At 61.2% G+C, this 230,686-nt stretch carries 177 protein-coding genes, 1 tRNA gene and 1 pseudogene (2 of these 179 cut by a window edge); 110 read left to right on the top strand and 69 right to left on the bottom strand.

Annotated elements, in window-relative coordinates; all coding sequences use genetic code 11:
• From P8L30_12820 to P8L30_12785, 8 genes are all read left to right on the top strand, one after another.
• Window positions 1-299, top strand: partial view of a hypothetical protein gene (locus tag P8L30_12820; GenBank protein ID MDG2241077.1) — the 3' portion only. The gene continues 163 nt to the left of window position 1, outside the view; 299 of the gene's 462 nt are visible here — the last part of the coding sequence; the start codon falls outside the window, past its left edge; the stop codon is at window positions 297-299.
• Window positions 300-463: 164 nt separating this feature from the next.
• Window positions 464-1,048 (top strand): sigma-70 family RNA polymerase sigma factor, encoded by a 585-nt coding sequence (locus P8L30_12815; GenBank protein ID MDG2241076.1) that lies wholly within the window; start codon window positions 464-466, stop codon window positions 1,046-1,048.
• Window positions 1,045-1,458 carry a hypothetical protein gene (locus P8L30_12810; protein ID MDG2241075.1) on the top strand — a complete coding sequence of 138 codons (414 nt, stop codon included), beginning with the start codon at window positions 1,045-1,047 and terminating at the stop codon, window positions 1,456-1,458. Before P8L30_12815 ends, P8L30_12810 begins: the two co-directional genes overlap by 4 nt.
• A gap of 26 nt (window positions 1,459-1,484) precedes the next feature.
• A complete protein-coding gene (locus tag P8L30_12805) occupies window positions 1,485-1,883 on the top strand; it encodes a hypothetical protein (GenBank protein ID MDG2241074.1) in 399 nt (132 codons plus the stop codon).
• 6 nt (window positions 1,884-1,889) lie between these two features.
• Entirely contained in the window at window positions 1,890-3,200 is a 1,311-nt protein-coding gene (locus tag P8L30_12800) for a TolC family protein (GenBank protein MDG2241073.1), read from the top strand.
• Window positions 3,197-3,904 (top strand): ABC transporter ATP-binding protein, encoded by a 708-nt coding sequence (locus tag P8L30_12795; protein MDG2241072.1) that lies wholly within the window; start codon window positions 3,197-3,199, stop codon window positions 3,902-3,904. The genes P8L30_12800 and P8L30_12795 overlap by 4 nt, the downstream gene beginning before the upstream one ends.
• Window positions 3,901-5,430, top strand: a complete 1,530-nt coding sequence (locus tag P8L30_12790; protein MDG2241071.1) for an efflux RND transporter periplasmic adaptor subunit — start codon at window positions 3,901-3,903, stop codon at window positions 5,428-5,430. Before P8L30_12795 ends, P8L30_12790 begins: the two co-directional genes overlap by 4 nt.
• Complete coding sequence (locus P8L30_12785) at window positions 5,393-6,652, top strand: ABC transporter permease (GenBank protein ID MDG2241070.1); 1,260 nt, start codon at window positions 5,393-5,395, stop codon at window positions 6,650-6,652. Before P8L30_12790 ends, P8L30_12785 begins: the two co-directional genes overlap by 38 nt.
• On the opposite strand, the gene P8L30_12780 is transcribed toward P8L30_12785, so the two are convergent.
• Genes P8L30_12780 through P8L30_12770 form a run of 3 tightly spaced genes read right to left on the bottom strand, consistent with a single transcriptional unit; the run spans window position 6,653 to window position 9,179 of the window.
• Window positions 6,653-7,933, bottom strand: a complete 1,281-nt coding sequence (locus tag P8L30_12780) for a PDZ domain-containing protein (GenBank protein ID MDG2241069.1) — start codon at window positions 7,931-7,933, stop codon at window positions 6,653-6,655.
• 2 nt (window positions 7,934-7,935) lie between these two features.
• Complete coding sequence (locus P8L30_12775; protein MDG2241068.1) at window positions 7,936-8,610, bottom strand: hypothetical protein; 675 nt, start codon at window positions 8,608-8,610, stop codon at window positions 7,936-7,938.
• The gene (locus P8L30_12770) at window positions 8,598-9,179 is read right to left on the bottom strand and encodes a sigma-70 family RNA polymerase sigma factor (protein MDG2241067.1); all 582 of its coding nucleotides are present in this window, start codon (window positions 9,177-9,179) and stop codon (window positions 8,598-8,600) included. Before P8L30_12770 ends, P8L30_12775 begins: the two co-directional genes overlap by 13 nt.
• Window positions 9,180-9,260: 81 nt before the next feature.
• Between P8L30_12770 and P8L30_12765 the strand changes: the two are divergent.
• The 4 genes and pseudogenes from P8L30_12765 to P8L30_12750 all read left to right on the top strand — a co-directional run bounded on the left by P8L30_12765 (window position 9,261) and on the right by P8L30_12750 (window position 13,467).
• A pseudogene (locus tag P8L30_12765) lies at window positions 9,261-9,761 on the top strand (ATP-binding cassette domain-containing protein).
• A gap of 221 nt (window positions 9,762-9,982) precedes the next feature.
• Window positions 9,983-11,995, top strand: coding sequence for an ABC transporter permease subunit (locus P8L30_12760; GenBank protein MDG2241066.1), 2,013 nt, complete (start codon window positions 9,983-9,985; stop codon window positions 11,993-11,995).
• The gene (locus P8L30_12755; protein MDG2241065.1) at window positions 11,995-13,182 is read left to right on the top strand and encodes a threonine synthase; all 1,188 of its coding nucleotides are present in this window, start codon (window positions 11,995-11,997) and stop codon (window positions 13,180-13,182) included. Before P8L30_12760 ends, P8L30_12755 begins: the two co-directional genes overlap by 1 nt.
• A 30-nt stretch (window positions 13,183-13,212) precedes the next feature.
• On the top strand, window positions 13,213-13,467 hold the full coding sequence (locus P8L30_12750; protein ID MDG2241064.1) for a hypothetical protein: 255 nt from the start codon (window positions 13,213-13,215) through the stop codon (window positions 13,465-13,467).
• 29 nt (window positions 13,468-13,496) lie between these two features.
• Here P8L30_12750 and P8L30_12745 read toward each other — a convergent pair whose 3' ends face one another.
• Entirely contained in the window at window positions 13,497-14,021 is a 525-nt protein-coding gene (locus P8L30_12745; GenBank protein ID MDG2241063.1) for a hypothetical protein, read from the bottom strand.
• A 12-nt stretch (window positions 14,022-14,033) separates the two neighbouring features.
• Here P8L30_12745 and P8L30_12740 point away from each other — a divergent pair, with 12 nt between their 5' ends.
• Window positions 14,034-14,984, top strand: a complete 951-nt coding sequence (locus P8L30_12740; GenBank protein MDG2241062.1) for a phosphodiester glycosidase family protein — start codon at window positions 14,034-14,036, stop codon at window positions 14,982-14,984.
• Here P8L30_12740 and P8L30_12735 read toward each other — a convergent pair.
• Both P8L30_12735 and P8L30_12730 read right to left on the bottom strand, forming a co-directional pair.
• Window positions 14,950-17,028, bottom strand: a complete 2,079-nt coding sequence (locus P8L30_12735) for a TonB-dependent receptor (GenBank protein ID MDG2241061.1) — start codon at window positions 17,026-17,028, stop codon at window positions 14,950-14,952. The genes P8L30_12740 and P8L30_12735 overlap by 35 nt on opposite strands.
• A 2-nt stretch (window positions 17,029-17,030) precedes the next feature.
• Complete coding sequence (locus tag P8L30_12730; GenBank protein ID MDG2241060.1) at window positions 17,031-18,740, bottom strand: carboxypeptidase-like regulatory domain-containing protein; 1,710 nt, start codon at window positions 18,738-18,740, stop codon at window positions 17,031-17,033.
• A gap of 81 nt (window positions 18,741-18,821) precedes the next feature.
• On the opposite strand from P8L30_12730, the gene P8L30_12725 reads away from it, so the two are divergent.
• Together P8L30_12725 and P8L30_12720 are read left to right on the top strand one after the other, a co-directional pair.
• Window positions 18,822-20,159 carry an aminopeptidase P N-terminal domain-containing protein gene (locus tag P8L30_12725; protein MDG2241059.1) on the top strand — a complete coding sequence of 446 codons (1,338 nt, stop codon included), beginning with the start codon at window positions 18,822-18,824 and terminating at the stop codon, window positions 20,157-20,159.
• The gene (locus P8L30_12720) at window positions 20,156-21,022 is read left to right on the top strand and encodes a hypothetical protein (GenBank protein MDG2241058.1); all 867 of its coding nucleotides are present in this window, start codon (window positions 20,156-20,158) and stop codon (window positions 21,020-21,022) included. Before P8L30_12725 ends, P8L30_12720 begins: the two co-directional genes overlap by 4 nt.
• Window positions 21,023-21,025: 3 nt before the next feature.
• Here P8L30_12720 and P8L30_12715 read toward each other — a convergent pair whose 3' ends face one another.
• The gene (locus P8L30_12715) at window positions 21,026-22,873 is read right to left on the bottom strand and encodes a bifunctional homocysteine S-methyltransferase/methylenetetrahydrofolate reductase (GenBank protein ID MDG2241057.1); all 1,848 of its coding nucleotides are present in this window, start codon (window positions 22,871-22,873) and stop codon (window positions 21,026-21,028) included.
• Window positions 22,870-26,601: a methionine synthase gene (gene metH / locus P8L30_12710; GenBank protein MDG2241056.1), complete on the bottom strand. Its 3,732-nt coding sequence runs from the start codon at window positions 26,599-26,601 to the stop codon at window positions 22,870-22,872. The genes P8L30_12715 and metH overlap by 4 nt, the downstream gene beginning before the upstream one ends.
• Before the next feature lie 229 nt (window positions 26,602-26,830).
• Between metH and dapF the strand changes: the two genes are divergently transcribed.
• Window positions 26,831-27,703 carry a diaminopimelate epimerase gene (dapF, locus tag P8L30_12705; GenBank protein MDG2241055.1) on the top strand — a complete coding sequence of 291 codons (873 nt, stop codon included), beginning with the start codon at window positions 26,831-26,833 and terminating at the stop codon, window positions 27,701-27,703.
• Window positions 27,704-27,731: 28 nt separating this feature from the next.
• Here the strand turns inward: dapF and P8L30_12700 are convergent, their stop codons facing one another.
• Window positions 27,732-28,802 carry an LptF/LptG family permease gene (locus P8L30_12700; protein ID MDG2241054.1) on the bottom strand — a complete coding sequence of 357 codons (1,071 nt, stop codon included), beginning with the start codon at window positions 28,800-28,802 and terminating at the stop codon, window positions 27,732-27,734.
• Window positions 28,799-30,250, bottom strand: coding sequence for an LptF/LptG family permease (locus tag P8L30_12695; GenBank protein MDG2241053.1), 1,452 nt, complete (start codon window positions 30,248-30,250; stop codon window positions 28,799-28,801). The genes P8L30_12700 and P8L30_12695 overlap by 4 nt, the downstream gene beginning before the upstream one ends.
• Window positions 30,251-30,400: 150 nt before the next feature.
• Between P8L30_12695 and P8L30_12690 the strand changes: the two genes are divergently transcribed.
• The 6 genes from P8L30_12690 to P8L30_12665 all read left to right on the top strand — a co-directional run bounded on the left by P8L30_12690 (window position 30,401) and on the right by P8L30_12665 (window position 42,982).
• Entirely contained in the window at window positions 30,401-36,505 is a 6,105-nt protein-coding gene (locus P8L30_12690) for a hypothetical protein (protein MDG2241052.1), read from the top strand.
• Between the two features lie 53 nt (window positions 36,506-36,558).
• Complete coding sequence (locus P8L30_12685; GenBank protein MDG2241051.1) at window positions 36,559-37,206, top strand: ComEA family DNA-binding protein; 648 nt, start codon at window positions 36,559-36,561, stop codon at window positions 37,204-37,206.
• Window positions 37,207-37,363: 157 nt separating this feature from the next.
• On the top strand, window positions 37,364-39,088 hold the full coding sequence (gene pilB, locus P8L30_12680) for a type IV-A pilus assembly ATPase PilB (protein MDG2241050.1): 1,725 nt from the start codon (window positions 37,364-37,366) through the stop codon (window positions 39,086-39,088).
• Between the two features lie 35 nt (window positions 39,089-39,123).
• A complete protein-coding gene (locus tag P8L30_12675; GenBank protein MDG2241049.1) occupies window positions 39,124-40,245 on the top strand; it encodes a type IV pilus twitching motility protein PilT in 1,122 nt (373 codons plus the stop codon).
• Window positions 40,246-40,270: 25 nt separating this feature from the next.
• Complete coding sequence (locus tag P8L30_12670; GenBank protein MDG2241048.1) at window positions 40,271-41,473, top strand: type II secretion system F family protein; 1,203 nt, start codon at window positions 40,271-40,273, stop codon at window positions 41,471-41,473.
• 750 nt (window positions 41,474-42,223) lie between these two features.
• On the top strand, window positions 42,224-42,982 hold the full coding sequence (locus tag P8L30_12665) for a sulfite exporter TauE/SafE family protein (protein ID MDG2241047.1): 759 nt from the start codon (window positions 42,224-42,226) through the stop codon (window positions 42,980-42,982).
• A 68-nt stretch (window positions 42,983-43,050) separates the two neighbouring features.
• Here P8L30_12665 and ahcY read toward each other — a convergent pair whose 3' ends face one another.
• Together ahcY and P8L30_12655 are read right to left on the bottom strand one after the other, a co-directional pair.
• On the bottom strand, window positions 43,051-44,532 hold the full coding sequence (gene ahcY, locus P8L30_12660) for an adenosylhomocysteinase (GenBank protein MDG2241046.1): 1,482 nt from the start codon (window positions 44,530-44,532) through the stop codon (window positions 43,051-43,053).
• 50 nt (window positions 44,533-44,582) lie between these two features.
• Complete coding sequence (locus P8L30_12655) at window positions 44,583-45,530, bottom strand: metalloregulator ArsR/SmtB family transcription factor (protein ID MDG2241045.1); 948 nt, start codon at window positions 45,528-45,530, stop codon at window positions 44,583-44,585.
• 153 nt (window positions 45,531-45,683) lie between these two features.
• On the opposite strand from P8L30_12655, the gene P8L30_12650 reads away from it, so the two are divergent.
• Entirely contained in the window at window positions 45,684-46,847 is a 1,164-nt protein-coding gene (locus P8L30_12650) for an acyl-CoA desaturase (protein ID MDG2241044.1), read from the top strand.
• Between the two features lie 137 nt (window positions 46,848-46,984).
• Window positions 46,985-48,733 (top strand): sodium:alanine symporter family protein, encoded by a 1,749-nt coding sequence (locus P8L30_12645; GenBank protein MDG2241043.1) that lies wholly within the window; start codon window positions 46,985-46,987, stop codon window positions 48,731-48,733.
• A gap of 21 nt (window positions 48,734-48,754) precedes the next feature.
• Here P8L30_12645 and P8L30_12640 read toward each other — a convergent pair whose 3' ends face one another.
• Together P8L30_12640 and P8L30_12635 are read right to left on the bottom strand one after the other, a co-directional pair.
• The gene (locus tag P8L30_12640; GenBank protein ID MDG2241042.1) at window positions 48,755-49,570 is read right to left on the bottom strand and encodes a BtpA/SgcQ family protein; all 816 of its coding nucleotides are present in this window, start codon (window positions 49,568-49,570) and stop codon (window positions 48,755-48,757) included.
• Complete coding sequence (locus P8L30_12635; protein MDG2241041.1) at window positions 49,567-50,823, bottom strand: DNA polymerase IV; 1,257 nt, start codon at window positions 50,821-50,823, stop codon at window positions 49,567-49,569. Before P8L30_12635 ends, P8L30_12640 begins: the two co-directional genes overlap by 4 nt.
• 91 nt (window positions 50,824-50,914) lie before the next feature.
• On the opposite strand from P8L30_12635, the gene P8L30_12630 reads away from it, so the two are divergent.
• Window positions 50,915-51,535: a superoxide dismutase gene (locus P8L30_12630; protein ID MDG2241040.1), complete on the top strand. Its 621-nt coding sequence runs from the start codon at window positions 50,915-50,917 to the stop codon at window positions 51,533-51,535.
• Between the two features lie 216 nt (window positions 51,536-51,751).
• The gene (locus tag P8L30_12625; GenBank protein MDG2241039.1) at window positions 51,752-52,522 is read left to right on the top strand and encodes a DUF5715 family protein; all 771 of its coding nucleotides are present in this window, start codon (window positions 51,752-51,754) and stop codon (window positions 52,520-52,522) included.
• Between the two features lie 60 nt (window positions 52,523-52,582).
• Here the strand turns inward: P8L30_12625 and P8L30_12620 are convergent, their stop codons facing one another.
• Window positions 52,583-54,637, bottom strand: coding sequence for a hypothetical protein (locus tag P8L30_12620; protein ID MDG2241038.1), 2,055 nt, complete (start codon window positions 54,635-54,637; stop codon window positions 52,583-52,585).
• A 43-nt stretch (window positions 54,638-54,680) separates the two neighbouring features.
• Between P8L30_12620 and P8L30_12615 the strand changes: the two genes are divergently transcribed.
• The 30 genes from P8L30_12615 to P8L30_12470 all read left to right on the top strand — a co-directional run bounded on the left by P8L30_12615 (window position 54,681) and on the right by P8L30_12470 (window position 87,483).
• Window positions 54,681-55,223: a histidine kinase dimerization/phospho-acceptor domain-containing protein gene (locus tag P8L30_12615; protein MDG2241037.1), complete on the top strand. Its 543-nt coding sequence runs from the start codon at window positions 54,681-54,683 to the stop codon at window positions 55,221-55,223.
• A gap of 132 nt (window positions 55,224-55,355) precedes the next feature.
• Entirely contained in the window at window positions 55,356-57,038 is a 1,683-nt protein-coding gene (locus P8L30_12610; protein ID MDG2241036.1) for an ATP-binding protein, read from the top strand.
• On the top strand, window positions 57,035-58,405 hold the full coding sequence (locus tag P8L30_12605; protein MDG2241035.1) for a sigma-54 dependent transcriptional regulator: 1,371 nt from the start codon (window positions 57,035-57,037) through the stop codon (window positions 58,403-58,405). Before P8L30_12610 ends, P8L30_12605 begins: the two co-directional genes overlap by 4 nt.
• A gap of 103 nt (window positions 58,406-58,508) precedes the next feature.
• Window positions 58,509-59,366: a glycosyltransferase family 2 protein gene (locus P8L30_12600; GenBank protein MDG2241034.1), complete on the top strand. Its 858-nt coding sequence runs from the start codon at window positions 58,509-58,511 to the stop codon at window positions 59,364-59,366.
• Between the two features lie 10 nt (window positions 59,367-59,376).
• On the top strand, window positions 59,377-61,137 hold the full coding sequence (locus P8L30_12595; GenBank protein MDG2241033.1) for a tetratricopeptide repeat protein: 1,761 nt from the start codon (window positions 59,377-59,379) through the stop codon (window positions 61,135-61,137).
• Window positions 61,134-63,017 carry a hypothetical protein gene (locus P8L30_12590; GenBank protein MDG2241032.1) on the top strand — a complete coding sequence of 628 codons (1,884 nt, stop codon included), beginning with the start codon at window positions 61,134-61,136 and terminating at the stop codon, window positions 63,015-63,017. The genes P8L30_12595 and P8L30_12590 overlap by 4 nt, the downstream gene beginning before the upstream one ends.
• 220 nt (window positions 63,018-63,237) lie before the next feature.
• Window positions 63,238-63,633, top strand: coding sequence for a prepilin-type N-terminal cleavage/methylation domain-containing protein (locus P8L30_12585; GenBank protein ID MDG2241031.1), 396 nt, complete (start codon window positions 63,238-63,240; stop codon window positions 63,631-63,633).
• 143 nt (window positions 63,634-63,776) lie between these two features.
• Entirely contained in the window at window positions 63,777-64,019 is a 243-nt protein-coding gene (locus P8L30_12580; protein ID MDG2241030.1) for a prepilin-type N-terminal cleavage/methylation domain-containing protein, read from the top strand.
• Window positions 64,020-64,072: 53 nt separating this feature from the next.
• Window positions 64,073-64,498 carry a type II secretion system protein gene (locus tag P8L30_12575; GenBank protein MDG2241029.1) on the top strand — a complete coding sequence of 142 codons (426 nt, stop codon included), beginning with the start codon at window positions 64,073-64,075 and terminating at the stop codon, window positions 64,496-64,498.
• Complete coding sequence (locus P8L30_12570) at window positions 64,495-64,824, top strand: hypothetical protein (GenBank protein MDG2241028.1); 330 nt, start codon at window positions 64,495-64,497, stop codon at window positions 64,822-64,824. Before P8L30_12575 ends, P8L30_12570 begins: the two co-directional genes overlap by 4 nt.
• On the top strand, window positions 64,821-65,546 hold the full coding sequence (locus P8L30_12565) for a hypothetical protein (protein ID MDG2241027.1): 726 nt from the start codon (window positions 64,821-64,823) through the stop codon (window positions 65,544-65,546). Before P8L30_12570 ends, P8L30_12565 begins: the two co-directional genes overlap by 4 nt.
• A 125-nt stretch (window positions 65,547-65,671) precedes the next feature.
• Entirely contained in the window at window positions 65,672-66,601 is a 930-nt protein-coding gene (locus P8L30_12560) for a hypothetical protein (GenBank protein MDG2241026.1), read from the top strand.
• A 187-nt stretch (window positions 66,602-66,788) separates the two neighbouring features.
• A complete protein-coding gene (locus tag P8L30_12555) occupies window positions 66,789-66,950 on the top strand; it encodes a prepilin-type N-terminal cleavage/methylation domain-containing protein (protein ID MDG2241025.1) in 162 nt (53 codons plus the stop codon).
• Window positions 66,951-67,093: 143 nt separating this feature from the next.
• A complete protein-coding gene (gene pilM / locus P8L30_12550; GenBank protein ID MDG2241024.1) occupies window positions 67,094-68,128 on the top strand; it encodes a type IV pilus assembly protein PilM in 1,035 nt (344 codons plus the stop codon).
• A gap of 117 nt (window positions 68,129-68,245) precedes the next feature.
• Entirely contained in the window at window positions 68,246-68,842 is a 597-nt protein-coding gene (locus P8L30_12545; GenBank protein MDG2241023.1) for a PilN domain-containing protein, read from the top strand.
• A gap of 2 nt (window positions 68,843-68,844) precedes the next feature.
• Window positions 68,845-69,456: a type 4a pilus biogenesis protein PilO gene (pilO, locus tag P8L30_12540; protein ID MDG2241022.1), complete on the top strand. Its 612-nt coding sequence runs from the start codon at window positions 68,845-68,847 to the stop codon at window positions 69,454-69,456.
• A 2-nt stretch (window positions 69,457-69,458) separates the two neighbouring features.
• Window positions 69,459-69,935 (top strand): hypothetical protein, encoded by a 477-nt coding sequence (locus P8L30_12535; GenBank protein ID MDG2241021.1) that lies wholly within the window; start codon window positions 69,459-69,461, stop codon window positions 69,933-69,935.
• Window positions 69,932-71,659, top strand: a complete 1,728-nt coding sequence (locus P8L30_12530) for an AMIN domain-containing protein (GenBank protein ID MDG2241020.1) — start codon at window positions 69,932-69,934, stop codon at window positions 71,657-71,659. The genes P8L30_12535 and P8L30_12530 overlap by 4 nt, the downstream gene beginning before the upstream one ends.
• 25 nt (window positions 71,660-71,684) lie before the next feature.
• Window positions 71,685-74,471: a hypothetical protein gene (locus P8L30_12525; GenBank protein MDG2241019.1), complete on the top strand. Its 2,787-nt coding sequence runs from the start codon at window positions 71,685-71,687 to the stop codon at window positions 74,469-74,471.
• A gap of 179 nt (window positions 74,472-74,650) precedes the next feature.
• The gene (gene aroC / locus P8L30_12520) at window positions 74,651-75,856 is read left to right on the top strand and encodes a chorismate synthase (protein ID MDG2241018.1); all 1,206 of its coding nucleotides are present in this window, start codon (window positions 74,651-74,653) and stop codon (window positions 75,854-75,856) included.
• 38 nt (window positions 75,857-75,894) lie between these two features.
• Entirely contained in the window at window positions 75,895-76,398 is a 504-nt protein-coding gene (locus P8L30_12515) for a shikimate kinase (GenBank protein MDG2241017.1), read from the top strand.
• The gene (topA, locus tag P8L30_12510) at window positions 76,395-78,878 is read left to right on the top strand and encodes a type I DNA topoisomerase (GenBank protein MDG2241016.1); all 2,484 of its coding nucleotides are present in this window, start codon (window positions 76,395-76,397) and stop codon (window positions 78,876-78,878) included. Before P8L30_12515 ends, topA begins: the two co-directional genes overlap by 4 nt.
• The gene (gene trmFO / locus P8L30_12505) at window positions 78,875-80,218 is read left to right on the top strand and encodes a methylenetetrahydrofolate--tRNA-(uracil(54)-C(5))-methyltransferase (FADH(2)-oxidizing) TrmFO (protein MDG2241015.1); all 1,344 of its coding nucleotides are present in this window, start codon (window positions 78,875-78,877) and stop codon (window positions 80,216-80,218) included. The genes topA and trmFO overlap by 4 nt, the downstream gene beginning before the upstream one ends.
• Window positions 80,219-80,225: 7 nt before the next feature.
• Window positions 80,226-81,152, top strand: a complete 927-nt coding sequence (locus P8L30_12500; protein ID MDG2241014.1) for a tyrosine recombinase — start codon at window positions 80,226-80,228, stop codon at window positions 81,150-81,152.
• 156 nt (window positions 81,153-81,308) lie between these two features.
• The gene (gene hslV, locus P8L30_12495; GenBank protein MDG2241013.1) at window positions 81,309-81,872 is read left to right on the top strand and encodes an ATP-dependent protease subunit HslV; all 564 of its coding nucleotides are present in this window, start codon (window positions 81,309-81,311) and stop codon (window positions 81,870-81,872) included.
• Window positions 81,869-83,347 (top strand): ATP-dependent protease ATPase subunit HslU, encoded by a 1,479-nt coding sequence (gene hslU / locus P8L30_12490; protein ID MDG2241012.1) that lies wholly within the window; start codon window positions 81,869-81,871, stop codon window positions 83,345-83,347. The genes hslV and hslU overlap by 4 nt, the downstream gene beginning before the upstream one ends.
• 18 nt (window positions 83,348-83,365) lie before the next feature.
• On the top strand, window positions 83,366-84,268 hold the full coding sequence (gene argF / locus P8L30_12485) for an ornithine carbamoyltransferase (GenBank protein ID MDG2241011.1): 903 nt from the start codon (window positions 83,366-83,368) through the stop codon (window positions 84,266-84,268).
• Window positions 84,265-85,377: a glycine cleavage system aminomethyltransferase GcvT gene (gene gcvT, locus P8L30_12480; GenBank protein MDG2241010.1), complete on the top strand. Its 1,113-nt coding sequence runs from the start codon at window positions 84,265-84,267 to the stop codon at window positions 85,375-85,377. The genes argF and gcvT overlap by 4 nt, the downstream gene beginning before the upstream one ends.
• Window positions 85,378-85,390: 13 nt before the next feature.
• Window positions 85,391-85,882: a MogA/MoaB family molybdenum cofactor biosynthesis protein gene (locus tag P8L30_12475; GenBank protein ID MDG2241009.1), complete on the top strand. Its 492-nt coding sequence runs from the start codon at window positions 85,391-85,393 to the stop codon at window positions 85,880-85,882.
• The gene (locus tag P8L30_12470; protein ID MDG2241008.1) at window positions 85,879-87,483 is read left to right on the top strand and encodes a sigma-54 dependent transcriptional regulator; all 1,605 of its coding nucleotides are present in this window, start codon (window positions 85,879-85,881) and stop codon (window positions 87,481-87,483) included. The genes P8L30_12475 and P8L30_12470 overlap by 4 nt, the downstream gene beginning before the upstream one ends.
• 14 nt (window positions 87,484-87,497) lie before the next feature.
• On the opposite strand, the gene P8L30_12465 is transcribed toward P8L30_12470, so the two are convergent.
• The 9 genes from P8L30_12465 to dnaK all read right to left on the bottom strand — a co-directional run bounded on the left by P8L30_12465 (window position 87,498) and on the right by dnaK (window position 98,403).
• Window positions 87,498-88,118: a hypothetical protein gene (locus P8L30_12465; protein MDG2241007.1), complete on the bottom strand. Its 621-nt coding sequence runs from the start codon at window positions 88,116-88,118 to the stop codon at window positions 87,498-87,500.
• Window positions 88,115-88,738, bottom strand: a complete 624-nt coding sequence (gene yihA / locus P8L30_12460; GenBank protein MDG2241006.1) for a ribosome biogenesis GTP-binding protein YihA/YsxC — start codon at window positions 88,736-88,738, stop codon at window positions 88,115-88,117. The genes P8L30_12465 and yihA overlap by 4 nt, the downstream gene beginning before the upstream one ends.
• On the bottom strand, window positions 88,735-91,146 hold the full coding sequence (gene lon, locus P8L30_12455; protein MDG2241005.1) for an endopeptidase La: 2,412 nt from the start codon (window positions 91,144-91,146) through the stop codon (window positions 88,735-88,737). The genes yihA and lon overlap by 4 nt, the downstream gene beginning before the upstream one ends.
• A gap of 190 nt (window positions 91,147-91,336) precedes the next feature.
• Window positions 91,337-92,569: an ATP-dependent Clp protease ATP-binding subunit ClpX gene (gene clpX / locus P8L30_12450; GenBank protein ID MDG2241004.1), complete on the bottom strand. Its 1,233-nt coding sequence runs from the start codon at window positions 92,567-92,569 to the stop codon at window positions 91,337-91,339.
• A 12-nt stretch (window positions 92,570-92,581) separates the two neighbouring features.
• On the bottom strand, window positions 92,582-93,211 hold the full coding sequence (locus tag P8L30_12445) for an ATP-dependent Clp protease proteolytic subunit (protein MDG2241003.1): 630 nt from the start codon (window positions 93,209-93,211) through the stop codon (window positions 92,582-92,584).
• A gap of 20 nt (window positions 93,212-93,231) precedes the next feature.
• Complete coding sequence (gene tig / locus P8L30_12440) at window positions 93,232-94,503, bottom strand: trigger factor (GenBank protein ID MDG2241002.1); 1,272 nt, start codon at window positions 94,501-94,503, stop codon at window positions 93,232-93,234.
• A 72-nt stretch (window positions 94,504-94,575) separates the two neighbouring features.
• A tRNA-Leu gene (locus P8L30_12435) sits at window positions 94,576-94,657 on the bottom strand.
• A gap of 60 nt (window positions 94,658-94,717) precedes the next feature.
• Entirely contained in the window at window positions 94,718-96,277 is a 1,560-nt protein-coding gene (locus P8L30_12430; GenBank protein MDG2241001.1) for a trypsin-like peptidase domain-containing protein, read from the bottom strand.
• A gap of 170 nt (window positions 96,278-96,447) precedes the next feature.
• The gene (gene dnaK, locus P8L30_12425) at window positions 96,448-98,403 is read right to left on the bottom strand and encodes a molecular chaperone DnaK (GenBank protein ID MDG2241000.1); all 1,956 of its coding nucleotides are present in this window, start codon (window positions 98,401-98,403) and stop codon (window positions 96,448-96,450) included.
• Between the two features lie 368 nt (window positions 98,404-98,771).
• Here dnaK and P8L30_12420 point away from each other — a divergent pair, with 368 nt between their 5' ends.
• Together P8L30_12420 and P8L30_12415 are read left to right on the top strand one after the other, a co-directional pair.
• Window positions 98,772-100,241, top strand: coding sequence for a nucleoside transporter C-terminal domain-containing protein (locus tag P8L30_12420; protein ID MDG2240999.1), 1,470 nt, complete (start codon window positions 98,772-98,774; stop codon window positions 100,239-100,241).
• A gap of 23 nt (window positions 100,242-100,264) precedes the next feature.
• Complete coding sequence (locus tag P8L30_12415; GenBank protein MDG2240998.1) at window positions 100,265-101,092, top strand: purine-nucleoside phosphorylase; 828 nt, start codon at window positions 100,265-100,267, stop codon at window positions 101,090-101,092.
• Here the strand turns inward: P8L30_12415 and thiD are convergent.
• The gene (gene thiD, locus P8L30_12410; protein MDG2240997.1) at window positions 101,071-101,868 is read right to left on the bottom strand and encodes a bifunctional hydroxymethylpyrimidine kinase/phosphomethylpyrimidine kinase; all 798 of its coding nucleotides are present in this window, start codon (window positions 101,866-101,868) and stop codon (window positions 101,071-101,073) included. The two genes, P8L30_12415 and thiD, sit on opposite strands and share 22 nt — an antisense overlap.
• Before the next feature lie 23 nt (window positions 101,869-101,891).
• Between thiD and P8L30_12405 the strand changes: the two genes are divergently transcribed.
• The 4 genes from P8L30_12405 to P8L30_12390 are packed head-to-tail and all read left to right on the top strand — an operon-like array spanning window position 101,892 to window position 109,405.
• Window positions 101,892-102,689 carry an RNA methyltransferase gene (locus P8L30_12405; GenBank protein ID MDG2240996.1) on the top strand — a complete coding sequence of 266 codons (798 nt, stop codon included), beginning with the start codon at window positions 101,892-101,894 and terminating at the stop codon, window positions 102,687-102,689.
• Complete coding sequence (locus P8L30_12400; GenBank protein ID MDG2240995.1) at window positions 102,686-103,498, top strand: prepilin peptidase; 813 nt, start codon at window positions 102,686-102,688, stop codon at window positions 103,496-103,498. The genes P8L30_12405 and P8L30_12400 overlap by 4 nt, the downstream gene beginning before the upstream one ends.
• Before the next feature lie 4 nt (window positions 103,499-103,502).
• Window positions 103,503-105,731 carry a CRTAC1 family protein gene (locus P8L30_12395; protein ID MDG2240994.1) on the top strand — a complete coding sequence of 743 codons (2,229 nt, stop codon included), beginning with the start codon at window positions 103,503-103,505 and terminating at the stop codon, window positions 105,729-105,731.
• A 2-nt stretch (window positions 105,732-105,733) separates the two neighbouring features.
• Entirely contained in the window at window positions 105,734-109,405 is a 3,672-nt protein-coding gene (locus tag P8L30_12390; GenBank protein MDG2240993.1) for an FG-GAP-like repeat-containing protein, read from the top strand.
• A gap of 155 nt (window positions 109,406-109,560) precedes the next feature.
• Here P8L30_12390 and P8L30_12385 read toward each other — a convergent pair whose 3' ends face one another.
• The 3 genes from P8L30_12385 to P8L30_12375 form a co-directional block, all read right to left on the bottom strand.
• Window positions 109,561-110,064, bottom strand: a complete 504-nt coding sequence (locus P8L30_12385; protein MDG2240992.1) for a gamma carbonic anhydrase family protein — start codon at window positions 110,062-110,064, stop codon at window positions 109,561-109,563.
• Between the two features lie 38 nt (window positions 110,065-110,102).
• Entirely contained in the window at window positions 110,103-111,356 is a 1,254-nt protein-coding gene (locus P8L30_12380; protein MDG2240991.1) for a hemolysin family protein, read from the bottom strand.
• A gap of 70 nt (window positions 111,357-111,426) precedes the next feature.
• The gene (locus P8L30_12375; protein ID MDG2240990.1) at window positions 111,427-112,434 is read right to left on the bottom strand and encodes a MoxR family ATPase; all 1,008 of its coding nucleotides are present in this window, start codon (window positions 112,432-112,434) and stop codon (window positions 111,427-111,429) included.
• Window positions 112,435-112,716: 282 nt separating this feature from the next.
• Between P8L30_12375 and P8L30_12370 the strand changes: the two genes are divergently transcribed.
• From P8L30_12370 to P8L30_12310, 13 genes are all read left to right on the top strand, one after another.
• The gene (locus P8L30_12370) at window positions 112,717-113,016 is read left to right on the top strand and encodes an AtpZ/AtpI family protein (GenBank protein ID MDG2240989.1); all 300 of its coding nucleotides are present in this window, start codon (window positions 112,717-112,719) and stop codon (window positions 113,014-113,016) included.
• Window positions 113,009-113,377: a hypothetical protein gene (locus P8L30_12365; protein MDG2240988.1), complete on the top strand. Its 369-nt coding sequence runs from the start codon at window positions 113,009-113,011 to the stop codon at window positions 113,375-113,377. The genes P8L30_12370 and P8L30_12365 overlap by 8 nt, the downstream gene beginning before the upstream one ends.
• Entirely contained in the window at window positions 113,378-114,304 is a 927-nt protein-coding gene (gene atpB / locus P8L30_12360) for a F0F1 ATP synthase subunit A (GenBank protein MDG2240987.1), read from the top strand. It abuts the gene before it with no gap.
• Between the two features lie 58 nt (window positions 114,305-114,362).
• Entirely contained in the window at window positions 114,363-114,641 is a 279-nt protein-coding gene (locus P8L30_12355) for a F0F1 ATP synthase subunit C (GenBank protein MDG2240986.1), read from the top strand.
• Between the two features lie 102 nt (window positions 114,642-114,743).
• Entirely contained in the window at window positions 114,744-115,334 is a 591-nt protein-coding gene (gene atpF / locus P8L30_12350) for a F0F1 ATP synthase subunit B (GenBank protein ID MDG2240985.1), read from the top strand.
• Window positions 115,331-115,906: an ATP synthase F1 subunit delta gene (atpH, locus tag P8L30_12345; GenBank protein MDG2240984.1), complete on the top strand. Its 576-nt coding sequence runs from the start codon at window positions 115,331-115,333 to the stop codon at window positions 115,904-115,906. Before atpF ends, atpH begins: the two co-directional genes overlap by 4 nt.
• 32 nt (window positions 115,907-115,938) lie before the next feature.
• On the top strand, window positions 115,939-117,504 hold the full coding sequence (gene atpA, locus P8L30_12340; protein MDG2240983.1) for a F0F1 ATP synthase subunit alpha: 1,566 nt from the start codon (window positions 115,939-115,941) through the stop codon (window positions 117,502-117,504).
• A gap of 28 nt (window positions 117,505-117,532) precedes the next feature.
• Entirely contained in the window at window positions 117,533-118,393 is an 861-nt protein-coding gene (gene atpG / locus P8L30_12335; protein MDG2240982.1) for an ATP synthase F1 subunit gamma, read from the top strand.
• A gap of 13 nt (window positions 118,394-118,406) precedes the next feature.
• Window positions 118,407-119,837: a F0F1 ATP synthase subunit beta gene (atpD, locus tag P8L30_12330; protein MDG2240981.1), complete on the top strand. Its 1,431-nt coding sequence runs from the start codon at window positions 118,407-118,409 to the stop codon at window positions 119,835-119,837.
• A gap of 4 nt (window positions 119,838-119,841) precedes the next feature.
• On the top strand, window positions 119,842-120,162 hold the full coding sequence (locus P8L30_12325; GenBank protein ID MDG2240980.1) for a F0F1 ATP synthase subunit epsilon: 321 nt from the start codon (window positions 119,842-119,844) through the stop codon (window positions 120,160-120,162).
• 99 nt (window positions 120,163-120,261) lie between these two features.
• Complete coding sequence (locus P8L30_12320) at window positions 120,262-121,080, top strand: PHP domain-containing protein (GenBank protein MDG2240979.1); 819 nt, start codon at window positions 120,262-120,264, stop codon at window positions 121,078-121,080.
• Window positions 121,081-121,093: 13 nt separating this feature from the next.
• The gene (locus P8L30_12315; protein ID MDG2240978.1) at window positions 121,094-123,019 is read left to right on the top strand and encodes a peptidylprolyl isomerase; all 1,926 of its coding nucleotides are present in this window, start codon (window positions 121,094-121,096) and stop codon (window positions 123,017-123,019) included.
• A 95-nt stretch (window positions 123,020-123,114) separates the two neighbouring features.
• Entirely contained in the window at window positions 123,115-123,633 is a 519-nt protein-coding gene (locus tag P8L30_12310) for a hypothetical protein (protein MDG2240977.1), read from the top strand.
• Between the two features lie 15 nt (window positions 123,634-123,648).
• On the opposite strand, the gene P8L30_12305 is transcribed toward P8L30_12310, so the two are convergent.
• The gene (locus tag P8L30_12305; GenBank protein MDG2240976.1) at window positions 123,649-124,494 is read right to left on the bottom strand and encodes a carboxypeptidase-like regulatory domain-containing protein; all 846 of its coding nucleotides are present in this window, start codon (window positions 124,492-124,494) and stop codon (window positions 123,649-123,651) included.
• Window positions 124,495-124,513: 19 nt separating this feature from the next.
• Window positions 124,514-127,792, bottom strand: a complete 3,279-nt coding sequence (locus P8L30_12300) for a carboxypeptidase regulatory-like domain-containing protein (protein MDG2240975.1) — start codon at window positions 127,790-127,792, stop codon at window positions 124,514-124,516.
• Between the two features lie 88 nt (window positions 127,793-127,880).
• On the opposite strand from P8L30_12300, the gene P8L30_12295 reads away from it, so the two are divergent.
• The 6 genes from P8L30_12295 (at window position 127,881) to P8L30_12270 (ending at window position 144,157) form a co-directional block, all read left to right on the top strand.
• Complete coding sequence (locus P8L30_12295) at window positions 127,881-131,540, top strand: FG-GAP-like repeat-containing protein (protein ID MDG2240974.1); 3,660 nt, start codon at window positions 127,881-127,883, stop codon at window positions 131,538-131,540.
• Between the two features lie 89 nt (window positions 131,541-131,629).
• The gene (locus P8L30_12290; protein ID MDG2240973.1) at window positions 131,630-133,840 is read left to right on the top strand and encodes a CRTAC1 family protein; all 2,211 of its coding nucleotides are present in this window, start codon (window positions 131,630-131,632) and stop codon (window positions 133,838-133,840) included.
• On the top strand, window positions 133,837-136,737 hold the full coding sequence (locus P8L30_12285; protein ID MDG2240972.1) for a tetratricopeptide repeat protein: 2,901 nt from the start codon (window positions 133,837-133,839) through the stop codon (window positions 136,735-136,737). The genes P8L30_12290 and P8L30_12285 overlap by 4 nt, the downstream gene beginning before the upstream one ends.
• Window positions 136,734-138,479, top strand: a complete 1,746-nt coding sequence (locus P8L30_12280; GenBank protein ID MDG2240971.1) for a CRTAC1 family protein — start codon at window positions 136,734-136,736, stop codon at window positions 138,477-138,479. Before P8L30_12285 ends, P8L30_12280 begins: the two co-directional genes overlap by 4 nt.
• Window positions 138,476-141,958 (top strand): FG-GAP-like repeat-containing protein, encoded by a 3,483-nt coding sequence (locus P8L30_12275; protein MDG2240970.1) that lies wholly within the window; start codon window positions 138,476-138,478, stop codon window positions 141,956-141,958. Before P8L30_12280 ends, P8L30_12275 begins: the two co-directional genes overlap by 4 nt.
• 9 nt (window positions 141,959-141,967) lie before the next feature.
• Window positions 141,968-144,157: a tetratricopeptide repeat protein gene (locus tag P8L30_12270; GenBank protein ID MDG2240969.1), complete on the top strand. Its 2,190-nt coding sequence runs from the start codon at window positions 141,968-141,970 to the stop codon at window positions 144,155-144,157.
• Between the two features lie 21 nt (window positions 144,158-144,178).
• Here the strand turns inward: P8L30_12270 and P8L30_12265 are convergent, their stop codons facing one another.
• Window positions 144,179-147,880: an FG-GAP-like repeat-containing protein gene (locus P8L30_12265; GenBank protein MDG2240968.1), complete on the bottom strand. Its 3,702-nt coding sequence runs from the start codon at window positions 147,878-147,880 to the stop codon at window positions 144,179-144,181.
• 236 nt (window positions 147,881-148,116) lie between these two features.
• On the opposite strand from P8L30_12265, the gene P8L30_12260 reads away from it, so the two are divergent.
• Window positions 148,117-149,061 (top strand): hypothetical protein, encoded by a 945-nt coding sequence (locus P8L30_12260; protein MDG2240967.1) that lies wholly within the window; start codon window positions 148,117-148,119, stop codon window positions 149,059-149,061.
• A gap of 2 nt (window positions 149,062-149,063) precedes the next feature.
• On the opposite strand, the gene thiE is transcribed toward P8L30_12260, so the two are convergent.
• Genes thiE through P8L30_12240 form a run of 4 tightly spaced genes read right to left on the bottom strand, consistent with a single transcriptional unit; the run spans window position 149,064 to window position 151,693 of the window.
• Window positions 149,064-149,702 carry a thiamine phosphate synthase gene (gene thiE / locus P8L30_12255; GenBank protein MDG2240966.1) on the bottom strand — a complete coding sequence of 213 codons (639 nt, stop codon included), beginning with the start codon at window positions 149,700-149,702 and terminating at the stop codon, window positions 149,064-149,066.
• A gap of 3 nt (window positions 149,703-149,705) precedes the next feature.
• A complete protein-coding gene (gene mltG / locus P8L30_12250) occupies window positions 149,706-150,716 on the bottom strand; it encodes an endolytic transglycosylase MltG (GenBank protein MDG2240965.1) in 1,011 nt (336 codons plus the stop codon).
• Window positions 150,713-151,141 carry a Holliday junction resolvase RuvX gene (gene ruvX, locus P8L30_12245; GenBank protein ID MDG2240964.1) on the bottom strand — a complete coding sequence of 143 codons (429 nt, stop codon included), beginning with the start codon at window positions 151,139-151,141 and terminating at the stop codon, window positions 150,713-150,715. Before ruvX ends, mltG begins: the two co-directional genes overlap by 4 nt.
• Before the next feature lie 15 nt (window positions 151,142-151,156).
• Complete coding sequence (locus P8L30_12240) at window positions 151,157-151,693, bottom strand: 4-vinyl reductase (protein MDG2240963.1); 537 nt, start codon at window positions 151,691-151,693, stop codon at window positions 151,157-151,159.
• Between the two features lie 259 nt (window positions 151,694-151,952).
• Between P8L30_12240 and P8L30_12235 the strand changes: the two genes are divergently transcribed.
• Window positions 151,953-153,281: a thymidine phosphorylase gene (locus P8L30_12235; protein ID MDG2240962.1), complete on the top strand. Its 1,329-nt coding sequence runs from the start codon at window positions 151,953-151,955 to the stop codon at window positions 153,279-153,281.
• Window positions 153,282-153,285: 4 nt separating this feature from the next.
• Here the strand turns inward: P8L30_12235 and P8L30_12230 are convergent, their stop codons facing one another.
• Entirely contained in the window at window positions 153,286-155,430 is a 2,145-nt protein-coding gene (locus P8L30_12230; GenBank protein MDG2240961.1) for a PBP1A family penicillin-binding protein, read from the bottom strand.
• A gap of 542 nt (window positions 155,431-155,972) precedes the next feature.
• Between P8L30_12230 and P8L30_12225 the strand changes: the two genes are divergently transcribed.
• From P8L30_12225 to P8L30_12215, 3 genes are all read left to right on the top strand, one after another.
• Window positions 155,973-159,131, top strand: a complete 3,159-nt coding sequence (locus P8L30_12225) for a SusC/RagA family TonB-linked outer membrane protein (protein MDG2240960.1) — start codon at window positions 155,973-155,975, stop codon at window positions 159,129-159,131.
• 13 nt (window positions 159,132-159,144) lie between these two features.
• A complete protein-coding gene (locus tag P8L30_12220) occupies window positions 159,145-160,788 on the top strand; it encodes a hypothetical protein (GenBank protein ID MDG2240959.1) in 1,644 nt (547 codons plus the stop codon).
• Window positions 160,789-160,946: 158 nt separating this feature from the next.
• Complete coding sequence (locus P8L30_12215; GenBank protein MDG2240958.1) at window positions 160,947-161,441, top strand: hypothetical protein; 495 nt, start codon at window positions 160,947-160,949, stop codon at window positions 161,439-161,441.
• A gap of 4 nt (window positions 161,442-161,445) precedes the next feature.
• Here P8L30_12215 and P8L30_12210 read toward each other — a convergent pair whose 3' ends face one another.
• Complete coding sequence (locus P8L30_12210; protein MDG2240957.1) at window positions 161,446-163,389, bottom strand: GWxTD domain-containing protein; 1,944 nt, start codon at window positions 163,387-163,389, stop codon at window positions 161,446-161,448.
• 10 nt (window positions 163,390-163,399) lie between these two features.
• Window positions 163,400-164,134 carry a hypothetical protein gene (locus P8L30_12205; GenBank protein ID MDG2240956.1) on the bottom strand — a complete coding sequence of 245 codons (735 nt, stop codon included), beginning with the start codon at window positions 164,132-164,134 and terminating at the stop codon, window positions 163,400-163,402.
• 226 nt (window positions 164,135-164,360) lie between these two features.
• Here P8L30_12205 and P8L30_12200 point away from each other — a divergent pair, with 226 nt between their 5' ends.
• The 7 genes from P8L30_12200 (at window position 164,361) to P8L30_12170 (ending at window position 174,148) form a co-directional block, all read left to right on the top strand.
• Complete coding sequence (locus P8L30_12200; protein MDG2240955.1) at window positions 164,361-165,599, top strand: hypothetical protein; 1,239 nt, start codon at window positions 164,361-164,363, stop codon at window positions 165,597-165,599.
• Entirely contained in the window at window positions 165,596-166,714 is a 1,119-nt protein-coding gene (aroB, locus tag P8L30_12195) for a 3-dehydroquinate synthase (protein ID MDG2240954.1), read from the top strand. The genes P8L30_12200 and aroB overlap by 4 nt, the downstream gene beginning before the upstream one ends.
• A gap of 41 nt (window positions 166,715-166,755) precedes the next feature.
• Window positions 166,756-168,351 (top strand): AMP-binding protein, encoded by a 1,596-nt coding sequence (locus P8L30_12190; GenBank protein ID MDG2240953.1) that lies wholly within the window; start codon window positions 166,756-166,758, stop codon window positions 168,349-168,351.
• Window positions 168,352-168,465: 114 nt separating this feature from the next.
• Window positions 168,466-170,304 carry an NYN domain-containing protein gene (locus tag P8L30_12185; protein MDG2240952.1) on the top strand — a complete coding sequence of 613 codons (1,839 nt, stop codon included), beginning with the start codon at window positions 168,466-168,468 and terminating at the stop codon, window positions 170,302-170,304.
• A gap of 540 nt (window positions 170,305-170,844) precedes the next feature.
• Window positions 170,845-172,257, top strand: a complete 1,413-nt coding sequence (locus P8L30_12180; GenBank protein ID MDG2240951.1) for a Na+/H+ antiporter NhaC family protein — start codon at window positions 170,845-170,847, stop codon at window positions 172,255-172,257.
• Window positions 172,258-172,362: 105 nt separating this feature from the next.
• Window positions 172,363-173,112: an electron transfer flavoprotein subunit beta/FixA family protein gene (locus P8L30_12175; protein ID MDG2240950.1), complete on the top strand. Its 750-nt coding sequence runs from the start codon at window positions 172,363-172,365 to the stop codon at window positions 173,110-173,112.
• Between the two features lie 46 nt (window positions 173,113-173,158).
• Window positions 173,159-174,148 (top strand): electron transfer flavoprotein subunit alpha/FixB family protein, encoded by a 990-nt coding sequence (locus tag P8L30_12170; protein MDG2240949.1) that lies wholly within the window; start codon window positions 173,159-173,161, stop codon window positions 174,146-174,148.
• Here the strand turns inward: P8L30_12170 and P8L30_12165 are convergent.
• The 3 genes from P8L30_12165 to P8L30_12155 all read right to left on the bottom strand — a co-directional run bounded on the left by P8L30_12165 (window position 174,145) and on the right by P8L30_12155 (window position 176,621).
• Window positions 174,145-174,528, bottom strand: coding sequence for a M23 family metallopeptidase (locus tag P8L30_12165; GenBank protein ID MDG2240948.1), 384 nt, complete (start codon window positions 174,526-174,528; stop codon window positions 174,145-174,147). The two genes, P8L30_12170 and P8L30_12165, sit on opposite strands and share 4 nt — an antisense overlap.
• A gap of 112 nt (window positions 174,529-174,640) precedes the next feature.
• Window positions 174,641-175,951: a molybdopterin molybdotransferase MoeA gene (locus P8L30_12160; GenBank protein MDG2240947.1), complete on the bottom strand. Its 1,311-nt coding sequence runs from the start codon at window positions 175,949-175,951 to the stop codon at window positions 174,641-174,643.
• A gap of 10 nt (window positions 175,952-175,961) precedes the next feature.
• A complete protein-coding gene (locus P8L30_12155; GenBank protein ID MDG2240946.1) occupies window positions 175,962-176,621 on the bottom strand; it encodes a hypothetical protein in 660 nt (219 codons plus the stop codon).
• A gap of 216 nt (window positions 176,622-176,837) precedes the next feature.
• Here P8L30_12155 and P8L30_12150 point away from each other — a divergent pair, with 216 nt between their 5' ends.
• The 3 genes from P8L30_12150 (at window position 176,838) to P8L30_12140 (ending at window position 180,859) form a co-directional block, all read left to right on the top strand.
• The gene (locus tag P8L30_12150; protein MDG2240945.1) at window positions 176,838-177,818 is read left to right on the top strand and encodes a hypothetical protein; all 981 of its coding nucleotides are present in this window, start codon (window positions 176,838-176,840) and stop codon (window positions 177,816-177,818) included.
• 29 nt (window positions 177,819-177,847) lie between these two features.
• The gene (locus tag P8L30_12145; GenBank protein MDG2240944.1) at window positions 177,848-179,992 is read left to right on the top strand and encodes an IPT/TIG domain-containing protein; all 2,145 of its coding nucleotides are present in this window, start codon (window positions 177,848-177,850) and stop codon (window positions 179,990-179,992) included.
• A gap of 270 nt (window positions 179,993-180,262) precedes the next feature.
• Entirely contained in the window at window positions 180,263-180,859 is a 597-nt protein-coding gene (locus tag P8L30_12140) for a hypothetical protein (protein MDG2240943.1), read from the top strand.
• Here P8L30_12140 and P8L30_12135 read toward each other — a convergent pair.
• Complete coding sequence (locus tag P8L30_12135; protein ID MDG2240942.1) at window positions 180,838-181,743, bottom strand: DMT family transporter; 906 nt, start codon at window positions 181,741-181,743, stop codon at window positions 180,838-180,840. The two genes, P8L30_12140 and P8L30_12135, sit on opposite strands and share 22 nt — an antisense overlap.
• A 623-nt stretch (window positions 181,744-182,366) precedes the next feature.
• Between P8L30_12135 and P8L30_12130 the strand changes: the two genes are divergently transcribed.
• The gene (locus P8L30_12130) at window positions 182,367-182,615 is read left to right on the top strand and encodes a hypothetical protein (GenBank protein ID MDG2240941.1); all 249 of its coding nucleotides are present in this window, start codon (window positions 182,367-182,369) and stop codon (window positions 182,613-182,615) included.
• A gap of 14 nt (window positions 182,616-182,629) precedes the next feature.
• Here the strand turns inward: P8L30_12130 and dacB are convergent, their stop codons facing one another.
• The 3 genes from dacB to P8L30_12115 all read right to left on the bottom strand — a co-directional run bounded on the left by dacB (window position 182,630) and on the right by P8L30_12115 (window position 186,861).
• Entirely contained in the window at window positions 182,630-184,384 is a 1,755-nt protein-coding gene (gene dacB, locus P8L30_12125) for a D-alanyl-D-alanine carboxypeptidase/D-alanyl-D-alanine-endopeptidase (protein MDG2240940.1), read from the bottom strand.
• An 11-nt stretch (window positions 184,385-184,395) separates the two neighbouring features.
• Window positions 184,396-184,854 (bottom strand): transcriptional repressor, encoded by a 459-nt coding sequence (locus P8L30_12120; GenBank protein MDG2240939.1) that lies wholly within the window; start codon window positions 184,852-184,854, stop codon window positions 184,396-184,398.
• Window positions 184,855-184,920: 66 nt separating this feature from the next.
• The gene (locus tag P8L30_12115) at window positions 184,921-186,861 is read right to left on the bottom strand and encodes a heavy metal translocating P-type ATPase (protein MDG2240938.1); all 1,941 of its coding nucleotides are present in this window, start codon (window positions 186,859-186,861) and stop codon (window positions 184,921-184,923) included.
• Window positions 186,862-186,999: 138 nt separating this feature from the next.
• Here P8L30_12115 and acs point away from each other — a divergent pair, with 138 nt between their 5' ends.
• Window positions 187,000-188,958: an acetate--CoA ligase gene (acs, locus tag P8L30_12110; GenBank protein ID MDG2240937.1), complete on the top strand. Its 1,959-nt coding sequence runs from the start codon at window positions 187,000-187,002 to the stop codon at window positions 188,956-188,958.
• Window positions 188,959-189,001: 43 nt separating this feature from the next.
• Here the strand turns inward: acs and P8L30_12105 are convergent, their stop codons facing one another.
• Window positions 189,002-189,829, bottom strand: a complete 828-nt coding sequence (locus P8L30_12105) for an acyltransferase (GenBank protein ID MDG2240936.1) — start codon at window positions 189,827-189,829, stop codon at window positions 189,002-189,004.
• A gap of 111 nt (window positions 189,830-189,940) precedes the next feature.
• Here P8L30_12105 and P8L30_12100 point away from each other — a divergent pair, with 111 nt between their 5' ends.
• The 4 genes from P8L30_12100 (at window position 189,941) to P8L30_12085 (ending at window position 194,590) form a co-directional block, all read left to right on the top strand.
• Entirely contained in the window at window positions 189,941-190,357 is a 417-nt protein-coding gene (locus tag P8L30_12100; protein ID MDG2240935.1) for a DUF2281 domain-containing protein, read from the top strand.
• Between the two features lie 174 nt (window positions 190,358-190,531).
• Window positions 190,532-192,010 carry an IMP dehydrogenase gene (gene guaB, locus P8L30_12095; GenBank protein MDG2240934.1) on the top strand — a complete coding sequence of 493 codons (1,479 nt, stop codon included), beginning with the start codon at window positions 190,532-190,534 and terminating at the stop codon, window positions 192,008-192,010.
• 51 nt (window positions 192,011-192,061) lie between these two features.
• Entirely contained in the window at window positions 192,062-193,189 is a 1,128-nt protein-coding gene (locus P8L30_12090) for an aminotransferase class V-fold PLP-dependent enzyme (GenBank protein ID MDG2240933.1), read from the top strand.
• Window positions 193,190-193,321: 132 nt separating this feature from the next.
• On the top strand, window positions 193,322-194,590 hold the full coding sequence (locus P8L30_12085) for a transglycosylase SLT domain-containing protein (GenBank protein MDG2240932.1): 1,269 nt from the start codon (window positions 193,322-193,324) through the stop codon (window positions 194,588-194,590).
• Between the two features lie 20 nt (window positions 194,591-194,610).
• Here P8L30_12085 and moaC read toward each other — a convergent pair whose 3' ends face one another.
• From moaC to P8L30_12010, 15 genes are all read right to left on the bottom strand, one after another.
• Window positions 194,611-195,105 carry a cyclic pyranopterin monophosphate synthase MoaC gene (gene moaC, locus P8L30_12080; protein ID MDG2240931.1) on the bottom strand — a complete coding sequence of 165 codons (495 nt, stop codon included), beginning with the start codon at window positions 195,103-195,105 and terminating at the stop codon, window positions 194,611-194,613.
• Window positions 195,102-196,265 carry a hypothetical protein gene (locus tag P8L30_12075; GenBank protein ID MDG2240930.1) on the bottom strand — a complete coding sequence of 388 codons (1,164 nt, stop codon included), beginning with the start codon at window positions 196,263-196,265 and terminating at the stop codon, window positions 195,102-195,104. The genes moaC and P8L30_12075 overlap by 4 nt, the downstream gene beginning before the upstream one ends.
• Entirely contained in the window at window positions 196,262-197,485 is a 1,224-nt protein-coding gene (locus tag P8L30_12070; GenBank protein ID MDG2240929.1) for a peptidoglycan DD-metalloendopeptidase family protein, read from the bottom strand. Before P8L30_12070 ends, P8L30_12075 begins: the two co-directional genes overlap by 4 nt.
• A gap of 1 nt (window position 197,486) precedes the next feature.
• The gene (locus tag P8L30_12065) at window positions 197,487-198,296 is read right to left on the bottom strand and encodes a permease-like cell division protein FtsX (protein ID MDG2240928.1); all 810 of its coding nucleotides are present in this window, start codon (window positions 198,294-198,296) and stop codon (window positions 197,487-197,489) included.
• 28 nt (window positions 198,297-198,324) lie between these two features.
• Window positions 198,325-199,020 (bottom strand): cell division ATP-binding protein FtsE, encoded by a 696-nt coding sequence (ftsE, locus tag P8L30_12060; protein ID MDG2240927.1) that lies wholly within the window; start codon window positions 199,018-199,020, stop codon window positions 198,325-198,327.
• A 45-nt stretch (window positions 199,021-199,065) separates the two neighbouring features.
• Entirely contained in the window at window positions 199,066-199,998 is a 933-nt protein-coding gene (pdxA, locus tag P8L30_12055) for a 4-hydroxythreonine-4-phosphate dehydrogenase PdxA (GenBank protein MDG2240926.1), read from the bottom strand.
• A 12-nt stretch (window positions 199,999-200,010) separates the two neighbouring features.
• On the bottom strand, window positions 200,011-201,330 hold the full coding sequence (locus tag P8L30_12050; protein MDG2240925.1) for a peptidylprolyl isomerase: 1,320 nt from the start codon (window positions 201,328-201,330) through the stop codon (window positions 200,011-200,013).
• A 25-nt stretch (window positions 201,331-201,355) separates the two neighbouring features.
• Window positions 201,356-202,774, bottom strand: coding sequence for a peptidylprolyl isomerase (locus P8L30_12045; GenBank protein MDG2240924.1), 1,419 nt, complete (start codon window positions 202,772-202,774; stop codon window positions 201,356-201,358).
• Between the two features lie 37 nt (window positions 202,775-202,811).
• Entirely contained in the window at window positions 202,812-206,132 is a 3,321-nt protein-coding gene (gene mfd, locus P8L30_12040) for a transcription-repair coupling factor (GenBank protein ID MDG2240923.1), read from the bottom strand.
• Window positions 206,119-208,068, bottom strand: coding sequence for a BatA domain-containing protein (locus P8L30_12035; protein MDG2240922.1), 1,950 nt, complete (start codon window positions 208,066-208,068; stop codon window positions 206,119-206,121). The genes mfd and P8L30_12035 overlap by 14 nt, the downstream gene beginning before the upstream one ends.
• 28 nt (window positions 208,069-208,096) lie before the next feature.
• On the bottom strand, window positions 208,097-209,023 hold the full coding sequence (locus P8L30_12030; GenBank protein MDG2240921.1) for a DUF58 domain-containing protein: 927 nt from the start codon (window positions 209,021-209,023) through the stop codon (window positions 208,097-208,099).
• A gap of 229 nt (window positions 209,024-209,252) precedes the next feature.
• Window positions 209,253-209,627: a hypothetical protein gene (locus P8L30_12025; protein ID MDG2240920.1), complete on the bottom strand. Its 375-nt coding sequence runs from the start codon at window positions 209,625-209,627 to the stop codon at window positions 209,253-209,255.
• Between the two features lie 15 nt (window positions 209,628-209,642).
• Window positions 209,643-209,810 (bottom strand): hypothetical protein, encoded by a 168-nt coding sequence (locus P8L30_12020; protein MDG2240919.1) that lies wholly within the window; start codon window positions 209,808-209,810, stop codon window positions 209,643-209,645.
• 1,026 nt (window positions 209,811-210,836) lie between these two features.
• Window positions 210,837-212,126: a DUF5723 family protein gene (locus P8L30_12015; protein ID MDG2240918.1), complete on the bottom strand. Its 1,290-nt coding sequence runs from the start codon at window positions 212,124-212,126 to the stop codon at window positions 210,837-210,839.
• A gap of 10 nt (window positions 212,127-212,136) precedes the next feature.
• Complete coding sequence (locus tag P8L30_12010) at window positions 212,137-213,144, bottom strand: hypothetical protein (protein MDG2240917.1); 1,008 nt, start codon at window positions 213,142-213,144, stop codon at window positions 212,137-212,139.
• Window positions 213,145-213,382: 238 nt separating this feature from the next.
• Between P8L30_12010 and lepA the strand changes: the two genes are divergently transcribed.
• The 6 genes from lepA to P8L30_11980 all read left to right on the top strand — a co-directional run bounded on the left by lepA (window position 213,383) and on the right by P8L30_11980 (window position 219,947).
• Window positions 213,383-215,185, top strand: a complete 1,803-nt coding sequence (gene lepA / locus P8L30_12005; GenBank protein MDG2240916.1) for a translation elongation factor 4 — start codon at window positions 213,383-213,385, stop codon at window positions 215,183-215,185.
• A 139-nt stretch (window positions 215,186-215,324) separates the two neighbouring features.
• The gene (locus tag P8L30_12000) at window positions 215,325-216,311 is read left to right on the top strand and encodes an ROK family protein (protein MDG2240915.1); all 987 of its coding nucleotides are present in this window, start codon (window positions 215,325-215,327) and stop codon (window positions 216,309-216,311) included.
• Entirely contained in the window at window positions 216,308-217,294 is a 987-nt protein-coding gene (locus P8L30_11995; protein MDG2240914.1) for a carbohydrate kinase family protein, read from the top strand. The genes P8L30_12000 and P8L30_11995 overlap by 4 nt, the downstream gene beginning before the upstream one ends.
• A complete protein-coding gene (locus tag P8L30_11990) occupies window positions 217,291-218,172 on the top strand; it encodes a hypothetical protein (GenBank protein MDG2240913.1) in 882 nt (293 codons plus the stop codon). Before P8L30_11995 ends, P8L30_11990 begins: the two co-directional genes overlap by 4 nt.
• Window positions 218,169-218,750 carry a hypothetical protein gene (locus P8L30_11985; GenBank protein ID MDG2240912.1) on the top strand — a complete coding sequence of 194 codons (582 nt, stop codon included), beginning with the start codon at window positions 218,169-218,171 and terminating at the stop codon, window positions 218,748-218,750. The genes P8L30_11990 and P8L30_11985 overlap by 4 nt, the downstream gene beginning before the upstream one ends.
• Before the next feature lie 21 nt (window positions 218,751-218,771).
• Window positions 218,772-219,947, top strand: coding sequence for an aminotransferase class I/II-fold pyridoxal phosphate-dependent enzyme (locus P8L30_11980; protein ID MDG2240911.1), 1,176 nt, complete (start codon window positions 218,772-218,774; stop codon window positions 219,945-219,947).
• Between the two features lie 63 nt (window positions 219,948-220,010).
• Here the strand turns inward: P8L30_11980 and pruA are convergent, their stop codons facing one another.
• From pruA to P8L30_11965, 3 genes are all read right to left on the bottom strand, one after another.
• Window positions 220,011-221,639, bottom strand: coding sequence for an L-glutamate gamma-semialdehyde dehydrogenase (gene pruA / locus P8L30_11975; protein ID MDG2240910.1), 1,629 nt, complete (start codon window positions 221,637-221,639; stop codon window positions 220,011-220,013).
• A gap of 102 nt (window positions 221,640-221,741) precedes the next feature.
• Window positions 221,742-223,703, bottom strand: coding sequence for a polysaccharide biosynthesis tyrosine autokinase (locus P8L30_11970; GenBank protein MDG2240909.1), 1,962 nt, complete (start codon window positions 223,701-223,703; stop codon window positions 221,742-221,744).
• Window positions 223,704-223,809: 106 nt separating this feature from the next.
• A complete protein-coding gene (locus P8L30_11965; GenBank protein MDG2240908.1) occupies window positions 223,810-224,067 on the bottom strand; it encodes a hypothetical protein in 258 nt (85 codons plus the stop codon).
• A 498-nt stretch (window positions 224,068-224,565) separates the two neighbouring features.
• Here P8L30_11965 and P8L30_11960 point away from each other — a divergent pair, with 498 nt between their 5' ends.
• Window positions 224,566-225,666, top strand: coding sequence for an Mrp/NBP35 family ATP-binding protein (locus tag P8L30_11960; GenBank protein MDG2240907.1), 1,101 nt, complete (start codon window positions 224,566-224,568; stop codon window positions 225,664-225,666).
• Between the two features lie 46 nt (window positions 225,667-225,712).
• Here P8L30_11960 and P8L30_11955 read toward each other — a convergent pair whose 3' ends face one another.
• The 5 genes from P8L30_11955 to P8L30_11935 form a co-directional block, all read right to left on the bottom strand.
• Window positions 225,713-225,949 (bottom strand): hypothetical protein, encoded by a 237-nt coding sequence (locus P8L30_11955; GenBank protein ID MDG2240906.1) that lies wholly within the window; start codon window positions 225,947-225,949, stop codon window positions 225,713-225,715.
• Between the two features lie 19 nt (window positions 225,950-225,968).
• A complete protein-coding gene (locus P8L30_11950) occupies window positions 225,969-226,805 on the bottom strand; it encodes a toast rack family protein (protein MDG2240905.1) in 837 nt (278 codons plus the stop codon).
• Window positions 226,798-228,402, bottom strand: a complete 1,605-nt coding sequence (locus P8L30_11945) for a polymer-forming cytoskeletal protein (protein ID MDG2240904.1) — start codon at window positions 228,400-228,402, stop codon at window positions 226,798-226,800. Before P8L30_11945 ends, P8L30_11950 begins: the two co-directional genes overlap by 8 nt.
• Entirely contained in the window at window positions 228,386-229,321 is a 936-nt protein-coding gene (locus P8L30_11940; protein MDG2240903.1) for a zf-HC2 domain-containing protein, read from the bottom strand. Before P8L30_11940 ends, P8L30_11945 begins: the two co-directional genes overlap by 17 nt.
• A gap of 145 nt (window positions 229,322-229,466) precedes the next feature.
• Window positions 229,467-230,141, bottom strand: coding sequence for a sigma-70 family RNA polymerase sigma factor (locus tag P8L30_11935; protein MDG2240902.1), 675 nt, complete (start codon window positions 230,139-230,141; stop codon window positions 229,467-229,469).
• 147 nt (window positions 230,142-230,288) lie between these two features.
• Here P8L30_11935 and P8L30_11930 point away from each other — a divergent pair, with 147 nt between their 5' ends.
• On the top strand, window positions 230,289-230,686 hold the 5' portion of the coding sequence (locus P8L30_11930; GenBank protein ID MDG2240901.1) for a class I SAM-dependent methyltransferase. 334 nt of this gene lie beyond the right edge of the window; 398 of the gene's 732 nt are visible here — the first part of the coding sequence; it begins with the start codon at window positions 230,289-230,291; the stop codon falls past the right edge of the window.

Raw genomic sequence — 230,686 nt, 5'->3', positions numbered from 1 at the left:
TGTCTCTCATTGTTGAGGGTATCGAATGGACGGTACGTGCTACGGGTCGTTCCGGTGGGGCGGCGGTCGGCGCGGCACCGTTGATACTGCTTTTGTTTTCGTCCGCGAAGGTGGAGGGCGTCGAGGCGGTTCAGGAGCGCGAGGCTATGGTCGTGGGGCAGCACTTGTCAGACTTCTCGGAGGACCGTCTTCTGTCGGCGTTTTCGGAGAGTCGTCCGCCGCTGTCGGATAAGCGGCCTCGGAAATTTTTCTCCGATGGGCGTGCTCGAGCGGGGAAGAACCCGCGGCGGGGCTCCTAGTTCTAGGAACGAATCTCCATACTCACGGCTTTCTGATCTAACGAATCAATATCGGGCGGAATCCGTATGGGTCTAGGTGGAGCCATTCAAGGTGCCGCAGGGGGTTCGCTCTCTTAGATTTCAGGCTTGCCAGTTGGACCCCCTCAACACGTTGTGAACCTTCAGTGTCATTAACAGCAACCGAAGCGCCGGGTGACGGCGAACTCGTCCACAGGGCGCGGAAAGGCGAAGAACTCGCCTTCTCGCTTCTCGTGGAACGATATCAGAGAGCGGCCTACGCGGTCGCGCTGAGTGTCACCGGGCGACATGAGGATGCTGAAGACGCGGCCCAAGAAGCGTTCATGGTTGCGTTGAAAAGACTAGACGAGTGCAGGAAGCCTGAGCGCTTCGCAGGGTGGTTGATGACCATCGTTCGAAACCGCGCACGCAACCTGGTGCGTCGGGAGTCGTTGAGGGAGACCGATCAACTACCACCGGGGATCCGATCCAAGGTGCCAACACCGGATCGGATTGCCGAGACGATTGAGTTGAGGGATATGCTGAAAGCAGCCCTCGCGGCTCTCCCTGAGGTACAGCAGCAGATTGTGATGTTGCACGATGTGGAAGGTTGGAAACACCGCGAGATCGCGGAGAGGTTGGAGTTGCCGTCGGGCACTGTCAGATCGCACCTCCATTTCGCGAGAAAAGCGTTGAGGAATGCATTGGGAACGATGCCCGGTGCGGCCGAGTCAGAGAGGAAAGTTCAATGAGCGAGAGAATAGACGAGATGTCGGACAAGACGGAAGCCATTGGTCGTGATATCGAGCTGGCGACTGCCCTCGCGGTCTTGGACCCAGCCCAGCCGGATCCGAACTACTGGATGCGTTTCCGCGAATGGGTTGTCACGAGTTCAGCGGGTGAGTTGGCCCGGCGACGCTTGATGGCGGAACTCACCATGGGAGACGTCATGTCATCTTGGGCGCGGACTCTGGTTCCCACAGCGGTCGCCGCGGCAGCCATCGCAGGGTTCATGCTGGTGAGGGCCCCTGCCAACGACCGCCAACAGGTTGTGAGCGTTGAGGAGCTGCTGACCAGCGACGTAGAGGGTGAGACCATCCCGGTTACGCTGGGTGAGGACGATACTGAGTCCGCGGTGGCATTTGCTTCGGAGATCTTCTAATGGAACATGGATCTCGCACTCGGTTGATGACAGCGGCGGTACTCGTGGTCGTATTTGGCGCTGGCATCATGCTCGGCGTAGCGGTGGACGGCACACTGTCTGCGTCGCCAACGGACAGCTCGGTCGTGGCGGCGGAGCGACCAGAAGAGGAGACGCCACGCCGGCGTACTCCGATGTATGAACAGGTCGGACCCGATGCCGAGCAGAGTGCTCTGATTGATTCGATCGTTCTGGAGTATCGTGCACAGATGGATGAGCTGCACGATGAATTCCGCGGCGCCTACAATCCCCGGTACCAGGCGCTCGTAAGTGACACACGTGAGACCATCATGGGTGTCTTTTCGCCCGAGCAGGCCGCTCAATATCAAGAACTTTTCGAGGAGCGGGATCGCAAGCGCTCCGAGCGGAAAAACGACCGAGATTAACACCCAATGAAAGACATTTCGCAGGTCATTAGGGCCTGCTTCTGTATCTGTGTGCTCGAAGGTGTCGTAGCCCTCGCGCCCCTGCCGGCGTCCGCCCAACAGGGGGTCACCCTCGACGAGGCTGTGGACAAGGCGCTCGCTCGCAGCCCACAGATGCTCCAGCAGGACCAGTCGGTAGACAATGCGGCTTTAGCCCGCAGGTCGGCATGGGCTGCATTTATCCCGACCCTGTCTGGGAACACGTCGGGCTCTCTTCGTAGCGCAAACGTGCTGGACCCGAACACCGGTCAGATCATCCCCGGGAGCTCTGATTCGTACAGTGCGGGTTTGTCGGCTCGGGTGGACCTGTTCCGAGGAGGCTCACGTTTCCTTGAGCTGGACCAGACCGACGCCAACATGGAAGCCGCGGTCGCCAGGCGTGAGGCGCAGCTTTATGCCGTGACACTCCAGACGAAGAATCTCTTCTTCACCGCGCTGCGGCAGGCAGACCTCCTCGATGTGTCGAATCAACGCGTCGAGCAGGCTCAGCAGAACTTGGACATCGTCAGAGCACGCGCACAGGTGGGACGAGCGACGATATCTGATTCGCTGCGTGCTCGGCTGGACCTCGTGAATGCGCGACAAGCGGTTTTGCAAGGTGAGACGGCGCTCAGAGCGTCGCGTTTTGCTCTGGGTCGCCAAGTCGGTGAGGCGGCGCCGGTTCAGCCTGTCCGACCGGACGGTCTCGATCCCACGCCGTTGGGGATGACCGAGGAAGAGATCATGCAGCTCGCCGAGGCGGCGTCGCCCGCCGTTGTCGCAGCGGACTATTTTCGCCGGGCGGCGGCAAGCGAGGTGACGGTCTCAAAAAGCGCGTACCTGCCGACCATCTCGATGTCCACTGGGTACAACTGGAATAATCAGATTCGATCGCTCACGGGAGGGTCCACGAGCTGGAGTCTCGGGCTGAACATGTCGTACCCGATCTGGAACGGCTTCCAGAGGGAGTCGACGGTCGATCGAGCTCAGTTCTCGTTGCGCGTGGCCTCGCTGCAAGAGGAGGACGCGCGTCTTGCTGCGCGCCAAGAGGCTGATGCTGCGCTGCAGGACCTACGCACGGCTGAGGCCGCCATTCAGATCGCTTTGGAAGCGGCTGCGGTCGCGGCGGAAGATCTGCGGGTCGTACGGGCCCGTTTCGAAGTGGGGGCGGCGACGAGTTTCGACATGATCATCAGTCAGACAGCTGCGGATCAGGCGAACATCGACGTCGTGACGTCACGATATGACTACTTGCTGGCCAGGGCAGCACTGTCGGCCATACTGGGGAGGGAGATGTGAGCGAATTGATCATCAAGACCGAGGGCCTGACGAAGCACTACGTCCTCGGTGCCGAAACCGTGAAGGCCTGTCGGAGCGTTGACCTCACGATCGAAAAGGGTGAATTCGTAGCTATTATGGGCCCTTCGGGCAGTGGCAAGTCGACGTTCATGAACATGATCGGATGTCTCGACACACCTACCACAGGCGACTATTGGCTGAACGGGCAGAAAGTCAGCGACCTGACTGATGATCAGCTAGCGAGGGTACGGAACCGTGAAATCGGTTTTGTCTTCCAGACGTTCAACCTGCTCCCTCGTGCGACGGCGCTTCACAACGTCGAGCTGCCTCTGATCTACGCGGGTGTGGGGGCCAAAGAGCGCCGCCGCCGTGCCGTAGAAAAGCTGGAGCTGGTCGGGTTGGGTGATCGGATGGATCACCGTCCGCCTGAGATGTCTGGTGGTCAGCGTCAGCGAGTGGCGGTTGCGCGTGCGCTGGTGAACAACCCGGCGCTACTACTCGCGGACGAACCGACTGGAAACCTCGACTCGGTCACGAGTGCGGACATCATGCGGCAGCTCGGGGAGCTTAATAAAGCCGGTCAGACGATCGTCATCGTAACACACGAGCACGACATCGCAGAGCACGCGAAGCGGCAGGTACACCTAAAAGATGGGTTCGTGGAGCAGGACTTCATGAATGAGCCCGCGGAGACCCTGGTATGAAGCAGAAATTGAGCCGACTGGCTCTCGCAGCCCTCGTGGCCGTCGGGGTGTCTTCCTGCACGGAAGGGGAAGCGGCCGAGGACACGCGCAGCGCGCTCCAGTTGGAGGAGGTGACGGTCGGTGACCTCATCATCAGCGCTGAGGCAACGGGTACGGTGGAACCCGTTCGTGAAGTCGAGGTGAAGTCGAAGGCTTCTGGCGAGATTCAACGACTCATGGTCGATATCGGTGATGTGGTCGAACCGGGGGCGCTGTTGGCGGACGTAGATCCTCGCGACGTGCAGAATCGATTCGACCAAATGGAGGCGGACCTGGCGGTAGCAGAAGCCAGAATGGAGATCGGTCAGGCACAGCTCGAACGGTCGGATCAACTCCTCGCGGCTCAGGTGATCACGCCTCAAGAGCATGAGAGCGCCAGGCTCGAGTTCGCGAACTCTCAGGCCAGCCTGGTCAGAGCGCAGACGAACTTCGTCTTGGCGGAGTTGCAGCTGAACGACGTCCGAATCCGTGCGCCCATGGCGGGCACGATCCTCCAGAAGAACGTCGAAGAAGGCGCCGTGATTCAGTCCGCTTCTGGGAATGTGTCCGGCGGCACGACGCTCTTCATTATGGCGAACCTCGCTGAAATGCAGGTCCGGACGCTCGTCGATGAGACCGACATGGGCGCCCTCAAGCCAGGAATGGAGGCCAACGTGAACGTCGAGGCTTTTCCGGACCGCACCTTCCGTGGGCTCGTGGATAAGATTGAGCCCCAGGCCGAGGTCGTGCAGAACGTCACCATGTTCCCCGTGATCGTGAGCCTCGACAACCGCGCGGGCTTGCTGAAGCCCGGGATGAACGCGGAGGTCGAAGTCTTTGTGGATGAAGCGCGCAACGTTGTCCTCGTGCCCAACAACGCCATCGTACAAACGACGGATGTGGGCCCGGCCGCGATGGCGCTCGGACTCGATCTCGAAGAGTTGGATTTGACCCAGTTCATGAGCGCGGGCCGTGGTCGCTTCGGTGGCGCGCGTGGTGGTGGTCAGCGCGGCGGAGACGCGGCGCCGGCGAGCGCGCCTCGTGAGGTGGCGGCTCCGGCGGCGAATGCGGCTGCTACTGCCGGCGCGGAAGGTGGAGCCCAGGAGGGGGTCATGGCGCAGCTACAGAACCTACGCGCCAAGGTCGACGCGGGTGAGATCACCCAGGACTCTATGCGTGCCGTCATGGCATCACTCGCAGGCAGCGGAGGCTTCGGCGGCCGGGGTGGCCGAGGTGGAGCTTCGACGGCTGATGGCGGGGCACCACCACGCCAGTCTCTTCCGGCGGTGGTGTTCATCTTAAGTGCAGACAGCATCCCCGAGCCTCGCCTCGTCCAGATTGGTCTAAACGACTGGGACAGGACCCAGATCGTGAGTGGTGTTGAAGAGGGCGAGACGCTCGTGGTGGTCGGTGCGGCTCAGCTCATGGCTCAGCAGACCGAGTTCCTCAACCGAATGCGTGAGCGTATGGGTGGCGGCTCGCCGTTTGGCGGCGGTCGGGGTCGATAAAGGCATCATGCTAATCTTCGAGATCATCCTGGTAGCAATGGGCGCCGTACGGGCGAACATCCTGCGGTCCATTCTCACCACGCTGGGCATCGTGATCGGTGTTGCTGCGGTAATCACGATGGTCGCGCTCGGTGAGGGCGCCCAGCAACGCGTCGAAGAGCAGATCAACCGCATGGGCACCACGGTGCTCACGATTCGGCCGGGTCAGCAGTTCTCCTTCGGGGTGTCACGTGGTGACGCGAACATGCGCATCGAGGACGCGGAGGCGCTCCGCGATGCGACTCGGGGCCTATTAACGGTCTCCCCGGAGCTAGGTTCGCGCATGCAGATCACCTATCTGCGCTGGAACGCGAACAACACGGTGACGGGCGCCTGGCCTGAGTACTTCGATATCTACGATATGGAGCTCTCTGCGGGACGTTTCTTCAACCAAGGCGAGGTCAACGGGCGTCGCAGAGTCGCCGTGCTCGGATTCAACGTCCCGAACCAGTTGGGTGAGACACCGGCTGAAGTCATGATCGGGCAGACCATTCAAGTCAGGGGGATTCCCTTCGAGGTCGTCGGGGTGCTAACGGAAAAGGGTGATGCGGCCTTCTTCCGTCCGGATGATCAAATCTTTATTCCGCAGTCCACGGCTCAATACCGGGTCATGGGGGGGCGGGACCGCTTAAATGCGATTTACGCCTCCACAGAGACGACGGAACAGCTCGATCAGGCCTTTGGCGAGATCGATCGCGTGATGCGCCGGGAGCACCGTATCCGGCCAGGAGCCGACGCCGACTTCAACATCCGTAACTCGGCAGACTTACTGGCGACGTTCAACGAAACGAACGAGACGTTCGGGTTGCTGCTCGCCGGCATTGCGGGTGTCAGCCTCCTGGTGGGCGGCATCGGCATTATGAACATCATGCTCGTATCCGTGACCGAGAGGACGCGCGAGATCGGCGTCCGAAAGGCTCTGGGGGCGACACGCCGCGCCATTATGACGCAGTTCCTCGTTGAAGCGCTCTTCCTGTGTGTAATGGGCGGGCTCATCGGAGTTGCCGTTGGCTACGGGGCCGCTGAGGTCATGACTCGTGTGGCTGAGTGGGAAACCGTTGTCGCGCCTGAGGCCGTCGCTGTGGCCATCGGGTTCAGCGCGGCGATTGGCCTGTTTTTCGGCATGTGGCCGGCGCGGCGAGCTGCGATTCTGGATCCGATCGACGCTTTGCGCTACGAGTAGTCAGCGGCGCAGAAGAACTTGCCGGCTTGTACCGCGGCGAATCAGCGTCACCGGTGTTTCAGCGCTCGCCCTGGAAAGCCCAACGCGGAGGTCGTCCACAGAGCGCACCAAGACCTGGTCGATCCGGATGATCACGTCTCCGGCCTTGATGCCTGCGAGACCGGCCGGCGTCCCGTCAGGTACTTCGAGGACCAGGACGCCACTTTCCACCTGGAGCGCTTCTGCCAAGTCGGAGTTGATATCCATCATCTCCGCGCCTGCCGCCCGGTTCTCACCCAGTAGGTAAGGAGCCAGCGGACTGAATGCTCCCTGCGGGGGCTCTGTGCCGTCGGGTATGAACCCCGTCACCCTCGGAGCTGAACGGACGTAGACCGCGTTCCCGTTCTGGCGAGCGGCGTTGTCCATCGCCTTCCGCAGCCGACGGCCTTCGTTAGCCAGCTCACCCAGCGTCACCCGCACGTCCCTGAGAACGGGATCGTTTTGGTCCACAACTCGGAGCATGCCTCCTTGAGCGCCCATGATCTGCCGGAGCCGCTCACCTTCTCGGGCCCGCAACTCTCGGTAGAGGCGATTGAGATCATGCATCTCCCCTTCCAGCGAGTCGTTCGCCTCACTTCTGAATAGGCCGAATCCAAACGGAGCTTGTACTTCTCTGCCGATCCACTCGTTCGCGAACTCATCGATCGAACGAAGTCGCTCCGTGCGTGGCGCGGCGTCCGCCAATTGAGCTTCGACTCGGACCTGTGTGGCAGGCCCGACCGAGCGGATGTTGCTCGTGCCGCCCCGCTTGATGACGCGCACATCGCCATTCGCCTCTACCAAGCGGATACGCAGCGAGTCCATGGCGCGAGACATCGTCTCGACCATCGAATCCGGGGGGAAACTCAAGGTGAAGGTACGCGCCGCGCCCGCCCGCCCGCCGCGATCCGCGGCATACAGCATCAGCTCCCGTTGGCGGCCGTCGCGGACAACGACCAACGACACTGGGTCGCCAGGATCCAAGTGAAGGTATTCGACCAAGTTCATCAGAGAATCGGGTCCCGCGATGTGGTTGACCTTCACCAGATGATCACCAGCGCGGAGTCCTGCGGCTTGAGCTGGGCTTCCATTGTTTACGGAGTCGATACGCACGATGGTTCGTATCCCACTGGGAGTGCCTTCGGCCTCGACCACGAAGGAAATGCCGATCCACCCCCGCGAAGACGACACGCCTTGTGCCAGGACGGGGAAGGGAGCCGCCAGCAGCGCGAGCGCGCCGAGTCTCAAAAGGGTGCGGATCATGGTTAGAACCAGTTGTCCTTACGGGAGACCATTCTCGCGGTCGCCTCCCGCTCTCCGAGGACCGACGCAAGGAGGCCATTGAAGTAAGGGTCTCCTGGCGCCTGTCGCAGTGCTGCTTGGCTCGCGGCTGCGAGATGCTCCAAGGCTGCGTATTTACTCATCTGGTCGACACCAGGCTGTCCGCCTGATTCCGTCAACATGAGTTCGCGGTACCGCGCCAATGCGCTGACGTAGTACTGCTCCGCGATTCGAACCGCTGACGCTGCGTCGTCCACAGTCGCCGAGTTGGCGAACATCGTGGGGTCTGACATCATCGCCATTTCACCCAAGGCCTGGGGCTTGTCGTTATGCGCCAGGACTACGCCGGTGCCTGTGCCTCCCAAGTAGAGCATCACCGCAGCGGCGACCTTCATCCACGCGGGCGTCTGAGCGAGGCCGAGTTTCTCGAATGCCCCAGGTGTCTTAACGAGACCCTCTGAGCGCAATCGTGCCTCGAGGACGCCCCAATCGCCGTGCGGAGGCACGATCTCGGGAAGGTTGCCGAGCGCTTCAGTTTGTTCCCGATAGTCATCGAGTTTGGCGCGGCACACTTGGCACTCGGCTAGGTGGGCTGCTTCCTCCGGCTGGGCGACTTCATTTACCAGTCCGGCCAATGTCTCGGCAGTTAGATGCTCCATGCTTCTGCTCCGTGTTCCTGCGATGCACCGCTCAAGCTCGAAAGTAGATCACGCATTTTCGCCCGTGCCTTGAACAGTTGTGACTTCGATGTCCCGGAGGTCACCCCGAGGGTGTCTCCGATCTCTTCATGTGTATATCCCTCCACATCGTGGAGAATGAGGACGCGCCGCATTCCTTCTGGCAGCACATCCAGTGCTCTCTCCAGATGCTTCTGCAAAAGTGCGTCGCCGCCCCGGGGAGCCACGGGCACTTGGTCGGGGATCGGTGCTTCCCGTTTCCGTCGTGTCTCAGATTTCCTGAGCGCCTGCAGCGCCGAGTTCACGGCGATTCTGTGCAGCCACGTTGAAAAGCGAGCGTCTCCCCTAAACGTCGGCAGAGCGCGGATCGCTCGGATCCAGGCCTCCTGCGCATAATCTTGAGCGAGATCGTCGTCGCCGGCGATTCGGCGCACCACGGCATAGACCCGCGGCGCGTACCGGTCGTATAAGGTCCGGATCGCGCGGGCTTCACCATCGGCGGCCAGCATGATCAGCCGGCGCTCTGACATTCCCGCAGAGATGTTTTCCATGTGCTCCTTCGATGTGGCGACGTCGCTTCGGGGTTGCTTCTACGGTTGTCGATCTTGTATGTGCCGTCCAGTATCTCTGCCATGATTCGAGTGGACGCGCTCACGAAGTGCTACGGCCCCCTCACGGCGGTCGACGGACTGACTTGCCAGGTCGCCCCCGGGGAGGTGTATGCCCTCCTCGGACCAAATGGGGCGGGGAAGACCACGGCGCTGCGCTGCCTCGCCACGCTGTTGGGTCCAAACAGTGGTTCGGCCTCCGTGTTTGGCTTTGATGTGGTCCAAGATCCGATCGAGGCTCGCAGGCAGATGGCTTTCCTTGCAGCGTCCATGGGACTCTATGAGCGTCTGACCGCGCGCGAGATGGTTGAGTATTTCGGGCGTCTCCACGGGATGGGCCGGGACGCGCTCGGTCGACGCGTCGATGAACTGGTCGACTTGTTCGGGATCGGGGACTTCGAGGATCGGCTCTGTGGACGCCTCTCCACCGGTCAAAGGCAGCGTGTGTCTTTGGCACGTGCGCTCGTACACGATCCCATGGCTTTGATTCTAGATGAGCCAACGCTGGGGCTCGACGTCTTGAGCGGTGAGATGATCTACGACTTCATCACTCGAGAACGCGAGCGTGGAAAGGCGGTTCTCTTCTCGACGCATCAAATGGACGAAGTCGAGTTGCTCGCGGACCGCGTCGGCGTGTTGCGGCAGGGCCGACTCGTGGCCGAGGGCCGGCCAGCGGATCTCGTGGCACAGACCGGAGCCGCCAGTCTCTCGCTCGCCTTCCTAGAACTGGTCAGGGAGGCTCCGTCATGAGCCCGTGGTGGATTGTCTGCAAGAAGGAACTGCGCGAGACGTTCCGAGATCGCCGCACCATGACCATGATGATTGTGGTCCCGGTGTTGCTCTATCCAGTGCTACTCATCGTCAGCGAACAGGTGCTCTTGTTCGGCATGCGTAACCTCGAATCTGATGGTGCGGCGGTGGCGGTGGTCGGAAATGCCCCTCCGCAATTGTTGCGAATGCTCGATGCGGCCGAAGGACTCAGCGTTGTGGACGTCGACGGCCCGCCAGAGGAGGCCATCCACAGTGATTCTGTCACTGCTGTCGCGCTCATCGGACCCGTGCCGAGGGCCGATGGCACTCGAGATGTGACCTTGGTATTTGATGCCGCGTCCGATCGATCACGGAGGGGTCGGAGTCAACTTGCTGGCGTGGTTGCAGAGTGGGGAGACTCTCTTTTGGCCGAGCGCCTGCAGGATGCTGAGTTACCGCTGTCCTTGGCTCATCCGGTGTCTGTATCCGATTCCTCCATTGCGCGTCCTGCGGAAGTCGGAGGCTCCACGCTAGGCCGAATCCTCCCCCTGCTACTGGTCGTGTTCACGCTACTCGGAGCCTTCTATCCGGCCATCGATCTGGCCGCCGGAGAGAAGGAGCGCGGCACACTGGAAACACTGCTGACCGCGCCCGTACCTTCTTCAGCCGTGGTCATTGGGAAGTTCGTCACGGTAGCCCTCATCGGGGTGGTGGCGGCAGGGCTCAACCTCGGGAGCATGATTCTCACGTTTCAGACCGGCATTCTGCAGTTTACGGGAGTGAGCGGGTTGGAGGTGTCGATCCCATTCGGGTCGATTGTCGTGATCTTTCTGACATTGGTGCCCCTCGCGGTCTTCTTTGGTGCGCTGTTCCTCGGTATCGCAGTGCGGTCGTCCTCGTTCAAGGAAGCCCAGAACGTGCTGACCCCGGTATACATGCTCGTCCTGATCCCGGCCATGCTCCCTGTTTTTTCAGGTATGGAGTTGGGACCGTTCATGGCTCTGGTACCTGTCGCGGGCGTGTCGTTCTTCTTTCGAGACTTGATGACGGGCGACGCAACCTTCGTCACGGGTGCGCTTGTGCTGGGCTCTACTGGACTCTACGCGGCAGGCGGGCTGCTGTTCGCTGCACGGGCCTTTGGGAACGAGCGCGTGTTGTTCGGCAGCGTAGACGATGCCGACGTGGACTCGAAGAGAGGTTGGGTTGAGAAGCTCCGCGAACGATCCAATGGGAGCGGCGTCCCAAGTCCTGAACAGGGCCTTGGCTTCGTCGCGTTTGTGGCACTTCTCTATTTCTACGGCGGCTTTCAGCTGCAATACCGGTTTGGAGAACCGGGACTCCTGGCCGCCGAGTGGCTTCTGCTGCTTGTGCCAGCATTGCTCTTTGTACGGGTCGCGGGGTTCAGTGTGCGAGAGACGTTGTCACTTCATGGCCCTTCTCGGCGAGCCCTGCTGGGGGCGCTCCTTCTCATTGCCGGCGCCACCCCGATGGCCTGGGTGATCGGGTGGCTGCAGAGTTTTGTCTTGCCCATTCCGTGGGAAATTTTGGAGGGTCTTGAAGAACTCGTCACCGCGGAGACCACAGGTCGTCTCCTGTGGTTGCTCCTGGTTCTGGCTGTGACGCCGGCGATCTGCGAAGAGGTGGTATTTCGTGGGGTGCTGCTCGGGGCGACCAAGAAACTGGAGCCCTGGCGCTTTATTCTCCTCAACGGTGGCGTATTCGGGGCGTTTCATCTTTCGTTCGAGACTGCGATCCGGTTCCTACCGACTGCTTCCTTAGGTATCGTGATCGCGTGGGCCGTGTGGCGCTCCGGGTCGATCTGGATCGGGATGCTGATGCACGCGCTCAACAACGGCTCGATCGTCGTTTTGGCGTCGTCACCCAGCTTGCGTGAGGTGTTTTCGGACCCCGAGGCTCCCCCACCGCTCTGGCTGATCCCGCTAGCGGCGATCGCACTCTATTCCGGTGTTCGTGTGCTGAACACCTCTACCAACCAAAGTGAGAGATGATGGCGGATTCGAATCAGTTGCCCGGCGCGACCCACCTCGAGTGCATGGGTACTGGAGAGCAGGTCGAAAGTGAGCAGCTCATTGGACTTTCGACGGTGGGGAAGCCGCTCTTTGCGCGCTATGATTTGGACGCTATCAAGGACCGTTTTACCCCGGACGCCGTGGCGTGCCGGGACGCTGATCTCTGGCGTTACGAGGAAGTCCTCCCTGTACGAGACCGATCGGCACAGGTGAAGCTGGGTGAGGGCTGGACGCCGCTCACCGATGCGCCGCGAACCGCTGATCGCTTGGGGGTGCAGAAGCTCTGGGTGAAGAACGAAGGCCTGAACCCGACCGGTTCGTTCAAAGACCGCGGTTTGTGCCTGGCGGTATCCCGCGCCCTCGAACTCGGCGCCGAAGAGCTTGCGCTGCCCTCCGCAGGAAATGCTGGAAGCGCCGCCGCGGCATATGGCGCCGCAGCTGGATTGCCGGTGCACGTTGTCGTGCCGAACGATACCCCGACACCGATCCTGGAAGAGATGAGGGCCTTCGGAGCCGATCTCCAGATGATCGATGGCCTGATCAGTGATTGCGGGAAGATCGTGAAGCAGGGTGCCGAAGAGCACGGCTGGTTCGACCTGTCCACCCTCAAAGAGCCATATCGCGTCGAGGGAAAGAAGACGATGGGGTACGAGTTGTTTGAACAACTCGGCCGCCGTCTCCCTGATTCGATCATCTATCCCACTGGCGGTGGGACTGGCCTCATTGGGATGTGGAAGGCGTTCGACGAGATGGAACAGATGGGGTGGATCGGTTCCGAGCGTCCCAAGATGTTCACGGTCCAGGCCGCGGGCTGCGCGCCTATGGTCCGGGCTTGGGAATCAGGTGCGGAGCACGCGGAGACCTGGGAAGGTGCCGCGACGTACGCCTCCGGCCTGCGCGTTCCGGGAGCTGTGGGAGATTTCTTGATTCTGCGCGCGCTGAGGGAGAGCGGCGGTGGTGCCGTCGCTGTTCCTGATCACCTCATGGCTGAGTGGGTCACTTTCCTGGGCAAGGACACCGGTATCTTTGCGGCGCCTGAGGGTGGCGCGACTGCAGCGGCCGTCCCCATGCTGATGGAGAAGGGCCTGATCTCTGCAGATGATGAGGTCGTTCTCTTCAACACAGGCAGCGGCCTCAAGTACGTCGGGAACCAGCCCATCGACTGATTCGATACTTCTTCTGATACGTGTCCTCTAATGGTCTCACTCTTTTGGTTCGGCTTTTGGGCTGGACTTACAGTATTGGCCTTCGCGGCCGGGGTGAGCTTGAGGACGAAATTGCGTGATCGTATCAGTGGGACTCTACCCGTGATCGACGATGCCGCGGTGGAAGAAATTCTGCGGTCGGGGACTGTTACCACGAGCGAGGACGAACCGCTCGATCTCGGTGATATCGACGAAGAGGAGCAGAAATTTTGGTCAGAGTCCTGGGACGAACCCGACGAATGGTAGGTCGCGTGCTGCGAGAACCGCCCGACTCGCTACTGCCGTTCGAAGCGGTAGTAGACCCCTGGGAGGGGGATGAGCCTCTTGTTGATCGGGTAGTCGTTCTCGGGATCGGTGCGCCGCACCGAGAGTGCGCGATTGAGATTGATCGTCGCACCGAGGTGATGGTCGTCCCCGATTCTGGCGTCGACTCCGACCGGTGCCTGCAGCACGATCGCGGTCCCGAGTCGCTCACCAGCGGGTTTCGCGGCGACCACCCAGAGGCCGGCGGCCACGAAGGGTCGTACTGCGCCGCCTCCCATGTATCGCTTGGCGACCACTGCGATGCTCGCGTCGCGGAACGACCACGTCCCCACGGTGACATCGATGCTCCGGTTTCCGTCGAAGAACTCGAGGGATACGCCGACGGTGCTCACACCGCCCAAGACCACTCCGAAGCGCATGCCGTCGGTGTCCGGCGATTGCGCTTGGGCGGAGGAGGGGAGTGCGATGATCGCCGCCACAGCGATGCTGGCGGCGAGCGATGCGGCGAAGAAAAAGAAGAAGCGGAGTCGGTTCATGAGAGCCGGAATATGGGCCGGGTCACGAGGCGGGTCTACGCCCTGAGAGCCTTGGTTGCGTTGTTGGTAGGGGCCGCGGTGGCGTGTACTCCTCCCGACGAGCCTCCCACCCTCTCTCGTGCTCTTGCTGTGGCAGTGGTGGACTTGGTGAGGCCGGACACTGTGCGGACGATTCGCTTGGGTCCAGGGGTGGTCTATCGCTATCTCTGGTCCGCAGAAGGCCCGTGGGCGATCCACATCGTGGAGGCGGCGCTGTCGACGCGCTGTGACTTGGTGTTGGATGTTCTGCGCCCGGAGGTCCGGGAGGCAGGACGAGCCGGATTTGAGACAGTGACCTCGATGGTTGGACGTTCGGTTCCACCGATCTTGGCAGCCGTGAACGCGGATTTCTTTACGCCCGAAGGCCGGACTGTGGGCTCTGAGGTCGTCGAGGGTGTCGTTGTCTCCGCGCGGTCCCGCCCTGCTATTGGATGGCGGTGGAATGAGGCTCCATGGATCGGGTCAGCCAACGTGTCCAGAGATATCCTGGAGGTGGGCTGGCCGGTACCACGAGAAGGGGGAGACGGCCGCACGGAGGCTGTCGGAGGATTCCCCATTCTGCTCAGCGAGGGTGTCCCTCGCGAGGAATTGGGAATCAGTGCGGCAACGCGTCATCCGAGGACGGCGGTCGGATACTCGACGGAGACAGGTCGACTGTGGTTGGTCGTCGTGGACGGGCGACAGCCATCCCGCTCGAGCGGGATGACCCTTGTGGAACTCACCGCCCTGTTGGGTGCGCTTGGAGCCGATGAGGCCCTGAACCTGGACGGTGGTGGGTCTTCCGTCATGGTCCTTCGCGACCATGCCGTGAGTACCCCCTCAGACGAAACCGGGGAGCGATCAGTCGTGAACGCTTTGGTGCTTCGACGCGAGCCTGCCGCGTGCGTCGTCAGCGCCCGAAGGTCACTCCCATCCCGAGACTGAACGTGCGACCGGGTCCCGGTTCGAAGTAGCGGGCCCCGAAGGCGTTCACGACGACAGAACTGTTGTAGGTCACGTCGAATACGTTCGACACGGCCACAAAAGGTGTCACGAGCAGCCCACCAGCATCGAACTGATCCAGTCCCACACGCCCTTCCATGAGGAAGTGTGATGGAGAGGCGAACGCACCGCCGTTGTCCACCGGCACTTCGTCCTGCCAAAGACCTCGTGCCTCGAAGAATCCAGCGCCGATGTCGGCCTGGAGAAGCGCGTCGAGACGTCGCGGTGCAAGACCCGGCACCCGATTCCCAGAGTAGTCTTTGTCGTCCGTACGGAATTCTTCGAACGAGGCGTTCACGCGGGTGTAGGCGACGCGCAGGGCGACTGACGTGCTCAGTCGAGTATCGGCTGCGACCTCCCATCCACGATGGAGGGACTGCCCTGCATTTTGGAAGTAGGTCCGGCCGGGATCGGACGGAACTTCAAAAGGAACCAACTCTCCCTCGAGTTTGGTCTGAAACAGCGTGACCTCTAGGGTCGCGTCCGCGCTCAGCCGACCGCGAAGCCCACCTTCAACGGTGAATCCCTTCTGCGGTTCGAGCGCGGGATTGAACCCCCCGGCCCCGGAGACTTGGTTGACCAGCTCGGTCGTGGTGGGCGTTTCGAACGAGGACGCTACCGAGGCGAACACTTCAAAATCGTCCCCGGCGTCGATGACAAATCCTGCGGATGGACTGAGGGCGTCCATGACCCGTGCTCCCGACTCATCGGGGTCGTCGATGGTGACGAACTTGTCTTCGTTCTTGAAGCGCGTCCGGTCATAGCGCACCCCGGCCAGGAATGTGACGCCAGCCCGCATGTCGACGCGACCCTGTACGAAAGCGGCGCCGTTCGAGACCCGCTCGATCTGCCAGAGTGACAAATCACCCTTCGAGCCACCGTCATTGTCGAAGTTGAAACGCCGGTCGCGCTGCAGTTCGCCTTCGACGCCACCACCGATCGCTAAAGTGCCTTCAGCGAAATCCACGCCCCGGTTGAAGATCGCGCGGGCACCTCCTGCATTTCGATTGACATCCACGACACGCCCCGGAATCGGATTCACCAACTCACGGCGGATCCCCCACGTCGCGATTTCTGCATCCCACTCCCCAACGTCTCCGATCCAAGAAATACCCGTCTGACCTTGGCGGACCTCCTTTCCGGTCCCACTGATCACGTTGAATCTGTGAGCCTCACGGGCTCCTTGGTCCAAGCGCGTCTGCGACAGCGACCCCGGATTGTCGGCGTCCAGGTCGACACCGTTGGCGACGATGCGGAGTGTGCCACCACCCAAAGGCAAGGACACCGACCCATTGGCGACGGTGCGCGTGCCACCGCCGTACACACTGCCGTCATTGGCCACCGTGTTCAGGCGATAGCCGTCGTAGGTGAGCCGCGACACACCGACCCGGTATCCCATTGCTCCGGTAGTACCGCTGACGTTGCTCTGGAGGCTCAGCAGTCCATTCGAGCCACCTACGGCGCGTGCAGAGGCTTCAGCAGGCATTCCCGAGGGGTCCAACGTCCGAAAGTGCAGGACGCCGCCTGCCGCGTTTCCGTAGAGGGCGGCCGAGGGGCCGCGAAGCACTTCGACTCTTCCCAGACCAGCCAGGTCCAGATGGTCGATGGTCGATTGCCCGTCAGGGAGCGTGGCGGGAATGCCGTCCACCAGAACTCTGATGCCGCGGATACCGAATTGCGCCCTCGGCCCATGTCCACGAATCGAAATGCGCTCGCCTACAGCCATGTTGAAGCGGTTCTGAATCTGGATGCCGGGGATCGCCCGCACTGCTTCTTCGAGGAAGGCGCCGGAGGAGGCTCTCGTGAGTTCCCGACCGGCCGCGACGGAAACGGAGTACGGTAGGTCGGACGCCATCGAGGTCTTCAATACCCTCACGAGCACTGGCTCGATGACCACTACCGAGTCGGGCTCTTGCCCCGCGACTCCGGAGGGGGCGAGAAGGCTCACCATTCCGAAGGCGACAAAGATCTTCTGGGCTTGCGTCACGTCTATCTCCCTTCCTCAAATTCTACGATGACAATAGTCACGACCGCGCCGGACCGTACCACGGGTCTGCGCGAAGCGGTACGACCGTCTGCGGTCTGAACATCGAGTCGCAGGCGGGACTGATAGGGTACGTCGCACAAGACGAAGATACCGCGTCCGTCCGTTTCGGTCTTCACGACGGTGTAGCCATCCTCAGAGCGGGGTCTCCACTCTGCTCTTGATCGCCTCAGGCGGTCCTCGGGTACCGAGATTGACGGAGGCGTGAAAGTTGAGGTTTCCACCCACAGCATCTCTACTGACGCTTCGGCCATCGGGCGGCCAGCTTCGGTGACTACCCGCCCCAAGATGGGAGCGCTGGCCTGTGGCCTAGGAGCCCCGCCGCACTGCGCGGTGAGCGCGTCGGCGAGCGTGGGCACCCTAAGAGTCATGTGCACCATCTCGCCCAACTCACTCTGGACCGAGTGGGCTGGTGCGGCGATGCCGAGGGAGTCCAAGAGTGGGTGCCGGACCTGCAGGCTATAGAGTCCTTCAGGGAGGTCAGGTAGAAGGAAGGCGCCGTCTGCCTCGGTCGGTACCTCGTCCCCGGCACCGTCTATGAGCACAGTTACTGCAGTCGGTGGCGGAGCGAAGTGGATCGAGTCCAAGACCGTCCCGAAAATCGTTGCCGTGGCGGCCTCGAGGACGATCTCACCAGATCGGTCGGTGACACGCCAGGCCACGCCGCCTTCGTCTCGGTAGCCGGTCCGCCGAAGTCCCCTTCGCCGGGTGACTTCTAGGAGTGGCATTCGGATCCACCAATCCCGGACGATCCAGGTGCCGTTCGGAAGCCGCGTGAAGAGCACTTCTCCGCCCGGTTCTCCGACGTCTCCCGTCGTAGTGAGGTTTACGTAAGAAAAGCGGAGCCTCTCGAGTTGGCCGGTATCTTCCTTGAGCCACAGCACACCTTCGACGTCTGGGAGTTCTCTGCTCTCGATTGGAGCGAACGTGAGTCCAAGGAGCCCTCCGCTGCCGCGGCGGAGGCCGAGGCAGTGTGTGTCGAGGAATTCATCCGAGAGAAAGACGTTGGCGTCCGGGGCATGGTAGATCGTGCCGGAATCAGGTACTTCCTGGACGAATCCCTTTTCGATGAGTTCTGCAACCGGGACCGACTCGAAGGGGGCCTTGCTGGACCCTTTCAGAAATTGTCGAGATTCGTCCAGGATTCGCTCGGCGTCCCGGTCCATCTCTCGTGTGTAATGGAGCAGGGTGTAGCGATATACACCCGTGGCCTGTGTCCACGCTGCGGCAGCGAGCGCCTTGCGCGCTTCCTCCCAGACTCTGGCCGTCACCTGGCCCTCCTCGGGCCTGACCTCGCATCGGCGTGCGCCTGATACATCCAATCCGCGGAGCTGAATCGCACGGATGGGGACCGACACCTTCTGGAATGTGCCGTTCACTGGAACGTCGAACGGCTCGGTCGTGAGGCTCGCGTACCCGATCCTATCCACCCGCAGATAGTATTGGCCCGGGTGATCCGTATCGATGACGAATTCGCCAGCATGGTCGGTCAGGAACCGATCAACCGGCTCGCCGTCCGCTTCGAATAGGATGACCATGGCGCCCACAAGCGGGGCCTCGGTCTCGTCTTCTGTGACGAGGCCGCGTACCACCTGGGCTTCGGCAGACGCGAAGCCGACGCCTAAGAAGACGAGTATCCAAAGGAAAATGCGCACGGTGCATCATAAAGCGGGGCGCCGAGCCTTACTACTCCTGTCGGGGTGCCGACGGTGGTCCTGGGTCGCTAACTTGGCGCTATGGACGGAGTAACTGAGAGCCAGGTGGGACCCCCGAGCCCCTTCGAACGCCGCCGTGAGAAGCTGTTTGCACAGCTTGGTGGAGGCGTGATGGTACTCCCGGCTGCGCCGACTCGGTTCCGGTCCAGGGACACGGAGTACCGATACCGTCCGGACAGTGAGCTTTTCTACCTCACCGGTGTGACCGAGCCCGAGGCCGTGGCCGTGCTTGTGGGTGGTGAAGAGCCGCGTTTCACACTCTTCGTCCGGCCGAGGGATCCCGATGCGGAGTTTTGGGCCGGTCCGAGGATGGGCGTGGACCGCGCCTTAAGTGCCTTCTCACCAGATGACTGCCACTCGGTGAAGGAATTGGCCCAGCGGCTCGCGAGCCTTCTCGACGGTGGTGACCGGATTTTCTACAGAACCAGACATGGGGACGGCGTGGGGACGTTTGTGTCGGCAGCGCTGGAACGCGCGCGAGCGCGCGGGCCGCGGACCGGTGGCGGCCCGAGGGCGTTGGTCGATCCGGGTGAAGTTCTGGACGATATGCGTCTCATCAAGGACGAGCAGGAAATCGAGGCGTTGCGAAAGGCCGTCGCGATTAGCATCGCCGGACAAAGAGCTGGCGCACGTTCGTTGGGGGGAGGTGTCCCCGAGCGGACCGTTGAAGCGGCCGTCGAGGGTGCCTTCCGTCGTGAAGGGGCGGCGGCACCTGGCTTTGCCACGATCGTCGGTTCTGGGACGAACGCCTGCGTGCTCCACTACGTCGACAACGAGGACACCGTGCAGGAGGGTGCGCTGGTCCTTTTGGACGCCGGCGCGGAGGTCGGGCTGTACAACGGAGACATCACTCGGACCTATCCGGCGTCAGGACATTTTTCCGAAGAGCAGCGGGCCGTATATGACGTCGTCGAGGGTGCTCGGACTGCCGCCATCAGCGTCGCGCAGCCCGGTGCGACCATCGCGGACGTCCATGCCGCGGCCACGGTGGTGATTGTGGACGGCCTGGTGACTCTGGGCGTCCTGTCTGGCGACCGGGATGACCTGATCGAACAAGGTGTCCACAAGGCCTTCTTTCCCCATCAGACGTCGCACTGGTTGGGTCTCGATTTGCATGATCCGGGCGACTATACGAGAGGGGGTGCTTCAAGGGTGTTGGAGCCCGGCATGGTCTTCACGGTAGAGCCGGGCCTCTATTTCCGCCCGGAACTGTCGAAAGGCGGGGCCGCCCGCTACTCCGGGATTGGTGTCCGTATAGAGGACGACGTGTTGATCACCGCGGACGGGAACGAGGTCCTGACTGCCGGGCTGCCGACCGCCGCTGAGGACATGGAAGCCATGCTGGCTGGTGAAGAATGAGCGCCGCTGCGGTGGGCCGTAGCGCCCTCCTGTTGGATCGGCTGGCTCAGCCTGGACCGCTGGTCACGGTTGAACTCAGACCGCCCCGTTCGGATCTGGGGGCCCAGGACGGAATGGGCGCCTGGATCGACCTCCATCACTCGCTCGGATCGTTGACCCGCGATGAACTCTTCGTCTTCCTCACGGACAATGCCGTGGGATCCGCCGAAGAGGAGAATCTCGCTCACGTGGGAGCAAACGTGGACGAGGATGTGGACCTGCGGCGCATCGTCCCGATCCTGACCGCGAAGCATTCGCTCGAATACTGCGAGATGTTCGCATCTCGAGCGGCGTCGGAAGGCTTCGATGCCCTGACGGTCTTAGGGGGAGATCCTTCGGTTGGGCCCCCGAGGTGTGTACCGCATGGTCGAGACCTGAGGGAGAGGCTGCAGCAGCGTCTCCCGGGACTCGTACTCGGTGGGTGGGCGAATCCACATCGTAGTGCCTCGGAGCAAGTGGGATTCCTCAGTGCCCCAGACGCCCACGTGGACTTCGCGCTGACTCAGGTCGTGTCCCACCACTCGACGGATCGGATCGCGCGTTTTGTCGAAGAGGCCAACCGTGAAGTCCCTGATGTGGCCATGGTGTACGGCGTCTTTTTCTATCGGAGTGCAAACCCGGGCACCTTGGCGGCCTTAGGTGACTTCTTTCCCGTGCCCGCTGAGGGGCTGAGGAGTGATTTCGCGTCGGGGCTTACTGCCGAGGAGATCTGTGCACGCTCGATTCGTGAGCTTCGCGCGGTGGGGGCAGAGAAGGTCTACGTCAGCAATCTCGGAAATCGCGGAGCAGGGCGTCGGCTCCGGCGGATCCTAGGACACGTTTAGTTCCTAGGCCGTAGAGCTTACGCCGGCCTGCCTAAGCACGCGGAGGGCGATATCCACGCGTCGGCTCGGTGCGTTGAGGTGGAATCCTCGCACCAGCGGCTTCACTGCCTCGATCATCTCGACCGCGATGGATACACCCTCCTCCAACGCCGCCTCGTCTCCCTTCTCTTGAGCGGCGCGCATGCGCTCCACCACCGACTCGGGAACGACCACGCCAGGCACCTCGTAGGCCAAGAACTCGGCGTTCCGCAGGTTCAAGAAAGGCCAGATGCCCGCAACGAGTGGGATCGCGTGGTCTGCCGCGCGTTCCATGAAGCGTTCCAACGCATCGGGATCAAAGACCGGCTGGGTAACGGCAAAGTCCGCACCCGCCTCCACCTTGTACCCAAATCGCTCGATTTCGCGGTCGAGATCTACAGCTCCGGGATTCGCGGCCACACCCTGCACGAACTCCGTGGGCGCCCCAATCGAGTTGCCGCCGGGGTCGATCCCCCGGTTGAGTCCGTTCACCACGTTGGTCAGTCCGATCGAGTCGATATCGAAGACTGCGGTCGAGTCGGGGTAGGGGCCCTGAAGCGGCGGGTCTCCACTCACCACGAGTACGTTACGCACTCCGGCAGCGGCGGCTCCGAGCAAATCTGAGATCATTCCCAGCATGTTTCGATCACGGCACGTGTAGTGGACCAGCGCCTCGATGCCCACCTCGCGCTCCACGATCTGTGCGGCCGAGATAGCGCCCATGCGGCTGAGCGATCTGGGATTGTCCACCAGTGCGAGGGTGTCCACCCCCGCCACCTTGAGCGCTCGGGCTGGCTCGACTACCGCGCTCTTTCCCCATCCGCGCGGAGGCAGGATCTCGACGGAGACCACCGTCTCACCACGAGCGAGCTTTCGACCCCAAGCAGATCGGGCTTCGAGCGGCACCGGTTCGCGGGCCACCTCGCCACGGTGGACATTTACTGACGGGGTGATCGTCGCGTGTCGGGGCTGGGCTGCTGTGACCGCATTTCGTACCTGCTTCACATGTTCCGGAGTGGTGCCGCAGCACCCGCCAACGAAACGCGCGCCCGCGTCGATCATTCGGCGGGCGTATTGGGCCATGTACTCTGGACTGGCCAGGTAGATTTTTCGGTCGCGCACGGTGCGGGGCAGCCCTGCGTTCGGCTGAGCGATCAGGGGCAGGTTCGTAGCCTCAGCCATCTCCTCGATCGCGTCCAGCATCACTGCGGGCCCTACCGAGCAATTGAGTCCGATCACGTCCGCGCCGTGCTGGGCGAGTTCCTGAGCGATTTGTACAGGGTCGTTCCCATATGCGGTTTTCCCGCCTCTCCCGACCGTCATTTGTGCCACGATCGGCAGATCCGACAGCTCTCGCACGGCAGCGACCGCGCACCCGATCTCCGTGAGGTCGGAGAACGTCTCGAGGACGAAGCCATCCACTCCACCCGAGACAAGACCAGCGACCTGCCGCTTGAAGAAATCGACGGCTTCTTCGCGAGCAGTAGGTCCCCATGGCTCGATTCGGATTCCCAAGGGTCCGATCGCTCCGGCGACCTTCGCGAAGCTACCCGCGGCCTGTTTCGCTAGGTGCCCCGCCGCTTCGTTGATTTCTTCAGTGCGCTCTGCCAGTCCGTAGGAAGAGAGCTTCACCGGATTGGCCCCGAACGTATTCGTCTCGAGTACCTCGGCGCCGGCGGCCACGTACTCCTCGTGAATCTCCCTCACGATGTCCGGGCGCCCGACGTTGAGCTCGTCGTAGCAGATGTTCACGAACACGCCGCGATTGTAGAGCAACGTTCCCATGGCTCCGTCAAAAACGTGGACGCGCCCGTCTAGGATGAGCTCCTTCATGAGTCACGCTCCGGATCGTACCCGAGGTTGGGGGAGAGCCATTTCTCAACTTTTTCGATGGTCCAGCCCTTCCGGGTCGCGTAATCCTCAACCTGATCACGCCCCATGCGTCCGATCCCGAAGTAATGGGCTTCCGGATGGGCGAGATACCAGCCCGAAACCGACGCAGCCGGTGCCATGGCAAAACTCTCGGTGAGTGTCACGCCGAGGGCTTCCTCTGCATCCAATAGCTCGAACAGCGTTCGCTTTTCAGTGTGGTCTGGGCACGCCGGGTAGCCGGGGGCGGGTCGTATCCCCTGGTAGGCTTCCGCGATCAGATTGTCGTTCGAGTGGGACTCGCTTGGTGCATAGGCCCAAATTTCGCATCGCACCCTCTCGTGCATCACTTCCGCGGCGGCCTCCGCGAGTCGGTCGGCCACCGATTTTACGAGGATGGCGGTGTAGTCGTCGTGTTCGCTCTCCGCTTCGGCCACGAGTTCATGGACGCCGAGTCCGGCAGTGACGACGAAGCCACCGATCCAGTCCGGTGTGCCGACCGGAGCCACGAAATCAGCTAGACAAGACGCGGCACGGTCCTGCTTGGCGAACTGCTGCCGGACGTGATGGCACGTCGTGCGCGTTTCGTCTCGCGTCTCGTCGGTGAAGATGTCGATGTCGTCCCCAGTGCTATTCGCTGGGAAGAGACCGACGACGGCCTTCGGGGTGATTCGATCGTCTGAAGCCATCCGATCCAGCATCTCCTCGGCATCTGACAAGAGGCTTTTAGCCTGCGCGCCGACGACCGCGTCGTTCAGGATCGCCGGGTGCTTGCCCGCGAGTTCCCACGCCTGGAAGAAGGGCGTCCAGTCGATGTAGGGTCGGAGTTCCTCTACGCTGAGGTCCAGCTGATGAACGCCAAGCTGTTTCGGGCGCTGCGGGGGAGACGAAGCCCAATCGAAGGAGCGTGCGCGTCTTCGTGCGGCGGCGATCGGTGTAAGGGGTGTTCTTGCGGACCGTTCGGCTCGGCGTTTGCGCACAGCTTCGTATTCCACGGCGAGATTAGCGATGAACGGCGCTCGGCGTTTGTCATCAAGGAGCGTCGACACGACCCCAACGGCCCTGGAAGCGTCGAGCACGTGTACCGTGGGTCCAGCATAACACTCTTCGATTTTCACCGCGGTGTGGACCTTCGACGTTGTGGCGCCACCGATCAGCAACGGCACTTCAAAGCCGGTCCGTTGCATCTCTTTCGCCACGCTTACCATCTGGTCGAGTGAGGGGGTGATGAGCCCCGATAGACCGATGATATCCACTCTCTCTTCCCGGGCGCGGTCGAGGATCTTCTCTCCCGGCACCATCACGCCCAAATCGATGACTACATAACCGTTACACTGCAGGACGACCCCGACGATGTTCTTGCCGATGTCATGGACGTCACCTTTCACAGTGGCCATGAGAATCCGGCCTTTGTCCTCAGTGCTCGTCTTCTCTGCTTCGAGGTACGGGACCAGGTGGGCGACGGCCTTCTTCATGACGCGTGCGCTCTTCACGACCTGTGGCAAGAACATGCGTCCACTGCCGAATCGGTCGCCGACTTCGTTCATGCCGTCCATGAGCGGTCCCTCGATGACATCGAGCGCTCGAGGGAGAGACACACGCGCCTCTTCTGCGTCGATCTCGACGTATTCGTCGATACCCTGTACGAGGGCGTGCTGAAGCCGAGCCGTTATGTCGAGATCCCTCCACGACAAGTCCTCATGTACGCGACGCTCCGTGGTGCCAGTGCGTTCTCCCGCGATCTGCGTGAGAGCATCCGTGGCTTCGGGGTTCCGAGCGAAGAGAACGTCTTCAACAGGAACGATTAGATCCTTGGGGATGTCGTCGTATACAGGCAGTGCGCCGGCATTCACGATGCCCATGTCGAGCCCGGCCGCGATCGCGTGATAAAGGAACGCTGTATGCATGGCTTCCCGCACTTCGGGTGAGCCACGAAACGAGAACGAAACGTTGCTGATGCCGCCCGAGGTGAGCGAGTGCGGGCAAGCCGCTTTGACGCCTCGCACGGCCTCGATGAAGGCGATCGCGTATCGCTCATGCTCTTCGATTCCCGTTGCGACAGCGAAGACGTTCGGATCGAAGATGATGTCCTCCGGTGCGAAGCCTTCCTCGAGCAGGACCGAATAGGCCCGTGAGCAGATATCGATCTTACGCTGCACCGTGTCCGCCTGACCGTCTTCGTCGAATGCCATCACCACCGCCGCGGCACCGTACCGTCGAACCAGTCGAGCCCTCTCTCGAAACTCCTGCTCGCCGTCCTTCAGCGAGATAGAATTGACGATGCCTTTGCCCTGAAGCGTCTTGAGGCCGGCCTCGATCACATCCCAGTTGGACGAGTCGACCATCACCGGGATGCGAGCTATTTCCGGTTCCGATGCGAGCAAGTTGAGGAATCGCGGCATCGCAGCGACAGAGTCGAGCAAGCCCTCGTCCATGTTCACGTCGATGACCTGGGCGCCACCTCGAACCTGCTGCCGGGCCACCTCCACGGCAGTGTCGTAGTCGTCATCCTGGATGAGGCGAGCGAAGCGGCGGGACCCGGTCACGTTCGTGCGCTCGCCGACGTTCACGAACAGAGAGTCTGGCCCGATTGTCAGCGGCTCCAGACCGGCGAGGCGTGTACGGACCGGTACATCAGGCAAGGCGCGTGGCGTGACGTCCGCCACGGCCTTCGCGATTGCTCGGATATGATCGGGTGTCGTACCGCAGCAGCCACCGACGATGTTCAGGAAGCCCGCTTCGGCGAACTGCCGGGTCATGTCCGCCATATGCTCCGGCGTGTCGTCGTACTCCCCGAATTCGTTGGGGAGGCCAGCATTCGGGTAACAACTCACTGGAACCGTGGCGACCTCGGACAGCTCCTTGAGGTACGGGCGTAACTGATCGATTCCGAGGGCGCAGTTGAGACCCACGCTGAGAAGGCCAGTCGGACGCCCTGCGCCCGGATGTACTCCGTGGGAGACCGAATTGTAGAATGCTTCAGGCGTCTGCCCCGACAAGGTGCGACCGCTCTGGTCTGTGATTGTCCCAGACATCATGACCGGGATGTCGAGGCCTGTTTCCTCTAGAGCCTTCGAGACCGCGAAGAGGGCGGCCTTGGCGTTCAGTGTGTCGAATGCGGTCTCGACCAGAAGGAGGTCGGCGCCCCCGTCGATGAGCCCGAGCGCTTGTTCTACATAAGCGGTGACGAGTTCGTCGAAGGTGACGTTCCGAGCACCTGGGTCGCCCACATCGGGCGAAATGGACGCCGTCCGGTTCGTCGGCCCGAGTGCGCCCGCGACCCAGCGGGGTCGCCCAGGTTCCGCAGCCTCTGCCGTATCAGCAGCCTCTCTCGCCAGCCGAGCCGCATCCCGATTCAGCTCGAACGCGATCTCTGGGAGCCCATAGTCCTCAAGAGAGATCCGGTTGGCGCTGAACGTGTTGGTTTCGACGAGATCAGCTCCGGCCGCGAGGTATTCCGCGTGGATATCGCGAATTACATCCGGGCGAGAGAGACAGAGGAGGTCGTTCGCTCCCATGAGCAGTCTTTCGCTGTCAGCGAAGCGCTCACCACGGAAATCCTCTTCCTCGAACTTGTGCCGCTGGATCATGGTGCCCATGGCACCGTCGATCACAAGAATGCGTTTGGTCAGGTGTTCCCTGATCAGGACGCCCCGGTCGGCCCGAGTGAGTCCGCTCTTCGTTGCTGCCACCGTATCCCCTAAAAAAAAGGCCCCTCGCGATTTGATGCGCGATAGGGCGTGGGTCTTTTAGCTCGTTAGCCGGTTGCCCGGCGGGCCGCAATACACCTCAAATCGCCCGATTCTGTTGTACCCAAGTGTACATGCGTGCGGGGTGTGTGCCAACTTGCTCCGTACGATCTCCCCGATCACCCGGTGCCGGGGTGGCCAGGAACCACAGAATCCCGAATCCGGAAATGTCATGACGCGTTGGCTGACTCGTCCGCGCTTGTCTCGCGGTTTCTACAAAGCACATGGGCTTAGCAACGACTATTTGGTCTTCGAGGAAGGCGACGACTGGACGGCCACGCCGGCAGCCATCAGGGCGGTGTGCGACCGGTTCAGCGGAGTGGGCTCCGACGGCATTGTGGTGCTTCTGTCGGGCGCCGGGCGCCCCTCGCTCCGGATGTTTAATCCGGATGGTGGAGAGTTCGAGCGCAGCGGCAACGGCCTGCGTATTCTGGCCTCCTACCTCCTGCGGATGGGACGGGTCGGCTCCGAGCCGTTCGATGTAGAGGTCGCCGGGGATACGGTGTCCATGACGGTACACGGTGAGCAGGATGGTACGTACGACGTTTCGGTCGCGATGGGATTGGCCCGGGTGGGCCCCGCGGCTGTCGGCCTCGATGCGTCGGCTATCGACTCAGATGGGTCGATGCTGGGGCCGAATGGGACCTCTTTTCGCGTCGTTCCCGTTTCTGTCGGGAATCCGCACCTGGTTGTCTTCTCTCCAGAATTGTCAGAAGAGATGCTCGCCGAGTTGGGCCCCTTCTTTGCGGCACATCCTGCTCTGACTCACGGCGCAAACATGCAGCTCGCGCATCCGGACGGGCTGGCTCGGGTCAAAGCTTTGATCTGGGAACGGGGAGTCGGGCGGACCAGTGCTTCGGGTACCAGTTCATGCGCGGTGGCGGTCGCGAGTGTCGTCGAGGGAAGAGTACAGCCGGGTACGATTGACGTGGAAATGCCTGGGGGCATCCTGCAGGTCACGGTCTCGGAAGGCCTCGATGTCGTGCTGCGCGGTCCCGTCGAAGCGGTGATGGACGGAGTCTTGGTGCGCGAAGAGAGCGAATAAGCTGCGCTAAAGAGCGGCGCGAGAACTCTTAGGTCCGCACCCGGAGGAGCAGTACCGTGGCGCCACCGAGGAAGAGCACGTTGGGTAGCCACGCGGCGGTCGTCGCCGAGACTGCCCCGGCTTCGCCGAGTGCTCCGGAGATCTTGAACATCATGAGGTACAGGATGACGGTCCCGAGTGAGACCCCAATGCCGTAGGCTGCACCGCCACGGTTGCTGCTCGTCGCCAGAGGGCCACCGAACAAAATCACGACAAGAGTCGCCACAGCCAAAGAGATCTTCTGCTCCTTTTTCACCAGAAGTTCCTTGGCGTTGCCCCCGGTGCGTTGGATGATGTCTGCAAAGTGGTCGATTTCTGCGTACGTCATTTCGTCCGGTTCGCGCGGTGCCTCCAGGAGTTCTTCTGGCCTTTCCACGATACCGGCCATGCGGAGCTTCTCGAACTCAACCGACGCCTCAGTCGAGTCGGGGGCTAGGGTCCGGAGGTAACCTCGTTCGAGTGTCCAGCCATCGATGGAGTCCCACCGAGCTGCTTCGGCCAGGACATGAAGACCTGCCCGGCCCTCCGAGGGAGGCCGTTCGATCACCACGGTATTCATGCGACCATCGTTCGCGGTGAGTCGCCCGACCTGCCAGGTGAGTCCGCTCTCGGACTTATAAACGAAGTCAGACCGGAACGTACGACCCGGGGACTCACGGCGGAGGATCTGAGCTGCTATGCGGTTTCCGCGAGGCTCGATCTCCGTAATGAACAAGGCGACACCCGTCAGGAGAACACCGATGATCACGAGTGGGGCGACGACACGGTGGAACGAGATTCCGCCCGCTTTGGCAGCCACGAGCTCTCGGTGCATGGTCATCCCGTGGATGGTAAAGACCGTGGCGAGCAGCGTCGCGATCGGAAATGACCAGCGGATGAAGAGCGGCATCTGATACATGTAGGCCAGGCTCACTTCCATGCCGGTGAGCCCACGATCGATGTAGTCGTCGAGATTCTCTGTGATATCGCCAATCACGAACAGAACGGGAGATGCCGATAGGCACAGGAAGAACGTCTTGAAGAACGTTCCGACCACCAGGCGGTCGAGGATTCGGATCATCCTGGCACGTCCGCGGTGGAGACATCACGTCGGCCGGGGAGCCTCGCACGCATTCGTTCGGTCATCGCCTCGAATGCTCCACTACGTAGTGAACCGCCAGCCCGACTCATTCGCGCGACTAAATAGAGGCCTACGATCAGGAAGACGAAGTTCGTGAGCCACATCGTTACCGCGGGACCTGCCACACCCCGGTCGGCGAGCGTCTCTCCGCCGATTAGACCCGCCCAATAGATCGCCGTGATTCCACTCGATGCGGCCACTACCATGCCGATCCCGCCCGTCGGGAAGCGGATCGCCAGCGGAGGCGCCAAGAGGGTGAAGATCAAACATGCCACCGCGATGGCTGCCTTTTTATGAATTTCGACCCTGTACCGGCCTGCCGTTTGACGGAGGGCTTCACCGCGTGAGGCTCGGGTGCGGGCCGTGATTACGACGTCTTGAGTCACAGGATCTTGGGCAAGTAGGGAAGCCCCATTCCCTATGACAGCGATCTGGCCTCGCGCTTGTTGGGTTCGAACCGTGTTGATAACTGCCGAGTCCTCGGCGGACTCGAGCCCGAGGGCCAGCCGAAGCGCCTGCATCGACTTGTCGCGCATCTCTGCATGAACCGAATCGAGTTCGGCTTCGCGTTCAGCGGCGTTCTCCAACAACATCGCGAAGCCCATCTCCCGATCTCCACGGTCAGTGCCACCTAGGCGTCGGGCGAGTTCGTTGCCGACGCCTCGCAACGGCACGATCTGCTTTTCAAAGTAGAGCTGCTGAAAGCCTCCAATCCGATCGCTCTGTACCTCGTGCACGACGCCATCGTAGAGCGTGAGATAGAGGTCCGTCTTGGCTTCGTTGAAGGCCATCTCCCCGCGGGCCGCATAGGTCGTCCGGCGGCGAATAGGGTTGTTGGCGTCGAAAATCGTGACTTCTTCGAGCGTGTTGGTGACCGCATCGATACGGTCAGCGGTGAGGAAGTACGTGTTGAGACCGGCGTCGGCCCTGATTTCATTCACGACTTGCTCGCGCCATTCTAAGGTCGGGCTCTTGCGACCGATGTCTACCATGAGGTTTTTTAACCGATGGTTCGACTCAGGGAGGACTTGGTCATTGAAGAAGAGCATGACACCGGTCATGACCAGTCCCATGCACAACATCGGCACCATGACACGAGACGGGCGGACTCCGCTCGCAGATATGGCGGTGATCTCATTCGCCGAAGTGAGTTCGCTGAATCCGTACAACACCGCGGCCAACACGGAGATAGGGAGGGACAAAGCGATCGTATGAGGTAAGGAGAGGACCAGGAACTCGACCACCACCGTCCACGGGAGCCCTTTGCCAACGAGCCCTTCCACACGCTGGGCAACCGCGTTCAAGAAGATCAACGCGGTCAGCGCAGACAGCGCGAACAGGAAGGGGCCGATGTGGACCCTTACCAGGTACCTCGTGATTACACTCATGCGCATCTTTGCGTCACAGACTTTCCTTTTTCGGGTCTTCAGGGAACCGGAAGCTAGCCGGCTGCGACCGCACTGCTCAAGGCACTGCGTTTGATTGTCGTCACTCCCTACACCCTTTTTCGTCACTCTGTTCGTCGGTTGATCTGACGCGTGTCGAAACTCCTACTGATTCTGATCGCTGCCACGCTCTCGCCCTTGTGGGTTGAGGGTGCGAGAGGGGCATCTGTGGAGACGCTCCAGGTTCGACAAGCGTCCCGCGATTCCATTCTCAGGAGGGACCTTTCCGAGCTTCCAGTCTCGGTGCGCATCGGACTCACCGCGACGGCTGAAGAACCTCATGTGCGGTTGGGTATGACCCGTCTCCCCGTCAGCGACGGCGGCGTCGGTTCACGGCAGCGCCCGTGGGTGTTCGGTGCTCGATGGCCGGGCGGGACTCTGGCTTCTGCGTCGCTTTCGTCCGAAGTGGTCCGTTGGGTAGCAGCAGGCCGCCGGACTGGGGAGCTCGGAGTCGATGCGTTCTTACCGCCGCGGCCCATCAGCCCGCGCGAAGCTGCGTTCGCGAATCCGCAGGCACAGGGTGGCTCACCGCGCTTCCGGACGGAGTATGCCGACTTGGCGTTGAACGTCACGAGTCGGATGGAACTCGGGGGGGATTGGACCCGGTTCCAGCCATGCGACAATCAGTTCAAGGTCAGTTGTAATCCCAACCTCATACCTCAACTTACGCCGGACGCGCGGTTCGGCGTGCAGATGGATGGCACGATCGCCGACCGGGTTCGAGTCGATGTCGATTTCGACCAGAGCCGCGAATTCGACGCTGCCAACCGTATCAACATCTTCTACGAAGGCGGGGAAGATGACATACTCCGCCGGTTAGAAGTGGGTGACGTGACGTTCAACCTGCCCCGGTCGCGCTTTCTCACCGAAGGTATCCCGGCCGGGAATTTCGGTTTCCAGGCGGACGGGCAGCTCGGCCCCATGGAGTTCCAGGCAGTCTGGGCACAGCAACGCGGAGACCTGAATTCGCGTGTCTTCCAGCTGACGGGTCTGGGTGATCAGCGTGCGTTCGTGCAGGAAGACACACTCGTCTTGGACGACGCGGACTACGTTCGTGGACAGTTCTTCTTCCTCATCGACCCCGAAGACATCGAGGACTATCCGCACGTCGACGTTCTCTCGCTCGACCCGTCCCACGCGCCGGTTGGTGTATCCCCAGGAACTGAGCCGATTCAGCTGTACCGCTTCGAGGACGATCCGGCCTTCCAACAGCAGGTGGAAGGCTTCATCCAGGCGGATGTGACGGCGGAGCGAGATGGCGTCACTACCACGGAATCCGGTTGGTTCAGGTACCTGCAGCCCGGCCTCGACTATTTCGTACACCCGAGCGGGCTGTGGCTGGCGCTTCGTGCGCCCCTCTCACGCGACGAAATGCTGGGTGTCACCTATATCACGGCGGTCGGCGACACCGTGGGGGACTACAATCCTGAGCGGATTCACAACGCCGGTGGACGGCCACAGTTACGGTTGCTCAAGGCATCGGGCGCCAATCACCAGCCGGGGCAACCGACGTGGGACCAGGAAATGCACCAGGTCTATCGGGTGTCCGGCTCGCCAGACGTCGAGCCAGGATCGGTCGACCTCACGATCTCGCTCGGCGAGCCGTCGGCGGGGCGGACGTTTAAGCGTGGGCCCACCGGGGAGGACTTGACGTTCCTACGGCTGCTCGGACTGGATGAAGAGGCTCCAGCCGATGACCTCGACGAGTCCTTCGTGTATTCCCCTGGCGACGAGTTCTTCGACGCTCAGCCGACGGTGCAGGGGACCTTTGTCATTTTTCCCACACTCCGCCCATTCGCCGAGCCGCCTCCGCTGCCCTCCTTGGGACTCACCGAGCTTGAGACTGCACAGGTGCTCGCGGATGACGCGAACGACCGGATCTACGTGGAGGACGATCCCTTCGAGCGCGACAACGGTGGGCGATTCAGGTTGACACTAGCCTATCGATTGCGCAGCCAAGGCGTCATTTCGTCGTTCTCCTTGGGTGCCTTTGGCATTCGAGACGGAAGCGAGCGGATCTTCTTGGGGGAGCGCCTCCTGAGTTCGGGAGTCGACTATCAAATCGACTACGACGTGGGTCAGGTCACGCTCTTGGAGGCGGAACAGCTCTTCGCGTCCAACCCCAACGCCTCGGTGCGGGCGACTTGGGAGCAGCGTTCCTTGTTTCAGGTCTCACCTACGCAAGTCTTTGGCATGCGCAGTCATGTCGACTTGTTTGGCCGCGGCGGGATCGATGTTCTCGGCTTGTATCGGTCGGAGCGTTCGGTGGTGACTCGACCCGTTCTGGGCACCGAGCCTGGCGCCACGCTCTTGGGAGGTGTCAGCGGGTCGTATCAGGCCCCGGTCGAGTGGTTCGATCGTGTCTTGGACGGGCTTCCAGGGCTTCGCTTCGATGGGGAGACATCCCTTTCCATTGCCGGGGAGTTCGCGGTTTCTCTGCCCAACCCGAATACGTCCGACCGCGCCTTCTTGGATGACTTTGATGCCGCGTCTCAACTTCCGGTTTCACTGCTTTCCTCCAGTTGGGTCACAGGAAGTGCCCCGACGTCGCGTGTCGGGGCGCAGTCTGTACTTCCCCCCGCCCTGAACGGTTCGACATCCGTTCCTCTGGCTTGGCAACATTCTTGGGTGGTCGAGTCCGTGCTCGGGGACAGCGTAGGTGTCCATGAGGGCTTCTTCCCCCGCATGGATATCGACCGGCAGATCCGCGTCGCCGGTTCGGAGATTCGAGAACCAGGGATGATCCTCTCCTTCGGGCAGGGTCTCGTCGAGGGTCCGTCGTGGAGGTCGATGACGACGTCGCTGTCTCGAAACGGCCTCGACATGACGAAGACCGAGTTCATCGAATTCTATGCTTCCGGTGCGGATGAACTCACGCTCGTGCTCGACCTTGGGACCGTTAGCGAAGATGCCTTCTTTGTGGACTCGCTTGGGCAAACCAGCGGTACACGCATGGACGATGGGGAAGCATGGGGGTTGGGCATCCTCGACCAGGAAGCGGATCCGCGAAAAGGTGAGATCTGGAGTGATGAGGCCGACCGGCGGGGTGTTTGGGGCGAGAGCTGCGAGGGCCAGCGTGCTCAGATCTATCGAATCGGGGATCCACGCTCGAACTGCACACGGGGTAACGGGCGACAGGACAGCGAAGACCTGGATCAGGACGGCAACCCCGACTTTCAGGAACGCCACCTCCGCTACGTCGTGCGTTTGGATGGCTCCTCACCGTTTCTCGCTCGAACCAGGCAAGAGACGGGTACCGACTTCCAGCTCTACCGCATCCCATTGCGGGGTGCCGGTTCGGTCGAGGTCGGCGGCGCGTTCAGCGAATCCGACATGCGTGCCGTCCGTCACATGCGTTTCACACTGGCCGGCGCTCGGAATCAGCGTCTCCAGATCGCCCGAATGCGACTCGTGGGGTCGCGCTGGATCAAGCGATCCGGAGAAGGTGTTTTGGACGGAATCGTCGGAGACACGCTGTCTGGATTCGGCCGCATGGAGGTCTCGACGGTTTCGCGTGTGACAGAGGGCGAGTCCTACGCGTCGCCTCCTGGAGTTCTAGAGGAACTGGTAGACCCCACGATCGCGATCTCAGGGCAGGGCATCGAGTTCAACGAGAAGTCGCTCGGCATCACGTTCGAAGATGTCGCGCCGGGCGCTCGTGCGGAGGTCTACCATCGCTTCCCTCAGCGACCCCGCAATTTTCTGGCGTACCGAGAGGCGCGCATGTGGGTCGTGCCGCGAGACGGTGATTTCGGACCTGATCGTCCGCACTATTTCTATCTCAAGGTTGGGAGCGACGAAGAGAATTTCTATTTGTTCCGAACTCCGCTCCAGCCGCCTTCGAACCCGGCCGGGGTGACTCCGGGTGATTGGTTGCCTGAAGTCCATATTGACTTCGGTGAGTGGTTCGATCTTCGGCAGCGAGCGGAAGAGTCGCTCCTACTCAGCCCGCCTGGCCCAGGCGATCCGCCGATCACCGTTTGGGCATCGGACTCCACCTACGCGGTGGTGCTGCGCGACCGCGGACGCGCACCCAATCTCGCAGCGGTCCGAGAAATTTCCCTCGGGATTTGGAATGAAGGCTTTGCCTCCATATCTGGAGAGGTGTGGGTCGACGAACTCAGGCTGGGACGATCGGTTCGTGATGCGGGACTGGCGACCTCGTTCGACGTGGAACTGGATGGGGGAGGGGTGCTGTCGTCGCGTCTGAGCGTGACGAGTCGTGGGGCCTTCTTCCGGCAGCTCCGGGATGAGCCGACGTACCAGAATGACCGAAATGTCAATCTGAGTTCAGAACTCGCCTTGGACCGGTGGATGCCGTCGGGGTGGGGCGTCGACATGCCGGTGACATTGGACCATGACCGGTCGTCACAGGCGCCGCGTTTCTTGGCGAATTCCGATGTCCGCGCCGACCAACTCCGAGACCTTCGTGCCACCGAGTCTCGCCAGACTCGTGTCGGGGTGTCCTTCAGAAAACGGACGGAATCCCCCAACCCATGGGTGGGGCTTCTCATGGATGGACTCGGAGCTCGACTGTCGTATGCGTCGACGGCAGGCTCCTCGGTGACCACCGAATACGACACCGACGGCGTAGAGGCTGGCTTGTCCTGGGCGCATGAACCAGAGAGGAGGGAGGTCTCCATCATCCCAGATTTCGCAGAGGGCACCGTTCGCACCCTTCTCCCCGGTTTCCTGGAGGACAAGATTCTTGGGTCGCGTCTCAGGCTCACACCGGAGAGGGTATCTGTTGGAACCAGCTATTCGCGACTCGACAATCGGATTCTCCGGTTCGACCGAATCATCTCCCATCCGGATGACTCGCTCGCGTTGGTGACCCGGGCTCCCAGAGAGGCCTTCCAGACCGCGGCTGACGCGCGCTTTCGTCCGCTGAGTCCGCTTACGGCGGACCTCACATTCTTGTCCATTCGCGACATTCTCCCTGCCCAGGAGGCTGTTTCCGATGTGGGAGTTCAGGCGTTGATCGATGCCCAGAGATTCCACGCAGCTGGCCTTGATTGGGGGTGGGAGACGAACCGCTCCCTCATCTCCCGGGTCGGATTCCGACCATCGATCATCTCATGGGTCACCAACGACTTCAGTTGGACCACACAGTACCGGTCCGCGCGGAACACGAACTTCGTGGAGAGACGAGTCGAGGAAACGGATACGACGCTAAGCCTCACACGGAATGCCAGCGGACAAAGGGACTGGAGAGCCTCAATCGCGGTCAGTCCCGCTCGATTGGCGGAGGCGTGGTTGGGTCCAGCTCTTGATACAGAGACTGCGGGGGTGGCGCAGCTGAGGTCCGCACTCGGAGCGGTGCGTCCAATCAATGTCACCTACGCTGACGGGATCGTGTCTCGTTTTAGTCGCGATCCTGTGAACCCCGGCGCGGGGTATCAGTTCGGCCTGGGCTCGATAGACGACTTCCGCGTCATCGCGGGCGACACAGCAGCGACGCTGACGGATCGCTCCACGTGGACGGCGTCTTCGGGAGCGACGCTGCCTGGTGGCTTGAATGTCACTGCCGCGTACAACCGGACGGATGCGGTAACTCTAGATACCCGCAGCGACCGACAGATACAGCAACGACGGTGGCCTGATGTCCGGGCTCAATTACCCCCGCTGAACATGCCGGAGATGACAGGGATGCGCAGCGTGACCCTGTCCTCGGGCTACGTTCGTACAGAACGGTCCACGGATTTCGGTGGCCTTGGTCTTCAACGGCGTTTCGAGGAGGCTGTCGACATACCCATCAGCATCTCGATCTCCTGGCTTGGGACGCTGGTCACCGGATATCAGGCGCAGCTCAGGGAAGGGCGGGGCACTGATCCCACGGGTGACACCGAGCGAGACGAGACGAGTCATCGCATCACGGTGAGTTCCCAATTTGTGCCTCCGTGGGGATTGGCGGGTCACCTCGATCGTCCGATTCGGCTCTCGCTGTTGGGGCTTTACCGCTCCGAGCGCGACTGTCGCTCCACGACCGGTCGTTTGGAATGTGTCCCGTTCGTGGACCAGATCAGTAAGACTGTAAATCTGTCTATGGACACGAGTATCGGCGGGTTCGCAGTTGGTGTCCAAATGAGTTTTGACGACCGTCAATCGTTCGTGGGCCAGCGGACCGGTTCGACCCAATTCCAATTGATGCTCTTCGGTGAGCTGCAGTTCTCCGCCGGGGTGCTTCCCATCCGATAGCCGTCGGCCCATCCAGGCATGGAATTCAGCGGCTTGAGTAACGACTCTGTCGGATGGATTCTGAAACGCGTGCCCTTCGTAGGACTGCCCTTTTCCTCCTGACGGTTAGTGTCTTTCGTTGGGTTGCGGCTCGACCCACAAGCGAGCCTCTGGTCTCTGAGCCCGCTCGGATCGACCAACTCATCGACTCGAGCCGGGCCTCGTTGGGAGAGGAGCGGGCTCGGAGCCGGGGGTTCGAGGAAGGTGAGTGGCTCGACCCCAATCTGGCGTCTGAGATCGAACTCGATCGATTGCCCGGGGTCGGGGCGGGCACTGCTGCTGAAATCGTCGCCGAGCGGGAGCGTGACGGCCCCTTCTTAAGTGTGGAAGATCTCGTCCGAGTTTCTGGAGTGGGCCAAGGGACCCTCGCGAAGGTTCGCCCTTTTGTGAGACTCGCTGACCGAGGGGGCGGCCGCCTGCGGAATTCACGCAGTATGCGTCTCCCGGTGTCCTCTGTGGTGCAGAAGATCGATCTGAATCGCGCGGATTCGGCGGCGCTCACCAGCCTTCCAGGAATTGGGCCCGCGTTGGCGTCGCGAATCTTGGCTGAACGGCGGAAACACCGGTTCCGGTCGGTCGAAGCTCTGGTCCGCGTCCGGGGCGTCGGTCCTTCCACCGTTTCGCGTCTCAAGGGGCTGGTACGAGTCGGACGGTCGCCGTGACATCACAAAGGGTCCCGGGTGGTTCGTCTCGCTTGTCTTTTCTTGATTTCGGAGGACTTTCATCCCTTGTAGGGAGGCGGTATCGAGCCGTATTGTGTACGCTGGTAGGTGCGACTTCAGTCGATCCTCGGTCCCCCGCAGCAGGAACTGATTGCCAATGGCAGCAAAGGGCGCTCAAGAGATCCGTCTTGGCGACTTGTTCGTCCGTGAAGGACTGATCACTGAAGAACAGCTGAGAGAGAGCCTGGCAGTAGCGAAGACCGAGGGCCACCGCATCGGGTACGCATTAGTGCATCTCGGGTTTGTTCAGGAAGAAGAACTGACTCGGATGCTCTCCAAGCAGTACCGCGTCCCGGCCGTGGACCTCGACAAGGTCACGGTTGACGAGAAGATCCTGAAGCTCATCCCGGGCGATGTGGCTCTGAAGCACATGGTGCTTCCGCTCCGGCGCGTGGGCCGGATGCTTACGGTGGCGATGGCGAACCCCACCGACTTCTCGGCCATCGATGACTTGAAGTTCATCACGAAGCTCGAAATCGAGCCGGTCATCGTAGGAGAGTACACGCTCAAGAAGCACCTTGAGGAGTACTTCGGGAAATCAGATGACGAGGAGATGGCCAACCTGCTCGACACCTGGGGTGATGAGGACGTCGAGATCATCGAGGAAGAGGAGGGCGACGAGGCGTACAATGCCCTCGCGGCGGAAATCGACTCTGCCCCGGTCGTAAAGTTCATCAACGGCCTTTTGACCGACGCGGTTCTGAAGGGCGTATCCGATATTCACATTGAGCCGTTCGAGTCAGAGATCCGAATCCGGTACCGGGTTGATGGTTCCTTGATGGAGGTCATGAAGCCTCCCTACAAGATGAAGGCGGCTCTGACATCACGTGTGAAGATTCTCGCGGATCTCAACATCGCTGAGCGGCGGGTGCCTCAGGACGGGCGCATCAAGCTGAAGATGAAGAACAAGGTGGTCGACTTCCGCGTCTCGGTCTTGCCCGTGATTTTCGGTGAGAAGATCGTTCTCCGTATTCTCGATAAGGGGAACCTGACCTTCGATCTGACCACCTTCGGCTTCGAAAAAAAGGCTGAGGAAGACTTCCTGTGGGCGATTGGCCGGCCGTACGGCATGGTCCTCGTGACCGGCCCTACGGGTTCCGGCAAGACGACCACGCTGTACTCGGCGATGTCACAGATCAACACGATCGACACGAACATCATGACCGCTGAGGATCCGGTCGAGTTCAACCTCTACGGGATCAATCAGGTGTTGGTGCGTGACCAGGTCGGCATGACGTTTGCCGCGGCGCTCAAGGCGTTCCTGCGGCAAGATCCGAACATCATCATGCTGGGTGAGATTCGTGACCTGGAGACGGGCGGCATCGCAATTAAGGCCGCCCTGACGGGTCACTTGGTGTTGTCGACGCTTCACACGAACGACACGCCGTCCACCATAACGCGGCTCATTGATATGGGTCTTGAACCCTTCAACGTTGCGTCCGCGCTGAACCTCCTGACGGCTCAGCGACTCGCTCGGAGAATCTGCAAGAGCTGTAGGGTCGAGGTCACGTACGACGACGACTACTTCGAGTCGGCCAAGGTCCCGTTGGATTGGGCGAAGAAGCAGACCTTCATGAGAGGTGAGGGCTGCAAGGAGTGCGGCGGCATTGGATACAAGGGCCGCTGTGGCTTCTACGAGGTCATGATCATGTCCTCGCCTCTTCGGAAGGCCATCATGAAGGAGATGGGGACGGACGACATCCGGCTGCTCGCGCAGTCAGAGGGCATGCTGACGCTTCGTGAAGACGGCATGAAGAAGGTCGAAAGGGGCGTCACCACAATGGAAGAGTTGATCAAAGAAACCACCGCTTCGGATGACTAGACTCCGGTGCTTCACAGACTAGAAAGGACCGCTGAATGAACCAGCCGGCCGCTCCGGAGGGACAGCAGCCACAACAGCAAGAACTCAGTCTTCGAGTCTTGCTTCAAGAGATGATTCAGCGCGGTGCGTCCGATCTGCACATCACGGTCGGGGACCCGGTCATGATTCGGGTCGATGGAGATCTGACCAAGTCCAAGAGCCGTCAGGTTCTGACCCCTAAGGACACGCTGTCGCTCTCGTACTCGATTCTGACCGAAAATCAGAAGAAGAAGTTCGAAGTCGAGGGTGATCTCGACTTCTCATTCGGCGTCCAGAACCTCTCGCGGTTCCGGGGGAACGTGTACAAGCAGCGCGGCTGCGTGGCGATGGCCATCCGGCAAATCCCTTACGAGATCGTGACGCTGGACAAGCTCGGGATGCCGCCGGTGGTGAGTCAACTCGCCGAACGTCCGCGTGGGCTGGTATTGGTCACGGGAGCGACGGGGAGTGGTAAGTCGACGACGCTCGCTGCGATGCTCGACAAGGTGAACAAGGAGCGAAGGGGTCACATCATCACCATCGAGGACCCGATCGAGTTCGTCCATCATCACAAGAACTGCATGGTTAACCAGCGGGAAATTGGGGCTGACACAGAGAGCTTCACCTCTGCGCTCAAGTACGCGCTTCGGCAGGACCCGGATGTCGTGCTCATCGGTGAGATGCGGGACCTAGAGACGATCTCGGCGGCGCTGACGATTGCGGAGACTGGCCACCTGGTCCTTGCCACGCTTCACACGAATTCCGCGGCCGAGTCCATCAACCGCATCGTGGACGCTTTTCCGGCGCACCAACAGTCTCAGGTCCGAACGCAGCTATCTTTTGTACTGGAGGGAGTCGTCACGCAGACGCTGCTGCACAAGGCGAAGGGGAAGGGTCGGGTGTGCGCAAGCGAGGTTATGATCTGCACGCCTGCCATCCGAGCGCTGATCCGGGACGACAAGGTCCACCAGGTCTACTCGCTCATGCAGGCGGGAAAGAAACATGGCATGCAAACGATGAACGATTCGCTGCAGGTGCTCTATATGCAGGGCGAGGTCACTCTGGACGAAGCGCTTAAACGCTCCGGTGAGCCTAACGAATTCATGCGAGCCGTTGGTGAGTCGCCTTCGGGCGGATAACGAGCCCAAGGGGAGGTACAGCTAGGTGCCGACATTTGCTTACAGCGCACGCCCAGCATCGGGTGGGGATATGCAGTCCGGGGAAATTAGTCTCCCGACCAAGGACGCCGTCTTAGCGCATCTGCATAAGCAGAAGATGATCCCGGTTTCCGTTCGCGAGAAATCAAAAGAGTTCAACATCACGTTCGGGACGGGGATCACGACCCGGGACATCGTCATCTTCACGCGCCAGTTCGCGACGATGATCAACGCCGGTCTTCCGCTCGTCCAGAGTTTGGACATTCTTGCCGAACAGACCGAAAACCCAGCCATGCGAAAGACGATTGGTGAGGTTCTTTACAACGTTGAGTCGGGTCAGACCCTCGCGGACGCGATGGGTCAACACCCGAAGGTGTTCACCGAACTGTTTGTGAACATGGTGATGGCTGGTGAGGCCGGTGGTATTCTGGACACCATTCTGCTGCGCCTCGCGACGTTCCTCGAGAAGAACGATGCGCTAGTTCGGAAGATCAAAGGAGCCATGATCTACCCTGCCGTGATCTTCTCGGTCGCCGGTGGCGCGATCGTGATTCTGCTCATCTTCGTGATCCCCACCTTCCAGGCGATGTTCGAGTCGGCTGGAATCCCGCTCCCGCTCCCGACGCGTGTCGTGATCGGAATGTCGGCGTTCCTGCAGGCCTATTGGTGGGCGTGTTTGGCGGGAGTCATTGGGGGAACCATCGGCATCCGTCAGTTCTATCAGACGGACGCCGGAAACTTGTTCATCGATCGACTCCTGCTCGCCGCGCCGGTATTGGGGGATCTCCAGCGCAAGGCGGCAGTGTCACGCTTCACGCGTACGCTGGGGACGCTGGTTTCGTCCGGTGTGTCGATTCTGGAGGGGCTTGAAATTACCGCGAAGACCGCGGGTAACCGAGTCATTCACGACGCTGTTATGGGTTCGCGAGCGTCTATCGCTGGTGGTGAGACCATAGCCGGGCCACTGAAGGAATCAGGCGTGTTCCCGCCAATGGTGGTGCAGATGATCAACGTCGGCGAGCAGACCGGTGGTCTGGACGAGATGCTCAGCCGAGTCGCTGATTTCTATGATGATGAAGTAGACACGGCGGTCGAGGCGCTGTTGGCTGCGTTGGAGCCGATCATGATCGTTGTGTTGGGTGTCGTCGTTGGTGGCATGATTGTCGCCATGTACCTGCCTATCTTCGACATGATCAACGCTGTGCAGTAGACGCTTTCGCATCACACCGAAATCGGAGACCCTCCATGCGGCCGCTCGGCCTCGTGGAGGGTCTTTTCGTTCGAGGCCTGGAGGTGCCGCATCTTCATACATCTTCCTCTCCCTCGCGTCGATACCACGTGGAGGGTCTCCGATGTCGGAGTGCCCTGACGTGTGGGCACGGTCCGGGAAGGAATCCACTCAGCGCCAGGGCACCAGTCGCCCTTGAGGTCACGTTGACTTTCGTGACTGAGGCAAGATCTGAGCTCCGGCATTGGGGCGCACACCCGCCGCCCCGCAGGAAAGGCACGAAAGCTCTGGGCCGCGAAGCCCAACCCTGCGACGACGAGTGCGGCCCAGATCGCCGGGTGTGCTCATATCGGCCGCAGTTCCTTTTTGACTTCTGGCAGCCGAGCGGTGTTGATGGCCACGACCATGTTTCCTTCGTCGTCTTTATGCCCTTCCCGAAGGCGGGCGAGAGGAGCTCGTTCACGGCCTTCTGATCCTTGTCGGGTTCTTGGGTGAAATCCCAAATCGTACCCGGTCGGGTGAAGTGATCGCCGCCGTTCGTCTGGAAGCTCTGCTGGAGCTCTTTGAGAATCTTTTTTTCGGAGACATCGGTGCACTCTTGAATCGATAGGGTTTGTTTCTCGATCGATGGACAGCACTGCGATGAAAAGGGTTGTGAAGTTCCCCGGCCCCTAGACGCCGATGAAGACCCGTGCGACCCTACGGCGCTGCTGGATTCCTCCGGAGTAACCCGTGTCCGAAAGCCTTGTCACAGCCCTGATCTTGCTCCTCGTTGGCTTCGTTGGCGGGACGATCAATACCATCGCGGGGGGCGGCTCTCTCCTGATGTTGCCGGTCCTGATTTTCTTGGGGCTGCCGCCAACTGTAGCGAATGGGACCAACCGGGTCGCGATCCTGATTCAGAACATGGGTGCGGCCAGCAGCTTTCACCGGAGGGACTTGATTCCGGTCCATTGGCTGAAGTTCGCGATTCTTCCGGCCCTTCTCGGGGCTGGCCTCGGCACCTTTGGAGCTGTCCGGGCTGGGGACTTGGCGTTTCAACGGGTGTTGGTTGTTGTGATGGTGCTCGCCGCGGCGGCGACGTTCTGGCGGCCAGAGTTGCCGGGACCGGATCATGACGCACCCGTCCCGACAGGCCGACGCGCCTGGGTGTTCCGCATCATCTTCTTCGGCGTTGGCGCGTATGGCGGCTTCATCCAGGCCGGTCTTGGCTTCGTGACTCTGGCTGTGACATCCGCCGTGGGTCTAGACCTGATCAAGGGCAACGCGTTCAAGGTGGCGTTGGTACTCAGCTTCACCCCACTGGCGCTCGCGGTTTTTGCGATGAGTGGTCAAGTGAACTGGGTAATGGGCTTCAGTCTGGCCGGCGGCACGTTTCTAGGCGGCCTGCTGGGTGTGCACTTGCAGGTACTCACGGGCCAGAAATGGGTGCGGGCCATCGTGACCGTGATGATCGTCCTCTTTGCGGTCCGCTTGCTCTTTTTCGAGTGACCGGGAAGCACAAAGGGGGGAGCGCCGCAAGCGACCCTCCCCCCCCCGAGTTTCCTCCGCTGCGTGACCTAGTAGCGGTAGTACTCAGGCTTGTACGGCCCATCCTTCGGCACGTTGATGTACGCCGCCTGCTCGTCCGAGAGCACGGTCAGGTCGATGGCGAGCTTCTCGAGGTGGAGCCGGGCCACCTTCTCGTCTAGGTGCTTCGGCAGCACATAGACCTTGTTGGCGTATTCGCCGGTGTTGCGGGCCAACTCAATCTGAGCAATGACCTGGTTGGTGAAGCTGGCGGACATCACGAAGCTCGGATGTCCGGTAGCGCAGCCCAGGTTCATGAGGCGCCCTTCTGCCAGGATCAGCACGGAGTGCCCGTCCTTGAACGTCCACTCGTGGTACTGTGGCTTGATCTCTGTCTTCTCGATGCCATCGACCTTGGCGAGGCCCGCCATGTCGATCTCGTTGTCGAAGTGGCCGATGTTCGCGACGATCGCCTTGTCCTTCATTCGGCCCATGTGAGCCGCCGTGATGATGTCTTTGTTTCCGGTGGCAGTGATGAAGACGTCCATCCTCCCGACGCAGTCTTCCAGTCTTTCTACGGAATATCCCTCCATGCTGGCCTGGAGCGCACAGATCGGGTCGATCTCAGCGATAGAGACTCGGGCACCCTGACCCTTCAGCGCCTGAGCGCAGCCTTTACCCACATCGCCGTAGCCTAAGACGAGCGCCGTCTTTCCGGCGAGCATCACGTCCGTGGCTCGGTTGAGGCCGTCCACGACCGAGTGCCGGCAACCGTAGAGGTTGTCGAACTTCGACTTGGTGACCGAGTCGTTGACGTTGATTGCCGGGAAGAGGAGTGATCCGGCGGCTTCCATCTCGTACAAGCGGTGCACGCCGGTCGTGGTCTCCTCAGACACGCCCTTCAGGTCAGCGACGATCCGCGCCCACTTTCCGGGGTCTTCTGTGAGCGTTTTGCGAAGTAGGTCGAGAATTACGCCCCACTCCTCTGGCTCTGTCTTTGGGTCGAAGGTCGGGACGTTTTCTGCCGTCGCGTACTCGACACCTTTGTGCATGACGAGCGTCGCATCACCGCCGTCGTCGACGAGCAGATCCGGACCCGATCCGTCGGGCCACATGAGCATTTGGTCCGTGCACCACCAGTACTCCTCGAGCGTCTCATCTTTCCAGGCGAAGACAGCAGCGCCCTTGGGCTCCTCTGGTGTGCCGTCACGGCCCACCGCGACCGCGGCTGCTGCGTGGTCCTGAGTAGAGAAGATGTTGCACGAGACCCAGCGTACGTCGGCGCCCAAGTCCATGAGCGTTTCGATGAGTACCGCAGTCTGCACAGTCATGTGCAACGAGCCCGCTACCTTAAGACCCGCGAGCGGCTGCTCGGGGCCGTACTCGGCCCGCGCGGACATCAGGCCGGGCATCTCCTGTTCGGCCAGGCGGATTTCATTCCGGCCCCACTCTGCGAGAGACAGGTCCGCCACCTTGAACGGGGGCCGGTCCGTGTCGATTCCTTTTTCTGGTGCTACTGCGGTATCGCTCATGACATCCTTTATGGGCAGGTTCGTTGAGTGGGTCAGTTTGAGTGTCGGCGTCAGCTGTTGCGCGCCGAGGCTAGGAAAAGCGGAGGGCCGGAAGCGCTGAGCTCCGGCCGTAATGACGTGACGTTGATTCCGGAGAAGCCGGATCGCTCGAGCCAGCTTCGGAGGTCATCTGTAGCGAAACCGGGCCAGACATGACCCATGTCTTCCAGATAGCCGACTCCCCTTTGGTGTTCGCGCATATCGAGGATGATCACGGAACCCCCTGGCTTCAAAGCTCGGGCCACCTCGTGCAGGACGGCGACCGGATCCACGACGTAGTGAAGAACCAGAGCGAGGATGGCGACATCGAGTTCGGCATCTTCAATAGGAAGGCCTTCGAGTTCGCCGAGCCTGAGATCCACTGAGCCAAGCGATTCTGTGCGGACCTTCGCGGCCTCGAGCATCTCCCCCGACCGGTCTACCCCGATCACCTTCTGGACGAAGGGGGCGATCGTTTCGGCCAAGGCTCCTGTACCGGTACCGAGGTCGCCTACGGTCCACTCGGCACGAAGTAGACCGAGCAGCGGAGCTGCGGCGGCTGACGACCCGAAAAGGTCAGCACGCACTTCATCCCAGCGCTCGGCCACCTCCGCGAAGAAGGCGGCGGATTGGCGGCCCCGTTCATCCAAGACCGCCCCCGCCCGATCGGCATCCGTGTTGAACGGAGTCGTACCCGTGACCTCGTCGCGGACGATCTGCCACAGGCCGAGCGCAGCGGGTTCGAGCTCGGCGGCCAATCGGTAATGTCTGCTACGCCCCGCTGCACGGGCCTCGATCCACCCCTCCGACGTCAAAGTCTTCAGGTGCCGACTGATGTTGGGCTGAGCGATCTGTAAGACTGAGCACAGCTCGGACACCGTCATCTCGCTTCGTTCAAGCAGTGCGAGAATCCGTGTCCGGGTTTCATCTCCGAGCGCGCTCAGGCGCTCTAGGATCGGTGTGGTGGCAGTCGTATTCATATATGCAGATTGAAACATACATCAGACTGCCCGGCGATCAACCCCGCTGAGCCGCCCCGGGAGAAAGAGGCAAAAGTCCTTGGCGAGGTCCTCAAGGACCGTTAAGGTACGCCCTTCGCGACCCCCCGCGCCCATCTAGACCGGAGGAAGGGAGTGGCTCACCACCATGACCACGCGCCGCACGACGACATCGTTTACCCGGCAACAATCCCGTTCCTATTGGTCCATCTGGCGACCTTGGGAGCGATTTGGACGGGTGTGCCCGCCAAGGCGGTTTGGGTCGCGGTAGCGCTGTATGTCGTTCGTATGTGGGCGATCACGGCGGGGTACCATCGGTACTTCAGCCATCGCTCCTACAAGACGAGCAGGGTCTTTCAGTTCCTGATGGCCTGGATCGGACAATCATCCGCTCAGCGGGGCGTGATTTGGTGGGCTGCCGTGCATCGGCACCACCATCTCCACTCGGACACGCTGGATGACGTGCATTCTCCGCGGCATCACGGATTCCTGTACGCGCACATGGGTTGGATTTTTAACCCGAAGAACGAGAAGCCAGACTATGGGACTGTGCGTGACCTGACCCAGTACCCCGAGCTCGTGCTGCTGGATCGCTTCACGTACACGCCTGCGATCGTCCTAGGAACTGCCCTGTTCTTGTGGGGTGGCTGGCCGATGCTTGTGGTGGGGTTCTTCTGGAGCACGGTCGCACTGTACCATTGCACGTTCTTCATCAACTCGCTGGCCCACGAAATGGGCTCGCAACGGTACCTGACCGGTGATGATTCCCGCAACAATTTCTTCCTGGCGATCATCACGCTGGGTGAGGGTTGGCACAACAACCACCACCACTACCAGAGTTCCACGAGGCAGGGCTTCCAGTGGTGGGAAGTCGATATCTCCTTCTATGTGCTCAAGGTCATGTCCTGGTTCCGCGTCGTTTGGGATCTAAGAGCACCGCCCGAGGCAATTGTCCGGGGTGAGAAGCCGGTGGGTCGTAAGGTCGTCGAGAAGGTCGCTGCCGAACTGGCCGGGGCGTTCAATGTCGAGATCTACGCGGCGCGGGTTAAGGAGTCGTGGGCCGAGTCCCATACTCTGGACGACCTTGCCGAACGTGCGAAGCGCACTCGTGAACAGTTGGAAGAGCGGCTGACCGAAATGTCGATGCCGCTTCTCCCTACGGTGCCGGAACTGCGTGAGAAAGCTGAGGAGATGTTCCAGGAGTCTCCCTCTCTCGACGAGATCGTGAATCGCGCTCATGAGCTGTTGGCTGCGGCAGTGGCTGCGCACGTTTGTTCGACGGCCGCCGCGGGCACGTAAGAGCCTCGTCCAAGAGACGTTTATTTCGCCGATGGCGGCGTAGCTTGCCTCGACTCTAGGGTCGGGGCATTCTTCGTCTCTTCACCCCCCGAAATATTGAGACTTCTGGTCTCCACCTGCTCAACAGGGACGCCCCTATGGACTGGCTTCAGCCGGTAGTCGACATCCTCAATCGCTTCTTACAGCCGGTTGTGGACTTCGCCAACGAGTACATCATCGAAGTCGGTCCATCGTTCGGTGGGGAGCGGGTGCCGTTGATGGTCATCCTTCTGCTCGGGACCGGACTGTACCTCACGTTCCGAACCGGCTTCGTCCAGTTTAGTCGTCTGGGGCATGGCTTCGGTGTGACCACCGGGAAGTACGACGACCCGGACGACCCGGGTGACGTCTCGCACTTCGAGGCCCTCACTACCGCACTGTCTGCGACAGTCGGTATTGGGAACATTGCCGGCGTGGCGATGGCGATTCACTGGGGCGGACCAGGCGCCTTGTTTTGGATGTGGGTCACCGCAATTCTGGGGATGGCGACCAAGTACTCTGAGGTCACGCTTGCTCAGAAGTACCGCACGACCGATGAGCTTGGTGGGGTCGCCGGTGGACCGATGTACTACATCGAAAAGGGTCTCGGGCCGCGGTGGAGGCCTATGGCCATCTTCTTTGCCGTGATGCTGGGTTTCACTGCCTTCTTCACCGGCAACGCCGTACAGGCCAATACGGTGGCGGATCAGATGAACTCCGCGTTCGGGATGCCCTTCTGGCTCACGGGTGGCATCACGGCGATGATCGTCGGGGCGGTCATTCTGGGCGGCATCGGCAGAATCGGAAAAGTGACGTCTATTCTCGCGCCCTTCATGGCGGCGATTTACGTCGCGGGCGCAGTGTTGATCATCGTTCTGAACCTCGGGGCGCTGCCCGGCGCGTTCACGACGATCTTCGCCGAGGCGTTCAACCCGAGCGCGGGTGTTGCGGGCATCGGCGCGGGTGTCTTCGTGATCACCCTTATGTGGGGTGTTCGTCGAGGCTTGTTCTCAAACGAAGCGGGGCAGGGCTCCGCTCCGATCGCCCATGCAGCCGCGAAGACGGACGAGCCTGTCTCAGAGGGTGTCGTCGCGCTCCTCGAACCGTTCATCGACACGATCGTCATCTGCTCGCTCACGGGCCTCGTGATCATCATGACCGGTACGTATGAGCAGCGTTTCCCAACAGAACTGACGTTGGGCGGTGGTGATATCACGTATACCGCTGAGGTCGAGTCAGGGCGGTACGCGGGAGTGGATGCTCCGTCTGAGATTCAGATTGCGAATGGTCAGCACACGCAGACGGGCCTGGATGCGCCCCTCGTGTCGTGGCACGAAGCGGGCGTCGATCCGCTCTACACTGACGCCGACCAGACGCAGCTGTTTACGGGGACTGTGTACCCGGACCGCGGAGAGGCCGTTGGCTCGAATGGGACGACCTACACATCCCTATACGGTGGTGCTGTGGAAAACGCCGCGCCGCTGACTGCGGCCGCCTTCCGACAGGGCTTGGCTCCGATCGGTGACTGGGGCCACATGATTGTTGTGTTGGGCGTGCTTCTCTTCGGAATCTCTACCGCGATCTCGTGGAGTTACTACGGAGACCGTTGCGCGCATTACCTGCTCGGTCAGAGAGCTGTGCTCCCGTACAAGTTCGTCTTTGTGGGAGCTCACTTCGTGGGTGCTGTGCTCCCACTTGCTGTCGTGTGGGCGCTCGGTGATGTGGCTCTTGCCATCGTAATCTGGCCGAACCTGATCGCCCTGCTGCTGCTCGCGCCGATCGTAGTCGCGGAGACCAAGAGCTACTTCGAGCGGAAGCCCTACGAGGCCATGCTTGCGAAAAACCAATCGCGGAATCTTGGCGACTAACTTGTAGTCAGCTGCGAGGGCTTAGCCTCGCACAGCGGATATGAAGGCTGCGGCCCGGACCGGATCGATTCCGGATCCGGGCCGTCCTTCATTCATGACCGCCGATCCCACGATGGCTCCGTCGGCTAACGCGAGTAGGCCGGGGCCGTTCTCGACGTTCATTCCGCTCCCGATCAACAACGGCACATCAGGTGCGGTGGCCCGAACGGTCTGGACGTCTTTGAGCTCCGTTTCCAATCCGGTGCCGCGGCCCGAGACAATCAGAGCATCGGCGAGGCCGCGATGGAACGTATCGTTGGCCGCGTCGTCGAGCGTTGCGTCAGTGGGTGGCGTGGCGTGTTTCACGAAGACGTCCGCAAGTACGGCTACGTCCATGCCGAGTTCTCGTCGTGCGCGCATCGTCTCGTGAGCGCGCCCTTCGATCAGACCCTGGTCGGTCCACATCGACCCCGTGTGCACGTTGACACGAATGAAACGCGCCTCGGTGGCAACGGCGATGCCTAGAGCCGCGCGTGCATCATTCCGCAGCACGTTCACGCCGACTGGGGCACTGGAGCAGGAGGCGACGCGTGACACGGCTGAGGTGAGCGCAGCGATCGTCTCCGGGGGCACCACATCCGGGAAGAAGGGCACGTCGCCGAAGTTCTCCACGATCACACCGTCGAAACCAGCTTTGGCGAGAGCGTTCGCATCTGCTTCAGCTCGATCGAGGACTCGGTGCATTGATCCGCCCCAGCGCGGGGACCCTGGGAGTGGCAGCAGGTGGACCATCCCAATCAAGGGATGCCCCGACGGCCAAACTGAAGACAATCCTGGCATGTGAGTTTCGGCAGTCACTTCGATTTCTCTCCGTCCGGTGGATTCTTGCTCTTCTTCCTATCCCAGCCTTCCACAAGGAGGCCAGGCATCACGGCTTCGCTGCCGAATCGGTTGCGCAGTTCGTCCACAGTACGGGAGACGGTGCGTTCTCGTTCGGTCTCCCCCGCCACCGGTTCCGCGAAGAGACCGAGTTGCGGGGCATCATCGGATCCGGTCAAGCCACTGAGCCCGACTCCAACTAGGCGTACGGGGACTCGGCGGTCGGTACGAAGGTCCCAGAGGAGGGCCTTGGCGACATCGTAGATCGCGGCATCGGACTCGATGGGCTCGGGCACCGTCCGGCTGTGTTGGCGCGTCTTGAAGTCGAAGTCGCGTAGCTTGATCGTGATGGTGCGTGCTCTCGACGACTTGCCGCGTAAGGTCCGGCCGACGGACCCGGTGAGCTTCAGCAGGCGGCGCTCGAGCTCATCGTCGTCGTCGATGTCATCGAAAAAGGTGCGCTCCGACGAGATCGACTTCCTTCGCTCATGAGGGTCCACCTCGCTCGAATCGATGCCCCGAATACGCTGATACAGCCACATGCCGCGCCGTTCACCAAGCCAGCGCTGTAACCACTCCGTTTGGACGTTCCACGCGTCGTCCACCCGCGTGAGTCCCTTCTTCGCGAGGGTCTCGACCAAAGCTGGCCCGATCCCCGGAATGTCTGCGAGGTCGAGTTGGCGGAGAAAGGACTCCTCTGCTCCCGGAAGTACGACGTGGACGCCAGCCGGTTTTGCGTAGCTAGTCGCGAGCTTCGCGATGACCCGACGCGTGCCAGCCCCAATGGAGACCGAGATCTCTGAGCGCTCCAACACTTCCTGCCGGATTCTCCAAGCCGTCGCTTCCAGCGTTTCTCCAGCGAAGAGTCGTTCTGTCCCCGAAAGGTCGAGATAGAATTCATCTACCGAGGCAGGTTGCACCACGGGCGAGAGGTCTTCGAGGGCCTCGCGCACTACCAGACTTCGGGCACTGATCGCTCCGCGGGGAACGCTTGCCACCTTGGCTTGAGGGCACAGGCGCAGCGCATGTGCGGTCGGCATCGCGGAGCGCACTCCGAACGCTCGGGCGGCGTAGGACGCTGAAGTGACAACGCCTCGGCCGGTTGCGGAGCCCCCGACGATGAGGCAATCCGCGCGGCCTGCCCCTTCCGGGTCTTCTAGGCGCGCGACCTGAACGAAGAACGCGTCACAGTCGACGAGGAGGATGCGCCTTGAGGTTGAGGATTCCTGCACCAATGGACCCGATTTCCAACGGTTTGCTGAGGGGAACCGACCGGGGTACAATCTCCTGCGAAACAACGACAATGCCAAGGAGCCTACTTACATGGCCTATCCGTTCGATCTTCCCGAGTTGGGTTATGCGCACAATGCGCTCGAGCCCAACATCGATGCCCGTACCATGGAGATCCACCATGGCAAACATCACGCCGGTTATACCGCAAAGCTAAATGCCGCGATCGAGGGGCACGCGGACTTACATGGCAAGTCTGCCGATGATCTGCTTTCCGATCTCGACGCGCTTCCAGAGGGGATTCGGGGCGCGGTTCGTAACAACGGCGGTGGATATGTGAACCATGCGCTCTTCTGGGATGTCATGACGCCCGGTGGGGCCTCAGCGCCGTCGGATGACCTCGCGGCCGCGATTGATTCGGCTTTTGGTTCACTCGACGACTTCAAGTCCAAGTTCCAGGCGGCAGCAGGTGCGCAGTTCGGATCCGGCTGGGGGTGGCTGTGCGTGGATGGCCAAGGCGGCTTGCAGTGCTTTGCGACCGCGAATCAGGACAGCCCCGTTATGCAGGGGATGACGCCGATCCTCGGTGTAGACGTCTGGGAGCACGCGTACTATTTGAATTACCAGAACCGGCGCCCTGATTACCTGACGTCCTTCTGGAATGTGGTTAACTGGGACGTGGTTGGCGCCCGATACTCAGCAGCAAAGGGCTGATCAACGCCGATACTGCCACGATTGGAAGCGGGTGGGCGATCCTATGGATCGCCCACCTCTCCCGTCGTTCGCCACCGAGGGAGGAAGTTCCAGCTTCGTCGCGTGGGTCATAAGTAGGAGAAGCAAACTTGTGCGCTGTGAAACATATGTTTACATATGATCCTTACGGCCGTTGTAGGTCGGATGGTGGGTAGAGGTTTCTCTCGTAGGACGGTGATGAAGAGAGTCGATCTATCGGATTCGATGGGACTGCGTGGAATCGGCTGCCTTTTGGCGGCGGTGATTCTTGCGGGCAGTGTCGCGTCTCCAGCTTTCGCGCAGAGTCTCCGGGGATCGGCCGCATCGCTCGACCGCCAGAACTCGGTCGCGAGGCAACACGACTACACCTTTATCGACACGGGTGACCGCATTGAGTACTTCGCGTCGAAGGGCTGGCTCGTGCGGATCCGCCCGAACCGCAACTTCCAACTCCATGCCGTATCGTTCCCGTTTGCTCGGCCCGAGGTCTCGCTCTTTGTAGAGCGGCTGTCACAGCAATACCGAGCGGCCTGTGGAGAACAGCTCGTGGTGACGAGCCTGACTCGGCCCACGACACGCCAGCCGCGCAACGCTTCGGAGCGATCGGTCCACCCGACTGGTATGGCCATTGATCTCCGCTACAGCCGGAACCGGAACTGTCGTAATTGGCTGGAAGGTGTTCTTGGGTCTCTTGAGGGAAGCGGAGTGCTCGAGGCGACTCGAGAGCGCTATCCCGCGCATTATCACGTTGCCATCTTCCCCCAGCAGTATGCTTCTTACGTCGGCGGCATCATGACTCGTTCTGCCGATCGCATCGCTCAGGTCGACTACACAGTGCGGTCCGGCGACTCACTTTGGACGATTGCGCGTCGACATGGAACGACTGTGGACGATCTGAGGCGGACGAATGGTCTCCGAGGTAGCCGTATTTACGCCGGGCAGGTCCTCGAACTTCCCGAGTCTCGCTGACCTGCTCTTAGCTGCGACCGTGGATCGCGGGTCAGCAAGCGCTCGCTGGAGAAGTGCGCGCTATTTCGCGCCCCCGGTAGGAAGTGTCGGCCCCCCCCAAGCCAATTCCATACCCACATCGTAGGCTAGGAGCCGCAGTCCATTCGGCCCGTCGATGTACACGTAGGGTGTGTATTCGTAGAGCTCGAGTACCGGGACGTTTCCGGCCGGGCCCATGTCTCGGGCCAGGATAATGTCAGCGCCCGGCAGTGGCGGTAGTCGCCACAGCAGAGACTCGAGTTCGATAGATCCGAAACGATCCGATCGGGCCTCCCTCGCGCACGCGGAGGTGAGCGGACGGGAAGGCTCTATCCGTACGACGTTGCCAGGAGAGAGGGCTCGGACGGCCAAATTCGGCGGATAGCCTGGCTGTGCGTCTAGGTCCATCTCGGTCGTCGTGCGTGTCGTGATTTCGGTCCGGCTGAACGTGTCGACCTTACATATGTCATTCCGGCGGAGCGCTGTTTCGATCGAATCTCTACGCATTCCCGAAGCGGCCAGTCGAGCCGACACGCGAGATGCCCAACTCCCATGCACGAACACCACGGCCCGAGGTGGAGGCAGAGCGTGGGCCCCAAGCTTGGGGCTGTCTTCTTGGGATCGTTTTTGTGCCAAGATGAGGCCTGGGGCGAGCACCACCGATCCAACCAGAGTGAGAAGGAGGGCCCATGTTGCGACGTTTCGCACCCAGCGAGTCCGGAAGGGCGACGATGTCGCGAGTGCGTGGCCGCCGCAAACCGCTGCTGCAATCCACGCTGGGGTCGTTTCAAACAACATGCGTGGACCCATGTGTACGCCGTGGTGCCAATAGAGCGCGTTCCCGAGGACGCCTGCGCCCCCCCACGCAATCAGCGTCCACATGCCCCGGTATCGCGCCCCAGCCGCGAGCGCTGCCCCGACGACCAACAGGGCAGGGAGAGGCGACTCCATGAGGTGGGCGCTGAGCTGGATGAGGTCAGCGCCCGAGTAGGCGACCGCCTCAAGCATGCCGTATACGTTACCCCACGGATCCGTATGAAAGCCAAGGCCGTGAGACGGCCCGAACGCGGCGGAGTACCCCAAGCGCGTGGGAGCACCGAAGAGGCTCGTATTCCACCAGAATAGGAATCCGGCGAACGGCACGCCGCCCAGAACGAAGGACGTGGCCGCGGTGACGCGATCCCGTGTTGTAGTCCGAGGCCAAAGGGGTTGGACGGTGACTGTGGAAACGATGGCTGCAGAGAGCACGAGTCCCGTCCATGGCCTGACACAAATTGTGAAGCCGACCGCCGCTCCGAGTAGCAGAAATGACCGCAAGCTTGGGGTGCGCGCCCGCGCGGCAGCCCAGAAGACCAGGCACACCCCGGCGGCGGCGGTCGAGTGGCTCAAGTATGTGCTGCCCAAAAGGAGCCAGAACGGACAAACGGCGAGGAGCGTCGCCGACGCACGCGAGAGGCGGGTGTCGTCCAAGACCCGGTCTAACCCCAACGAGAAGGCTGCGGTGGCTAAGCCGATAGCCAAGGGGCCGAGCAGCCACGGAACGCCCACCAGCAGGGCGCCTGCCAAGAGGACGGTATGGAGAGGAGGATAGATGGAGGCCCATCCGGACTCGGTAAATACCCCGTTTTGAACGGCCCAGCTCGCGGTGGCGTTCTCCAGTGGCAGGGTCAGTCCAGCACCCGATATCGCGCGTGCGTGGAGAAGTTGCACGAGTTCGTCGACGGAGGTTGGCTCAGCCCCATGGACGAAGACGGCAGTGAGTGCGGCCAGCCCGGCGGTGCCCATCCCGATGAGCACGGCGAAGTTACGCCCCGGGACGGCGGCGAGCGCGGAGACGGCCGCGTTCGTGGCAGTCTTCAGGCGGTCGGTCGGTGTGGCTCTGGAGATGATCGCCGCCAACACGATCACGATTAGCGATCCCAACCAGCCGGAATTCCACGCTGCTTCAGCACTCGCCCGGGTCGAAATACCCGCGGACCCGGTGCGCTCAGGGGCCAGGAGGCGGTGTAGCGGCAGGGCCGAAAGCGCGAGCAGAGCCCAGCCGACGATCCGCGCGGGAGTTATCCTATGAGCGGGCATGGCCGACAATGTGGTCATGGGCCACCTTTCCGGCCAGGACACTCTGAGGGAGCCACAACAGATGCAACGGCCTGTATATTTAATTTCGGATCAGGCGGACGTTTTCGCGGCGCTGAGCCGGCCGGAGAACCCGCCTACGGTGTTGGCGGATGCCCACGAATTGGGGCAGCTCGAGTCCCGTGACCCGGGGCTCGTTCTCCTTGATCGCGCTTCGCGGCCGGACAGCGAGGTCATGGTACTTGCAGCGCTCATCGCGCCGGCCGACCCCTCGTGGGTGCTCGGGATCGTGGATGCTGAGGACCGACGGATCCGTACGGTTGGCTTCGGCCGTCGCCACGCAGCGACCGACGTCGCCGATTTTGCGTCTGCTTCGAACGATCGGCCGGGGCTGATGCTGGAGCTCCGTGGTGTTCTCACAGAGATCTCCCGTGTGCGACACGACCTTAACAATCCGCTGACGTCCGCTCTGGCCGAAGTTCAACTGCTCCTGTTAGACATCGAAGACCCAGAGGTCCGGGAGGCTCTCGAGGTTACTCAGGCGCAGCTTCGCCGCATGCGCGACATGATCGTCGACTCAAAACACCTCCGGCTCGTAGAGGATTGACTGATACGGGCGCCGGCCACGCGGGCTCGCATTATGCCACCCCACGGGTGTTGCAGAATGCGAAGCCCCGCTACTATGGCTGTAGCGGGGACACTAAGACTCCGTTGGATCCTGTGACCTGAGACTGGCATCGTGGCTGATTCGGCTGTGACCCCGGCTCCGTCGGGCCCCCAACTACAATTGGGTCGCCGAGCCCTACTTCGTTGGCTCTACCTCGGGCGACTCACACTGCTCGCGGGCATTCTGGTTGCTGCCTTCGTCCGTTGGCTTTCGGTCGATCCTGAAGCGACCCTCGTTGCAACGGTCATGTTTCTTGTCGCCCTGGCGGTTACGGCGTCTTCGTTCTGGTTCACCCATTTTCTGGGTCGCAAACCGAGCGACAATTTCATGTACGCGCAGGTGATCCTGGACGTCGCGCTGGTGACCGGGATCGTCCATATCACCCAGGGGCCGGACAGTAATTTCGCGCCAGTCTACATCCTGGTGATAAGTGCGGGCGCACTGCTTCTTCCGCTTCCGGGCGGGGTGCTCATCGGCGGACTGGCCAGCATCGCCTATTTTGCCGATCTCGTATGGGGATTCCAGAGCACTTTCAACCCGGAGGTCGCCGCGCAGATCGGCTTATTCACGATCGTCGCACTCCTCACCGGGGTTCTGGGAGATCGTCTCCGGCAGGCCGGAGCCACCCTCGGGGAGGTCTCGTCCGAGCTGCATCAGCTCCGACTCGATACTGGCGACATCCTCGGCACCCTCGCGACCGGTGTCGTCACCGTGGATGGTGAGGGCCGGCTCGTCTACGCCAACGTAGCTGCCGAGGCACTGCTGGGGCTCCCGCTGCGGGATGTTCTTGGGGAACCCATTCTCGAAAATGTCGAGACGGTCGCACCCGGCTTGGGTGGCGTGTTGGAGGGCTCGGTGCGCGACGGGAGACCTGTAGCCCGATTCAGGACCACCGCGACACTCCCCGATGGAAAGCGGATCCGCCTTGGGGTCAGCACCACGGTACTCCCGAGGGCCGACGCGGAGTCCGACTCGGCCACCGCGATCTTCCAGGACATCACTGACCTGGAGCGCATCGACGAGCTGAATTTCAGAGCTGAACGACTTGAGGTGGTTGCGGCTCTGTCGGCGTCGTTGGCCCACGAGATTAAGAACCCGCTCGCGTCGATCCGAAGTTCTGTTGAGCAGCTGAGCGGCCGGACCATTTCACCCGAGGATCGAGGGACGCTGGAACGTCTGGTCCTGACCGAATCAGATCGACTGAGTCGACTGCTTTCCGAGTTCTTGGATTACTCGGTCATGAAGTTTGGAGCACGCGAGGACGTCGATCTGGGGGATTTGATTCGCCACTGTGTGGCGCTTGCTAGGCAGCACCCAGATCTCGAGAACGTATCGCTGTCCATGGATGTGCCCGATACGCCAGTGCGGGTCGAGGCGGACCGAGACCTGCTTCACCAGGCCCTATTCAATCTGTTGCTGAATGCGGCACAGTCGGCGGGGCAGGGTGGAACTGTAGTGGTCGCGGCAGCCGAAGTGACTGTGCCTGTCCGCCCAAGGGGGGTTGATATCGCGCACCCCCGAAGCCTCAGCGTTCGGGATAGTGGCCCAGGCGTCGATCCCGAGGTCGCTGCGCGAATTTTCGATCCCTTCTTTACGACCCGGGACTCGGGCAGCGGGCTTGGGCTCGCCGTGGTGCACCGTGCGGTTGAAGCCCACCAAGGAGTGACGCTAGTGGAGCGAGCACCCGAGGGCGGTGCGCATTTCTTGATCTATCTCCCTGGGCTTCCCGGTGATACCGCGGAGGGCGGAGCATGAAAAATCCAGTGAAGATTCTACTCGTGGACGACGAGACCGCGATCCTCGAGACGCTGTCCATCTTGTTCAGGGGGCAGGGATACCAGGTCGCCGTAGCCGATTCTGGGTCCAAGGCTCTGGATGCCCTCGACCAGGAGCTTCCGGACATCGTCCTCACAGACATCAGGATGCCCGGTGCGACGGGCCTCGAGGTGCTGGCTCGGGCGCACGAGGTCGATCCGGAGATGTCCGTCATCCTTATGACTGCACAGGCGTCTCTTCAGTCGGCGGTGCGCGCGGTGAACGAGGGAGCCTATTACTACTTGCAGAAGCCGTTCGCCAACGAGGAGTTGCTTGCTATTTGCAGGCGTGCGGCGGAGACCCGACAGCTTCGTGTCGAAAACAAGCGTCTCAAGAAGGAGATTCGGACGGGGAAAGGCCGGCCGGCAGGCAGGCCCATCGGTGTCGCGCCGAATTTTGTGGCGGCACTGAAGCTGGCCGAGACCGTCGCATCCACGGACTCAACCGTTCTTTTGTCGGGCGCGAGCGGCACGGGGAAGGAAGTGGTCGCCCGCTACATCCACGAGCTATCGGAGCGCACCGAAGGCCCGTTCCTGTCGATCAACTGCGGAGCGCTTCCCGAGGGTCTCCTCGAGAGCGAACTCTTCGGCCACGTGAAGGGTTCGTTTACGGGAGCGGTGAAAGACAAGGATGGTCTTTTGGTTGCAGCGGCCGGAGGTACGTTTTTGCTGGACGAAATCGGAGAAACGAGCCCAGCGACTCAGGTCAAACTCCTCCGGGCCCTTCAGGAACGAGAGGTGATTCCGGTAGGTGCGACGAAGCCGGTCCCGGTTCACGCCCGTATCATCGCGGCCACGAACCGCGATCTGGAAGAGGGAATCAAGCGAGGGGACTTCCGCAGTGACCTCTACTATCGACTCAACGTCATCCAGCTGCGGCTTCCTCAGCTGAGGGAGAGGAAGGAGGACATTCCTCTGCTTGCGCGCTACTTCCTCGACTCCCGAGCCGAGTCGGATGGGGCCGATCAGAGCATGGACATTTCGGACGCAGCCATGGACGCACTCGTAGAATACGGCTGGCCGGGGAACGTGCGTGAACTCGAGAATGCACTCGAGCGAGCGGCGGTGGTCGCGACGGGCAGTTCGGTCACTCGCGATTCATTGCCTGAGCGGGTCCGAGAGGCGCCGCCGACACGTCTGGCTGCAGAGCCGATTGCAGATAACCCAACGATGGAAGTGATTGAGCGCGCCTACATTCTGTGGGTCTTGCAGGCGGAGGGCGGCAACAAGTCTCGTGCGGCAGAGGTGCTCGGGATTGATCCGTCCACTCTGTATCGGAAGCTCAATCGGTATGGAATCGCGGAGTGACACTTGGTGTGCGCTTTCGCCCGTGGTTCCTTCCCTTAGGAGCTGGTGGAGTAGGTTGGCGTCTCATTGAATACAGATATCCATCCAACGATCGTGAATCGTCATGAGCGGAATCGACATCCCTAGAGTGCCTCAGGAGAAGCTGCCCTGGGACCGCGTGACCCTGTCGGTGGTGATTCCGTGTTACAACGAAGTCTCGACGGTGGAGAGCTTGCTGCGGCGTGTGCGTGAGGTCCCGCTGGCGTTGGAAGTGATCGTCGTCGATGACGGGTCGACCGACGGCACTCGGGACCTACTTCGGAAACTCGACGACAAGCTGATCGATCAGCTCGTGTTCCATGAGAAAAACGGAGGAAAGGGAAGTGCCCTCCGTACGGGGTTCGGGAGGGCTCGCGGTGACGTGGTCGTCGTCCAGGATGCTGACCTGGAGTACGATCCCCACGAGTTACCCATCCTCCTTGAGCCGATTCTCAGGGGCAAGGCGGACGCGGTGTACGGATCGCGCTTCCTCGGCGGGCCACATCGGGTGCTCTTCTTTTGGCACTCGATCGGGAATCGTTTTTTGACGCTCCTGTCCAACATGTTCACGGACCTGAACCTGACCGACATGGAGACATGCTACAAAATGGTCAGGACGGAGCTGCTCCAGTCACTTCCTCTGTCCGCGCAACGGTTCGGAATCGAACCCGAATTGACAGCTAGGCTGGCCCAAGCGGGAGCCCGTATCTACGAACTCCCGATCAGTTACAACGGACGGTCGTACGCCGAGGGCAAGAAGATCGGCTGGAAAGACGGTGTGTCGGCACTCTGGAGCATTCTCAAGTACAACCTCGCACCCCCACGTGTCCCGACATGGCGTGCGCCTGCTGTGGACCCATGGGATGCCCCCGAGCGTGTGACGAGCGGAACCCCGCCGGCGATCGGAGATGGCGGCGGAGTGCCGGTTAACCGAAGCGACTAGCGCGCCCACCGTGTCGACATCTCTGCCTCGAGCGCGGACGCTTCTCTTCCTTGTCGCGGTCGCGGCCTATCTGACCTCGTTGGGCAACGGGTTCGCGTACGATGACAACTGGTTCATTGTTGGGAACCCTGTGGTTACCGAGGCTCTTATTGCCGATGCCTTTCTTGAACCTGCCTGGCCTGATGCTCCCCAGGGTGTGGGTAACTATCGGCCTGTTGTACTCACGAGCTTCGCCGTGGAGTGGGCTGTCTTTGGAGGGGATGAACTCGGCTTCCACGTGGTCAGCGTCTTAGCTCAGGGGCTCATTAGTCTTTTGGTATTGGCGTTGCTGCTGCGCTTCGTCCCGTTGCTCCCTGCCTTCCTGGCCTCCCTGGTCTTCGCGGTTCACCCCGTGCATGTGGAGGCGGTCGCGAATGTTATGGGGCGGGCTGAACTGTATGCCGCTCTGGGCTATTTGGGTGCCTGCCTCGTATACCTGAACTGGAGGCCCGCAGGTGGGCTCAGGCGGGGCCTTCGATTGCTCGCTCTGGCGGCGCTTTCCCTATTCGCGATGGGGTCCAAAAAAATCACAATCACCCTACCAACTGCCCTAATCGCCCTCAAGCTGTTTCGACATAGCGATGCCGGATTGAGACAACGGTTTCGTGAAGAAGCACTGACGATCGTGGGTTTGGTCGCGGTCATGGCCCTATACGTGATCGTTCGGGGGGAGGTCCTAGGCACGTTCACGGGGGAGAGTGCATCTCCCGCACTGCTAGGCCTGTCTGTGCCGGAGCGTCTGCTCACCGCATTGACGGTCTGGCCGCACTATCTCAGGCTGATGTTCTTCCCCCTGGACCTGAGCGCCGACTACGGACCGGGCGTGATTCTGCCCACCCATAGTCTGACCCTCGAGGCGATTTCAGGCGCGGTACTGATCGTCGCTCTCCTGGGTGGCGCCTGGCTCCTTCGGCGACGGGCCCCGACCGTTTCGCTCGGAGCTCTGTGGTTCTTCGTGACCATCCTTCCGGTCTCGAACCTCGTGGTCCGGGCGGACATCGTCTTGGCAGAACGGACGCTCTACCTCCCGTCTGTCGGGCTCGCCTTGGGAATAGCAGGAATGGTGCATCACCTCGCGGGTGAGATCCCAATGGCGCGCCGGAGAGTCCTGCTCGGACTGTTCGCGGTTTTCGTTGTAGGGATGTTTGTGCGCACTGTCACGCGGAACCCCGCCTGGATGGACACGTACTCCGTCGTGAGCACCCTCGCAGCCGATCATCCCGAGTCTTGGCTCGCTCTGCGCGCTCGCGGGGGTGGTCTCGAGCGAGTCGGAGCCCTTGCCGAAGCTGGAGACGTCTACGATATCGCTCTTGAGGTTGCCCCGAACAACTATCAACTCCTGGTTGAAGTGGCGGGCTTCAAACATCGAATCGGAGATCACGAAGGAGCGGAGGAACTCCTGGCGCGCGCGATCCAACTTCTGCCGGATTATTCAGTGGCCTATGAACGCCTGTCCGAGCAAAAACTTCTTGATGGAGACGGGCGGTCCGCTCACGCTGTCGCGCTGGCGGGCCTCGCGAGGGTTGGTAGCCACCGAGGGTTGTGGGCCCTGGTCTCCGAGTCCTATGTGGCCAAGGGTGATCTGGACGCTGCCGTCCGAGCGCGACGGGCAGCCCTCGGGCAGGATTCCACTTCGGTCTCGGACTGGACGCGGCTCGGGGATCTCCTCGAGCTAGCGGGGGACACCGTCTCCGCGGAAGCGGCGCGTGCTCATGCGACGAGTCGTCCGTGAGGCTGGACGCGTTCCTCCGTAATCGGAAGAGGGTCGTGTTGGCCGTGGCCATCGTGGCCGGACTCGTCTACGCGAACGCCGTTCCCAACCGGTTCGCGTACGATGACCACCATATCATCGCCAACAACAGCGCGATCCAGTCGATAGAAACGTTGCCGTCTGCGATCTTTGCGCCCTACTGGCCCGGCGTTTATGGACGGGAGAACGGCCTCTGGAGGCCCACCACCCAGGCCCTCTTCGGGGTCCAGTGGATCGTCTCTAGAGGGGCCCCGTGGCTCTTCCATCTAGTGAACGTGCTCGCGCACGTTGCCGTGACATCGTTGGTCCTTCTGTTGCTTTGGGAGTTGATGTCGATGCGCGCCGCGTTCTTCGGGGCGCTCGTCTTCGCCATTCACCCCGTCCACGTAGAGGCGGTCGCCAACCTGGTGGGACTGTCGGAACTCGTCTCTACGGGCCTGTTTCTCATGGCGTGCCTTGTCCATGTGAGAGGGCCGCCTGAGAGCAGATGGCGTGACGCGGTACTGATCGGGCTGTTGTACGCAGTTGCCTTTGGAGCCAAGGAAGGAGCCGCGACCCTCCCAGCCATCATCTTCCTGCTCGATGCGTCCCGCGGGCGCCTGACGTTTGCGGACCTTCTCCGCTACCTGCGTGAGCGATGGCGCGTTTACGCGGCGCTCATCATTGGGGCGGCCCTAATGCTGATCCCGAGACTGGGGATTTTGGGGACGATCGCCAACCCGCTGGGGCCGCTCGGCGCGGACCTGCTGCTCGAGGTCCCGCGAATCTGGACGATTTCCGAGGTGTGGGGGAACTACGTCCGCCTCTGGGTGCTGCCGCTCGATCTCTCGTCAGACTACGCACCTGGTGTGATTCCGATCTCGATCGGTTGGAAGCTGGCCAATTCAGTTGGGGCGGCTCTAGCGTTGGCGCTTCTAGCGGCTGCGTTGATCGCATGGCGCCGAGCCCCCATGAGATCCGGATTGAATTCGCCTCGGGCCGCTGGATTTGGGGTCGTATGGTTCATGCTTACGCTTTCCCCAGTAGCGAACGTGTTTTTTGTGGCCGGCGTGTTGCTCGCCGAGCGGACGCTGTACTTGCCGTCTGTGGGATTGGCGGCGGCTACGGGGTGGTTGTTCGCCCGGTTCTACGTCGCTAGGCCGAAGGTGGCTCTCGTCACGGTGGGGTTGGTTGTTCTTTTGGGCTCGGCTCGAACCTGGGAGCGGAACCCGACCTGGAAAGACAACCCGGCCATGTTGAACGCGCTCGTCGCGGACTTCCCCCATTCCGGCCGGTCCCAATGGGTGCTCGGGGATGCGTTTATGGACAGGGGGCTCACCAAGCAGGCTCTCCAGTCGTACCGGATCGCCGTCGATCTCCTGGATGCCCACTACCAAATCACGACTGATGTGGCGCAGACGTTGATTCGGCATGAGATGTTGGAGGGTGCCGAGGGCCTCCTGCGGCACGCCTGGCGCCGGGAGCCCGGCTTCGCCGTGGCACCAGCTCTTCTCGCAGAGATCTACTCGGAGTGGAATGAGCCGGAGTTGGCGGAGCGATTCAGTCGGCTGTCCTTGATGATCGACGATCGAGACCCGCTTCGGCCGCATATCATCTCATGGTCCTTGGCCGCGCGCGGCAGGTTTGCCGAGGCTGCCTCCGCACGAGAGAGCGCCCTCCAGGCCCAGGGAATGGGCAATTACTGGCAACAGTGGCTCACGATGGCGTATCTCGGGCTGGCCGAGGGTGACAGCGTTTCGGCTCGTACCGCCCTGGACGCGGCGTTGGCGGCTGAACTGTCAGGCCGCGCTCGCGTCCACGTCGATTCAGTCAAAGTGGCCGTATTCGGTAGGGCCGCGGTGGACTCGCTCGTAGCCAACTAATACGACATCGCGCATTGCCGCAGAAGAGGGGTATTTCGCCCGCATCGTGCAGAATCCCCCACCAATATCGGCCTTAACAGGGTTGCGAGACGCACAGGGTGGCTGCGTAACTCGTTATGGTGGTGTGATATACGGTGCTCGCTCCGTTGTTGGACCCTCCCTTGCTTCCTTGTTGCACAACGCAGTTCCCTGTTCTACCCACCACCTGGAGTCCCCGCTCATGCGAGACAACAAGGGTTTTACCCTCATCGAGCTCCTGATCGTAGTTGTGATCATCGGGATCCTGGCGGCCATCGCCATTCCGAAGTTCTCCGCGACTCGCGAGAAGGCGTACTTCGCCGCCATGAAGTCCGATATCAAGAACCTGGCTTCGCAGCAGGAGATCTACTACGCGGACGAGTACTCTTACACGACCACGACGACGCTTCTGTCGTTCACCAACTCCGACGGTGTGACGGTCGCGTCCGCCGCTACGAGCTCGGGCTGGTCGGCTAGTGCGGTTCACGCCGCCCTTGGCACCGCTGAAGGCTGCGTGATCTACTACGGAACGGCTGCTACGCCGACCGTCGGCAGCACCACGGCTACTGCGCCGGGTGAGGTTGCCTGCACCAGCTAAGTTCGCTGATGCAGATTGCATCCTTCCAGGAGGGTGTGACAGAGTAGCTGCTAGTGAACGACCCGGGCCGCATGGCCCGGGTCGCTTCACTGGTGGGATGTTCGCGCCGATCGCTCCCCGAGCAGCCTCCAGGGTGGCTTTCTATGGATCGCACAGCGCGGGACGGTTTTACACTGATCGAGTCGCTGATGGTAGTGGTGATCATCGGGCTCTTGGCGGCGATCGCCATTCCCAAGTTCTCTGGGACTCGCGAGAAGGCGTACTTCGCCGCCATGAAGTCTGATATCAAGAACCTGGCTTCGCGGCAGGAGATCTACTGCGCGGACGAGTACGCCTACACGACCACGACATCGCTTCTGTCGTTCACGGACTCCGGGATCGACTAAGACGTCCCGCAGAGCCATGCCGTCGCCCCGCTGGGGCGAACAATTTTCGTGGCATGACCAAGGGACATACGCTAATCGAGTTGGCCATCGTCTTGGCGCTGCTCGCAATGAGCGGCTCTGCATTGGCCCCCGCAGCCCGTCGATATCGGGACAATGCCTCCGCAGCCGCGGCAAGAGAGTCGGTGATCGCCTCAATCGCCACAGCCCGGTCGATGGGCGTTGGTCAGGGTGGGGCTTCGGTCCACCTTGAGTCTCCCCAATGGGTGCGGATCGTCCACGGGGACTCCATCGTCAACGAGGTCGACCTGGCGCGATCGTTTGGCGCGACCATGCGACTGGGGGGCGGCCGACCTGCAGCGCGAATCGTCTTTGACGCCCTCGGCCTGGGACGGCTCGCGAGTCGAACGGTCATCCTCGAAAGTGGGAGCGCACAGCTCCGAGTGGTGATCTCAAGTTTTGGAAGGGTCCGCCGCGAATGACGCTGGTGAAGCGTGGCTTTACGCTCGTCGAGGTCGTCGTCGGTGTTCTGATCTTTGAGGTCGGCTTTCTTGGGGTCGCAACGATGTTCGTCGTTGCGACGAAGGAGCTTCGGCGAGCGATCGAAGTCGAGGATGCGACATCTGCGACCCTTGATGTTCTCGACTCAATCGGAGGCTTTCCTAGCGCTGGGGCCGAGACACGCGTGCTCGACCTCGGGCAGTTGCAGTTGGATGTCACCGAGGATGGGCGGGTCAGCGTGGCAGTGATTTCTCATTTGGGCGACACAATTAGCTACATCGTGACCCGGAGATTGGTGACAGGATGATCGGGCACACCAAGGAGATGAGAGGTGGGACGCTTATTGAGGCGATCGTGACGTTGGTGTTGGGGCTCCTCCTCGTTCAGATGTCTTTGGGTGCCCTGGCCCGAGGGCACACGCTGCACCAAGGCCTACTTGAGCGCGCCGATGCATTGAAGACCGTCAGGATTGTTCGATGGGTTCTTAGGGCGGAGCTGTCGAAAGGCCATCCGGGAGAGGATTGGATGGTCCATGATGCGGATTCGATCGTGCTCCGAGCATACCGGGGTGTCGCGTTTCCATGTCTGATCACAACGGGTCGGCTCGATGTGACATACAGGGGAGGGCGGGACCCTGATCCCGAAAAAGACTCGGTGCTGCTTGTCTACGAGAGTGGAGAGACGGACGTCAGGGCACTCGAACGTTGGGGGCCCGGTGCGAGTTGTTCGTGGCGTTTAGGAGTTAGCCCGTCGGGGTGGTCCGCTCAGCAGTGGGCGGTTGAGGGCGTCTTGGATTCGGGGCTCGTTGCGGTCCGTCTGTTCGAGTCGGGGAGTTATCACATCGCAGATGGAGCCCTGCGCTATCGTCGCGGACGAGGTGGACGACAACCGCTCACGAGCAACGCGCTGTCTACGCCGGAAAGTGGGATCCGGACTGGTGGAGCCGGGTTGGGGGTGAGCATCGTCATGAAGTCGCAGGGCGGGGGCGACTGGACCCGTTGGGTGAGCCTCGCGCGGCAGATCCGATGATTGGGGTCACTCCACATCTCAAGCGTGTGAGCGATGGATTTGTCTTGCCGCTCTTACTCCTACTGCTGTTGGCTCTCACTGCACTAGCTCATAGTGCGCTTCTTGTGGCTACCGCCGAGTTCAGGATGTCCCGAATCGCGAACGATCTGGCCGCGGCTCAGCAGGCTGCAGAGGGAGCACTAGTTCAGCTCCCAGGGGCTCTTCTTGGCCTCCCGGGCCGCGTGCGAGTCGGCGAGTCGGTAGTGGTCGACATTGAGCCTGTGCCGACAGCCACTCTGCGTGTCGGGGTATCGCGCCTCTCACGAGAATCATGGTTTGTCCAAGCCGAGGCTCAGGCGTCGGAGGGGCGGCAGGCAAGTGAGGCAGCTGTGTTTTGGCGGTTTGACCCTATCGCGAGGCTTACTCGTCTCACGGGCGCGGTGACCGTCCCAACTGGCGTGTCCCGCTCAGGGGCTGCCCGCGTCGAGACCGAGGCTCTTTGGACCGATGCCGAATGTCCGTCTATGGAATCGGCACTCGACTCGGCGTTCGTGGCGGGGTCACCGAAGGGGGTGGAGCCGAGTAATGTGGCGGGCTCGATTGGATTGGGGGCGATCACGATGGACGATATCCATCGGCTGGTCCCGCCTACCCTCGGCCGCAGCGGGACGCCCGCGCCGCTCGATTCCTTGGGTTCCTGCGGGGAGGCGACCTGGAACTGGGGAGGGGCGGACCCCGTCGATACGCCGTGCGGATTGGTCCACGTCGTGCGGTCGTCCACAGGTGATGTGGACATTGTAGGAGGTGAAGGCCGCGGTCTGATCATCATCCACGGCGACCTGACTTTGCGTGACGGCTCCAGCATTGTCGGTATGCTCCTCGTCACGGGGAGGCTTCGACTGACGAATGGTGCTTACTTCCGCGGAATGGCGTTTGCGGGAGAGGGGGTCAGGGTAGATCCGTCGGCGCACATCGTCGGGTCGATCTGCGTGGCGGCGGCATCCCTTAATGCGGCCTCCGGTGCCCTCGGAGTGTTTCTTCCCCTCGTTGGAGCCACTCGGTTAGGCCAGTACTGACCGATACACTGCCCCCAAACTTGCACGTTCATCTGCGTTCGATCGACATTCGTCACCTCCGGTGGGTACATAGTGCGCAGAACATTCCTTTGCACGTGGGGGAATTCGCGTGAATCTTGAGGTCGTCTCTGGCACGGATCTTGGTTGAAGACCGTTGTAGAGAAGCACTCGGTCCGAGAATTGGACCATGAGTCACAAAAGAGCGGGCTTCACCTTGATTGAGTTGGTAGTGGCCATCCTCATCAGGAGTATCCTGACGACTATGGCCTTTTCCAGCTTCGCGTCCGCGATGGGCGGTTATTCCGTGCGTGGCGCTCGTGACGAGTCTCATCCCGTCGGCTTTTTATAAACTACTGTTTTTTCGCCAAATGTTTACTCAAATTTTGATTTGACTGTATGCACATTGTTATTGACAAGACTCAACTTTTTGTGGTAACCTGATTGAGCATAATTGGGAAAATTTGTTTCCCATTCCCCCGGTGACGGCACCATATGGCCCTCTTCGGACGAAATAAATTTTCCATCGGCCTGGACATCGGTTCAGGCTTTGTGAAGGTCGTCGAGGTTGATCACTCCGGTGATCAGCCGGAGGTGACCCGGGTCGCGATGCGTCCACTGCTTCCGGACGCGATCGTCGAAGGCGAGATCATGGACTATGGCCTGGTCTCTGATGCCGTGATGGGGCTCTTCCATGAGATCGGCCTAAAAGGGGCTCAGGTCGTGACTGCCGTCGGCGGTCACGATGTGATCATCAAAAAGATCGAGATGGATCGGATGAAAGAGTCCGATGCTCGTGTGGTGATCAGGTGGGAGGCGGAACAGCACGTGCCGTTTGACATCAAGAGTGTGGAGTTGGACTTCCAGATCTTGAACCCGCATGACGACGGCCTCCAAATGGAGGTCCTCCTCGTTGCAGCGAAACGGGAACTGGTAGACAACAAGGTTGGCCTCCTCCAGGACGCGGGGGTCAATCCAATCATTATTGATGTCGACGCATTCGCGCTCCATAACGCGTTTGAGCACAACTACCCGGATTCGCAGGACGGCATCATCGCCCTCGTGAACGTGGGTCATGAAACGACCAACGTGAACATCCTTGAGAACGGTGTGCCGATTCTCACCCGAGATATTCCCTTCGGTTCGCGCCGGATCCGCGAGGACCTTCAGAGGGAGCGGGGCCTTACCGCTGAGCAGGCCGAAGACGTGGTCCAGGCCCGCGAGACGGTGGAGAACCTTGAGCAGTTTGTTGAGGCCTCCGCGGACGAAGTGGCCGTCGGGATCGAACGTGCCAGTGCTTTCCTGATGGCCCGCGAGGATGGCGAGTCGATCGGCCGAATCTTCTTGAGCGGTGGTGGTGCGCGGATCCCTGGAATGGTGGAAGCGCTGGCCACCCGGATGAACGTCGAGACCGAATTAGTGAACCCGTTCGAGCGCGTGCCAGTACGGCCCGGCGCGGCGGGTGGGATTTCAATCGAAGAAGCTGCCCCGATGCTGCTGTTGTCGCTCGGGTTGGCTCTGCGCGTCTAGACTTTGAGGACGGACTGACCCGTGATCCAAGTCAACCTGCTGCCAGGCAGAAAGAAAGGGCGTTCCCGGTCTTTCTCATTTTCGCTGCCAAAATTCGGCGGTGGGGGTGGGGCAGGTATGCCCGACCCTTACCAGGCCTTCACTGTGGCTGCCGGAATTGTAGCCATCGGGTACATGGCCTGGGCCTTTTTGGGCGTCAGGTCCGATGCAGAGGAACTGCAAGTTCAGCTCGACTCCGCAGTACAGGACTCTGTGCGTTTCGCTGACCTCATCCTACGAACGAACGAACTCATGGCTCGGCGCGACTCCATCGCGCAGCGCGTTGCAATCATCCAAGAGATCGACGCGGGCCGATACGTGTGGCCCCATGTCATGGATGAAATCGCGAGAGCTGTGCCGGATTACACATGGCTCCGCAGTGTCATGTACATGGGGGATAACCCACTCCAGGTGCGCATCGAAGGACGTGCAGGAAGCCTAGAGGCGATCACGACATACATGGACAACCTCGAGGCTTCTCGCTTCCTACGGCGGGTCGACCCCGAGCGGATGGAGCAAACCGTGTCTGACGACAGCCCGGACGACCTAGTCTACCTATTCGAGCTGACCGCGACATATGAGCCTCCTCCGCTCGAGGAACTCGAGACCATTCCATTGTTCGCGGAAGGTGTTGTGACTCAGGTGGCGGTTCCCGATTCCTCAGCGGGGAATTGACCATGGCTTGGTACAATCCCTCAGATCCGAAGCAGCGGAACCTCATGCTTGGCGGAATCGCCTTTCTTATCGCGATCGTGCCGTTTCGCATGTACATGCTTAGTCCACGTGTGCTTGAAAACACGGCCGTGCAAGAACACGTCGAGTCTCTCGAAGGGCAGAATCGCAGAGCCTCGGTTCAGGCTGCGAGAGGCGGCGGCGAACTCGAAGAACGGAATGCGATTTATGAGCGCCACGTTCAGAAGTTGGAGGAGTTGATTCCGGCGGCTGAAGAGGTGGCATCGCTCGTGAACGACATCTCGGGAGCGGCACGTGCGGCAGATGTTGAGCCCATTCGGATGGTTCCGGAGCCGGCTGAAACTGGGGCATTCTACAGCAAGACGTCGTACGACATGGCAGTGATCGGCGATTATCACAACGTCGCCCGATTCCTGACCAACGTCGGGAGCCTCTCGAGGATCGTGACGCCAGTTGAGGTGGATATACAGGTGTACGACCAGGCAGATCGGTATCCGGAAATGGTTACGCCTGTCGTCGTCACGTTCCGAATCGAAACGTATGTGCTCCCAGATCAGCCCGCGGCACCGCCGCCGGCCGTGGTCCCCGGAGGTTGAGAATGAAGAAAATGATCCCTGTAGCTGCGTTTCTTGGCGTGATGTTCGGGGCGCCGACCAATGCCCTGGCTCAGGACGAGGCAGCACCTCCGCCCGCGCCGCCCGTCGAAACGGAACTCGTCTTTGAACGCGAGATCTTTGGTTATCCGACCTTCACACGGATCAACCCATTCCGTCCGTTGCTTGCATCGGATACGGGCGGGCCTCGGTACGAACAGCTGCGGCTCTCTGGGATCATTGTCTCGGAGACGCCGGGCAATAGCGTCGCAATTTTCAATATGGGCGCCATCGTAGCGAACGTGGATGGAACCTTTACCGCGACGGTGGATGACTCCTACGCGGTGAAGGTGGGGCAGACCATAGGCAACGTCACTGTCATCAGCATCGCCTTGGATGAAGTCGTAGTTGACGTCGAAGAATTCGGAATATTGGATCGCAAGACTATACGGCCCCTCAACCTCCTTGGAGGCAACCAATGACCTCGATGTTCGCCCTTTGGGCGGGCGCGCTCCTTGCTTCCGGAAGCCCCGTCACGGAAGTGGCGATCACCTCCGTAGCGGAGCAGACGAGCGTCCTGATCGCGGTAAACGGCTCGGTTCAACACCGGGCATTCACCATGGAAGGTCCCCACCGTTTGGTGGTGGATTTGATGGGCGCTGAAAACGCTCTCCCTCGAGACGAGTTCACTGGCGTGAATCGGGGCGGCATCCGCAATGTGCGTGCAAGCCAATACTCCGCTGAGGTCGTGCGCGTCGTCTTCGAGCTGTCTGAGCAGATGGCGTACGACATCACCTCGGATGATGACGGCCTTCGCATAACGCTCCAAAACCCGCAGGTCCGTGGCTTCGAGCCGTGGTCGTCTGGCGCGTCCGCCATGAGCGCATTCGATCCGACGTCACTGTCCCTGGCGACGGGGTCACAGGCGCAGCAGCTGAGCCAGGCCGAGAGAATCTCCATGCGATGGACGGAGGAGCCGCTACAGAACGTCCTCCTGCATTTCGCGACGTTCTCTGGCAAGTCCATCGTCCCCGGTGCGAACGTGTTTGGCTTCGTTACTGCTGAGATCATCAACCAGCCGTGGGACGTGGCCCTCCAGGTGATCCTGTCCGCGAACGGACTCGTCGGGGAAGAAGACGTTTACGGAATGATTCGCGTCGAAAACCTGACGGACGTGGAGGCGCGTGAACAGATCGGTCAGATCGAGACCCGGGCGCACCGCATCCGGTACGCGACCGCGGCCGAGCTGGTGCAAATGATCACTCCGCTGCTCACAGAACGTGGCAGCATCACAGAAAATGCGGCTACGAACACCCTGGTCGTCTCGGATATCGATCGTGTTCAGCGGGCCATCCAGGCACTGCTGCAGCAGATCGACATCGAAACACCTCAGGTGTCCATTACGGCGAAGATCATCTTTGTGAACCGGACGGACCTCCGTGAAATGGGTGTCACGTACGAGCTCAAGGATTCTCGGGGCAACCAGCTCAATACCCTCTCAGATGGTGCCTCCGATCTGAACGGTGACGGAGTACTGTCCCTCCCGGAAGAGACGGTCGAGCAAGGGACGTCAGTGGTCTCCCTGGGCGGAAACTCGATCGCGGCGTTAGGAAACGCGGCCGCTCGAGTCGGTAACCCTACATTGAGCATGTTGACCTCCATGGTCGTGGGCCGTCACCAACTTGTCAGCTTCCTCGACGCGCTCCAGTCCGTAAATTTGAGTGATATCGAAGCGTCTCCGCAGGTTACCGTCCTCGACAACGTTGAAGCTGAGCTCTCGGTCGGTGAGCTGACTCCGATTCGAACCATCGACGCTGGCGCAGGTGGTGCCGGGACGACGTTCCCCACTGCACAGGTGCAGCAGCAGGAGACCGGTATCATCCTGAGGGCGACCCCTCATGTGGTCGGTGGTGGAAAGATCCGTCTTGACATCTATGTGGAGCGGTCCGCGGCCGAGCTCGCTGAGTCGGACGCCGGTTTCATTTTCCGCCAACAGAAGGGAACCACACGCATGCTCGTGGCGGATGGAGAGACCGCGGTCATCGCCGGGCTCGTGCAGAGTGAACGGACGGAGTCCATACAGGGCATTCCGATCCTCATGAACCTGCCAATTCTGGGCAAGTTATTCCGTGTGACACGCGAGCAAGTACTGCAGCGTGATCTGATCATCCTCGTTACCCCGCACATCGTGCGTGGCACAAACTGATCGGCTGATCGGGAGCGAGATCATCATGCGACGGAATCGAACGTTCGGACTGCGACTTTTGGCGACCTCAGCGGCAATGCTCGGCGTCATGTTTGTTGCGGCCTGTGATGGGGAGAATCTGTTTAGTGTGCCTGGCACTGGTGCCACGGGATCGCAGGACGACGACACTCAACCACCCACGGTTGAGATCAACTCACCACGCGGCGATTCGCTGTCGGCTAAGCCGATCGGCGACTCGGTGTTCGTCTCCGTGCATGTCACTGACGACATCGGGATCCGGACCGTTCGCTTCTCGGGTGTGTCCCACCGTGGCGACAAGAGCCTCGGGACGGATGAAGTCGTACCAAGGTTCACAGACAAGACGGTCACGCTTCCCGACGTCGTCGACACCACTCTAACCCGTTACATCCTGGCCACTGCAGACAGTGTGAAGGAGACGGTCAAGATCCTGGTGGAGGCCACCGACACGTTCGGCAACATCACGACCGATTCGGTGGATCTTATCCTGGGAGGGCCAGAGGTTGCCCTGCTCGACGTGGAAGACGGACAGTCTATTCAGGCTGGGTTGAACCTCAGCGCCCGGGTGATCGCTTCCGATCCGTTGGGCATCACGCAGCTCCGCTTGGAAGTCACCGGTGCTTTCGAAGCGACGATTGTGAAGGACATCAATCCGCCGGCGGACACTGTCGCGCTCGACACCGTAGTCGCGGTTCCTGCGGGATTGGCCGGTGAGATTCAAATTCGTGCCTCGGCGCGCAACAATCTTGACGTCTCTGCTGGCGATGGACCGTTGACGCTCACAGTGATTCCCGCAGGCGTGGGGGACACGATCGCCCCGCGGGTAAAACACGTGGCGACCGCGCGAGTCTTGCTCGAGGCCGAGGACTTCGTATCCGTCACCGTGAGCGGTGGCGACGACAGTCAAGGCAACGGCGTAAGCGTGGTCGGATACACGGTGTTGGCGATCTCTCAGACACGGGCGGACACCGTAATCCGGTCCGACTCGGCCGTCTTCACACCGGCAAGAACTGGAACCGTTGCGACCAGCTTCGCTTTCGGGGTGTTCAACTTCGATTCACTCGCGCTGCCGGACACGTTGGTATACGAGATCACCAGTTGGGCGCGGGACGCCGACGGCAATTGCGCCACCGGCGTCGGCGCCGACTCGTTGGCCGCTTACGCGTGTGACACCAATGGAGCTGCGACTGTCGCAGGCAGCCGCACAGGTGATCGCCTCGTACGCTCCATCGTGGCGGGCGAAACCGTCCTGCTGCCGTCAGGTGGTCGGATCATGGACGCAGTCGTCGACACCTTCAGACACACGATGCTCCTGTCGAACATCGACCGTGACCGCATCGAGGTATTCGACTTGGATTCTGAGGAATTTCGGCCAAGTGTCGCGGTCGGCGCGGCTCCGTGGGGTCTGGGTCTAAACAACTGTTATACGGCGAACATCACCGCCAATTGTGGAGACACGTTGGTCGTGTCCAACTCCGGCGGTACGAACCTCAGCATGGTCTACTTGGGTCCACGGACCCCGGGTGTTGGAGGTGAATTCGAGGATACGAACAGGCGCCTGTTGACCCCGGACATGCTCATCTTCAACGCGAAGTTGGTCGAGACAGACCAGGGCGATGAGTGGTCCGTTACGGCTCTCAACGAGTTCAGCGATCGGCCGCAGTTCGTTGCAATGGACGAGGCGCGCCAGATCCACTATTCGACCTGGCCAACGGCTACGGGAAGCGAACGAGGTACGCTCCGTCGAGCATATATCCCGGGACCGGGCCTGCTACCCGAAGTTGTGGTCCACGCGTTCCAGTTCCCCGGACCGGCTGAGGAGAATTCCTTCGGCCTCGTAAACCTGGACTGGGCGCAGTGGGGTCAGAGCGCGACGTTTGACATGCAGGACCATGTGATCGGGACACAAACCACGATCACAGAAAACGTGCCGGATGCCGACATCGCGGCTGCTGTCACCGCCCTGCAGGGCCAAGGCTCCGACGTGGTGCTCTGGTCGAATCCGTTCAAGACAGACGACATCGGCTTTGGTGATACGACCTTTGTCTCAGCAGCAGGGAACGGTCGAATCGTATTGTTTGGTGAGGGCGGTGTCGCAGACGGCAACCGGATCCTCATTTATGACGCGCGGACGTTCACGACGCGCTTCGGCCTTTTCACAGCCGATCTTCAGATCAACAAAGACGATCGGATCTCTGGCCTAGGTGTGAATCAGGACGGCACGCTCGCGATGGGCCGTGGTTCAGGTGCCTACTTCTTCACTGAGGACCTGCGACTACAGGGCGAGGCGGATCTGCCGGGCGGCGGAGCCGGCGCTGCGTTGCATCCGCTCCATGCGGATGCGTTGTCATTGTCGAATTCGGGCGGTGAGTACCGACCGGACACGCACTTGGCCTTCCTCGGGAGCACGTCCGATGCGACGGGCGCTCCGACGATCGAGATCTACGATACGTTCCACTTCTTCAGGTCGGGACGCATCTATCTCCGCGATGCCATCAATGGCCCGATGCGGGCCTCGCTTCCGTTCGCGGGGGACAACATCGACTCTGATGGCAATCCGTTCCAGTGTAAGACTCAGGACGTTCTCGACCAGGATGACGTGAAGGTCGGGGAGGCCATCGAGATCTTCCAGAATGGAAACTTCGCCGATCCGTGGCCTATAGATGGGGGTGCCGGTGGAACCGAAGATCGCTGCGTGGTCCTGAAGCTCTATGGTACGACGGAGGCCACTGGTGTTGTGGTCATCAACGTGCGGAAGAGCGACATCTTGAGAGAGCACCCAACTCGCAACTAATCATGGGCCTCGCAAGAAGTGGACGCCTCGGCGGGGTTTCGACCGGCCGAGGCGTCTTTGCGTCCCACCCAGTGGCCCTTGGTGGCCGCAGGGACACTATCTATATAGTAGGGCTCCTCTAGGCCCGTCAGCTGGCCCTGAGGCCGTATGCTCCTTCTTGAACGGCGTAGGATCCGATCATGCACCGAATATCCTTCCATACGGCAGGTGAATCCCACGGCCGCGGCCTTACCGCTCTCCTCGAGGGTATGCCGGCGGGTCTCCCGTTGTCGATGGAGCGCGATGTCGATCCTGAACTCTCCCGGCGCCAGGGTGGCTATGGGCGAGGGAGGCGGATGAAGATCGAGTCGGATACCGCGGACCTCCTCAGCGGCGTCCGGCTGGGCGAGACACTAGGATCCCCCATCTCGATGATCATCTGGAACCGGGATTGGGAAAATTGGACCACTGCTATGGCCCACGAGGCACCCGCGGAGGATGAGAACCCGAAGGCGCTACGCCCTCATTATCTTCCCCGGCCTGGACATGCGGATCTCGTCGGAGCGTTCAAATACGACCGTCGTGACGTTCGCGACATCCTGGAACGTGCGAGCGCGCGGGAGACAGCGGCCCGTGTCGCGTGCGGTGCAGTGGCCAAGCGGCTGTTGGGTGAGTTTGGCATCCGCATTGGGAGCCATATCCTCTCCATCGGGTCAACGGAAGCGATACTGCAGGAGTTGCCGGAGGACCTCAATGCGACCGCAGATCTGAGCCCGGTTCGCTGTTTGGACGAAGCCGCGGCATCGCGGATGATGCTGGAGATCGACGACGCTAAGGAGCGTGGGGACACTCTGGGCGGCGTCTTCGAAGTCGTTGCCACGGGTGTTCCGGTCGGGTTGGGGAGCTACGTGTCATGGGACACGAAGCTCGACGGACGACTGGCGGGCGCGGTGATGTCTGTGCAGGCCGTCAAAGGCATAGAGATCGGTCTGGGCTTCACCGGGGCTCGACGGCCTGGTTCGGAGGTCCACGATGCCATCGTCCGGAACGACGACAAGCCCAGAGCGGGACGTATCGGCAGAGCGTCGAACCGCGCTGGTGGGTTGGAAGGCGGCGTGAGCACCGGCGAGCCTATCTTAGTCCGGGGCGCGATGAAGCCCATCTCGACGCTCCGGAAGCCACTGCCAAGTGTCGATCTTCGGGACGGCTCCGTGGGCGATGCAGCGGTCGAACGTAGTGACGTATGCGCGGTGCCGGCTGCGGGCGTGGTTGCGGAGTCGATGGTTGCATTGGTTTTGGCGGATGCGTTTCTGGACAAGTTCGGTGGTGACTCGGTCGGAGAGATTCGCAGGAACCTGGACGGCTACCTCACGCATTTGACCGAGCGTGGCTTCAAGGGGCGGTGATATCCGCAACGGTGTGTCGGATTCTCCTAGTCGGCTTCATGGGATCCGGAAAATCGAGTGTCGGTCGGGTTCTGGCAGCCGCCCTCGGTTGGCGCTTCATCGATGCGGATCAAACGCTTGAGGACGATTTGGACACGCCGATCGCCGCGCTCTTCCAGGAGCATGGAGAGGCTTTTTTTAGAGAGAAAGAACGGACGACCATGGCCGCACTCCTCGACGAAGAGGGAGTAGTCATCGCGACCGGTGGCGGATGGGCCGCTCAGCCGCAGTGGGTCGACGGTCTCCCTCCAGGAACCGGGACGGTGTGGCTCCAAGTTACGGCTGTTGAGGCGGTGGGGCGGGTCCAGGCCGAGCCCGGGAAGCGCCCCTTATTGGACTCCGATGAACCGGTCGACACAGCACGTAAACTGGTAGAATCGCGCAGTCCGTCGTACGCTCTCGCCGAGTGGAAGGTGGACACAGAGGGCCGGTCCGTAGAAGATGTGTCGGCCCGGATCTTGGAAATGTTTTCTGGGAATGACCTCATATTGGACGCTGAATGAGCGACAAAGACCGAATACATCTTGTCATCGTCGAGTCCCCGGCGAAGGCGCGAACGATCGGGAAGTACCTCGGGAAGGGGTATGCGGTCGCGGCGTCGGTGGGGCATGTCCGTGACCTCCCAAGGAAGGAATTGGGAGTGGATGTCGAGAACGGATTTGAGCCCAAATTCGAGACGATCCGAGGCAAGGGTAAGGTCATCGCCGAGTTGAAGAAACTCGCCAAGACCGCAGACCGTGTGATCCTCGCGACTGACCCTGATCGTGAAGGGGAAGCCATCGCCTACCACGTTGCCGAACAGCTCGGGTACGAGAAGAACAAAGAGCGATTCGATCGGGTCACGTTCCGAGAGATCACGAAAAAGAAGGTTCAGGAGGCGCTCGCCTCACCGGGCCTGTTGGACATGAAGCGGATCGAGGCCCAACAGGCCAGGCGGATTCTAGACCGACTTGTCGGATACAAGGTCAGCCCGATGCTCTGGCGACCTATCCGACCCGGTTTGTCTGCAGGACGCGTCCAGACCGTAGCGCTCCGTATCATCTGTGAACGTGAAAATGAGATCCGTGCGTTCGTCGAAGATGAGTATTGGTCGATCACGGCCCATCTACGCCGCGACGGGCAGGCATTCGATGCGAAGCTTCACCAGATCGACGGTAAGGCCTTCACGTTGCGGAACGAGGAAGAGACGACCGCTGCGGTCGACGCGATTAAGAGCGTGCCCTTCGCGGTAACCGAAGTGAAGCGCCGGGAACGGCGAAAGAATCCAGCAGCTCCGTTCACCACGTCGACCCTTCAGCAGGAAGCGGCCAAGCGGCTCCGCTTCTCTGCGAAGCGTACGATGTCGAACGCTCAGAGGCTCTACGAGGGACAAGAAATCGGGGGACGCGGTCAGATTGGTCTCATTACTTATATGCGAACCGACTCCACCCGTGTCTCGCCCGATGCCGTAGATCAGGCTAGGACCTGGGTGGCTGAGGAGATGGGCGAGGACTACATCCCCAAGGCCCCCCGTCTGTATGGGGGGAAGCAGTCCCGAGCAGCGCAGGACGCCCACGAAGCCGTACGCCCCACGGATGTCACGATCCACCCGTCCGAAGCTGGTAAATACCTCGAGGCGGACCAGGCGAACCTGTACGAAATGATCTGGCAGCGTTTCGTCGCGAGCCAGATGTCGCCTGCCGTCTATGACACGACCACCGTGGACTTCGGTCTGACTGGGAGCAACGGTACATCATATCTGTACCGCTCCACCGGGTCGATCGTGAAATTCCAGGGATTCACGCGACTATACCTAGAAGCCACAGAAGCCGGTGAGCCCCGCCGGTTGGACGACCTCGAGCCACTCCCCGACCTGAACAGCGGGGACGTCAGCGAACTGGAAGGTGTCGAGCCCAAGCAGCACTTCACGCAGCCCCCGCCCCGATACTCTGAGGCCAGCTTGGTCAAGGAGATGGAGAAGCAGGGGATCGGCCGACCGTCCACATACGCCGCGACGATCTCCGTGATCGTCGATCGAGGGTACGTGGAACTGGAGAAGAGACGCTTCTTCCCGACCGACCTCGGCGAGGTAGTCTCGGCACTCCTAGTGAGGCTCTTCCCGGACATTTTCGATGCCGAGTTTACGAGTCGGATGGAGTCGGAGCTGGACAAGGTCGAGGACGGCGAAGCCGATTGGCGTGAGCTACTGGGTGGTTTCTATCCCCGGCTCATGGAACGGATCAAGGAAGGGGAGAAGAACTCCGACGAGATTATCAAGGAGATTCTCGCCGCAGAGGGCGAAGATTGTGACAAGTGTGGCAGCACGATGCTGGTTCGCTGGAACCGGTTCGGGCGTTTTCTCGGCTGCTCGGGATACCCCGAGTGCAAGAGCACGCGGTCGCTTGATGGCTTCAATCCGGAAGGTGAGGAGCTGGGCCCGCATCCGGAGCTCGGCAGGCTGGTCCGGCTCAAGTACGGTCCGTATGGCCCGTACGTGGAACTCGAGGCCGAAGAGGAGGACAAGAAGCCGAAGCGGTCGTCGTTGCCTAAGGACAAGCAGCCTCAAGACGTTGACCTCGAGTTCGCGGTGCAGCTGTTGATGCTGCCCCGGCCTCTCGGGACCGATCCGGAAACGGAAGAAGAGGTCGTAGCTGGCCTTGGTCGTTTCGGACCCTTCGTACGGCGTGGTAAGACGTTCGCAAGCCTGAAGACGCCCGACGAAATGTGGACGGTGACGCTTGAAGAGGCTGTCGAACTCGTGAAGACGAAGGCGTCGGGTGGAATTCCTCTCAAGGAATTTGGAAAACATCCTGACTCGGGGTTGGAACTTCTGATTCGTGCCGGACGCTACGGCCCGTACGTCACCGACGGCACAACCAACGCGACGCTCCCCAAGGGAACTGAGCCTGAAGAGGTCGATTTGGAGATGGCCCTCGACTTGCTCGCCAAGAAGGCGGCGCGAGGCGGAAAGAAAGGGAAGCCCCGGAAGAAGAAGAAAAAATGACGCCCACCGTTGTCGGCGGCGGGTTAGCCGGGTGTGAGGCCGCGCTACAATTGGCGGCCCGGGGTCACAAGGTCAGGTTATTGGAAATGCGTCCGGTACGCGGGACGAACGCCCACCAAACGGACGACCTCGGCGAGTTGGTCTGTACGAACTCGTTCAAGAGTGAGGACCCGTCCAACGCGCACGGTCAACTCAAGCGCGAGATGCGGACGCTCGGGTCGGTACTCCTCACATCGGCCGACGTCTCGAAGGTGCCGGCGGGTTCAGCGCTTGCCGTAGATCGAGGGCTCTTTTCGGCTGCTATGACTGCTGCGATCGACGCTCAGCCGCTCATTGAAGTGGTGCGCGAGGAGTGCACCGAGATCCCGGACGGTCCGACGATCTTGGCCACCGGTCCGCTGACCTCCGACGGACTTATTGAGTCGATCCAAGAAATGCTTGGTGATGGCGGCCTTTCATTCTTCGATGCGATTGCTCCGATACTCCACCGCGACTCATTGGACGACGACATCGTCTTCGCTGCGGGTCGTTTTGGGGAAGACTCGGACTACCTAAACTGCCCGATGGACAAGGCAGAGTACGAAGCGTTCATCGAGGCGCTCAACGCGGGTGAGGCGCATGCCGGTCATGACTGGGACAACGTGCCTTACTTCGAAGGCTGCTTGCCTGTGGAGGTGATGGCTGGACGAGGCGTGGAGACGCTTCGTTTCGGTCCCATGAAGCCAATCGGGCTTGTCGATCCCCGAACGGGGAATCGTCCCTGGGCTGTGGTACAGCTTCGACGGGAGGACAGGGCGGGGCAGATGTGGAACATGGTGGGGTTCCAGACACGTCTGCGGATGGGCGACCAGAAGAAGGTATTCACCATGATCCCGGGCCTCGCAGACGCGGACTTTCTCCGCTGGGGTTCGATTCACCGGAACAGCTATCTGAACTTCCCTGAGCGACTGTCCCGATATGGTGCGCCCGCGGGCAGGCCCGACGTCGTGTTTGCGGGTCAATTGACGGGGGTAGAGGGATACACCGAGTCTGCAGCGAGCGGCATCCTTGCTGGAATCAACCTCTCGCGGGTCATGGCGGGTGAAGATCCGGTGGTGCCTCCGCCGACATCCATGATCGGCGGTCTTTTCAGATATTTGAGAGACGCAAAGCCAGGTCATTTCCAGCCGATGAATTCGAACTGGGGACTTGTTGATCCACTCGACCGTCGAGTGAAGGACAAAAAGGAAAAGCGCCGCATTCTTGGAGAGCGCGCGCAGCTCGACTTCCTCGAGTGGATGCGGGAGTCAGGACTGGACGTCGCGGACCCGGCCATGGCCCACACTTCTTCGGCGGACTGACTCCGCCATGGGCATAGACGGGCCACCGAACGAGATTCAAGCGTTTCTGGAGCACCTCGAACACGAACGCCAACTCTCCCTGAACACCGTGAAGGCCTACAAACGGGACTTCGCTCAGCTCGCCGATTTCTTGGACGAATATTTCGGGCACTCCGACTGGGCGTGGTCTGATCCAGACATCGATCGCCTCGCACTTCGCGGTTTCATGGGCTGGCTGGGTCGGAAGGGCCTCGCCAAACGAACGGTGGCTCGGAAGCTGTCTGCGACGCGGGCTTTCTTTCGATACCTGACGGCAGAGGAGAGGATCGAGGTGAACCCAGCTTCTGCGGTGAGAGCGCCGAAGACGGAGAAGCGCCTGCCTGGCCACCTTAGCGCTGGAGACATAAAGAACGTCTTCGAGGAAGCCGAGCGGCGTGCATCTGAAAACACGCTCGCCAAGACACGTGATCTCGTCATCTTGGAGATGCTTTACGGGAGCGGTCTTCGCCTGTCAGAGTTGTTTGGTGTGGACCTGGGCGCGATCGATCGAAAAAGGCGACTCGTTCGAGTCGTGGGAAAAGGAAAAAAAGAACGCATTGTACCGATCACGGAGTCTGCGTTGGTCGCGATCGACCGGTACGAGCCCCGCAGGAGCGAAGTCGCCCCCCGGCGCGAAAAGGCACTCCTGTTGAACGCCAAGGGTGGGAGATTGTCCAGACGATCCATCCAGGCATCAGTGGGAGCCTCATTCGAGGCGGCCGCGGGCGCCAGTGGCCTTTCCGCGCACGCGCTTCGGCATTCCTTCGCGACCCACCTCCTGGAAGCCGGGGCGGACCTTCTCGCGGTCAAGGAGCTGTTGGGCCATGCCTCCCTCTCTACGACCCAGGTCTACACGCACACGACGAAAGAGCGGCTCCTGCGCGTGTACAACGACGCGCATCCCCGCAGCGAGTAGCCCCAGAGCTCGCTTTGCCAGTATGGGGGCCTCACACGATACGCGTGTGTCCGGTGTCTGCCAGTTCGGCAGCATCAGGGTTAGATTCGTGGCCCTTCGCTTGCACCTGCGGCTGATTCGTGCACTGCAGGGACCGATCCCAAAGAGTCAGAACTGATGAGCTTACCGGATGTACGTGCCACCACCGTCCTCGCGGTCCGTAAGGACGGAAAAGTGGCGATGGGTGGAGATGGACAGGTCACTATGGGTGATACTGTGGTGAAGGGCAGCGCGCGGAAGGTTCGCGAGTTAAAAGACGGAGCCATCCTGGCTGGATTTGCCGGTGCGGTGGCCGACGCTTTCACTCTCTTCGAAAAGCTGGAGGAGAAGTTGGAGCGCTATCCGGCCAACATGCCCAAGGCCGTCGTCGAGTTGGCCAAGGACTGGCGAATGGACCGGTACCTTCGACGCCTGGATGCATTGCTCGCCGTCGCGGACCGTGATCATCTCTTCCTCGTCAGCGGGACGGGCGATGTGATTGAGCCGGATGACGACGTACTCGCCATCGGATCGGGTGGGACCTACGCCCTAGCGGCGGCCCGGGCGCTCCGAGAAAACTCCGAGATGGACGCTGTCGCGATCACGCGTACGGCGCTCGAGATCGCAGGAGATATCTGCGTCTACACGAACAAAGACATCGTCGTCTTCGAGCTGGGTGCCAGCTCCAAGGATCCGTCATGAGCAGAGATGTCCTAGAGCAACCGGACGCCCCCGTTTCTGTCGCGCATGGCGAGGAGTCACAGGATGCGGTTTGGCTTGATGAACTCACTCCCCGTCAAATCGTAGCCGAGCTCGACAAATACATCGTGGGGCAGAACGATGCGAAGAAGGCGGTCGCCATCGTTCTGCGAAACCGATGGAGGCGTCAGCGCGTCGAAGAGGAGATGCGGCAGGAAATCGCACCCAACAACTTGATCCTGATCGGCCCGACCGGTGTCGGAAAGACCGAGATCGCTCGTCGCCTCGCCCGATTGGCCGGGGCACCCTTCCTAAAAGTGGAAGCCTCAAAGTTCACCGAGGTTGGCTACGTGGGTCGGGACGTGGAGTCGATGGTTCGGGATTTGGTGGACATCTCGATCAACCTCGTACGAGCCGACCGTGAATACGAAGTTCAGGAGGTCGCGGAGAAGAGGGTCGAGGAGCGCATCCTCGATCTGCTGCTGCCTGTGTCGAATCCAGAGCCTGAGGAACCGGAAGAGGGGGTTCGGCCGCACATTTTCGTGGCGGGTCCAACCGGGGTGGCTGAGGAGACCGATGAAGGCCTCACCGAGCGCCGGCAGCGCACGCGGGAAAAGCTCCGCGCGCTTCTAGTGGACGGAAAGCTCGAAGACCGAGAGATCGAGATCGAAGTCAAACAGGCCGCGAACATCGACGGTATGATGATCCCGATGGGTGGCGGTGAAGGGATGGATCATAACTTCACCGAAATGCTCCAGGATATGCTTCCCAAGCGGACAAAGCGCCGTTCCGTGACCGTGGCTGAAGCGCGCCGGATCCTGCTGCAGGACGAACTCGACAAGCTCGTCGACATGGACGAGGTCGTGAACGAGGCCCTCTACCGTGCGGAGGAGATGGGCATCGTCTTCCTCGATGAGATCGACAAGGTCGCCGGGGCCCGCGGGGGTCAAGGACCTGATGTCAGCAGGGAAGGGGTCCAACGTGACCTGCTTCCCATTGTCGAGGGATCCACTGTTGCGACGAAGTACGGGTTGGTAAGGACAGACCACATTCTGTTTATCGCAGCGGGCGCCTTTCATGTGGCTAAACCCTCGGATTTGATTCCGGAGCTTCAGGGGCGATTCCCGATTCGCGTGGAGTTGCAGAGCCTGGGGGAAGAGGAATTCGTGAGAATTCTCAAAGAGCCCAAGAACGCGCTTCTGGAGCAGTACCGGTCCCTGATCGAGACCGAGGGGGCCAAGATCGACTTCACGGACGGAGGAGTCGCCGAGATCGCTCGCATCGCCATGGAGTTGAACGAGCGCATGGAGAACATCGGAGCGCGTCGCCTTCAGACCGTCATGACGACGTTGCTCGAGGAGGTGTTGTTCGGACTCCCCGAGTCGGGAACCAAGTCCATTCTGGTCGATCGGGAGTTCGTGAAAGAGCGCCTCTCGAAGGTCTCCGAGGACGAAGATCTCAGCCGTTACATCCTTTAGCACACACCTGCACTGAATATGGATACCAAACGAGATTTTCTCGCCATCACCGACTTCAGTCGAGATGAGCTCGTACAGCTTCTCGAGCGAGCCCGGTTGCTGAAGGACGGCGTGGACACCTCCCAGCTCGCCGGTCAGAGCTTGGCGATGATCTTCAAAAAGAGTTCGACACGCACCCGTGTTTCGTTCGAGGTCGGAATGACTCAATTGGGGGGGCATTCTCTCTTCTTGTCGGATCGGGACAGTCAGATCGGACGTGGGGAGAGCATCCATGACACCGCGAAGGTGCTTTCCCGATATGTGAACGGAATCATGGTGCGGACCTTCGAGCATGCGGAGGTTGAGGAGTTGGCGCGCCACGCGTCCGTCCCCGTCGTCAACGCGCTGACCGATCTCCTGCACCCGTGCCAGATCGTCGCGGATCTGCAGACCGCAGCCGAAGAATTCGGCGCCGACCACCAGGAGCGCACGGTGGCCTGGATCGGAGATGGAAATAACATGGCCAATTCGTGGCTTAACGCGGCCGCGCGCCTCGGCTTCTCGTTGCGGCTGGCGTGCCCGGAAGGGTACGACCCGAACGCGGATATTCTGGCATTTGCACAGTCGGAGACCGACGTGGTATTAACGCGAGATCCGGCAGAGGCCGTCCAGGGTGCTGATGTGGTCACCACCGACGTTTGGGCCTCTATGGGCCAAGAAGAGGAAGCTCAGGAGCGCATGCGTGCGTTCCAGGGGTTCATTGTAGACGACGCGCTGATGGCCAAGGCTGCGTCCAATGCAATTTTCCTCCATTGTTTGCCGGCGCACCGAGGCGAAGAGGTCTCTGAGAGCGTCATTGATGGACCGCAGTCTCGCATCTTCGATGAGGCGGAAAATCGCCTCCACGCACAGAAAGCCATCCTCCTGGAGTTGATGGGATGACCGACACTTTGAAGCGCACACCCCTGCATGACCGCCACGTTGCTGCCGGTGGTAAGATCGTCCCGTTCGCGGGCTTTGAAATGCCCGTTCAGTACCGCACCGGCATCACGGCTGAGCACAGGGCCGTTCGAGAGACCGCTGGACTTTTCGATGTCTCGCACATGGGAGAGTTCATGGTCCGGGGGCCTGGAGCGCTCGATCTGATTCAGCGTATTTCGGTGAATGACGCCTCGAAGATCGAAGTCGGGCAGGCTCAGTACTCGGCGATGTGTTTAGAGACGGGCTGCGTTATTGACGACCTGATCATCTATCGATTTACGGATCGGTATATGCTCGTGGTTAATGCTTCGAACATGGAGAAGGATCTCGCCTGGGTCCTGAAGCATGCTGCCGATTTCGAGGTCGACGTGGAAGATGTTTCGGATGCCACAGGGCTATTGGCTCTTCAGGGACCCGCCGCGCGCGAGATCCTGAGGCCTCTAGCGAACATCGATGTCGACGAAGTGAAGTACTATCGCTTCGTCGAAGGAGAGGTCGCCGGCGTGCCTGCCGTGATTTCGGGCACCGGCTACACGGGCGAAGACGGTTTCGAACTCTATGTGAGTGCGGAGCATGCTGCAGCTCTGTGGGACGTGCTTCTCGCCAAGGGTGAAGGTGCGGGTCTCATTCCAGCTGGACTGGGTGCTCGTGATTCCCTTCGCCTCGAGGTGGGTTATGCGCTCTATGGCAACGACCTCGACGAGGAGCACACCACGTTGGAGTCCGGCCTGGGTTGGGTGACCAAGCTCGACAAGGGTGACTTCATCGGTAGGGAAGCCCTGGCTGCTCAAAAAGAAGCGGGTGTAGGTCGCCGGCTGGTGGGGCTGCGGCTCGAGGGCCGTGGCTTTCCCCGACCCGGCTACGAGGTCCTGTCGGACGGTGAGGTGGTGGGGCAACTCACCAGTGGGACGGTCAGTCCGTCGCTCGGATTCGGAGTGGCGATGGGATACGTCCGGGCCGACCTGTCAAAGGCCGACACGCGACTCCAGATCGACGTTCGCGGCAAGCCGATGGATGTGGTCGTGCAGCGCCCGCCGTTTTACACCAAGGGGTCTATCCGACGCTCGTAGCGTCGAGAACTCCATGCGAATCGGGATCCTCACTGTGAGTGATAGCTGCACGCGCGGTGAGCGCGAGGACACCAGCGGCGCTCTGATTCGGAGTTGGTCTGATGCAAGGGGGGCCGAATGTGTCACGCATTCGGTGGTGCCTGACGATCGGGTCGAAATCGCACGGGTGTTGTCCGCGTGGTCCGACGGCGGAACGATGGATGTCGTTCTGACGACGGGAGGTACAGGCCTGACCGTGCGGGACGTGACCCCGGAAGCCACGCGGGCGGTGCTCGAACGAGAGGCACCCGGAGTCGCAGAAGAGATCCGGCGGGTCGGATCCAGGAACACACCGTTCGCGTCATTGTCGAGGGGGTTGGTCGGGACACGTGGCTCCACGTTGATCGTGAACCTCCCGGGCAGTGAGGCCGGAGTGAGAGACGGGTTGGGAGTGCTCGATGGGATCATCGACCATGCGGTTGAGCTCATCACGGGCGAGGCCACGGGGCACGGAGGTGACGCATGAAGGACGACCGCGTACTCATCTCCACCCACGAGCTACCCATGGCTGGGCGGTTGCGCGCGGGATTCAAAGAAGCTGGATACAGTACGGACCTGGTCACCCCCAAGGAAGAACTGACCCCAGATGAAGGAGCTGTCCTTCTCGTGCTCACAGGAGGCGCGGAAGCCAGCGATCCATTGGTCCGGCAGGCTAGGGAGCAGCTGCATGTACCCGTGTTCGCCATCGCTTCTGAACAGTCGCTCTCGCCGGCTCTCCGACCGGGTTTTGATGAGGTCTTCGGGAAAGGGACTCCTGTTGATGACATCGTCTTGGTTGGAAGCCGGGTCATCGAGATGGGGCGACTCCAACGTCTGACCGGCATCATCGGTGAGACCGACGAAATGCGGCTGGTGCTCGAGAGGGTCGTGCAAATCGCCCCGGTGATGTCGACGGTCTTGGTCACCGGTGAATCGGGTACCGGAAAGGAATTGGTCGCCCGTGGCATCCACGCTCTCTCCTCGCGCCGGCACAAGCCGTTCATCGCTGTGAACGTTGCGGCACTGTCCGACACCCTACTCGAGTCCGAGCTGTTTGGGCATGAAAAGGGAGCGTTTACCGGTGCCATCGACGCACGTAAGGGACTGTTCGAACTGTCGCACGGGGGGACCATCTTTCTCGACGAGATCGGAGAGATGCCCCTGTCGACGCAGACCAAGTTGCTGCGCGTACTCGAGCAGCGTGAGTTCCACCGCGTGGGTGGGGAGAAGAGCATCAAGGTGGACGTCCGAATCGTGGCGGCCACGAACCAGGACTTACGGCAGCTCGTCGCGATCGGTGAGTTCAGGCGCGACCTATACTTCCGCCTCAACGTCCTGAGTATCCATCTCCCTGCTTTGCGGGACCGGAGAGATGACGTCGCTCTTTTGGTGGGGGCGTTTGTCCAGGAGGTATCGACGACGCATGACCGCGACTTCCCGGGCATCTCAGCGGAAGCGATGGAGCTCTTGGTCAACTATGCGTGGCCGGGCAACGTGCGAGAGTTGAGGAACTTGGTTGAGTCGATGGTTGTGTTGTCTCCCGGCCGCATGATTCGGCCCGAGGACATCCCCGAAGACGTGCGCGCAGGACGTGGCGCCTCGCTGTTCCCGGTTCCGATCCCCAGCAGAGGCGGTGGGAATGCTGGCTCGGGGAGCGACTTGCGGCCGGAGCTCGAGTTCGTGTTCCGCACGCTCGTCGACCTCCGCGTAGACATGGAAGACCTAAAAAACGAGTTCGATGTCTATCGGCGAGGTCAGGGGGTATCCCTCCCGGGTCAGTCTGTTCTGGGTCGGATGGAGGTGGAGGCACCGAGGTCGGGAGAGATCGAAATCGGGGCGTTCTCTCTCCGCTCCGAAGAGGAGGTCGAAGAAGCGGTGTTCGCGGAGGCCCATCCGATTGAGCACCGCGATGACGTTGTCATTTTCCGACCGGGCATGACGATGGACGAGATGGAGAAGCAGGCCATTATAGCGGCGCTTGCTTCCGTGAACGGAAACCGTCGCAAGGCGGCTGAGTTGTTGGGGATCGGTGAGCGGACGCTCTACCGCAAGATCTCCAAGTATGAACTCGAGGAGGAAGAGGAGTAGGTCTCTTCCGGTGACTACGAGTTGCCTCGACTCCGTACGTGGGCACGCGTGCGCTCAGCTTGGATGCGGGTGCGGATCACACTCCACACAGCAGTTTGGTCCAATCCGTACACGAGCGTGATCTCGGATTCGAGATCCACCGTGCCCTCGAACGAATAGATCGCCATTTCGGTTTCGCGTTGGCCGACCCGGCGTTCGCCCCACGTCGGTGTGATTGCAGTGATGTTTGCGGGTCGGACCCGCACGCCCCTCGACAACAATTGGACCTCCTCCGGCACGAAACGAGCGTCGGGGTACTCCGAGAAGAAGGAGACGAGGAAGAGGTGGGGGGTGCCCGCCGATGCGCCGTACGAAGCTGCGAGGCTAGACAGCCGTTGATACGTATCCGGTGCCGTGACCAGCGTCACGGACTCCGCGAGAGGGGTGACCATGAGGCGCAGGTCTCCGCTGGTCAGCGAGATCGACACCTCTTCCTGGCGGAGGGTCCCGAAACCCGGAGGAGGCAGTTCTTGGACGGCTGCCGGGCTCGCAAGCTGCTCTCCCATCATCTCGGGGGGGATGCTGCAGGCCGCCACAAGGACAGCCGCTGCCAACCCTGTGCCCCAGAGCCGTACCATCGTGCCTTTGGTCGTCACTCTTCTTCTCCTTCTTCTTCTTCTTCTTCTTCGGGCAGAAGAAGTGCCTCCAAGGCGTCCAAGAGCGTCTCTCGACCCTCGCCCGTCTTGGACGAAAACGGCACAAGTTGATCGTCCTCCAGAGAGAACGCGTCACAGGTGCGTTTTATCGCCTTGCCCTGCTCCAGCGACTTCAGCTTGTCCATCTTCGTGAGCACGACAATGGTCGGGAGCCCGACCTCTGCCAGGTATGACATCATCTGATGGTCGTGCGGGGTCGGGTCACGGCGTGCGTCCATGAGGTGCACGAGGCCGTTCACGGTGTCCTTTTGCCCGAGGTACCACTCGATGAGCGTTGACCACTCATCGCGCATTTTGGCGGGTACCTTCGCGTAACCGTACCCCGGAAGATCGACGAGAAAGAACCGATCGTTCACCGTGAAAAAGTTGATTGTGCGGGTCTTTCCAGGGGTCGCGGAGACGCGCGCGATCTTCTTGCGCGTTCTCCGGAGCAACGTGTTGATCAGCGACGACTTCCCCACGTTCGACCGGCCAGAGAAGGCGATCTGTGGAAGGGTGCCCGGAGCTGGGCCGTTGGGTTGGGCAATCGTGCCCGCGTATTCAACCGTTTTGATTTTCATCCGTGCGGGAGCGGCATCTCCAAGCCAGTGCCAGGCGTCTCCTGAGGGCGGCGTCCGGACGGGTGAAGGAGTACCGCATCCATGACTTCATCCATGGTCCGTACAAGGTCGAAAGTGACACTCTCCAACACTTCGGCGGGAAGGAGTTCGAGGTCGGACGCGTTCGCTTCTGGGAGCACAACTCTTCGCATGCCGCTCCGCAGTGCTGCCACCGCCTTTTCCTTGACCCCCCCTACGGCGAGGACGCGGCCCCGAAGCGTAATTTCGCCCGTCATGGCCACATCCGCCCGCGTGGGGATATCCATCAGAGCCGAGATCAGCGCCATCGCGATCGTAATGCCAGCTGACGGCCCGTCCTTAGGGGTAGCTCCCTCCGGGATGTGGATGTGCACATCGATCTTCTCATGGAACTGTGGATCGAGGCCTAGCAACTCGGATCTCGATCTTGCGTACGTGACTGCGGCCTGTGCTGACTCCTTCATTACGTCGCCTAGGGTCCCTGTAAGTCTCAGAGCGCCAGCGCCCGCTACCACGGCGACCTCGACATCGAGTACAGCCCCGCCCGCCGCAGTCCAAGCCAGGCCGTTGGCGATCCCGATGCGGTCGCTGTCCTGGTCTCGGTCCGGAGGCGAGTAGGGTGGGGGCCCGAGGAGCCCCTTTAGGTCCGCCGCCCCGATGAGCGGCGGGATGAGTTCAGCGTCAGCCACTCCACGGGCAAGCTTCCGCGCGACTCGTGAAAGCCGTCGGTCGAGCTCACGGACTCCCGCTTCCCGGGTATACCGCGCGATGACATGGTGGATGGCCGGTTTGTCGAGGGCGACCCGCCCGGCAGCAATCCCGTGACGCTCTGACTGGCGCGGCCAGAGGAAGCGAGAGGCGATCTCACACTTTTCGGTATCCAAGTACCCGGGGAGTCGAATGATCTCCATGCGATCTCGAAGCGGCTCGGGAATACCCTGGAGGGTGTTCGCCGTCGCGATGAACAACACGTCAGACAGGTCGTATTCCAGCTCTAAGTAGTGATCCGCGAAGGCTTTGTTCTGCTCGGGATCGAGAACCTCGAGGAGCGCCGCGCCAGGGTCCCCGTGGAAGTCGCTGGCCAGCTTGTCTACTTCGTCCAAAAGGAAGACTGGGTTCTTCGTCCCCGAGCGACGCATCCCTTGAATGATGCGTCCAGGGAGGGCCCCTACGTAGGTGCGTCGGTGACCGCGAATCTCGGCTTCATCCCGAACTCCGCCCAGCGACACCCGCACGAACTCGCGCCCGAGTGCGTTGCCGATGCTCCGGCCCAGAGAGGTTTTTCCGACGCCGGGAGGCCCCGCAAGGCACAAGATCGGCCCTCGCATCTCCTTCACGAGCGAAAGCACGGCGACGTGATCTAGGATGCGTTCCTTCACTTCGCCCAGTCCGAAATGCTCCGAGTCGAGTATGTCCGATGCGTGTTCGACGGACAGATTGTCTTCGGAACGCGCCATCCAGGGCAGGGCCACGATCCAATCGAGATGTGTTCGGATCACCGCAGCTTCCGGCGCAACCGGGTTCAGCTTCTTGAGCCTGCCAAGCTCCTTTTCTGCCCGCTCACGGGCATCGGGGGGCAGATCTGCCTCGCGGACGGCCTCTTCGGCTTCCCGCCACTCATCGTTGTCCTGTTCTGCGGGTTCACGCTGAAACGCCTTGAAGCCCTGCCCCAATGCGGGTGTCCGGTCACGTCCCAGCTGGATCTGGATCTGGCGATCCAGCTTCGCTTCGATGCTTAGGATCTCCAGTTCCCGAACCAGCAGTTCTCGGAGAAGATTCAGCTGGTCATTCAGATCGGTCGCCTCAAGGAGTTCCTGTTTCTCGATCGAAGGAAGGATCAGGTGACCACCGACAAGGTGGGCAAAACGGACTCGGTCGCCCTCTGCAGACAGGATGCCAGGTAGCTCTTCCGGGATTCGTGCGTGGAGCCGGGCGTATTCCGCGTACAGGCTCACAACCGTTCTCGTAAGCGAGAGAACCTGATCTGTCGCGGCGCCCTCGTCCTCCACCTCTCGGCCGGTCAGTAGTTCAACGGACGCCCGTAGGGCCGCGGTGGTGGTGACCAGTCTCTTGATCTTGGCGCGCCCCAGGCCCTCGAGGACCACCCGCGAGGTTCCGTCTGGGAGACGTGAGACTTGGACGACGCGAGCTACGGTACCGACCCGGTGGAGATCGGTGCTGCCAGGGTCGTCGACCGAGGCGTCCTTCTGGGCTACCAAGAGCACCAGTCCCTCTTCGTCACGGGCCTCTTGAAGAGCAGTGACAGACCTCTCGCGACCAATCAGGAGTGGCAAGACGATGTATGGGAAGAACACTAGGTCCCGCAGCGCGATCACGGGGAGGCGACCAGGAACCTCGACTCGGTCTTCCGCTCGAACTAGCGTCGCCATTCGGAGAGCCGCGCTTGTGCCATGATTGCTGTGCTGTTCTTTGGCTGGGAGGGGCGTCTTCGGCGCATATCGTACGGGTTTGGTGGTCAGTGCAACAGACGAAGCCCCCTGCGATTGGTATCAGGAGGCTTTTTGTCGTCTAGGCGACAACCTGTGAGGCCAGGAGCGGCCTCAGGTCTTGATTCGGTGGTCAGGCTTCCATCTTATGTTCTGCAGGATGGAGTACCAAGAGAGGAGGTACCCCGTCGTTGATGCTCTCGGCTGTTACGACCACCTCGCGCACATCGGACCGTGAGGGGATGTCGAACATCACCTCACGCATGACGCCTTCGATGATGGACCGAAGCCCGCGGGCACCAGTCTTTCGGTCGAGCGTCCTCTCGGCGATGGCGACAATCGCCTCACGATCGAACGTGAGACCAACGCCTTCCAGCTCGAACATCTTGGTGTACTGCTTCACCAGGGCGTTCTTGGGCTCCTCTAGGATTCGCGTCAGCGCTTCCTCGTCCAACTCATCCAGGTTTACGCTGACCGGGAGCCGCCCCACGAGCTCTGGAATGATCCCGAAGCGCTGGAGGTCTTCGGGCTCGACCCACTGCATAAGGGGGCCTTCCTTCCGCTCCATGTCCTCACCAGCAAAGCCAATACGCCGACTGCCAATGCGCTGCTCGACGATCTTTTCGAGCCCGTCAAACGCACCGCCGCAAATAAACAGAATGTTGCGGGTGTTTATCTGGATGTACTCCTGCTGCGGATGCTTCCGTCCGCCCTGGGGCGGTACGCTCGCGATCGTGCCTTCCAAAATCTTTAGCAGGGCCTGTTGGACACCCTCACCAGAAACGTCACGGGTGATGGATGGGTTCTCAGATTTACGCGCGATCTTGTCCATCTCATCGATGTACACGATTCCCCGCTCACACTCGGCGACGTTGAAGTCAGCAGCATGAAGGAGTCGTACGAGGATGTTCTCGACGTCCTCGCCCACGTAGCCGGCTTCGGTCAACGTCGTCGCGTCGGCGATGGTGAAGGGCACGTGCAGCATGCGGGCAAGCGTCTGTGCCAGCAGGGTTTTTCCGACACCCGTCGGCCCAATGAGCAGGATGTTGGCTTTGTCGATTTCGACTTCGTCCAACACGCCATGATTGTTCACTCGCTTGTAGTGATTGTACACCGACACGGCGAGTGCCTTCTTAGCGTTCTCCTGACCAATAACATACTGATCCAGAACCGACTTGATCTCTTCGGGCGTGGGGCTTGGAGTCGTTTGTCCTTGAGCCTCGCGCTCTTCTTCCTCCGCTAGGATCTCGTTGCAGAGCGAGATGCATTCATTGCAGATGTATACGTTCGGTCCGGAGATGAACTTCTTGACGCTCTCCTTGGACTTTCCGCAGAAGCTGCAACGCAGGTGTTTATCGCTCGTCATCACAAGACCTCGCTATTCGGCGCTATCCGAGTCGGCCGGCTTCCCTTCTGTGGGCTGTACCGGGCCTTCCAGGACCTGATCGATGAGCCCGTACTCGACGGCTTCGACTGGGCTCATGAAACGGTCGCGGTCCACGTCGGCCGCGACTTGTTCAACGGACTTTCCCGTATGCTTCGAGAGGATTCCGTTGAGACTGTGTCTGATGTGCACGATCTCTTTGGCTGCGATCTCGATATCCGAAGCCGTACCGTGCGATCCGCCCGAAGGCTGATGGATCATAATGCGCGAGTTCGGTAACGCGCTGCGTTTGCCTTCGACTCCGGCGGTGAGCAGGATCGCGCCCATGGACGCTGCCATGCCAACGCAGAACGTCGACACCGGCGCACGCAGGTGCTGCATCGTGTCGTAGATGGCCATCCCCGCGTACACGCTCCCACCCGGCGAGTTGATGTACATGAAGATGTCGCGCTCCGGGTCCTCAGCATCGAGGAAGAGGAGCTGAGCCACGATGATGTTCGCCACGTTGTCATCAATACCGCTTCCTAGGAAGACGATCCGGTCCATGAGCAGCCGGCTGAAGATGTCGTAGCTACGCTCGCCGCGGCTGGTCCGCTCGATGACATAAGGTGGATAAATCGACATATCGCTCCGGGTCTCGTGGCTTATTCGGCCACCGCGTCAGTGATCTCGGACTGTTCTTTCAGATAATCGAAGACTCTTGTCTCGGTGAGCTCGCGTTCGAGCATCTCGAGACGGCCCGACTTCTGAAGGCCTGCATATACCTGCGCCGGGGTGCTGTTGTTCGCCTCGGCGATTTCTTCCACGCGGGCGTCGATGTCGTCATCCGTCGCCGTGAGGCTTTGGGATGTCGCCACCTCTTCCACGATGAGGATCCGCTTCACAGCGCGTTCCGCTTCAGGGCGAATGGACTCGCGCACTTCCGCCTTACGCTCCTCGTCCATCTCCTGTTGCTCGCCAATGACTCCGTCCGCGTACCGGTCGACCATCGACTTCGGAACCTCAAACGGGTTGGCATCGAGCACCATGTCCAGAAGTCGCCCTCGGACGACCGATTCGGCCTGCTGTTCAGCGTCCTTCGCCAAGTCTTCCTGGACCCTCGCCTTCAATTCCTCCACCGTCTCGAATTCGCCTACTTGCTTGGCGAGCTCGTCATCGAGGGCCGGGAGTTCGCGTTCCTTCCGCGCCAGCACCGTGACTTGGATTCTCTCCGTGTCGCCGCGCCGGCTTTCGTCGGGAAAGTCGTCTGGGAAGGACACGTCGAATTCACCGACTTCGTTGATGTCGAGCGTCTTGATTCCGTTCTCGATGTCCGGAAGCGCGTCGCCCTGGCCTAGAGTGAATTCATACTCCTTGCCTTCGTCGACCTCCTCACCTTCGATCTTCGCGATGCGAACCGAGACGAGATCGGTATCGACGGGCTTTCCTTCTTCTACCGGCTTCCATGCGCCGTGCTGCTCCCGGACGCGCTCTAGTACCTGGTCGACATGTTCGTCGTTCACCTCGGCGGCAGGCCGTTCCAGGACAAAACCACTGAGCGTAGAGAGCTCCACGACAGGCTGAACATCAAAAGCGATGGAGAACACGAGATCCTGATCGGGCTCGTAATTCACCTCCTCGATGTCACCCTCGCTGATCGGGCGCAATTCCTGAGCGGCCAACGCGCTCCGGTACGCATCACTGATCAACTTGTCGAGCGTCTCCTTCTTGAGAGACCCACCAAACCGTTGTTCGATCAGCTTGGTTGGGACGCGTCCCTTGCGGAAACCCTTGAGGCGTGCGCGGCCGGCAAGTTGCCGGGCGGCATTCTGTTCTTCTTCCTGAATAACAGATGCGGGTACGGTAACGCTCATGCTACGGCGCCACCGTTCATGCTCCGTCACGGAGATCTGAAGATTCGAAACGTCTACAGCCATACCCTCACGCCCTCACAGGGGCCAAAATCTGAAAGAAATCAACAAACGGAGACCATGAAGCGGGCCCCCGAGTGCGAAAGGGGGGACTCGAACCCCCACGGCATAAGCCACGGGATCCTAAATCCCGCGCGTCTACCAATTCCGCCACTTTCGCAGACCCGGGAAAAGATAAACCCGGCGCGAAGAAGGGTACACTCTCTCCGCGTCTGTCGTCCTAGCGCGGCATCCTCACGTTGACCACCTGTTGGTCTCCGTTTGGGTACTCGAAGTGCAGAGAGACGATCTCGCCCGGGTCGACTCCGCCCAGTGCGCGCCGGACGTCGGCGGGTGTGGAGATCGCAACGTCTTGCACGCGGACGATCTTGGTGCCGAGGTATCCACCCACCCCGCGACGATCCGCCGGGCTCCCACGTGCCACCTGCGTGAGGAATACGCCATCGGCATTTTCCCACCCCAAGCTCGCGATCTCCTCGAGATCAACCACTTCGACGTTGATTCCAAGCCGCTCGTCCGGCTCTCCCGTCCGTACGGTTACCACGGTGGGGATTTCGTTGATCGGCGCTTCGTCCAAGCGGATTTCTGCATCCATCAGACGACCGTCGCGATAGAGTGACACCTTGATACGGTCTCCCGGGCGGAACTCGGCCACGCGTGCCTGTAGTTCTGCCACATACCCGACGGGCTCGTCTTCGATGGCGACGATGACGTCTTCAGCTTCGAGTTGACCGTCCGAGGGACCCCCTTCGTTGACGCCCTGCACGAGGATCCCGGAGACGGAGGGGAGGCCGTACGCCTCGGCGTCTTCGGCCGAGACCGCGGCGATCCTCACACCGATCCGTGGACGCCTCACGTGTCCGAACTCGACGAGGTCTTCCATGACGCGCCGCGCGAGGTTGATGGGGATCGCGAAGCCGTACCCTTGATAACCACCGGTTGTCGATGCGATGGCCGAGTTGATGCCGATCACCTGACCCTTAAGGTTGATCATCGGGCCGCCGGAGTTGCCCGGGTTGATCACTGCATCCGTCTGGATGAAATCCTCGATTGCGAATCCGGCCGCGTCGGGCCCGTAGCGAGGGTCGTTCATCAGATCGCGCTGCAGCAACTGCAGCGGGCGGCCTAGTGCACTGATGATGCCGGCCGTCACGGTGAAGTCGAGCTGCGTGGAGCGGCCGATCCCCGGGTTTCCGATCGCCAGAATCCATTCGCCGACTTTACTGTCGTCCGAATCACCGAACGACATGTGCGGTAGTGGCTCATCGGCGACGATTTTGATGACAGCCACGTCCGTGAACGGGTCGTTTCCGACAATCACCGCTTCGTGCACGCTTCGGTCAGGGAAGTACACCGTGACCTGATTTGCGCCCTCGACGACGTGGTTGTTCGTCAGTATGTAGCCGTCCGCCGACACGATGAAGCCGCTCCCTCCAGCGATCGCTCCTTGGACCGGCGGAGCCTGCTCGTTGCCGTCATTGGGTAGGTCGAAGTAACGACGGAACGCGTCAGGGACCTGCTGGGTCGCTTGGCTGACCGGCCGTCGGCTCTCGATGCGCACTACCGCTGGTGTGACGGCGTCCGCGAGGTTGGTGAAAGCGGCACTCAGGTCGAGCGCCGGTTGCACAGCTTCCGGCGAGATCTGAGGAGATTCTTCGATAACCGGCATCGCGTACGATGTGCTCGTCCATCCGAGCCCGCCCGCCATGCCGATCCCGAAGAGAAATGCGACCGCCGTATAGAGGACGAGCTTGGCCTTGGCGCGAAGAGGGTCGTACATCGGTCACTCCTAATGTCTATGTCATCGGACGTTCATACGATCCGGACGGTCCAATCATACAATGAAGATCATGCCAAGGCTTGATCTTCTACACCTGTCTGAGACGCAAAACGTGGGGCGCCGGGTTGCCCCGATGCCCCACGCTTGAGCGCCCTGAGGGGGGTGCGACGTCAGCTTTCCTCGTCGACGATCTCGTAGTCTGCTTCGACCACGTCCTCGTCAGAGGAGGCCTCAGCCTCTCCCTTATCCCCGCCTTCCGCTTCCTCACCACCCGTCTCGGACTCTTCGCCCTCTTCATCGGAAGCCGCCTCGGCCTCCGCTGCCTGTGACTGGTACATCTCCTGCCCAGCAGCACTGAACGCCTGCATCAGCTCGTCACGGGCCGACGTCAGCGTCTCGAGTTCGTCACCCTTCAGTGCTTCCTTGGCAGCTTCGACTGCCTGGTTGAGACGCTCGCGCGTCGCTTCCTGGACCATGTCGCCCCACTCCGCCGTGTCCTTCTCGACCTGGTAGACGAGTGAGTCGAGCTGATTACGAGCCTCGACCTTCTCGCGGCGCGACTCGTCCTCGCCGGCGTGAGCCTCTGCGTCCTTGACCATACGCTCGATTTCGGCGTCGGAGAGGCCGCTCGAAGCTTCGATGCGGATCTTCTGTTCCTTAGCCGTGGCGCGGTCCTTGGCAGACACGTGCAGGATACCGTTTGCGTCGATATCGAAGGTGACCTCGACCTGCGGCATGCCGCGCGGTGCCGGCGGAATTCCCGTCAGCTGGAACTTGCCGATGGTCTTGTTGTCCATCGCCATCTTTCGCTCACCCTGGAGCACATGGATCTCGACCGTGGTCTGGTTGTCCTCAGCCGTTGAGAACACCTCGGCCTTCTTAGTCGGGATCGTCGTGTTCCGCTCGATGAGCGAAGTCATGACGCCACCCAGCGTTTCGATTCCGAGTGACAGCGGCGACACGTCGAGAAGGAGGACGTCAGTTACGTCACCGGACAGAACACCACCCTGAATAGCGGCACCGACAGCGACGACCTCGTCCGGGTTCACGCCCCGGTGAGGGTCCTTGCCGAAGAATTCCTTCACGATCTCCTGGATCTTGGGGATCCGCGTCGATCCACCAACGAGAATGACCTCGTCGATGTCGTCGGTCGTCAAGCCGGCGTCCTTGAGCGCAGCCGCCATGGGCGGGATCGTGCGTTGGTTCAGGTCATCCACCAGCTGCTCAAACTTGGCTCGGGAGAGGCTGTAGTTCAGGTGCTTCGGCCCTTCCTGGGTCGCAGTGATGAACGGCAGGTTGATGTCCGACGTCATGGTCGTGGACAACTCCATCTTCGCCTTCTCTGCTGCTTCCTTCAGGCGCTGGAGTGCCATGGAATCCTGAGACAGGTCGATTCCCTGGTCTTTCTTGAATTCCTCGACCAGCCAGTTGATGAGACGCTGGTCGTAGTCGTCTCCACCGAGGTGCGTGTCGCCGTTGGTCGATTTCACCTCGAAGACGCCGTCACCCAGCTCGAGAATCGAGATGTCGTACGTACCTCCACCGAGGTCGAAGACCGCGATCTTCTCTTCTGCCTTCTTGTCGAGGCCGTAGGCGAGTGCTGCTGCTGTCGGCTCATTGATGATCCGGAGCACTTCGAGACCGGCGATCTTACCGGCGTCTTTCGTGGCCTGGCGCTGGGCGTCGTTGAAGTAAGCCGGGACCGTAATTACGGCCTGGCTCACCTTGGTGCCCAGATAGTCCTCCGCAGTTTGGCGCATCTTCTGGAGGATCATTGCGCTTATTTCGGGCGGCGTGAACGTCTTGTCGACGTTCGGAATCTTGACCGTCACCCTGCCGCTGGCGTCGTGACCGACGTCGTACGGGACGAGCTTCTCTTCCCCAGCCACTTCGTCGTGCTTGCGACCCATGAACCGTTTGATCGAGAACACGGTGTTCTCGGGGTTCGTGATGGCCTGGCGACGTGCGACCTGACCGACCAGGCGCTCACCGTCCTTCGTGTGTGCGACGACGGAAGGGGTCGTGCGACCACCCTCGGAGTTGGGGATCACGACGGGCTCACCGCCCTCCATGACCGCGACCACCGAGTTCGTGGTACCGAGGTCGATCCCGATGACTTTACCCATTGTTCTCCTCTGCTCGTTCAATTGAATCCAGGAGGCGCCGGGGCGGTCCTGGACGATGATCTGTGTGAAAGCGCCGGTGGTGCCGGCGAAATCTGCGAGATTGCTGCCTCCGCATTACGGCGCAAGAAGTGCAATGATTATGCCGAATAAAGCGCCGCAATATGCGCCGGTATGGCGGATTTATCGCGGCACAACTGCCAAAATGGCAGCGCCTTGCCCCCATCTGATGATGGAGGGGCGCCGATTAAGGCAGGATGAAGCGCGGGCCCGCTCGGAGCGACTCGGCGGCTGTGGCTGGTGGTGAGGCACTGTCGCGCAGATATTGCGCGGCGATCGCAATCCATCCTCGAGGCTCGGGACCGCAGCACATGAAGCGACCCAGACTCTCCATTGCCGCTCTTTGGTGCGCTGCAGCCGTCCTCATGGTCACGGGTGTGTGGCATTCTCTGGGGGCCGGTACCGCGGATCCTCTCGCCACGGCAGCCGTCGTTCAGGCGGCGCCTCAGATCAGTGTGCCCCAGGGATCGTTGGGGACGCCGTTGCTCGAGCGGCTAAGGTCGATCCTCGGCCTTCTGGCACTGGTAGGGGTGGCCTGGCTCTTCAGTATGAATCGGAAGAACATCTCCTGGCGCGTGGTGATTTGGGGGATCTCTCTTCAACTCGTTTTTGCTGTGTTCATTTTGAAGACGCCCGTGGGTGAGGGAGTCTTTGATTTCATGAATACCATCGTCGTTGCCCTGCTCGGCTTCACTGTGGATGGCGCGCAGTTCATCTTCGGTAACCTGGTGTACAACAACGTGCCGGTTGGCGTCGCGGGCTCAGGCGCTTTTGTCGCGACGCCGGGCCGAGTCGCGAATACCGGCGCGATGTTCGCCTTCAACGTTCTGCCGACGATCATCTTCTTCTCGTCGCTGATGACGGTGTTGTATCACATCGGCGTCATGCAGGTCGCCGTGAAGGGCGTGGCGTTTGTCATGCAAAGAACCATGAAGACGTCAGGCGCCGAGACCCTTTCGGCCGCGGGCAACATCTTCGTCGGTCAAACGGAGGCGCCGCTGCTTATCAAACCTTTCGTCGATCGCATGACCAATTCCGAATTGATGGCGGTGATGACGGGAGGGTTTGCCACAGTCGCGGGTGGAGTGCTTGCTGCGTACGTCGGCATCCTAATCGCGTATTTTCCGGACATCGCCGGACACCTGATGGCCGCCTCGGTCATGTCCGCTCCGGCCGCGCTCGTGATCGCCAAGATCATGTATCCGGAGGACGGCGAGCCGGAAACCGCCGGAACGCTCGAGATCGACATCGAGAGGCCGGACGTCAACGTCATCGACGCGGCGGCTCGGGGAGCGTCCGAGGGGCTCTATCTCGCGCTCAACGTCGGCGCGATGCTGCTGGCGTTCATCGCTCTCGTGTACATGATGAACGGGATGCTTGGCTGGCTCGGTGGCTTGGTCGGTTTCGAGGCGTTGAGCTTCGAGTTGATTCTGGGTTGGGTGCTCGCACCGCTTGCTTGGCTGATGGGTGTGCCCTGGGTAGACGCGCCTGCTGTGGCTTCGCTCATGGGCGTGAAGACCGTTCTCAACGAGTTCTTCGCCTACTTCCAACTCGCGGCCACCTTGGGAGGCGAGCATACCTTGCAGCCTCGGTCGATTATCATCGCCACGTACGCGCTCTCCGGCTTCGCCAATTTCTCGTCGATTGCGATCCAGCTCGGCGGGATCGGGGGGATCGCACCGTCCCGCAGGCACGATCTGTCTCGGTTGGGACTCCGCGCGATGGTAGCCGGCTCGATTGCAGCCTTCATGACGGCAACAGTCGCCGGGATGATTCTCTGAACACCGAACGCGCTGGCATCCAGGTGCGGGCAGCAGCCGAAGAGCTTCGTCGGCGCCTGGTGACGGTGCCACGTATCGCAGTGGTGCTTGGCTCGGGCCTCAATCATCTCGCTGATGAAGTGCAAGACCCGGTCACGATTCCATTCGAAGACCTTTCTGGTTTCGTGCCTTCGGGAGTCGAGGGGCACTCGGGTCGATTCGTGGCGGGATCGTTAGACGGTACGCGGGTGCTTCTCCAGGCGGGTCGCTATCACGCCTACGAAGGACACGACTTGGACTTTGTCGTCGCGCCTGTCCGCGTGCTCTCGGCTCTCGGGGTTGAGGTGATGGTGTTCACTAACGCCGCGGGAGGCATCGACGGAGAACTCGGGCCGGGCGATCTCGTCCTTTTGGATGACCACATCAACATGATGTTCACGAATCCTCTCATCGGACCTGTGAAGCAGGGCGAGACACGATTCCCCGACATGAGCAGGCCGTACGATCGTGAGTTGCAGGACTTGGCTCGAGAGGTGGCGGAGCGTCTGGGCGTGGCCTTGTCGAGCGGGATCTACGCAGCCGTGCTCGGGCCTTCGTACGAAACCGCCGCTGAAGTCAAAATGCTGACACTGATGGGGGCGAACGTCGTGGGGATGTCCACCGTGCCCGAAGTCATCGCCGCGCGTGCGCTTGGCGTCCGTTGCATGGCATTCTCAATGGTCACCAATAAGGGGACAGGTCTCAGTCAGGAACCCATCGGGCACGACCAGGTCATCGAGGTTGGACAACAGATGGGCGCTCGCCTGGGGGGCGTGATTTCCGGCGTTGCCGAAGCCCTGGCTGCTTGTTCTCAGTCGGTGGGCGCGAAGTGATTCACAGGCCCGTGGCCTTTACCGAGGCCGGGAGCGGTTTGGATCGCCCGGGAGACGAACCGGATTGCGCGATCGACTGCGCCTTCCAGGGTGTTTCCGGTAGCCAGCCCCGCAGTGATTGCAGCGGAAAGGGTGCACCCGGTCCCGTGTGTGTGGACCGTGTCGATGCGGCTTCGCCGCCAGATGCGTTCGGTCTCACCGTCCCAGAACAAGTCGACGGCGTCACCGTCCAGATGTCCACCCTTGATCAGGGCGGCTCCAGCCCCGCGATCGACGAGCAGGCGAGCCGCCGCCGCCATCTCCGCCAGCGAGGTGACGGGGCCCCCGGACAAGACGGCAGCTTCTTGCAGGTTCGGCGTGACCAGGGCGACTCGCGAGAGCAGGACTTCGGCGATCGCAGACTCCGTCTCTTCGGGGAGGAGGCGATCGCCGCTCGTCGCGACCATGACGGGATCCATGACGTAGGCGCGGAGGTCGTGATCGTCGATGGCGGCGGCGACCGAATGCACCAACTCGAGGGACCCCAGCATGCCGGTCTTGAACGCTCGAGGTGGCAGGTCCGTCACCACCGCGTCGATTTGGGCTCGGACCTCGGAAACAGGCACGCTGTGGATCGACTGGACCCCGACCGTATTCTGAGCAGTGATCGCAGTGACGGCGCATGTCCCGAAGACACCAAATTGGTGGAACGTCTTGAGATCCGCCTGAATGCCGGCTCCGCCCCCGCTATCGCTTCCAGCGATGGTGAGCGCGACAGGCAGTTGTGGTTCGATCATACGTGGTCGGACGAGGGTGGACGATGCGGAAGGTTGGTGCAGTGATGGCGTTGAGCCAAGAGCGTAGCCGTTTGGTCCGTCGGTTAGGGACGCGGAAGAGCAGAGTCCGAGAGGGACTCGTTGTGGTCGAGGGCGTGCGAGCGGCCCGCGAGGCTTTGATGGCGCGTATGGAAGTGCGCTTCGCTGTGACGACCCCACGCCTCGGTGAGCTGACCGGGGGGCAGGATTTGGCCGATATCTTAGGTGACTCCGGCGCGGAGCTCGTCGAGGTCGGCGATCGTGATTTGAGTGAGTTGTCGGACACGGAGCATCATCAGGGGGTGCTGCTGGTCGTGAAACAACCGGTCACGGATCTCTCTGAAGTTGTGCAAGCTTCGCGTTGCTTGATACTCGACGCGATCCAGGACCCGGGGAACGTCGGCACCCTCGTTCGAGCGGCACGTGGTTTTGCCGTGGACGGGGTGATCGCGCTCGACGGCACTGTGGACGTCTGGAGTGCCAAGGCAGTAAGAGCTTCGGCGGGCGCTGTTTTCACCATGCCTGTGGTTCACGCGAGATGGGAAGAAGTGCTGCCGGCGCTGAGTGAGGAGGGCGTACCTGTCTTGGTCGCGGACAGTGCAGGACGAAGCGTGCGGGAATGGAGGGAGCGGCAACGATTCGCACTTGCGGTGGGAAATGAGGGAGCCGGTGTCAGGCCTGAGATCCTAGAAGCTGCTGCGGGGGTAGTATCGGTTCCCATGCCCGGCGCCACGGAGTCCCTTAACGTGGGGATGGCAGGAGCAGTCCTTCTTTTTGAGCTGACACAGGAGTACAAAGGGTGATCGAAGGTTGGCTCGTAGCCGTCGTGGCGGGGCTGTTCGGCCTGTTGTTAGGGTCGTTTCTGAACGTCTGCTCGCTGCGCTGGCCGATCGACGAATCGATTGTGTCGCCAGGATCGAGGTGTCCGAAGTGCCTCGAACCCGTCCAGTGGTTCGACAATGTTCCCGTGCTGAGTTGGGTGATTCTGCGGGGTAGATGTCGGTTTTGTTCAGAGCCGATCTCCGTGCAGTACCCGTTGGTGGAGTTTGCGACGGGCCTCATGTGGGCGGGTGTGTTCGCCGCGCATGGCCCCACGCCGGAAGCGCTTCGGGGGGCGGTTTTCCTCACGATACTCTTCGGCATCGCAGTTTCGGACGCGCGCTTCTTCATCATTCCAGATCAGTTCTCATTAGGCGGGGCGGTGATCGGCTTTGGGATGGCGTCCTTCCCGGGAGGAATCGAATGGCTCGAGTCCCTCATCGGGGCAGTTGTCGGTTACGGCGTTCTGTGGTTCGTAGGGTTAGCCGGGACGTGGGTCATCAAGAAGGTGTGGCCGGGTCGCTTGGAAGAGGCGGGTGTGGATCAAGCGATGGGCGGTGGCGATATCAAGATGATGATGATGGTCGGCGCCTTTGTGGGCGTGTGGGGCGTGGGCCTCACGATCTTCTTGGGGTCGATTCTAGCGCTCATGGTGTTTGGCCCAATCGCGTCATTCTCCAAGCGTTTGATTCCCCTCGGCGTCTTCCTCGCTGCAGCGGCCGCGATCGTTTACGGCTGGGGCGACCTGATGGTGGGGTGGTACCTCACCCAGGTCGTCGGGTTGCCCGGTTGACCGCATGAGCCGAGTTCCTCTCGACGCACGCGGGAAGCCCGCTGTTCGCGCGGCTTTCCTGGGGTCGCTGCTCTTGATCGGCGCATGCTCTGCGGGAGAGCCCCCGCCGCAGGCGCGGGATGGAAGCGCCGAGATGGTTCAGCGGTTGTCCGATCTCGCGAACGGGCTCGACCGCAGACAAAGTCCCTTCGCCAATGAGGCCCGAGTTGCAGCGTTGGCCGCGCGCGGTCCCGACGGGGGGCTTCAAGGGGAAATGACCTACCGAGGCCAGCTCTCAGAGCAACTCGTGTATTCCGGGCGTTTCGCTGAGGCTGCGGACAGTCTCGCTTCTTTGCTCCACGACATCGATGGACAAGGAGGTCGAGTGCCACCGGAGTTCCGAAGCGTCATCGCGGACCTCGAGGCGATGGCACTGCTGAAATGGGAAGAGCAGGAAGCTTGTGTGGTTCAATCACAGGTGTCGCGTTGCTTGGTGCCTGTCACAGGGATGGCCAGTCGTCCGGATGATGCTCCTGGACACGCCGCTGCCGAACGCCTCGAGGTGCTCCTGTCGTCGGACCCGGACAATCTTCAGAATCGCTGGCTTTTGAATGTTGCGTACATGCTGCTGGGCGAATATCCACAGGGAGTCCCGCCGCGTTGGTTGGTTCCGCTGGAGTCGTTTCGAGACGACTACGAGATGGACCGCTTTCCGGATGTATCAGGCGTGCTCGGCATCGACGACGTGGGGCATGCAGGCGGAGCGATTCTGGACGACTTCGATCGCGACGGAGACTTGGATGTCGTTACGTCGGGCTGGTTGCTCGAGGACCAGATGCGCTATCACGAGAACGACGGTTCGGGTGGTTTCACCGACCGTACAGAGGCTGCCGGGCTTACCGGGTTTGTCGGCGGACTCAACATGAAACATGCCGACTTCGACAACGACGGCTTTCTGGACATCCTCGTTCTGCGCGGTGCCTGGCTCTCCTATGGCCAGCCTAATTCACTTCTTCGTAACCGTGGTGACGGCACCTTTGTCGATGTCACGGAGGCTGCAGGGCTTCTGGATGCATTCTCGACGCAAACGGCCGATTGGGGTGATTTCGACAACGACGGATGGGTCGATCTCTTCATTGGGAACGAGGCATCTCCTGGGCGGAGGGACGGGAGCCAACTCTTTCGAAACCGCGGTGATGGCACATTCTCGGACGTGACCCGTGAGATGCGTTTGGACGTCGTTGGCTTTGTGAAGGGGGTCACGTGGGGAGACATCGACAACGATGGCGATCTCGATCTCTTCGTGTCTCTGTTGGGGGCCACTAATCGACTGTTTCGCAACGATGTGACGGAAGCTGGCAAACGTCTGTTCGTGGATGTTTCGGAGTCGGCAGGTGTCACTGAGCCGGAGACCAGTTTCCCTGCCTGGTTTTGGGATTATGACAATGATGGATGGCTGGACCTCTACGTCTCTGGATATCGGGCCCAGGTCTCTGACATAGCTGCGGAGATCCTAGGACAGGAGTCCGACGGTGCACCACCTCGGCTCTATCACAACGAGGGGAACGGAACGTTCTCTAACGCCACTGCGGCGGCGGCACTAGAACGCGTCCAGTACGTCATGGGCTCGAACTACGGGGATCTCGATTTAGATGGTTATCCCGATTTTTATGTGGCCACTGGTGATCCGGCATACGAGTCGATGATGGCGAATCGGATGTTCAGGAACGCTGAAGGAGCCCTCTTCCAAGAGGTCACCACCACGGGGGGCTTTGGCCATCTGCAAAAAGGGCACGCCGTTTCGTTTGGTGACGCGGACAACGACGGCGACCAAGACATACTGGTCAACATGGGAGGGGCGACACAGGCGGATCGCGCGCGCAACGCGCTCTTCGAAAATCCAGGAAATGAGAGTCGGTGGCTTACGCTACGCCTCGAGGGTGTTCGCTCGAACCGGGCAGCGATTGGGGCGCGGGTGAGAGTCACGGTAGAAGGAGGGGGGCGTGAGCGAACCGTACATTCTCGTGTGACCGGTGGAGGGAGCTTCGGCGCGAACAGCTTGCAGCTCGAGATCGGTATTGGTGCTGCCAGCCGGATCGTATCGCTCGAAATCGACTGGCCGGTAAGTGGTGAGACTCAGCGGTTCGAGGCCGTGGAGATGGACTCGGTGTACCGGGTGGTAGAGGGTGCCCCCACGTTAGAACGCGTCGAGGCCCAGCCGTTTGCCCTAGGTAGATCCCTAGCGGGCAATTGATTGTGCGCCGCGTAGCAGGACTCCTTCTAGTGCTCGGAACCGTGGCGTGCGGGGATGCGCCGCTTCCGGAATGGCACGTCGAAGACGGATACCGGTGGCGAGAGGTCGTGGTCCCTCGAAGGGGCAGTGCCGGCTTCCAGGTGGTGGACCTCAGCCGTGCAGGCATTGACTTCATCAATGCGGTTCGGCAGGAGGACGCGCTTCAAAATCGGCACCTTACTCACGGATCTGGCGTGGCACTCGGAGATGTGGATGGGGACGGGTTGGTCGATGTCTTTCTTGCACGTCTGGATGGCCCGAACGCTCTGTACAAGAACGTCGGTGGATGGCGCTTCGAGGACGTGTCGGCCGCCGCGGGTGTAGAGGCAGCCGATCGGTCTTCAACGGGCGCAGTGTTGGCGGACGTCGACGGTGATGGGGACCTCGACCTGCTGCTCACAGCTCTCGGGCAAGGGAACGCCCTCTTTGTGAACGACGGGGCCGGAGTCTTCAGTGAACGCCCGATTGGAGATCCCAGTGAATCGTTCGGGTCGACCACGCTCACTCTGGCAGATGTGGAGGGAGACGGTGACCTAGATCTCTATGTCGCCAACTACAAGCTGCGTTCGGCGATGGACGTGTACTCGCCGGAAGAGCGCACCTTCGACGCGATCGTCCAGGAAGGTGAGCAAGGTTTCCATGTGGCGCCTGGTCTGGAGCAGGACTTCCGTGTGGTCGAGCGGCCGGACCTGAACGCAGTGGTATACACGCAACGCGCTGAACCCGACGCGTTCTACCTGAACGACGGCCTGGGCACCTTCGAGCGAGTGTCGTTCACCTCAGGAGCTTTCTTGGATCCGGATGGACGCCGCTTGGAAGAAGAACCCGACCTGTTTGCGCTGACGGCTCGCTTCTACGACGTGAACGGAGATCGTGCTCCAGATCTGTTCGTCGCGAACGACTTCGAGGATCCCGACCACTTCTGGATCAATCAGGGTGATGGGTCGTTCCGAGCGGCCCCGAGGTTGTCTCTCCGAGCCACGAGCAACGCGGGAATGGCTGTAGACTTCGCAGACATCGACCGAGATGGAGATGTCGATTTTTTCGAGGTCGATATGCTTAGCCGGCAGCGGTCGCTGCGCATGCGACAGGTGCCCACGCACACCGCACTCCCGAAGCAGCTCGGGATGATCGACGACCGCCCTCAGATGATGCGGAACACGCTTTTCCTCAACCGCGGTGATGCCACGTTTGCGCAGATCTCCGAGATGGCCGGTGTGGAGGCGACCGGATGGTCTTGGGCGACGATGTTCCTTGACGTGGACTTGGACGGCTTCGAGGACATCCTCGTCTCAACGGGTCACACCTGGGACATCATGGATGCGGACACCCAGCGGCGGCTGGGGACACTCGAATACGACTGGCGGGAGGAGTTCCTCCTGTTTCCGGCACTCAAGCAACCGAATCGAGCGCTGCGGAATCGCGGCGATCTCACGTTTGGGGAGATGACCGACGAGTGGGGCTTCGCACCCTCAAGCGACATTTCCCACGGCCTGGCCTCCGCCGACTTCGACTTGGACGGTGACCTGGATGTGGTGGTCACCCGTCTGAATGCCCCGCCTCTGTTGCTGCGAAACAGCGGCACATCTCCGCGGGTCGCCGTTCAGCTCAGCGGACGAGCGCCGAACACTGGTGGGGTTGGCGCGGTCGTGCGCTTGAGCGGAGATGGCGTGCCGGCCCAGTCCCGTGAGGTGACGTCCGGGGGCATGTACCTGTCCGGCTCGGGGCCTACGCTGACGTTCGCGGCGGAACCCGGTTCCGGGCACACGATCGAAGTCATCTGGCGCGATGGATCTGTGACCCAGATCGATGACGTCAGGGCTGATCGGGCCTATGAGATCGACCAGTCGACTGCGACAGAGCGGATCGTCGGCGTCGGTCCGCCTGTCGAAGAAATGGCCAGTGGCCAGCACTTTGAAGACGTCTCGAACCTCCTGGCGCACGCGCATTTCGAATCCGAGTACGATGACGCAGCGCGCCAAGCCTTACTCCCAAACGAAATGTCTCGACTCGGGCCGGGCGTGACGTGGTACGACGTGGATGGTGACGGTGCGGAAGACCTCCTTGCTCCTGCGGGGCGGGGCGGACGCATGGCGGTGTTTCGCAATGTTGGAGGCGCCTTCACCCCGCTGGAGGGATGGAGTATCCCGGCTGCCGGGGATCAGACGGTAGCGCTTCCGGTTCCGGACGAGAGGGGCGGTTCCAGGATTCTGGTGGGGCAGTCCAGCTACGAGTCTGACTCTCCGAGCATGGCGTTGAGCCTGCCCTCCGTTGTCGCCCTCGGGCCGGATGGCGGTGCCCAGGAGGTGATTGGACCCGACACCACCAGCATCGGCGCCATGGCCGCCGCTGACGTGGACTCGGACGGAGATCTCGACCTGTTCGTCGGCGGGCGGGTGATGCCTGCGGGGTATCCCCTAGCGGGGAGCTCGCGGCTCTTCCTCAACGAGTCGGGGACCTTCGCAAAGGACAGCGAAAACGCATCGGTCCTTGGTCGCTTGGGCATGGTGTCGGCGGCGACGTTCTCTGACGTGGACGGAGATGGCGACCCGGATTTGTTGGCCGCGGTGGAGTGGGGCGCGGTCGTCTTGCTCATGAACCAAGGAGGTCGCTTCCAGAGGGCGGGCCCGGAGTGGGGCTTGAATCAGACGGGTCGATGGAATGGGATATCGGCCGGTGATTTGGATGGAGATGGGCGCATGGACTTCGTGGCCACCAACTGGGGAAGGAACACACGATTCGCTCCCCGGCCGGATCACCCTCTGGTGCTCTACTTTGGGGACATGGACCGAAATGGGTCACTCGATGTGGTTCGTGCACAGAGCGAAACGAACGGTGGGCCTCTCATGCCATTGGACCGTTTCTCTCGCCTGGCGGCCGGAGTCCCTCGGCTGAGTCAGATCGTAGAGAGTGTGGCTGCATACTCGGAAGCGACTATGGATGAACTCTTCGGCGAGTCGCTGGAGAGAGCGGGGCGATACCAAGCGACGACATACGACCACACGCTCTTCCTCAACAAAGGTGATCATTTCGAGTCGGTGCCTCTCCCCGTGGAGGCGCAGTTCGCGCCCGCTTTCGCAGTAGCAATCGCGGACTTGGACGGGGACGGCGCGGAAGATGTCTTTCTCGGTCAGAACTTCTTTCCCACGGAGACCGACGCGCCGCGGCTGGACAGTGGGCGCGGGTTGTGGCTCCGGGGCGATGGTGCGGGTGGGCTCACAGCGGTTCCTGGGCAGGTCTCGGGTGTTGACGTTTGGGGTGATGCCAGAGGGGCGGCATTCTCCGACTTCGACGGTGACGGCCGAGTCGACCTGGCTGTCGCTCAGAACGGCGCGGCTCTGCGGTTGTTCCGGAACCGGGGTGCCGAGGTCGGACTCCGCGTGAGGCTATTGGGGGCAGCGGCGAACCCAAGGGCTATCGGGGCCACCATTAGACTGGTCTACGGGGATCGTATGGGCCCGGCTCGTGAGGTTCGGCTTGGCTCTGGGTATTGGTCCGTCGATGGTGCCACCCAGGTGCTTGGCGGTCGAGCCGGCGCGACCGCACTCCAAGTGCGTTGGCCGGGAGGTGCGGTGTCGGAGGCAGTGCTTTCCGACGGGGATTTTGAGATCGAGGTACGAGAGCCCGCGGGTTAGTCCGCTAGGGGTCGGAGCAATCGCGCTGATACCCGCAGTCCTTGCACACCAGCTTGCAATGCCGGTCGATCATTGGACCGCCGCACAGGTCGCACGTTGGGGGAGGGCCAGAGGGAACTCCCATTTGGGCTCCGCTGCTCTTCACTGGCCCTGCTTCATTCACATGCATCCCCTTGGATGCCCTGGGCGAGATACTCGCGCGACAGCTCGACGTAGTGTCCCCCTCCGCCGGCGATCCACTCGGCGGCGGACCCCTCCAGCGTCTTCTTAATCACGCCGGGCACTCCTGCCACGACGCTTCTGGCCGGGATCGCCGCGCCCTCGAGAACAACTGTGCCAGCGGCGAGCAGGCATTCTTCACCGATCGTCGCGCGTTGGAGGATGACCGCGTTCATCCCCACCACGGTCCGGTCCCCGATCGTACAACTCTCGAATTTCGCGCCGTGCCCCACCGTCACGTCAGCCCCGATGACGGTCGGCTGCCAGGCACCCACGTGCACCACACAGTTGTCTTGGACGCTCGTGCGTGCGCCGACGATGATCCCGTTATCCGGGTCGTCTCCTCTCAGCACCGCCCCGAACCAAACGCTCGAGTTCTCTCCGATCGTGACGTCTCCGATTAGAACTGCGGTTGGGGCCAGAAACGCAGAAGAGTGCACCTGCGGAGACTTACCATTGAAAGGCAGGAGAAGCGCCATCAGTCCGAGTCTGGGCCTGTAACGGTGGGCAGGCGCGTCACACGCGCGCGCAGAACCTGAGTCTCTGAAGCCTCGATGATGTCGATGCGGACACCGTGGCGCTCGAAGGTCTCACCTTCAGGAGGGACGTGGCCCAGTTCCTCCAGGATGAGACCATTAAGTGACCGATGTTCGACCTTCGGAAGTGCCACGCTGAGTGCTTCGTTGATGTCACGCACGTCGGCCCCTGCATCGCACTCAACGGCGAAGTCGGAAACGCGAACCACCCCTTGTTCTGCGACGTCGGTCTCGTCGTGGATCTCACCAACGAGTTCTTCCACCACGTCTTCCAACGTGACGAGACCATCCGTGCCACCGAATTCGTCGGCAACGATACCCATGTGGATCCGTCGGGATTGGAAGTCCCGGAGCAACTGGGCACACGACAGCGAGCCCGGCACGAAGAACGGGTCTCGCGACAGTTCGCTGAGTTTCACGTCTCGTTGCCCGTTCGCCAATCGCTCGTAGACCTCACGTACGTAGACGATGCCAGTGACGTTGTCCACTGAGTTGCGGTACACGGGGACCCGACTATAAGGGACATCGGCGAGCGAATCGTGGATGTCACTGAGGACGAGCTCTTCCTCCCATGCGAAGATGTCGACGCGCGGGACCATTACGTCCCAAGCCGCGAGTTCGTCGAGTCGAAAGGCTCGCTCGACCAAGATATTCTCCGATTCCTCGAGGATTCCAGCTTCTTGGCCGATCTCCTGGATTTCGCGGAGTTCTCGCTCTTCGGTGCTCACGTCCTCATCACCGCGTCCGACCCAAGCCTCCTCAAGGCGAGACACGGGCACCGCGACGAATCGAGTCACGCGGGTCAGGGCCAGGAGGCCCGACGCCGAGGACAGCGCCAACCGTACCGGATTGCGAGCCGCGATCAGGCGCGGGGCGATATCGCCGCCAACGAGCACGAACAGAACCCCAACCACGAGATTTACCCAGGGGCTGCCGTTCCCGAGGGTCCATGCCCCGGTCACAATGCCCGCTCCCATTGCAGTGAGGTTCAGCACTCCCGTCGCTAGCCGCACGCTGGACCCTACGAGCGCTGCGTGTCGGCGAACCTCCGTGAGGGCCTCGGCGCCGGCGAAACCTTCTTCTTGGAGCGTACGAAGCCGGGACGAGCCGATCTGGAACGCGGCCGTCTCAGCCGCGGTGAGAAGTGCGGACAGCAAGAGGAAAAGCCCGATGAGGCCTAGCACCATACCCGTCATGAGCCTCCGCCTGTCGCATCGGCCCTGCGGTTTCTACTCGGAGGGTGGTCAGGCCCTCCGGAATCGCGACCTATGTCCAACCTTGGCTCTCCTCGAGGAGCTCCCGAATTACATCACGTGTTTTACGACCGTCCGCCTCGGCTTCGAAGTTCAAGACCACGCGGTGGGCGAGAACGGCGGGTGCTATCGCGCGCACGTCATCATACGATGGGATGGCCGAACCTCGCGAGGCCGCACGAGCCTTGGCGCCAAGGACGAGGTATTGAGAAGCACGCGGTCCGGCTCCCCATGCTGCGTATTTTGCACAGACTTTGGCAGCGTCGGCCCCCGGGCGCGTCGAGCGCGCGAGGCGCACCGCGAACGACACCAACGACGGCGGAGCGGGGATTCGCCTCACGAGTCCCTGCAATTCGATCAGTTCTTCCGCCGTGATCACCGGTCGGATCTCGTCTTGCTCCGCCCCCGTGGTCTTCATGGCGATCTCTTCCTCTTCGTCCTTCGTCGGATAATAGATCGGCAGCTCGAGCATGAATCTGTCGAGTTGAGCTTCCGGAAGAGGGTACGTGCCTTCCTGCTCGATGGGGTTCTGCGTGGCGAGCACGAAGAACGGGGGGCTCAGTTGGTATGTGTCGCCGGCGGCGGTCACTGAACGCTCCTGCATCGCCTCTAGCAGGGCAGCCTGCGTCTTGGGCGGCGTCCGGTTGATCTCGTCCGCCAAGACGATGTTCGCGAAGATAGGTCCTTTCACAAACCGGAAGACTCTTTTTCCGGTGGTTCGGTCTTCTTCGATGACTTCCGTACCCGTGATGTCCGTAGGCATGAGATCAGGCGTGAACTGGATGCGACTGAAATTCAGATCCAAAGCCTCTGCCACAGTCTGGATGAGGAGCGTCTTCGCCAAGCCCGGGACACCAACTAACAGCGCGTGCCCGTTGGCCATCAGGGCGTTCAAAAGTTCGTCTACGACTTCGTGTTGTCCGACGATCTTCCGACTGACCTCGCGGCGCATCAATTCCGAAACCTCGGCTACCCGTTCGAGTAGTTCGATGTCGCGGTCGACGAGTGCTGTGTCTGACATTGTGGTCATGCCTGTCCTGTGGGCCGACGCATCCGGTGACTCGCTGGCGTGCGACACCGAAAAACTGGTTGATATAGTAGGGAGCAAAGATACTCAATTCACCTGACACTGATCCGTAGAAAAGTGCTAGGATCCTCGGGCTGCGGCGGGGTGTGGGCCGACGCGAAGATAGGCCTGGGATTTTCCAGTAGTCAAGCGCCCCATTCGTCCCTTGGTCTCGGCCTAGATCGCGCTTGCGCTTTTTTTCACAAGCGGTAATTTATCCTGGCTATGACGGGTAGCGTGCTCTATCTGTGTGCGTATCTGTCAGCAGTGAAGGAGTTGGACTTGGCAGGAGACCAGCGGGGGGGTGACCCTCGAGAGATCATGAGAGCCTCTGGGCAATTCATGGGACACGGACTCCAGTTGGCACTCTCGGTCCTTCTTTTTTTGGGCGTGGGGGCGTGGTTGGACTCTAGGCTCGACACGGGGCCGTTCCTGATGCTTCTGGGAGCGTTTGTCGGAGCATGTGCTGGATTCTATAGTCTCTATTACCACATTGTGATCGAACCCAAGTTGCGGAAGAAAGACTCGCATGAATAAGGCTGCAAAGTACGCAGTCTCTGGGCTGTGCTTCGTTGCGCTCGTCACACTCGTGTCGTGGCCATTTTTGGATCCGGCAGGGCGCCGCGGAGTTGTTATCGCGGGTGCGGTTGCTCTCCCGATCCAAGTGACCGCGTTATGGGCGTTGTTGCGCTTCCGCGGTCAGTTGAACGGCTTTTTGGCCGCGTGGGTGGGTGGGACACTGCTTCGGATGCTGGTGGTCGCGGCGGTGGCAGTTTATGCCATACGGTCGAGTGTTGAGGGAGCGGTACCGATGCTCTTAGCCCTCGCAGGCTTCTTTTTTGGACTTCTCATGCTCGAGCCGATGTATTTCAAGCCCGAGCCGAGCGAAACGGCTTAGATGAAGCTCTTAGGAATGCTCAGCATGTTTCAGGGTGGCGCGCAGGAATACGCGCCGGCGGCGGAGGGGACTCCGCCGGACCTGCAGGGCATGCTCATGCACCATTTGCTCGACGGTAAGGAGATCGAGTTCGAGGTCCTGGGTAGGGGCTTTGTTTGGCATCTCCCCACCTGGGAGCCCATTCACATCGGCTCGCTCACGCTCGATCTGTCGCCTACGAAGCACATTGTCTTCCTCTTCTTGTCCGCCGTCCTGTTGTTGTTCGTGTTTCTGCCGATCGGCCGGGCTATGAAGGGCAAGTACAAGGATCGCGCTCCGAGTGGGCTGGCGAATGCCATGGAGGCTCTCGTCCTCTACTTTCGGGACGAGGTGGTCCGGCGAAACATCGGCCATGGAGCCGATGCTTACACTGGATATATCCTTACGCTGTTCTTCTTCATTCTGGCCATGAACTTCTTGGGGCTCGTTCCCTTTGGTTCAGCGGCCAGTGGAAACTTCATGGTCACCGGCGCCTTGGCCCTGGTCACCTTCATCGTCGTAGAGATCTCCGGCATGCGCGCCCTAGGGTTCCAGGGTTACATGAAGACGATCTTTTACGCCCCGCCGGGGCTCAATCCGGTGGGGACGGCGATCATGCTCGTGATTCTTACCCCGGTGGAATTTCTCGGGAAGCTCACGAAGCCGTTCGCTTTGATGATTCGTTTGTTCGCGAACATGTTGGCCGGGCACACGCTCGTCCTGTCCCTGTTAGGGATGATCTTCATGTTTGCGAGTGGTGGAGCTGTGATCGCCGGTGGTGTAGCGGCGGCCTCGGTCACGATGGTTATCGGGATTATGCTCCTGGAGGTCTTCGTGGCCTTCTTGCAGGCCTACATCTTTGCGATGCTGACTGCGGTCTTCATTGGCCTCATTAGGCATGCGCACTAAGTGCAGTTTGTGATTTCAACCAGTCGTTAAGACGACAATTTTTCAAGGAAGCATCGACATGCTCGACGCAATGCTGGCTGTGTTCCAGGACGCGGCCCTCGACGCCGACACCGCCAAGAACAACCTGAGCTTGCTCGGCGCCGGGATCGGCATCGGTCTCTCGGTCATCGGCGCCGGTATCGGCATCGGTCAGATCGGCGCAGGCGCAACGCAGGGTATCGCACGTCAGCCTGAGGCAGCCGCCACGATTCAGACGGCCGCCATCATTCTGGCTGCGCTGATCGAGGGCGCTGCGCTCTTCGGTCTCGTCATCACGATCCTCTACAAGTTCTTCTAGGTCTTTTCGGCCGCGCAGGCGGTCGTTCAGCCGGTTCTGCCGCTTCCGTCGACTGACGGCAACAGCGGTGGCCGCGACCACAGAAGAACGGATGGAGCGATTATGAGAGCGAGTCGGATAGTGCCGGCCACGCTCGCCTTGTTGGTCGCCCTCCCAGGCACAGTCTGGGCACAGGGCGGCGGAGAAGGTGGCGGAGGTCTCTTCGACATCAATACGGGTCTGAGCACATGGACGCTGCTGGTTTTCGGCGCCTTGGTGTTCGTCCTAGGCAAGTATGCTTGGGGCCCGATCCTCGAAGCCGTGGATGCCCGTGAAAAGGGGATTCAGGCTGCGATCGATGGTGCTGCGGATCAGAATGCAGAGGCCGCGCGGTTGCTGGAGGAGCACAAGTCTCAGTTGGCCGACGCACGTCGTCAGTCCAACGATCTGATCGCCGAAGGGAAGGCGGCCGGTGAGTCTGTGCGCAAGGACATCGAAGAGAAGGCCCGTGCAGAAGCGCAGGCCATCGTGGAGCGCGCGCGCTCCGAGATCGAGCGGGAAAGAGATGCAGCGCTCGAGATGCTTCGGAAGGAGTCTGTCGAACTAGCACTGGCTGCGGCTTCGCGGCTCATGTCGGAGAACCTCGACCAGGCCAAAGACCGCGAGCTCGTTGAGAAGTATTTGAGCGAGCTCGGCAAGGGAGCCGAGGCGTGAGAGACGAAACCGTCGCCAAGAATTATGCTGAGACGCTGTTCGAGCTCGCACACCGTAATGACGGCCTGGAGCAGTATGGCCAGGCCCTTCACACGGTCGCGGATTTGATCAACCAGGACTCGAAGTTTAGGGCATTCCTGGAGACTCCGCGTATTGACGATGGAGACAAGAAGGACGTCGTCCGAAGCGCGTTCGGTGACGCATTGCCCAAGCATGTCGTGAACTTTGTGATGGTTGCGATCGACAAACGGCGTCAGCGTCTGCTTCGGGCTATTTCCAGCGCCTATAACCTCCTGCTCGATGCCCATATGGGACGAGAGCATGTGGAGGTGACTGTGGCGCGGGAGGTGGATGAATCCACCAAACAGATGATCGCCGAGGGGCTGTCTAAGGCCTTCGGTAAGGAAGCGATCCCTCACATCCGGGTTAAGCCGGAAATCTTGGGGGGACTGCTCGTTCGCACCGGTGATACGATCTATGACGGATCGGTTCGCAGGCGGCTGGAAGGCATGCGGCGGAAGATGCTACAGGCACACATGCCGGAAGCGACCGCTAGTGCCGCCGAAGCCTGATCCCGATCCCTACACTTAGGACCGAATAGAAGATGGCCAACGACTCCCAGCTTCGCGCCAGCGAAATCAAGGACGTCCTCCTCAACGAGATCGAGAAGTACGAGGAGGATCTCCAGGCCGAAGAAATCGGTGAAGTCCTCGAGGTAAAGGACGGAATCGCACGCATCTACGGCCTCACGAAGGCAATGGCGTCAGAGATGCTCGAGATCACCCCGTCCGACGGCGGCGACCCAGTAACGGCTTTGGCGTTGAACCTCGAAGAGGACAACATCGGCGCTGTGATCATGGGTGAATGGGCAGGCCTGCACGAAGGTGATCAGGTCCGCCGCACGGGGCGCGTTCTCGACATTCCCGTGGGCCCAGGCTACCTCGGCCGGGTGGTCGACTCGCTCGGAAACCCGGTGGACGGGAAGGGTCCCATTGATGGGATCGCCGGCAACCGCCAGATCGATATCGTCGCTCCGGGCATCGTGGCACGGCAGCCGGTAGGCGAACCGATGCAGACGGGACTCAAGGCCATCGACTCGATGATCCCGATCGGTCGTGGTCAGCGCGAGCTGATCATTGGTGATCGCGGTACAGGCAAGAGCGCTGTGGCGATCGATACCATCATCAACCAGAAGGGCAACGGCGTCATCTGCGTCTACTGCGCCATCGGCCAGCGTGCCGGTAAGGTCCGCAGTGTCGTGGAGACGCTCCGTGAGCACGGCGCGCTCGACTACACGATTATCGTGACGTCGAGTGCTTCCGAGCCGGCGCCCATGCAGTATATCGCGCCGTATTCCGCGACTGCGCTTGCTGAGCACTTCATGTGGGAAGGCAAGCACGCCCTCGTCATTTACGACGATCTCTCCAAGCAGGCTCAGGCGTACCGCCAGCTGTCCTTGGTACTCCGTCGGCCTCCCGGACGTGAAGCATACCCGGGTGATGTCTTCTACCTCCACTCCCGATTGCTTGAGCGTGCATGCAAGCTTTCCGACGCTCAGGGCGGTGGTTCTTTGACGGCTTTGCCGATCAGTGAGACTCAAGGTGGTGACGTTTCCGCTTACATCCCGACCAACGTGATTTCGATCACGGACGGTCAGATTTTCCTGGAGCCGGACCTGTTCAACTCCGGTGTCCGCCCCGCTGTGAACGTCGGGATTTCAGTATCACGGGTGGGTGGTGCTGCTCAGACCAAGGCCATGAAAAAGGTCGCTGGACGCCTCCGACTGGACCTGGCTCAGTATCGTGAGTTGGAGGCATTCGCTCAGTTCGGGTCCGACCTCGATGCTGCGACCCAGCGTCAGTTGGCCCGAGGAGCGCGCACGGTCGAAATGCTCAAGCAGCCGCAGTACCAGCCGATGCCTGTTGAGAACCAGGTCGCCGTGATTTACGCGGTGACCAATGGCTACCTCGACGAGATCAACATCGAGCTCGTCCGCAAGTGGGAGCTCGGCTTCCAGCAGGCGATGGGTGCCAAGCATCAGGAAGTGCTCGATGACCTCCGTGAGGGCGGTGCCCTGACAGATGACGTAGTCGAGAAGCTTGTCGCGGCCATCGAGGGTTACAACGAGTCGTTCGCCGCCGAGCACGAAACTGCCGGCGCGTCGGCCTAGTTCACGCTAACGAGAACGAGGACGACACGTGGCCGGCGATAGAGACGTCAAACGCAGGATCAAGACGGTGGAGAACACCCGTCAGATCACACGCACGATGGAGCTCGTAGCGACTTCGAAGCTGAAGCGTGCTACGGACCGAGTGCATGCGGCACGCCCTTATTCGGAAGCGTTGCACGAGATTGTGGGTGGGCTCTATTCACCAGGCTTGTCAGAGAAGTATCCGATTCTTCGTCGTCCTGAAGAGACGAAGCGGGCGGCGGTTCTACTTCTGACCGCGAACCGCGGTCTCTGTGGTGGCTTCAACGCCAACTTGATCAAGCAGGCGCGACTCCTCATGGAGGATTTGCGCGGCAAGGGAATCGAAACAGAGCTACACATCGCAGGAAAGAAGGGTGTCGCCTATTTCCGCTTCCGCGGCGAGGAGATGCTCACGACACGGGTGGACATCGGTGACCATCCCACAGTCGAAGACGCCGAGTCGGTGGTGGCCCCTGTGCGGGACCGCTTCGAGAATGGCGACGTCGACGCGGTTTTCTTGGTCAGTTCGAAGTTCAAGTCGGCGATGTCGACGCCGCCGCACACGCGGGACCTTTTGCCCATCGAGGCTGATGGCAAATCCGCGTCGGCTGACGTCTATATCTTGTCGCCGAGCGGGGACATGATCCTCGAGAGGATTCTTCCGGCTTACATCCGGAATGCCGTGTACACGGCTATGGTGGAGAACGCGGCTGCAGAGCAGGGTGCACGACGGGCCGCAATGAAGAGTGCTACGGACAACGCTGGGGATGTTCTCGAACACCTCACGCGCACATACAACAGGGCCAGGCAGGCCCAGATCACGCAGGAGATCGCCGAGATAGTCGGTGGCTCCGCTGCCCTAGAGTAAAGCTCAGGACATCATGGCTGATAATACTGGAAAGGTCGTTCAGGTCATTGGACCGGTTCTCGACGTGGAATTTCCCGCCGAGCATCTCCCTGACATCTACAACGCGCTGAGCCTCACGACGACAAATGAGGCGGGGCAGGAGGTCAAGGTCGTTGCCGAGGTGCAGCAGCACATCGGTCGCAGCCAGGTCCGTGCCGTTTCGATGTCGTCAACGGACGGTGTCACCCGCGGCATGGACGTGGTTGACTCGGGTTCCGCCATCTCGGTGCCAGTCGGTGATCCGGCTCTGGGTCGAATCTTGAACGTGCTCGGTGAGCCCGTTGATGAGATGGGTCCGGTCGGAGGTGAGGGCGCTGAAGTCGAGCGTTGGCCGATCCACCGTCTCGCTCCGAAATTCGACCAGCTCGAGCCGAAGACTGAGATCTTCGAGACCGGCATCAAGGTCGTGGACCTCCTCGCCCCCTATGTGAAGGGTGGTAAGACGGGTCTGTTTGGCGGTGCGGGTGTCGGTAAGACCGTCATCATCATGGAACTCATCAACAACATTGCGATGGAGCACGGTGGTAAGTCCGTGTTCTGTGGCGTAGGCGAGCGCACGCGTGAGGGGAATGACCTCTGGCTCGAGATGAAGGAGTCGGGCGTTCTGGAGTCGACTTCGCTCGTCTACGGTCAGATGAACGAGCCTCCGGGAGCACGTCTCCGGGTCGGTTTGTCGGGGCTCACGATGGCGGAGTACTTCCGCGACGTTGAGGGCCAGGACGTACTGCTTTTTGTCGATAACATCTTCCGCTTCACACAGGCGGGTTCTGAGGTGTCGGCGCTGCTCGGCCGCATGCCTTCCGCAGTCGGATACCAGCCCACGCTCGGTACCGAGATGGGTGAACTGCAGGAGCGTATCACCTCGACGTCTTCCGGTTCGATCACCTCGGTACAGGCGATTTACGTCCCTGCTGATGACTTGACCGATCCGGCGCCTGCGACGGCGTTCACACACCTGGACGCGACGACGGTTCTATCGCGCGCGATCTCCGAGCAGGGCATCTACCCCGCTGTTGATCCGCTCGACTCTTCGTCGCGCATCATGGATCCGCAGTTCGTCGGTGAGCGTCATTACAACGTGGCGACGCAGGTTCAGTCGATCCTTCAGCGGTACAAGGATCTTCAGGACATCATCGCGATTCTCGGTATGGACGAGCTCACCGAGGAAGACAAGATCATCGTCGGGCGAGCGCGTCGGATCGCTCGCTTCCTGTCACAGCCGTTCTTCGTCGCTCAGCAGTTCACGGGTATCGACGGCAAGTACGTGAAGCTCGACGAGACGATCGAGTCGTTCGAGCGTGTCGCGAACGGTGAGTTCGATCACCTCCCTGAGCAGGCGTTCTACATGCAGGGTGGTATCGACGGCGTGATCGCAGAGGCCGAGCGCCTGGAGAAGGAGGGCTAGCCTGATGGCTGACGTTACTCTGAAGGTGCGAGTGGTCTCTCCCGACCAAACGGTCTTCGAGGGTGAGGCTTCTGCCGTGGTGGCTCCGGCGTGGGACGGCCAGATTGGCGTCCTTCCGGGTCACGCACCGTTGCTCTCCTTGATTGGTTCAGGAGTTCTCAGCGTCGACCGGCCCGGTGGAGGTGCCGATTCCTTCCACGTTGCAGGCGGCGTGATGAAAGTTGAAGGCAACACCGTGACATTGCTGACCGAGTATGCCGGTGATGAACCGCCTGCTGAGGTCCCGGCAGAGGCCATCGTGTTTCCGGAAGATGTGGAAGACTGACACGACGAAGCCCGTCGTGCGTACATTGGAGGGCGGGGAGAGCTTGGCTCTCCCCGCTTTTCTTTTTAGAACTGTGAAAAGCCACAAAGGCGAGACGTGATGAGAGTCGATCTCCACATGCATACCACGGCGTCCGATGGTGCTTGGACGCCTCAGGCGGTCGTTCAAGGGGCCGTGGACGGGCGTCTCGATGTGATCGCGATCACCGATCATGACACCATGGCCGGATATGAGCCTGCCGCTGCGGCCGCAGAGAAGCTCCCGATCCAGGTCATTCGTGGCATTGAGGTCAGTTCGACCCACGAGGGGCAGGACGTCCACATTCTCGGGTATTTTGTCGACCCGGAGTCCCCGGTTCTGATCGCCCATTGCGCGCGCGCAGGCAACCGACGGGTGGAGCGCATGCAGGAAATGGTGGCAAAGCTGGTTGAGGGCGGCCTGGAAGTGACGTACGAAGATGTCCTCCAGGCGGCCGGCCCGGATCACGTTACGATTGGTCGCCCGCACCTCGCGCGCGCGCTCGTCGCGTTGGGACATGTCTCGACGGTTAGTGGTGCCTTCAACTCGCTGATCGGCGACAACCACGTGGCGTTCGTCCCGACGCACCTGGCCTCACCGGTCGAGGCAGTCGGTATGATCGTAGAAGCCGGCGGCATCCCCATTTGGGCCCATCCTCCGGGATGGTTAGTGGACGAACTTCTGCCAGGTCTCGTGGGGGCGGGGTTGGGAGGCCTGGAGGTCTATCGGCCGTCCCATCGCAAGCACGATGTCGTACGCTATGAGACAATCTGCCGCACGGGCGGTTTGCTCATGAGCGGGGGATCTGACTGGCACACCCCTTTCGCCGGGGCGTCTTTGGGTGACTTCCACGTCGCAGCATCGGAAATCGAGCCGCTTCTCTCGGAGGGCGGCTTCTAAAGCACGGACAGAGATGAACCTCATACCTCAACCAATCCTGAGCCGTGTGGGCCTTCTTTTCCCGCTTGCCGCGCTTTTGCTCGCGGGCTGTAGCGACGTCGGGAGTGACCTGTTCGTTGGAATCCCGACGAGTCGCCCCTCCGACGGTTTGCTCACGGACGCTAGCCTTCAATCTGTAGTTGACCTTCAGGTCGTCGGTGACATGTACGGCCTTGTCGAGCTTCTCGGTGACGAACGTTCCGACATAAAGGCGCGTGCCGCCTTCGCGTTGGGGTCCATAGGGGCGGTGGAGTCAGTCGATGCTCTGATGCCGCTGCTCCAAGATGCGGCTCCAGACGTCCGGCGAGATGCGGCCTTCGCCCTCGGGCGTATCGGTGATGCCGACGCTGTCCGAGCGGTACGCCGGGCGCTCGACAGCGAGCATGCTTCTGAGGTCCGTGCGGCGCTGATCGGAGCCCTCGGAATGTTGCCGAGCGAGCAAGCGGCCGACGCGCTTCTCACGGACGATCTTTCCGGCGAAGAGAATGTGCTCCGAGTGTATGCGCTGTCGCGCCTGGGGGGTTCAGGCGCCGTCGCGAGTGACGCGCTCCGCCAACGCGTGGTCGATGACCTCACCCACGTCGATCCGCGGGTGAGAGATGCTGCAGCCCATTACTTCCGGTCGCCGAACAACGTGAGCCGCTGGGCGAGTCGATCGCTGTTCCTGCGGTCGGCGCTGGACACCTATGACAAGGGTGACCCGGCGGCGATGCACCTGGTGCGAGGGTTGTCGCGCATGAACGACGTACTCAACGGCTCACGGCTCCGCGAATGGGCTACGGAGGCGACCGACTGGCGGACGCGGGCAGACGCGATGCACGGTATGGACCCGATATCGGCCAGTGTCCCCGTTCTGCTGGAAGCACTGAACGCCCCCGACGTGAATGTTGCGGTCGCCGCAGCGGAGCGGTTGGGGCAGGATGCGATCCATGAAGGCTTGATTGCGCCCATTGAAGCGTGGCTCCACGGTAGTGATGGCGCCCGACTGGGCGTTGCGGCGCCCCTCCTCGTCCAACTCGCACGGCTTGAACGCGTGGCGACAGTTAGGGCGTGGATCGACCAGATTCCGCCTGGAGACGAATTCCGATGGAACGTCGGCTTCGAGACGCTGGCATACCTCCCCGGGGAAGAGGCGATCCAGGCACTGGTATCCGCTCTCGACGACCCCTCTGATGTGGTCGCGAACAGGGCAATGGCCGCCCTCGCCGCGCGTTGGAATAACGACCGACCGACTCCGGAGACTCACGATCTGTACTATGAGGTGTTCCGTGGGGCGTCGGACCATCGCGTGGCCTCCCTGCGAGCAATAGCTCAGAGAGGACTCGGTTCTCCCGAATTTGTGGGTCGCCCGGCGTACGTTAGTGCTTCCGTCGACCCGGAGGTGACGGGTGGAGTCGATCTAGATACGACGGCCCCACCGCAGGTAATCGACTGGGCTCGCCTCGCCGAACTGGGTGAACGCCCGATGCTCGAGTTGCAGACGACCCGAGGGCGAATCCTCATTCGGATGGCAGTAGGGGAAGCTCCTCTCACGATTCAGACCGTGAGCTGGCTTGCGGACGCCGGTCTGTATGATGGGGTGCCGTTTCACCGTGTCGTTCCGAATTTCGTCGTGCAGGCCGGAGATTTCAGCGAGCGGGACGGGTCAGGTGAGCCCGGGTTCTCGACCCGTGTCGAACTCACCAGCCTTTCGTTCTTGCGCGGTGTTGTTGGGATGGCGAACAGCGGCTCCCGGGACAGCCAGGGAAGCCAGTTCATGATTGCGCATTCGCGACATCTTGAACTGGACGGTGCCTTCACTGCGTTTGGTTGGGTGGAGGAGGGCTTGGACATTCTGGATCGACTCGAGCTGTTCGATGTCATCGAGCGAGCGCGTGTCATTCCGGAGGGTGGGAACTAGACCCCTCCGATTCTGCCCATGTGGTCTGGGCAACCTTTGACTCGTCTTCGTAGTATGAGAGCTAGGACGTGCCGCTAGGAGGAGGAAGAGGACAGATGAAGCGCTTGTTGTTCGCCGCGCTCGCCGTGTCGTCGGGGTGCGCCACCACGCAGGAGGTTTACGGCGGTCGTACGGCGAGCCGCGAGACCCAGGCTGTCTATGTGGCGACGGTCGAATTCCTGGCTGAGAACTACGATCCTTCCGAGTTCCTAGGAGAGCCAAGAGCCATTTGTCTCGTTGTGGCAGATGTTGTCGGAAGGCGAGATGTCGAGGCCACTGCGCAGAGCGCTCGACCGAAAGACATGGATCCGCCATCCACCCTGCTTTCGCGGCTCCGCGGCGTGCGTCCTGCGGTGAGGCCGATCTCCGACTGTGTTTATGGAGATGATTTAGCCGAGGTTGTTAGGTCGACGGGGGAGCGAGCGATCGTGCTTGGGATCAGTCACCCGACTTGGGTCACACCCAATTTGGCCCGAGTCTCGGCAACACTCAGAGAGAATCAGCGCACCTGGTATCGCTTCAATTGCTCCCTTGTTCGTGGGCCCGAAGGATGGGCGATTCGGCGCTGCACCTAGCCGGGTCCCTGCGTCCTACTCGCTAGTCTCCCCCCGACGCTGTGGGCCTCTACGGGTCCATACCAAGATTGCACCACACGCCGCGTCTCCTCCTCCGAAAACTGCCGGCACCGAGGAGCCCGAATAGACCTCGACCGCGTCCATGTCCGACGACAAGAACTCGGTTAGATCGGTCTCCTGGTCACCAAGGGACGCGCGCCGACTAAAACGGCGGCCGTCCACGAACACGGCTGGGTAACACGCTACGATGGTGTGCTGTCCGGCCGCCGTGGATGTGAGATGCTGCGCGCGCCGTAGTTGGACGGAGCGCCCTGACGATATCCCGCCGCTTCCTTGAATTCGGACGCCTCGCCGACCTTGCAGCAGACTGATAAGGTTGCCCCCTCGTTGGTCGATTTCGGTGCGGAGAATGAACTGTCCAGGACCACGATCAAGTCGAATATCGAGATCTCGGAGTTCGTTGAACGTCCTCCTTGGAATCACCTCGACGCTCAGGCCCTCGAGTTCGACGGCCTCCGAACTCAAATACACCTCGGTTTCGTACGACTGGTCGTCGGAGAGACGCACCTGAACTCGGCGCTCCGCGTATCCCAGGGCTTCGATCCTAAGGAAGTGCACTCCGATCGGGACGTCGGTGAACGTGAAGAAACCTAGCTCGCTCGTCGTTTTTGACGTCGACATCGACTCGAACAGAACCGAAGCGCCCTGGATGGCGCGACCCGTGACCTCATCGTGAATGTAGCCGAGCAGGTTGGCAGAAACGTCAGTCTCGGCGGCGTGAGTTGGCCCGCCCGTGAAACCGAGTGCAAGAACGGCGCTGGCCAAATATGTGACCCTGGCCGGGAAGGAATGTGTCTGCATAGTTCGTCCCCCGGTGCTGCTAATTGCGTCCTCCAAATGTAACTCGCACACCGAGTTGCGCTTGCCATTGGGAGTCAGGGGTGAGAACGGACCATGGTTTGGGGGGGACGAGTCGTCCCTCTGAATCTCGTGCTGGCAACTGACCGCCCGCCCATCGCGAAGAGAGTTCGCCGGGCGTGGTGCTCAAGCTCTCGGTTCGACCCGTCGGCTCTAGGAGCGGAACGTTGCTGCGAATGGACTGAATCGTCCCCCATTCGGAGTTGATCAGGTTCAGCACGTTGATCATGTCTGCCTCCAATCGAATCTCAGATCCACCCACGTCGATCGCATGAGTCACCCTCAGATCCAGATGGTGCTGCCAAGGCGCCCGACAGGCGTTCCGTCTCAGGATCTCGCCTTTATTAGCGGCCAGGCATTCATCGCTCTCCAACGCCGCTCCGAGCAGAGCGAGCGTGGCGAATCCAGACGGCACTTCAGACGCCACGTTGGGCACGTAAAGAAGGTCATTGAACCGGTCGAATGCCGGGCCAAGAGCGGGATAGCCGTCCCCATTCATATCCCCCCGATACACATACGAGAACGGAAGACCGGACTGAGCCGTGTAGAGCAGAGAGAACTCTGTATTGGACACGCTGGGAAATGGCCGGCCATACACGGAGAAAACGAACTTGTGTGGACGGTCGAAGTTCGACGCTGTCATAGACGGCTGATTAGGGCTGCCCTCTGTGGCGTTGAACCCGAAGTTGGAGATCATGTCCGCAGACGTCAGGCTCATCCGATCGAAGGAGCGCGCATATGAGTAGCCGGCCTGGAATGCGAGGTCTTCGCTGAAGTAGCCCCTGGCTTCCGCGGTGAAGGAATACGTCCAGTCGGTTCCTCCGTTCGCCACCAAAAGGACCTGATCATACTCGGGATGATCGCGGTTAGGCGCGAATCCGCTCGAAGTGGCGTCACCAAAATGGCTTCGTGCGGTCCCGCCGTATCCCTCAAGAGAGCCCAATGGGCGCTTCGGTCCGTCAAGATTCTGCTCCTGTACCGTCACCTGCTTGCGCGCGTGTGAGAATAAGAAGCCCAGTGAACCGTTCAGGCGGTCGGAGATTTCGTGATCGACGATTGCCGAGAACTTGATGTACGTCGGGTATTCGAAGTCGTCCGCGAACACCGTAGCCGGCTTGACCGTGATGGCGTTGCCATTCATGCACCCGACGGGCGGCGTTCCAGGAGTAAAGCCCGGTGCCGTATTCCCAGTTCGTGGATCGTCCGTCCAGCGGCCGGTGCACACCTCGGTCTGGGACCGGAGGCCATTGTGGTGGAACGCGTTTGCCAGCCAGACGTAGGGAAGTTGGCCAGTGAAGAAGCCGGCACCTCCACGGACCTGAGTGGTACGGAAGCCGTCACTTTGCCAGTTGAAGCCCCAACGAGGCGAGAAGAGCACTTGGCCGCTCGGAGGCGCTGAGGTGTCGAAACCGAATAGCTCGTCGAGTTCCGGGTTGTACTCGGGTCTGTCGAGGAGGGTGGGGACGTCGACTCTGAAGCCGAACCGCATGGTCAGCCCTTTGCCCGCGTCGATCTCGTTCTGTATGTAGCCGCCCCATTCGAGCACAGAGAAGTCGACGGCCGGGGCCTGTCCCGGTAGCAAGACGGTTCGCTGGTATCGACTAGGGGCGTTGTTCGCGACGTCATCCATGCTCGCGAAATAGAAGTCACCCTTGGACCCCGGGAGATACTGATGTTCGACGGAGTTCAGTGAAGCCAGCAGACCGAGTGTGTATGTGCTGCCGCCCTGAGTGGGAAGCGTGACTGTGTTTTGAAAGCGGTAGCTGGTCTGAACCAGGTCGTTCTCCTGAGCAAAGAACTGAGAGCCGGCCCGAACCGCTCGGCTGTATGACGTTCCGTTTCCGACTGGGCTCCGGAGTTCGACTTCGACTTGCGGCCAAGGCGACGATGGCGTGGTCTCATCCGTCGTTCTCTGAATCGAGAATTCGAGTTCGTTCCCACCTCGAGCGCCCAACTCCGAGAATAGTTGGATCGAGGTGTTGGTCGTCTGGGAGTTGCGTAGCACGGCGTTCGACGACAGCTCATAGGGCTCGAAAGCGGCGCGGTTCGGCGCCTCTTCGTTGTTGGCGCTCGCGAGCACGGTACGGGCGGTCAGTCTATGTCCCTGAGCGACTGTGGCATCGACGCGGGCGAAGATGTTCGCGAGGTCTTGTTCGAGGGCGTAGGGTCCGCTCAGGCCCGTGTCCACACCGAATTGATTTTGGAACAGTTGCTGGAACGCTCCCATTGATTCGTCGGTTACCTGTACTAACGAGGGGGCGTCGCGGAGCAGGTTGAACCCCGTTGGCGGCTGCCGGCGCTCTTCGAATTCTGTAGAAATGAAGAAGTGTGCTCGGTCGCGAATGATCGGTCCCCCTGCACTGAAGCCGAATAGGGATCGGTCGACTCCTGTGGCGTTCACCAGTCCTGTTGGCAGGCTGAGGTCTCCCATGAGAGCCTCGTGTCTGCCGACTCCGAAGGCGCGCAGGTTCCAGTCATTCGTACCCGTCTTCGTCACCGCATTCATCACTCCGCCCGTGAAGCCTGACAGCCTGACATCAAAAGGTGCGACGAGAATCTCGTACTGAGCCACGGCGTCGATAGGCAGCATTTTGGCGCCCGCCTGGCCCCCAGGGACACCGCCGGCAGTGAGGCCAAAGGCGTCTTTGTTCGTCACGCCGTCAATGAGTATCTGGTTGTAGCGGTCGTTCTGCCCGGCGATGGAGAAGCCGCCGTTCTCGGTGGTCTTCACCAGCGGAGAAAGATTGGCGAGCTCCATGACATCGCGAGAAAGGATCGGTACAGATTCGACCATCCGCTCGTTGAGAAGTGTGGCAGGACCCACTTGGCCCGGATTGAAGATCTCGTCGCGCTCTACGTTGACTGCGATGCCTTCGACCTCGATCGCAGATTCGGTGAGATAGATCGTGAGTGTCTGTGTTTCGCCGACTTGGAGTTGGATGCCCTCGACCGTGAGGTCGGAGTACCCCAGATAGCTGATGGTCAGCTCGTATGGCCCACCCGGCTGGAGCAAGAGAAGCAGAAAGCGACCGTCCGCATTGCTCAGCGATCCCTTCTCGACGCCGGTCTGAGCGTGCCGAACGATGACGGTTGCCCCGACGATGGGCGTGTCGTCCGCTATGAGCACTACGCCCCGGATCGCCGAACTCGTTTGAGACTGTCCGGAGGCGGTCTGAACGGACAGGAGCAACGAAATTACGACCGTGACGAAGAACACCACGGAAAGATGGGCGCATTTCATATGAAGGCTATCTTTTCGACAGTTGGGAAAGGACCGGTCGTGTAGATTGTGTCGTAACAGCTCACGCTAACAGACAGTTGACGATGCCATGATGTTGCGGGCCAGTTTAGCCGTCCTATTGTTCGTGGCTTCTGGTGCCTGTGCACCCGAGCAGCCGACGACGTGGCAGGACGAGGGTTCGTATCGTTGGCGTGACGTGGCGGTGCCGTCACGCGGGGCGGCAGGGTTTGAGTCTATGTCGTCGCGCCGGACGGGAATCGACTTCGAGAATCGGCTGTCCACCGAGACCGCCCGTGACCACGATCATCTCCTTATTGGCTCCGGCGTGACGATCGGGGACTACGATGGGGACGGCTTGCCCGACGTGTATTTCTCGCGCCTGGAGGGCGGGAACGCGCTCTATCGCAATCTCGGTGGGTGGCGCTTCGAAGACGTGACAGCCACTGCGGGTGTCGTCGCCGATGGACGCTACTCCACAGGCGCGGCGTTCGCAGATGTGGACGGAGACGGACGACTCGACTTGTTCGTGACTGCGCTCGGGGGCCCGAACGCCCTCTTTCACAACCGTGGAGACGGCACCTTCGAGGACGTGACGGACCGGGTGGGACTCGGTTCCACATTGGGCAGCACGAGCGCGGCTCTGGCCGACATTGATGGTGATGGTGACCTCGATCTCTATGTGGCTGCTTATAAGGTGGAGAGCGCAGCGGACGTCCTCAGGCCATACGAGAACGCGTCGGTCGAACTGGTGGTCGAGGGGCCAGATGGGCCGGAAATTGTCGAGGCGTTCCGGGGCCACTTCCGTATCGAGACACGAGACGGGGTAGAGGTGGCCGTCGAACAAGCCGACACTGACCGGCTCTATTTGAACGATGGAACGGGAGCCTTCGCGGCAGTGTCTTGGACTGAAGGCCGCTTCTTGGATCAGGACGGGCGACCCCTCACGCGTGACCTCGACGACTTCGGACTCGCTGTCGGCTTCTTCGACGTAGACGCAGACGGGGATCCCGATCTGTACGTGTGCAACGATTTTGACGATCCGGATCAGCTTTGGATCAACGACGGTGCGGGCACGTTCACGGCAGCCGCACCCTTCGCGCTGCGAACGACCAGTCACGCCTCCATGGCTGTGGACTTCGCCGACGTGGATCGCGATGGCCACATGGATTTCTTCGTTGCGGACATGTTGAGCTCGGATCCAGCACGGCGGTTGACTCAGGTACCGCTCCATGCCGCGATCGAAAAGCCCATCGGTGCGGTGGCCGACCGGCCCCAGGTAGGGCGTAACACCCTCTTCTTGGGACGAGGAGACGGCACTTGGGCCCAGATCGCCGAGATGGCCGGGGTGGACGGATCCGAATGGACCTGGGGGAGCGTGTTTCTGGACGTGGATCTGGACGGCTTCGAAGACCTTCTTGCTGTGAACGGGCACGGTCGCGACATGCGGGACGGCGACGCCTTCGAGCGGATTTCTGGATTGAGGGGAGCAATGACGTGGAGGGAAGCGAAGTCTCTTTACCCGGACCTCCCCACGCGGAACCGCGCCTTCCGTAACAACGGGGACCTGACCTTCAGCGAGGTCGCGGAGGAGTGGGGTTTCGCATCGGAGCCCGACGTGTCCCACGGGATCGCCCTCGGCGACCTGGACGGCGATGGCGATTTGGACGCCGTTATCAATCGACTGAATATGCCGGCTGCTCTTTTGCGAAATGAAGCGACTGCGGGGAGAGTAGCTGTGCGTCTCCGCGGCGATGCACCCAACATGAACGGCATCGGCGCCAGGATCCGACTTCTCGGAGGAGCCGTAGCTACGCAGGAGAAGGAGGTCCGCGGAGCTGGCTTGTACCTGTCGAGCTCCGAGCACTTGGTCTCCTTCGCCGCGAATTCGTTGAGTGACGACCTGGTGCTCGAGGTGAAATGGCCGAGTGGGCGCATCACCCGAGTGCCCGCAGGGGCGAATCGGGTCTACGAGATCCGCGAAGAGGGGGCTGTAGCAACGACTCCGGGCGACCCCACCCTGGACCAACCGATCTTCCAAGACGTTTCGGATCTCATAGCGCACCGGCATTCCGATGTCGCGTTTCCCGATCTCGGCCGACAGCCTCTCCTACCATATGAGTTGTCGCGGCTAGGGCCTGGGGTGACCTGGGCGGATGTAGACCGTGACGGGGATCCAGATCTTGTGGTCGCAGCTGGTCAGGCGCAGTCGAGGACGCTGCTGCGGAACGACAACGGGCGCTTCACTTCAGTGGTTGGTGCGGTGACCGCCCATGACCTCACGACGGTGCTCCCCACGTGGGGCCCCGACGGTGTGGCGTTTATTGCGGGCCAAACGAGTTTCGACTCCAGAAGTCCCGAGGAGGCTCGGGCGCTGTCCGGAGTCGTGCGCTACGAGCCGAACGGTCACGGCGCTCCCGCGCCGCTCGCAGAGCCGAGCCTTTCCTCCGTCGGGCCACTGGCTCAGGTGGACGTCGACGGTGACGGTGATCTCGATGTATTCGTCGGGGGGCGCAGCGTGCCGGCCTTCTACCCTCTGCCCGCTACATCTCGACTGCTCATCAATGACGGCGGTGAGTATTTCGAGGACTCGGTCAGCCTCTTCACTGACCTGGGCTTGGTATCCGGAGCGGTGTTCACCGACGTCGATGCCGATGGTGACCCGGACCTCGCTTTGGCGATCGAGTGGGGGGCGGTACGCCTCTTCCTCAACGATGCCGGCCGATTCAGTGACGTCACGGACGCATGGGGCTTGGCGGGCAGCCGGGGGTTATGGCGTGGGATCACCGCGGGAGATCTGAACGGTGATGGACGCATGGACCTGGTCGCTACCAACGAAGGCCTGAATACCCGACTGAAAACGTCCAACGACCGCCCTCTGACGTTGGCGTATGCTGATGTGGACCAGAGCGGTACCTGGGAGATCGGCTTGTCGAGAGCCCGCGAGGTGGGTGGCCCACTCTTTCCGTTGGCTCGGTACGAACAGGTGCGCTCCGCGCTGCCGGCCGTAAGGGGGCGACTAGACAGTTTCCAGGCATACAGCCAAGCCACGTTGGCTGAGGTCTTTGGCGTTGAGACAGCTCAACTCTTTCAGACCCATGTGACCATTTTGGCCCACACGGCCTTCCTCAACACGGGCTCCGGTTTCGACGCCATTCCCTTACCGACCCAGGCGCAGCTTGCGCCCGCGCATCATGCTGGCGTCGGGGACCTGGACGGAGACGGAGTGGAGGACATCGTGATCACCCAGAATTTCTTCCCGACGGAGAGATTCTCGCCTCGGTACGACGCGGGGCGGGGACTTTTGTTGCTCGGACGAGGCGACGGGAGTGTCGCCGCAGTGCCTGGTCGTGTTTCCGGACTCGTCGCGTATGGGGACCAACGCGGGGCAGCGATGGCGGATTTCGATGGCGATGGGCGCGTCGACCTTGCTGTGGCACAGCACGGGGCAGAGACCAAACTGTTCAAGAATGAAGGTTCCGAGCCGGGGCTTAGAGTACGATTGGTGGGCCCACCTGGGAATCCGATGGGCATCGGTGCGACCATGCGTGTTCTGTATGCCGGGACGGCTGGCCCGGCCCGAGAAGTCCACTCCGGAGCCGGATACTGGTCCAGTGATGACCCCGTACAGATCCTCGGGCTTTCCGGTGTTCCCCGGGCGGTGGAAGTGAGGTGGCCGTGGGGGAGGACAGTGGAACAGGCCATAGATAGCGGAGCGACTGAAGTAACCGTCCGGTGGAATCCGTCTTGATCGCCTAGTTGGCGCCGAGCATGTTCCTCTCCATCCAGTCTTCTCGTGGCCCCTCGGGCCCGCCTACTTTGTCCAGGAGCGATCACGGCGTGCGTTTTTCACTGGCCGCCTCAACGGCGTTGGCATTGACGGTTATCGCGTCAGGCTGTGACGGGACTCCGTCGCCGGAGGTGCCCGTCGACATGGCGGCACGCCTAGAGGGCTTGGCTGCGAATGTCGATCCGGTCAGGAATCGGTTCGCGAATAGCGCGATGGTCCACGCCATGTTGGCGCTTCCGGCCCGTGAGACCGAGCGGGAGGCGCTCCTCTTCGGGCTCGCAGTCGCTGAACAGGTGCTCTATTCCGGGCGCTTGGACCAAGCAGCAGAGATGCTCTCGACGCTCTTGATCGAGTTGGAGCGTTATCAGCGAGATGCTCCTCCAGAAGCCCGGGCTCCCCACAGCTTTTTAGCTTCGATTCTGGACTTCCTGGCCATCGCTCACCTTCGCTCCGGTGAACTCGCGAACTGCATTGCGGGAGCAGGGCCCGTGGCCTGTACGGTGCCAGTGCCCACGGCAGGCGTCCACGTCGACCCAAGTGGCGCCATCGCCGCCGCCGAGGTTTACGGGAGATATCTGGAAGTGGATCCGGACAACCTTGGATCTCGATGGATGCTCAACGTCGCTCACATGATGGCCGGCACGTATCCGGACGGAGTGCCGAGTGCGTTGCTGATCCCTCCGGAGGTCTTTGAGTCAGAACACGACATCAGCCGCTTCGAGAACGTGGCCGGCGCCTTGGGTGTGGATGAGGTAGGTCACGTGGGGGGGGGAGTCATGGACGACTTCGACGGTGACGGGCTCCTCGATCTCATGTCCACGTCCTGGCAGTTACGCGACCCGATCCGGTACCACAGGAATCGGGGAGACGGGACGTTCGAGCACCGCACGGGCGCCGCCGGCCTAGAGGGTTTGTGGGGCGGCGGAAACCTTGTTCAGGCCGACTACGACAACGATGACGATTTGGACGTGTTCGTTCTTCGAGGTGGTTGGCTCGCGGACGGTCAGCCCAATTCGCTGCTTATGAATCGGGGCGACGGGACGTTCCAGGATGTGACGGAACAGGCCGGACTGCTCGATCCCCAATACCCGAGCCAGACCGCCGCTTGGCTGGACTATGATGGGGATGGGCTGCTGGATCTGTTCATTGGGAACGAGACCTTCGGCGCCGATGTACACCCGACCCAACTTTTCAGGAACGAAGGTGACGGGACCTTTTCGGACGTAGCCGCGGAAGTCGGGGTCGCTGTCGTGGGAATTGTGAAAGGGGTCGCTTCCGGAGACTATGACAACGACGGTCGGCCGGACCTTTACGTCTCGAGGACGAACGCGCCGAACGTCTTGTTACGGAACGACGGACCGGGGGCAGGCGGGCGGTGGAGCTTTAGCGACCGCACGATCGAGGCGCGGGTCTCAGAGCCGGTGGATGCGTTTCCGACGTGGTTCTGGGACTTCGACAACGATGGGTGGCTCGATATCTACGTTGCGGGTTATCGCACGAATTTCGGCGACATAGCGGCCGAGTACCTTGGCCTTCCGCATCAATCTGAGGTGCCTCGACTGTACAGGAATCGGGGAGACGGGAGCTTCGAGGACGTCACGGTCGAACAGAGCTTGGATCGAATCCAGTTCGCGATGGGTTCCAACTTCGGGGACTTGGACAACGACGGTTGGCTCGACCTGTATCTCGGCACGGGCGATGCGTATTTCCAGGCACTGATGCCCAATCGGATGTTCAGGAACGGAGGAGGGCAGGGATTCCAAGACGTGACAACATCAGGTGGCTTCGGCCTGATCCAAAAAGGGCATGGTGTCGCTTTTGGTGACATCGACCAGGACGGCGATCAGGACGTGTTCGCCGCGATGGGCGGAGCGTACGAGGGTGACCTTGCTCGTAACGTGCTCTTCCAGAACCCCGGTCACGGAAATCACTCACTCACGTTGCGTCTGGTGGGGCAGGCTACAAACCGCTCCGCGATCGGCGCACGGGTTACGGTCGGTTTTTCGGACGCCGGAGTGTCGCGCGAGGTACACCGAATGGTGACGAGTGGAAGCTCCTTCGGAGGGAACCCACTCCGTCTGGACATCGGCCTGGGCCAGTCGGTCGGGCCGGTCAGTGTAAGCGTCCTGTGGCCGACGACCGGTCTGGTCGAAGAGATCGGGCCGGTGTCAGTGGACACCGAATACACGATCGTGGAAGGGATCGGCGTCACCGAGACCGTGGCACGTGTCCCGTTCTCGCTCGGGGCGGCCGGCCGGTGACCCCGTCCTCGTCGCGTGAGCGCAAACCGCAGCTGCCGTCGCTTCTCCCTGTCTGGTTGAAGCGCCTGCTGACGGCGGCACTCGCGCTCGCGGGCTTCATGCTCGCCGATACGGTCTTTCTCGTGCTGGTTCGTCTCGCCGACAACGTTGCGCTCGCTCCCTTCGCTCTTGGAGCGACGAGCCTGCCGGGTTTCTATCAGGTCATGCTCCTCGCGCACACTGCGGTGGGTCTACTTCTAGCTGCTGTCATGCTGGTCTTCCTGGTCGCCCACCTGCCTTCCGTGTGGCGCAGATTCCACTCCGAGGCCGCCTGGACAGGCATCCCGTACGCGGCCCTTGGTGTGGCCCTGGTTGTAAGCGGATTGTTCATTCTCTCGGCTGCAGCGAGTCGAGAGAATTCGTGGGCGTGGTGGGCCCACGTAGCCTCAGGTGCGCTGGTAGTCGGGTTATACATCGGACATCGAATCGTGAGCTACACGAGACCTGAAGGGCGAAGGTTCGCGCGCTTTTTGGGGAGTGTGGCGGCCGGCGGGCTCGCGATGTTCATGCTTCACGGCGGCCTGGCGATGTCATCGGGTCGTGGCACGGTCGCGTCAGACGGTCCGGGTGGTCCTGAACGAGATGTGGCTAGCATGCTGGCGGGTCGCTTCGGTTCGTCTGGTTGGGTACCGGTCGGCGCAGTCCCGCCCGAGAGTCCGTTCTTTCCTTCCGCCGCCACAACCACGACGGGTGCCTACCTGGCCGCGCGGATCTTGACGGAACCGGGATTTGGAACGCCTCCCGAGGTAGTACGGGCCGAAGTCGAGGCTCGTGGTTTTGCGAGCGATGCGCTGATCGGGGCCGAAGCGTGTGTGGCCTGCCACCCCGATGTCGTGGACCAGTGGGCCTCGTCGGCCCATCGCTTCGCGTCGTTTAATAATCCTTTCTACGAAGCCACAATCATGGGCCTTCGTGAGAACTCGCTCGAGTCCAATGCGTGGGTGGATGAGCACGCCGCGGCGCTGGGGGAAGAGATCGACGGGGTTGGGAAGGCGAAGAGCAAGTGGTGCAGTGGCTGCCACGACCCCGCTCTCATGCTCGCAGGTGACATGGGAAGGGATTTTGATCGAAACACGCTAGAGGCTCAGGCCGGACTCACGTGTCTGGCGTGTCACGCCATGGACCAGATCCATGATCGGACCGGGAACGGCAACTACAACATCGCGGACGAGCAGGAAGACCCGTACCTCTTTGCCGACGCAGCGCCCGGATCTGTTGCGCGTTACCTGCACGATGTGGCTCTCAAGGCGCGTCCGACTGTCCATCAAGCTCAGCTCATTAAGCCGTTCTTCCAGGAGAGCGCATACTGTGCCACGTGCCACAAGGTCAGTCTCTCTGAGCCGGTGAATAATTACCGATGGCTTCGCGGACAGAACGAGTTCGACAACTGGGACGACAGCGGTGTTTCTCTCAACGCGGCGCGCACGTTCTACCTGCCACCTGCTCGACGGCTCTGCCAAGACTGCCACATGCCGCCCGAGCCCGCTCCGTTGGGAGACGTCGCCGCCGAGAACGGACTCGTGCGCTCTCATCGGTTCGCTGCGGCGAACACGGCGCTTCCGTTCATTCGGGGTGACACAGCGATGCTGCGGCGCATCGAGGACTTCCTACAGGCCGAGAAGCTCAGCGTAGATCTCTTCGCTGTGCGTGTCCCCGGTGTGGAGGGAGCGCTTCCGTTGGCTGAGACGGGCACCGTGGTCCCGGTAGGTGTTCCACTGACCTTCGATGTCGTAATTCGGAACCGGGGTGTGGGTCACACCTTCCCAGGTGGGACCAACGACTCCAACGAGGGCTGGCTGGAGTTCACGATCGAAGATGCTGAAGGGTCCCGCTTGGTGGCGAGTGGTTTGTTGGGCGCTGACGGCCACCTAGATCCGATGGCGCACACGTTCAAAGCGGTGATCGTCGATCGAAACGGCGACCCGGTTGACGAACGAAACGCCCAAGACATTCATGTGACCGTCTATCAGAACGTGATCGGCCCGGGATCCGCGGATCTCGCGCACTACGAAGTCGCGCTACCGCCCGCCTTCGCGGGCTCGACGCTAACCGTTTCGGCACGTCTGCTCTGGCGAAAGTTCAACCGCGGCTATTCGGAGTTCGCCTTCGCGGCGAACCCAGCCGGGTTCAAGCAGTTCTTTGAAGCTCCCGAACTCCCGGTCACCGAAATCGCCTCCGATTCGGTTGTCATAGAAGCTCGGGCGGATGAGTCCCGGGGTGCCGGTGCGGCTGAACTCACTGCAGACGAATGGGCACGCTACAACGACTATGGAATCGCTCTGCTCCAGGAGGGGGATACCCGGGCCGCCGCGAGTGCGTTTTCAAGAGTTGAGGTCCTTCAGCCTGATCGCCTCGATGGCCCACTAAACAGGGCGCGTGTCGCGCTGACGGAAGGGAATTTGGTCGAGGCGTACGACGCCCTCGAGCGGGCCGAGGTCATTGAGTCGGGGAATGCACAGGTTGCTTGGCTGTGGGGCCAGGTGCTCTTAGAGGACGGGCGTTACAAGGAGGCTGTGCTCGCGTACCGACGTGTTCTGGAGGACTTCCCAGAAGACCGCGGCAGCTGGCGCGCTCTTGGGCGAACGCTCTACCTGGACCAGCAATTCGATGAGGCACTTGTGGCGCTTGGTGAAGTCCTTGCCATCGATCCCGAGGACAGGATCGCGCACTATCATCGTATGCTGTCTCTGAGGGCCCTCGGTCGGGAAGAAGAGGCTGGGCGCGCGGAAGCGGCGTATCTGTACTACGGGATCGACGAGTCCGCCCAAGAACTCACGAGGGCGTATCGGACCAAGGATGCCGGTGCGAATATCATGGCCCAACCCGTCCCCATTCACCGCCTGCAGATCAATCGATGAAGGTGAAGAAATCGAGTGTGCCGGCCCCAAGTCTGATGCTCGCGCTGATCATCGTGGGATGCTCCGGTGAAGAGCCCGCTGTGGATACCGCGCCTGAGTATTCAGAACCCACGTATGCCAGCGCTGGTGGGGGCTCCGCTTCGACGGATGTGGTGTTCGTCGACGTGACTCAATCTTCTGGAATCATGTTCGAGCACGTCACTGGAGCGTTTGGAGAGAAGTGGATGCCGGAGACGATCGGTAGTGGCGCCGCGTTCTTCGACTATGACAGCGACGGTGATGTAGACCTCTTGCTGGTCAACTCGGATTGGTGGGAGGGACGTTCAGGTGAGGGACCCCGGCCAACTCAGCGACTGTACAGCAATCGTGGGGATGGGACGTTCGAGGACGTAACCGCTGCTGCGGGCCTAGACATCTCCTTGTACGGCATGGGCGTGACGACGGCCGACTACGACGCAGACGGTGATCAGGACGTCTATCTGACGGCAACTGGGACGAATGTCCTCCTACGCAACGACGGTGGACGTTTCGTAGATGTGACCGTTTCCGCCGGAGTGCCTGGCGGCCCCGACGCCGCGAGTCCCACCTGGTCGACTGGGGCCGCCTGGGTCGATGTCGATTTGGACGGATGGCTCGATCTGTTCGTGTGCAACTATGTGCAGTGGAGCCCTGAGACGGACCTGTACGCCACGATCGACGGGTCTTCCAAGTCCTATGCGACGCCGCAGCAATATCAGGGTGAGTCGTGCCGCCTGTACGCGAATGGCGGTGCGGGGCGGTTCACGGACGTTACCCAAGCAGCCGGCTTGCTCGACGAGACGGGAAAGTCTCTGGGTGTGGTCGTCGCAGACTTCAACGATGACGGGTGGCCAGACATCGTGGTCGCGAATGACACTCAACGAAACTTCCTCTACCGCAACGATGGGGACGGCACATTTACGGACATTGCGGTGCGGGCCGGAGTCGCATTCGATGAGGCCGGGCGAGCCAGGGCCGGCATGGGCGTCGACGTCGCGGACTTGACGGGGTCGGGGCAGTGGTCGATTGCCATCGGCAACTTCGCGCACGAGCCAGTCGGACTGTTCACCGAAATTGGCGAGGACCTGTTCCAAGACCGAGCGGGTGCCGCCCGGCTGACCAGGTCGACGCTGATTCCGCTCACCTTCGGGGTTCTCTTCGCGGACTTCGACCTAGACGGAATCCCGGACCTTGTTGGTGCGAATGGACACATCGAACCGGGGATCAGCGCGGTGCAACAGGATCAGACCTTTGCACAGCGTCCCCTGCTGTTCATCGGTGACGGGACGGGCAAGTTCGTCGACGCGAGCCAAGCGGTGGGTGCCGACTTTACCGTACCTGTGGTTGGTCGTGGGCTCGCCACAGCTGATATCGATGCGGACGGTGACTTGGATCTACTCGTCACTGTGAACGGAGGGTCCCCGCGGCTCTTCCGTAACGACCTGCCCCCGACTTCGTGGGTCGGGGTACATCTGAAAGGAGCCGCGCCCAACCTCAACGGACTCGGCGCCACGGTCTCGGTGTTTGTCGGGACCCGCGTCCAACGACGGTTTGTGCGCACAGCGTCGTCGTACCTTTCGCAGTCGGCTGTGGTGCCACTTCAGTTTGGACTCGGCGGGGCTTCTGTGGTCGACAGTATCGTAGTTCAATGGCCTGGCACGGAGCGGACTCGAAGGGGGCCGGTCTCGGCAGGCGAAACCGTATCGATAGAAGAGGGGCGATGATGCTCTCAAGCTCCGGGCGGGCTTTCAACGTGATGTTCGCGGTGGGCTTAATGGCCGGGTGTGCTGACGCTGGGCCGCCGCTGGACCCGGCCGAGGTCCTGACCATTCGCACCGTGGGCCTGGCCTACCTCGAAGAGAACCGGCTCGACGAGGCGGCAGTGGAGTTCGAGCGACTCGTCGAAATGGCCCCGCAGGAGCCCCTGGGTTACGCGAATCTGGGACTGACGTATCTGCGCATGGCCCGCCTTTCTGAAGCGCAGGTGGAGGTGGCACGGGCGCTCGAACTAGAGCCCGCCGCTCCCGATGTACGTCTCATTCTAGCCGAGATATTCCTGGCTCAGGATCGTACGGATGACGCTCGGGCCACGCTTGAAGCGGCGCTCGAAGCGGACCCCCAACACGTGAAGATCCTGTACGCCTTGGCGTCCATGGACGCGGACATCGGCGACTCTGCCGCTGCGGCCCGCCAGGCGTCCGCGTTAGGGCAGGTGGTCGAACTTCAGCCAGCGAATGTGGCGGCACGGGTGGAGCAGGTGAGCGCCTTGCTCACTTCCGGAGATGCGTCGGCGGCTGCGGTCGGTCTCGAAGACCTGCGCCAACTTGTGCCTGAATTCCCCGTGGAGGGGCAGGACTTGTTCGATGCTGCTTTAGTCGCAGCCCGGGCAGGAGACGCCCCGGGCGCTCGTGGGCCTGCTCTGGCGTTCCACAACGTCATGCGCACGACGCCCGCGTACCAACAGGGCCTGATAGACCTTCGGGGCCCGGGGGGCGTGCTCGTAGGATTCCCCTTGGTGACGTTCAGCGAGACGTTTGGGACGGAGGTACGGGATCCAGAGACGGTACTCGCTGCGCTGCGTTTTACCGACGCGACCGACATAGTCGGGATCCCGGCGGGATCGGGTGCCGCGAACACGGGTGTGCTCGCTTTCGCGGACTATGACGGTGACGGTGACCGTGACCTCTTTGTGGGCGGCCGCCTGCTCCAAAACGAGATCACTGGCTTCGTCGATGTCACGCAGGTCGCCGGGCTTGCCTCGGGGCAGCCCAGCGCCGCGCTGTTCGGCGACTATGACAACGATGGGTTTCTCGATCTCTATGTGGCAGCCGATGGGGAAGGAAGGCTGTATCGGAACGCAAGAGACGGCTCATTCTCAGATGTGACGAGTTCCTTGGGTCTGTCCGTTCCGGCCGGCGCGCCGCTGTTCTTGGATTTCGATCAGGACGGTGACCTTGATCTGAGCGTCTCCGGCGCGTCGGGTGGCTTTCTGCTCCGGAACAACCTGGACGGGTCGTTTACGGACGTGACATCGCGCGCCGGTATTGGCAATGCAGGTGCGGGCGGGTCGATGGCGTTTGGTGACTTCGACGACGACGACGATATCGACTTCGTGGTGTCGGCCGATGGTCGGCAAGCTCGGGTGTACGACAACGAACGACTCGGCCGGTTTGCGGCGAGGCCGGAAGGCTTGGGGTCTTATGCGGCCGGTACTGGGATCTCCTCGGTTGGCGACTACAACAATGACGGCTTCTTGGACGTACTGGTCGCTCCGCGGGGTGGCCGTGCAGTCGAGCTGTATCTGAACGAGTCCGGGACGACGTTCGGGGCGGATGATCGTCCTACAGCGCTGCTCGCGTCGGCGCGTGACTTCGATGTGCACGATGCCGCATTCATCGATTTCGACAACGATGGGTGGCTCGACGTGCTCCTTGTTGGGGAGTCAGGCGACGAGGGTGTGATCCGGTTGTTCCGGAATGCCGCCGCTGGGCAATTCGACGACGTCTCGGATCTTCTTCCCGATGTGCCACCGCTTCGGCGCATTGCGACGGGGGATTTCGGCGACGATGGTGATCTCGACATCTTCGTATCGACGGCAGATGGTGCGGCACGGCTCCTTCGCAACGATGGCGGTAATGCCAACCGTTACCTCAAGATGCAGTTGGTCGGCCTGTCCACGGGGAGCGGCAAGAACAACCACTTCGGCCTTGGCGCGAAGTTGGAGGTACGGGCCGGCGGGCTGTACCAGACTCGAGTGGTGACCGGCCCCGACATCCACATTGGGCTCGGACAACACGCCCGCGCCGATGTCGTCCGTGTGCGGTGGCCGAACGGAGTGCCGCAGAACCTCTTCTATCCCGGGGCCAACCAGTCGGTCGTCGAGGAGCAGATTCTGAAAGGATCGTGCCCATTCTTGTACACCTGGGACGGGGAGGCCTTCACCTTCGTTACCGACCTGATGTGGAAGAGTGCACTTGGCATGCCTATGGGCTTGATGGCTGCGGGGGGTACCGAGTACGCCCCGGCGAGGCCTTCACAAGAGTACCTGCGGATCCCGGGCGAGGCACTACGGGAACGAGACGGTCGGTACGAAATGCGCGTGACTGGAGAACTTTGGGAGGTCTTCTACATCGATGAGGTCGATCTCGTCGTGGTAGATCACCCGGACTCGGTGGACGTCTTCGTTGACGAACGGTTCGTGTGGCCGGATCCGGATGCACCCCTCTCGCTCCACCAGGTATCCGAAAAGCGTCGGCCGCTTTCGGCAGTGGACCAACTCGGGCGCGATGTCCTACCGGAGCTTCTCGCGTCCGATGACAACTACGTGACGAGCTTTGAGCCCGACCGGTATCAAGGGGTTAGCGAGGTCCACGACCTCGTCTTGGATCTCGGAGCGTTTGATACGGACGAGTCCGTCGAACTCTACCTGCGGGGTTGGATCTTCCCGACGGATGCCAGCATCAATGTGGCTATCTCGCAATCGGAGGAACTTGAGACCGTGATGCCGCATCTCGAAGTCGTGGGAGTCGGGGGCGATTGGGTGACCGTTGTGCCGGTCATGAGTTTCCCGTCAGGAAAGAACAAGACCGTCATCCAAGACCTTACGGGACTCTTCCCGACGGACGATCATCGCGTGCGGCTGCGCACGAACATGAACATCTACTGGGATGAGGCCTTCGTCTCGGTTGGGAGCCCGCGCGCACAAGTCGTGATGAACCGGCTGGAGCCTACTGAGGCCGACTTCAGGTACCGTGGATTTTCCCGACAGTACAGGAAAGGCGGGCGGTTTGGCCCGCATTGGTTCGACTATGAGGTGGTGAGTGAGGAGTCCCCGTGGCGGCCCATTCAAGGCAGCTACACACGGTACGGTGACGTCCTTCCTCTCATCGGCGAGGCCGACGATCGATATCCCATCATGGGCCCCGGCGACGAACTCGCGATTCTCTTTGACGCCGGACCGGTGCCTCCGCTCCCGGAGGGCTGGAGCAGGGACTTCTTGATCTACACAGAAGGCTGGATAAAGGACGCGGATGTGAACACGGCAGATGGCTGGCGTGTTGAGCCGCTCCCTTTTCATGGCATGAGCCGATATCCCTATGGCGAGGACGAGGCTTACCCGTTCCCAGAGTTGTTCGACGTCTATCACACGAGGGAAGCGGTACCGGTCCCACCGCTGGGTGGCGCGATGCCTCCGTCGCGTTAGGACGCCGTTATGAGCTACCGCGAACCACGATCCAGACACTTGGGCAAGCTCTTACGGTCCGGTGCTTGGGCGGCCTCCGCCCTTGGCGTCACGATCTTGGCAGCCTGTGGAGCGGGAGAGCCACCCACCTGGTCGAATGGTGTTGGTGAGTTGGTCTATCGAGAGTGCGCGCAGTGCCATCGGCCGCAGGGCTCCGCACCGTTCTCGATGTTGCGGTATGCAGGGGCGTCCCGACGCGCTGAGGACATGGCTGAGATGGTGTCCGCGCGGAAGATGCCTCCGTGGCTCCCATCGGCGGACGGACCGCACATGGATGGCGAGCGGCTTCTCGAAGAGGGCGAGATTGAACTGCTCGTCGCATGGGCGGCATCGGGAGCGCCCGAAGGAGATCTCGAGCGGGCGCCCGACCCGCCAACGTTCACGGAGGGTTGGACTCTTGGCGGGCCGGACCTTGTCGTGGAGACCCAAGAGGGCTTCCCCGTTCCGGGAGGCGGCCCCGAGCTGTTTCGAAATTTCGTGATTCCGGCGTCCGTCGATCGACCTCGGTGGGTCAGAGCTGTGGAGCTCCGGCCGAAGAATACCAAGGTGGTCCACCATGCGACCGTGAGGGTGGATGAGACGGCGTCGTCGCGCCTAGCGGACGCTCGAGATTCCCTACCGGGTTTCGATGACATGTTCTCGCGGACGGAGGCGGGGACCCCAGGCGGCTTCTTCCTCGGCTGGACACCGGGACGCATCCCGACACCGTATCCACCGGGCATGGCATGGCTCTTGGAGCCCGGGACCGACTTCGTCGTCCAGCTGCACCTACGTCCGACCGGTACGCCTGCAGATGCAGGAGTCTCAGTGGGGCTCTACTTCACGGATGAACCTCCAGAGAATATCCCGTTGATCGTGAGGCTCGGCGGTCAGACGATGGATATCCCTGCGGGAGATACAGACTACGAAGTCATCGATGAGATACAGTTGCCTGTTTCCGTGACCGCACTGGGTGTGTATCCACACGCTCACTATCGGGGCAAGCAGATGGACGGGTGGGCGATCACCCCTGCAGGCGACTCGATTCCGTTACTGAACATTCCGAAGTGGGATTTCAACTGGCAGGATGCCTACCAATATTCGGAGGCGATCCCGATCCCTGCACAAAGCACCGTGCACATCCGGTACCTGTACGACAACTCCGCTGGGAACCCCTTAAATCCGTTCGATCCGCCCCAGTGGTGTGGGTACGGCCCCAACTCAACGGATGAGATGGCCGAGTTCTGGCTCCAGGTAATGCCAGACGCTCCGGAGGATGTGATACCACTAGCCCAGGCGCTTGCGGCGAAGGACGTCGACGATCGTGTAGAGGGTTGGATGTATCGGCTCGACGCCGAGCCCGACGACCCAGAGGCTCACTTCGCACTAGGGAGTCACGCTCAGTCGATCGGCGATTTGGACGAAGCTGTGGACGACTATTCACGAGCACTTTCGATAAACCCGAACTACGCTCAGGCGCTCCACAACATGGGGCTTATCCGGGAGGAGCAGGGTGAGGCTGACGCCGCGGTCAGGCTCTACGAACGGGCAGTGGCGGCGCTCCCCGATTATCCGTCCGCGTGGAACGACCTTGGCCGGCTTAGGGCCACTTCAGGCGATCTGTCGGGGGCCCTGCAGGCGCTGGAGCGAGCGGTCTCCATTGACTCGGTGCACACGGAGTCTCGGAACAACCTCGGGAGCGTCTTGCGGGACCTCGGACGTCATGCAGAAGCTGAGGTCCACTACCGGGCCGCGATCCGGATCGCCCCACAGTTCGCTCCGGCACGGTTCAATCGGGCCGTAACCCTCGTCTCGTTGGCCCGCGGCGAGGATGCCTTATTGGAACTCAATGCGGGGCTCGCGATTGACGGAAGCAACGTTGGGGCAGCCCTGGCGGTTGGATGGGCGCTGGCCACAGACGGGAGTCCGGAGAATCGCCGTCCCGATCTAGCTGCCGACCTCGCGGGCCAGATTCGGCAGATTGCCGGACCACATCCTGCGGTCCTGGATGTGCAGGCTGCGGCTTTCGCAGCAGGCGGACGGTTCATTGATGCGGTGTCTCTCATCGAGCAAGCAATCGCCGAAGCACGTCTTAGAGATCAGGGCCAGCGAATCCCCGAACTGACCGCCCGACGAGACTTGTATCGAGCACAGCGGACCTACGTACAGCCAGGTCGTTAGCCTGCTCGGGTCGTCAACGCGTCAGTTCTGCTGACGCACCGTAACCTCGAGGGTTCCGTCCTCGATCTCGACGCGTTGTATAGATCCGTTTGGCCACCGGACCTCGATCGCCTCCGCTCCGGATTGGAGTCCCATCACCTGAACCGGGTCGTCGACGGACCAGAAGCCGGAGCCCATTCTGACTTCCCGAGCGGGCCCCATCCTGTTGCTGTAAACGATTCGGATCGCGGCACCCACTCCATGACGATTCGAGGGCGGCCCAACTAGGCGTACTCTAAGCCCTGGAGTGGCTCCGACGTTGTGAAGCAATTGAGTCGATCCCGAATTTTGGCCAATGGCGACGTCCAAGCGTGCGTCGCCGTCGAAGTCGGCGACGGCGAGTCCGCGCTGATCCCCAGTGAGTGCGATTCCCGACTCCAAGGGTGAAGTCGCGCGGAGCGTCCCGCCGCCGTCTCCGAGCAGAAGCATGCCGTATCCGGCATCTCGACGCTCGGCACCGGTCGCGTTGGGAAAGAAGTTCTGCGCGAGGATGATGTCTTCAGAACCATCGCCATCGAAGTCTGACACTGAGACTCCGTGGGCGGGAGCTTCCTGAGACTTTGCCGGAAGCCTGAGCGCTTCGAACCGATCTCCTCGGTTGAGGAAGGCCATGTGGTCCAGGGTGCTCACGGTGTGCATGCGGGCGGTCTCGCTGGCGGGCCCTAGGATCTGGTCTAGCGTCGCGTCGGCATAAGCTCCGAAGGTCGGAGTCGTCTGCCTGCGGACGAATGGAAGGCCTGTGGAAAGCCTGAGGAGGTTTGATAGGGGAGCGACGCCGCCTATGCGGTCGTCCTGCATAGCCAGAAGAACGTCGAGCGTACCACTGCGATCGAAGTCTCCCCAGTAGGCCATGAGTGGCCGGCCCGGCTCGGGCCTCAGGCCGATATTCCGTCCCCAAGAGGTGAGGACCAGGTCCATGCGTCCGTCACTGTCGAGGTCGCCTGCGGTCACCCCATTCCACCAACTCGAGTATTCGGACAGACCCCATTCCCGAGTACGATCAAAGAAACGTCCGTCTTGGTTCACAAAGAGCCGTGGCGGGCCCCAGTCCATAGCGAGAACCAGATCAGGGTCGGCGTCGCCGTCGATATCTGTAAACGTTGCTGCTGAAACGAGTCCGGTTTGTGAGAGCGGGGCAGACGCCACCGAATCATAGACCAGGGCACCTGCCGCGTTGCGGATGAAGAGTCGGGACATCGGTGCGAGTGGGTAGGCGCCCTGATAGACTCGTCCCCCCATAAAGACATCCAGATCCCCGTCGCCATCCACGTCGGCAGAGGCGAGCGGTCCCGTGGAGGCCCCGTTCGAGGTAAGCGTGGGCCGGAGCCCTCCTGGACGCATCCCATTGAGACTCATCGTGAGAGCGGGTGCCGCCGCACGAGCCGCCTCGGGGTCGGGAGCCTCGTAGTTCGCGACACCGACGATCGCTGCGGCCGGTTCAGGCTCGGGGAGGATCGTGGTGACATCCAGCGTCAGAGGGGTCGACGGTCGACCAGCGCCGAATCGTCCCCCTGCGTTCTCCCAGGAAGTAATCGTCCCGCCAGCCCCACCCCCAACCAGGAGGTCGGCGTCGCCGTCCGAATCAGCGTCGGTCCAGGTTACGCCAGGTCCGAGTCGACTCAGTGTGCGGGGGAGCAAGATCTGATCGCGTCGCGGATCGAAGGGGGCGTCTTTGTGTTGAGGGCTCAGGCCACCGGCTATCCGCTCAAAGAGTGCAGGCGACGCGTCCGTGTCCGTTGCCACCCTTGGGCGGGGAGCAGCGCCGGTTTGGGAGATCTCGTAGATGCGGTTCGGGAGCGCGTCGGCCTCCACGGAGTATGTGCCGTCCGGCCATCGGACCTCGATTGTCAGTGACTCGGTATCCCCTACGGCGAAGCTCTGAGCTCCGTCGGCATGCGACAGGTAAAGCCCGCCGGCTCCGACCTCACGCTTCTGCACAACGGGGCCACCGGTAACTGTGATGCTGGCCCCGACGGCGGCTGTGTTCGGCCGGCTTCCAATCAGTCGAACCGCGAGACGAGCGGCGCCCGCATCGTTCCTCAACACGAGCGCGGGGTCACCGAGCCGATTGACTACCACATCTAGATCGCCGTCTCCATCGAGATCGCCTGTGGCGAGCCCGTGCGAGATGTCTGGCCCGACGTCGAGTCCCCACCCGTTGGGCATGAGCTCGAAGTTGCCGTCTCCTAGGTTACGGAACGCTACGTTCGAGGTCCGAAGCTGTGGGAAGAGGTTGATGACCTCGTGCCAATCCGCTCCCGCGGTAGCCGGAGTCTGACGGAGTCGCTCGCCAGTGTCCGCATCCAGAGGGTCCCAACGATGCCCGTTGGCGGCGAGCAGATCTTGGTAGCCGTCTAGGTCCACGTCGACGAATTCGGTTCCCCACGTCCAGCCCGATGCTGCGACACCCGCTTGTTGGCCCACCTCGGTGTATCCAGCGCCGGGCGTAGACAAGAGCAGGGTGTTGCGATTGACCTGCATGGTTGCGGAGACCACCCCCGGCATTGCTCGTCGCTCGGTCAGGGTCGAGACCTGGGTTTTTCTGTGCCTCGTGGAAAGCGGGAGCATATCTGCGACGAAGATGTCGGTGCCCCCGTCGGCGTCGACGTCCGCGAAGGCCACGGACATGGAAGCGTGGCTCGTCTTTCGCAGAGCAGGGCCCCCCATTCGTTGGAAGGTCCCCGATCCGTCGTTCATCCATATGTGATCGGGGCTTTCGAAGTCATTCGCTACGTAGAGGTCGGGCGCGCCGTCCTGGTTCAGGTCCCTGAACCGTGCGCTCAGGCCCCAGTCTTGGGGTTCGAGATCCAGTGGCGTCCCGTCTGCTTCACGGAAGCGGTCGCCTTGTACGGGAATTCTCGTGAAACGCCCCGATCCATCGTTCAGGTATAGATCGTCTTCCTCACCGAACTCCCAACTCATGACACCCTCAGGCCCAAGAACCACCTGGTAGTACTCACGGTACATCTCGTTGACGACCCATTCTCCGTCCCGCTCTTCGAGCACAGGAGTGTCCCTTCGGTCCTCCGGAGAAAACGCATCAGCCGCACGATCCAATCGATAGTTGGCAGCGTAGAGGTCTAGGTCCCCATCCCCGTCGATGTCCGCCAAAGACATCGTGCTGCCTGCACGGCTGAGGGAGAAGCCCGCCTCGTTGGACTGGTTCGTGAAATGGCCGAGCCCGTCGTTCTCGAGATAGGTGAGAGGGGCTCCCATGGACGAGATGAACAGGTCTAGGTCTCCGTCACCATCACCATCGGCCAGGGCCACCCCGGTCGGATACCGATCGGTCAGGTGCACCCCGGCGGTTGCGCCGACCTCTTCGAAACGCAGGCCGCCCCGATTGAGGTACAACGCGTTCTCCCCGCGCGTGTTGGCGAGAAAGATGTCCACGTCGCCGTCGCCGTTTAGGTCACCAAGCGCCACTCCCGCTCCGTTCGCGAGATGTTGGTTCAGCGTCGTCATCTCTTCAGATGGGTCGTTTACAAAGGTCACGCGGGTCTGGCGTTCCGTAAGGCTTGTGAACCCCGGACCCCCATCGCCTGAAGGCACGATGTTTTGCCAGCGGATGGGGCCGTCTCCCTGCCACTCCGGAGCTGTCTCGCCGCAGGACGCTGCGAGCATTGCCAAGACAATGAGCCTGGACAGGGTGCCGGCTCGAGATGTCATTCGTGTGTAGGTCATGTGCTGTATTGAGGGGAAGGCGGCCCCGAAAGGACATTGTGTGGGCTCTGTAGTGCAACCCCGTGGCCCTGCTTCGTATTCGATAGATCCGCGGCCGGGTTTATGGGTGTTGTCTTGCGACGCCACGTCCGTCACATCACAGTTGGTCACGGAATCGACGTGCCTGCGTGCAGAGATTCCAGAACGGCGTTTTGCGCCCACCTCTCCAGTTCCGAAAGACCCAGGTACGCCACTTGATGTTCGACCTGCAGCGTTATGGATCCCGGACGGCGTTCGTCTTCGGGACGATCGTCATGGTGCTATCCGGGTGCGAGTTCGGGTTGGATCCGACCCCGGACGACGGATCGCCTCCAGGTTACGACGTAGAGGAACCGTTCCCTATCGATCGGGGAGACGACGGTTTGACCACGCCAGGGAAGTACAAAGGGCTCTGGCTTAGGATGGTGAACAACGGCACCCCGCTGGTGGAACCCGTCGAGGGTCGCATCGGGGTCGTGTGCATCGGCATGAGCGACCCCGCGACCGAGTGCGGGGACTATATCGCGCGCATCAACAGCCACTGGATCGGTGACGTCGCTTCTGAGGTCGTGGTGCTCAACTGTGGTCGCCCAGGGGCGGGTATAGAGGACTGGCTGAATGCCGAACATGATTGGAATCTGTGGGGCGCGTGCCTAAATGTGCTCTTGCCCTACATCCCCATCCGTCGAGATCAGATTCGTGTCGTGTATCATACAGCGGCGAATCGACAGACGACTCGGGCGGACGGAACGCCACTCCCCACGTATCCTCACCCCGAGTCGGACTATCAGAATCTCTACGACAATTTGGATACGTTCGCCGAGCGCGTGACGACGTTCTTTCCCAATGTTCAAGCCGTATACACGTCCTCGCGTAACTACGCTGGCTTCGCGGGCGGTGGGGAGCCTCTCAGCTACGAGGAGGGCCACGCGGTCAATTCGTGGCTCGGGCAGAACTCCATGGTGAACGGGGTGTGGTATGGTTGGGGCGCGTACGCATGGGCCCCGGATTGCGCTTCTGAAGTCATGAATGGTGGTGGGATTTGTTACAACCAGACGGACTTCGACCAAGGCGGCCTGCATTCGTCACCGGTCGGACGTGGTAAGGTCAGCTGGTTGATCCACCACCGGCTGTTGCTCGAGGGGTGGTACCGCCGCAGGTAGGCCTAGCTGTCCCTGGCGGTGAAAATTCGCCGGACTGCTTCGCCAGGGTCCTTGGCGGCCATGACCGCTCCTACAACCGCGACTCCAGCCGCACCGGCGCCTAGCACTTCCCTCACCCGTTCCACCGTGATCCCCCCGATCCCGACGACCGGAGCGCACACAGACTCCGCAACGCGTTGAAGGCCATCCAGTCCGATCACATCACCGGCATCGGTCTTGGTGGAGGTCGCGTAGACGGTTCCGCATCCGATGTACGACGCGCCGTCACGAACGGCCTGACGGGCAACTGCAGGCTCATCTGCCGAGCGACCAATGAGGAAGTTTCGCGGAGCCATCGCTCGAGCAGCTGCCACCGGGATATCGTTTGGGCCGAGGTGCACTCCGTCGGCCTCTGCCGCTAGAGCCACATCGAGTCGGTCGTTGACAAACAGCAACGCCCCGCTTTTGCGGGTCATCGCACGTAAGGTGCGGGCGGCCTCGATCTGTTGAGCAGCGGAGTCGCCCTTGTTCCGCAGCTGAACGGCCGGCGCGCCGGCATCGAGGGCGGACTGAACGACGGAATATACGTTCCGGGGTGCCGCCAAAGTCCGCTCGACGATGACGATCAGTGAGAGGCGCGCCGAGAGGTCGGGAGTGGTCACAGCCTAAGGAACTTCGTCGCCCGATCCGATGGCATCCCAGGCGCGACGGGCCGCGGCCTTGGCTCGGTTGTGATCCGCCAGCGTCTTCGTGAAGACATGAGAGCCATCAGGGCGGGCCACGAAATACATGTACTCCTCGGTCACCGGATAGAGGGCTGCTTCGATCGCGGCTTCGCCAGGGGCTCCGATGGGTCCGGGCGGCAGCCCGCGTTGCGTGTAGGTGTTGTACGGGTTGTCCTGAACCGAATCGATCGCCGCGTAGAGTAGTCGTGCACGCGGACCGCCTAAGGCGTAGAGGACCGTGGGGTCGGCCTGCAGGAGCCATCCCTGCTCGAGTCGATTGTGGAAGACGGATGAAATGTGTGGCATCTCATCCGTCTTCCGAGCTTCGGCCTGAATGATCGATGCCAGCGTCACGAGCTCCCGTTCTGACATCCCGAGGCTGTCGAGGCGTGCTCTTCGCTCCGGCGTCCATATCGAGTTGTAGCGTCCCGCCATGGCAGAGAGGACGGCGTCGACCGGCACTCCCTGAGCAAAACGATAGGTATCCGGAAAGAGGTACCCTTCCGGGCCTGGGCCAGGCACCTGCAATTGTGTCTCGATGTCCTGGGCAGCGAGGGAAGTGGAGACGTCCGCTTCCGATCGACCGGTAAGCTCAGCGATCCTCGGGACCATCTGCTGAACCCGGAACCCCTCTGGGATCGTCATCGGGATGGTCACAACGGTGCCGCGGGTCAGGTGGTCGAGTGCGTCGCCCCAAGACGAGCCTGTAGCCAACACATAGCGACCCGATTTGATATCGCGGTCCGCGCCCTTGAAGCGAGCATAGAGTTCGAACGGCCGTTTGGACCCGATGACGCCGCGTGCGGATAGCGTGTCGGCGACCTCGGACAGCGTAGAGCCCGCAGGCACAGTGATGTCCACCGGGTCCCGCGGGTTACCCTGGTCATCGGAGCATGCCACGGCGGACAAAAGAAGAAGGCTTGTCGTCGTGGCCATGATCCGAGGTCTCATCGGATCGTCCCCTGTTGGTCCAGCCAAGACTGTAGAATCAGCTGTGCTGCAGCCGCATCAATGCGCCGCTTGTCTTTCAGCGCACTCTTGCTCAGCCCGATGGACCGGATCGCCCGCTCCGCCCTGACCGACGTCATACGTTCGTCGACAAAAGCGACGTCCACGCCGAGCCGTGCCGCGAGTCTCTCCCCCACATCTCGAATGGTAGCGCACCATTCGTTTTCATTTCCGTCCAAGCCGAGCGGAAGCCCGACGACGAGGTGCTTCGCTTTGTTCTCACGTCCAATGGATTCCATTTTTCCGAAGGGCACGCGCTTGCCGGCGCGACGTACCAGCGTCTCGAGCGGGGTCGCGATCGTACCTGTCGGGTCGCTCAGCGCGAGGCCGATTCGTTTTTCGCCGAAGTCGACGCCGAGAACGCGCACGATGCGAGGGCTCCGCTAGAGCGCCGACAGGGCGGCGTCAAGGTCCGTCCCGTCGACGAGCTGGCCGTACAGCGAGTGGATGGAGGCCTCGGAGCCAAACGCGAAACCACACCGCGCATCTCCACGGCTCCTGCATTCGACCTCGAGTACGGCGACCGGGCCGCCTGCGACAGAGGACATCAAGCCAGATAGGAATCCGGTACTGAACGAGCAACTGGCTTCGGGATCACCTATTGTGGGATCGGCCTCGACCCAGTCCGGGCTTGCGAGAAGCCCGACGCTTTGGGCTTCGCCATCCGGAGCTAGCGTGCCCCAGCCGCGGCGGGAAAAGAAATCGCCCAGCTCCTTCCAGAACGCGGCCTGACTCATGCCGCCGACTTGGTCCGTACCACCAAACGTCGTCCCTGCAGTCACTCCAGCCTCGTAGCCGGCGTGGTGCAGCGCATGGATGGCCGCCAAAGGCCCCGCTTCCTTCGATAGTTCATCCCTCAATGTCGTGAAGATCGATACCGGGACTGCGATCTCGCGAATCGCAGCTGTGGTCGCTTCCATCCATCCTCCGAGTTCTATGCCCTGTCCGTCTCCCCATTCGGGGATCGGAGATATTGGCTGCGCGAATCCGTGTGGACCCACCCTGCGCGTGGCTAATATATACTATGAAATGTGCGTAGAGACCCGGAGGAGGTCATGGAATACCATCACGAGACTCAAGTCGTCAACTTCATCTCTGGCCTGCTTCTCGGTGCGGTCATCGGGGCCGACGCGATAGATGTCGCGAGGAAACGGGCCGCTAGCTGAGCGTCATCCGTTGATGGCCCCCGCGCAGGTCATCGAACGAAAGCGGGACGGTGAGCGGATTGAATCTGCCACCCTCGAAGCGTTTCTCGCCGCATATATGGACGGCAGTGTGCCCGACTATCAGATGTCGGCTCTACTTATGGCCATCTACTTCAATGGGCTGGACGCCGAAGAGATGGACGTGTTCGTGCGGTGTATGCTGGCATCGGGAACCTCTCTGGATCTTACGTACCTGGATGCGCCGCGCGTCGACAAACATTCGACCGGTGGCGTCGGGGACAAGGTCTCGATCGCGCTAGCGCCATTGGTGGCGTCCTTGGGCGTCTTCGTCCCGATGATGTCGGGGCGAGGTTTGGGGCACACGACGGGGACACTCGACAAACTCGAGGCAATTCCCGGGTTCGTTACGGAACTCTCGCTCGCAGAATCGAAGCGGGTACTCGAGGAGGTGGGCTGCGCCATGTTCGGGCAGAGCGCAGAGATCGCCCCCCTCGACAAGCGTCTCTACGCGCTTAGAGACGTTACAGCGACGGTGCCCGTGCGACCGTTGATCGCTGCCAGCATCATGAGCAAGAAGCTCGCAGAGGGGCTGACAGGCTTGCTCTTGGATGTGAAGGTCGGATCGGGGGCGTTTCTCCCTGAAGTGGATCGAGCTTTCGAACTGGCTGAGGCCATGGTTGGGATCGGCACGACGCGGGATCTCCCCACAGTGGCCCTCATGACCGCAATGGATCGTCCGCTGGGAGCGGCCGTGGGGAATGGCCTCGAGACCATGGAGGCGATCCACTGTCTGCAGGGGGACGGCCCTCCCGATCTCAGGGCTCTAGTCCTTCGACAGGCGGCAGAGATGCTGATGCTCGCTGACAGTGCTCTCGAGCCGGGCCTCGCGATGGATCGGGCCGAGTCGGCCTTGGACTCGGGCTCAGCTCTCGAGCGGTTTGTTCGTTTGGTCGAGGCGCAGGGAGGCGATGCCGGTGTGGTTGACGAGCCGACGACTCTGGCTACAGCCACCGTACGGCGTGAAGTGCGCGCGGCGCAGGGTGGGACCGTAGGCTGTGTGGAACCGAGAGTGTTAGGGCAGGCAGTGGTAGCCCTCGGCGGCGGTAGGCGACGAATGGACCAGGAGATCGACTTGGGTGTGGGCTTCGAGGTCCTTGCCCGCGTCGGCGACGACGTAGGCGTTGGCGACCTCCTCGCAGTGGTGCACGCTGCTGATGAATCTGGGGCCGATATCGGCGAACAGGCGATTAGGGTGTCCGTCCAGGTTGGCGACGGTGACCCCGAGCCGCAGCGACCCCTCGTTTCTCACATCGTTGACGCCGCCGGAATTCGTCCGGCCTGAGGCGTCAGCGGATGCGCGGCACCCTGAAGCGGCGATTGGATCGATCGCAGAACTCGGTCGGTTCGGTTCCCGGGATGTAGTACTCGAGGTACTGCTCGTCCTCGGGACACCACCGCGACGCGAGCTTGCCGGTCTGGCGGTCCACCAGGACGGCATTCAAACCAGGCAAGAGCGGCCAACGTTCCGGGATCGGTAGGAGCGGGAGGCGCTCTTCCACGCCGTTATCTTCGTCGCCCTCGGTGCCGAGATAGACCCGCCGCATGAATTCGCCCCAAACGGGGGCAGGCAGGACTGCGCCTGTGGCCACCCCCAATCCTGGTCCCAACTCGAAAATCGGAACCGGGTTGTCCATCCCGAACCAGACCGACGCCAGTAGGTTCGGCGTGAACCCGGTGAACCAAATGTCGGTGCCGTCGTTCGTTGTACCCGTCTTGCCGCCTGCCGGGACCTCACGAGGGAGTCCCGCGTTCAGGCGGATCGCCGCGTACCCAGTCCCGCGCGTCACCACATCCTCGAGCATCGATACCATGATGCGAGTCACAAGGCTGTCGAGCACTTGTGTACGCTCGGGCTGTGGCTCCCACAACAGATTCCCATCGGCATCTTCGACGCGCAGGACGGGGAAGGGCCGGACCTTGGTGCCGATGTTCGGGAATGCCGAGTAGGCCTCAGCAACCTGGATCGGGATCACCTCCGCGGCACCGATGGTGGTCGAGGGGAATCGCTCGATTTCTGTTTGGATTCCCATGCGCCGGGCGGTTTGCGCAACCGTCTCGATGCCGACTTCCTCCCAACCCAGCTTGATCGCGACCATGTTGACCGAGCGATACATGCCCTCGCGGATGGTGATTGGGCCCTGGAATTCGTTGCCAAAGTTGGCCGGCCTCCAGTCTTCTCCGCTGACCTGAGAGTAAACGACCGGTGCATCGACAACGATATGCGACGCTGGGAGCCCGCTCGCGATCGCTGATGTATAGACGAAGGGCTTAAAGGACGAGCCAGCCTGGCGCTGAGCGAGCCGGGCCCGATCGAACTTCGATTGCTGGTAATTCCTGCCCCCAATCAGCGCACGAACGTGCCCGTTCTCGGGGTCAAGGGCGACGAAGGCGCCTTGCAAGTACGGCGAGGAGCCTGGGAACGACGAAACTGTGTCGTATTCCGCGTAGCGTGGATGTTTGAATCGAACAGAATCCGCTTCGATCTTGGCCCAACCCCATTCCATCGCCTCGCGAGCCGCCTTCTGCATCCCGACATCGAGGGTGGTATAGACTCTTAGCCCGCTTCGGTAGATCTCGTCGCCGAAGCGGTCCTGGAGAATTTGCCGCACCCATTCCTCGAAGTAGGGTGCGATGGACGTCCCAGGCCCGGACGACTCCGTGTCGGGAAGCGGGAACCGCTGCCATCGAGCCGCTTCCTCTTCGGAGAGGAATCCTTCGGCAGCCATCAGTGCTAAAACCCTATCGCGGCGGGCCTTTGCCAGGTCCGGGTGCCGAAATGGGTCGTACGCAGCCGGGCGGTTGAGGATGGCGGCGAGTAGGGCCCCTTCCGCAGGGTTCAGATCCGTAACGTTTTTGCCAACGTAGTATTGAGCGGCGTTCTGAAAGCCATACAGGTTCCCACGCCCCATGTAGATCTCATTGAGATACGCCTCGAGGATTTGATCCTTGGTATAGGAGCGCTCGATGTCGAGCGCGACCTGAATCTCTCGGGCCTTCCTTATGTACCTCCTTCGGAAGCCGATCTCGTCAAAGAGGTTTCGAGCGAGCTGCTGGGTGATGGTGCTTCCCCCACCCAGGTTTCGGAAGGTGAGTTCGCCGACGATCGCCCGTGCGAAGCCGATGGGGTCGAAGCCGCCGTGGTCGTAGAAGCGTTTGTCTTCAATCGCAACTACAGCCTGAGGGACATACTCGGGAATGGCGTGGATCGACACTGGCGTGCGCTTTTCGATCCCCAGCTCCCCGATCTGCCGTCCGTCATGGCTCAGCAGCTTACTGGTTTGCTGGTGCTCGAATGTCCTAATCTGCGCGATCGAAGGGCATGCATCCCCTACGCACATGTTCTGCCAAGAGCCCCATGCGCCCCCTAGTCCCAACATCCCCGCGAAGGTCACGCCGGAAAGGTAAGCCCGTGGGTGCCAGAACTTGGCCATAACGGCTGTCAAACGGGTCGCGGAGGGCGAGGGATTCTTTGGCTTGGCTGTCGACATGTTTGAACGGGTCCTAGGTCGGGAGCATATCTGGTCGATTCTGTTGCAAGCGGAATGCCATCCCGATCCGCCCGAGCAAGCTAGCGCGATTTTGGAGGGTGGCCCAAGCGGCGCATAATCATGCATGTGAAATCCACCAGAGACCCCTGTAGCTAATGGACCAACTGTGCTTGACATTAGCGATATGTGCCGCGCACATTCAGAGCAATCAGGAAAGATCCTGATGATTCAAACGAAGGCTCCTAGTGTGGTGGGGTGTGGTGAGGGGGGTGGAGTCTGAGCAACTTGTCAGACCTGGAGAGAGCTTTTGGAGCCCGCCCGGTTCGAAACTCCTCGAGAGCTTAGCGCTCACATCCGCCCCTGCGACTTCAGTCAGCAGGGGACGGATCTTGTATTGGCATTTGGTCCACGAGGACCAGGTGCTATATCGTACGCCCGTGATCTGACCATCCGTGCGTTCTTCCCCACCCCCGAGGAGGCATGAAATGAAGCTTTGGGGTAAGTGCATTCCTATAGCGGCGGCAGGAGCGATGGTCTTCGCTTTATCCGCCCCGCCGGCTCAGGCGCAGTCGACCGGTACCGTTACAGGTACTGTTGTTGACGCGGCGAGCGGGCGCACATTGGAATCAGCTCAGGTCTACATTCCGTCGCTCAATATGGGCGGACTGTCGAACCAACAGGGCAGGTTTCTCATTCTCAACGTACCAACGGGCTCACACGACCTTCGTGTTGAGTTGATCGGGTACAGCGGAGCCACCGAGAGTATGACGGTGACCGCTGGACAGACCACGACCATTGAAATGCGGCTGACCGGCAGTGCCCTGCGTTTGCAGGAGCTGGTGGTGACGGGTGTTGCAGGTGCGACACCCCGCATCAAGCTGCCGTTCACAGTGGAAAAGGTCGACTTCACTGAGATGCCTGTTCCGGCTGCTTCGGCTGACGGGCTTCTCGCGGGTAAAGTCGCTGGTGTGAAAGTTGTGAGCACCAGCGGTAAGCCCGGTGACGAAGCGCAGATGATGTTCCGTGGCCCCACGTCGATTACTGGCTCGCAGTCTCCGCTGGTCATCATTGATGGTGTCATCACGGATAACACCATGGCCGACATCGACGCACTTGACGTCGAGTCCATAGAAATCGTGAAAGGTGCGGCGGCAGCCTCGCTCTACGGCTCGCGTGCTTCGAACGGCGTCATTCAGATCCGGACCCGTCGTGGTTCAGGTCTGAACATCGACCAAGCGCGGATCACCGTCCGTAACGAATACGGCCAGGGCGCGCTCGGCAATCAGATTGACCTTTCCACCCACCACCCTTACAAGCTGAACGCTTCCGGTGACTTCGTCGATGGCAGTGGTAACATCATCGATCTGCAGGATCCGGACTCTGGGGATCCTACGCTCGACGATGGTGGTACGCCTGACACGGCGTTCCAGGACAACGCGTATCCCGGCGTGTTGTACGACCAGATCAACCGGCTCTTCAAGCCGGGCGACAACTACACGAACTACGTTGCCGTTGAAGGGCGTACCGGTACGACGAACTACCGCGCGTCGTTCTCGAACGCGGCTGAGAGAGGTGTTATCGATGGGAATGACGGTTTCGACCGTCGTACCTTCCGCCTCAACCTCGATCACCAGGTTCGTGACAACTTCGACATCGCGCTCAACACGTACTACGCGAAGTCGCACCAGGACGAAATGCCTGGTAGCGCGTTCTTCAACATCACGTTCATGGGTCCGCAGATCGATTTGACCAAGCGGAACCCGAACGACCAGTTGTGCCCGAAAGCTGCAGAGTTGGGCGGTTGCCTCTTCATCAACCCGGATCCTCGGGCGAATCAAGAAAACCCGCTCTACGCGGTTGAGAACCGGGACCTGAATGATGACCGTCAGCGCTTCATGGCTGCGGTTGACGCACGCTGGTCCCCGGCTTCCTGGTTCGATCTCGAGGCCAACTACAGCGTGGACCGGTACGATTTCCACCGGATGAACATCACGCCGTTGAACTATGCGAACTCGCAGGGTGGGCCGCAGCAGCCGATCGTGCGAGATAAGGGTGACATGACCCGTTCAAACAATCTGAACAACGACATCAACGCGTCGTTGACGGCGTCGTTCAACCGCGCGTTTGGGGACCTCACCGTGCGCACGAAGGCGCGGTACCTGCTTGAGGACCAGCACTCTGAGAGCTTCTCGGTCACAGGCCAGGACTTCTCGGTCGGAAGCGTTCCTTCGTTTGACAACATCGCTGGTGGTACGAACGCTACGTCCAGCATCACGGACGTGGTCTCGCAGGGCTACTTCTTCATCACGGCCCTTGATTACCAGGGTAAGTACATTGGTGACTTCCTCGTCCGTCGCGACGGTTCGTCGCTGTTCGGTCCCAAGGAGCGTTGGCAGACGTACTTCCGTGCAGCCGCTGCATGGCGGGTTGCGCAGGAAGACTGGTGGCCCGTTGACGCGATCAACGAGTTCAAACTTCGCTACTCGATCGGTACGGCCGGTGGTCGTCCTCGTTTCGCGAGCCAGTACGAGACCTACAGCGTGTCAGCAGGTGTGATCACGCCGCGGACGCTCGGTAACGCGCAGCTGAAGCCTGAGCTGTCGACCGAGCAGGAATTCGGTCTCGAGATGGTCCTCTGGAACAAGGTTGCGGCCACGTTCACTTACGTGGACAACAAGGTTGAGGATCAGCTCCTCAACGTGCCGCTCCCCGGTTATGCTGGCTTCCAGAGCCAGTGGCAGAACGCCGGTACGCTCGAGAGCAACACCTTCGAAGCGTCTCTAGAGACCTCGATCATCAACCGCCCGGATCTGAGTTGGTCGACACGCATCAACTTCGACCGCACAACCCAGGAAATCACGTACCTCAATCGTCCGGCATACCGCTCCGGTCCGCGTTACATCCGTGAGGGTGAAGCGCTCGGTACGTACTATGGTGATCGCTGGACGAAAGATTGCAGCACAATGGCTGCTGGAACGGACTGCTCGCAGTACCAGGTCAACGACGACGGTTATCTCGTATACGTCGGCGCCGGCAACAGCTACCAGGACGGCATCGCCAAGGGTCTGTGGGGAACCACGGGTCCGAACGGCGAAAAATGGGGCCGCCCAATCAAGGACCGTGATGAGGACGGAAACCCGTTCCTCTTCCTTGGTGTTGGTGTCCCTGACTACAACTTGAACTGGGCCAACACGTTCCGCGCCGGCAACCTGCAGGCGACGATTCTGCTTGATGGCGAGTTCGGTACGGACAAGTACAACGGTACGCGCCAGTGGGCGTTGCGTGAGTGGCGCGGCGGGGAGGTCGACCAGAACGGTAAGGCCGACGGTCTGAAGAAGCCGGTAGCGTACTACTCCGATCTCTACAACGTGAACCAGGACAACAGCCACTACGTTGAAGACGGCACCTACATCAAGATTCGTGAGGTGTCCCTCCGGTACACGCTGGACCAGTCAATGCTTTCGCGGATTGGTGGGGGCATGGGCCTCGAATCCGCCGCACTTTCGATCACAGGCCGCAACCTGCTGACGTTCACCGATTATTTGGGTTACGACCCAGAAGTCGGTGGGATCGTTGGTGGTGACGACGCCTATCAGTACCCGAACTTCCGTACGATTACGGCAGTTCTGGAACTGATCTTCTAGGAGACGTCGACCAATGAAAATTTTCAGACTAGTAGCAGTGGCGACGATCGCTATAGCAGCTAGCGCGTGCGGAGATCTTGATGTTGTAAACCTCAATGATCCGGACCGCGAGCGTGCGATCTCGACCCCCACTGATGTAGAAGCTTTGATCTCCGGCTCGTTCTCGAGCTGGTGGAGTTCCGGGCACTACAGCACCATCGGCATTGCCATGTCGACGATGGCTGATTCCCACACATCCTCGTGGGGCAATTTCGCAATGCGCGAGATGTCTTCTGAGCCGCGCGTAGCATGGAACAACGATCCTTCGGCGAGTAATTCGAGTCAGACGCGCAACACCTGGCGTGATTCGTATGCAGCGCTTTCCGGCGTCCGCGATGGCCTTCTGGCCATCGAGGGTGGTGTCGAAGTGGGTGCGGGTGGTGCGGACACGCACCGTGCCCAGACGTTCGCATCTCTGGTTCAGGGCCTAGCTCTGATCCGTTTGTCGAACACCTTCGACCAGGCGTTCATCGTCGACGAGACCACGTCTCTCGATGATCCGAATGCTCTGCCGACCATGTCGCCGTACATGGAAGTGCACGCGGCAGGTCTGGCGAAGCTCGACGCAGCCATTTCGATGGCTGGCCAGGGTAGCTTCACGATTCCGGCATCGTGGGTTGGTGACGATGGCACGTGGACGAACACGCGTTTAGCTCAGATAGCGCACGGTTTTAAGGCACGCGCGATGGTCAGCGTGGCGCGAACCGAAGCGGATCGCACAGGCACGAACTGGGGTGCGGTGCTGTCAGAGGTCAATGCAGCGCACACCGAGGACTTCAACACGGTTCACGATGATGTCAACTGGGCATGGGACCGTCTGAAGGTACACGCCGGGTCCAACGACATCTGGGCCCGTTTGGATCTGCGTTATTTGGGTCCTGCGGATCAAAGTGGGGCGTACCAGGCCTGGGAAGGGATCAGCAACCCCGAGTTGCGCACTGCGTTCCAGATCGACACGGATGACGATCGCATCACGACTGACGCGGTTCCGAGTTCGGATGGTCTGTACGTACGCTATGTGTCGGCGCATTATTTCCGGCCGGAGCGTGGTACGTACCACTTCTCGAATTACTCCGACAACCGGTGGTATCCGATTCGTCTGGCGAACTACGTTGGCACCAACGGCGTGTTCCCGGTCAAAGAACTCGACCTCATTAAGGCTGAGGCTCTTTACCGGACAGGCGATCTCGCGGGGGCTGCTGCCATCGTGAACGTATACCGCGAAGGGACCGGCGGGCTTCCCGCTGTGACCACGAGCGGTACGTCGGGTGCTCGCTGCACACCGCGCACGATATCTGGCGCGTGTGGTGACCTCTGGGAAGCGCTCAAGTACGAGAAGCGCATGGAGGTTTGGCATTACGGTTACGGTGTTGCGTTCTTCGACGACCGAGGCTGGGGTGATCTCCTGACCAACACGCCAGTGCACTTCCCGGTGCCGGGCGCTGAACTCGACCTGCTTCTCATGGACATCTACACGTTTGGTGGTGGTGGTGAGGGTTCGGCCCCGCGCCTCTGGACGGACGTGATGGACGCGGGGACGATTCGCTGGAGGGCTGAGGCTCTCGAAGCGTACGGCGACGCGATGAGGACTGAGATGAACCCGGGCGTGATGAACTAATCACCGCGGAAAAGCTCAACTGAAGTACAGTTGCGGGTCGTCGCGCTTCGGCGCGGCGGCCCGCTTCTTTTTTTGGGCATGGAGGTGCGCCTTGACGATGGGTGGCGACGAAGGGATACTCGAAGAAGGTGCCGACAGGTTGCTCTGAGGAGGTTCGCATGAAGCGGTTGCAGAGATTCTTTATTTGGTTGCCATGTGTGTTGTTGCTGGCAGGGTGTGCGTCGGCCGGTGGTAGCGGTGGTGCGAGCTCGATCGACGGATTTCAGCGTGATTTGGGGCGCCTTCTGGTACCCACCTTAGCCGAGGCCCGGATGAAGGTGTGGGCCAAACACAACTGGCACCTTCGCCGCGAGCAGTCGGAGACCCAGAACTTGTACTGGGAGTCCGAATGGCGCGCCTTCAACGCTCCTGAGGGATCTGCGGTAACAGGCCCCTCGGAGGCTCGGGGGCGCATTATCATCCGAGGCCGTCGGATAGCGGGCGAGCTCGACGGAGGCGCCCAATTCCGAGTAACGATGTACGGCGAGTACGAGGTGCGCGGCGGGGCCAGTGACCAATGGAGGCCGGCGTCACCCAGCGAAGACGTCGAAAGGGTGTTCAACACAGTGGCAGGCGACCTGTCTCTCGAGGTGCGCACCGGCATTCGTCGCTAGCTGCTCATCCGATAATCTCGATTTGGCTCACGCGGGTGATCGTCGTGCCGATCAACAGATCGGTAGCGTCGACCTCGAGTCGGTAGAAACCCGGCTCGAGGCCCGCGAGACCCATGTCGAAGTGACGCTGAGCCCGCGGTCCGTCGGATTCCAGTTGGATACCCAACGTCACTGGTTCCGGCGACGAGCGGACTTCTCCCACGTCGTCGAGCGGCAAGAGTCGGAAGTCCAGTCCGTACCGGCCCACTTCGTCCACATCAGTTCGGAGATGGTACAGCTCGATGTAGACCCTCAGGGCGTCACCGGTCCAGACCGTAGAGCCGGGTAGGAGTGGGAAGGGTAGGGGGCTCATGCTTCCCGGGGCAGCGTCCCAGGGGGTGCCGACGGAGATGTCACTCACCTCGAAGACCGCCGGATCCCCGGTTAGCGGCTCCTCCACATAAGCATGTCCTTGGCCCACCAATGAGAGGGTGTCCCCACTGGTGACCGGATCTCCAATGGGCCGCGCGATCAAGGTCAGGTGCATGGGTTGCGGCGGGTGCCTCAGGTGGAATACCGAAATGCCTCCGCCGGCCGCCGGGGCCAACTGGACAACTTGGCCTGCTTGGACCAGCTCTCGGTCGCGCACGACAAGTGTGTGTTCGGTGTCGCGTAGCGCAGAGCGATATCCTGAGCGGCGGTCTCGGTCCGAGAGGCGCATGCGAGGTGCCGATAACCCTTGGATCACCAGCATCGGTTGGTCACTGGTGTCTAGGATCCGCACGGCCTGGACTACCATTTCCACGCCGCGCGCCGACCCTTCGTAGTTGGACCGAATTGATATTGTCGGTACACCTGGAGGATCGAAGTTATCCTGTTCAGCGAAGCGATAGCTGAAGGATTCCAGGGTTGGAGCCGAGGGTGCCCGTCCACCGCCACCGAAGACGTTCCGGCGCATCGTGAATCCGTCCCAGAGGTCGGACAATTGGTCGAAGCGACGCCCGAAGTGACCGCCGAGCACGGCCAGGTCTCGGTAGTAGAACAACTCGAGGTAGTGCTGAGCCCTCACCCCACCTGGTGTGTTGGATGCGGATGAGAGCGATCGCGCGGCGTCACCGATCAGGTCCAGAGGGCCCTTTACGAGCTCGAAGGGGCCTGTTCCACGCACGTTGCCGAACAGGTAGTAAGTGAATTCTTCGGGGGTAAGTCCGGCGTACTTCCAAAGCTCAAACTGTGGGTTCGGGTCCAGACGGCGCAGCGTTTCTCGAGCTGTCACGTCGTCCGGGATCCTGATCTTGAGCTCCATCTCGCTGGCCCCGAGGCTCCCACGGGTACGAGTGCCTGGTGGCCCGTACTTCACAAAGATGAGCCCACGGTCGTCCGTTTCGTACACACTCGAACGATTGTACTGGTACTGGTCCCTCGCCGTGACGATGCGTTGCCAGTGCTCCACGAGACGCTCATTGACCGCGGAACCGGGCGTTGGATCGTGCTCGAGCCAGAACCGCGCGATCCGTAGCGTGAGGTCTTTGGTTGGCCCGCTCAGGACGGGCATCCACTGAACTGAGTCGCGCCGGGAAAGCAACGGCACGATTCGCATCGCCTCACGTTCTACGTCTTCGCGCCGCTCCTCGAGGTTTGGGCCTGAAAACCCCCAGAGGTACAAGGTCGTCCCTTCACTAAACCGGTCTTCTGCGTTGTGCTCGACCGCAGTAGCCAGGAAAGCAGGTCCGACCCGAGGGTCGGATGTCCCCGTTCCGATGAACGCGTCAGGCATGGATGCCCAGACATCGAGCGCCTCCCTCCAATCGCCGTCTTCCACGAGCGTCCGTCCGTTCTCAAACAGGTCATTATGCGATTGGGCGTCGATCGGTGTGAAGCCAGTAGCTGACAAGAGACCGACGCACAGGACGATGCCAATCGTCTTGGCGCGCCGCCGTCCGCCGGTCTTTCCCCGCCGATAGTTCACGGAGCAGGCCTCAGCGCACCTTATAACTGACGCTACCCATGAGGTAGACGTCGTTCTGGAAGTCGCCGTCCGCCCTACCGCTGCCGCCGGCGTAGGGGCCGACCATGTCATTTATCCGGGCAGCGATGGACCAGGGGCCCGAGTCGTACGAGAACCCGAAGCCGAACTGGACGAAGCCCTGGACGTCAGCCTGGTTTTGGTAGATCTCCTGGACCATACTGCACAGGACGAAGAGGTCCTCATTTCGGCTAGCAGAGGAGTCACAGGCCTCTACCGTGAACTGATACGACCGAAGGCCTAGGCCCAGGATGAAGTTCTGCCGGAAGGCGTCTTCCCGAGTTCCCTGAACGAAAATCACCTCTGCATGTGCCGTCGTGTGCCGCGAGCTCGCTTTGCGCGGAATGCACAACTCGCCCTCGAGCACCTTGCACAAGGCAACTTGGGCTGAGGCTTGTCCATTCAGTGTCCCTCTGATCATTCCGCGGAAAAGCGTCCGGCCGTCCGGCATCTCGAATTCGATTCCTCCGCCCCACGCTGGCGCCCGGTCCAGCCGGGAACTGACCTGCAAGGCGATTAATTCCGCTACGCCCCCCACGTTCTTCGCGAGGTCACGGGTTGAGAAGAAGCTGCCGAATTCGGCGGTGCCTCGGACTTGCCATCCCTTTTCCTGTGCTGAGCTTCCAGCGGGGAGAGATAGGATGAGAGCGAGGGTAGCTGGAACGAGCCAAGATGCACGTGCTTTCACCTGAGGTGCCTCCGGTTGTGATGTGCTCGCGACAGTAGGAGTTGTCCAGTCGCTTTCGACCAACAATGTGCAAGCGGTTGCGCCGCCGAGCAAAACCCATGTTGCCTTGACCCTGGTTGGCCACAGAGCGAAGCTCTGAGCTCGCCCAGAGTCATCACCCGGCTGCTCCTTAAATACGAGGAATGCGGTCGGTGACGACCGGTGTCTTCGACGCAGGCTGATCTCAGTGAAATCTGCTGCTTTTGACACGCTTTCCGCTCGGACCGTCTTTCTCAGCACGTGGCTGCTGTTGGCCTCGACCGCATGTGGGGGAGGGGCCCAACAGGCGTCCTCCGACCTGGTGATTTCTTCTGACGCCACACTCGGTGAACTCGCGGCCGCCTTGCTTCCCGACCTCGCTGCTCGCTCGGGTTTGTCCCTACGCGCACCGGTCCGACTCGAGATGCGCTCTCGCGAGCAGCTCGTTCGCTACCTGGAGTCGAAGCTAGACGAAGAACTCCCTCCGGAGGAAGCACGGGCGACAGTTGATGCTTACGCCCTATTGGGGTTGGTATCTGCGGACCTCGATCTGCGAGAAGTGTTGCTGGCGCTCTACACCGAACAGGTGGCCGGTTTCTACGAGCCTGACTCGACCGCATTGTTCGTCATGGACGATCAGCCTCAGGCGGCCTTGCAGGGACTCCTCGTCCACGAACTCGTCCACGCGGTCCAGGATCAATGGGCTGACCTCGACGCGCTCACCGATCCAGATCTTGGACACGACCGCGCCACCGCGGCACAGGCGGCGATTGAAGGGCACGCGACCCTGGTCATGCTCGAATACATGACCGAGCAGATGCAGGGCACCTCCATTGACTTGTCCCAACTTCCGAACTTCGCAGACCAACTGCGACCGGCGCTTCAGGGCATGCGGGCGCAGTTTCCCGCGCTTGCCAGTGCTCCGCGAGTGATTCAAGAGGCACTTCTTTTTCCGTACGTGGAGGGCGCCGGCTTCGTGCAGGGGCTTTGGATGCGTGAAGATCGAGTGGCCCCCTTCGGCGAGCACCTCCCGCAGTCCACCGAACAGATCCTGACGGGCGCTGTGGACGATGTTCCAGTGGAGTTGGCCGTCGCCGTTCAGGGTTCCCGGGTCGTGCACGATGGCGTGCTCGGAAGATTGGAGTTGGGGGTGCTTCTCGATGAGCATCTCGGGGCGGGCAGTAGCTCGCTCGCGCAGGGATGGGGCGGGGATCGCTATGCGATGTTCGAGACCGGCAATGGGGAAAGGGCCATGGTTTGGTATGCAGTGTGGGATGATGTCGGGTCGCGAGATCGATTTTTCACCGGATTGAGAGGGGCTCTCGGGGCCTTCGGGGCAGAGGCGACGCTTGATTCCATCGACGTTCAAGGCCGGGCCGCGGTGCGACTCCGGGTGGGGGGTCAAGGAGGAATAACGACGGCGGTCTCAATTACGAATCAGCCATGACCTCGGTGGAGCGGGAGGCGGTCAGCCGAGTTACGGTGGGCTCCTCTGCCGGTGAGTACCCGGTCTATGTGGGCTGCGGCGGGCTAGACGGCATCGCCGGCTATCTCGCTACGCACGCGGAGGCCCACCGCTACGCCATCATTTCGGACCACACGGTCGCGCCGTTGTATGGTCAGCGTGTGATGTCGGCCTGCATGTCGGCCGGGTATGACGCCGCGATCTATACGTTCCCAGCTGGCGAGGAGTCCAAGACGCGGAACAGCTGGTCGATCTTGACCGACGAACTCCTCGGCGATGGTCACGGCAGGGACACGGTTGTGATCGCAGTGGGTGGTGGCGTGACGGGAGATCTCGCGGGCTTCGTGGCAGCGACCTACCTCCGCGGGATTCCAGTGGTTCAGGTGCCCACGTCGTATTTGGCGATGATCGACGCGTCTGTGGGTGGAAAGACCGGACTCGATGTTCGCGCTGGGAAGAACCTCGTGGGTGCCTTCCATTCACCCCGGTGTGTCATCGCAGATCCCACGGTTTTGGGCACGCTGCCCGAATCGGAGAGGGCCCAAGGACTTGTAGAGGCCTTCAAACATGGGGCGATCTTGGATGCGGCCTATCTCGATACTCTGGTTGCAGACGTCCCTGACCTTCTCGCGGCCGCGCCGGCGGTGGCCGCTCGAGCCGTCCTCCATTCGGTGAGGCTGAAGGCCGATGTGGTCACCCGGGACGAGTTAGAAGGCGGGTATCGGCAGATCCTGAACTTCGGGCACACACTCGGTCATGCGATCGAGGCGGCGTCGGACTACCAACTTGGGCACGGAGCTGCTGTCGCCGTCGGGATGCTCTTGGAGACCCAACTTGGTGAAGAGTTGGGCGTGACCGAAGCTGGGACCGAGAGCGGCCTGAGAAATGCGCTCGCGACGCTCGGTTTCGATGCTTCATCATGCGGTCATGTAGACGTCGAAAAAGCTCTGTCCTACCTCCTTTCTGATAAGAAGGCTCGCTCGGGGAGGCCGAGGTACGTATTACTTCGGCGGTTAGGTGAGACCCTTGAAGGTGATGGGTGGAGTCGAGAGGTCCCGGATGATGCAGTCAGGGATGTCCTCAGCGGACTTCAATAGCGGGACTTCGGTTGTCAGGTCTGGTCATTCCAGGAGGTGACATGGCGCTCACCGAGCGCTTCCAGGGCTTCACGGTCGCAGCTGCTCTCGCGAACCGGGCGACATCGGATCCGAGCAGCGTATACCTGCGCTATCGAGACCAAGTCGTGAGTTTTGGCCAAGTCGCGAGTCGGGCGGAAGCTCTCGCGGCTTCTCTCGCAAATTTGGGCGTGGAACGAGGCGATCGGATCGCTCTGATCCTCCCGCCGTGCCCTGAGTTCGCGATAGCCCTTTTCGCGGCTGCAAAACTGGGCGCCACGATCGTGCCCCTCAACCCGAGGCTGACCACCACCGAGCTTCAGTACATGCTCAGGCACTCGGAAGCCGTGTGTGCGGTCACGATCGAGGAAGCCTACGACGTCGATTATCTGCAGCTTTTTGAAGACCTCATTCCTCTACTGCCTGACCTTCAGTACTTGGTTACCGTTGGTGAAGAGGACCTTTGGTACGACGATCGGATTTTCCAGTTCGAAGATCTCATCAGTGCCGGTGCCGGGCGTGATTATGCGTCTCCGACGCTTGACGCCACTGGAGATTGCTTCGCGATCGTGTACACATCTGGGACGACGGGGAAACCAAAGGGTGTCGAGTTGAGCCATGCCAACTTGATCGCCGTGGCCGCCGGGACGGCCGACGCGGTAGGGCTCGGTCCTGAGGACCGAATCGTTGGACTGTCGGCGCTATTCCACGTTTTCGGCCTGGGCCCAGGCCTCTTGGCGCCGCTCTTGTCCGGATCGAGCGTTGTGCTTCAGGCAGAGTCGGACGCGACGGCAACGCTCGACGCGGCTGAAGTCCATGCGGCTACTGTCCACTATGGCATCCCGACGCTCTTTGTGGCTGAAATGAGCCAACTAGAGAGCCGCCCACGCGACCTGCACACTCTTCGACTCGCTGTGGTGGCCGGGGCGCCCGTGAGCGACGAATTGGTTGGGCGCATCGAGGCCAGCTTTGGAGTGACTGTGCTGGCGGCCTATTCCCTCACGGAGACCGCATCTACGGTGTCGGTGTCCTCGCCGTCCCATCCTCCGGACAAGAGGCGTTTCACGGTGGGTGTTCCACTCCCAGGGACCCAGTTGAAGATCGTCGAAGTTGATGGAAGTGAGCTTCCCGTTGAGAGCGTGGGGGAGATCGGAGTGAAGGGCCCGGGGGTCATGCTGGGCTACTATAGGCAGCCTGGTGAGACGGCAGCGGCATTCGACGATGATGGCTTCTTCTTGACCGGAGACCTCGGGATTTGCGACGAAGAGGGCTTCCTTCACTTGGTCGGCCGTAGGAAGGACGTTATCATCCGATCTGGCTTCAATGTGTATCCCCGGGAAGTAGAGACTCGAATCGAGTCTCATCCGGCGGTACAAGAGGTTGCGGTCGTCGGGATTAACGACGCTCTCCTCGGTGAGGCCATCTGCGCCTGTGTGGTTCCGGTGGAAGGTGCGATCGTGACGGGCCATGAGATTGTGGACTGGTGCCGCGAAACTCTCGCGGAGGACAAGGTTCCCGACTCGGTTCGCTTCCTCGACGCTCTTCCACGAACGGATACCGGTAAGGTGCGGCGGGTCGAACTCTCCCGTGTGGTTCATTCGGAGAGTCCATCGGCCTGACTGGGGTCGCGGCATCCGTTGTGGGTGCTCCCGACAGGCTTCCCCGACCTACTCGTGATCGAGTGAGGTGGGGAGGTCTCGCGGCATGACAATTTAGTCTGCGAGAACAGGAACATGGATTTACCGTATGTCAAAGCCCCCCATCAGGTGGGGGGGGCAGTTGTGGGTCACGAGTCGCCCCACGCCGCTCTGCTCATCGATTTCGACAACGTCACGATGGGAATGCGGAGCGATCTTTCAAAGGAGCTCAAGACGCTCCTGAGCTCCGATGTCATCAAGGGTAAGGTCAGCGTTCAACGCGCCTATGCCGATTGGCGTCGCTACCCCCAGTACATCGTGCCGCTCTCCGAGGCGTCCGTCGACCTGATTTTTGCTCCCGCCTATGGCAGCAGCAAGAAGAACGCGACCGACATCAGGATGGCGATCGACGGCATGGAACTCGTCTTCGTTCGACCCGAGATCGGGACCTACATTCTTCTCACCGGTGATTCCGACTTCTCCAGCTTGGTGCTCAAGCTCAAGGAGTACGGGAAGTACGTCATCGGGGTGGGCATTCAGGAGTCCAGTTCCGACATCCTCGTCCAGAACTGTGACGAGTATTACTCGTACACGAGCCTGACCGGTCTGACGAAGACCACCGAACTCACACAAGCCGGACGCGATCCGTGGGTGCTCGTCAGTGAGTCTCTCAAGAAGATGGTCGCGCGTGGCGACGTGATGCGATCCGATCGCTTGAAGCAGGTTCTGCAGGAGCTCGATGCGAATTTTGATGAAGCATCCATCGGGTTCAGCAAGTTCTCTAAGTTCTTGGCTGAGGCGTCTTCACGGGGCCTAGTCGTTCTCAAAAAACTTGAGAATGGCCAGTATGAGGTTGGCCCCGGAAAAGGGAGGGGGCGTCGAAGCCCCTCGAGCGAAAGTCGAGGCCGTGGTGGCCGAAGTGATCGCGGTCGCGGGCGGCGTGATCGCGGCCCACGCACGGATGCAGCTCCCGCAGTCGGGGATGCGTCTGAAAGTGTCCAGGAAACTGCCGACGATCCGCTCAAGGCCGCTTATGGAGTCCTGACCGCTGCCTTGACCCAGTTTAAAGAGGCCGGACGTGATCGCGTCCGTGACTCTGACGTGAAGCGTAAGATGCTCGCTTTGTCTCCCGGCTTCGATGAGGCCGAATTGGGCTTCCCGAAGTTCAGCAAATTCTTGGTCCAGGCGATGGACCATGGCGTGATCGACGCCGAGCGCACGGATCGTGGAAACTATGAAGTGTGGAGGAGTGAAGGTGGTGCCACCATCGACGAGCCGGAGGCGGAAGGAGCGACATCGGCTGAGGACGCAGTTGCTCCGGAGTCCTCCATCCCTGAGGACGCTCCGGTGTCCCAGGAGTCGACCGTGGTCGAAATTGCTCCGTCGCCATCCGGTCGGGGGCGAAGCTATGGACGTCGTGGCGGGTCGACGCGTCGGCGGTCGCATGACGACGCACCGCCGCTGTTCGAGGGACAGGTCGTTGGCGTTGCGAGCAGCTCTAGTGCCTCTGCAGCGTCTGACGCGGGCGCCGTAAAGGATGAGCCGTCGGCGACGGTGAAGCAGCCGGTTGAGCCGGAAGTCACGTCGAGCCAGCCGAGTGTCGCCGAGACTCCGGTTGCGGAAACACGCCCCCACGAGCCTGACGTCAAAGAGGCCGAAGCGCCTTCGTCGAACGATGACGTGGACCTCAGCACTCTTGGGTTGCCCAGTGATCCGCCGGCCATCGTCCGATACATGACGCATAGGTACAAGGGCGTTGGCGAGAAGACTGCCGAGACGCTTGTCGAGCGTTTCGGTTCGGACATCTTCCGGACGCTTCGGGACGATCCGAAGGCGATCTCGAGTGCCGTGCCTGCGAACCGTGCGGAGCAGGTTCTCGAGGCGTGGGCGTCGGACTACGAACGACGCGCTGGAAGGGCCAAGGGTCCGAGCTAGTTCGCACGGACGATTTCACTCGTCGTGAGCGACCTCCCCTGGCTGGCGGAGAGCCCGACAGACGGTTGTCGTTGCGCGAGCCGATTGCGAGCGCCCCTGGCTCGAAGCTGCGCGGGGGTTCTCGGCTGTAGGTTGCGTTCTTCCGCAGATGGACAGTCGGGTTCCGGGGTCATTGTTGAGGTAGAGGCATACGCAGGCCGTAACGACCCTGCTTAGAGCCGCTCAGCGGCTTGGAATACATGCGCGAACGTCGGCACAACCGGGTTCCACTCGGTCGCGGGGCTGTGGGTGAGTGGGTGAGGCGGTGGGGACCAGCGCTGCGCTCTACGGACATGACCTGACCCCGCCCAACCCAACCCAACCTCCACTAGGGCTGCTCCGCGGTTGGGAGGTGCCTGATGATTTGATTCTAGTATTGGTGCGGATCGGAGTGTCCGCAGCAGCGGACTGGCCGAATCGGTTCTATGTTCGAGGCTCGGCCGGGGTTTCTAGCCGCTGACGGCTCGTATGGTATGAACTTCACGAAAGAGGACTGCCCGCATGACTGATCCGACCTGGATCTCACTGCTCCCTCCTGTGCTCGCCATCTTTTTGGCGATTTGGTCCAAGCAGGTCTACATGTCGCTCGCCGGCGGCTTGTGGCTCGCGTGGACCATTCTCGCTGGATGGAACCCTATTCAGGGGCTGGGCGACACGATCCAGGGGACCGTTGCCGTTTTTGGAAACGATGGCGACACGAAGGCCATTTTGTTCACCTTAGTCATCGGGGCCATGATCGCTACGGTCGAGGCGTCCGGGGGCGTCCGAGGCTTTGTGAACTATCTGGAAAGCAACAAGTGGGTGGATTCGGCAAAGAAGTCACAGCTGCTCGCGTGGGCCACTGGGGTCGTGATCTTCATCGAATCGAACATCACTGTCCTAGTTGCAGGCTCCGTGGCCCGACCGCTGTGTGATCGGTACAAGGTCTCTCGGGAGAAGCTGGCGTACATCATCGACTCCACGTCTGCGCCGATCTGCATTTTGATTCCGATGAATGCCTGGGGTGCGTATAACCTCGGCATCCTCGAGAGCCTCGGCGTCGAGAACCCTCTCACCGTGTTTCTTCAGTCGATTCTGTTCAACTTCTATGCGATCGCTGCGGTTCTGCTCGTCCTCGTGGTGATCATGTTCGGACTCGATATCGGCCCCATGAAGAAGGCAGAGGAACGGACGCGCGGTGGCGAGGTGCTCTGGCCGGACGCGACGCCGATGATCGACGAAGACGTTCTTTCACCGGAGCCCAACGACCACATCAAACCGCGTGCGATCAACATGATCGCCCCGATCGCGGCCATGGTGCTGTTCATGCCGGTAGGACTGTTCGTCACCGGGAACGGAGTGTTCACGGACGGGTCGGGTTCGACGAGCGTTTTGTGGTCCGTACTCTTCGGCCTGGCCGTGTCCTGGGCTCTGCTTCTCAGCCAAGGCGCCTTCAAGATAGATGGCTTGGTCAAAGTCGCTCTCCGTGGGGCGGGCGGCTTGGTGCCTCTCGCGCTCATCCTCTTGCTGGCCCTGGCCCTCGGAAACGTGATCGAGGCATTGGGGACCGGAGTCTATGTGGCCCAGGTGACGGCCGGGACCATGCCGAACTTCATCTATCTCCCCCTCGTGTTCTTAGTGTCCGGAGGGATTGCCTTCTCGACGGGAACGAGCTGGGGCACCTTCGCCATCATGCTTCCGATCGCGGTGCCTGCCGCCATGACGCTCGGCCTTCCTCTGGCTCCGTTCGTTGCCGCATCGCTCGCCGGCGGGATCTTCGGAGATCATTGCTCGCCGATCAGCGACACCACGATCATCTCATCGATGGCTGCGGCGACAGACCATATCGATCACGTGCGAACGCAACTTCCGTACGCTTTGATAGGTGGGGCGATTGCGTCGATAATGTTTGGTATTTTGGGGGCGACGCTTTAGTCCGAATTCGCAATATTTAGCAGGGGCCTGGCACCTACGCCGTGCGGGTCCGAGTCTGAGTATGATGGGGCGACCTTGTCGCCCCGGACCAACCCGGAGTGACAGTTGAACGTCATCGTTTGTGTGAAACGTGTGCCCGATACCGAGACCCGCATTCGGACCGGTGAATCTGGCATCGACATCGACCCGACCGGGGTCAAATTCATCGTCAGCCCGTACGACGAGTTCGCTATCGAGGCCGCTTTGCGTGCAAAGGAAGCAGCCGGGGAGGGAGAGGTGAAGCTTGTCTCGTTCGGAGACGTTGCCACGCAGGAGACGTTGCGCGCGGGGCTCGCCATTGGTGCCGATGCCGCAGTCTTACTTAAGGGGCAACCAACGGCGGACGGCCTAGCTACCGCAAAGGTGCTCGCAGCCGAACTAGAGGGCGCAGACGCGCCACTGGTGCTCCTTGGGGTCAAAGCTGCGGACGATGACCAGCAACAGGTTGGCCCGATGCTCGGCACGCTGCTGAGGCGCCCCACAGTGACCGGAGTCTCCTCCTTCGAGATTGGTGACGGGGTTGTGACGTGCCATCGCGAGGTCGAAGGTGGCGTTGAAGTGGTCGAAGCCCGACTGCCCGCTGTCGTCACCATTACGAAAGGCGAGTTTGAGCCGCGTTATGCGTCGCTCAAGGGAATCATGGCTGCCAAGCGGAAGCCGCTTGAACAGAAGGATGCCGCACTGGTCGACTCCCGGCTGAGGGTCACGAAGTTGACTGAGCCCCCGACACGGCCCGAAGGTCGGATCGTAGGCGAAGGCCCTGACGCGGTTCCGGAGTTGGTGCGTCTTCTGCGCGAAGAAGCGAACGCGCTCTAGAGCAATCCACCCCACAAATACAATCACAGAATCTGGAGTAGATCCCATGGCCGACGTCCTGGCCTTCGCAGAACTGAAAGATGGAAGTATTGCTGGAGCGGCTCGTGAAGCAGTCGCTACAGCAGCGGGTTTGGCCGACCAGGTCGGCGGTTTGGCGCATGCATTGGTGCTTGGCGGTCCGGGCGTGTCGGCCGGGGCCGAGGCCCTCGGTATGGTGGGTGCCTCGACAGTGACGGTGGCAGAGCATGAGTCGCTCACCGACTACCATCCAGAGGCGTACGCTACCGTGATCGCTGATCACATCAGGAGTGCAGAGTTCGCGGCGGTCATCATGCCGGCGACGACCATGGGCAAAGATATTGCCCCGCGTGTGGCTGCTCTTCTCGACGTACCTTTGGCGTCGGACGCCACTGCCATCCAAGTGCATGACGGGCTCATCAGTGTCGTGAGGCCGGTCTACGCCGGAAAAGCCTTCGCCACCGTATCCCTAGATGCGGTGCCGGCGTTGGTGACGATCCGGCCCAACGTGTTTTCACCAGAGGGGCGAGAAGCTCCTGGGGCAGTCGTCGTGACTACGCCCGCGGTAGATTTGTCGACGTCCGGCCTTCGGGTTGTGGAACGTCGCAGTGCAGGAGATGGCGCGACCGACGTTGGAGCGGCCTCGGTCGTGGTGTCGGGAGGTCGTGGCATGAGAAACCCCGAGCACTGGGGGCTCTTAGAGGGCCTCAGGGACGCTTTGGGGCCAGGTGTGGCGTTAGGAGCCTCTCGTGCTGTTGTCGACGCTGGGTGGCGCCCTCACGGAGAGCAGGTGGGGCAGACGGGAAAGACCGTGGCCCCGAAGCTCTACTTCGCCATCGGGATCTCGGGTGCCATTCAGCATCTGGCGGGAATGCGGACGTCTCAGACGATCGTGGCGGTCAACAAGGACGCGGATGCGCCCATCTTCGGGGTGGCAGACTACGGAATCGTGGGTGATCTCTTCGAGATCGTGCCGAAGCTGACGGCGGAGATCGCTGCTCTAAAGGCTGACGACTAGCGAGCGGCTTCGAACCTCAACGACCCGGGCGGTCCCCCAAGTAGGGGTACCGGATCGACTTGGCGACCCCGTCTCCACACTTCGAAGTGGAGATGGGGTCCTGTCACATCCCCGCTGGCCCCGCTCAGGCCGATGATGTCCCCGCCGGTTACGGACGCTCCTTCGGTGACCTGGATGCTCGATAGGTGTGCGTAGAGGGTCAGGACGTCGCCGGAGTGCTCCAGCCAGATGACGTTGCCATAACCAGACATGGCGCGGGCGTACCGGACCCTGCCGTCGGTCATCGCCATGATTTCGGTGCCGGTGGGCACATCCAGATCAACGCCTCTGTGTAGGTCTGGCTTCCACCCCAGGAGCCGCAGTCCGAACGGTGATGTCATCGGTGCGTCTACCGGCCACTTTTGTAGGGTGCAGGCCGAGAGCGCCGGGATTACTGCGAGGACCACGAGGAGAGATGTCGTGCGACAGCGACGTGGCGTGAGCCGTGGATGGCTAGGCCGTTGCACTGGGCGCAAACGCCCCACACGCGGGCGCATCGTCGATCAACACGACATCGACCGGATCCCCAATCGCGATCTCCGTTGCACTCCCTGGTACGATCCCGAGCCCGTCTGCGGCCGCTAGCGTACGGACTAATCCTGAACCTTGCGGCCCCGCGAGTCGAGCCGTCGGAGGGACGGTGGAACCATCGAGGCTCACGCGCAGGAAATAGGTCAAATCTGCCGGTCCCGACAGCCGATCGCCCGCGACACAGCGCACGGTGCGCCGGAACACGTTCGAGTGTCCCCCCAACGCCAGGAGGTAGGGGCGCACGAAGAGCTCGAATGTCACAAAAGCAGACACGGGATTCCCCGGGAGGCTGAAGACCGCCTGGTCGCGGCCTTCCCGTGGTAGCCAGCCGAATCCGAACGGACTCCCTGGGCGCATACGAACGCGCCAAAAATCTTGCCTGAAGCCCACCTGGTCCAGCACACGCTTCACGAGATCAGCCTCGCCCATCGAAGCACCGCCGATGGTCACGAGGACATCGGCCTCGGTGTAGCTCTGGATGACGCTCCGTAAGGTGGCAGTGTCGTCTGGAACAATCTTCCCGCCGACCGGCGTTGCGGATGCGGATTGCACCATAGCGGCGAGCATCGGCCCGTTGGACTCAGGAACACCCGCGCCAGCTCTGACCTCCTCGTAGCGATCTGCCGTTCGAAGTTCGTCCCCGGTCGGCAGAATCGCGACCGTGGGCCGGCGGATCACTTCGACGCGATCGAGACCGAGGGCCGCGATGGCCGCGATCGTGCCAGGGGTTATCGAGTGCCCCGCATCCAGGATCGGGGCCCCCAACTGCATGTCCTCACCGGCCGGTCGAATATTCCGACCCACGTCGCGATCTCGGAGGACCCTTAGGGTGCCTGGTCTGACTTCGGCGTCGGTGTCTTCCACGCGAACGACACAGTCCGCTCCAGGCGGGACCGGCGCTCCCGTCATGATCCGAATGGCCTGTCCGGAATCAAGAGACTGTGTGGGGGCGTCGCCCGCATGGAGGACGCCTGTGACCGTCAATAGGACCGGACTGGAGGGCCCTGCGCCGGAGATGTCATCCCCTCTGACCGCATAGCCATCCATCGCTGAATTGTCCCATGGCGGGAGCGTTGCACGGGCGACATGGGCTTCAGCGAGGGCCCTGCCTACCGAAGCCGCCGCCCGGACCGTCTCAGTCTCCAGGGGCACTGCTTGGGAGAGGATCCGCCGCGTGGCCGCCTCTAGACTGAGCCAGTCCGGCGTGCGGACTTCGAATGTCGTGTCGCTCATAGAAACTCCTCTACCAGCGCCATACCCCGGAGATCGTGAACGACAGTCCTCGGGACCATTCGCCTTCCTCGACATTTTCGAAGGTTCGGTCGGGGTCACTGAAGCCCGGTGGCGTATCGAGTTTCCATAAGGAGAAAACCGCATCCGCTCGTAGACCGAAGCGGTCCGACACGAACCACCGTGACCCGGCCCCCAATGTCCCGAAGAAGCTCGAGCCAAAGTCGAAGCGGTCGGCTGCCAGAATGTCGAGTTCGGCCGGGTCTTCGCTTGCCGCGTCGAATACGAGTCCGCCGCCAAAGACGATGAAGGGGCTGAGCCCGTTCCAGGCCCTGGCGCCGATGAAGCTGAACTTCATGCGCAGGTCCACGGTGGTCAGGAGCGTGTTCGTTTGCCCCACCACACGATCGCCTTCGTCTCTCCCGGGGTTGATGAGGTCTCTCTCACCGTTCACGGTACCAACGACCCCTTCGAAGGAGACCGGGCCGGCGGCCTCGATACCCCAACGGACGCCGAGTACCGACCCGCCCTTTGGACCGTAACCAAAGCGGCCGGTCTGGGAAGTCATGTAGCCGATAAACGGACCTGTCGCTTGTTTCTGTTCCAGGTACGTGTAGTTGGACGGGATCGTCTGGGCATGAGTCGTGGTGGGAGCGAAGAGTGCAACGCCCACCGTTAATCCCAGGAATGTTCGTATCGAAGCGCGCATAAAGAGCAAGCGCTCCTCTCACGTAGACGGTTTGAATTGACGGCTATGGACGGCCCGAACACATTTCGTGCAACCTTCTAACACCTTCCGACCGGGATCGTTTCAGCCTCAATGACGCGGCTCTCAACAACGATATACAGAAGGGTCCTACCGGCCGCTTTGTTTGTGCTTGGAGCCGCTGTGCCCATACAGGGCCAGGGGCGAGGCACACTCAGCACGGCAGAGAACTTCAGGCGCGCTCCCAACGGAGAAGTACTCGCTCGGGTTGACGCAGGAGCTACGTTCGCGGTTGTCGGCCAAGATGGAAACTGGCTGGAGGTAGATCTTACCGGGTGGATGTGGATGCGGTCACTTCAAGTGAGTGAGGATCAAGGCTTCACTTTGGTCGTTTCTGAGCCCGAGGGGGAGAATCTGCGGGACGGTCCCCGGGGTGCGGTAGTCGGCCGATTGGGTCGAGGGACGTTGTTAGACGAGGTCTCGCGAGAACCGGGTTGGATCCAAGTGAGCCGCCGCGGATTCCTCTGGGCCCCATCTGTCGATCTAGGTCCCGAAGCGATCAGAAGCAGCACGGGGGACCAGGAGCCCACTCGGGAATCCCCGGCGCCCCAAGCGCCGACTCCGGCCGGTCCGTCGTCATCGCGTCCGGATGGATTCACGGCGACTGGCGAACGGGGCGCAGCAATCCTCACTGCGATCGATGGAGACACGTTGGCGGTCACCGTCCCAAACTCTGAGGTGGAGGTCACGGCCCGAGAGGGAAACTGGGTTCGGGTCCGCTTGGAAGGCTGGACCTGGATGCCGGATATCCCGATGGATGAAACCGGCGTCGAGGGCCCTTCACTCGAGCCAGACGACCTCGCTCGGGATCCTGCAGCCTCTTCGGGTCGTGTCGTATCGTGGAGGCTCCAGATCATCTCCCTTGAACAGGCCGAAGCCGTGAGGACGGACTTCTACGAAGGGGAGCCATTTTTCTTGACACGGTACGGCGGTGACGCCGGTCCGTTCGTGTATGTTGCCGTGCCGACAGATCGTCTCAGTTCGGTCGAGGGGCTTATTCCGCTCGAGTACCTAACCGTGACCGCACGAGTCCGTACCGGCGCCTCAGTCCTCACCGGGACGCCCATTTTGGACCTGCTTTCCTTCGAGCGGGATCGTCGGTGAGGATTTCGCGATGTGCTCGGGCGGCGGCTATGGCCTTCGCCCTTGTAGCGACCGCGTGTTCTGGTGGCTCCGAGCCGACGCTTCCGCAGCTAGATATTGTGGTCGCTTCAGGTGACGGTCAGTTCGGAACTGCTGGGCAGGTCCTCTCGGATCGGTTGCAGGTCGTTGTGCGGTCGTCCCAGGGGGCGGCCCCTAAGAAGGATGTCAGTATTCGTTGGAGCGTCGTTCAGGGGGATGCCGACTTCGTCACGTCGCCGGCCACCCTGACGGACGAGAGTGGCTCCGCGTATCAGTCCGTGCGCCTGGGGGCATCCGCTGGCGAGGTGCGAATCAAGGCCACCGTGACCGACCAGGAATCTGTGAGCGTGTCGTTCACACTCTTTTTGGTGGACGAGCCTCTCCTCCAATCGCTTTCAGCGCAGCAGGGAGTGGCGGGCCAGAGTATCCAGTTGAATGGGCTCAACTTCAGCCCGAATCCAGATCACAACGTTGTGCTTTTCTCTGGAATCCGCGGTCGGGTAACGAGTGCATCGACTTCTCTGCTCACGGTCGAAGTTCCGAGTTGCTTGGCATCCCGAGACGTTGGAGTCACGGTTCAACTAGGCGCTGTCGAGTCAGATAGCCTGGCGCTTGCTGTAGTAGGTGGTGACGACTTCACTGAGCTCGCGCCCGGGCAGTTCATCGATGTAGCCGACGACGGTGGCTTCACGTGTCTCCGCCTGCCTGGCGGGGCGGACGTGTCTTACCTGGTGGTGGCTTATTCCGCGAGCACCATCGCGGCAGCAGAACACCGGTTTGTCTTCACCGGGCTTGTGGACCCATCCGTGTCCTCTTCCTCTGGCTCAGCCAGTGCAGTACCCGGCACTTTCGGGCTCGGTGCGAATCCGACATCGGCCGCTGCTCGGAACCTTCAGCAGGAAGGTGTGCAGGCAGCGTTTGAAAGGGCGCTGCGACTACGAGAGGCCCGCGCGATCAGCTCAGGAGCCCATGTGACGTCGGCGCCGGTCGCGTCGGCCCAGGCGGCACCCGTTGTGGCCCCAGTGAAGGGTGATCGACGGACCTTTAACGTATTCAACGTCGAGGGTGGGTTCGATGAGGTGGAGGCTGTCGCTCAATATGTTGGTGAGAAGGCGGTGTTATTCGTCGAAGAAGTCGGAGCCGATGACTTCACAGAAGCAGACTTGGCAGCGTTCGCGCGGCGCTTCGACGACGTGATCTTCCCTGCGGTCACGGGTGCCTTTGGGCAGACGTCTGATCAAGATGGAAATGAGCGCGTCGTCATTCTGTTCACTGCGACAGTGAACCGATTGACCCCTAAGGGAGCCCAGGGCTTCGTGGGAGGCTTCTTCTATGGAGTCGACCTCTTGGATGGACGGCAGGGCAGCAACGGTGGGGAGGTGTTTTATACGCTGATCCCAGATCCTAACGGGGCGTATTCTGACCCTAGGCCCAAAAAAAAGCTTCTGGAGGTGGTCCCTGCCATTCTCGCTCACGAGTTCCAACACATGGTGCACTTCAACGAGCGCTTACTCGTGTTGGAGGCTGAAGCCGCTGAGGCGCTTTGGCTGTCCGAAGGACTCGCGCAGATGGCGGAAGAACTCGTGGCCCGCGCGTACGACGGGTTAGGCGACGCGGAAGAGGCGGACCTTTTCAGGCTGGGGAATCGAGGCCGCATCAGGCGTTATCTCGAAGCTCCGGAAGCTGTCAGTCTGATCGTGGTGTCCGGGCAGGGGTCCCTTCAAGAGCGCGGAGGTGGTGTTCTCCATGTCTTGTACCTGTCCGCCCGCGGCGGGCAGGGCGTCCTTGGGCAGCTCACAAAAACGACTCGGATCGGGGTCGACAATGTCACGCAACGATTAGGCACCAGTTGGGAAGACCTCCTCGCCAATTGGTGGGCTGCCACGTATTTGGACGGGAGTGGAGTAGGGGGGAATCTCGAGTATGCGGGACTCAGCCTTCAGGACTTCCTTGGCGAGGCCAATTACACGTTGGATCCGGAGGTCTTGGGCGGCAGCGACTTTGAGGAAGTGGGCTCGCTATGGTCCTCCTCTGCGGAGTACTACATTGTGGTACCATCCTTGCTAGGTTCGGTAACGTTGAGACTCGGCGGGGGAACTGGTGGATCAAGTACCACTGGTGCGGCTCTGCGCTGGAGAATCGTCCGGCTTCCGTAGGCCAGAATGTGGCCGCGGCACAGGCTGAATCTTCGTAGCATGCTCCTCGTAAAGAGGAGAGTCTAGAGTAATAACCCTTTGTTTCGGCGGTCCATGCGCTGTTCAACCTGCGGCGAAAATCTCACGCCTGGTGCGGTGAAGTGCCCCACGTGTGGCACAGGAACGCCCGTTGGGATGGCCGTTACTCGGCCTGCCGGAGTAAGGCGCTGCCCGCGCTGTTCCTATCAGGGTGAAGGGATTCCCTATTTCAGGCGTGCGGGCCACGTGGGCATGTTAGTCGGCGCCTCGTTTTTCACGTGGGGATTTGGTGGACTCATCTATTGGTTGGCGCGGCGCAAGCATCTGATTTGTCCGCGTTGTGGTTTGGGTTGGGAGCACGCGCCACGGGCATTGGCCGCTGCGGGATCGGAGCCCGAGCGCGTGATGCTCGAGGCTGAACCGGACGAGAAGCTCCCCAGCGCTGGTCTCAAACGGAGAATCGCAGGGGTCGGGGCCATCCTAATGGCCAGTCTCCTGGTTCTCATCGGGTTTGTTGAGTGGGAGATGGCAGCGGTAGCGGTGGGTTCGGTTGTCGGAGGCGGCGGTTCGGGGATGTTCTATTGGGGCTGGAAAGGGCTGCAAGAGAGGCAAAAGGCGCTCATGCAGGGGCTCCAGAGAAAGATCCTAAAGTTGGCTGACATGAAGGGTGGCACGTTGACGGTCACCGAAGTCGCTGCCGATATGAATCTGTCGTTACCAGCGGCAGAGAACATCCTGACTTCGATGGATGATGGCTTCCGGGTCCGCTCGGAGATCTCGAAAGAAGGTGTTCTCTACTACGAGTTCCCGGAGTTACTCCACCGGGATCAACTCGGGTCGGGCGGCTGAGCCAACCGAGCGACCGACAGGCCAACGAGAATCACCGCGGCGCCGAGCAGTTGTAGAGGCCGCGGCAGCTCGCCCAGCCAAACCCAAGCGGTACCGAGAGCGGCGACCGGCACGAGGTTCGAGTAGATCGCAGTTCGGTTATTACCCAGCCTCTGCACGCCTCGATACCAGAGCAGGTATGCTACACCGACGGACATGATGCCGGCGTATGCAACGCCGACCCAGGCTCCCACCGAGATCATCGTTAGGTCCGTTCGCAGAAGGTCCGGGACCCCCATGAAGAAGATGAACGGGGTTCCAGCCCACAGCGTCCAAGCGGTCATCCTGAGCGCCCCGTACGTCCCGACGGGACGCCGACTCCCTACCGTGTAGATCGACCAGAGGATCGAGGCGAACACCATGATGATGTCACCTCGAAGAGTTTGACTGCTGAGGTCGAAGCCGTCGCCACCGCCGAGGATGACTAGAATCATCCCGGCGAACGTGCCGGCGACTCCTACCGCGACCCATGTGTTGACTCGCTCGTGACCCACTGCGGCCGACAGGATTACCGTCCAAATCGGAGTGGTGGAGAGCATCAAACTCGCGTTCCCCGCCAGGGTCCAGTCGAGTCCGAAGATGAAGCACAGCTGATAGACGACGTTGCCGAGAATCCCCAGGGCGACGATCCGTCCCAGGTCTTTGCGAGCTGGCACCCTTGGCCCAGGTAAGTGGCGCACGAGGACCCACATGACCCAGGCGGCCAAAGGGAATCGAAGAGCGTTGAACGCAAGCGGTTCCAACTCCGCCAGGACGACCTTGACGACCGAAAAGTTCACGCCCCAGATCACCGCCAACAGGACGAGCCCGAGATCGGTACTTAGGTCTCGCTTGGCATCTGGCATGTGAGTTCCGCTGTTTGGCGCCGCGGGGGGAGGTGGGAATGCACGCGATCGTTGTGCCACAAGCGAGACGGTATGCTAAGTTGCTTTCGTGCCCCCCGACAAAGTACCCGAAGGGCATTTTATGTCCAGAACCAACGTCCTAAAACTCGACGATTACCGTGACCGCCGGCTGCAATGCTTGCGGGTCACTGAATCTCTATGCAGTGCTGCTCCTGGGCGGAAGGCCTTACTGAGGAACGTTTCAGAGGCAGCATCGATCACAGGCGCGGACCGTGCTGCTGTGGTGGAGGTGGATGAGTACGGTCCGGGATTGGTGCATCCGCATGTGGTGCTCGATCTCCTGTCCGACCGACCGCGCCGCTCCGTTGGTGTGGGCCAAGTCTCTTCATGCGGGCAGATGGTTGACGGACCGGGGGTGCTCAGAGGAGAGCGTTTCTCGACAGTTGGACTACTGTAACGGAGCGGCGTTGGGCAGGGCGTTACGGAATTACGTGGGCGCGATGCCGACTCAGATTTGGGATGGAGCAGGGGGGCGGTTTTGAGGGCGTTCAGAAGGGCGAGCGGGTTGAACAAAAAAGCAGTGGGCGATAGGTCCGCTGCTCAATCGACGACGAGGGAGCACGATGCGGGAATTTTCGGCCGGAGACGGCACTCAGTGGACTGCGGCGGTACACGAGGCGTCGGGCCCTGACTATAAGGGGCGTTTCTATTTCGTACTGTCGGACGAGACCGGAGGCGAGTACGCTCTGGTCGACGTGCGTTGGAACAACGCAAGAACTGCGCAGAAGACCCTTGATACGATGTCGGAAACAGAGCTGCGCCGCCGACTCCGCTCGGCAACAGGAAGAGGGATGTCGGACACCAGATCTTAGCAGACAGCACCCGACTACTGTGACCCGCCGCCACTTCGCTGGGGGATGATGAGCCACTGTCCGGCGTAAATACGGTTGGGCTCGAGGCGCGGATTCGCTCTCAGGACGTCGTCGATCGTCAGGCCGTATCGACGCGCTATGAACGTGAGGTTCTCACCGTTCCGAACCTGGTAGCGTCCCGTGTCGTCGGCTTGCGCCTGAGGCACCACCGGCACACCCGCCACGATGGTGGCCGGGACTCGACCCGGGCCGCGGGCGAATTCCGCGAGTCTGGCGCCAATAAGGTCCTCCACCCGCTTGGCAGCAGTTGTCGACCGGGCTCCATTCAGCAGGATGGAGAAGGCCAGCCGTTCCGCGTCTTGAGAGCGAACCACCCCGCTTAAGGCAGACACACCTTCAATGGTACCGGTCTTCGCTCGGAGGTTCCCAGCCGCGGCTGTCCGATACATACGCGGAAGGCCGGGCCGCTGGCCGGCCTCTGGAAGGGTCTTCCAGTATTCTGGCCACTCGGGAGATCGTGCCATCCCGTCGAAGAGACCGACGAAGGCGCCGGGGCTTACTCTGTTGCCTGCCGACAGGCCTGAGCCGTCGAGCAGGACCAGGTCGTCGACCGGGACACCAATGTTCGCCAGAGATTCCTTAACAGCTTGTTCGCTCGAATTGGGGCTTCGCAGCCCGTCGCGCACCCGCCCGAGGGTTCTGAAGACGAGCTCGGCGAAGAGATTGTTACTACGCTTGTTGATGACCGCGAGGTATTCGCGAAGCGCGGGCGAGGTATGCCTAGCAAGGATGCGAGTGCGCCTACGGTCGGCATCGGAAGGGACATTGAGTCGGCCCACGATGGACTCTGTCGGATCGTTGACCACTTCGATTCCGCCGCCGAGCTGAATGCCACGTTCGTCGAGAACCGCGAGGAAAGCTGAGGCAGCAAAGTGCGCTGGCCTCGGTACGGTCATCTGTCGCCACACGTCTCTGGAGCCGCGGGTAATACGGCCTTGGATGCGAATGGTTTCAAGCGGGTCTTCCCGGAGGATCGCCAGACGGGGACGGGCCGATCCGGCTACGGTTTCGGCGACGTTCTCGACATCTAGGCCCGCGTTAGGGGGCACCGTGTGAAGCTCGGGTGGCTCACCCCCACGGCCCGCGGCAACGACTCGAAAGGACACCACGTTCTCGTTGTACGACAGTGCCGAAATGCCGGCAGCGAAATGATCGTTCAGGTCTGCCGGGTCCCAGCCATCGGGCCTGAGCGGGCCGGGAAGGTGCGAGGCGTCCGCGATCAGGTCCCCGGTGATCGAATGAATCCCAACCTCGGAGAGCTGATCCACCAAGAGATGGAAGACGCCGTCCTTCTCAAAATAGAACCGGTCCGATATCCCCGGATCACCGGTTCCGTAGACGACCAGGTCCCCGTGCAAGACCCCGTTCTCGACAACCCCCTCGGTCAGAAGGAAGGTCTGGAATCGGAATTCAGGTCCCAATTCTCTCAGAGCCGCGGCGGTCGTGAGGAGCTTGAGGTTGGACGCCGGGGCAAGGGCGGAGTCGGGTCCAACAGCGAAGAGCGTATCGCCTTGATCCATCGAGGTGACTAAAACGCCCCAGGTGGCGCCCCGTGACTGAAAACTCCCGAGGATGGACTCCAGGTCGGAGCGAAGTCTGCGAACCTCTTGCCCGGATGCGCGCTGGGGAAGGGTGAACACCGCGCACGCCAACATTCCCAGCAGAGGTGCTGCTGTGATCCACTTCTTGTTGGAATTTAGGAGATCCAACGGCTAGAGGCTCAAGCGTGAAGCGGACCGGGCCCGCCCCCGGGGAGGCAGGACACACAGTATCCAGATAACTCGAGCCGATATCCGGTCACGCTGAATCCATCCGCCCGTGCGCTGAGTTCACGGATGCCGGCTGGATCCACTTCTCCCGGCAGGTCTGCGACTTTACCGCACACGACACATCGAATGTGGTGATGGGGATCGGTTCGGCCATCGTACCGAGCCGAACCGTCACTGTAGGTCAGCTTCACCGCTAGTCCACAGCCGACAAGGGTCTCGAGGCTCTTATATACCGTGGCCAGAGAGATTCCCGCTGTGTCTTGCCGAACACCGAGGAATACTTCGTCGGCTGTAGGGTGGACATCCGTGCCCGCGAGGTAGCGGTACACAGCTGCGCGTTGGTCTGTAAACCGTTGTCCGCTGGCCTCAAGTGCCTCTCGGAGCCGCTGATCACTATTGTCTGGATGCATAACCATACTTTACCGAGGTTCCGGAAAGGGTGTCAAGCGGAACAGGCCACGATGGAGGGACGGAGATCATGCGGCGGCGTTCCTGGGGTCGACCAGCAGCCGCAGACCGTTGAAGACGACGATCACCGTGCTCCCTTCGTGTCCGATAACGCCTGCGGTTAGACCGATATTCCCGGTGAGCGCCAGCACGATCAAAGTGACCATCACGCCAACTGAGAACACCAGATTCTGACGCACGATTCTGCGCGCCCGACGGCTCAACCGGATCGCGTGGGCGATTCCATCGAGTTGCTCGCCCATCACGACGACATCCGCTGTTTCCAGCGCCACGTCGGTGCCTGCTGCCCCAAGAGCGAACCCGACGTCCGCGGTGGCCAGGGCAGGGGCGTCGTTCACGCCATCGCCGACCATGGCCACGGGCCCGTACTCTTCACGAATACTCTCGATGATCCGGGTCTTCGCATCTGGTAGGAGCTCCGCGTGAATGTGATCCACTCCCACCGCGTCACCGATCACTCGTGCTGTACCCCTGTCGTCACCCGTCAACATCGCGAGGTGTGTGATCCCGAGGGCACGAATGTCTCGAATTGCGTGCGCGGTACCGGACCGCGGCTGATCTGCCACTGAGAGCGCAGCCACGGCCTTACCGTCAAAGGCTACGAGCATCGGCGTTGTCCCGGCCTTCCGCATGTCGTCGAAGGCGTCGACCAAATCAGTGGGAAGCGGCGCGTCGATCAGATCGGAAATCCAAGACCGACGCCCGATCGATACACGCACGCCGTCCACGTCGGCCTGAACTCCTTGGCCGGCGATGGCCTCAAAGTTGTTTGGTTCGGACATGGCCACCGATTGTGCTTCAGCAGCCTGTAATATGGCTGAGGCCAGCGGGTGTTCGGATCGGGATTCGGCGGAGGCGATGAGCCGAAGCACACGGTGCTGGAAGGCTTCTGGGTCCGCACCCGCGGGCGTGTTCGTAACGAGACGAGAGAGTTCGGGACGCCCGACCGTTAGGGTCCCGGTTTTGTCGAACGCGATCGCCCGGATGTCTGCGAGCGCGTCGAGGTGGAGTCCTCCTTTGAAGAGTACACCACGCCGCGCTCCGTTGCTCACGGCAGAGACGATCGTCGCTGGGATCGAGATTACCAATGCGCACGGAGAGGCAACAACGAGGAGTGTCATGGCCCGATAGAACGAGGCTTCGAATGCCCACCCCATGAACGTCCAGGGGATGACGATGGCCAGAGCCGCCGCCGCGATGACACCCACGGCGTAACGCCCCTCGACGTCCTCGATCCAACTCTGCGTCGGGGCCCTGGTCTCTCGGGCGTCTTCAACCATGCGAATGACTCGCGCCAGGGCAGAGTCGTCGGCCCGGCGGGTCACGGTCAGGTCCAGTGAACCCGAACCGTTCAGCGTGCCTGCGAAGACGTCTGACCCCGCCTCCTTGCGGACAGGCACGGGCTCGCCTGTGAGGGTGGACTCGTCGATTCGCGAGGAGCCGCTGCTTACCTGGCCGTCTGCGGGTATGCGCTCTCCGGGCGCGACCCGCACGACATCGCTTGGGACAAGGGCCTCGATGGCGACTGCCTCCGTGCGCCCTTCGACCACCCGCAGGGCGGTCTCAGGACGGAGGTCCATCAGAGCGCTAATCGAGCGGCGCGTCCTGCCGAAGGCGTAGGTCTCTAGGCTCGTGCCCAGCGAGAAAAGAAAGAGGAGGGCGGCGCCTTCCAGCCAATGGCCAACCGTGGCAGCGCCCGCGGCCGCCAGTAACATGAGGAGGTCTACATCAATGGATGCATCGGCGAGTTCCCGTACCGTACGTCCGGTCGCCTCCCATCCGCCGGCGATGTAGGCGACGACGAAGGCGACGAGCGAAGCCGATGCAAGGTCGTTGATTTGGAATGCAAAGCCGGCGGATACGGCCAATCCGCACACCGCTGTCGACACGATGCTGGTGCGCCAGGCAGACTCAAGATCGGGTTGGTTCGGGTCGCAGCAGCCGCTCATGTCACTCTTATGCGGAATGGTTCTTGATAAGCTAGCCGGGGTCCCGAAAAGTGGATACCCCGCTCCGCAATCCCTTGCTCGGCCCGGCAGACACAGCAAATTTCTAAGAGTTGGAGTTTCCATCGATAAGGAATTCGCATGAGTACCGACGCAGGATCACTCGACGCCTTGCTGACCGAAAATCGTAGATTCACGCCCCCCGAGGAGTTTACAGCACGGGCTGTGGTACACGATTCTGAGATCTATGAGCGAGCTGCAGCTGATCCCGAAGGGTTCTGGGCGGAATGGGCGGCGAAGCTGGACTGGTTCGAGCCTTGGCACACCGTTCTCGAGTGGAACGCGCCCTACGCCAAGTGGTTCTTGGGTGGCAAGTTGAATGTCGCGCACAACTGCCTGGATCGGCATCTAGATGGACCCAGAGCGAATCAGGAAGCTCTGATCTGGGAAGGCGAGCCAGGTGATACGCGCACCTTCACGTACTCCGAACTGCACGCAGAGGTGTCGGCCTTCTCTAACGCGCTGAAGGGGCTCGGTGTTGTGAAGGGAGATCGGGTCACCATTTACCTCCCAATGGTCCCCGAAGCTGCGATCGCGATGTTGGCGTGCGCGCGGATTGGGGCGATCCACTCGGTGGTCTTCGGGGGCTTCAGTCCTGAGTCACTCTCGGATCGGAACAATGACGCTCAGGCCAAGGTGCTGATCACCGCCGATGGCGGTTGGAGACGGGGTGGGATTGTCCCGCTCAAGGCCAATTCGGACACCGCTATGGAGACCTCGCCGACGGTCCAGCACGTCGTTGTTGTGCAGCGCGGTGGCGATCTGAGCGACCAAGTCGACGCCAATATGATTCAGGGGCGAGACCACTGGTATCACGACCTGGTCTCCGATGCTGCCCGAGACTGTCCCGCTGAGGCGATGGACGCGGAGGACACGCTCTTCATCCTCTATACGTCCGGCACGACAGGGAAGCCAAAAGGAGTCGTGCACACCACCGGAGGCTACCTCACGCAGGTGGCTGCGACCACCAAGGTCGTGTTCGACCTCCAAGACGATGACGTGTACTGGTGTACGGCAGACGTGGGTTGGGTCACTGGGCACAGCTATATCGTGTACGGCCCCTTGGCCAATGGCACACGAGTGATGATGTACGAAGGGGCGCCCGACACTCCGGATCGCGGACGATTTTGGGAGCTTTGTGAGAAGTATGGCGTGACCGTGTTCTACACCGCCCCCACCGCGATACGCGCCTTCATGCGTTGGGGAGATCGTTGGCCCATGAGGTACGACCTCTCCAAGCTCCGCCTCTTAGGGACGGTAGGTGAGCCGATCAATCCAGAGGCATGGATGTGGTACCACCGCACGATTGGTGGTGAGCGGTGCCCGATCATAGACACTTGGTGGCAGACCGAGACGGGCGCGATCATGATCACGCCGCTGCCTGGGGTTACGGAGACGAAGCCGGGTACGGCCACGCGTGCCTTCCCTGGCATCGACGTGACGATCATGAACGACGCAGGGGAGGCCACGCCGGCCGGCTACCTCGCGATCACATCACCCTGGCCATCGATGCTGAGGACGGTTTGGGGCGACGACGAGCGTTTCAAAGAGACGTATTGGTCGAAGTGGGACAACATCTATTTCCCAGGTGACGGCGCGAAGATAGACGAAGACGGCTACCTGTGGATCTTGGGCCGCGTGGACGACGTGCTCAATGTCGCGGGGCATCGAATTGGGACGATGGAAGTGGAAAGTGCCCTTGTCGACCATCCCGCCGTTGCCGAGGCCGCGGTGGTGGGGAAGAGCCACGAGATAAAGGGTCAGTCCATCGCTGCCTTCGTCACCTTGAAGGATGGTTTCGATGGGACTGACGAGTTGTTGGCGGAGGTCCGCAATCACGTCGGAACAAAAATCGGGGCGATCGCGAAGCCGGAGTTCGTCGTCTTTACCGCCGATCTGCCCAAGACACGGTCCGGAAAAATTATGCGGAGACTGCTCCGCGATATCGCGGAAGGCCGTACTGTGGGTGACACGACGACACTCGCGGATCCGTCCGTAGTGGCGAGCCTGCAGTCGATGTACGAGGCCGACGAAGGCTAGTATCTCAGTTGCCATCGCCCCCGGGCATCGGGGGTGATGGCTTCTATTCGTCTGTCCGCATCGGGTCCGGTGTGCGCGGCTTCTTGGTCGCCCGCTCGTCTGCGGGTTTCTCCTTCGCCTTTCGAGCTGGCACGCCCACATAAACCCAGTGTGGTTCTGTGTCCCGAGTCAGCATCGATCCCGCGCCGACCATCGAATCATCCGCCACCGTGACACCCGCCAAAATTGTCGCGTGGTACGTGATACGGACGCTCTTCCCGATTGTGGTCTTGGGTAGGTACACGATGCGCCCGTCCACGATGTTGTGGGAGTGTGAGTAGACGTTCGCGAAGTCGGACACGGAGGAACCGTCCCCGATCTCGATTCCTCCCCGATCGTCCATGAGCACGTGCCGGTGGATGACGACGTTGTCCCCCACCTCCATGTTGTACCCGAAGGACAATCGCATGTGTGTGAACGCCTTGAAGTTCTTCCCGCATCGGCCGAATACATGACGCGCGAGGATGCGCCTGAAGTGGATTCCCAGTTCGATGTTCTCGCCCAGAGGGCTACGGTCGAACATCTCCCAAAGCCAGATCAGAGGCTTTCGCGGCGCGTAACGTTCCAGATCGATTTCTTCGTAGTACTCAGGCTCCAAGGTGACATTGCGCGGATCTAGCTGCGCGAGGGCCACCCTCGTCGTGAGCGGGAGAGATTCAATGTCGGCGCCTGAAAACTGCGGATAGTAGATATCCGTAAGGATCCGTGTGCACAGTTCGTTTCGATCACAATCCGGATCGTCGAGAACGCTGGACAACGAGTCCAGCCACTCTTTGTAGAGAGCGTCCGCTGCTGCGTCGACAGGCACGGGCCGGAGAGGGAGAAAAGACATAGGAAAGACGTTATCTGGATTCGAGATCATGGCAAGACGAACCCTGCGGTCGCATCACTTGATCGGCTGGTGTACACTTAACTTGTACTCCCTCTAACGCACCGCGACATCATGCACGACGTACTGCGTCAGCGACTGGTCCGCACCATCGAGAGCCTGCCGGACGAGCAGGTTTATCAGGTGTTGGACTACATTGAGTTCCTTGAGGCTAAATACGCCAAAACGACCCCAGTCGAAGCCTCCGGCTTACAGAAATTCGCCGAAGGGTTCGAGGACAAGCTGCGAAAGAAGGCGGTGAGCCCGAACACGATTCGGGAGGCGTTCCAGATGATTTCGGCCGCGGACCGTGTGTTGTCCGGGGTGTCTTCAGCCGGTAAGCAGATCCTTTCGGATTTGAGTGAGGTCCTGGATACTCCAGAGGAAGAGGTTGTGGACGGTGAGACGCATCAGATCGAGGCGGATCCCGCCAAGGCTGGAGGGCAGGGGCCCTCGGTTGGCTCGAATCCCGATGAGGTTGGACCCCGATAGGTGTCTGTTTAGCCGAAAAAGGTGCCTGGCCGTTGACGCTTTCGGGCGCTCCGGATATCCTGTCCTATGGTAATATTTTCGCTCTGCGGAGCGGGTCCGCGCTCGCCCTACGACGCCCCGGTTTTCGGGCCTCGAGGGGCGGGCGTGCGTCATATCTGAAAGGTCCGAAATCCGATGGCTGACCGCTCAACGAGCAGCGTGAAGATCATAAAGGAAGCGCTGACGTTCGACGACGTTCTCCTGATCCCGGGGCACTCGTTGGTGCACCCCAAGGAGACGGACGTGTCTTCGAAGGTGACGCGCGACATCACGATGAAGATCCCGCTCCTTTCTGCGGCGATGGATACCGTCACCGAGTCGCGAATGGCGATCCAGATGGCTCGCGAAGGTGGGATCGGGATCATCCACAAGAACCTCTCGGTTGAGCTGCAGGCCGCTGAGGTCGACCGCGTGAAGCGGTCCGAGAGCGGGATGATTCTGGATCCGATCACGTTGATGAGGGACGCGACGCTCGGTGACGCACACGAACTCATGTCCCGCTTCTCGATCAGCGGTGTTCCGATTGTCGAGGATGGCGGCCGGCTGGTTGGGATCATCACCAATCGCGATCTGCAATTCGAGACCGACATGCGGCTGTCGATCGAGAGCGTGATGACTTCGGACAACCTGGTCACGGTACCCGTAGGGACAACGCTCGACGAAGCGCAGGCGATCCTGCACAAACACCGGATCGAGAAGCTCCCGGTGGTAGATAACGAAGGGCATCTCTGTGGATTGATCACGGTCAAAGACATCTTCAAGCGCCGTCAGTATCCGGACGCGTGCAAAGACGAACACGGGAGACTGCGTGTGGGCGCCGCTATTGGTGCATCGTTGGCCGATGTCGATCGCGCCCATGAGCTGCTGGATGCGGGGGCGGATCTCCTGATCATCGATACCGCCCATGGTCATTCTGAGGGAGTACTCCAGGCCGTTGGACGGATCCGGGACAAGTTCCCCGATGCCCAGCTCGTCGGTGGGAACGTCGGAACGGTGGAAGGAGCGAAGGCGCTCGCGGATCGCGGAGTGGACGCCGTGAAAGTCGGCGTTGGGCCCGGCTCGATCTGCACCACGCGAATTGTGACCGGTGTGGGGCTCCCGCAGCTCACTGCGATCATGGATTCCGTAGATGGGGTCGATGGGTCCGTTCCTGTGATCGCTGACGGTGGAATTCGGTACTCCGGTGATATCGTGAAAGCGCTGGCCGCCGGTGCGCAGGCCGTGATGATGGGCTCGATGTTCGCCGGGACGGACGAGTCTCCCGGGGAAAGCTTCCTCCTCGAAGGACGTCGCTTCAAGGCGGTCCGAGGCATGGGGTCTTTGTCTGCGATGGAGCAGGGGTCGGCGGACCGGTACTTCCAAGACGGAGAGAGCAACGTGCGCAAGCTCGTCCCTGAGGGCATCGAAGCTCGAGTGCCTTACAAAGGGCCTGTCACCGACACGATCTATCAATTGGTTGGGGGGCTGCGCAGCGGCATGGGCTACTGCGGTGCTGCCGACCTCGCGGAACTGCGCGACAAGTCACGGTTCATTCAGGTTACGACAGGTGGGTTGCACGAGTCCCATCCGCACGACGTGACGATCACTCGAGAAGCACCCAACTACCACACGTGATAGGCGCGGTCGCCCCGGCGACCCGGCCCGACCCACCTGGAGACCCAAGCTATGCCAGGCCTACTCCCCAACGTCGATCCCGACGGCCTTCTGGAATACTCCGTGGTCTATACGGACCGCGCGCTCAACCACATGTCCCAGTCCTTCCAGGGTGTCATGCGGGACATCTCTGCCGTGCTGAGGGATGTCTACAACGCCGAGGCTGCGATCGTGGTGCCGGGTAGCGGCACGTTCGGTATGGAGGCGGTGGCGCGTCAGTTTGCCACAGATAAGAAGTGTCTGATCATCCGGAACGGTTGGTTCAGCTTCCGGTGGAGCCAGATTTTCGAGATGGGGGACATTCCTTCCGAATCGACGGTCATGATAGCTCGACAGGTAGGGGACGGACCGCAGGCTCCCTTCGCGCCAGCACCTGTGGACGAGGTCGTCGCCGCCATCGAGTCGCAGCGCCCGGATCTGGTCTTCGCGCCGCACGTAGAGACGGCGTCGGGGATGATCCTTCCGGACGGGTACATTGAGGCGGTCGCCAATGCGGTGCACGCGGTGGGGGGCATGTTCGTTCTCGACTGCGTGGCCTCAGGGGCCATCTGGGTGGACATGGAGGCACGTGGGGTCGATGTGCTGGTGACGGCTCCGCAGAAGGGATGGAGTGGCTCGCCCTGCTGCGGCTTGGTGATGCTGAGCGGCCGGGCTCTGGAGCGGATGGAGGAGACTACGAGCACCAGCTTCGCCTGCGACCTGAAGAAGTGGCATCAAATCATGCAGGCATACCTCGGGGGCGGTCATGCCTATCATGCCACGATGCCCACCGACGCCCTAGCCAGCTTCTGCGACGTCATGAAGGAGGCCCAGGCATACGGCTTCGAGAAGGTCCACGCGGAGCAGCAGGAACTTGGCGACCGTGTGCGCGCGCTGCTGGAGAGCAAAGGTTTTCGCAGCGTTGCCGCCGACGGCTTCAAGGCGCCGGGCGTGGTGGTCAGCTATACGACCGATAGCGGAATCAAGTCTGGCCAGAAGTTTGCACAGGCGGGCATCCAGATCGCCGCGGGCGTGCCGCTCAAGTGCAACGAACCTGAGGACTTCACCACGTTCCGCGTCGGTCTGTTCGGGTTGGACAAGCTCCACAACCTCGATCGCACGGTGGAGACACTGGAGCGGGCCCTGGCCGAGGTCCTTTGAGTTTCTGTGACCGCTCGGTTGGCGCGGGAGTCGGTTCAGGGGGCGATTCATAAGAATGGGAAGCGTCGGAACGATCGCGTCCGCAGCGCCGTTCACTCGCTTGATTCCACACCACCCGCAAAGCTTCCGGCTATGAGTCGACTTGCAGGAAGCATGGGGCCCACCGGACGGAGATGTGGTTGGCGTCGCGGTAGGAATCCGCGAGTCCGTGGCATTCACGTTGGGGTGGTCACGTGTCTGGTGGCTGGCTTCGCCGGAAGCTGCGTCGGGGGCGGAACACCTCCGGCGGTGCCGGGGCCCTACCCTAGTCCGTTGTTCGAACCCGCGGCGGTCGAATTCAGTGCTTTTGAGGACGGTGCTTTCCTTACCCCTCCTGATCTCGAAGGCCTCGATGACGAGATCCTTAGCTCTCCACTCCTTCGTGATCCTGAATTTCGCGCAGAAGTGGACCGATGGATCGAGTTCTGGACCACTCGTGCGTCGCGCTGGTTCCCGGATTACCTCGAGAGGATGACGTGGTTCGAAGAGACGGTGGACTCCACGCTTCGAGCGAACGACCTGCCGCCGTCGCTGAAGTACCTGCCGGTCATCGAGAGTGGATACAGCCCCCGAGCGGTGAGCGTGGCGAGCGCGGTGGGGCTGTGGCAGTTCATGGCACCGACCGCGAGGGGCTATGGCGTGGAGATCACTCCGCTCGTGGATCAGCGTCGAGACCCCTACGTGTCAACGGACGCAGCGGTGAAATTCCTGGCGAAATTGCATCGGGACTTCGAGTCGTGGTTCCTCGCTTTGGCTGCGTATAACTCCGGCCCGGGGCGCGTGCGGCGATTGATCAATCTCCATGCGCCTCTCGAGCCCGCGTCGGACAGCGTGTATTGGGCCATCCGGCCATACCTGCCGCGTGAGACTCGTGACTTCGTACCCAAATTTTTCGGAGCGATCGTCGTCGCCGGGAGCCCGTTGTCCCACGGCTATGAGCTCCCGGAAGCAGTCGGATTCGATTTCGAAGAAGTGATGGTTCCGGACGCGACGACGCTCGACGTAGTTGCCCGAGCTGCCGAGACGTCCGAAGAGGAGATTACTCGGCTCAATCCGCAGTTTGTGCGGGGAATGACTCCTCCACGCCGCCGTACCCTTGTCCGGGTGCCGGAAGGCAAGGGTGGGACGTTCAGACTGAATTATGCCCGCATACCGAGAAACGAGAGGGTGAGTTTTGTCGAGCACAGGGTAATTGCTGGCGAGACACTGGGGCACATTGCACAGCAGTACGGCATCCCACTCGCGGATCTAGAGGCGGCGAACCCCTCAGTGCGGCCAAGGACACTCAGGATCGGCTCCATGCTGACGGTACCGGTTTCTCCGAGTGCCCGGAGGGGTACGTCCTCAGGAGATGACTTTTAGAGCCAAACGCCTCTGATCGCCTATGCGGTCTCTGAGGTCCAAGTGCCGGACTGTCCGCCTTCTTTGCGCACGAGTCTCACTCCCTCGATGTACATGCCGCGATCGACCGCTTTAACCATGTCGTAAACGGTCAGGAGTGAAACGCTGACGGCGGTCAGTGCTTCCATCTCGACGCCGGTCTGTCCCGTAATTGTCGCTTCCGCTTCTGCGATGATGCCGGGCAAGTCATGATCCACTTCCAGCCGTACCGTGACACTGGCCCCCGGCAGTTGATGGCAAAGCGGGATGAGGTCGGCCGTCTTCTTGCCACCCATCACTCCGGCGAGTTCCGCTACCTGAAGAACGCTGCCTTTCGGAGTGTCCCCTGCGACAATGCGATCCAGAGTCGCGCTCTCCATCACGATACACCCGCGCGCGACAGCTCGACGGACGGACTGCTTCTTCTCCGACACGTCTACCATGCGAGCTCTTCCGTCCTCGTCGATGTGCGTGAGGTCTCCGGCCTTGTCTGTCATCGCACCACCTCTCGGGTCCTTTGGGGCTTGAGGGCCTTTCTCAGCGCCCTCACCAGCCCGTCAACGATCAGCTGCGGGTTCACGTTGCCGAATGCCAGCTCCCTCGCCTCTTCAACCCTCGTGAGGGCGTTCGCGATGTCGGATGGGAGGACGCCTGTCGAGGAGACGATTTCCTCCAGTTTTTCCCGGGCATCGTGATTGAAGATGGAGTCGCCCGCACCAGAAGCGACAGCCCCCAGATCACGCAGCCACTCCTCGGCGAAGCCGAAGAGGTCCACGAGCTTTCGAGCGCCGGCCGGTGAAAAGCCCAGGGCGGTCGTGTACCCGCCCACGGGGCCACCGGCCATAGCAGCGGCGATCAACGCATATGCTTTGCGTCTGAGGGCTTCCAGAGAACCGAGGTCGTCTCTGTCCGGCAAGAAGCCGAGGGCTCGGCCAATCGAGCCTTGCGAGAGACGGGCGGCCCACAGCGCGACCTGGTGATCGACGCCTCTGGCATCCACGAGAAATGAGGCCACGGTTTCCTCCGGGAGCCCGGCGATATGAACCGGGACGGTCCGCGAGCGGATGGTCGTGAGGAGCCGGCCCGGCTCACTCGTGGTCAGGATGAAGCGGGCCGCTCCGGGTGGCTCCTCGAGCAGCTTAAGGAGCGCATTCGCTGCTTCGGGACTCGACTCCTGCGGGACGAGCAACTCCGCGTTCCCGATGATGAAGATCTGACCTTCGGCCATTGCCGGCCGCATGGTAGCGCGGCGTCTGAGGTTCCGAACCATCCCGAGGTACAGGCCTCGTAGTTCGTCGAAATGGCTCGACTGAAGGGGCTCCGCGCGGCGATCGGCTAAGGCATCCATGCGCGCGTCCTCGAGAGCCCCGACGAGGCGTTCGCCGCTTGCCCCTTTGGGTCGTAAGAGGGGGAAATACCAATTCAGATCCGGGTGCTCCAGATTGAGGCCCATTTTGCACGGACCGCATCTGTCACAAGGGCCAGAACTCGTAGGACTGTCGCACATCAGCAACTGACCGATCCACAGAGCGAGTCGCTGTTTGCCCACACCTTTAGGGCCGTGCACCAGCAGGGCCGCGGGAAGCGACTCGCGTGCGACGGCGCCGAGGATCGTTTGTCGAACGTCTTCGTGCCCGACGAGGGGATGTAAGCTCACTCGTTACCGCGCGAACGGAGCCACTGCAGCGGATCCTGTGCTTGGGGGGAGCCTCCATCCACGGGTGCGCGAATCTGGAACTCGATGTGCGGCCCCTCAGGTGTATCGCGACCTCCTACCGTTCCCACGACCTGGCCGACTTCCACTCGACGACCTTGGACGACACCCAGATCTTCCAGGTACAGGTACAGGGTGTAGAAGCCGTCACCGTGGCTTAGCACTACGGTGGGGCCGTAGCCCTCGAACGGACCGGCCAACACGACCTCACCCGCCTTGACCGCCGTCACCGGGCTCCCCGGCGCTGCTGAGATTCCGATTCCATTCCAGCGCAGCACCATCCCGTTGGGGCGTCGTTCGGTCCCAAAGCTATAGATGAGTTCGCCGTGGATAGGCCAATCGAGTGAGCCTGCGTCGCCCGATGATAGAGTCGACGCGGCCCTCGGAGAGTCTGTTCGTCGTTCCATTTCTAACCGACGCTCTTCGAGGTCATCGACCAGCGTCGTCATCCGACTCTCGTCTTGATCGAGTTGCTCGATCGTTGACAGAGTTTGCGCTTCGCGACTCCGGAAGTCCTGCAGGGCAAATTGCCGTTCCGCTTCGACCGAGCGGAGGCGGACCACTTCGCTCAATCGATTCTGTCGAAGGCTCCCTAACTCAGCCATGGTCTGCTGGAGATCGTCGTTGCGCGTGACAAGCTCCACTTCTAGATCAGTCACTCGTTCGACCAACGAACGATCGAAGACAGCGATGCGTCGCAGATAGCGATAGCGGTTCACGAGGTCAGTGAAGGAGGTGGCCTCCACCAGGACCCTGACCGTATGGAGCGGGCCCATCCTGTAGATGTCCCGTAGCCTGCGGTACAGCACAGCATTGTTTTCTGCCAAGCGCTCTCGGGACTGCACCAACTCTCGCGTGGTTTCTTGAATCTGCCCCGTCGTCGCGTCAGACTGGAACTGGATCTCGGCAAGAACCGACCGGGACGCGGACAGTCGCCGCTCCACGTTAGCCAGCTCGGTGGCTGCGTCCTGGACTCGGGTCCGGACTCCGGTGACCTCCTGTTCGAGCCGTGCCCGCTCTGCTCGGATCTGCTCTAGGCGTCTTTGGCTGGCCAGAATTTCTTGGCGAATATCCGTCTGGGCTTCGAGGCAGGTCGGCAGGGCCGTTGCAAGGAGTGCCCAGAAGACGCTGGCGCCGACGCGAACCGAAGCGAGCCGTGACATGTCAGACTTCCCGGAGGTACCGTCGGATTGCGAACGAACTCGCGATTGCGCCGAAGACGACTCCTGTTCCAATCCCGCTCATCACCCACGACGGCGGAATCCATGCCACTTCGAAAAGGAAGGCGTAGACGCTTCGGTATGTGCCCCAAGTCAGCAGCCAAGCGAGCATCCCGCCGATGAGGCCCGTCATCGCGCCCTCGAGGAGGAAGGGACGTCGGATGAATCCCTTCTTCGCTCCGACGAGTCGCATCACGTAGATCTCGTCCTTCCTCGCGAAAATCGCGATCCTCAGTGCCGTCGCAATAATCAAGGCGGCCACCAGCGCGAACGCACCACCCAGGACCGCCGTGGTCGCAGCGCCCACCCGGCGCAATGTGAAGAGCTTGTCGACCCACTCGCGACCGTAGAATGCGTCTTCTACGAAGGGGTATGTCATGGCGGTCGCGGCGATACTCTCCACGATCTCAAGGTTGCGCTCTCCTGGCACGAGTTCGATTTCGAGCGACTGGGGGAGGGGATTCACTTCGAGGTCACTGAAGAGCTCCCTGAAGTCCGGGAACTCCGCGCGCGCGCGATCGAGCGCGCCCCGCTTCGAGAGGAAAGTTACGGAACGAACCTCTGCAATCTCCTCCAACTCTCGATGTGCCAGGTCGATCTCGCTTTGACGGGCATCGTCGCGCAGGTGCACGGAGATCTCTACGCGCTCTTCGATTGTGGTCAGAGCGAGTTGAAGGTTGTACGTGGCTAGGCCGAAGAGCCCGACCACGAACAACGCGAGCCCGACCATTGCGGACGATAATCCGGTGAGCATCGGAGCTCGCCGAAATGCGTTGAGAGCCTCACGTAGAGCGTACATGGTCCCCTTCGGCGGCGAACGAGTCGTAGACCACTTCACCCTGATCCAGCTCGAAGAGTCGAGCGTGCGGGTAGCGCCGGACGAGATCGAGGTCATGCGTGGCCATCAACACCGCCATGCCCTTTGCGTTGATGTCCCAGAGCAGATCCATCACTCCCCGGGTTGCCCGATCGTCCAGATTTCCGGTCGGCTCGTCAGCCAATAGCACGTAGGGGTCGTTGGCGAGTGCGCGGGCGATAGCGACGCGTTGTTGCTCCCCACCGGACAACTCGTGAACTAATGCCCCTGCCTTCGTAGAAAGACCCACTTGGGCGAGAAGCCTCTGGGCACGTTGTACGACGTCCTTGGACGCAGTACCGGTCACTTCGAGCACGAAGGAGACGTTTTCCAAAGCCGTCCGGCCAGGCAGGAGGCGGAAGTCCTGGAAGACGAAACCGACACGGCGCCGAACCTTCCACAGATCCCGATCCGTGATTCGGTCCGTGGAATATCCTGTGACGCGTACCTCACCGTTCGTGGGACGATCCGCCATGTGGATGAGGCGCAGCGTGGTCGACTTCCCGGATCCTGAATGCCCAGTAAGAAAGGCGAATTCACCTTTCTTCATATGGAGCGTCACGTCGCGCAGCGCGTGGCCGCGTTTCGGGTACTCCTTCGAAACATTCGTGAGTTTGATCACCGGAACCGCCCTATGAGGTGCGCCCAGAGATACCGGGACGAAAGGTTAGGCATCGGTGGAATCCGTGTCAAAACGGGCGGAAGCGAGGCGACGTGCCAGTGCCATGGCTTCTCGCATTGAGGATTCGTCGGCACGCCCCGTGCCAGCTAGCTCGAAGGCGGTCCCGTGGTCGGGGGATGTTCTGATAAACGGCAGTCCCAAGGTGACGTTTACACCGGAGCCAAAGCTAACGGTCTTGAACGCTGCCATTGCAACGTCATGATACGGAGCGACCACGGCATGAAACTCTCCGTGCAGGGCTTTTTGGAACACGGTGTCCGCTGGAAAAGGGCCTTGGACATCCCACGCGGCCTCTCGAAGGTGTTCGATGGCCGGCACCATGCGGGTCGACTCCTCGTCCCCGAAGAGGCCGCCGTCTGACGCATGTGGGTTGAGTGCGCACAAGGCGATCCGAGGCTCGTCAATCCCCCAATCCTGCCGCAACGATTTTGCCAGAAGGATTGTCTGGTCGATCAGGCGTTGTTCCGTGACCAGCTCTGGGACGTCGCGAAGAGCGTGGTGGGTCGTGGCCAGAAGAACGCGAAGCGGCGCGTTTAAACGAGTCGTCTCAGCAGCCATGAGCATTCCGACTTGGTCGACCCCGGTCAGCTCTTGAAGCATTTCGGTCTGACCCGGGACCTTCCAACCAGCCGCGTGGAGGGATGGCTTGTGGACGGGCGCCGTGACAATGGCCTGAAAGTCCCCGCGCATCGCGCCCTCGACAGCCCCTGTGATCGCTTGAGCCGAGGCGCTCCCGGCGGCTTCTTCTGTATCGTCGAAGTCGCCCAGTCCCACGAAATGGCTACCCGAGGGGACGTTCTCCGCGAACCTGTCCGGGCCGAAAAACGTGAGGTCGGAATGTCCCGCGCCAGCTGCGAAGGCCACCTCCGGTCCGATTCCGCGCGGATCTCCTAGAGCAACCGCTATGTGAGGACGCACGCGTCGAGTCCGCTAGTCGCGAATTTCGACGTACGTCTTCGCCCGCAGCTCCGCGAGAATCCTGGCGATCTTCTTTTGCTGCTGGAGCTGGTCTGCCAACTGCGCTCGAATGTCCTCGAAGGTGTAGGCGCCAGCTTCTCGAACCTCCAGCATACTGATGACCGCGAATCGGGTCTCACCTTGACCGGTCACGTATTCAAGTGGGCCGAGTACGTCACCGGTCGAAGCGGCCGCAACGACGCTATATCCCGGAGGAAGACTCGTAATCTGGTCGGACGTGATCGTGAGGGAGTCGGGTGCTTCCGGGTCGCCATACTGTTCGAAGAGAGCGTCGATCGAGGCACCTGCATTCACTTGAGCCAGAACTTCCGTGGCAGTTTCGCGAGCCACTTGGATGTCGGCGGCAGTGAGGTCAGCCGTGATCAAGATGTGCCTGCCGCGGCGCTCGCCGGGGCGGGAACGCTCGATCTTGATGATGTGGAAGCCGAACTGTGACTCGACCACTCCACTTGTTTGTCCATCCAAGAGCGTGAAGGCCGCGTCTTCGAATGCCTTCACCATTCGCCCGCGCCGGAACCAACCTAGATCTCCACCCAGCTCACCCGTTCCCGGATCGTCGGAGTGGGCCGTCGCCAGTTCTTCGAAATCTGCACCAGCGGCCAATTCACTCAACAGTCGTTCAGCCTCCGAGCGCGCAGTGCCCATCGACTCTTCCGACGGCGTCGGCTTCATCACCACCTGTTCGAAGGTGATCAGCTTCGGCCGCTGCTGAAGCTGGCTGCGGGCGCCTTGGAACGAGGCGAGCATCTCGTCTTCGGAGAGCTCGATATCGGGCACGTCTCGAAGTCGAAGCTGCAGGAACATCTGCTGTGTTTGTTCTTCGCGGATTTGGGTTCTGAACATGTCCCGGTACTCCGCGAGCGTGAGACCGTCGCCCGCCAGGGCCCGTTGCAACGCGGGCCCTCCACCGACCTGCTGGGTGACCGTCTCGATCTGCGCGGTCACACGTTCCTCGATAACATCTTCATCCACGGAGATCAGCGAGTCTCGCCCGGCTTCTTGGAGTACGAGCACTCGGTTCACCCATTGATCCAAGACCCCGCTCATGATCTCGTCGAGTTGAGGACCCGGCGGGGGAATCTCAAAACCCTCAGTGAGCTGCAGCCTTTGCATCTCTTCCTGGATCTGGCTCAGGAGAACGACTGAGTCACCCACAAGGGCGACGACCCTGTCCACAACGTCGTCGTCAACGGTGGTGAGTTGGGCATCAGCCCAGTCCGGGGAGCCCATAAGTGTCAGGACGGTGAAAACCGCCGCCATTGTAGTCCGCATGGTTAGGTCATAAACCGATGTATTGTCAGGGGTTCCGGCCGGCGCTGTCGACTGCTGCTTCCAACAGCGATGGGCTTTGGTTCACGCGGCGTTGCCCGATCATTAGCACAGCTTGGCCGACACCTCTCTCGAAGACGGACGGACTCATTCCACTCCGAAGCTGAAAGGTGATCGCTCCGAGCTGGACCATTTCTGTGGTGCCTGTCACGACCCTCTCGACGGCATCGAGGGCCGCACGCTGAACCGCGGGCGCCAGGTCCTCTCCATATGCCCGATCAAGTCGGACCAGACCGAGTAAGTGGGCTACTCCCATGAGTTGGACTCGGGCGTTCGTCACCAGGGAGTCGAAGCGCGCCTCAGATGGCCCGAGCCCAGTCGCTTGAGCCTGGGCGACCAAGAGTTCGCGTTGAATCAGGCTTCTCAGGAAGCGGTCGATCTGGTCGTCATCGCCCGCCACAACTTGGGCACGGAATTCGGGCACTTGGCCCTGAAGAACGCCTTGGAGTTCTCCGACCGTGAGCTCGCCATCCTTGTAATCGTAGAGAGAACGCTCCGCAGCCCGTCGCGAAAGTCGATTGCTCGGGTTCTCTGCGACATCACGAGTGACTGCGTAGGCCCCTTCGACCACTTCGAGTTCCGCCCGTGCTTCGATGTCAGCCACGAATACCGATTCAGCGTCGAAGTAGCGTTCTGCCAAGACTTGGTTGCGGAAGTCGGGTGCGATTTCGTCGAACCCCTGAGCGCGGAGTTCCTCCAGCTTGATCAGGTGCAGTCCGAACTGGGTCTGGACAGGGTCGCTGACTTGTCCGGGCTCAAGGGCCAAGGCGGCTGCCTCGAATTGGGGAAGCATGTCACCGCGCCCAAAGAAGCCGAGGTCGCCCCCGAGCGATGCCGTACCCGGATCTCCACTGAATTGGCGAGCGAGGGCTTCAAAAGACTCCCCACCCAGGATCCGAGCCCGAAGCGCTTCGGCCTGCAAACGAACCGCATTCAGGTCGATGTTGGTGGCGTTCTGGGGGTAGGGCAGGAGGATGTGCCGTGCCCGAATCTCGAGTGCGGGGTCGTCCGACTCGTATTGCGAACGCAACTCAGCATCCGTGACTACCGTGTCGACCTGGAGGGCCGAGTCGCGAAGCTCGACGATCATGAGCGGTTCGAGCTGGTCCATCACGAGCGGAGCGAAGTCGATGTCCGAGAGCATCGTGTCTGCCGCGACTGCTGCCGCGAGCATGACGTAATCCACCCAGAGATCAGCGACCTGCTTGACCACTGCGACTTGAGCTGGGAACCGTTCCTCATTCACGAGAAGATCCGCCACACTCTCTACGCTGAGCGTGTAGGCGCCGGCTCTCGCCACGAGGCCTTCGTCCGTCTGGACATCCGCACAGGCGATCGACACCACCGCGAGGAGGGCTGTACCCAATAATGTGGCTCTAATCTTCATCGAACTTGGTCTCCTGACCTCGTCACGTTTCTCGTCTTCACGCAGCGGCTGCATGTGCGGACCGAAGCGCATCCAATGCCACCATGAGTGTCTCTAAAATCGGTTCGATACCAACTTGTTTCAAAACAATCGAGAAAGGCTCCATTCGTCTGATTTCGACTTCGGCCTGACGTTGACGGAGGGGGCCTTCAAGCACCGCCATGCGCGGTACAACACCAGACCGAAACGTAACCCGAGCGGAGCTTTCCTTCACCAAGATACGCTCAACTCCCAAGGTCTTTCCGAGCGCTCTCACGATTGCGGCGTCCAAAAGCCGCTCCACCTCGGTCGGGACCTTCCCGAATCGGTCCTTCAGCTCGAGTCTCAGTGCCTCCACTTCAGGGCGGCCCGCCACTCGAGACAGTCGTCGGTACAAGTGGAGTTTTTGACTCGAGTCGGCCACGTACTCCTCTGGGAGATACGCGGGTCCTGGCATTGAGACGTCGGGATCCGGCCATTCGGGTTGCTCGGCGCCCTTCTGGATCCCATCGACGGTCTTCCTGAGAAGCCGCATGTACGCATCCAACCCGATCTGCTGGGCGAAGCCAGACTGGTCAGAGCCCAACAGATTGCCCGCACCCCTCATTTCCAGGTCGCGAACGGCGACGGAATATCCCGAGCCGAGTTCGGTGTGGTGCTCAAGCACGCGCAACCGCCGCACAGCGTCCTCACTCACGCCGTCAGGGACCAAGAGGTAACAGTACGCCCGGCGGTCCGACCGGCCGACCCGACCACGGATCTGATAGAGCTGAGACAGTCCGAAGCGGTCTGCACGATCGACGATGAGCGTGTTGGCGTTGGGGACGTCCAGACCGTTCTCGATAATCGAGGAACACACGAGGACGTCGATGTCGCCGTCTACGAAGGAGCGCATGACGTCGTCGAGTTCCTTGCCACTCATCTGACCGTGTCCCACGACGACCGTGGCTTCCGGTACGAGCGCTCGTACTTCTTCCGCCACGTTGTAGATCGTGTCGATTCGGTTGTGCAGAAAGAACGCCTGGCCACCTCGATCGAGTTCTCGATGGAGGGCTTCGGAAAGGAGTTGGTCGGTCCACTGAAGGACGTTGGTGTAGATCGGCATCCGATCCCGGGGGGGCGTCTTGATCAGCGACATGTCGCGGATCCCAGACAGCGACAAGTAGAGAGTGCGGGGAATCGGCGTGGCCGAAAGGGTCAGAACGTCCAGAGACGACCGGAGCTGCTTGAGGCGTTCTTTGTGTTTGACCCCGAATCGCTGTTCCTCATCTACGATCAGGAGCCCCAGGTCCTTGAACGTGACGTCCTTCGACAGGAGTCGGTGAGTCCCCACCACGATGTCGACCTCGCCTTTCGCCACGCCGAGGAGGATCTCCTTCTGCTCCTTGGGAGAACGGAATCGACTTAGGGCGCCGACTCTGACCGGGTAGTCGGCGACCCGCTCCTCGAACGTATGACGATGTTGCTCGACGAGAATCGTGGTTGGCGCGAGCACGGCGACTTGCTTTCCATCCTGAATCGCCTTGAAGGCGGCTCGGACAGCGACTTCGGTCTTCCCGTAGCCGACGTCACCGCACACCAGTCGGTCCATTGGACGGATCGACTCCATGTCACGCTTCACGTCTTCTGAGGCCTGGCGCTGATCTGGAGTGTCCTCGTAGAGAAAGGAAGACTCCATCTCCATTTGCCAGCGAGTGTCTTTTGAGAACGAGTATCCGCGCGCGGCTTCCCGGCGGGCGTAGAGCTCCAGGAGCTCAGCGGTCATCTCCTCGAGTACACGAACGGTCTTCTTCTTGAGTGCCTTCCAACGCTTCCCACCGATCCTGTGGAGCCCAGGAGGCTTGGAATCGTCGGACTCCCCGACCCACCGTTCGAGGGCGTCCAAACGATAAACAGGCAACCTGAGAATCTCCCCGCCAGCATACTCGATCGCGAGAGATTCGATTTCCTGACCTCCGATCTCGAGGTGCTCGAGGCCTCGGAAGCGCCCGATCCCGTGATCCATATGAACGACGAAATCGCCCGGTGTCAGTTGGGCCATGCTCTCAAGTGCTACCGCTCCCCGGAAACGCCGCGAGCGACGAATCCTCCGCGAACGTCGGAAGATTTCGTGATCGTTGAGAACACGGAGCGGGGTAGGGCCGCCTGCGAGTTCGAAGCCAGCCGAAACCGACCCCAGGCCGAGGGTCGTGCCCTCGGGTACCTTGTGCGGCCCTCCGAGGATCTCTTCGAGTCTCTGAAGCTGCCCATCGTTGTCGCAGAGCAACAACGTCACAAAACCCTTAGAGAACCCCTGGGTGAGGTGCTCCTTGAGTCGACCCATATCGCGGTCGATCTCTGGAGCTGGCTTCGTCTCCAGGTTCCTGCCGTCAGGGATCTCGTCCTCTTGCAGCTCGAGCCTGGGGAATTCCTTGGCCAGACGCTCGAACTCGTTCGGATCCAAGAAGAGTTGATGTGGTTCGTGCGGGTCGGCGCCCGAGTGTACCAGGTCGCCGTAGAGCGTTGTGACACGACTCCACGTTCGGACCACCTCTTCGTGCATGTCCCAAGCTTCGAAACGGACCAGGACTGCGTCCGCCGGAAGCAACTCGAGAAGCGAGTGGGAGACTGAATCTTCTGCCTCACCGGCAGCCGGACGACGGAAGTCTACAGGTAAGATGTGCGTCGCATCGAGTTCACCCGTCGACCGCTGATTCAGAATATCGAAGGACCGTATCGACTCGATCTCGTCTCCCCAGAATTCGAGCCGGACCGGATCACCGGCAGCCACAGAAAACAGGTCTAAGATGCCACCCCGAACCGCGAATTGACCCACCTCCTCCACCAGTGGAACCCGCTCAAACCCACGTTCCTCCAGATAGCGTGTGAGCTCGGAGAACGGGGTCACGTCCCCGACTCGCAGAGTGCGGCGGATACCGGTGAGTTCGGCGGGCAGCAGCACACGTTCTTGCAGCGCACGCGGGGTCGTGACGAGGATCTGGCTGCGACCGGAAAAGAGGGCTTCTACTGCCTCGACCCGGAGGCCGCCGATCTCTAAGTGTGGTTTGCTTTCCTCGTAGGGCAGCACCTCTTGTTGCGGGTACAAGTGAGATGCGCCGGGGCCACCGAGCACGGCCTCAAGATCAGCTTCCGCAGAAACTGCGTCACGCGGGGACTCTGCGAGCGCGACGAATACCCGCTCCGGATTCGCCCGATGGAGTGCCGCCAAGACCAATGGGCCTAGGGCCCCCCTTACGCCACCGATTCGAGTGGTGTGTCCCGGGGTCGGCAGAGCCGAGGCAGTGGCGAGGACAGCCGGACAGGATCCGACCGCGGAGAGAATGACGTTAGGCCGTGGCATCGACCGACGCTGACTCGACTCTTCGCCTGTTGCTGGCATTGCGTTCGACCCGCCCGGAGGCAGCGACAAGTGCTTCGACTGCTAGGAGCAGCGCGGCGGCAAGGAGTAGGGGCCACCACAGTTCGGGCCCCTGGCGCGCTCGGAACACAGAGCGATCCCATTGAGCCTCGCGATCCACGGTCGTTATATCGGTTCCGAGGTGAGCTTCGAGGTCACGCGAGGAGATCCGAGCGAGTCGAGACTCTTCGCCCGGCACGTTCAGCGCGAACACTGACACCTCCGTGTCTCCGCTCAGAAATGTGTAGAACCCGGCCTGCCCGGTGCCTCGGACCATGCGTGTTCCGTCGATCTCGATCTCGACGCCTCCCGGGAGCCTCACATGAGTGGCTGAGCGAGGGGCCGAGATGTGATCACCAGCTAGGTATTCTGTCGTCGTCCCGCCCGCGCCGGCCCATTCGCTGGCAGCCCAGTCGAAGAACTGGAGCATGGACGATGATACCGGGAGTGTCGATGACCCCTCGTCCAAGGGGGATGCAACGAGGAGGTATCGGCGCCCGATCGCGTCCTGGCCTTGGACGATCCAAGGATCACCGCCGGCATCTGCGAGCACGGAAGAAGCGTTGTCCGATTCCCCCACGAGCCGGAGTCGATACCACCGTAGAGCCCGCACCCCGGCTAGGGATGGGGGTAGCAGGCGACCGGCCAACTCCGCTTCCCCGAAAGCCGCTCGGCTTTCGACGCGCCACGGCACCCCGGCATCTGAAAGCCGTCGGTTCAGCGCGGGCAGGCGAGTCGGGTCGGTGGGCGGCAAGACCAATACGCTGGCCGAGGCCGGAAGGCTCTCGAGGCCCAGGCCTTCATCGCTGACCAAGAGATCAGAGGTAGCTACGGCGCCCCGAGAGATGCGGCCGGCTTGCTCCAAGACCGAGAGGGCCTGGTCGGCGAAGAGTCCCGGGGCGCCGGTCATCGCCACGGCCGGGGCTGGCCGGGAGCGGAAGGCGAAGAAGCGACGGTCGTCTGCGCGGAGCGCGTCGGGATCGGAGTCGGCGTAACCCCGGACCCATCCCGCACCGGTGGCGGGCAGGCCGACCGACGTCGCCGACCCTGCGGGAACACTCGCGGCTCCGCGGATGCGTTCATTCACCACCAGGCGCACAGGCAAGCGAGCCGTGTCCGACTCGGATGCGAGGGCGGCGATGGTCACTTCAGAGCGTTGTCCCTCCAGTGGAGGGAGTCCGCCTCCCACTACCACACTTTCGAGCCCCGTGTTCAGCGGGATCTCATCATCGGTTGCCCACACGACGATCGGGATCGAGCCACCCGGTTGTTCCCCCGCGGGCGGAAAGGCTGATTCCTGAAGATCGGACAGGAGGTGGATCTCCTGGTGGTCGAACCCCGACGCTGCGAGCAAGCCTGCTGCTCGTTCGATGGCGGCGGCGAGTGCCCCGTGTGCATCCGTAGGCTGTGTGTCGTCAATCGCGGCTCGGGCGTCCGCTGCATCGCCCGGCAGGGCGGGGAGCCACGGTTCACCCGCCCTCAGGACCCAAAAACGGTCCTCGTCGGACGCTCCCTCGATCGATCTGTGCGCAATGCCCTTCAGGCGATCAAGTACGCGGGCCTCACCGACTACCAGGCCGCTGCTCATCGAGTTGTCGAGCACGATCACGACCGCTGTGGGCGGATGCGCTGTCCCGCGACCCTTGAAGAAGAGCCTTGCTCCAGCTCCGACGACTAGAAGCAACACCGCAACGCGTGCGAGCAAGAGAATGAGCTGGCGTAGCTTGATCTGGCGAGCGTGCTCGCGCTCGGTCCGTTCTAGGTACCGGAGCGCCGGGAAGGATACCCTGCGCGTTTCGTGCCGCTGAAACAGGTGGATGAAGATGGGCACCCCGATCGCGACGGCTGTCGCGAGGAACATCGGACTCAGCGCTCCCATCGGGCCCTCCTGGAGAGCTGGCCGGTCTTCATCCGAGGCGTTCCCGCTTTCTCAAATAGGCACGGAGGGCCATAGAGAGCGGCTTGTCCGTGTCCACCACCTGGTAGTCGATTCCGTGCGGCCGTAACTTGCGTTGCCATTCGGCCAACGCCTCGTTCACGGCCTCCCGGTAGTCGGCGCGGATGTCGGCCACGCTCACCAGAAGCTCTTGGTTCGTTTCCGGATCGTAGAACCGGGCCTCTGACGCAGGTGGGAGTTCCCGCTCGCCCGGATCGATCAGATGGAACACCAACACTTCGTGTCCGTGGTGCCGAAGGAATTTGAGCGCGGTGATGGTCTCGTCCGGCTGGACCAGAAGGTCCGAGAAGAGGACGACCAGCCCCGCTCTCCGAAGGCGCACTGCCACATCACGCAGGGCGCCCTCCGCGGACGTGCCACCCGTCGACTCGAGCGCCCCCAAGCGACGCGCCAGTTCGTGCCATTGCCGGCGTCCGCCTCGCGCCTGGACACGCTCCGCGACCTCTTCGTGAAACGCAGTCATGCCAACCGAATCACCCTGTCGCAGCAGAATGAGCCCGAGCGATGCCGCGAGGTGTTTGGCGTACCACAGTTTCGACGGAAGGACCCCGGGCTCCGAGGACCACCCCATCGACTGGCTGACGTCTATGAGAAGGTGAGCTCGGAGGCTCGTTTCTTCCTCGAATTGCTTGACGTAGTAACGGTCCGACCGCCCATACATACGCCAGTCGATATACCGCAGGTCATCGCCGGCCTGGTAGGCCCTGAGTTCTGCGAACTCCGCAGAGAATCCTCGGTGCGGAGAGCGGTGCAGGCCCATCAGGAAGCCCTCGACAACCTCCCGCGCGATGAACTCGATGCCCCCCAGCTGTGAGAGCGTGGCAGGATCAAGAAGATCTGGACGAGAGGTGGCCGCGGAGGCCCTTGGGTCTGTCATTGAGGAAGGGAAGCTACCTGGGCATCGTGCCGCGCTCAACGGGGCGATCAAAGCGACCCTTCGGCGCTTTCTTGGCGTGTCCTACGCGCCATTGTTCGATGTCCCCACAGTGGGACGCTGAGGCAGGGTCGTCCAGCGAATACGCGGAGTTTTAGGCTGGCACACGTGTTGCTCATTGAAGGGCGGTGACCCCTACAGGAGAGAGCAAGTGCGTGCATTCGTTTCGGCCCTAGCGGTTACGGTTGCTTTGGCGGCGCCTGCAGCCGGTCAAGACGCCGGCTCTGCGGCAGAACTCGAAGCCCGGGTATGGCTCGACCGGGGCGATGAGCCGGTACTGCAGCGTGGCGATCAGGTTCGGGTCTACTACCGGACCTCGCTCGACGCCTTCACCGCGATCTTTCGTATCGACACGGATGGGGCGGTGAGGCTGTTGAGTCCCGCCCATCCGGGAGGCGTTGAACTGACCGCAGGAGACGAAGACTACCGACTCCTCTTCCCGGAGGAGGCCGGGTGGCGAGTGTATGACGACCCGGGTGTCGGCTACTACTTCATCATCGCAGCTCAGCAGCCGCTCGATTTTTCCGCGTTCCGCTTTATTCCCCAAGAAGACCGTTGGGATCTAGGTGATGTCGCGGCCAGGGTGTACGAGGACCCGTATCTGGCGATCGATGATTTCGTCGCTGTGATGATCCCTGATTGGGAGGTCTCCCTCTATACGCTGGATTTCATCTCCTACAGCGTGGGCGAGGAGCACAGCTATCCTCGCTTTTTGAGTTATGAATGCCATGGAGAGCGGTCCTACAACAGTTCGAATCCATACTCCTACGCGTGTACTGACTTTCGGGTCGTAGTTTGGGACGATCCATACTACTACCCGGCGGTCCGCTACTCCGGAACCCGGGCGGTATTCCCGGTTCCTCTGAGGAATCGCCCGAGGTATACGGTGGTGAATAGGAACCCCGGCGAGGGGTGGTCACCCCTGGTGCGGTTCAGGGAACCTCCTCCGCTGCCTGCGCGAGGGGCGCAATTCAAGGAGCCAGACGTTGCCCGCGGAATAGATCGGCTCACTCCGCCAAGACAGACTAAGGTTGCCCCCTCCGCCGGTGTAGCCTCGCGGCGGTCAAACGCGGGGAGTGTGCCGACGAGGCGACCTTCAACGGCGCCGGTGGCTCGAGAAGGCTCAAGCCGAGTGATTCAGTCTCGCCCGACGAAGCCAGCTCGGGCTAGACCCTCTAGCGGTTCGGTGTCCACGCGCAGGGCGACGGGTTCTGCCCGAGCTGGCCCTACCCGTAGAACGCCGACTTCGGCGACTCCGACGCGCGAGCGCCCCTACAGCGGGGTTCGGAAATCGTCTGGTACCGCAAGACCCTCGTTGCTTCGAAGGCTGAACACTGCTGTCCAGAATACGGCCGGCAGCCGGGCGAAGACGGGTCGATCGACTCGATCCATGACTCGTCCGCAACCGGCAAGGACGGGGTCTGGAGCCAGCCGCAGCAGACCTACGAAGGCGACCTTCGTGCGCCCTCCGACCCGCTCGAGTCCGGTTGCCCGACCTCCTGCCAGAACTCGATCTCGTCCGGCGACGTCACGTCCCGCCGCCGCCGCGGGTGCGCGCCCTAAGACGGCCCGAGTTCGTCCGTCGATTTCGAGTCGGCCTACATCGACCCGGTCATCGCCACCAGCCAGGCCGACTGTTCGCGCGCGAGCGACCCGCCCACCGCCACGCCGCGGTGGGCGCGGGGGTAGTTAGACAAAAAAATGGCCCGGCCCCCAACTGGGGACCGGGCCATTTGCTCTGCCCAGATCTCGCGCTTTAGCGGTTCCCGAGAGAGAAGGTGAACTGACCCAAGAAGTTCTCGCCGAGGTCACCCGTCTGCACTGCTGCAGCCGCTGAGAGATTCACCGGACCAAGAACGAGGCTGAGTCCGCCACTGTATTGAATGCCATCCGTGATGATGGCCGCTCCACCCCGCAGGTGGATGACCTTCAGTCCCCGAAATTCAGCACCGGCACCTAGGTGGAACTTCGGCGTGAAGGCGATGCCCCCATCGCTGAATCGGTTGTGGAGGTCTCCCGAGATTGTGAGGTCGTCACTCAAATCAAGTGCCGCCCCGACCTGAAGCGACGGCTTGATCGTCATAGCGGTAACCAGCGCCTTGAGCGTGGCAGGCGCACCTGCATAGGCCTGCTCGTCCGTCTCGGCGGAACTGGTGCTCTGTTCGAACTCGACGTCGATGGGCCGATAGGCGAGTTCGCCTTCTTCCCAGGCGAAAGTGTTTACCGCGTTCTGAATCGACGCGCCAAAGGAGAGGTTGCCTTGCTTCATCATGAAGCCGAGATCCAGACCGATGCCCTTTCCGCCGTTCGCGAAATCTGCGGCTTCACTTGTGAGGACGATGGGGAAGTCCACATCGACGCGGATCGGATTGCTTTGAACGGAACCCGCGGTGCTTCTGCCGACTGCGACCCCGTGGCCAACGGAGTACTTGAACGTCGCCCCGATCGCCATATCGCCCGACGGTGACGACATCGGGAAGGCCAGGCTCAGGCCCGCAGTCGAGATGGCGAACCCGTCTATTGAAGCACCTGAAAGAGACAGGTCAGTTGGTGATCCTGTCCGTCCTGCGTTGCCGTACAACATGGCTTCCGCAATTCCGGTCGGGAGTGTGACCGATCCACCAACAACGGTCGAGACCTGCAGCCCGAAGTTGCCCATCGTGAGCGCGATCTCCGAGACTTCAGCACCGAATGAACCCGAGAGCCCACCCGCCGCATCGATCCGGCTGAGCCAATTGTCTTTCACAGCCGCGCTCATGAGCGTGCCCGCGACGTCGTTGAAATCCGCGAGATTGAGCGGATCTAGACCCGAGCGCCCTTGTACGCCCATGAGGGCGAGGCTGAAGCCTGACCCGGGCATGCCCAGGCCGGCCGGATTGACACTGATGGCGCTAAACCCACGGGCCGTGGCCGTGTTATTTCCTGAAAGGCCGAGGCTCGCTGCGCTCGCGTTGGCGAGCTGGCCCTCGGCTGGGGTGGCATTAATGCCGCCGAGGCCGACTGCTGCGATCAGAGCGACCGCAGAGAAGAATCTATTCGTACGCATGGTCGTCTCCTTATCCGCCGATTTTGATCGTGAGGTCGAGTGTCGCTTCAATGGTCATGACCTGAGTAGGAGTCACGGTGATCAATCCACCCGATGCCGTCCCGGACCCAGAGAAAGTCACTCCAGCTTGCCCGAGGAACGACTTCAATTCGTCGCCGGTGTAGCTGATCGATACCTCAGACGTTGCGTCTGCTGAGATCGAGAAACTCTTCGACGTGACGCCGATGTCCACATTTCCCGAGATGGAAACGCCGAACGGATTCACGACATCTAGGATGATCGTCCCCTGAATGAGTCGGTCCGTGACTTCGGCCCCGATGTCCTCGACGTCGAGGTCGACCGGATCAAAGTTGACGGACTGACTCACGACGTTCACAGACGCCGAACTCACGAGTAAGGACGTCGTGGTCGCCGTGACGGTGAGTTGATCAGCAGTGTTGATCGTTGTGCTCTGTCCACCCGGCGATGAGATGTCTACAGTGATGAAGAGGGTAGACCCGATCGACGCGGAAGAGATCGCCATCGTCTGCGTGGCCGTGCTGTTCGCAGGGAGGTTGCCGGAGAACATGGTTTGACCGACCTGGGCGCCGCCTTGTCCATCTGTGACGGTCACCGTCAGGCTGCCACCGCCTGCGAGTACATCGTAGGAGATGCCGTTTTGGATATCGATCGAAACGGAGCCGCTCGAGATCGTCGCGGAGGAGACGTCAGCGGGAAGCCCTTCGGATAGCGTGAACGACGAACTGAACGCAGGTGCCGCGGTCGTCAGCCCATTCAGGGCTGCACATCCACACAGGGTCCCGAGATTCTGGACCGTGCTGAACGGATCGACACTAAGCTCGAAGTTGCTGCCATTGACGATGACGTCGTTCGGAAGCAGTTCGTTGACGCTGACGGTTGTCTCATCCACGGGTATGATCCACCGTTGCTCGACGATCGGAGCCTCGGTTGGAATCTCACAGGCACCGAGGAGGAGGGCACCCGCCAAAATTACGGGGGTCATCCATAATGACTTCATGGGTTGTCCTGGGAGGCTGGGTAAGGAAATCCGAACACCGCCTCTGGGCACGTATCGTAGCGATCAGGGCCGAGAGCGTGAAATCCACACTGGAGGAACGGAATCTAGCATAATCCAAGACTAGGCAGGGGTTGCTCGACCAGTCAATGATTTTCTAGTCAAAGGGGTAGGGGACCCCTGTCTGGCCGGTTAACTTTGGCCTCGTCTCGAGCCACTTTCCGCTTCACGCCGACGATTCTTGGACACCGACCGCATACGCAATTTTTGTATCGTGGCGCACATCGACCATGGGAAGTCTACTTTGGCCGATCGTCTCTTGGAGGGTACAGAGACGCTCGACTCTCGGCAGATGCGCGACCAGGTCCTCGACGACAATGAGCTCGAGCGGGAACGCGGCATCACGATCAAGCTCCACGCTGTCCGGATGTCACATCGTGGCAAGGACGGGCGAGACTACGAATTCAACTTGATCGACACGCCCGGACACGTGGACTTCACCTATGAAGTGTCGCGTTCCTTGGCCGCCTGCGAGGGAGCGATCCTGGTCGTAGACGCCACCCAAGGGATCCAGGCGCAGACACTGTCTAATCTGTTCCTGGCCTTGGACGCGAATCTCGAGATCATCCCGGTCATCAATAAGGTCGATCTTCCCGGTGCCGAACCGGAACGGCGGCGCGATGAAGTGGTCGATCTGCTGGGCGTCGCGCCGGAGGATGTGTTGCTCGCGAGTGCGAAGGAAGGGATTGGCATTCAGGAAATCCTGGACGCGGTCGTGGACAAGGTGCCTCCGCCCACCGGAGACGCCTCGGCTCCGCTCCGGGCGCTGATCTTCGACTCCTACTACGACAAGTACTTGGGTGCGGTCCCTTCCGTACGAGTGATCGACGGCACGGTCAAACCCGGGATGACGATCACGTTCGGCAATGTGGACGCGACGTATGAAGTGACCGAAGTCGGGTGCATGCGACTGGGCAAGGTTCCGCGTCCGCAGTTGGAGCCAGGCGAGGTTGGTTACATCGTCGCCGCCATTAAGGAGGTGTCTCACACGCGGGTGGGGGACACCGTCCTTGATGCCACGAATCCTTCGACGGAGATGCTCAAGGGCTATCAGGAAGCCAACCCGATGGTCTTTGCCGGCCTCTATCCGACCGACGCGGACGACTATGAGGACCTCCGGGACGCGCTCGAACGACTAAAGCTCAACGACGCTAGCCTCAATTATGAGCCAGAAACGTCAGTAGCTCTGGGGTTTGGATTTAGATGTGGCTTCTTGGGCCTTCTCCACATGGAGATCATTCAAGAACGACTGGATCGTGAGTTTGGAGTCGATCTGATTACCACGGTGCCCAACGTGGAGTACCACGTCACGTTGACCGATGGCTCCGAGATGAGAGTGGAGAGCCCAACCGCCCTCCCAGACCCAGGGCGCATCAGTGAGATTCTGGAGCCCATCGTATTGGCTCGGATCCTCTGTCCCGCGGAGTACATCGGGAACGTCCACAAACTGTGCCACGAGAGGCGCGGGATCTTCCGAGGGATGAGCTATCCGGACCCGCAGCGGGTCGAACTCGACTTCGAGTTGCCGCTCTCCGAAATCGTGCTCGACTTTTATGATCGCTTGAAGAGCGGGACCCGAGGGTATGCATCGCTCGATTACGAATTCCACGAGTGGCGCGCGGACAAACTCCTCCGGCTCGACATTCTCGTGAACAGTGAGGCAGTGGATGCCTTCAGTGTCATCATCCACGAGGACAAGGCGTTCTTGTATGGGCGGGACCTCGTGCGAAAGCTCAAGGACCTCATTCCTCGACAGCAGTTCGCGGTTGCACTCCAAGCGACGATCGGCAACAACGTCGTCGCGCGGACCAACGTGCAGGCTCTCAGAAAGAACGTGACTGCGAAGTGCTACGGCGGCGATATCTCCCGTAAACGCAAGCTCCTCGAGAAGCAAAAAGCGGGCAAAAAGCGAATGAAGCAGGTCGGTACGGTGGAGATCCCCCAGGAGGCTTTTCTCGCCGTGCTGAATCTCAGCGACGACTAAGGCTTTCAGTCGACAGCGTGGCCTAGCGAGCCTCTCATTTCTTTGCGACGTTCACGGCCCTAAATCGACTTGAGGATCGCATGACATTCCCCCCGACACTCGCCGCCCGCGCCCAGGTTGCCCACTTGGGTGGGTTCCGATGAGTCGGTGGGTCGTGGGTGTCGATATTGGTGGAACGAATCTCGTCGTGGGCTTGATTCCCGTTGAGGGCGGAGCGCCGATGGGGCTTCGCTCGCGCGCAACGAATCCCGAACGGGGAGCCGATGCGTGCGTCGATGACATCGTGAGGATGGCCGAGGCCGCGATCGAAGAGACGCTCGCCGAGTACGGAGGTTCTCGGGCCGACGTGGTGGGCGTTGGAATCGGTTGCCCAGGTCCGTTGGATCTCGACGCAGGTGTTGTCATCGCGACGCCAAACTTGGGATGGACCGATTACCCGATCCGAGATCGCATCGCAAACCCCCTTCGGCTTTCGGCCACGTTGGACAATGACGCCAACTGTGCCACGTACGGTGAGTATTGGCAGGGCGCTGGCCGGGGGGTGAAGAACCTGGTGGGTGTCACCCTCGGGACGGGGATCGGTGGTGGCGTGATTCTGGACGGACGTATCGCCAGGGGTGCTTCCGGCAGCGCCGGAGAGCTCGGCCATACGACCATCGACTTTACGGGTCGGCGGTGCGCCTGTGGAAACTACGGGTGCCTCGAGGCCTACGCGTCGGGACCGAATATTGCCGCACGTGCACGTGAGGGTCTTGAAGTGGGTTACGAATCGGTGTTGACTGAACTCGTTGATGGGGACCTAGAGCGTCTGACGGCGCTCACGGTCTACGAGGCGCTCGTGCTCGGTGACGAGTACGCCCACGAAGTCATGCGGGAGACCGCCAAGATCCTCGGGGCCGGAATCGCGAACATCGTCAACCTGTTGAATCCAGAGGTTGTGGTGGTAGTCGGTGGAGTCACGAGGGCCGGGGACCATCTGTTCGTCCCGCTCCGGTCGGAAGTCAGGCGGCGTGCGTTCGCCTCCGCGGTTGCTGCCTGCAGGATTCTGCCGGGCGAGCTCCCCGAGACAGCCGGAGTCGTTGGCGCTGCGGGCGTCTTCGTCGCGGAAGGGATGGCCTCCGGGTGACCGGTAGGACCCTAGGTGTGTTGGGCACACTTGTCTGGGATCGGATCGTGGACCGTGACGGGCGGACCGAGCCGGTAGAAGAATGGGGTGGGATCGGGTATGCGCTCGCCGCGCTCAGTGCATCTCTACCGGAAGGTTGGAGGATTCTGCCGATCATGAAGGTGGGGCGTGACTTGTCCGAAGAGGCGTACCGTTTTCTCGGCGAGATTTCCGGAGTCGACGACTCGGCGGTTGTGATCGTGCCCGAGGCCAACAATCGCGTCGAGCTTCGATACGAAAGCGAGGGCATGCGCGTAGAGCGGTTGACGGGAGGGGTCCCACCGTGGAGTTGGCCGGAACTCGCACACGCCGTAGGTGCGTGCGACGCGCTCTATGTCAATTTCATCTCGGGATTCGAGATGAATCTCGAAACGGCCCAGGCTCTACGCGTCGGGTACAAGAAGCCCACGTACACGGATCTACACTCGCTGTTTCTCCACATGAGCAGGCATGGAGTCAGAACTCCGCAGACGTTGGACGCCTGGGAGGCGTGGCTGGGCTGCTTCGATGCAGTGCAGATGAATGAAGCTGAGTTCGAGCTTTTGGGCGCAGGGGGCGATCCTTGGAGTCTCGCTTCTTCCGCGCTCGGGCCGGACCTTAAGCTTCTCACCGTCACGCTGGGGCCGCGCGGGGCAGCGTACCTTACGAGTTCGGACTTCGAGTCGGATCCCTGGAAGTGGCGCCCCGATACGAGACTTGCTGTATCGACGGGGGCCCACAGTGGCAGGGTCGGGCTCCTAGATCTGCCCAGGACCGGAGACCCCACGGGTTGCGGCGACGTCTGGGGGGCGACGACCTTCGCACGACTTCTAGCGGGTGACACCTTAGATAACGCTATGGCTCGGGCGAACCGGTTAGCCGGCCGAAATGTCGAGCATCGCGGCGCGCGAAGCCTCTATCGACACCTGACCGGCCGGCTCTCACATGTGGAGGAAGGCGCTTGAACGTCCTTTCAGTTCCCGCATCACTGGACCATCAAACGGTGGACCAACTGCTCGATTCCGCAGTTAGAGCTCCGGAAGAGCGGACCATGTTCGATGCTCGACACCTCCGTTGGGTAGACCCCAACGGTATGGTGGCGCTCCTGACCGCAGGCAGCATAGCTCGAGATCGGCAAGGGGTGATGCCCCACTTGGAACTCCCAGAAAGCTCCGATGTCATCGGATATCTGGGCCGAATGGGCTTCTTTCAGGAAGCCGAGAAGATCTTCGAGTTCGATGGCCGGGCCTCTCGCCGTGCAGGTGGCCCATCGGATGTGCTACTTGAGATCACGCCTATTCAGGCCAACCATAACGTGCACGAAGTCGTCGATCGGGTTCAGAGCCGGGCGGGTACAGTCCTCGCCACCAAGCTGGGATATCCTGCCTCCTCTGTCGTCCAATTCTCGGTGATCCTCTCCGAGGTGTGTCAGAACATTCTCGAGCATGCCGAGTCGCCAGGATGGGTCGCGGCGCAGGCGTATAACTGGGCTCGTCGCCTGGGGCGCTTCGTCGTCGTGATCTCTGTCATGGATCTGGGTCGTGGCTTCCGCGGCTCACTCATGGACGAACACTCTGCGCGGTACGGTGATCGGTGGGGTGACGCGACGGCGCTTGAAGCCGCGTTTCTCCACGGGCTGACTCGTTTCCCAGATTCGGGGAGAGGGCAAGGCATCCAACAGATCCGCCGCCAAGTCCAAAGGTGGAACGGTGCGATCACGATCCGAAGTGGAACGGCCCGAATCGGACAGGTGCCGGAGTGGGACGACACGCCACCGCTCGTGGACGGTTTGGCTCCGTGTCCCGGCTCCCAGATCAGTATCATTCTCCCGGCCAAGGTATGACGGAGCTTCCCTTGGATCCGATCGCGATCGATGTCGGTTCGCTCGTCAAACGCACGGTGACGTCCCTCTACTCGCACTTGGTGACGCGCCCCACGGGGCGGGCGGTCCGCATGGCCATCGAAAACCAACTGGCCGGCGTGGGTGAGCGATCACTTTCGATGATCGACCTGTCGGAGGTGACGATTCTCGACTTCTCATGCGCGGATGAGGTCGTGGCCAAGCTTCTCCAGCGTTACCTCGAAGCAGATGCACACGAGGCGTTCTTCGTGTTCTGTGGTGTACACGAGCCGCACCGAGACCAGATTCAGGTCGTTCTTGAGCGCCAGAACCTCGCGGCCGTTGCAGAGACCGGAAAGGGTTCGTTTGAGCTGTTGGGCGTGCCTGGCGACCACGAGCGGGAGGCGTGGAACCGACTCGATGAACAGGGGATGGTCGGGTCTGATGAGGTCCTGAGCATGTACCCGGAGCAATGCGAGCGAGATGCTCTTGACCGGATCGTCGAGCGACGGTTGGCGTTCCGAAGCCCTATCTCCGGACGGTACCACGCGTTGAGCCGACTTGTGCAGCACCTGCTGTAGCCGAACGCCTAGGGAGGAATAATGTCCGATCGAGAGTACGAACAGCACCGTCCTGCCACCGTGTCCATTCACGGTGCCGGACACTCTCACAGCCCTGGTGATCCGGTCGTCCCCCCGATCGTTCAGAGCGCGACGTTCCATTGGGCGACGCCCGATGACGGGGAACTCCTCTATAGCCGATACGGAAATAACCCGAATCAGCTCCAAGTGAGCGCGAAGATCGCCGCGCTCGAAGGCACAGAAGCGGCGGTGGCGCTTGGAAGTGGTATGGGCGCGACTGCGATGGCGTTTCTAGCGCTCACCGAAGCGGGGGACCACATCGTAGCGTCGTCGTACCTGTACGGCGCAACCTTGTCCTTGCTGAGAGATGAAATGCCGCGGAGAGGCGTGCCTGTCACCTTCGTCGATCCCGATGAAGAGGGCGCCTTTGCAGCTGCGATCCGTCCCAACACCAAGCTTGTTCACATCGAAGTTCCAACGAACCCGTCGTTGCGCGTATTCGATCCGCGTCCGATCGCGGATGTAGCCCATGGTGCCGGCGCGCTGTTGACGTGTGACGCGACGTTCGGGTCGCCGGTCAACTTCCGCGCCGCTGACTTTGGCGTAGACGTCGTAATCCAAAGTGCCACCAAGTACCTGGGCGGCCACTCGGATCTCATCGCAGGCTCTGCAGCGGGGAGTGCTGAGGTTATTCATGAGATTACGCGAATGTCCCGGCTCTACGGGCCTTCTCTCGACGCAAATACAGCGTGGCTTTTGGACCGTGGTATCCGCTCTCTCGATGTGAGGATGGATCGCCACAACAACAACGCCGCTGCGCTGGCGGAGTGGTTCGAGGCTCGACCGGAGGTGGCCGCTGCGATCTATCCGGGATTGGTGTCACACCCGGACCATGCGCTTGCCTCGGAGTTGATGTCCGGATTCGGCGGTATGGTGAGCATCGTCTTAAGCGGGGGAGGGGATGCTGCCGATCGCTTCATCGGAGCTCTGCAACTCGCGATGGCCGCCCCCAGTCTCGGAGGTGTGGAGACGCTTGTCTCTCAGCCGCGATACACGTCGCACACGGCGTTGTCCCTCGAGGCTCGGGAGGAGTTGGGAGTCCCGGACGGGTTCGTCCGAATCAGTGTCGGCATTGAAGACGTGGGCGACCTAATGAATGACTTCAGTCGTGGGCTTCAGGCAGCCGAGGTGTCATAAAAAACGAGCGGCCTGACGCTTCCCGCGCCAGACCGCTCGTTGGTTGCTGCAACTCCGTAGAGCCTACTCGCCGTCCATGAACGGGTAGGTGTAGTCCTTAGCCGGGACGAAGGTCTCTTTGATCGACCTTGCACTGACCCAACGCATCAGGTTGAGCATGGACCCCGCCTTGTCGTTCGTTCCCGACGCTCGCGCACCGCCGAACGGCTGCTGGCCCACAACGGCACCGGTGGGACGGTCATTCAGGTAGAAGTTGCCGGCAGCGTTCCGCAGAGCATCCGTGGCTTCGCGGAGCACACGCCTGTCCCGCGCGAAGACCGCGCCGGTGAGTGCGTAGGGTGACGTGCTGTCGACGAGCTTCAACGTCTCCGCCCAATCATCATCGTCGTACACGAAGATCGTCATGACGGGGCCGAAGATCTCGTCGCACATGGAGATATAATCAGAAGACTTCGCGACGATGATCGTCGGCTCAACGTACCATCCCTCTGAATCGTCACATCCGCCACCGACCACAACATCGGCGTCCTCAGAAGCCTCAGCGTTGTCGATGTACTCTTTGATCTTGTCGAACGCCTTCTGGTCGATCACCGCGGACACAAAGTTCGTGAAGTCACGTGGATCTCCCATGGTCAGCGAGTTGGTCTCTTCGACCAGTGGAGCTTCGAGCTTCTCCCACATGCTTGCCGGGATATACGCCCGAGAAGCCGCGCTGCATTTCTGCCCCTGGTATTCGAAGGAGCCGCGCACGATTGCGGTCTTTACCGCTTCCCAGTCTGAGTCCGGGTGTGCAATGATGAAGTCCTTGCCGCCGGTTTCGCCCACGATGCGTGGGTACGAGCGGTAGGTGTCCATGTTGTCGCCGATCTTCTTCCAGAAGCCATTGAAGACCCCGGTAGAACCCGTGAAGTGGACGCCGGCGAACTCACGGTGGGTGAGAAGCTTCTCGGTGATGGAAACCGCGTCGCCGGAAATAAAGTTGATGACGCCAGGAGGTAGTCCCGCTTCCTCAAAGAGCTTCATCACATAGTAGTTCGCCAACACCGCGGAGCGTGCCGGCTTCCATACTACGGCGTTCCCCATCATGGCGGGTGTGCCCGAGAGGTTCGCCCCGATCGCCGTGAAGTTGAACGGAGAGATCGCGTAAACGAAGCCCTCTAAAGCACGGTATTCAGATCGATTCCACACGCCCGACTCGGAGATCGGTTGGGTGGAGTAAATGCGCTCAGCAAAATGCGCGCCGAACCTGAAGAAGTCGATGATCTCACAAGCAGCGTCGATCTCTGCCTGATGCGCGGTCTTACTTTGGCCGAGCATCGTCGACGCGTTCAGCACCTGTCTCCAGGGACCCGCAAGAAGATCTGCAGCCTTCAAAAAAATGGCGGCCCGGTCTTCCCAACGCATGGAAGACCATTCGTCTTGCATTGCGATCGCTGAGTCGACTGCTCGCTGAGTTTCCTCAGGGCCAGCCTTGTGAGCCCTCGCGATCACGTGGCCGTGTGAGTGGGGCATCACCACATCGAAGGTGTCGCCGGTGCGAACCTCTTCCCCGTTAATGATGAGCGGAACGTCCACAACCAGGTTGGACTGCCGCTCGAGTTCAGCCTTGAGAGCAGCTCGTTCGGGAGTGCCTGGAGCGTACGTCAGAACCGGTTCGTTGACCGGCGGCGGGATGGCGGGTGTGCCGTTCATATAGCGGGTGGGGTGGCGGGTGAACGGATACGGGCTGGCGAAAAAAAGGGCGGAGGAACTACATCGTTCTCCCGCCCCCTGAACTCGGCTGCTAGGGCCGGGTCACCCGAAGAATGTCACCTTGCTCAGACCCTCACGCAACTGCTGCCAACCGCTCTTCTGGACGGTTCCTGTTGGCGTGTATGTCTCGTAGTACTGGAGGTAATAACTCTCGTCCGGATTGGCCGCAGTGACCTCGTTGAGGACTGCCCCAAAGATTCGGACGCCAAGGCGTCGGAGCTGATCGATGGATCGCTGGGCGGCCCGTTGTTCGGTCTCTCCTGAGCGGAGAACGATTACTGCCCCGTCCGTGTGCACCGAGAGAATCGCGGCGTCCGTGACTGCGAGGAGCGGCGGGGAGTCGATCACCACGAAGTCGTAACGCCCTTCGAACTCCTCGATGACCCTTACCATCGCCTTCGAGTTGAGAAGTTCGGATGGGTTTGGCGGAAAGACCCCTGAGGGCAAGAAGTCTAGATTCGGAAAAACGTTAGGGCGCACGGTTTCTCGTGGCTCCGCATCTCCGATAAGCAAGTTTGTCAGTCCCGGTTCCCTCAGGAGGTCGAGTGTTCGGTGCAGAGATGGGCGGCGCAGATCGGAGTCGATAAGCAGGACTCTGTGTCCCTGTTGGGCGAGCATCACTGCGAAGTTCACAGCGGTGGTCGACTTACCCTCGGACGGTCCCGGGCTTGAGAAGAGGACCGTCTTGGTTGGGCGCTTATCTGAATCTGGACTCACATACATCAAGTTCATGCGCAGGTTGCGATACGCTTCGGAGGCCGGATCCAGCGGGTCCATCGCGACGATCAGAGGGATCCCGCGGCCTTCCAATTGACTCGCGTCACTCGTCGCGTTTGAGAGCCTATGTAGCTGCGGAATCACCCCGAGCACCGGGATGCCGAGCAGCGACTCGACATCAGAGCTGGTTCGCACTGTCCGATCTAGGTACTCAAGGAAGAAGGCCGCACCAACGCCCAAGATGATCCCGAGAAGTCCACCCAAGAGGATGTTCAAGCGGCTGCTGCCCCCGAGAGGGTGGGCGGCCGTGGCCGGATCAATGATCTCAATGTAGGGCGCGGCGGCGGCCTCTGCGATCCGAGTCTGGTACAGCTGTCGTTGAATCATCTGGTACGCCGACGCGTCCATCGCCCGTTGAGCCTCCAATGCCGAAAGCTGCCCCTCCAACGCCGGGAGGAGAGCCTGCTCATCCAGGATGTCCTGTTCCTGAGCTTCGAGCCCGGCCAACTGGTTTGTCACGACTCCGAGGCTGGCAGTCGCAGCGCTCTGGAGTTGCGTTCCCATCTGGACCAGGCTTGACTGCACGGACTGTACCTGAGGGTGACCCTTCGAAAGTCGTTGCTGCTCGACCAGTTCGCGGAATACTTCCTGCTCCGCCTGGATACGCTGGATCACGATGTGAACCTGGTTGTTCGTACCCTCCGGCAGTTCTGCCAGGGTACCCGTAAGGTTGGCTTGTTCGATTCCGCCGCCGGCGATCATGTCCACCAACCCGCTGAGCACCTGACGCTGATATCTGAACAACTCGATATCGTCGTAGATCCTTTGGGAGCGAGCGACGAGCTGCTGCTGCCTTAAACTTAGCGACGAGAACGCCTGTGTCGTTTTAAAGACGCGGATGGCCTCCTGCGAGGTTTTCATCTGCGCGTCCGCGCTGTCGAGCTGAGACTGAATGAAGCGTCGATCTTGGCGAGCCACGGAGCGGACGGACTCGGCGCCCCGTTCCCGCAGGACTTTGCCGCCCATGTTCAGAATCAACGGCGCGAGGTGTTGGTCAGCATGGACGAGGCCGATGTCCACGATATTTGTCTCACTGCGCGCTTCGGAAGAAAACCCGATCTCCACCGCCACCGAGTGAGCGGGTTCGATGCGGAGGCCCCAAAGGCGCTGGTCGGTATCCTCATCCAGTCGTTGCGGCACGAAACGCATGAAGCCGGCATCAAGAGTGGTGCCGACGGGCGCCTCTACAAGAAGCTCTCCATCGGAGTTCCTGAGCTGAGCATTCAACCCTTCCGCGTCGTACCAAAGCTCGAAGAGTCCGTCCGGAGCCTCCGAATCGACCCAGATGTTCCGAGCGAGATCGGACCGGACTCCGTAGTCGTCGCGTACGAGTCTAAGCCCTTAAAGAGTCCACAATCGCCTGCAGCACTGGACCCGACGACAGCACCTGGACTTCGGAAACGATCGGGTCGACGAAGAGGTTCATTCCGCCTAGAGTGCTGTTCACGAGCCCTGCCTGCTGGTCTTCGGGGTCGTTCACCTGAAGGGCCATCGAGGCGGAGTAGAACGTCTCCTGCTGCGAGATCGCCCAAATGGACGATGCAGCGGTCACCGTGAAGATGATCATGACGAGCCCCAGGCGGCGCGCCACGACGGACCAATAATCGGCCAGATGTGGGGTGCTGCCAAAGCTATCCGGATCCGGGTCGATGTGCGGATATTTGGATGGGTTCGGTTGTCATCAGTTCATGAGGGGTTTGTGGGCTCCGATTCTGCCGCTGCTAGCAATGCTTGTGCCGTCGGCACCAGATATTGCCATCAACCGCATCACCATTCCGATAATTCGACAAAAAAATCAGCATGATTGAGCGATAAATCAATGATCATGTAGATCTGAACCACTGAGCTTCCGCGGGATTCCGGTTGACCCCAGAGACCCGTAGAGGGTACACTTTGCTTGGTTTGACGCCATTTTTGACCGCCGGCAGGCCAGGCGGACGGCGCGATCTGTCTGTGTTTACGGAGTCCTCGCGGGTAGGAGCTCAGCGACGTCAGGTCGATGAATAATCAAATGTTTACGAGAAGAGCATATGGCTGCTTCTCGCTCACTGAGCGGTGTTTGAGCCGTTCACGTTAATGAGAATTAGCAATGACTGCTGACGAGTTACGTCGCTCGGTGATGGCCGCTTTGGCCAAGATCAAGCACCCGACCAAGGAACGCGACCTAGTCGCGAGCGGTCAGGTGCAAAACCTCACCGCCGAAGATTCGGGTGTCGTACGCTTCCAGTTCATTTTAGGGGGAGACGACCCAAGTGACCTTTTGAAGCAAGCCCGTGCGGCCGCCGAAGGCGTCGAGGGCGTCTCAGAAGTGAAGGTGAACGTGCAGCTGCCGCAGATGACACCTTCCGGTGGCGGCGGACGCCAGGGGGGGCTCCAGCCGGGGTCCGTGCCGGCACCGACTCCTCGTCCAGGGGTCCTGACCGGCGTTCGCCAGATCATTGCGGTGAGTTCAGGAAAGGGTGGAGTAGGGAAGTCGATGGTAGCAGCAAACCTCGCCGCAGCGTTTGCTCAGTCCGGACGGTCCGTTGGCCTTCTCGACGCCGATATCTACGGGCCGAACATCCCGCTGATGTTTGGTGTGCAGCGACGCCCCAGTGTGACGGGCGACAAGGGACAAGAGCTTATTGAGCCGCTCGAGTCTCACGGGGTGAAGCTGATGAGCCTGGGTTTCCTGCTGGACAAAGAACAACCCGCCATCATGCGTGGACCGCTCATTTCAGGCATCCTGAAGCAGTTTCTCGAGCAAGTCGATTGGGGCGACCTCGATATGATGGTTGTGGACATGCCGCCGGGAACCGGTGACGCGCAGCTGTCGCTCGTTCAGACCATCGATCTCGACGGCGCTGTGATGGTGACTACTCCGCAGGAAGTCTCTACCGGGGACGTACGGCGCGGTGTGAAGATGTTCGAGAGAGTGAACACCCGCGTGTTGGGGGTCGTCGAGAACATGAGCGGCATGGCGTGTCCGCATTGTGACGAGATCGTCGACGTCTTCGGCTCTGGGGGTGGTGAGAGCCTGGCGAAGGAAATGAAGCTCGCCTTCTTGGGACGAGTGCCGCTGGATCCGGCTGTGCGCAAGGCAGGTGATGAGGGTGTGCCCACCGTCGTCTCGGCACCGGACTCTGGTGCAGCCGCGGCATTGATTGCGGTGATGAAGGCGGTAGAAGAACGCCTCGCGGTCCTAGTCTAGGACCCGAGACGTTCAGCGTAGTTCGTACAAAAAGGTAGGGTGGAGTCTATTCGCCTTCGAGCCACTTTCTGTCTGCGGCTGACAACGAATCGCCACCTCTCACTTTCTCGAACACCTTTACCATGATCCAACCAATCAGGAGTACTGGCGCGACCTGGAAGAGTAGGAACGCGGCCAGGCCGAACGTCAACGAAAAGACGGTCCCTACGATTGACAGCACGATCCCGGCCACGATCAGCGTGACCAAGCCGACTGCGAAGAAAGTCAAAAGTGTGCCGATCATGATGTTCTCCTCAGGTGCACTAGCGGACCCACACAACCTTGACGCTGCCGAAGGCCGCGTCCAGGTCGATCGTGATTTTCTTGTCAGCGTCGTCCCAATCGAGCGAGTAATAGGCGTCACCGCGCTTCACCATCCCCTCGGAATCGAGGGATGTGAAGAAGCTTTTTTTGCGAAGCCGGACTCCGAGACCTTCAGGGAACCGAAGCTCCAACGTTCCAAGGCCCATGTCGATCGATACCGCGGCGTCCTGCTCCCAACGACCGCTGAAGCCTAGGGTAAGATCACCGACGCCAGCGGTCACTTCAATTCGTTCGGCGTTCAGGTTCCCGAGGTTGCGCGCGGTGAATTCCGCGGCGCCCGCTTCGAAGCTGGCGGTGCGCATTGCCGCGATGTTTGGCTCGGACATGTCGACGGTGGACTCAGATGCGCCCGTCCGAAGAGCGAGTGCGGTGAGTGCCAGTCCCCCGAGATCCAAATCGGCGCGCACGGCCCCGAAGTTCAACTCGAGGTCCATCGGGATTCCGCGAGCAAGCTCGAGGTCCAGCTGCCCGGTGTTGCCACCCTTGCCGATGTTCCACCGTCGTCCGATGGACGCCACACCCAGTTCGAGGCGATCGCCGCTGAAGTCGGCGATGGGCTCGAAGCGGCCCTCGTCGTAGCGGAGGTTCATTCGATAGAGAACGCCGCCGTCCGTGGAGGTGACATTGAAGCGTCCCACTCCGTAATCGACGATGACCCGCACCTCGTCATTGTCCTCGATTTGACGGGACATCGTCACCGTCCGCCAATCCTGTGCCGACGCAGATGTTGATGCCACCAGCACAGCGGTCACCGCTGCAACAAGTGCCTTACGCATCGTTCCCCCCCTCCTCATTCGTCCCATTGTCGGTCTTGACCACAGGGTCGATATCCACATCCACGTCCATTGCCGCTTCCCATGCTGCGTCCGATTCCATTGGGTCGTTCCACTCACGCCGACGTCCTGCCCGTGTCAGGATCACAGCTCCAAAGCCGACCTGAACCGCCATGAACGTCACGATGCTGCCCGCGATCATGAGCAGGACCGTCAAGAAGCCGAGGAACGGTGCGATCGATACCACATTAGCCACCATGAACAGAACGGAAAGTCCGACCAACCCCCCCACGACGGTGAACATCTGGTTCGATTTTCTGATCCAACTCGTCCAGGGGTATCCGCTATCGGACAACCACTCACCGGTATTGCGAGCGACCGCGAGGTAGCCCAACACGGCAGCGGCGACGGCAGCGACCGGAAAGAGCGGCAGCCATGCGACGGCGACCGGGATTCCGATGATCGAGACTGCGAGCGCGATAGCACCCAGGATCCAGACGGGAAGCAGAAGTAACGTACCCGCGAATCCGACCATCGCTGAGCGACCCGGGGAACGCTTTGCCGTCTCCGCGATGGCGTCGACATTGCCACCGGCGAATGCGACCGCAGCGGCACCCAGAAGCCCGAGAATGAAGACAGCGATCAGGTTCTCCATCAGCCCGCTCACACCACGGATCACCGGGCGGAAGGGGGTCATGAGCGAGAAGCCCTCATCCTTGAGGTCCAGCCGCGTCACGTTCCTCAGTTCATTCCGCAGTTCACTCCGGATTTCATCAGAGACCTCTTCACGGACTCGATCACGAAGCTCTGATTCGAAATCGCGCTCGTCTTCGAGCACGTCCACCAGCCCTCCATCAATCTCACCGAGGTTGCGGACGAGGCGAGCATCGGCAAGGCGCACTTCACCTCGTACACGGCTGTTTGCGAGCAACTCCAGCGTCCCATCGACCACGATGATGTCGCCTTCTACCTCGCCGCCGATGCGCGCGTCTCCGCCGATGATCACCAGCGTGCCCTCTACGACGTCGCCCTCACGGACAACGATGTCTTCTTCGACATGGATCCTGAGGTCGCCATCTACGTTCTCGAGTGCCTGCTCCATCAATCCAAGGCGGCTCGTCGAGTTCAGGAGCACACGCAGGAACGAGGCATCGTCACCGATCGACAGCGAGACAGATCCATCGCCGCTGTCGATGGTGAGATCCGTCGACAAGAGTGCGTCCTCGAGGGCCCGGTCGACTTCTTGGGCAGCCTCAGCGAGTCCGTTGGCCAACTCGGCCGGCACGGTCCAGTCCGACAACATCTGGGCCAGAGCGCCATCGTCCAAGGCGATGGCTTGGCCTAGGAGAGATCTCCATTCGGCCTCGAGTGCGTCACCCGGTTCGAAACGACCGACTACGTCTCCATCGACGAGGATCGATCCGTCCTCAAAGGTGATCTCGAGGTGGCCGTCATCGGCGAATTCGAGACGGAGTGTCGCCTCGGATTGACCGACCGAGACTTCCTTGGATACCACATCCCGGACCTGCGCTGATAGCACGAAGGGGACGAGTACGAGGCCAAGGCAGGCCGCTAAGAAGTTCTTACGAAGCTGATACATGCGCATATCGACCATCCAAAGGACGGTTGTTAGTGAGATTTTTGTAGAGGACCCGCAACGCGAGCACACACGCGATGGCGTACACACCGAAGCCCGCAGCAATGAGCAGCGGGGCCGCGGCAAGGGCCTCGAAAAGCGAAGCCATACCTGAGGACTGGACACTTTCGAGTGCGAGCCCAGACAGGGAAGACCACGCGGCGGTGGTCACATCGGTGATCTGCCACCAAACGAAGGATGCCAAAGAGCTCGGCGTCAGCGTCGGGTGTGAGAAGACCGCGTAGGCCATGAGGCCGACGGTCACTACAGGCGTCACCGCGACGCCTGAAAGAGCAGCCCATGCCTGTCGCGTCTGCGGGACCAAGCGATTGGCTACTGCGAGTGCGTGTCTCCATACCGGTACGCGAGCAGGAGCCTGACTCAGGCGAACATGAGCCATGACTTGATCTGCAAAGTTCTCAGCAGGCGCCATCCGTTCCAGGCTGTCGAGCTTCTTGAAAACGACGCGTAACGCATCGGCTTCCGCCGCACAGGGGCCACAAGAGTGGAGGTGTGCTTCGACGCTCGACACCTGCCGGGCAGGGAGGAACCCTTCCAGTAGTTCGTCGATCGTCTGGGCGCCGAGGTGGCGATTTCTTGGCAGCATTGCCGCCAACCGATCCCGAAGTCGTACGGTGACGTGCTTTGGCTCCGGAATTGCCACAGCGGCCATGACTCGGTCATGGAATCCCTGGACGGGTCGTGACGGCTCCAATTCTCCGAGTTCGGAGAACAGAAGTCGCCATCCGTCGAGTTCCGACGAGCAGCGTGCGCACGACTCTAGGTGTTGCTCGGTTCCGGCGCTCTCACTCTGGGAGAGGTCACCGTCGAGGAACGCCTGGAGGCGTTCTGCGCTCAGATGCTCTGGGAACATGTCTTTCATTTTTCTTGGACTCCGTGTTCTGACCTACGGCTCACCCTACGGTCGGCTGGTGAACGAAGTTTCGCAAAAACGACTCCCGGCAAGCCTTGCCTGTGTTGGGCTTGAAAGGCCTGTGGTATCTCGATGTCTGTCACTTTAGTGCCCCTCATGAAACGACATGAATTAGGCGTTTCTTGAGCTCAGCGCGGGCTCGGTGCAGATACGTCTTCACTGTGCCCAAGGGGAGGTCCATGATCTCAGCGATCTCGTCGTAGGCATAACCCTCGACGTGCCGAAGGAGGACGACGGTCTTGTACTCAGGTCGTAGCCCGCCGATCGCCTCTTCGATTTGACCACCGAGTTCACGATGCTCGACATACTGCTCTGGAGTTTCGTCACGCGATTCGATCACTATCTGAGACTGACTGATCTCGTCAGCGTTCGTGGCATGGGGCGACCCGTGGATCGAGATCGTGTCGAGCTTGCGCTTGCGCAGGTAATCGATGGTGTGGTTGTTCGCGATCTTGAAGATCCAGTTACTGAACTTGTAGCTGGTCTTGTAGCCGCCGATCGCGTTGAAGGCTCGAATAAACGCTTCCTGCGCTAAATCCTCGGCGAGCGTGCGGTCACGCACCATCCGATAGATGAGCGAAAATACGGGCCGCTCGTAACGCACGAGCAGCTCCCTATAGGCTGTCTCGCGCCCACGCGCCGCGAGAGTCGCCAACTCGCGGTCGTCTAGCTCGGCGTAATCGTGAGAGCCCAGAGAATTCGTATCCTGCCACGAGGAGGGGCGCCACTGGGAGGCGGCTCCGGGCAGGGAAGCGGATTTAGATGTCATCGTCGACCCCTACGCACCGATGGCCTATCCGGTTTCGCAGGCGCCGTTGAGGCCCCATACAGCTTCCCGTAGCTTTGTGCCCTTCTTCGACTTTCGGTCTCGCCGAATCGGACCGTCGAAATTTAAGCCGCCCCGGCCCCTGTTGTCATGCCCAGAGCCTTTACCGCCGCGCCCGCAGAGGGAGCTGAGCGGCACGATCAGGTCCAAACGATCTTTTCCGAAATTGCGCCCCGGTACGATCTGCTCAATCACGTGTTGAGCATGAATATCGACCGTTCCTGGCGCAGGAAGGCGGTTGATCGCCTGGGCTGGGAAGCCGCGCGGGAGGGACTCTTTCTGGACGCATGTGCCGGTACGTTCGACCTGGCGCTGGAGTTGGCCGGGCGAGACTCCTTCCGTGGCCGAGTGATCGCGTCGGACTTTGCGCAGCCCATGCTGGTTCAGGGAAATCCTAAGATTTCGGGCGCGCCCGTGTCGGCTGTATGTGGGGATTCACAAAGACTGCCGCTTCCCGACAACACATTCGACGGCGCCACGGTCGGCTT

The sequence above is a fragment of the Longimicrobiales bacterium genome, assembly GCA_029245345.1.
In the GTDB taxonomy this organism is placed as follows: Bacteria; Gemmatimonadota; Gemmatimonadetes; order Longimicrobiales; family Gaopeijiaceae; genus CALFPJ01.
Note: the sequence above shows the minus strand (reverse complement) of the source record. Positions and strands in the feature narration are given on the sequence as shown.

Excerpts from the sequence above, each read along its gene's own strand:
- P8L30_12810 (MDG2241075.1), top strand. The coding sequence starts at position 1,045 with ATGAGCGAGAGAATAGACGAGATGTCGGACAAGACGGAAGCCATTGGT.
- P8L30_12805 (MDG2241074.1), top strand. The coding sequence starts at position 1,485 with ATGACAGCGGCGGTACTCGTGGTCGTATTTGGCGCTGGCATCATGCTC.
- P8L30_12800 (MDG2241073.1), top strand. The coding sequence starts at position 1,890 with ATGAAAGACATTTCGCAGGTCATTAGGGCCTGCTTCTGTATCTGTGTG.
- P8L30_12790 (MDG2241071.1), top strand. The coding sequence starts at position 3,901 with ATGAAGCAGAAATTGAGCCGACTGGCTCTCGCAGCCCTCGTGGCCGTC.
- P8L30_12780 (MDG2241069.1), bottom strand. The coding sequence starts at position 7,933 with ATGATCCGCACCCTTTTGAGACTCGGCGCGCTCGCGCTGCTGGCGGCT.
- P8L30_12775 (MDG2241068.1), bottom strand. The coding sequence starts at position 8,610 with ATGGAGCATCTAACTGCCGAGACATTGGCCGGACTGGTAAATGAAGTC.
- P8L30_12770 (MDG2241067.1), bottom strand. The coding sequence starts at position 9,179 with ATGGAAAACATCTCTGCGGGAATGTCAGAGCGCCGGCTGATCATGCTG.
- P8L30_12760 (MDG2241066.1), top strand. The coding sequence starts at position 9,983 with ATGAGCCCGTGGTGGATTGTCTGCAAGAAGGAACTGCGCGAGACGTTC.
- P8L30_12755 (MDG2241065.1), top strand. The coding sequence starts at position 11,995 with ATGGCGGATTCGAATCAGTTGCCCGGCGCGACCCACCTCGAGTGCATG.
- P8L30_12750 (MDG2241064.1), top strand. The coding sequence starts at position 13,213 with ATGGTCTCACTCTTTTGGTTCGGCTTTTGGGCTGGACTTACAGTATTG.
- P8L30_12745 (MDG2241063.1), bottom strand. The coding sequence starts at position 14,021 with ATGAACCGACTCCGCTTCTTCTTTTTCTTCGCCGCATCGCTCGCCGCC.
- P8L30_12740 (MDG2241062.1), top strand. The coding sequence starts at position 14,034 with ATGGGCCGGGTCACGAGGCGGGTCTACGCCCTGAGAGCCTTGGTTGCG.
- P8L30_12725 (MDG2241059.1), top strand. The coding sequence starts at position 18,822 with ATGGACGGAGTAACTGAGAGCCAGGTGGGACCCCCGAGCCCCTTCGAA.
- P8L30_12720 (MDG2241058.1), top strand. The coding sequence starts at position 20,156 with ATGAGCGCCGCTGCGGTGGGCCGTAGCGCCCTCCTGTTGGATCGGCTG.
- P8L30_12715 (MDG2241057.1), bottom strand. The coding sequence starts at position 22,873 with ATGAAGGAGCTCATCCTAGACGGGCGCGTCCACGTTTTTGACGGAGCC.
- dapF (MDG2241055.1), top strand. The coding sequence starts at position 26,831 with ATGACGCGTTGGCTGACTCGTCCGCGCTTGTCTCGCGGTTTCTACAAA.
- P8L30_12700 (MDG2241054.1), bottom strand. The coding sequence starts at position 28,802 with ATGATCCGAATCCTCGACCGCCTGGTGGTCGGAACGTTCTTCAAGACG.
- P8L30_12695 (MDG2241053.1), bottom strand. The coding sequence starts at position 30,250 with ATGAGTGTAATCACGAGGTACCTGGTAAGGGTCCACATCGGCCCCTTC.
- P8L30_12685 (MDG2241051.1), top strand. The coding sequence starts at position 36,559 with ATGGATTCTGAAACGCGTGCCCTTCGTAGGACTGCCCTTTTCCTCCTG.
- pilB (MDG2241050.1), top strand. The coding sequence starts at position 37,364 with ATGGCAGCAAAGGGCGCTCAAGAGATCCGTCTTGGCGACTTGTTCGTC.
- P8L30_12675 (MDG2241049.1), top strand. The coding sequence starts at position 39,124 with ATGAACCAGCCGGCCGCTCCGGAGGGACAGCAGCCACAACAGCAAGAA.
- ahcY (MDG2241046.1), bottom strand. The coding sequence starts at position 44,532 with ATGAGCGATACCGCAGTAGCACCAGAAAAAGGAATCGACACGGACCGG.
- P8L30_12655 (MDG2241045.1), bottom strand. The coding sequence starts at position 45,530 with ATGAATACGACTGCCACCACACCGATCCTAGAGCGCCTGAGCGCGCTC.
- P8L30_12645 (MDG2241043.1), top strand. The coding sequence starts at position 46,985 with ATGGACTGGCTTCAGCCGGTAGTCGACATCCTCAATCGCTTCTTACAG.
- P8L30_12630 (MDG2241040.1), top strand. The coding sequence starts at position 50,915 with ATGGCCTATCCGTTCGATCTTCCCGAGTTGGGTTATGCGCACAATGCG.
- P8L30_12625 (MDG2241039.1), top strand. The coding sequence starts at position 51,752 with ATGAAGAGAGTCGATCTATCGGATTCGATGGGACTGCGTGGAATCGGC.
- P8L30_12620 (MDG2241038.1), bottom strand. The coding sequence starts at position 54,637 with ATGACCACATTGTCGGCCATGCCCGCTCATAGGATAACTCCCGCGCGG.
- P8L30_12615 (MDG2241037.1), top strand. The coding sequence starts at position 54,681 with ATGCAACGGCCTGTATATTTAATTTCGGATCAGGCGGACGTTTTCGCG.
- P8L30_12605 (MDG2241035.1), top strand. The coding sequence starts at position 57,035 with ATGAAAAATCCAGTGAAGATTCTACTCGTGGACGACGAGACCGCGATC.
- P8L30_12600 (MDG2241034.1), top strand. The coding sequence starts at position 58,509 with ATGAGCGGAATCGACATCCCTAGAGTGCCTCAGGAGAAGCTGCCCTGG.
- P8L30_12585 (MDG2241031.1), top strand. The coding sequence starts at position 63,238 with ATGCGAGACAACAAGGGTTTTACCCTCATCGAGCTCCTGATCGTAGTT.
- P8L30_12580 (MDG2241030.1), top strand. The coding sequence starts at position 63,777 with ATGGATCGCACAGCGCGGGACGGTTTTACACTGATCGAGTCGCTGATG.
- P8L30_12575 (MDG2241029.1), top strand. The coding sequence starts at position 64,073 with ATGACCAAGGGACATACGCTAATCGAGTTGGCCATCGTCTTGGCGCTG.
- P8L30_12570 (MDG2241028.1), top strand. The coding sequence starts at position 64,495 with ATGACGCTGGTGAAGCGTGGCTTTACGCTCGTCGAGGTCGTCGTCGGT.
- P8L30_12565 (MDG2241027.1), top strand. The coding sequence starts at position 64,821 with ATGATCGGGCACACCAAGGAGATGAGAGGTGGGACGCTTATTGAGGCG.
- P8L30_12560 (MDG2241026.1), top strand. The coding sequence starts at position 65,672 with ATGTCCCGAATCGCGAACGATCTGGCCGCGGCTCAGCAGGCTGCAGAG.
- P8L30_12555 (MDG2241025.1), top strand. The coding sequence starts at position 66,789 with ATGAGTCACAAAAGAGCGGGCTTCACCTTGATTGAGTTGGTAGTGGCC.
- pilM (MDG2241024.1), top strand. The coding sequence starts at position 67,094 with ATGGCCCTCTTCGGACGAAATAAATTTTCCATCGGCCTGGACATCGGT.
- P8L30_12545 (MDG2241023.1), top strand. The coding sequence starts at position 68,246 with ATGCCCGACCCTTACCAGGCCTTCACTGTGGCTGCCGGAATTGTAGCC.
- pilO (MDG2241022.1), top strand. The coding sequence starts at position 68,845 with ATGGCTTGGTACAATCCCTCAGATCCGAAGCAGCGGAACCTCATGCTT.
- P8L30_12535 (MDG2241021.1), top strand. The coding sequence starts at position 69,459 with ATGAAGAAAATGATCCCTGTAGCTGCGTTTCTTGGCGTGATGTTCGGG.
- P8L30_12530 (MDG2241020.1), top strand. The coding sequence starts at position 69,932 with ATGACCTCGATGTTCGCCCTTTGGGCGGGCGCGCTCCTTGCTTCCGGA.
- P8L30_12525 (MDG2241019.1), top strand. The coding sequence starts at position 71,685 with ATGCGACGGAATCGAACGTTCGGACTGCGACTTTTGGCGACCTCAGCG.
- aroC (MDG2241018.1), top strand. The coding sequence starts at position 74,651 with ATGCACCGAATATCCTTCCATACGGCAGGTGAATCCCACGGCCGCGGC.
- P8L30_12515 (MDG2241017.1), top strand. The coding sequence starts at position 75,895 with ATGGGATCCGGAAAATCGAGTGTCGGTCGGGTTCTGGCAGCCGCCCTC.
- topA (MDG2241016.1), top strand. The coding sequence starts at position 76,395 with ATGAGCGACAAAGACCGAATACATCTTGTCATCGTCGAGTCCCCGGCG.
- trmFO (MDG2241015.1), top strand. The coding sequence starts at position 78,875 with ATGACGCCCACCGTTGTCGGCGGCGGGTTAGCCGGGTGTGAGGCCGCG.
- P8L30_12500 (MDG2241014.1), top strand. The coding sequence starts at position 80,226 with ATGGGCATAGACGGGCCACCGAACGAGATTCAAGCGTTTCTGGAGCAC.
- hslV (MDG2241013.1), top strand. The coding sequence starts at position 81,309 with ATGAGCTTACCGGATGTACGTGCCACCACCGTCCTCGCGGTCCGTAAG.
- hslU (MDG2241012.1), top strand. The coding sequence starts at position 81,869 with ATGAGCAGAGATGTCCTAGAGCAACCGGACGCCCCCGTTTCTGTCGCG.
- argF (MDG2241011.1), top strand. The coding sequence starts at position 83,366 with ATGGATACCAAACGAGATTTTCTCGCCATCACCGACTTCAGTCGAGAT.
- gcvT (MDG2241010.1), top strand. The coding sequence starts at position 84,265 with ATGACCGACACTTTGAAGCGCACACCCCTGCATGACCGCCACGTTGCT.
- P8L30_12475 (MDG2241009.1), top strand. The coding sequence starts at position 85,391 with ATGCGAATCGGGATCCTCACTGTGAGTGATAGCTGCACGCGCGGTGAG.
- P8L30_12470 (MDG2241008.1), top strand. The coding sequence starts at position 85,879 with ATGAAGGACGACCGCGTACTCATCTCCACCCACGAGCTACCCATGGCT.
- yihA (MDG2241006.1), bottom strand. The coding sequence starts at position 88,738 with ATGAAAATCAAAACGGTTGAATACGCGGGCACGATTGCCCAACCCAAC.
- lon (MDG2241005.1), bottom strand. The coding sequence starts at position 91,146 with ATGGCGACGCTAGTTCGAGCGGAAGACCGAGTCGAGGTTCCTGGTCGC.
- clpX (MDG2241004.1), bottom strand. The coding sequence starts at position 92,569 with ATGACGAGCGATAAACACCTGCGTTGCAGCTTCTGCGGAAAGTCCAAG.
- P8L30_12445 (MDG2241003.1), bottom strand. The coding sequence starts at position 93,211 with ATGTCGATTTATCCACCTTATGTCATCGAGCGGACCAGCCGCGGCGAG.
- tig (MDG2241002.1), bottom strand. The coding sequence starts at position 94,503 with ATGGCTGTAGACGTTTCGAATCTTCAGATCTCCGTGACGGAGCATGAA.
- P8L30_12430 (MDG2241001.1), bottom strand. The coding sequence starts at position 96,277 with ATGTACGACCCTCTTCGCGCCAAGGCCAAGCTCGTCCTCTATACGGCG.
- dnaK (MDG2241000.1), bottom strand. The coding sequence starts at position 98,403 with ATGGGTAAAGTCATCGGGATCGACCTCGGTACCACGAACTCGGTGGTC.
- P8L30_12420 (MDG2240999.1), top strand. The coding sequence starts at position 98,772 with ATGAAGCGACCCAGACTCTCCATTGCCGCTCTTTGGTGCGCTGCAGCC.
- thiD (MDG2240997.1), bottom strand. The coding sequence starts at position 101,868 with ATGATCGAACCACAACTGCCTGTCGCGCTCACCATCGCTGGAAGCGAT.
- P8L30_12405 (MDG2240996.1), top strand. The coding sequence starts at position 101,892 with ATGCGGAAGGTTGGTGCAGTGATGGCGTTGAGCCAAGAGCGTAGCCGT.
- P8L30_12395 (MDG2240994.1), top strand. The coding sequence starts at position 103,503 with ATGAGCCGAGTTCCTCTCGACGCACGCGGGAAGCCCGCTGTTCGCGCG.
- P8L30_12380 (MDG2240991.1), bottom strand. The coding sequence starts at position 111,356 with ATGACGGGTATGGTGCTAGGCCTCATCGGGCTTTTCCTCTTGCTGTCC.
- P8L30_12375 (MDG2240990.1), bottom strand. The coding sequence starts at position 112,434 with ATGTCAGACACAGCACTCGTCGACCGCGACATCGAACTACTCGAACGG.
- P8L30_12365 (MDG2240988.1), top strand. The coding sequence starts at position 113,009 with ATGAATAAGGCTGCAAAGTACGCAGTCTCTGGGCTGTGCTTCGTTGCG.
- atpB (MDG2240987.1), top strand. The coding sequence starts at position 113,378 with ATGAAGCTCTTAGGAATGCTCAGCATGTTTCAGGGTGGCGCGCAGGAA.
- P8L30_12355 (MDG2240986.1), top strand. The coding sequence starts at position 114,363 with ATGCTCGACGCAATGCTGGCTGTGTTCCAGGACGCGGCCCTCGACGCC.
- atpF (MDG2240985.1), top strand. The coding sequence starts at position 114,744 with ATGAGAGCGAGTCGGATAGTGCCGGCCACGCTCGCCTTGTTGGTCGCC.
- atpA (MDG2240983.1), top strand. The coding sequence starts at position 115,939 with ATGGCCAACGACTCCCAGCTTCGCGCCAGCGAAATCAAGGACGTCCTC.
- atpD (MDG2240981.1), top strand. The coding sequence starts at position 118,407 with ATGGCTGATAATACTGGAAAGGTCGTTCAGGTCATTGGACCGGTTCTC.
- P8L30_12325 (MDG2240980.1), top strand. The coding sequence starts at position 119,842 with ATGGCTGACGTTACTCTGAAGGTGCGAGTGGTCTCTCCCGACCAAACG.
- P8L30_12320 (MDG2240979.1), top strand. The coding sequence starts at position 120,262 with ATGAGAGTCGATCTCCACATGCATACCACGGCGTCCGATGGTGCTTGG.
- P8L30_12315 (MDG2240978.1), top strand. The coding sequence starts at position 121,094 with ATGAACCTCATACCTCAACCAATCCTGAGCCGTGTGGGCCTTCTTTTC.
- P8L30_12310 (MDG2240977.1), top strand. The coding sequence starts at position 123,115 with ATGAAGCGCTTGTTGTTCGCCGCGCTCGCCGTGTCGTCGGGGTGCGCC.
- P8L30_12305 (MDG2240976.1), bottom strand. The coding sequence starts at position 124,494 with ATGCAGACACATTCCTTCCCGGCCAGGGTCACATATTTGGCCAGCGCC.
- P8L30_12300 (MDG2240975.1), bottom strand. The coding sequence starts at position 127,792 with ATGAAATGCGCCCATCTTTCCGTGGTGTTCTTCGTCACGGTCGTAATT.
- P8L30_12295 (MDG2240974.1), top strand. The coding sequence starts at position 127,881 with ATGATGTTGCGGGCCAGTTTAGCCGTCCTATTGTTCGTGGCTTCTGGT.
- P8L30_12280 (MDG2240971.1), top strand. The coding sequence starts at position 136,734 with ATGAAGGTGAAGAAATCGAGTGTGCCGGCCCCAAGTCTGATGCTCGCG.
- P8L30_12275 (MDG2240970.1), top strand. The coding sequence starts at position 138,476 with ATGATGCTCTCAAGCTCCGGGCGGGCTTTCAACGTGATGTTCGCGGTG.
- P8L30_12270 (MDG2240969.1), top strand. The coding sequence starts at position 141,968 with ATGAGCTACCGCGAACCACGATCCAGACACTTGGGCAAGCTCTTACGG.
- P8L30_12265 (MDG2240968.1), bottom strand. The coding sequence starts at position 147,880 with ATGACCTACACACGAATGACATCTCGAGCCGGCACCCTGTCCAGGCTC.
- P8L30_12260 (MDG2240967.1), top strand. The coding sequence starts at position 148,117 with ATGTTCGACCTGCAGCGTTATGGATCCCGGACGGCGTTCGTCTTCGGG.
- mltG (MDG2240965.1), bottom strand. The coding sequence starts at position 150,716 with ATGAGACCTCGGATCATGGCCACGACGACAAGCCTTCTTCTTTTGTCC.
- P8L30_12240 (MDG2240963.1), bottom strand. The coding sequence starts at position 151,693 with ATGGAAGCGACCACAGCTGCGATTCGCGAGATCGCAGTCCCGGTATCG.
- P8L30_12235 (MDG2240962.1), top strand. The coding sequence starts at position 151,953 with ATGGCCCCCGCGCAGGTCATCGAACGAAAGCGGGACGGTGAGCGGATT.
- P8L30_12230 (MDG2240961.1), bottom strand. The coding sequence starts at position 155,430 with ATGGCCAAGTTCTGGCACCCACGGGCTTACCTTTCCGGCGTGACCTTC.
- P8L30_12225 (MDG2240960.1), top strand. The coding sequence starts at position 155,973 with ATGAAGCTTTGGGGTAAGTGCATTCCTATAGCGGCGGCAGGAGCGATG.
- P8L30_12220 (MDG2240959.1), top strand. The coding sequence starts at position 159,145 with ATGAAAATTTTCAGACTAGTAGCAGTGGCGACGATCGCTATAGCAGCT.
- P8L30_12215 (MDG2240958.1), top strand. The coding sequence starts at position 160,947 with ATGAAGCGGTTGCAGAGATTCTTTATTTGGTTGCCATGTGTGTTGTTG.
- aroB (MDG2240954.1), top strand. The coding sequence starts at position 165,596 with ATGACCTCGGTGGAGCGGGAGGCGGTCAGCCGAGTTACGGTGGGCTCC.
- P8L30_12190 (MDG2240953.1), top strand. The coding sequence starts at position 166,756 with ATGGCGCTCACCGAGCGCTTCCAGGGCTTCACGGTCGCAGCTGCTCTC.
- P8L30_12185 (MDG2240952.1), top strand. The coding sequence starts at position 168,466 with ATGGATTTACCGTATGTCAAAGCCCCCCATCAGGTGGGGGGGGCAGTT.
- P8L30_12180 (MDG2240951.1), top strand. The coding sequence starts at position 170,845 with ATGACTGATCCGACCTGGATCTCACTGCTCCCTCCTGTGCTCGCCATC.
- P8L30_12170 (MDG2240949.1), top strand. The coding sequence starts at position 173,159 with ATGGCCGACGTCCTGGCCTTCGCAGAACTGAAAGATGGAAGTATTGCT.
- P8L30_12165 (MDG2240948.1), bottom strand. The coding sequence starts at position 174,528 with ATGACATCACCGTTCGGACTGCGGCTCCTGGGGTGGAAGCCAGACCTA.
- P8L30_12160 (MDG2240947.1), bottom strand. The coding sequence starts at position 175,951 with ATGAGCGACACGACATTCGAAGTCCGCACGCCGGACTGGCTCAGTCTA.
- P8L30_12145 (MDG2240944.1), top strand. The coding sequence starts at position 177,848 with ATGGCCTTCGCCCTTGTAGCGACCGCGTGTTCTGGTGGCTCCGAGCCG.
- P8L30_12140 (MDG2240943.1), top strand. The coding sequence starts at position 180,263 with ATGTTAGTCGGCGCCTCGTTTTTCACGTGGGGATTTGGTGGACTCATC.
- P8L30_12135 (MDG2240942.1), bottom strand. The coding sequence starts at position 181,743 with ATGCCAGATGCCAAGCGAGACCTAAGTACCGATCTCGGGCTCGTCCTG.
- P8L30_12130 (MDG2240941.1), top strand. The coding sequence starts at position 182,367 with ATGCGGGAATTTTCGGCCGGAGACGGCACTCAGTGGACTGCGGCGGTA.
- P8L30_12120 (MDG2240939.1), bottom strand. The coding sequence starts at position 184,854 with ATGCATCCAGACAATAGTGATCAGCGGCTCCGAGAGGCACTTGAGGCC.
- P8L30_12115 (MDG2240938.1), bottom strand. The coding sequence starts at position 186,861 with ATGAGCGGCTGCTGCGACCCGAACCAACCCGATCTTGAGTCTGCCTGG.
- acs (MDG2240937.1), top strand. The coding sequence starts at position 187,000 with ATGAGTACCGACGCAGGATCACTCGACGCCTTGCTGACCGAAAATCGT.
- P8L30_12105 (MDG2240936.1), bottom strand. The coding sequence starts at position 189,829 with ATGTCTTTTCTCCCTCTCCGGCCCGTGCCTGTCGACGCAGCAGCGGAC.
- P8L30_12100 (MDG2240935.1), top strand. The coding sequence starts at position 189,941 with ATGCACGACGTACTGCGTCAGCGACTGGTCCGCACCATCGAGAGCCTG.
- guaB (MDG2240934.1), top strand. The coding sequence starts at position 190,532 with ATGGCTGACCGCTCAACGAGCAGCGTGAAGATCATAAAGGAAGCGCTG.
- P8L30_12090 (MDG2240933.1), top strand. The coding sequence starts at position 192,062 with ATGCCAGGCCTACTCCCCAACGTCGATCCCGACGGCCTTCTGGAATAC.
- P8L30_12085 (MDG2240932.1), top strand. The coding sequence starts at position 193,322 with ATGAGTCGACTTGCAGGAAGCATGGGGCCCACCGGACGGAGATGTGGT.
- moaC (MDG2240931.1), bottom strand. The coding sequence starts at position 195,105 with ATGACAGACAAGGCCGGAGACCTCACGCACATCGACGAGGACGGAAGA.
- P8L30_12070 (MDG2240929.1), bottom strand. The coding sequence starts at position 197,485 with ATGTCACGGCTCGCTTCGGTTCGCGTCGGCGCCAGCGTCTTCTGGGCA.
- P8L30_12065 (MDG2240928.1), bottom strand. The coding sequence starts at position 198,296 with ATGCTCACCGGATTATCGTCCGCAATGGTCGGGCTCGCGTTGTTCGTG.
- P8L30_12050 (MDG2240925.1), bottom strand. The coding sequence starts at position 201,330 with ATGCGGACTACAATGGCGGCGGTTTTCACCGTCCTGACACTTATGGGC.
- P8L30_12045 (MDG2240924.1), bottom strand. The coding sequence starts at position 202,774 with ATGAAGATTAGAGCCACATTATTGGGTACAGCCCTCCTCGCGGTGGTG.
- mfd (MDG2240923.1), bottom strand. The coding sequence starts at position 206,132 with ATGCCACGGCCTAACGTCATTCTCTCCGCGGTCGGATCCTGTCCGGCT.
- P8L30_12035 (MDG2240922.1), bottom strand. The coding sequence starts at position 208,068 with ATGGGAGCGCTGAGTCCGATGTTCCTCGCGACAGCCGTCGCGATCGGG.
- P8L30_12030 (MDG2240921.1), bottom strand. The coding sequence starts at position 209,023 with ATGACAGACCCAAGGGCCTCCGCGGCCACCTCTCGTCCAGATCTTCTT.
- P8L30_12020 (MDG2240919.1), bottom strand. The coding sequence starts at position 209,810 with ATGGCATTCATAACTCAAAAAGCGAGGATAGCTGTGCTCCTCGCCCAC.
- P8L30_12015 (MDG2240918.1), bottom strand. The coding sequence starts at position 212,126 with ATGCGTACGAATAGATTCTTCTCTGCGGTCGCTCTGATCGCAGCAGTC.
- P8L30_12010 (MDG2240917.1), bottom strand. The coding sequence starts at position 213,144 with ATGAAGTCATTATGGATGACCCCCGTAATTTTGGCGGGTGCCCTCCTC.
- P8L30_12000 (MDG2240915.1), top strand. The coding sequence starts at position 215,325 with ATGAGTCGGTGGGTCGTGGGTGTCGATATTGGTGGAACGAATCTCGTC.
- P8L30_11985 (MDG2240912.1), top strand. The coding sequence starts at position 218,169 with ATGACGGAGCTTCCCTTGGATCCGATCGCGATCGATGTCGGTTCGCTC.
- P8L30_11980 (MDG2240911.1), top strand. The coding sequence starts at position 218,772 with ATGTCCGATCGAGAGTACGAACAGCACCGTCCTGCCACCGTGTCCATT.
- pruA (MDG2240910.1), bottom strand. The coding sequence starts at position 221,639 with ATGAACGGCACACCCGCCATCCCGCCGCCGGTCAACGAACCGGTTCTG.
- P8L30_11960 (MDG2240907.1), top strand. The coding sequence starts at position 224,566 with ATGACTGCTGACGAGTTACGTCGCTCGGTGATGGCCGCTTTGGCCAAG.
- P8L30_11955 (MDG2240906.1), bottom strand. The coding sequence starts at position 225,949 with ATGATCGGCACACTTTTGACTTTCTTCGCAGTCGGCTTGGTCACGCTG.
- P8L30_11950 (MDG2240905.1), bottom strand. The coding sequence starts at position 226,805 with ATGCGTAAGGCACTTGTTGCAGCGGTGACCGCTGTGCTGGTGGCATCA.
- P8L30_11945 (MDG2240904.1), bottom strand. The coding sequence starts at position 228,402 with ATGTATCAGCTTCGTAAGAACTTCTTAGCGGCCTGCCTTGGCCTCGTA.
- P8L30_11940 (MDG2240903.1), bottom strand. The coding sequence starts at position 229,321 with ATGAAAGACATGTTCCCAGAGCATCTGAGCGCAGAACGCCTCCAGGCG.
- P8L30_11935 (MDG2240902.1), bottom strand. The coding sequence starts at position 230,141 with ATGACATCTAAATCCGCTTCCCTGCCCGGAGCCGCCTCCCAGTGGCGC.